This is a genomic window from Nesterenkonia halotolerans, assembly GCF_014874065.1.
In the GTDB taxonomy this organism is placed as follows: domain Bacteria; phylum Actinomycetota; class Actinomycetes; order Actinomycetales; family Micrococcaceae; genus Nesterenkonia; species Nesterenkonia halotolerans.
Genome location: NZ_JADBEE010000001.1, coordinates 1315111 through 1545796, shown reverse-complemented (window position 1 = coordinate 1545796; position 230686 = coordinate 1315111). Strand labels below are relative to the sequence as shown.

Below are 230686 nucleotides of genomic sequence, written 5' to 3'. Positions count from 1 at the left end.
ACAGCTCGCTGCTTCCCCAGTCGCCCATATCTGCTTATAAATATCGTGCTTGCGCGTGTTGTCGCACGCTGGTCCTTGTCCCCCTCAGGAGGGGGGCCTCTCTGGTGTCCCAGCCGGAGAAGAGGTTCAGCAGCTGCCACAGGCGTCTGTCTTCGTATTTGTGGAGCCGTTCGGATGTGAACGACTAGTGAGGAATCAGCTGTGCCGAAAAAACTCTCTTCTGCCGTTGTCGGCACTCTTGCCGTGGGCCTGACCATGCCGCTGACTGCCAACGCCGCAGCAGCCGCTCCCGCTGATCTGGCTCCGCTGCCCTCCACGGGGGTGGACACCACAGCGGCCAGCGCAGCGAGCCTGGGCGCCGTCGACATCTCCGCCACGCGCAATGCGACGCAGTTCCGATACCCGCTCGCCCAGCGCTCCTTCAGCTACACCTCGCCCTACGGTGCGCGCTGCATGCCGGTACAGGGAGCGTCCACCTACCACCTGGGTCAGGACCTTGGCGCTGCGAACAACAGCCTCATCTACTCGGTGGCCGACGGCACCGTGGTCCGTACGTTCAGCGGGAACCGGTACAGCGCGGGATACGTGGTGGTCCAGCACCGGATCGACGGCAAGACTTACCACAGCGCCTATTTCCACATGTGGGACGCGAACACGCACGTGAAGACGGGACAGACCGTCAAGGCCGGACAGGCCATCGCGCGGGTCGGCAGCTCCGGTCCTTCGACTGCCCCTCACCTGCATCTGGAGATCTGGGAAGGTGCGTGGCTCAGCGGCAAGTCGCACAACCCCACCACCTGGCTCGCCCAGCGCGGAATCAACCTGCGCTCGGCTGCCACCTCGGTCATGAACATCTCCGCCCCTGCGTCGTGTGACTACTACACCGCGACCTCCACTCCGCTTCGTTCCAGCGCGAGCAGCTCGAGCTCGGTCATCATTCAGCTTGCCGCAGGGACCGCGCTGACGGCGGTTCCCGGCGACATCAGCAATTCGATGGTGCGGGTCAAGACCAATGGACGGACCGGCTGGGTCGCGCACTCTGCGGTCACGCCCTCGCGCCCCAGTGGCTCCAGCGCCGGCACGATCCCGGCGTCGAGCGCTCCCAGCGGAACATCGGTCACTCCCGCCAAATACAAGACGACGACGACGCTGAACGCGCGAAGCGGTCCTGGCACCAACTATGGGGTCCTTCAGGGTTTGGCCACGGGTACCGAGGTCACTGTGACCGCCAAGCACGGCAGCTGGCTGAAGTTCAGCCGCAACGGGCAGACCGTCTGGTCCCACAGCGACTTCCTCAAGAAGGTCTCGAGCTCCTCGACGACCACCCCGGCGACGTCGACGCCGAGCACCGGGGTCTCCAAGGCCAGTGGCACCTTCAAGGTCCAGCCGGGCGGGCGGTTGAACGTGCGCACCGATGCCGGCACCTCGAACTCGGTCGCGAAGACCCTGGCGCCGGGCACCACGATCAAGGTCAACGGCAAGAAGGGTTCCTGGCTGCGGTTCAACGACGGTTCGCGCAACCTCTGGGTGCATCAGAACTACGTGAACAAGGTCACCGCTTCAGCCCCCGCGTCGAGCACCGGGGTCTCCAAGGCCAGTGGCAGCTACAAGGTCCAGCCGGGCGGGCGGTTGAACGTGCGCACCGATGCCGGCACCTCGAACTCGGTCGCGAAGACCCTGGCGCCGGGCACCACGATCAAGATCAACGGCAAGAAGGGCTCCTGGCTCCGGTTCAACGACGGTTCGCGCAACCTCTGGGTGCACCAGAACTACGTGAACAAGGTCAACACGGGCTCCGGGTCAGGCTCCGAGACGGTCACCGGGGTCAGCTCGGCCAGTGGCACCTTCAAGGTCCAGCCGGGCGGGCGGTTGAACGTGCGCACCGATGCCGGCACCTCGAACTCGGTCGCGAAGACCCTGGCGCCGGGCACCACGATCAAGGTCAACGGCAAGAAGGGTTCCTGGCTGCGGTTCAGCGACGGTTCGCGCAATCTCTGGGTGCATCAGAACTACGTGAACAAGGTCACCGCTTCAGCCCCCGCGTCGAGCACCGGGGTCTCCAAGGCCAGTGGCAGCTACAAGGTCCAGCCGGGCGGGCGGTTGAACGTGCGCACCGATGCCGGCACCTCGAACTCGGTCGCGAAGACCCTGGCGCCGGGCACCACGATCAAGATCAACGGCAAGAAGGGCTCCTGGCTCCGGTTCAACGACGGTTCGCGCAATCTCTGGGTGCATCAGAACTACGTGAACAAGGTCACCGCTTCAGCCCCTGCGTCCAGCACCGGGGTCTCCAAGGCCAGTGGCAGCTACAAGGTCCAGAGAGGCGTCACTCTCAATGTGCGCTCCGAGGCGAGCGCCTCGAGCTCCAAGGTGAAGACGCTCAAGTCGGGTACGACCATCAAGGTCAACGGCAAGAAGGGCTCCTGGGTCAGCTTTAAGGACGGTTCTCGCACCCTGTGGGTTCATTCGGGCTACCTCGACAAGGTCAGCTCATCGAGGAGCGCCGGCTCCGGCTCCGGCTCCGAGACAGTTCCCGGGGGCACTGAGTCGTCGGAGTCCTCCGCCAGCACGGCCGCAGACGGCACCTATAAGGTCAGCAGCGGCGTGCAGCTGAATGCCCGGACTGGCGCTGGCACCTCGAACTCCAGCGTGAAGATGCTCAAGCCCGGAACTACGGTGAAGGCCACCGGCGAGAAGGGCGATTGGGTCAGCTTCAAGGATGGCTCCCGTACCCTGTGGGTGCATTCGGACTTCCTGACCAAGGCGTCATCCTCCACTTCCAGCTCCCAGAGCAGGAAGTCGGACAGTGACTCGAGCAGCTCCTCCTCGAAGTCATCGACCAGCTCGACGACGGCTGCGAGCGGCGCTTTCCAGGTCAAGTCCGGGATCTCGCTGAACGCCCGGACCGGTGCCAGCACCTCGAGCTCGAGCGCGAAGGTGCTCAAGGCGGGGACGAAGGTCTCTGTCACCGGGAAGAAGGGTGAGTGGGTCAGCTTCAAGGATGGCTCGCGCACGCTCTGGTTGCACTCGGGCTATCTGGTGAAGGCGTCGGCCTCAGCGCCGTCCAAGAGCACCTCGAGCAGCTCTTCCTCCAGCAGCGACAAGAGCAGCTCCGCATCGAAGTCATCGACCAGTTCGACGACGGCTGCGAGCGGCGCTTTCCAGGTCAAGTCCGGGATCTCGTTGAACGCGCGGACCGGTGCCAGCACTTCGAGCTCGAGCGCGAAGGTGCTCAAGGCGGGTACGAAGGTCTCTGTCACGGGCAAGAAGGGTGAGTGGGTCAGCTTCAAGGATGGCTCGCGCACGCTCTGGGTGCATTCGGGCTATCTGGTGAAGGCGTCGGCCTCAGCGCCGTCCAAGAGCACCTCGAGCAGCTCTTCCTCCAAGGATGACTCGAGCGACAGCTCCTCATCCTCGAGCTCCTCGTCCATAAAGTCTGCAAGCGGGACCTACCACGTCAGGAGCGGCGTCTACCTGAACGCACGCAGCGGGCCGGACATCTCGAACCGGGTCGTGCTCAATCTCAACCCCAAGCGCGAGATCCAGGTCACCGGGCGAAGCGGTGATTGGGTGAGGTTCACCTACAGCGGGAAAGCTGTATGGGTGAAGGCCGAGTTCCTCGAGAAGGGCTCTGCAAGTGATGCTGCGCCAGAGAGCTCCAGCGGATCTACGAGCGGACCCGTGAAGAAGGCCAATTCCACCAACAGCACCAGCAAGGTGGTGGGAGTCGCCTACAGCACGAACTCCGTGAACGTCCGGATGGGCCCCAGCACCAACAACAGCGCGATGTTCTCGGTGCGAACCGGAACCAAGGTCGAGCTGCTGGAGAAGAAGAAGGACGGCTGGCAGGAGGTCAAGGTCAACGGAGCAACGGGATGGATGTCGGCTCAGCTCCTGACGAGCAAGGCTCCCAGCTCCACCGGCACATCCACCTCCGGCAGCAAGAACTCAGGTTCCTCCGGCTCCACCTCCGGGAGCTCGAGCTCCTCGAACATGCACGCCAAGAGCAAGAACGGCCCCTACAGCGCAGTCTGGGACAAGCTTGCACAGTGTGAGTCCGGCCAGAACTGGAAGATCGACACCGGAAACGGATTCTACGGAGGGGTGCAGTTCAGCCCGGAGTCCTGGGAAGGCGTCGGAGGATCCGGCTTCCCGCACGAGGCCAGCAAAGAGGAGCAGATCAAGCGCGCGTACATGCTCTGGAAGAAGCAGGGCTGGAACGCATGGCCGCACTGCACCTCACAGTTCGGCTTCAAGGGCGATCCAGGCGGGTACGGGGACTCCTATTACAAGGTGCACCCCAACGCGAAGACTGCCTCCGCCGTCACCCAGGCCGACTCCTGGACCGCCACCTACAGCGTGCCGCTGCGCGAGTCGGCAGCCACCTCCAGCGACAAGCTGGTCCAGGTTCCGCGCGGTGTCGAGCTCAAGCAGCTCAAGCGTGATGGTTCCTGGCTGAAGGTGGAGTACACCTCCGGCGGGGAGACCCACACCGGCTGGGTGAACACCAGCTACATCTCCCAGGCCTGAGCCCAGAGCTCAGTCCTGACACGACGGCGGGCACGACTCACTCATTCGCGGGTGAATCGCGTCCGCCGTCGTCGTGTTCAGCGGAAGCGTGCCTCGACGGCGTCACCATGAGCCGGCAGACCCTCCGCCTGCGCCAGCGCCGTGACGTGTGCAGCCACCTCACGCAGGCCTGATTCGCCGTAGTTGATGACCTGCTGGGAGCGCAGGAAGCTGGAGACGTTCAGCCCCGAGGAGTACGCGGAGGCACCCCCGGTGGGAAGCACGTGGTTGGAGCCAGCGCAGTAGTCGCCGAGCGAGACCGGAGTGAAATCTCCGAGGAACACGGCTCCGGCGTTGTGGATCTCCTCGACCACGGCAGCGTCGTCGGCGGTCATCACCTCCAGGTGCTCCGCGCCATAGGCGTTGGCGATCTCCACCGCCTGCTCCATGGTGTCGACGACCAGCACCGCGGACTGAGATCCGGTCAGGGCCTGTTTGACCCGGTCGGCATGCCGCGTGCTGCGCGCCTGGACCTCGACCTGAGCCATCACAGCCTCGGCCAGCGGCATCGAAGTCGTCACGAGCACCGCCGCGGCGAGCGCATCATGCTCGGCCTGGGAGATCAGGTCAGCAGCGATCAACGGCGCCTTCGCCGTCTCATCGGCGAGCACCATGATCTCCGTGGGTCCAGCTTCAGCGTCGATGCCGACGACGCCCTGCACGGCGCGCTTGGCGGTGGCGACGAAGATGTTGCCCGGTCCGGTGATCAGTGACACCGGTGGGCAGACCTGGGTCCCCGCCTCATCGCGGGCCCCATAGGCGAACATGCCCACTGCCTGGGCACCGCCGACGGCGTAGACCTCCTCGATGCCCAGCAGGTGGGCTGCGCCGAGGATGGTCGGGTGGGGGAGTCCGCCGAAGTCCTTCTGCGGTGGGGAGGCGATCGCCAGCGATCGCACGCCGGCCACCTGCGCGGGCACCACGTTCATCACCACTGAGGACGGGTACACCGCCTGTCCGCCGGGGACATAGAGACCGACTCGGCGGATCGGAGCCCACCGATTGGTCACCTGAGCGTCGGGGCCGGGCGAGACGACCGAAGCGGCCGGCAGCTGGGCGTTGTGCACCTCTCGGGCACGCAGGATCAGCGTCTCCAATGCATCTCTGACCTCTGCCGAAAGCTGTTCCGCGGCTTCGCGCAGCTTCTCTGCCGGCACGCGGATCGAGGGAGGGCGCACGCCGTCGAACTTCTCGGAGTACTCCAACAGCGCCGAGACTCCGTGCTGACGGACATCATCGAGAATCGGGGCGACGGTCTCGACGGTGGCCGAGATGTCCTGGGAGGCGCGGGGGAGCACGGAGGCGGCGTCGACCGAGCTTCCGCGCAGGTCTTTGAGAGTGAGCATCTCTCCATTGTCTCCACTGGCGCGCGTTGTTGCCCACTTCGTGACGTGAGAGCCCACACACCGGACGCGCGGGGAGATCTCAGTGGCCATTCAGAAGCCCATGGCATGATGCTGGCCATGGCCTTTTCCCTCACGGATATCTTCTCAACGCCATGGGCGCACGCGGCGCCCCAGATCCTCGGCGCTGCCCCAGGAGAGGGTGAGCCCACCGGGGGAGTGGATGAAGTGGTTGAGGAGAGCGTGCCCGACGGCGTAGAGAGCCTGCTCTACCAGCAGGGACCCTTCTTCGGCATCCTCACCGGGATAGCCCTTGCGGTGGTGGTCGCTCTGGCGGTCACGATCCTCTCGTCCATGGTGCTGAAACAGATCTTCCGGCACAACGATCACGTCAAGCACGCGATCAACCGGACCCGAACCCCGCTGTTCATCACGCTCGTGCTGATCGGCTCGTGGCTGACCCTGCGGATCACCGCCGAATCCACCGAGTGGTTCCCTCTGGTCTCCTTCGCGCTTCTGGTGGCGGTGGTCATCGGAGTCGCCTGGTGGGCCCTGCGCATCGTGCGGATCGCCGAGGCCATGATCCAGTCGCAGTACATCGGGTATGTCGATGGCGAGCTCGACGTCGAGGATCGGCGGGGACGTCGCCTCTCCACCCAGGTCTCACTGATCCGCCGCATCTTGACCGCGGTGATCATCACCATGGCGGTGGCGGCGATCCTGCTGATGATCCCTCAGGTGCGCACGCTCGGGGCGGGGCTCCTCGCCTCCGCCGGTGTGGCCTCAGTGGTCGTGGGCCTGGCCATGCAGTCGGTGCTCACCAACGTCTTCGCCGGCATCCAGCTCGCCTTCACCGACTCGATCCGTGCGGGCGACGTCGTCGTCGTCGAGGGGAACTTCGGCTCCGTGGAGGACATCACGCTGACCGCGGTGGTCATCAAATCCTGGGACGAGCGCCGGTTCATCTACCCCTCCAGCTATTTCGTCGCGACTCCCTTCGAGAACTGGACACGCGTGGGCACCGAGATCCTCGGCACCGTGGAGCTTGACGTGGACTGGCGGGTGCCGATGGACCCGCTGCGCGCCCGGCTGAAGCGCCTGCTGGACTCTGCGGAGCTGTGGGACGGCCGCGACTACTCCTTGCAGGTCACCGACGCGGTGGGCGGCATGGTCAAAGCCCGGGTCGTCGTCTCGGCCCGCAACTCCGGCGAGCTGTGGGATCTGCGCTGCCTCATCCGCGAAGACCTGGTGAACTACCTCCGCGCGGAGCATCCCTATGCGGTGTTCACCCAGCGCATGCTGCTCAGCAACGAGGAGGCGCTGGTGAAGGCCCCCGAGCCGGTCAGCACCGGCAAAGTGGGGGTGGTCGACTCGAGCGTCGACTCCCAGCCGGTCACGCAGGCCGGAGAAGGTGCCTCGGTGTTCACCGGATCGATCGCCGCGGTGCAGCGCAACAGAGAGTTCTCCGGCCCCGGCGAGGGTGCCTACCGCGAGCGGATGGAACGCCAGGAGGACCGCAGCGAGATCGAGGCGGACGGGACCGCCTACGCCGAGGACGTGGAGCACAAGATGGACGCGGAGGAGGAGACCTTCTCCGCTGCCGCGACCCGTCGGCCCGGCGAGTCGGCTCCGCCGCGCTGAACGTGGGGCCCTCGCTGAACGGGGCCCGCTGAACGGGGCCCGATGAAGCTCAGGCACCCTGAGGTTCAGCCGCGCAGAGGTTCAGCCGCGCAGAGCCTCAGGCTGGCGGTGGCGGCGGGGTGGCTCGGCCTTTGCTGGCCTTGGATGCACTCTTGGCCTTCGCCGCCTTATAGGCGTCCACGGTGTTGATCGCTTCCGTGGTGGGCTCGGCAGTTCCGTCGGCGGAGGAGTCGTACTCTGCCCCAGGTGCCGCCGACCCGACGGCTGCCGAGTCGTTGGTCCGCTTGTCCACGGCCCACTGCACCATAGAATCGGGCATGAACCGCAGCCCCGCGGTGAGCATCTGGTAGCTGCGCGCCGGAACGCAGATGGCCGCCCCCTGGGCGTTGGCGGTCAGCGCCTCGCGCACGACATCGTCGGCGTCCAGCCACATCCAGCGCTTGGCGGCCTTGACCGTGATGCCAGACCGCTGATGGAACTCGGTCCGCACCAGACCCGGCACCAGTGCTGTCACGGTCACCCCGCGGGAGCGAAGCTGGCTGTGCAGGCCCTTGGAGAAGTTGATCACCCAGGACTTGGCCGCAGAATAGGTCCCGGTGGGGGTGTATCCGGCCACGGAGGCGACGTTGATGATCCGCCCGCCGCGCCGCCGTGTCATGGCGGTGGCAGCGGTGTGGGAGAGCTCGAGCGTGGTCTGCACGTGCAGGCGCAGGAGCTTGCGCTCATCTTCGAGGTCGGAGTCGATGAAGTCCGTGGCCAGGCCGTGCCCCGCATTGTTCACGAGCAGATGCACCGGATGCGCACGGTCGGCCAGGCGCTCCTGGACCGCAGCGACGCCGTCGTCGGTGACCAGGTCGGCCACGATGACGGAGGTGCCCACGCCATACTGCGAGGACATCGACTCCGCCTGCATCCGCAGCCGGTCGCCGTCGCGCGCGACCAGGACCAGGTCGTATCCCTGGGCGGCCAGCTGACGCGCGAACGCTGCGCCGAGGCCGGCGGTGGAACCAGTGATGACAGCCGTGTGGTTGCTCATGCTGGCTATCCTAGAGGGCCCAGATGTGCAGCGGGTCCAGTATTGTTCAGGGTCTATTCAGACTTTCCGGAGAAGCCCGGATCCGAGGCCGTTGAGCCGGAGCTATCAGGAGGATCAGTGCGCTGGAAGAAACGCGCCGCATGGGGAGGCCGCCCGCTGGGCGCCGACGAATGGGCTGTCCTGCAGGCAGAGATCGTCTCGGGAGACCTGATCTCGGTCGACGATGCCGTGGAGGAGCTCACCGGGTTCATGGACCCCTTCCGCGAAGACCTGGACGGGGCCCCCGTCGTCGGTGTCACCGATGGTCAGCTCTCCGTGGTCAAGGAGCAGAGCACCGACGCGCGTGGCCGGCGATCCCTTGCGCTGACGTTCTATGCCGCTGGTGTTGCCGGTACCAGGCCCGATGCCTTTGCGCGACTGAATTCGGCGGCTTCGGCGCTGGTGGACTACCTCAATGCCGAGGGGATCTCGGTGGACTCGATCAGCTGGACCGAGTCGGGCCCGATCAAGCGGCCCTTCTAGCCCCGAGGTCGCCTGGCGCGGAGGCTTTTCAGCGCCGGTCCAGCTCGCCGAGTCGCTGCAGGTGATCGAGCTGCGCCGCCGCGATCTTCGTGGTGACCCCTGCGGGCAGTCCACTGCGCTGCCCGTAGATCATCTCTCCCAGCGTCGCGGCGCTGAGCTCTTCCTGACCCGGGTCCGCCTCTCGCAACAGGCCGCGCACCTGGTCCAGCCGCTGAAGCCGGTGGTTCAGATAACGCTCGGCGACAGCCGCCACGCTCTCCTGCTCCGGGCCGTGGGCCGGCAGCAGGCGCGCTGCGGTGTACCGGCGCAGGCGCTCGAGGCTGTTCAGATAATCGGTGAGCGTGCCGTCGGGATGATCCAGCATGGTGGTGCCCTCGCCGAGGATCGTGTCTCCGGTGATCATCGCCTCCTCTTGGGCCCCGGTCTCATCGCGCAGCCAGAGACTCACCGAATCCGAGGTGTGCCCGGGAGTGTGCAGCACCTGAACGCGAAGGCTCCCCAGCTCCATGACCTCCCCCTCGGTGAGCGGAGCAGCAGGTGAGGCATCGACGGCGCGACACTGCGCGACGTCGTGACCGCGGACCGGGGCGGCGAAGGCCTCGCCGAACTCGGCAGCGGCGCCGGTGTGGTCGGTGTGACGGTGTGTGACCAGGATCTGGGTCACCGTTCGACCGCCGACGGCGGCGCGCACCTGCGCGAGATGCTCCGGGTGATCCGCTGGGCCGGGATCCACGATGATCGCCTCGGAGCCCTCCTCGCCGCGCAGGACGTAGGTGTTGGTCCCCTGCAGCGTCATGGGAGAAGGGTTGTCGCAGGTGATCCGCTTCACGAGTCTCGCCTCAGGCATGGGCACAGCCTACCGATGCGCGCCGAGACGCACCGATCTCACCGGGTCCAGACGCGTAGGCTGAGGCCATGGCCGAGAACAGCGAACCGAAGAAGACCGCAGGCACCGAGCACTCCACCAAGGGTGCATACGTGACCGGAGGTGAGTTCACCCGGGACACCAACTACATCGAGGATCGCGTCGTCGCAGACCCGGAGGCTGCGCGCGCCGCCTCCCAGGAGGAGTCCTCCTCGATCGGAGATCCTCGTGCGATCGGCCTCACCGACGGAGGCCAGGCGTGGCCGGTGGAGCCCGGGCGCTATCGCCTCGTGGCCGCGCGCGCCTGCCCCTGGGCGCATCGCTCGATCATCATTCGCCGCCTGCTCGGCCTGGAGGATGCGATCTCGCTGGGAACCCCCGGGCCCACGCATGACGCACGCTCCTGGACCTTCGACCTGGACTCCGGTGGGGTGGACCCGGTGCTGGGCACCGAACGCCTCCAGGAGAACTACTTCGCCCGCTTCCCCGACTACCCGCGCGGGATCACAGTCCCCGCCCTGGTGGACGTGCCCTCCGGCGGGGTGGTCACCAACAACTATCCGCAGCTGACCTTCGACCTCTCCACCCAGTGGCGCGAGCATCACCGCGCCGGCGCACCCGATCTGCTCCCCGAGGACAAGATCGAGGAGATGCTTCCGGTGATCAAACGGATCTTCACCGAGGTCAACAACGGCGTCTACCGGGCAGGCTTCGCCGGATCGCAGAGCGCCTATCAGGAGGCCTACGACCGGCTCTTCTCCGCTCTGGACTGGCTGGAGGAGCGACTCGCGGAGCGCCGCTACCTGATGGGCGAGCACATCACCGAGGCCGATGTCCGCCTCTTCACCACGCTGGTCCGCTTCGACCCGGTGTACCACGGCCACTTCAAGTGCAACCGGAACAAGCTCTCCGAGATGCCGAACCTGTGGGCCTACGCCAGGGACCTCTTCCAGACCCCCGGATTCGGCGACACGGTGGACTTCGATCAGATCAAGCGCCACTACTACGAGGTCCATGAGGACATCAACCCGACCCAGATCGTCCCGGCCGGACCGGACCTGGAGAACTGGCTCAGCGAGCATGGCCGCGAGGCCCTCGGGGGCTCACCCTTCGGAGAGGGCTCCGCTCCTGGACCTGTCGCCGAATCGGAGCAGCCTCCCGGAGCCAACCCGCTCTACCGCTGAGGCGACCTCCCGGCGGGGGTCCCGTCCCTCGAGCCTGCCGCGTCGGTCCCTGACCCGCGGGGTCCGGCCGAGCAGCCCGTCGGGTTCAGTACTGCACTGGCCACCGGTAGGGTTGCTGGTGAGACAAGCACAGCGGTATGCGAACGGGAGGGCTCAATGTCCGCATCAGATCAACTCGACGGCCCCTTTCAGCAGCGATTCGTCGCGATGGGGGATTCCTTCACCGAGGGCGTGGCGGACATCGATCCGTCGAGCCCCAACGGGGTGCGCGGCTGGGCCGACCGGGTGGCTGGTCAGCTGATCTCCAATGATTCCTCCTGGGGCTATGCCAACCTGGCCGTGCGGGGCAAGAAGCTGCAGCAGGTCTTCGACGAGCAGCTGGACCCCGCGATCGGGCTCGAGCCGACCCTGGTCACCGTGTACGCCGGTGGCAACGACATTCTGCGTCCCACCGTCAACATCGACGCGCTCATGGAGCGCTACCGCTGGGGAGTGGAGAAGCTCATGAGCACCGGGGCGCGCGTGGTGCTCTTCACCGGGTTCGACTCCGGCCAGGCGCCGCTGTTCAAAGCCACTCGCGGCCGGACAGCCATCTACAACGAGCACGTCCGCAAGATCGCCGCCGACTTCGAGCTGGACCTGGTGGACTTCTGGCATATGCGGGAGTTCCAGGACTGGCGCTACTGGGACGTGGACCGCATGCATCTGGGCATCGCTGGCCACATGCTGATGGCAAAGAAGGTGCTCGACGTCCTCGGCGAGAAGGACGAGATCGAGGATCCTGAGATCGAGGAGTCCCCGGTCGCCTCGCTGCACGAACGAGTGCTCGGTGAGGTGACCTGGACCAGGGACTACCTCTACCCCTGGCTGAAGCGCCGAGTCACCCGCACCTCGTCCGGTGATGACATGTCACCGAAGTACCCGCGGCTGACCTCCAGGGTCTGGTAGCCCCAGCCCCAGCCCGGGGCGCGGCCGGTGTCCGCGCCCGAGGCCTGCGCCTCAAGCTCCGACGACGGCGCCCACCGACTCTGACCACAGGGCCACCGCCTGGTCCACCTCAGATTCGGAGACCACGAGGGCGGGGATGAAGCGCGCCACCTCGCCCCAGGAGCCGCAGATCAGCAGCAGCAGGCCGCGCCGGGCGGCTTCCTGCTGGACCGCTGTCGCGGTAGCTGGATCCGGCGCACCGTGGGCGTCGCGGAACTCGTTGCCCACCATCAGCCCGAGTCCGCGCACCTCGGCGATGCGCTGCGCGCCCGCCGACTCGTTCGCGGTGGCCGCCACCTCGCGCAGTCCCGCCCGAAGCTGCTCGCCGCGAGCCGCGGAGTTCTCCACCAGCCCCTCATCGGCGATCACGTCGAGCGTCGCCACGGCGGCGGCACAGGCCACCGCATTGGCGCCGTAGGTGCCTCCCTGCGAGCCTGGCCAGGCCTTGGCCATGAGCTCGGCTGAGGCCGCGATGCCGGAGATGGGAAAGCCCGAGGCGATGCCCTTGGCGAACATCATGATGTCTGCCAGCGGCTTGGCGCCCGCCGGGCTGAAGTGCTCGTGCCCCCAGAACCTGCCGGTGCGCCCGAATCCGGTCTGCACCTCGTCGACGATCAGCAGGATCCCGTGCCGGTCCGCCCGTTCGCGCAGGCCCGCGAAGAAGCGCTCGTTGCCGGGGACGTAGCCGCCCTCGCCGAGCACCGGCTCCACCATGAAAGCGGCGGTGTCTGCTGGATTCGACTGTGTCTGCAGCAGCAGATCCAGCTCGTCGAGGGCGAAATCAGTGGCCTGCTCCTGGTCCCAGCCGTAGTGGCGGTAGTGGCTGGGGTTCGGGAACGGGGCGACCATCACCCCGGACATCAGCGGGCTGAATCCGGCACGGAACTTGGTGCCCGAGGTGGTCATCGAGGCGGCCGCCACCGTGCGGCCATGGAACCCGCCCTGGAAGACCACGATGTTCGGACGTCCGGTGGCCTGGCGAGCAAGTCGCAGGGCCGCCTCGGCGGCCTCGGAGCCGGAGTTGGAGAAGAAGACAGAGTCCAGCCCGGCAGGCAAAACCTCGGAGAGCTTCTCGGTGAGCTTGAGCAGAGGCTGATGCATGATCGTCGTGTACTGGCCGTGGATGAGCTGACCGACCTGCTCCTGCGCCGCGGCGACGACCCTCGGATGGCAGTGTCCGGTGCTGGTCACGCCGATGCCCGCGGTGAAGTCGAGGTGCGGCTGCCCGGACTCGTCGTAGAGCCACACTCCCTCGCCCCGGGTCGCGACCAGGGGGGTTGCCTGCTTCAGGAGGGGGGAGAGGGTCGCCATCGTGTGCACCTTTCGGATTGTTGACAATCTTGCGTCCGGACTAGGCTAGCGCGCATAGCGGCACATGACCAGTGCAGCAGGTGAGCCCGGAACGGCCGGCGCGGCCTGAGTCGCCGGCGCGATTCGTGGGGCCGACGGAACTCGAACATCCCAGATGACCCGAGCAGACGGGCGGCGTAGGCTGAGCGAGCAGGCCCACCGACGCCCGGCACACCTCTCGAGGAGGACACATGGCAGAACAGACCATCACCGCGGAACGCGAGGCCAGCCTGATCCAGGCTGTGCCCAAGAAGCTCTACATCAATGGGCAGTGGGTGGACGCCCAGGGCCAGGCCACATTGGAGGTCATCGACCCCTCCACCGGTAAGCCGCTCTGCACCGTCGCCGACGCCTCCGAGCAGGACGGATGGGATGCGCTGAAGGCCGCCGAGGCTGCTCAGCCAGGACTCGCCGCGATGGCGCCGCGCGAACGTGCCGACATCCTCATGCGCGCCTTCGAGCTGATGCATGAGCGCAAGGATGACCTCGCTCTGCTGATGACCCTGGAGATGGGCAAGCCGCTGAGCGACTCCTACGGAGAGGTCACCTATGCCGCAGAGTTCTTCCGGCACTTCGCCGAGGAGGCGACGCGGATCAGCGGGAGCTACCAGACCGCTCCCGCCGGCAATGCACGCTTCCTGGTGTCCAAGCAGCCAGTGGGGCCCTCCATCCTCATCACCCCGTGGAACTTCCCGCTGGCCATGGGCACCCGCAAGCTGGGACCGGCGATCGCGGCGGGCTGCACCTCGGTGCTCAAGCCCGCAGAGCTGACCCCGCTCTCCATGCTGGCGCTGGCAGACATCCTGCATGAGGCAGGGCTTCCCGCCGGAGCGGTCAATATCCTGGTGACCTCGACCTCGGGCAAGGTCATGGAGCCGCTCATCCGCTCGGGGATCGCTCGCAAGCTCTCCTTCACCGGCTCCACCGGTGTCGGGCGCAAGCTGCTCGAGCAGGCCTCGCAGCATGTTCTGCGCACCTCCATGGAGCTCGGCGGCAATGCCGGTTTCGTGGTCTTCGAGGACGCGGATCTCGAGGCCGCGGTGCAGGGCGCCCTGCTGGCCAAGATGCGCAACACCGGAGAGGCCTGCACGGCCGCCAACCGCATCTTCGTCCACCGCAGCGTGATGGATGAATTCGCCCAGAAGCTCTCCGCCGAACTGGAGAAGCTGCCGCTGGGACGCGGCGTGGAGGACGGCGTGCGTGTCGGCCCGCTGGTCGACGCCAAGCAGCTGAACAAGGTCGATGAGCTGGTCACCGACGCGGTCGACGGCGGCGCGAAGGTGCTGCTCGGCGGCGAGCCGGTGGACCGCGAGGGCTACTTCTATCCGCCCACGGTGCTCACCGACATTCCAGAAGGCGCGCGGATGCGCGATGAGGAGATCTTCGGACCCGTCGCGCCGCTGACCGCCTTCGACACCGAGGAAGAGGTCGTCGAGTGGATCAATGCCACCGAATACGGCCTGGTCAACTACGTCTACACGGAGAGCCTGCGCCGCGGCATCCGGGTGGCCGAAGCCGCGGAGTCCGGAATGGTGGGCCTGAACCAGGGGGCCGTCTCCAACCCGGCAGCCCCCTTCGGTGGGATCAAGGAATCCGGACTGGGCCGCGAGGGCGGTGACATCGGCATCGAGGAGTTCCTCGAGACCAAGTACATCGGCATCGCCATGTGAACAGCGCGGTGACCACCCCCGAGGAGGAAGAACCGATCCTCTTCGCCGAGCGGGCCCAACTCCCTCCGGGGAGCTGGGCCCGCTCTGGCTGCCGAGCGCACGGGTGAGGCGCTCGCCGCCGGGGCCGCCGTGGACACCCACCTGTTCAACGGCATGCGCGGGATCGGGCATCGAGAGCCTGGTCCGGTGCCGGCGCGGCTGACCGGGTTCACGGACCGCGGTGCCCAGGCTCCGGGAATGGATTCCTCGAAGGTGTGGTTGGACCGGGAGTAGAAGTTGAGTCGACTTCACTCAAGTCAGTTTGACACCACGTCGAACGAGGATAAGACTTGAGCGTAGTTCGCTCAACGCAGCTCTCGACACAGCTCTCGAAAGGAGTTCGTATGTCTCGCGCAGTAGGTATCGACCTCGGAACCACCAACTCGGTGGTCACAGTTCTCGAAGGTGGCGAGCCCACCGTCATCGCCAACGCAGAGGGTGCACGCACCACTCCCTCCGTCGTCGGCTTCTCCAAGTCCGGCGAGGTCCTCGTCGGCGAGGTCGCCCGCCGTCAGGCAGTGTCCAACCCCGACCGCACCATCGCATCGGTCAAGCGCCACATGGGCACCGACTGGTCCACCGAGATCGACGGCAAGAAGTACACCGCCCAGGAGATCTCCGCCCGCACCCTGATGAAGCTCAAGCATGACGCCGAGTCCTACCTGGGCGAGGACGTCACCGAAGCCGTCATCACCGTGCCGGCATACTTCAACGACGCCGAGCGCCAGGCCACCAAGGAGGCTGGCGAGATCGCCGGCCTGAAGGTCTCCCGCATCGTCAACGAGCCCACCGCAGCAGCTCTCGCCTACGGCCTGGACAAGGGCAAGGAAGATGAGCTCATCCTGGTCTTCGACCTCGGCGGCGGCACCTTCGACGTCTCCCTGCTCGAGGTGGGCAAGGATGAGGACGACTTCTCCACCATCCAGGTCCGCTCCACCTCCGGCGACAACCGCCTCGGCGGCGACGACTGGGATCAGCGCATCATGGACTGGCTCGTCGCGCAGGTGAAGTCCAAGGAGGGAGTCGATCTCTCCAAGGACAAGATCGCCGTGCCGCGTCTGAAGGAAGAGGCTGAGCGCGCCAAGAAGGAGCTCTCCTCCACCTCCAGCGCCAACATCAACATCCCGTACGCCACCCAGAACGACGGCGTCCCGGTGCATGTCAACGAGACCCTGTCCCGCGCCAAGTTCCAGGACATGACCTCGGATCTGCTGGACCGCACCAAGAAGCCGTTCAACGACGTCATCACCGAGGCCGGGGTCAAGATCTCTGAGATCGACCACGTGATCCTCGTCGGCGGCTCCACCCGCATGCCCGCCGTGGCGGACCTGGTGAAGCAGCTCTCCGGCAAGGACGCCAACAAGGGCGTCAACCCGGACGAGGTCGTCGCCGTGGGTGCAGCCCTGCAGGCAGGCGTGCTCGCCGGTGAGCGCAAGGACGTGCTGCTCATCGACGTCACCCCGCTGGCACTGGGCATCGAGACCAAGGGCGGTGTGATGACCAAGCTGATCGAGCGCAACACGGCCATCCCGACCAAGCGCTCCGAGGTCTTCTCCACCGCTGAGGACAACCAGCCCTCCGTGGCGGTCCAGGTCTTCCAGGGCGAGCGCGAGTTCACCCGGGACAACAAGGCGCTGGGCACCTTCGAGCTGACCGGCATCGCGCCGGCTCCGCGCGGCGTGCCGCAGGTCGAGGTCACCTTCGACATCGACGCCAACGGCATCGTCCACGTCTCCGCCAAGGACAAGGGCACCGGCACCGAGCAGTCGATGACCATCACCGGCGGCACCTCGCTGGAGAAGGAAGACATCGAGCGCATGGTCGCCGACGCCGAGGCGCACGCCGAGGAGGACAAGGCTCGTCGCGAGGCCGCTGAGAAGCGCAACGCCGCCGAGTCCACTGCCTACTCCGTGGACAAGCTGCTCAAGGACAACGGCGATAAGCTGCCCGAAGAGGTCAAGACCGAGGTCCAGGCCGACGTCGACGAGCTCAAGAAGGCGCTCGAGGGCGAGGACAACGCGGATGAGGTCAACGCCGCGTACGAGAAGCTCCAGGCCTCCCAGGTCAAGATCGGCGAGGCGCTCTACTCGCAGGCTCCCGACGGTGCGGCAGATGGCACCGACGAGACGCCTGAAGAAGAGGACATCGTTGACGCAGAGGTCGTCGACGAAGAGGACGAAGCCGAGAAGAAGTAAGGGGTCTGACTCATGGCAGATCATAAGAACCCTGAGGTCCCCAGCGGCGAAGAGCCCGAGGAGCAGGACCCGGTGCAGGACCCCTTGGCTCAGGCTGAGAAGATCCTGCAGGACCTCCCCGTGGAGGACGCACAGGACACCGAGACGATCGGAGCCGAGGGCAACGCCGAGAACTACGGCGCTGCCGGCGACCCGGTCACTGAGGATGAGGCCGCAGGCGTCTCCTCGGAGGAGGTTGACCCGCGGGTCGCCGAGGAGCCGGAGCTGCATCAGGTGACCGGCGACGAAGGCATCACCGGCGGTGTCGAGACCGAGCCGGAGGAGCGCATCGAGGCAGCTGAGGAGTTCCTCCGCGGCACCGAGGAGGAGGAGATCGCCGAGGCGGCTATGGCATCAGAGGATGAGGCAGACACTGCCGATGACGCTGTGCGCGAGGCGGAGCTGCAGGCTGACCTGCAGCGCCTCCAGGCCGAGTATGTGAACTACCGGCGCCGCGTGGAGCGGGATCGGGCCACAGAGCGCGAGCGGACCAAGGGCCAGCTCGTCACCGAGCTCCTGCCGGTCCTGGACGACATCTCCTCGGCCCGCCAGGCGGGCGACCTCGAGGAGGGGCCGTTCGCGCACATCGCTTCACGGCTCGAGTCGGTGCTGCAGCAGCAGGGTCTCGTGGTGGTGGGAGAGATCGGTGAAGCCTTCGATCCCAACCAGCACGAAGCCATCATGGCCCAGCCTCATGAGGAGATCCCCGCCGATCATGTGGCCGTCGTGCTGCGTGCCGGCTACCGCCACGGTGATCGCCTGCTTCGGGCGGCCCAGGTGATGGTCTCCTCAGGACCCGCCGAGAGCTGAACCGAGAAACAAGGAAGGAGGGAGGCGCCATGGCCTCACAGGACTGGATCGATAAAGATTTCTATGCCATCCTCGGCGTCTCCCGCGATGCCTCTGAGGAGGACATCAAGAAGGCGTACCGAAAGCTCGCCCGGAAGCATCACCCCGACAAGAACCCCGGGGATGATGCTTCCGAGCAGAAGTTCAAAGACATCGCCGAGGCCCACTCCGTGCTGGGTGACAAGAAGCAGCGCGAACAGTACGACGCCGTCCGCGCCATGGGCTCGGGTGCCCGATTCTCGGGTGGCCCGGGTCCAGGCGGGGCCGGCGGAGGTTTCGAGGATCTCTTCGGAAACCTCTTCAACGGCGGCTCCGGCGGCGGCTTCGGTCGCGGCGGAGGGGGCCAGTCCGCAGGCGGGCCCGACCTCTCCGACATCTTCGGTGGAGGCGGCTTCGGCGGTCGTTTCGGCGGCGGCGGCGCGCCCGCCAAGGGAGCTGACCGCACCTCCAAGACCACGATCTCCTTCGGTGGTTCCATTCGCGGAACCACCGTGGGGCTCCGTGAGCCCAGCGGAAGCGTCATCGACGTCCGGATCCCCGCCGGGATCCGCGCCGGACAGAAGGTCCGGGTCAAGGGCAAGGGCCAGCGCGGTCCCGGGGGGTCCGGTGACCTGCTCGTCGAGGTCGCCATCTCCCCGCACAAGTTCTTTGAACGGGTGGATGACGATATTCGCATCCACCTCCCCGTGGCCTTCGATGAGGCCGCGCTGGGCACCACTGTCCAGGTGCCCACTGTGCACGGCGAGAAGGTGCACATCAAGATTCCCGCAGGTGTTGCCTCCGGCCGGGTGCTGCGTCTGAAGGGACACGGCGTGCGCCGCAGAGAGAAGGGTCGCGAGGTCTCCGGCGATATGCTGGTGACCGTCGAGGTCCAGGTGCCCAAGGATCTTCCCGACGAGGCCCTGGACGCGATCAAGGCGTATGCGGAGGCCACGAAGGGGATGGATCCCCGGAAAGGCCTAGAGGCCAAGGCGGTGCTGTGATCATGGATGCTCGGATGAGGCTCGACGCGCGGATGCTCGAGGCGGACCAGCGGCACGCGCCGATGTTCGTCATCTCCGTCGCGGCCGAACTCGCCGATATGCACCCCCAGACCCTGCGCCAGTACGACCGCATCGGTCTGGTCACCCCGCGACGCCAGGGCGGGCGTCACCGCAGATACTCCCCGTACAACATCGAGCAGCTCCGCCAGATCCAGCAGTTCTCCCAGGAGGGCGTCTCGCTGGAGGGCATCCGTCGGATCCTCGAGCTGCAGAACCGGGTGGAGGTCCTCGAAGAGACCGTGGACGTGCTCCGCCACGAGCTGCGTGAATCCGAACGACACTCCACGAAACCCCGGATCTTCGCCGTCGGCCCTCATGGCGATGTGGTCACCGTGGCTCGCGGTCGCCGGCCCCGGGCGAACACACAGGCTCTGGTCCTGTGGGAGCCTGCCCCGCGCCGTCGCTGAGCTGCTCCCATGCAGGCGTCTGACCTGCACTCAGCGAGTCCTGCATGTCCCGAGCGGTGGTCCCCGGGATACTGGAGGACATGTCTGTTTCGAAGCTCCCCCGGTCCATCTCCGTCGGTGTCCTGGGAGCCGGGACAGTTCTGGTGCTGGCCAGCTGCGGCGCTGAGCCCTCCGAGACGGTCGACGACGCGGCGGGGTCGCTCGCCACCGCCGTCAGCACGGGCGACTTCTCCGAGCTGGGCTTCGCCTCCGGCGACGCGGCATCCCTGACCGCCGCTGTGGAGAACCTGCATGAGCCGCTCGGCGAGATCGACCCTACGGTCACCGCCGGCGAGATCACCTTGGACGAGCCGGGTGAGGATTCCCCGCGTCCGGTCACCGCCACCGTTCCGCTGCAGCACAGCTGGGAGCTCGACGACCTCGGCATCGACGGTGAGACCTGGAGCTATGACACCACGGCCGAACTCGTCTACGACCAGGAGTCAGAGGCCTGGGAGGTGGAGGGCACCCCGGAGATCATCTTCCCGGACTACACCGGAGACCAGACGCTGGACCTGGTGACCACCTCGGCCGACCGTGGCCGCATCATGGACGATGCCGGACGTGCGATGGTCTACAACCGAGACGTGGTGCGGCTCGGCATCGACAAGGCTCAGCTGGCCGAGGACGGGGAGCCGGCCGACGAGGAGACGGTGCGCTCCTCCGCCGAGGAGCTCGCCGAGCTGGTCGGTCGGGACGCAGGAGACTACGCAGACACCGTCATGGCCGGAGGCGAGATGGCCTTCGTCGAGGCGATCACGCTGCGCCGCGAGGAGAGCGACGTCACCGCCACCGAGGTCGAGCAGATCCCCGGTGCCGCCTCCATCTATGACCAGATGCCGCTGGCTGATTCGCGTGACTTCGCTCCGCTGCTGCTGGGCCGGGTGGGGCCGGTGACCGCAGAGATCCTCGAGTCAGATCCGAGCCTCTCGGTGGGAGACACGGTGGGTCTCACCGGAATCCAGGCCGCATACGAGGACACGCTGCGCGGAACCCCGGGCATGGAGATCCAGTTCAACGGTGAGACGCAGTTCGCCGTGGAGCCCGAAGCCGGCGATGACCTTGACACCACGATGGTGCCACGGCTGCAGAACCTCGCCCAGGACATCGCCGATGAGCAGGACACCACGGCCGGCATCGTCGCCATTCGTCCCTCCGACGGCGGCATCCTCGCCGCGGCAAGTCATGACCCCGAAGGCGGGTACGTCCCCGTCGCCACCCAGTCCACCTACGCTCCGGGCTCCACCTTCAAGGTGGTCTCCTCCCTGGCGATGCTCCGCGACGGGCTGACGCCGGAGTCCTCGGTGGAGTGCACCGAGGGCACCACCGTGAACGGGCAGCAGTTCGGGAACTACTCCGGCTTCCCCGACGCGTACCTCGGCACCATCGAGTTCCGCGACGCGGTGGCCGTCTCCTGCAACACGGTCTTCGCCGATGCCTATGATGACGTCACCTCCGAAGAGGTCCACCAGGCCGCACTGGATCTGGGTCTGCGCGAGGATCCCAACATCGGCGTCCCTGCCCGCATGGGCTCCATCCCCTCGGATTCCGAGGAGAACCTGCATGCCTCCAACCTCTTCGGGCAGGGCAACGTGGAGGCTTCCACACTGGGGATGGCTACGGTCACCGCCTCCATCGCCGCCGGGGAGACCATCCAGCCTCATCTCGTGGTGCCCGAGGAGGCACCAGAAGCCGTGGAGGGCGGCGTCACCGCTGATGAGGTTGAAGATCTGCGCACGCTGATGACCGACACGGTGAACTTCGGCTCGCTGGAGTCGATGGGGGACGTGCCGGGCGAGCCGATCTACGCCAAGACCGGCACAGCGGAGCGGGGCGAGGGTGACGACGCGTACTCCCACACCTGGGCCATCGCGATGCAGGGGGACCTCGCCGTCGCGATCTTCCTGGAGGAGGGTGAGTTCGGCGGATCGACCAACGGCCCGCTGCTCCAGGAGTTCCTCGAGGGCGCCTCCGCTATCCTGTAGCGGTGACTTCCCAGCCCGAGCCTTCCCAGCCTGACACTTCCGCGCCCGAAACTTCCCAGTCCGATGCCGCTGCGCCGGATGCCTCCGCACCCGATGCCTCCGCCCCTGCCTCTGCGGCCGCCCCCAGGCTCCCGATGCGCCGGCCGCTCTCCTTCGTGCGCCGCAGCAATCGGCTCAAACCCAGCTACCAGCGGACCTGGGACGCGGCGCTGGGGGATGAGCTGCTGGACATCCCCCACGGGGAGCGCGACACCTCCGTGGCCGAGGGTTTCAGGATCGACTGGGCCGCCGAGTTCGGCCGCTCCGCGCCGATCATCGTGGAGATCGGCTCCGGCTCTGGTGAGGCAGTGGCGCACGCCGCCGCGGCGAACCCCGAGACCGATTTCCTCGCCATCGAGGTCTACAAGCCCGGTGCCGCGCAGCTGGTGAGCCGGCTCCGCCGCGAAGGGCTGCGCAATGTCAGGGTCGCCGTGGCGAACGCGCCGGAGGTCCTCGACCAGCTCTTCAGCCCGGGCGAGGTCGCGGAGGTCTGGATCTTCTTCCCCGACCCGTGGCACAAGAAGAAGCACAACAAGCGCCGACTGATCGACGCCGGGTTCCTCGAGAAGATCGCCCGGGTGCTGCCCGAGGGGGGCGTCTTCCGGCTTGCCACCGACTGGTCCGGCTACGCCGTGCAGATGCGCGAGGTCCTCAGTGCCTCGCCCCAGTTCAGCAATCCGCACGCGGGTGAGCGCGCCGGTGAGGACTCGTCGCTGACGCAGGTGCGCCTGTACGATCTTGACGCACAGTCCATGGGCAAGGAGCCGCAGCCGCTCAGCCTGGAGGAGGCCCGCGACGACGACGGCGGCTGGGCCCCCAGGTTCTCGGGTCGCGCACAGACCGACTTCGAGACCAAGGCGCTGAACGTCGGCCGGAAGATCTTCGACCTCACCTTCATCAGGAGGTCGGCAGAGAACCTCTGAGGCAGCGCCCTCGCTGCCGCCGCGGCTGTCCCTCGTGGACGGGAGTCGTAGCCAGACCCGGACGAACCGAGAACACTCTCACACAAGCTGTGAGCGAAGATGCAGACTCGCACCTGTATCGAACTGCCGGATCCACAAGGTCGGCAGAACAACGAGATTGAGGTACAACACTCATGTCTGAAGAGCAGCCACCCCGACGGAGTCAGCGACTGGGGGAGGAGACCCGACGCGTGTCCCGCCAGGCCGGACAGGCACTGGGCCAGCTGAACCCCATCTCCCGGGCTCGCTACCCGCACGACACCCACCCGGCGCTCGTGCCCGGGATCGGCATCGACGAGCAGCGCCGCCGCTACAGCATCGACTGGTTCATCTTCGCGATCACCGGCGTGCTGACCGTGGCCTTCGTGATCTGGGGCGTCACGAACCCTGCGAGCGTCGGTGAGGTCGCAGGGATCGCCTACGACTGGACCATGGTCCACGCCGGATGGCTCTTCAACGCACTCGCCATCGTCGTGCTGGTCTTCCTGCTCATCCTGGCCGCCACCCGCTACGGCAGGATCCCGCTCGGCAAGGACGGCGAACAGCCTGAATACTCCACCTTCGCGTGGATCGCGATGCTCTTCGCCGCAGGCATCGGCATCGGCGTCCTCTTCTGGGGACCCGCCGAGCCGCTGGCCTACTTCTACAACGTGCCCGCACCGCTGGAACATGAGCCCGAGTCGAATCAGGCTCTGCACAGTGCGATGGCGCAGACCTACTTCCACTGGGGCCTTCACGCCTGGGGCATCTACGCCCTGGTGGGCGGCGCGGTGGCCTACGCCGCCTACCGCCGTGGCCGCGTGCCGCTGATGTCTGCGATCTTCGAGAAGATGTTCGGCAAGAAGCACTCGGAAGGCTTCGCCGGAAAGATGATCGACATGTTCGCGATCATCGCCACGCTCTTCGGCACCGCGGCCGCCCTGGGCATCGCCGTGATGCAGATCGGTGAGGGTGTGGTCATCGTGGCCGGTGCCTCCGAGCTCACCAACACGATGATGATCGGCATCATCGCCGTGCTCAGCGCATGCTTCGTGGTCTCGGCCGTCTCCGGCATCTCCCGAGGCATCCGCTACCTCTCGAGCATCAACATCGTCCTCACCATCGGCGTCATCGCCGTCTTCTTCTTCGCCGGTCCGACGCTGTTCCTGCTGAACCTGCTGCCCTCGGCCTTCATGGAGTACCTCGGCACCATGTTCCAGATGATGGGCCGCTCGGCCTCCTGGGGCCAGGAGACCCTGGACTTCCAGTCGGCATGGACCGTCTACTACTGGGCCTGGTGGATCTCCTGGTCCCCCTTCGTGGGCATCTTCATCGCCCGCGTCTCCCGCGGCCGGACCATCCGTCAGTTCATCCTCGGGGTCATCCTGGTCCCCTCCTCGCTGCTCTTCGTGGCCTATGGGGTCATGGGCGGCGTGTCCATGTGGCTGGCTCGCGAGGGGCAGGGAAATGTCAGCCCGGACCTCAGTGCTCCCGAGGTGCTCTTCTCGGTGATCGATGCCCTCCCGTACCTGCAGTGGCTGCCGATCGTCGTCGTCGTCATCCTGGCGATCTTCTTCATCACCTCGGCCGACTCCGCGTCAGTGGTGATGGGAATCCTCACCACCCGCGGCGATCAGGACCCGAACAAGCTCGTCGTGGTCTTCTGGGGCCTCGTGATGGCAGGCGTGGCCACGGTGATGCTGCTGCTCGGCGAGGGCACCGCTCTGCAGGGTCTGCAATCCCTGGTGATCGTCACCGCTCTGCCCTTCGCGCTGGTGCTGATCCTGATCATGATCGCCTGGTCCCGCGAGCTCGCCACCGATCCGCATGCGCTGCGCGAGAAGTACGCCGATCTGGCCGTGAGCAACGCCGTGCTCGACGGCGTGGAACGCTACGGCGATGACTTCGCGCTCGAGGTCGTCCCCACCCACCCGGGTGAGGGTGCCGGCGCCGAGGTCGACTCGGAGCATGATGACTACACCGAGTGGTACCAGCGCACCGATGAGGACGGGGCGCCGGTCGGCTACGACTTCGCCACCGGAGAGTGGGCCGACGGCTGGGATCCCGAGACCGGGGAGATCGGCACCGTGGTGACCGAGGACCCCAAGGCCGAGCAGGATCCCGAGGGTCAGACCACCAAGCGGTAACCGCGTTTGACCACTGTCTTGACCATCGAGGGGTCAGGCAGTGACTGGCGCAGCCGTGAGACCCACATCTCCAGGGCGTGCTCTGAGCCGCAGTGCGGAAGCACCGCCAACAGGTGCTCCCTGGAGAGCACGGCACCCTGCGCCTTCATCAGCGCCCGCATCAGCGCCAGCGGGCCGGGCGCCAGCTGCACCGCAGCGGCGCTCGGCCCCGGCAGGTGCACGGTGTCGCCGGTGATCCGGATGTCCCCGCGGCGGGTCTGCAGCCGAAGGACCTGGTCCTCGTCGGCATGCTGGTGCGCTGGGATCGCCATCACCGCTCCTCACCATGCCGGGTCCGTCAGGCATGTCATGGGCTGCCTGGACTCAGGCTATGGCGCGGTGGTTTCTCGGTGTTGTCGGGCGTGTAAAGCGGATGTATCTTGCGGCTCTCAGCAGGAGCGGGCCGGCGCAGCCGAGGTGGCGAGAACTGGCTTCAGCTGGAGCGGGCCGGCGCAGCCGAGGTGGCGCAGCCTTGTTTTACCTGGAGCGAGGCGGCGCGTAGGCGCGGCGGGCGAAGATCAGCAGCCCGAGCAGCAGCAGTCCCGGAAGGATCCAGCCCGTGACGCCCTGCAGCGTGGCCACACGGAAGTCGGTGGGTGCTCCGGCTTCGGCGAACCAGAAATGCAGGATCGCGGCGGCCGAGATCATCGACTGGGCGAAGGCGGCCGGCCAGATGGAGCCCGAACGCATGCGCAGCCAGGCCAGCACGCCGCCGATGATGATCGAGAAGCCGATCATCAGCGCCAGCGCCAGGAACACCGGGGTCTGGCCGTAGAAGAAGCCCACGGCCAGCAGCGGCGCGTACCAGAGTCCTGAGACGATTCCCGTGAGCACGACGGCGGCCCGTGATCCCCAGCGCACCTGCAGGCGTGGGAAGAGGTAGCCGCGCCAGCCCATCTCGATGCCCGCATGGATCACCACGCCGAGCACCGCGCCGGAGAAGATATACCCCACCTCCACCAGCAGGCCGGTGGCGATGAACTCGGTGGCCTCGCGTCCCAGTCGGGCACTCAGATCCTGGACGAAGATCGGCATGGAGAGGTCCAGCGGGTAGGCACCCAGTGCGGCGCCGATCGGCAGTGCGGCCAGGCTGAACGCGAAGAACAGCAGCAGCGCGAGAATGCTCCAGGCCAGCAGCCTCCCCACCGGGCGCAGCGGGGTGATGCCCAGTGCATCGGTGATGCTCTGTGACTTGAGCTGAGCGCCTGCCGGCTCGCGCTCCGCAGCGGTGTGCCCGTAGAGCACCCCGAGGGGCTGGCGCCGTTCCATGAGGTAGGCGATGACCGCGGCGACCGCCGGAGTGAGCATGAAGACGTTCATGTACACGCCGTCCGGAGCGGCGCTGCGCTCCTCAGGGCTCATCAGGATCAGCGGCAGCCCGACAAGCCAGCCGAGTCCCAGGGTCACCAGCACGAAGACGCTGAGTATGACCAGGGGAGTGCGCGGCGTCGCCGTCAGGGTATTGGTGGGAACACTCACGCGATGACCCTACCGGCTCCGGCTGAACGATTCAGCCTCGCTCAGCCTCGCTGACGTCGGGCGATGAAGAACAGTCGCCGGAACGGCAGGATCGTGCCGATGCGGGTCGCGGGGTAAGCCTCGCGCAGCGCAGCCTTGTACTCCGCGCTGAACTGTTCGCGGACCTCCTCGGGGAGCGACTGCAGCACCGGGCGGGCCGCCGCGGCCGAGATCCAGTCGAAGACCGGATCCTCTCCCTGCAGAACGTGGTGATACCTGGTCTCCCAGGCCTCGACCTCCCAGCCGGGCTGGGCGACGTCGAGCATGTAATCGGTCAGCTCCGCCGTGGGCTTGAGCAGCGCGGCCGGGTCTATGTGCTGCGCATAGGGCTGTGCGGCGGCGAACTCGGCGAGCAGCTGGTGGCTGGGCGCATTGAAGTTTCCGGGCACCTGGACCGCCAGCATGCCGCCGGGGGCGACGTTGTCCATGATGGCGGGCAGCAGTTCGCGATGTTCGGGGATCCACTGCAGTGCCGCGTTGGAGACGATCAGGTCGGCTGGTTCCTGCAGCTGAAGGTCGCGGATGTCCGCGCGGTGGTAGGAGATGCGGTCGTCATCGGTGGCCTCGCGGGCCCGCTGCAGCATCTCCTCCGAGGAGTCGATGCCGGTGATCTGCGCCGTGGGCCACATCCCCCGCAGCACCGGCATGCCGTTGCCAGGTCCACACCCGAGGTCGACGATTTGGGCGGCCTTCGGGGCTCGCACACGCTGAAGAAGGTCGATGAAGGGCTGGGTCCGTTCGGAGGCGTAGGTCAGATACGCCCCCGGATTCCACTGGGTGCTGGGCATGGATCGAGTCTAAGTGTGGGTCGCGGACCACCGCCGGGGGTCTGACACATTCCGACACCCGCGGATCCTTCGACTGGTAATGCGAACGATTTGCAATTCGCGCCGGGCTTAGATGAGAATGGTTCGCATGAACACGAAATCACTCACACTGTCCTCTCGGGCCCGGTCCTCTCTCGCCCTGCCTTCTCTCCTCGCGGTCTCCGTGCTGGCGCTGACTTCCTGCGCCGACGGGTCCGCCAGCGCCGACGCCGATTCCGCAGAGGGCGCGTCGGCCGAGTCCACTAAATCCACGGAGGTGTCGGAGTCCGACGTCGAACCTTCGGACCGCGAGACCCATGAAGCGGGAGGCCCCAGTCCCAGGCTTGCGGTCACCTACGACGGCGGTGTCGCCGTGCTCGACGGCGCCACGCTCGAGGTGCTGGGCGAGGAGGAGGCAGAGGGCTTCCTCCGGGTGAACCCTGCCGGAGATGGTCGGCACTTCTTCCTCACCGAGGGTGAGAGCTTCCGACTGCTCGACGGCGGCACCTGGGCCGAGCCCCACGGCGACCACGACCACTTCTACACCACCGATCCGCTTCTCAGTGAGGTCACCGTGGACGGGCCCGCGCCAGGCCACGTGGTCTCCCACGAGGGAGTCGGGACCTTGTTCTTCGATGGCAATGGTGAGATCCACAGCTATGACCTGTCCGAGCTCACTGATCTCGACCTCGGTGCCGCGTCCGAGCTCCAGACCGAGGTGTCAGCGACCGAGGAGGCCCATCATGGCGTGGCCGCGGTCTTCCCCGACGGGGGGCGCTTCGAGACCCTCGGCAATGAAGAGGAGCGGACCGGCGCCCGCGTCCTCGACGCCGACGGCGAAGAGCTCGCGCGGAGCGAGGACTGCCCCGGTGTTCATGGCGAGGCGGCAGGCCCTGAGGGGGTCATCGCGGTCGGCTGTGAGGACGGCGTGCTGATCTGGGACGGCGAGAGATTCTCGAAGATCGATTCCGGCGAGGAGTTCGCCCGGACCGGCAACCTCTTCCCAGCGGAGGACTCCACGGTCTTCCTCGGTGACTACAACCTCGACGCCGACGGTGAGGAGCCGATGACTCAGGTGGCTCTGGTGGATGCCGCCAGCGAGGAGATCTCAACCGTCGACGTCGGCGCGGCGTACAACTTCCGCTCACTGGCCCGCGGGCCGGAGGGTGAGGCGCTCGTGCTCGCTGAAGACGGGGTGCTGCATGTGATCGATCCGGAGACCGGCGAGCACACCGACGAGCTGGAGATCATGGAGGAGTGGACCGAGCCGGAGGAGTGGCAGGAGGCTCGCCCAGCCATCCGCGTGGTGGATGACATCGCCTATATCACTGAGCCGGATGCGCAGACGCTGCACATGGTGGACCTGAGCTCGCTCGAGGTCATCAACTCTGCTGAGCTCGAGTTCACCCCGAACGAGATCGCGGCAGTGGATGGTCGCGCCGTCGAGGGTGTCGAGGGCGGCGCGGGCGGCGAGGAATCAGGCCACGCTGAGGATGAGCATGACCACGCTGAAGAGGGCCATGAGGAGGCGGAAGAGGAGCACGACGATGCTGAGCAGGATCACGATCACTGATTCAAGCCACCCTCGTGCAAGGGTGTGCGAACTCCTCGACTAGGAGCGCTGCTGACTCCCCGCAGGATCGGCGGCAGGGAGGGTCGGAGGCACCACGCCTCCGGCCCTTCTGCGTGCGGCCGCCGCGGTCCACCACGCGCCGCCGATGATCATGGCGCAGCCCAGGAGCTGCCAGGCGCTCGGGATCCCGGCGAAGAGCACCGCGGTCAGGGCGACGGCGAACACCGCGGAGAGCAGCATGAGAGTGCTCGAGGCGGTCTCCGAGATGCTGGTCATGGCGATGTTGAAGCACAGGTAGGTCAAGACCTGGCCCACGAAGGCAAGTGCGAGCATTGCTCCCCACCCTCCTGCGCCCTCTGGAACATCAAGCCTGCCCAGCCCCGTCGCGGTCAGCAGGGTGGTCGCGCCCGCAGAGAGGCAGACCAGGCTCAGCACGGTGAAGGGCGCGGACCTTCTCGGGTGCGCACCCTGCGGGGTGCTGCGTCGGATGATCCCGAGATAGAGGGCATATCCGGTCCCCGCGGCGAGGCCCGCCAGCACACCTGCCAGCTGCAGATTCTCCAGATCCAGGGCTCCGGCCGTGAGGGCGACGCCGGCCAGCATGAGCGGAATGATGAGAGCGAGCTGGCGCATCGGCCGGATGCCCTCCAGCGCCCAGGCGATCAGCGGGAGGATCACGATCTGCACGTTGATCAGCACGGTGGCGATGCCCGGTCCGATCATGGAGATCGAGGTGTTGTAGAAGCTGTAGTCCGCACCCAGTGCGACGCCGGCGATCAGCGCGCCGATCAGGGTGCGGCGCGTGGGGCGTGCCCGTCGGTGCAGCAGCTCCCAGGCGGCGATCGGAAGCAGCATCGGCACGGCGAGCAGGCAGCGCCAGGCGGCCACGCTCAGCGGCTCGCCGTCGATCACGGCGATCATGGCGGCTGACGAGGCAAGAGCCATGGTGCCCAGCACCATCAGCACGACGCCGCGAGCTGGGGTCATGTGCAGCGCTGCAGCCATCGCCGAGGTCAGGACTTCACGAGCCGGCGGATGGCTGCGGTGGCCTCCTGGATCTTCTCCTCAGCCTCCTCGCCGCCCGCGTTCACGGCATCGGCCACGCAATGGCGCAGATGGTCCTCCAGCAGCGCCATGGCCACGTTCTCGAGCGCGGCCGTGGTGGCGCTGATCTGGGTCAGGATGTCGATGCAGTAGGTGTCCTCGTCCACCATGCGGTGCAGACCCCGGGCCTGCCCTTCGATCCGGCGCAGTCTGCTGAGATACTTGTCCTTCTCCGTCATGTACCCGTGCTGGGGATCCATGAGTCCTCCTCCGATGGGCCAGGCCACCACTATATGGTCCGTGGTGTAGAAATATACCCTAAGGGGGTATGTTTGAGGTGTCGCTGAACGATCCCACACCCTCAAGGAGCGCATCATGGCCGAGGTTCGCCGCTATTCCGTCACCGGCATGTCCTGCAGTCATTGTGAGAACGCCATCCGCGAGGAGGTCGGACAGCTTCCGGGCGTCACCAACCTGCAGGTCAGCTCCTCCACGGGCCTGCTCGAGGTCACGCTCGCCGAGCCTGCGCCCACGGACGAGCAGATGCTCGCCGCGGTGGACGAGGCGGGATACGACGCGACGCGGCAGTCGTGATCCAGAGAGACGCGGCCGACGGCGCCCCTGGCGCAGCGGTGTCGACTGCGGCCACGTCGACTCCGACCGAGCACATCGAGCTCGAGATCGGCGGAATGACCTGCGCCGCGTGCGCCCAGCGCATCGAACGCCGGCTGAACAAGCTTGAGGGCGTGACGGCCAGCGTCAACTACGCCACCGAGAAGGCTTCGGTTCATCGAATCACGGCGGCGACCGCCGGCACCTCCAATACGCGTGACGCCTCTTACGCCGAGGCTGCCGACACCTCTGAATCCCCTGAATCCCCTGAAGCCACTGACACCCCTGACGCCCCTGACGACGCCGGCTCCACCGGCGCTGCTGACCGAGAGGCGCTCATCGCAGAGCTCATCGCCGCAGTGGAGAAGACCGGATACAGTGCGCAGGAGTCGACGCCCCCGCAGGAGGAATCCAACGGTGCGAGCACGGCTGATCGTGATCTCACCGGGCTGCGCCGTCGTCTGCTGGTCGCCGCGGGGTTCACGCTCCCCGTCGTCGTGCTGGCAATGGTCCCCGTGCTGCAGTTCCCCTGGTGGAACTGGGTCTCCCTGGCGCTGAGCCTGCCGGTGGTGCTCTGGGCAGGGTGGCCCTTCCACCGCGCCGCCGCGCTGAACGCCCGCTCCGGCGCGGCCACGATGGACACGCTCATCTCGCTGGGAACCCTGGCAGCTCTGCTCTGGTCCGGCTATGCCATGGTCTTCGGTCAGGCCGGAGACCCCCAGCTGCGCCATGAGTTCGTGTTCTTCGCCGAGCCGCCCTGGCTCTCCGAGACCGCGCATGCTGCGGGAGCAGGAAACATCTACTTCGAAGTCGCCACTGCGGTGACCGTCTTCCTGTTGCTCGGCAGGTATTTCGAGAAGCGCTCCAAGTCCCGCGCCGGTCAGGCGCTGCGGTCGCTGCTGAATCTGGGAGCCAAGCAGGTCGCAGTCCTGCGCGACGGCGACGAGGTCCTCATCCCGGTGCGTGAGCTTGCCGTGGGGGATGAGTTCCTGGTCCGGCCGGGGGAGAAGATCGCCACTGACGGCACGGTTCTGTCCGGAGCGTCGGCGGTCGACATGTCGATGCTCACCGGCGAGTCCGTGCCGGTGGAGGTCGCCGCCGGAGACCTGGTCACCGGAGCGACGATGAACACCTCGGGTCGGCTGCGCATCCGCGCGACCCGCATCGGGGCGGATACGCAGCTCGCTCAGATGGCCCGCCTGGTCGAGCAGGCCCAGTCGGGCAAGGCCGAGGTCCAGCGGCTCGCCGACCGGATCTCCGGCATCTTCGTACCCGTCGTGCTGGCCATCGCCCTGCTCACCCTGCTGACCTGGCTGCTGATCGGGCCCTCGGCCGAGTTCGCGTTCACCGCAGCGGTGGCGGTGCTCATCATCGCCTGCCCCTGCGCGCTGGGTCTCGCCACCCCGACCGCCCTGCTGGTGGGCACCGGGCGCGGCGCCCAGCTCGGCATCCTGATCCGGGGCCCGGAGGTGCTCGAGGCCTCGCGCGGGGTGGACACGGTGGTCCTGGACAAGACAGGGACCGTGACCACCGGAGCGATGCAGCTCGCGGCGATGCACTCTGCGCGATCCTGGGATGAATCCGAGGACGACGACGCCGAGCTGCTCCGGCTCGCCGGGGCGCTGGAGGCTGCGTCCGCGCACCCGATCGCGCGCGCCGTGACCAATGCAGCCCGTGAGTCGTTGGGCTCCACCTCAGGCACGCTTCCCGAGGTGATCGACTTCCAGAGTCACCAGGGCTACGGGGTCTCCGGCGAAGTGCTGGGACGGGACGTCCTGGTGGGTCGCCGGGAGCTGCTGCGTCAGCGGAGGATCGAGATTCCCGCGGAGGTGGAGCCGATGCTCGCGACGTCCGAGTCTCAGGGATCGACTCCGGTGCTGGTCGCGGTCGACGGGCGTTTCGCCGGGGTGCTGATCGTCTCCGACACGGTCAAGGAGACCTCCGCCGATGCGGCTGCGCGTCTCGCCGCGATGGGACTGCGCACGGTGCTGCTGACCGGTGATAGTGCCGGTGCCGCGCGCCGGGTGGCCGCCGAGGTCGGGATCGAGGAGGTGATCGCCGAGGCGCTGCCGCAGGACAAGGTTGCCGCCGTCGCGAAGCTGCAGGAGCAGGGCCGAAGCGTGGTGATGGTGGGCGACGGCGTCAACGATGCGGCCGCGCTGGCCCAGGCGGACCTGGGCATCGCGATGGGCACCGGGACTGATGTGGCGATCGACGCCGCCGGGATCACACTCATGCGCGGGGATCTGCGCAGCGTGGTGGATGCGATCGCACTCTCCCGCCGCACCCTCCGGGTCATCCGCTCCAACCTCTTCTGGGCCTTCGGCTACAACGTCGCCGCCATTCCGCTGGCCGCGCTGGGGCTGCTCAATCCGATGCTGGCCGGGGCCGCGATGGTGCTGTCCTCGCTCTCGGTGCTGGGCAACAGTCTGCGTCTGCGCGGGTTCAGCGGCTCGGGCACCGTGCAGCGCGCCCGGGTCTGAATCTGCCTGGCCCGCGGTCGGCCGAGGTCAGGACTCTGCCTAAGATGGGTCCATGTTGAAGCCATTTCTCCAGGTCGACGTCTTCGGTGACGGACCATTCACGGGCAACCCGGTCGCGGTCATCGCGGAGGGGCAGGACCTGAGCGATGAGCAGATGCGCGCCATCTCGCGCTGGACCAACCTCTCCGAGTGCGCCTTTCTGCTCCCTCCCACGACCGCTGAGGCGGACTATCGGGTGCGCATCTTCGCCCTGGACACGGAGCTCTCCTTCGCCGGGCACCCCACCCTGGGCGCCGCACGCGCCTGGCTGGACCTCGGGAACGAGCCGCGATCGGCCGGCGTCGTCGTCCAGGAGTGTGGTGTGGGGCTGGTCCCGGTGCATATCGGCGAGGACACGCTGTCCTTCGGCGCTCCGGGCCTGGTGCGTTCGGGGCCCGTCTCCCGAGCGGCGCGCAAGATGCTCACCGATGCGCTGGGCGTGACCGAGGACCAGGTGGTGGATGCGGCGTGGGTGGACAACGGCCCAGGCTGGGTCGCGGTGCTCCTCGACAGTGCGGCGACGGTGCTCGCGGTGACCCCGGATGTCACCAAGATTCCGGAGCCTGAGTACCGGTTCCTCGGCGTCGTCGGCGTCCAGCCCGAAGGTTCCGCGACGGCGCTGGAGCTGCGCGCCTTCTTCCCCGATGACACCGGGGCGCTGCGCGAAGACCCGGTGACCGGAAGCCTGAACGCCTCGGTGGCGCAGTGGCTGGAGTACTCCGGGCGCATGTCACCGCCGTACGTGAGCAGTCAGGGCACGGTGCTGCAGCGACGCGGTCGCGTGCACATCGAGGGTGAGGGTGAGGCGCTGTGGGTCGGCGGTCGCACGCATGTGGCCATCAGCGGAAGCATCGACATTCCGGTCGAGAACGTCGAGGCCCCTGAGCAGTGAGCACCGCGCCCACCCGGCGAGTCCGGGTGGGGAGCTGTGTCTTCTGGGTCTCGGCGCTGATCTACGCGGCTGTGCTGGGGTGGACGGCGCTGGTGGGGTCCGACTCCATGCCCGCCCACTTCGGCATCAGCGGCGACGTCACGCGATGGGAGTCGAAGGCCTGGGTGCTCACCGTCGAGATCGTGACTGGTCTGCTGCTGATGGGACTCGCCTGGGGGTGCCGCTGGATGATCCCGCGGCTGGGTCCGGAGGTTCTCTCACTGCCCTCTGAGTCGGGGCAGAGATACTGGACGACGCCGGAACGTCGCCCCGAGCTCAATGCGCGGTTGATCTCGGATCTCGAGCTGATGCTCGGTATCAGTTTCCTGCTGCTGAGCTGGTTGGCGGCCGTCTTGCTGGGCGTCGCAGAGAATGCAGGCGGGGTCGCGGCGGTTGCTGACGGGGGTGAAGCGGGCGACGGCGCAGCTGGGGCCGCCCTCACCATAGGCGTCGTGGGCTACATTCTGGCGCTGACCGTGCAGTTTATTCTCATGTTCACCGGGGGCCGGTACCGTCCGCCCCCGGTTGGAGCTCGCTCCTGCCAATAGGCTGATGAGCGCTGCGAGAATCACCAAATGAGATCAAAGAGGCAGCGTCTGGACTATTGTGCTCCATTCGATTCGAAGGTATATTCGAATCATGAAGGCAGTACTGACTGACCCGATGTCTGAGCCGCTGTGGGAGTCACAGCGGAGGCTGAATCAGGCGCAGGCTGAGCAGCTCAGGATCCTTGTGAACTACGTGGAGTCCTTCCTTCGTGAGACCGAGGTCATCGACCCGCATCTCATGCGAACAGCTCGGGGTCGCGCCACCGTCGAGTCCGCTGCCATCATGAACGCGGCCGAGGCGCTGGCAGCCGGCGAGGGTCACGTGTTCAGCCAGTACCAGCAGGCGCGATTCGCACGCCAGCATCTGCCTGTGGTCTGGGACTGCACGCGCCGCGGGGACATCCCCGTGCGTTCGCTGCTCCGGGTGGTCTCGGCGGCGGAGAAGCTGCAGTCGCCGGTCAACCTGGAACGGCTGGATCGCGATGCTGCCGCCTACGCCGTGAGTCATCGTCCGGCACAGCTCAATGCCTGGCTCTCGCGCTTCGTGGCTCGGGTGGAGCCGGAGCACCAGGCTCGACGGTGCCACCAGGGTCTTGTGGAGCGCCGAGTCTGGCTGGAGCACCTCGACGACGGACTCAGCATCCTGCACGCGATGCTTCCCACGCTCACGGCGGAGGCGATCAAGAACCGCCTGGTGAACGTTGCTCGCAGCCCCCAGCAGGCTGTGCCCTACGACCCCTGCGTCGAACGCCCGCTGGTCCAGAAGGTCGATGCCGGTCGTGCCGGGGGTGCTGGGGGTGCCGGGAGTGCTGGGGGTGCGACCGACTGGCTCGGCCTGGGCCACGTGAACGAGGCGGATGAAACACGGGTCTCCGAGGAGGCCTGGTGGACATCGCTCCACGTCCAGGGGGCCAGCACCTCTTCGGGTGGCGCGGCCTCAACTGGCATCGCGGCGGCGCCCACGGGTGTCGTGGCTGGAACGACTCGAGCGGCTGGGGACCCTCGGACGCAGGCGCAGCGCGAGGCGGACCTTCTCACCTGTTGGCTGCTCACAGGAGACACGGATTCTGACATCCCCATCAATGGGCACGTTGGCTTCTTGATCACTGCGGAGAGCCTCCTCGGAATTTCCGATGCGCCGGCGGTGAGTCGCGATCGTCGCCATGCGTATCCGGCGGAGATGATCCGTCGAATCGTAGGCGCCCAGCAGCACCAGCTGACGTGGACCCCGGTGCCAGCGGCGTTTGAGGCCACTGGCTTCCTGAATCGCCCGCGAGGTGACCTCTGCACCGGAGACCCACCGCCTGAGGACGTCTCACAGTCGGTGATGGAGCGGGTGTACCGAAGTCGCTTCGTGCCCCCGGTGCTGCGCCGAGTGATCGAGTTCCGAGATGGCACGTGTCAGGCACCCGGCTGCACAGTGGCGGCGGAGCATTGCGATATCGATCATCGGATTCCGTGGCCGAGGGGACAGACCACAGCCGCAAACCTCTGGGCGCTGTGCCGCAAGCATCATCGACTCAAGACCGCAGGTCTGTTGGACGTGCCTGCGGTCCGGGAGCCTTTACCCACGGCGTAAACTTGGCGCAGCAGCGCGCCCCTTCGCAAAGGACCTGATGACCGACGAATACCGCCTCTCCGCCGCAAGCCTGACCTCCGGCTACGAGGAGCGTCAGGTTCTGGAAGACCTCACCATCACCATCCCTGACGGGTCATTCACGGTCATCATGGGCCCCAATGCGTGCGGGAAGTCCACCCTGCTGCGCAGTCTGGCTCGACTCATCAAGCCCACCGGTGGCCAGGTGCTTCTCGACGGTGAGTCCATCTTCAACATGCCCACCAAGGAGTTGGCCCGCACTGTGGGCCTGCTGCCGCAGTCAGCCATTGCGCCTGACGGGATCACGGTCTTCGACCTGGTCTCCCGCGGTCGGCACCCCCATCAGCACATGTTCAAGCGTTGGGGCAATGAGGATGAAGCCGCGGTACGCACAGCCCTGGAGAACACGGCGATGACTCAGCTCGCGAGTCGTGAGGTTGACGCCCTCTCCGGCGGACAGCGGCAGCGGGCGTGGATCGCCATGGCATTGGCCCAGGAGACCCCGCTGCTGCTGCTCGACGAGCCGACCACCTACCTGGACATCTCTCATCAGATCGAGATCCTGGAACTCTGCGCACGGCTCCAGCGAGAGGGCCGCACCCTCGTCGCCGTCCTTCACGACATCAATCAGGTGCTGCGTTACGCCTCGCATATCGTGGCGATGAAGGACGGTCGCATCGCGGCCGAAGGCACCGCCGAAGAGGTGGGCACCGAAGACACCATCCGGCAGGTCTTCGGCGTGGACTCGCGCGTCATCGAAGACCCGGAGACCGGCAAGCCGCTGATGATCCCCAAGGCGCCGGTGCACTGAAGACTGCGGCCGGGTCGCGCCGCCGAGACGCGCAGCCTTCCATGCGGGGTCCCGACCATGTGAGACTTCTGCGCAGCGGCGAGGAACCCTCAGGAGGTCGCAGTGGGAAAACTCATCTTCTTCATGCTCGTCTCGGCCGATGGCTACGTCGCCGACGGAGCCGGTGATTTCCAATGGGGAGAGCCCGATGAGGAGGTCATGGAGTCCATCAATGATCAGACCCGGGACATCGGCACCTACCTCTACGGCCGGAAGATCTATGAGCTGATGAGCGTCTGGGAGACGGATCCCTCCCTGGCCGAAGATTCCCCAGGCTCGGCAGACTTTGCCAGGATCTGGACCGCCGCCGAGAAGATCGTCTATTCGACCACTCTCAGCGAACCCACGACCTCCCGCACCCGGATCGAGCGCGAGTTCAACCCCGCCGAGGTGCAGCGGATCAAGGAGGCGAGCGCCAAGGATCTGACTATCGAGGGCCCCACCCTTGCCGCCCACGCGCTGGGTCACGGCCTTGTGGACGAGGTTCACCTGTTGGTGTGCCCCCTCATCCTCGGCGGGGGACTGCGCATGCTGCCGGATCAGAGGGTGACGCTCTCCCTGCTCGATGAACACCGATTCAGCAATGGAATGGTTCAGCTGAGCTATGCCGTGGTGAGGTGAACCCAGCTTTCACTCAACGGCTCAGCCGCGACCAGAGCTCCGCGTCGAAGGATTCCGGGGCGAGCGCCGACATGTGTCGCACAGCGTTGTCCAGCTTGAGCCTCCAGGCGCGGACCGCGCTCTCGGCATCTCCTGCCAGCACCGCCGAGAGGATTCGTCGATCATCGCTCACTATCCGCTCCACCGCTGGGCTGTAGTCCAGCTGCAGCACTGCGATGAACATCCGCACCCGAAGAGTGAGCGCGTGGAAGGCTCGTGCGGACTGCCCCAGCCCCGCGGCTTCGGCGAGCTCCTGCTGGAACTGCAGATCCGCGAGACCGACATCGGACCGTGTCCCCTGCGAGGCAGCAGCCTCCACAGCTCCGAGCGCGAGTCTCGCGGGCAGCAGCCTGTGTCGGGGCTGCACCGTGCAGGCCCGCAGGAGGACCATCCCCACATGGAGCCGGGCGGCGTAGAGATCCACGACATCGGCCCCCGTCACGGCGGGAATGCGGAAGCTGCCCTGGTCGAAGTCCAGGAGGCCGTCATCGACCAGCCGCCGCATCGCGGTGCGCACCACGGTGCGGCGAAGCCCGAGGCGATCCGCAAGCGTTGCCGGGGAAAGCCTGTCGCCGGGTCGGAATCCCGAGTTCGTGATCTCCTTGCGCAGCGCGATGGCGATCTGTTCGGTCACCGAGAGCTCGACCTGGGCGAACCAGGTGTTTCGTGGAGACCGCTCGGGTTCCATCAGGACCGAGTCGACCGACTCTGTTGAGTCAGAATTCTGATGAATTTCTCGTGAGTGAGGCGTCCGACGCCACTGCGTGCCGTGAAGGCCGCGCCCCGCCCGGCGTGCGAGGAGATCGAGCAGATCCCCCGGAATCGCGTCCGGGCCGGGTTCGCAGCGAGAGAGCAGCGTGGCCACGCGATCCAGGAACTGCTCCCAGCTCTGCTCCTGACGGGGGTCCCACCGTGCCTCGGGTGCCTGAGTCGTGGTGGGGGAAGTCGGCGACTCCGCTGCGGCCCTCGGGTCCGGCGCGTCGCGCAGCGTCTTCGCCTCCCGCACCCGCCAGGTCCCGGCCTCGGAGACACGCAGCGCGGCCATCAGGGCAGTGGCCCGGCGCTCTGCCTCGGCCCTGCCAGCGTGCGTTCCGCGGGCTGGCAGAGACCCCGGCTCAACCGTCCCAGCGGCAGTCGCCGCTTCGAACCGCACCAGGATCTGTGGGAAGCGGACGCTCACCTCTGCCAGCACAACAGGTTCAGCGACGCCGGCTGCCTCCGTGCCGCGCGGGGTTGCGACTCGGCGGAGGCGTCTGAAGGATCGGCTGACCAGCGACTGGCTCAGTCCGGTCAGCTCGGCCACCCGGCGCGTGGAGAAATCTGGGGTGCTCACTCGGGCCCCGGCGGTCGCCAGCACGCTCGCCACGATGTCATCGGCCATGTCCTGGACGCGGGGGCGGCCTCTGCCGGCGGTGGTCATGCCTATCATCATCGCCGATTTCTGACTCAAGTGGTACCGAGAATCTCTGCTGAACCGTGCCAGCGCCTTGTGCCACAGCCCACACTTGAAGTCAGCAGATTGAGCTACCCGAGAGCTGCAGTCGCAGCACCGCGTGAATTGAGGCCCCGATGTCCACTGTGAACACCACCGAGCTCACCGAGATCGCCGAGGCGGCCATCAGCAAGGTCACTCGCTGGCTGCAGCCCAGCCCAGCCAAGGAAGCAGGCTCGACCAAGCCGAGCAAGAATCACGCCGCGGCTGACAAGTCTGCCCAGCGACTCTCCGCCGTGCTGTCCCACCCCAACGGTCTGGACTTCACCGTCGGCTTCGTCGACCGGGTCATCCGCACTGAGGACACCAAGGCCGCCGCCTCGGCTCTGGCTGAACTCGGTGAGCTGGCTCCCGATACGCTCTCGACGCTGGATCGGGCGCAGATCCGCACCGGCAGTGCGCTGGCGAAGGTGCTTCCCGACGTCGTCGTGCCTGCGGCGCGGGCTCGCATGCGGTCGATGGTCGGACACATGGTCGTCGACGCGCGGGACAAGCCCTTCGGCAAGGCCGTCGCCACCATCAAGCAGGACGGCCACCGGCTGAACATCAATCTGCTCGGCGAGGCCGTGCTCGGCGAGGTCGAGGCGGACAAGCACCTGCAGGACACCGTGGAGCTGCTGCGCCGCGACGACGTCGACTACGTCTCGATCAAGGTCTCGTCCATCGCCTCACAGATCTCCATGTGGGGCTTCCAGCAGACCGTCGACTATGTGGTCGAGCGGCTGATCCCTATGTACCAGGAGGCTGCGAAGGCCCCCGAGGGGTCCAAGTTCATCAACCTGGACATGGAGGAGTACCGCGATCTGAACCTGACCATCGCGGTCTTCAAGACCCTGCTCTCCCGTCCCGAGCTGCAGCACTACGAGGGCGGCATCGTGCTGCAGGCGTATCTGCCGGACGCGCTGGGAGCAGTCCAGGAGCTTGCCGAGTTCGCCAACGCCCGGGTCGCCTCCGGAGGAGCCGGGATCAAGATCCGGCTCGTCAAGGGCGCGAACCTTGCGGTGGAAAAGGTCCACGCCGAGATCGCGGGCTGGCCGCAGGTCACCTGCGACTCCAAGGAAGCCACCGACGCAAACTACAAGCTCGTCCTGCACTGGCTGCTGACCAGCGAGAACATGGCCGGTGTGCGCATCGGCGTGGCCGGTCACAACCTCTTCGACATCGCCTTCGCCCACCTGCTCGGCGCCCAGCGCGGCGTCACCGAGCAGATGGAGTTCGAGATGCTCCAGGGCATGGCCACGGAACAGGCAGAGGCGGTGAGCGCCGACGTCGGCCAGCTCCTGCTCTACGTCCCGGCGGTGCGCCCGGCTGAGTTCGACGTCGCGATCTCCTACCTGGTCCGCCGGCTGGAGGAGAACGCCGCGAGCGAGAACTTCATGTCCGGCATCTTCGAGCTCGAGGTCGACGCCCAGGGCCGCGGCAGCGAGGTCTTCGAGCGCGAGGCCAAGCGATTCAAGGAGTCCCTCCAGCTGCTCGAAGAGATCCTGGACACGAACGGGCATACTGCACCGAGTCCTGCCCATACCCAGGACCGCACAGCCGAGACCGTGCCGCCTCAGGGGCAGGAGCACGCCGCACTGCCGGACTTCGTCAACGAGCCCGACACCGACCCCGCTTTGCCGGCGAACCAGCGCTGGGCAGCCGAGGCGCTCGCGCGTGCCGGGGAGCCCGGATGGTTGGAGAAGCAGTCGCTGCCGGAGAAGATCAGCGGCGACCGCATCGACGAGCTCGTCGCCCAGACCCGCACGGCAGGCGAGCAGTGGGCGGCACGCCCCGCCGTCGAACGTGCTCGCATCCTCTACCGGGCTGCCGACATCCTCGCTTCGCGCCGCGGTCACCTGGTCTCCATCGCTGCCGCGGAGGTCGGCAAATCGGTGGCGCAGACCGACCCGGAGATCTCCGAGGCCATCGACTTCGCCCGGTACTACGCGCACAGCGCACTGGAGATCGAGAAGGTCGAACACGCCACCTTCATCCCTGATCGCCTCGTGCTGATCACCCCGCCGTGGAACTTCCCGCTGGCCATTCCCGCCGGGGGAACCTTCGCGGCGCTCGCGGCCGGTGCCGCGGTGATCCACAAGCCCTCGAACCACACCCCGCACTGCTCCATGGCGATCCTCGACGCGCTCTGGGAGGCCGGCGTGCCCCGCGAGGTGCTCCACGGCGTCTACCCCTTCGAGGGTGAGGACGGCAAGCGTCTGGTCTCCCACGACGGCGTGGATCGAGTGATCCTCACCGGCGCCTCAGAGACCGCCGCGATGTTCCGCTCCTGGAAGCCGCAGCTGCAGATCAACGCTGAGACCTCGGGGAAGAACTCCCTGGTCATTACGCCTTCCGCCGACCGCGATCTGGCAGTGGCCGATCTGGTGACCTCCGCCTTCGGGCACGCCGGCCAGAAGTGCTCGGCCGCCTCGCTGGGCATCCTGGTCGGAAGCGTCTACGACTCCGAGCGGTTCCGCCGCCAGCTCGTCGACGCCGCCTCCTCCATGGTCGTGGACTTCCCGAGCAACCTCTCCGCCACCGTCGGCCCGCTCACCGAGGACCCCAGCGACAAGCTGAAGCGCGCGCTGACCTCGCTCGAGCCCGGGGAGTCCTGGCTGCTGGAGCCCAAGCAGCTCGATGACACCGGGCTGCTCTGGTCTCCGGGGATCAAGGACGGCGTGAAGCCGGGGTCGTTCTTCCACCTGACCGAGGTCTTCGGCCCCGTGCTGGGTCTGATGAACGCCACGGACCTGGATGAGGCCATCGCGCTGCAGAACCAGGTCGACTTTGGCCTCACCGGCGGCATCCACTCGCTGGAACCAGTTGAGGTGAGCGAATGGCTCAGCCGTGTGCAGGTGGGCAACGCCTACGTGAACCGCGGGATCACCGGCGCCATCGTGCAGCGCCAGTCCTTCGGCGGCTGGAAGCAGTCCTCGGTGGGCCTCGGCTCCAAGGCCGGCGGCCCCAACTACGTGATGCTCTTCGGCCGCTGGGAGGACGACGACGCCGGGAGCGCCGGTTCGGTCACCAGTGGCTCCGCAGGCGCAGCGCTTGCACCCGAGGTGAAGTCCCTGCTGGACCTGGCTGTCAGCGCCGGGGTGGTCTCCGGGGCCGACCGTGCCTGGCTCGCCGCCGCCGCGGCAGACGATCAGCACTGGTGGAACGAGGAGTTCGGTCAGCCCAAGGACCACACCGGGCTGGACAGCGAGGCGAACATCTTCCGCTACCTGGGTGAAGACGTGCTGCTGCGCGTGGGCGTCGATGCCTCGGCCGCGCAGGTGCTGCGCGTCCTGCTCGCCGCGCAGCGTGCGGGTGCCACCGTGGAGATCTCGGCGGAGCCGGGCCTCCCGGGCAAGACCGCCAAGGCCGTGGAGCTGGGACGGCGCGCCATGGACCTGCGGGTCCAGGAGGAGTCTGCGCGCAGATTCTCCACCGAGCTGGCCGACGGCGCGCACGATCGCGGCGTCGGAGTGCGGGTGCGCATGGTCGGGACGCTGGACCTCAAGCTCCAGCAGCAGCTGGCGGAGCGCCCGGAGGTCGCGCTGCTCGCCGATGAGGTGACGGCATCCGGCCGGGTCGAGCTGCGCTACTGGGTCAAGGAGCAGGCGGTGTCGATGACGCTGCACCGCTTCGGAAACCCGGCGCGGGACTTCCATCGGCTCGCGGAGGAGCTGGTGCAGGCGCGCTGAGCAGGCGCGGGTCGGGCAGCGGCGCGCTGGTCACATTCAGGTGCGCTGGTCGTCAGGCCTCGGCGCGCTGGTCGCTCACAGACGCAGCGAGGTCCTGGCGCTGGCGCAGGGTATGCGCCGCCAGCGCCAGGACCGAGCCGTATTGCAGGCCGGCGGCATCCTTGATCGGAATGACCTGCAGCTCGGCCTCCTCGGTGAGGGCCTCGTCCAGCCAGCGCGCGTAGACTGGTTCAAGCTCGGTGACGAGGGGCGTGACACGCGCGGCTGAGCTGGGCTCGTCATTCACCGAGCCGGTCTCCTCATTCACTGTGCCCGGCTCCTCATGCGCCGCGTCGCGGAGCGCGCGCAGGAACATGCCGCCGAAGCGCAGCCGAAGCATGTGCAGGATGCCCTGGACCCCGTGCACCTCGGCCACCGTCGCGAGACGCTGGGAGGCCTCATCGTCCGCGCGGGCGCGCTGAGACAGTGCCGCCTGGGCCAGCAGCGGCAGGAAGGCGCGGCTGGCGCGCAGCAGCGGCGGCTCGGCGGAGTCGAACCGGCGCGGCAGCTCATCGAAGCGTCGCAGCAGGTCCATGAGCAGCTCTCCTGCCGCGGCGAGCTCCTCGGCCTGGTCCTGAAGCAGCCACGCGTAGCTGCGGTGCGTGGGGGTGACGTCGTCGGCGCCGGGATGCTTCCACAGCGGCATCTCCGCCACCATCGAGATTGTGCCGTGGGTTCTCGCGTATCCGGTGGAGGATTCACCCGCCGAGCCCTCGGGGAAGGGGTCGAGCCCCAGGGCCTCCATCCAGTCGTAGGCCTCTTCGAGCGTGCCCATGGCGAAGATCCCCGGTGCCAGCACCTCGAAATGCGCCCCCTCGGGCTCTCCTCGGTGCAGCGGGACGCCGAGCGCCTGCGGCAGCTCGCCGAGAAGCTCGTGCAGCGGCTGCATCGCGTCCGAGAGGTAGTAGTACGCCCCGCCGGCCTCCGCGTTGTGCAGCGGCATGTAGAAATCCGGCCGGCTCAGGTCAATCGCGCGCTGCAGCGCCCGGGTCTCCGGCAGCATCGCATCGAAGTGCGCACTCTTGTACTTGAAGGGAAAGGTCCACTCCACCTGTTCCGGTCCGGCGGGACGGTAGAAGTGTTGGAAGTACCGACCCCGCTCACCCGGACTGTGGAACCAGCCCTCGTTGAGTCGCATGGAATCGGGATCGGCGCAGGGCAGGAAGTGCCAGCTGGCCCCCAGCCGGCCGCGAAGGTCAGGATCACGGAGCAGCTCGCGGGCGAGATGAAGCATCGTCCAGGAGCCGATCGGCTCATTCGGATGCACGCCCCCGGCCAGCAGGCCGCTCAACTCAGCGGTCGGCCCGCCGTCCACGGTGTAGAGCAGGATCGGGTCCCCAGCGCGTGAATGCCCGAGCTGTCTGACGTCCATCAGCTCCGGATGCGCGGCCTCCAGCTCGGCGAAGGCCTGATTCAGCTCATCGACACTGGGGTAGTGGTGGACCTCCGGCAGTCCCGCGGCCCGATCCAGGATCTCCTCACGGCGCAGCGGCGCCGGAGCGGTGGTGATCCCGCGGGAGTGCATCGTCGTGGATCCTTAGAAAAATTGGAGGCGGTCGAGGCAGCTCCCTATCCTAGTGGGATGCGCCAAAACCCTGATTACGCCCTCGAAGACCTTGCGGGCATCAAAGAGCTCATCAGGGCGCACCCGTGGTGCATCTTCGTGGCGAACACCCCGGCAGGGCTCATCGCCTCCCACTACCCGGTGATGCTCGAAGAGTCCGACGACGACGAGCTCGTCCTGCTCAGCCACGTGGGCCGGCCGGACGAGGTCAAGCTCGGGCTGGGCGGCGACGGCGAGTCTGGCGAGCTGCTGGCCATCGTCCAGGGACCCCACGGATACATCTCTCCGAGCTGGTACGGCTACCGACCCAACGTGCCCACCTGGAACTTCGCGACCGCGCACCTCTACGGCGTGCCCGAGGTGCTCTCGGATGCGGAGAATCTCGCGGTGCTGCATCGACTGGTGGAACATTTCGAGTCGCCGCTGCCTGACCCGCACCTGCTCGACTCCACCGAGGAGAACAGTGAATACGCCCAGCGGATCGTGCGCGGGACGGTCGGATTCAGGATGCGCATCACTCGCCTCGAGGCCAAGGAAAAGATGAACCAGGACAAGCCCGCAGAATCCGTGCGCAACATCATCGAGCAGCTGCGTGCACCGGGCCCGTACTCCAGCCCGGCGCTCGCGGATCGGATGGAACGTGTCAACACCGAGAAGCTCAACACCGAGAAGCTCGAGGGCCCCGAATGAGTCGACAGAACATGCAGACAGTCTCGGGTCCCGGGACGACCGGCGCTCCCATCACGTCACCTGACCCGCTCGTGCTGCGCAATGTGCGCCTCGCGGGTGGGGGAGCGCTTCTGGACGCCCATCTCGCGCAGGGCCGTGTGATGGCGCTGGTTCCGGCAGGTTCCGCCCCGGAACCCGCCGACGGAGCTGCTGCCCCGTCCTTCGCCGTCCCGTCCTCCGCTGCCCCGAGCCTCGACGCGGCAGGCCGGTTCCTCATCCCCGGACTCTGGGACCACCACGTCCACTTCACCCAGTGGGTCATCCAGCGCCAGCGTCTCGACCTCGCGGACACGAACAGTGCCGCAGACGTGCTCCAGCTGGTCCGCGGCGCGTTGGCCGATGAGCGGACGGCGGCGAGCTCCGTCGTCGTCGGCTATGGGTTCCGCGACGGGCTGTGGCCGGATCAGCCCACGCTCGCCTGCCTCGATGAAGCCACGGGCTCCGTTCCGGTGGGTCTGATCAGCGGTGATCTGCACTGCATGTGGCTGAACTCCGCGCTGCAGGCGAAACTGGACGTGACCACAGACGCCAGCGGGCTGCTCCGCGAGGGGGAGTCCTTCGCCGTGATGGACCAGCTGCAGGACCCCGCGGCGCTGACTCACGAGATCTACGCCAAGACCGCAGTCGATGCGGCCCGGCGCGGAGTGGTCGGGATCGTCGAGTTCGAGAACGCCGACAACATCGGACAGTGGCCGCTGCGCACAGCGGCGGGGGTCGACTCGCTGCGCGTGGAGGTCTCGGTGTGGCCCGATTCCCTGGAGGCGGCGATCTCCGCGGGGCTGAAGACCGGCGATGTGCTCGATGAGCGCGGGCTGGTCACCATGGGGCCGCTGAAGGTCATCTCGGACGGCTCCCTGAACACGCGGACCGCCTGGTGCTGGGAGCCCTACCCTGATCTGGACCTGATGCACCCGCACAGCTGCGGGATGCAGACCGTGCCGATGGAGGAGCTGCAGGAGGTGATGGGCAAGGCTCGGGACGCCCAGATCGGCGCGGCCATCCACGCGATCGGTGACCGCGCGAACACCGCCGTGCTCGACGCCTTCGAGGCGCTGCGGATGCCCGGGGTGATCGAGCATGCTCAGCTGCTGCGCTGGGAGGACATCCCGCGCTTCGCCCAGCTCGGCCTCACCGCCAGCGTGCAGCCCGAGCACGCAATGGACGACCGAGATGTGGCCGACGCCTTCTGGGCGGGGCGCACCGATCGCGCCTTCCCGCTGGAGGCGATGCGCCGCGCGGGAGTGAAGCTGCGGCTGGGCTCCGACGCGCCGGTGGCGCCGCTGGATCCCTGGGTGGCGATGGCGGCCGCAGTGGGGAGAAGCCGGGACGGGCGCACCGCGTGGCACCCGGAGCAGCGGCTGGACCCCGCGACCGCGCTCGCCGCAGCGACGCGCACGGAGTCGGTGCACGTACGCACCGGGGATGTGGCCGATCTGGTGCTGGTGGACAGCGATCCGCTGATCGACACGATGACCGATCCCACGGCCTCAGGGCTGCGCGAGATGGGAGTCTCCGCCACGCTGCTCGGCGGCCGGCTGACCTACGACGGGCTCAGCTGAGACGGGCTCAGCTGAGGCGCCGGCTGGTGCTGAGTTATCGGCTGAGGTGCCGACTGAGGCGCACGCCGGGGCTGAGGCGCCGGCAGTGCCGGATCAGTCCCGACGTGCCTGGTACGCCAGCAGCGCCGCCAGATAGCCGCCGCCCAGGATCACCGTCACCATGCCGACGGGAATCGGCTGCGCCAGCGCCTGCTGCGCGATCATGTCGGACCCCAGCAGCACCAGTGCTCCCATGAGCGCGGAATGCACCAGCGGGATGCCGGGGGAGCGAGCGACCAGCCGGGCGATCTGTGGGGCAGCCAGCGCGACGAAGGCGATGGGGCCGGTGGCGGCGGTGACCAGAGCGGTGAGCAGCACCCCGACTCCCAAGATCACCAGGCGGGTGGGCTCCACCTTGACCCCGTGAGAGGCGGCGACGTCGTCCCCGAGCTCCAGCTGACGCAGCGGTCGCACGGTCATCAGCAGCAGCGGAAGCACCGCCAGCACGATCCCGATGGCCGGGAGAACATCCGCCCAGCTGGTCAGCCCCAGCGAGCCGGCGCCCCAGATCGCGGCGCCCATCGCGGTCTCGGTCTGGGCGCGCAGCAGGATCCAGGAGTTCACCGCATGCAGCGCGGCGGTGACGCCGATGCCGACCACGATCAGTCGGAAGCCCTGCACGCCCTGCCGGTAGGCCAGGAAATAGACCAGCAGCGCTGTGCCCAGCCCCCCGATCAGTGCGCCGAGCGCGGTGCCGATCAGGCCGTTCGCCAGGGTCGCGCCGCCGATCCCGACCGTGGCGAGCAGCACGCCGGTATACGCGCCGGTGGAGAAGCCGATGATGTCCGGGGAGCCCAGCGGATTCCGCGTCAGGGTCTGGAACAGCGCTCCGGAGACCGCGAGCGCGGCACCGAAGACCAGTGCGGCGGTGATCCGGGGCAGTCGCCATTGCAGCACCACCGTGGAGTCGAAGTCCCCGGCTCCGGTCAGCGCGGTCAGCACCTCCGGAGGGCTCAGCGGGTAGTCGCCCATTCCCAGCGCGATGATGCTCAGAATGATCAGCGCTAGGCACAGGCCCGCACCCACCAGCATCGAACGGACGGGCCGGTGGGTCAGCCGGGGTGGCTTCGTGGGTCGAGGGTGCAGGTCCGCCGTCACAGCTTCAGCGCCTTCCGCCGCCGGATGAGCAGCACCAGGACGGGGGCGCCGATCAGCGCACTGACCAGGCCGACCGGCATCTCCCCGGGCCAGACGATGAGCCGGGCGATGATGTCGGCAGTGAGCATGAGGATCGGACCGAAGACCATCGAGAGCAGCAGCACCCAGCGCTGATCGGCCCCGGCGAACCAGCGCGCGGCGTGCGGCACCATCAGACCGATGAAGGCGATGGGTCCGGCGATGGCGGCCGCCCCGCCGGCCAGCACGGTGATCGCCAGGATGCTGAGCACCCGGGTCTTCCAGAGCGACACCCCCAGAGCGGCCGCCAGCTCATCGCCCAGCGCCAGCGTGTTCAGGCCCTTGCCCAGGGGCAGCGCGACCAGCAGAGCGGCGAGGACCAGCGGCGCCACGGTGAGCGTGACGTCGAGGCCGCGGCCTGCCAGGATTCCCGCCTCCCAGACCTGCAGCGCATTGAAGGTGCGCGGATCCGAGACGCGCAGCGCTCCAATGATCCCGGAGAGCACTGCAGAGAGGGCGACGCCGGCCAGCACCAGTCGCATCGGATCCACTCGCCCGGAGGACATCCCGCCGATCAGCGCCACGGTGACCGTGGCGAAGAAGGCGCCCGCCAGAGCGAACCAGATATAGCCCAGCGGGGCGGTGATGCCGAAGCCCACGATGGCGATCGCCACGGCGAAGGCGGAGCCCGCGGAGACGCCCAGCAGCCCGGGCTCGGCCAGCGGATTGCGGGTGAGGGACTGCATCAGCGCACCCGACACAGCCAGGGCAGCGCCGACGACGACGGCGGCGAAGGTGCGCGGCACTCGCAGGCCGAGGATCGCATGGTCATCGGCGGCGCTGACATCCCCGCCGGTCAGGGCGGCCCAGACCGTGTCCAGTCCGATTCCGCGACTTCCGATGCTGATGCTGGCGAGTCCCAGCAGAAGCAGCACGAGCAGACCTGCCACCAGCGCGAAGCGGGTCCTGGGCGTGGCGCTGCGCCCCAGGGCATGCGGATGCATGCCGGGGCGTCCGGGGCGTCTCAGGGTGCGTGATTCTGCCGTCATGCCGGGATTAGTCTAGCCTTAGTAGAAAATAGGTACTGTCTCGTTCTCTAATTTGTTCTATTCTGGTGGGGCGGTCAATCGGCCCCCCGACATCCTTTCACCACTAGGAGGATCCTCTTGCGCGGATCACGCCCCGTTTCACTCTCCCTCACCCGCACGCCTGCGACCGGCATCGCCGTCGCGGCGGCGGCCCTGCTGGCCCTGACCAGCTGCTCCTCCTCGGCCGAGGAAGATGCCGGGACCGAGGAGAGCGAGTCCACGGAGAGCGCGGAGTCGGCAGGAGCCTTCCCCGCCACGGTGGAGACCGAGTTCGGCGAGGTTACCGTGGAGGAGGAGCCGCAGCGCGTCGTCGCACTGGGCTGGGGAGATGCGGAAGTTGCCCTGGACCTGGGTGTGGAGCCGGTGGGCGCCTCCGACTGGATCGGCTTCGAGGACTCCAACGGGATCGGGCCCTGGGTGGAGAACACCTACAGCGATGATCCCGAGATCCTGGGCACGCTCGAGCTCTCCTATGAGGCCGTCGCGGCCCTGGAGCCCGATCTGATCCTGGATGTGCGCAGCTCCGGGGACCAGGAGCGCTATGACCGGCTGAGCTCTATCGCCCCCACCGTGGGTGTGGCGCCGGGAGGTGCGAACTACCTCACCGGTTCTGAGGACCAGGTGGAGATGATCGCGACCGCACTGGGGCAGTCCGAGGCCGGCGAGGAGATGCTCGCCGAGCAGGAGGAGGCCTTCGCCGCAGCCACCGAGGAGTACCCCGACTGGGCCGGTCAGACCGTCACCGTGGCCACCCGCACCGCAGAGGGCTGGGGCGCCTACACCGAGGGCGATGGTCGCGTGGCCTTCATGCAGGACCTCGGCTTCGAACAGAACTCCGAGGTCGCCGAGCTGGGCGGCGAGGGCGAGTTCAGCGTGAACATCTCCGACGAGCAGCTGAACCTCCTCGACGCGGACCTGCTCATCGGCTTCCCGATCTTCATCGAAGCCAGCGAGATCACCGAGGACGAGGGCTGGAACAGCATCCCCGCCGTGGAGGACGGGCGCTCCATGGTCATCACCGATGACATCGCGAACGCGTTCTCGCTGGGCACGCCCGAGGCGCAGATGTTCGCGCTCGAGGAGCTCAGCGGTGACATCGAGGAGACGCTGGGAGAATGATCCTGCGCTCCAGCCTGGCCGAAGCCGCCCCTCGCAGCACCACTGCGGGGGTGGCCGCCGAGCCCACTCCTCAGCGCGCCTACCGCACGGTGGTGGCCCGGGTGCAGCGGCTGAGCCCGAACTTCCTGCGGTTCACCCTGCAGGACGAGGCGCTGCGGCACTTCTACACCGGCGGACTCGATCAGCGGATCAAGCTGCTGCTTCCCCGTGCCGATGGAACGCTGCCCGAGCTGGGGCTCTTCGACGAGCCCCAGCCGGAGGCGATGACGTGGTACACCGCCTGGAGGCAGCTTCCCGACGCCGAGCGCAACCCGATCCGGACCTACACCGCACGAAGCATCAGGCCGCGTCAGGATCAGATCGACGTGGACTTCGTGGTCCACGGCACGGAGGGCCCAGCCTCTGCCTGGGCAGTCCAGGCGGAGGTCGGCGACGAGCTCGTCATCATCGGTCCCGATGGTCGGTCCTCCAAGGCCGGCGGCGGCATCGAGTTCAACCCCGGCACAGCGCGCGACATCCTGCTCGCCGGTGATGAGACGGCGGTCCCCGCGATCTGCGCCATCCTGGAGATGCTCCCGGAGCGCATCCACGGGGAGGCCTATCTGGAGATCCCCACCCGGGCCGACGCGCTGGATGTGGTGAATCGCTCCGGTGTGGAGATCTATTGGCTTCCCCGCGAGGGTGCCGACCGCGGTGAGCCGCTGACCAGAGCCGTGCAGAACTGGGGCAGGCGGCGGGCCGAGATCTTCGCCCAGCGTCGCTCCTCCTGGCAGCCCTCCCGCGGTGAACCGGTGGGCGCTCCGTCGGGAGCCGAAGAGCTCGGCGAGATCGCCGAAGGGGACCTCCTCTGGGAGGTCGCCGACGCCGACGGCTTCCGGGAGTACGCCTGGCTCGCCGGAGAGGCCGGGGTCATCACCGGGCTGCGCAGACACCTGGTCAAGGACGTCGGGCTCAGCCGCAAGCAGGTCTCCTTCATGGGCTACTGGAAGCACGGCCGCGCAGGAGCCTGAGGCGCGCTCGCGCAGCGGCCTGCAAGCGGCCGTCGCCCGGATCCGCAGCGGGCATACCGGTTCCCCGATGCCCGTGGGACAATCAAGAGGATGTCTCCTTCGAAGAACCCGCGCCCAGAACCCTCCAGCTCCGCACCCAAGCAGGGGTCGGCCCGCCGCGCCGCAGGTCAGCCGCCTGCCACAGGTGGCGGCTCCAAGGCTCCGGCTGGCGGGTCGAACGCTGATTCCTCGCGTCCGCAGATCCGGCCCAAGGCCGAGGGCTGGCAGCAGCCCATGGACGCCGAGGGTCGGCCCAAGCTCCAGTTCGCCCAGCCCAAGGTCAAGCAGCCCCCGAAGCACCTGGCGGACATGACGCTGGATGAACGCGTCACCAAGGCCAAGGAGCTGGGCATCTCCGGCTTCCGCGCCAAGCAGCTCTCCGTGCACTACTTCCGGCACTACACCGCCGATCCGGACCAGATGACGGATCTTCCCGCGGAGACCCGCGAGCAGCTCGTGGAGGAGTTCCTCCCCCCGCTGCTCACCGAGGTCCGCCGGCTGAAGACCGACGACGGCGCCACGATCAAGTTCCTCTGGCGGCTCTTCGACGGCGCCCTGGTGGAGTCGGTGCTGATGCGGTACCGCAGCCGGATCACGCTGTGCATCTCCTCGCAGTGCGGCTGCGGGATGAACTGTCCCTTCTGCGCCACCGGCCAGAACGGACTGACCCGCAACATGTCGTCCGCGGAGATCGTGGACCAGATCGTCCAGGCCAACCGGGCGATCGCGGCCGGAGAGCTGGATGCGCCGAACGCCGCCGAGATCGCGGAGGAGCAGGATCACGCGGCGCTGGGTGAGGAGACCGACTTCGCCGATTCCGAGGCCTCGGCAGCGGCGGGCAAGGGTGCGTCGTCGTCGGGTGTCGGACCGCAGCGCGTCTCAAACATCGTCTTCATGGGGATGGGCGAGCCGCTGGCGAACTATAAGCGTGTGATGAACGCCGTGCGCCGCATGGTGGACCCCGCGCCCGAGGGCCTGGGAATGAGCGCCCGCGGCATCACCATCTCCACCGTGGGACTGGTCCCCGCCATCCGCAAGCTCGCCGACGAGAACCTGCCAATCACCTTCGCGCTGAGCCTGCACGCCCCCGACGATGAGCTCCGCGATGAGCTGATCCCGGTGAACTCACGCTGGAAGGCCGACGAGGCCATCGACGCCGCATACCACTACTACGAGACCACCGGCCGGCGGGTGTCCATCGAATATGCGCTCATCAAGGACATGAACGATCACCTGTGGCGGGCGGAGCTGCTGGCCGAGAAGCTCAATGCCCGCGGCCGCGGCTGGGTGCATGTGAACCCGATTCCGCTGAACCCCACGCCAGGGTCCATCTGGACCTCCTCGGAGCCAGAGGTCATGCGCGCCTTCGTGAACCGGCTCGAATCGCTCGGCGTGCCCACCACGCTGCGCGACACCCGAGGCAAAGAGATCGACGGCGCCTGCGGCCAGTTGGCAGCAGCCGAGGACTGACGCACCCCGAGAACCGAGGCAGAGGACCCACCCCGTGAGCGCAGAGCTGAGTCACCATGACGTCATCCGCGTGGCCGGGGCGCGGGAGAACAATCTCAAGGGCTTCAGCCTCGAGATTCCCAAACGGGCGCTGACAGTCTTCACCGGGGTCTCCGGCTCGGGGAAGTCCTCGCTGGTCTTCGGCACGATCGCCGCCGAATCACAGCGGATGATCAACGAGACCTACAGCGCCTTCCTGCAGGGGTTCATGCCCAGCCTGAATCGTCCGGATGTCGACGAGCTCCAGGGGCTGACCGCTGCGATCGTGGTGGACCAGGAACGCCTCGGCGCCAATGTGCGCTCCACGGTCGGCACCGTCACCGATGTCTACACCCTGCTGCGGATCCTCTTCAGCCGTGTCGGGGAGCCGCATATCGGCTCGCCGCAGGCCTTCTCCTTCAACGTGGCAAGCATGAGCGGAGCCGGTGCCGTGACCTTCGAGCGCGGCAGGGAGAAGACCAAGGAACGCCGGGAGTTCAGCATCACCGGGGGCATGTGCTCCCGCTGTGAGGGTCGCGGTCAGATCAATGACATCGATGTCTCCCAGCTGATCGACGAGTCGCTCTCGCTCAACGCCGGCGCCATCACCGTGCCCGGCTATAAGGCCGGCGGGTGGTCGGTGAAGTTCTACGCCGAATCAGGATTCTTCGATCCTGATAAGCCGGTGCGGGACTACACCGAGCAGGAGCGCCATGATCTGCTCCACCGGGAGGCGGAGAAGGTCAAGATGAGCGGGGTCAATATGACCTATCAGGGCCTCGGGCCTCAGGTGCGAAAGTCCATGCTCTCCAAAGACCGCGAAGCCATGCAGTCCCACATCAAGGCCTTCGTGGACCGGGCAGTGACCTTCGTGACCTGCCCCGAATGCGACGGAACGAGGTTGAGCGAGCTCACCCGCTCGGTCACCGTTCAGGGGATCAACATCGCCGAGGTCTGCGCCTTGGAGCTGAGCGATCTCGCCGACTGGCTGCGCACCCTGGATGAACCGGGAGTGGCCCCGCTGCGCAACTCTCTGCTGGAGACGGTGGAGCACTTCGTCGAGATCGGCCTGGGGTATCTGAGCCTGGACCGTCCTGCCGGGACACTCTCCGGTGGTGAGGCGCAGCGGGTGAAGATGATCCGACACCTCGGTTCGGCGCTGACCGACATCACCTATGTCTTCGACGAGCCCACCATCGGACTGCACCCGCACGACATCGCGCGGATGAACCAGATGCTGCTGCGCCTGCGGGACAAGGGCAACACCGTCCTGGTCGTGGAGCACAAGCCCGAGACCATCGAGATCGCCGATCATGTGGTGGACCTGGGGCCGCGCGCAGGGGAGGACGGCGGCGAGCTGTGCTTCGAAGGCACGGTGGCGGAGCTTCGTGCATCCGACACGCTCACCGGCCGACACCTGGACTACCGCGCGCAGGTCAAAGACCGAGTGCGCGAGCCTGACGGGGCGATCAAGGTCCGCGGGGCGCAGGCCAACAACCTGCAGCACGTGGATGTCGACATCCCCACCGGCGTGCTCACCGTGGTCACCGGCGTGGCCGGCTCGGGAAAGTCCACGCTGATCGAGGGCAGCCTGGCCGGGCGTGAGGGCGTCGCGTTCATCGATCAGACCGGGATCAAAGGTTCCTCCCGCTCCAACCCAGCGACCTACACGGGACTGCTCGAACCCATCCGCAAGGCCTTCGCCAAGGCCAACGGCGTCAAGCCTGCGCTGTTCAGCGCGAACTCCGAAGGCGCCTGCCCCAGCTGCGGCGGTGCAGGTGTGATCTACACCGAACTGGGCGTGATGGAGACCGTGGCGAGCCCCTGCGAGGAGTGCGAGGGTCGGCGCTTCCGCAACGAGGTGCTCGAGTACACACTCGGAGACGAGGAGAGCGGGGCCAAGAACATCAGCGAAGTCCTCAACCTCTCCGTGGACCAGGCTCTCGAGTTCTTCGCCGCCGGAGCCGCCCGACTGCCGGCCGCGTCAAAGATCCTGACCCGATTGAGCGACGTCGGGCTGGGCTACCTGCGGCTGGGTCAGCGGCTGAACACGCTCTCCGGCGGTGAGCGTCAGCGCATCAAGCTTGCCACCAGGATGTCAGACCCAGGAGGGGTCTATGTGCTGGACGAGCCCACCACCGGGCTGCACCTGGCGGACGTGGAGAACCTGCTCGCGCTGCTCGACCGGCTGGTCGACTCCGGAACCTCGGTGGTGGTGATCGAGCATCATCAGGCGGTGATGGCGCACGCCGACTGGATCATCGACCTGGGGCCCGGAGCAGGCACCGACGGCGGCCGTGTGGTCTTCACCGGCACCCCGGGAGATCTCATCTCCGAGGCCTCCACGCTCACCGCAGAGCATCTGGCGCGGTACGTGGCCGGGTGACCCCGATGACGACCACCGCCACCAGGATCAGCAGCACCGAGAGCGCGACGGCGGCGTCGGGGTCCGTCTCGCGCTGCAGGTAGATCTCCAGCGGCAGCGTGCGGGTGACCCCCTGCAGGCTGCCGGCGAAGGCGATGGTCGCGCCGAACTCGCCGAGTGATCGAGCGAAGGCCAGCACGACCCCCGAGGCCAGGCCCGGGGTGATCAGCGGAAGCACGATGCTGCGCAGCAGCTGGGTCGGCCCGGCGCCGTCGACGACGGCGGCCTCCACCACCTCCTTCTGCACTCCTCGGATCGCCGCCTCCACGGCGATGACCATGAAGGGCAGCGAGACGAAGGTCTGCGCGAGCACCACCGCGGCGGTGGAGAACGCGACTTGCACACCGAGGATCTCCAGGCTCTGCCCCAGCAGACCCTGACGCCCGAAGGTGGTCAGCAGGGCGATCCCGCCGATGACCGGGGGCAGCACCAGGGGCAGCAGGATCAGAGTGCGCAGCACCCCGCTGCCCGGAAACCTGTATTGGGCGAGCATCAGGGCCAGCGGCACTCCGAGGATCACGCACAGCGCGGTGGCCAGCAGCGCCGTACGCAGACTCAGCCAGAGCGCGGCCAGAGCCCCGGGAGAGCTCAGCAGGGAGGGAAGCTCCGCAAGATCGACCCGGGTCAGCAGCGCGACGATGGGCAGCAGGATGAACAGGGCGCCGAGCGCGGCCGGGAGCAGGACCCAGCGCGGCATGATCACGGTGGGTCGCCGGCTCATTCGGAGTCTCCTGGGGAGAAGCCGGCCTCGCGCAGCGGCTGCTGCCCGGCTTCGCTGAGCAGGAAGTCGATGAAGTCCCGGGCAGCATCTGGGTGTGCGGAGCCCTGCAGAACGGCTGCGGGGTAGCGGTTGGGATGGGCCTCGGCCCCCTCGATCTCCACGGAGTCCACCTGATCTCCGGCGCGAAGCACGTCGGTGGAGTAGACCAGACCGGCGTCGGCCTCTGCGCTGCTGACCTTGCCCAGCACATCGGTGACCGCGAGCTCCTCGCTGACCGGATCCAGCGTGACTTCAGCGGCGTCGGCTGCCTGTTGGGCGGCTGCACCGCAGGGCACCTGCTCGGCGCAGACCACCAGGGTGGGGGAGGAGCCGCCGGAGTCCGCTGCGGAGGTGTCGAGGTCTTGCAGCGATCGGATCCGTGCCGGGTTACCGGCAGGGACCGCGATCACCAGGGTGTTCGTCGCGATGTCCCGGGTGGGCGGTGAGATCAGCTCGGCCGAGACGGCACGTTCCATGGTCTGTTCATCGGCGGGGATGAACACGTCGGCCGGCGCTCCCTGCTCCAGCTGGGCGAGCAGACCCGCCGAGCCTGCGGAGCTGATCTCCACATCCACCCCGGAGGCGGCCGCGTAGTCATCGGCCACGGCGGTCATCACCTCATCCAGGGAGGCGGCGGCGAAGACGGTGATCTGGGCTGCCGATGTTTCGTCGTCGGTGGCGTGACCGCCACCGGCGTTCGGAGCCGGGGTGCAGCCCGGGAGCACCAGCAGCGCCGCTGCGAGGAGTCCGGCTGAGCTGCGCATAGGGGTTGAGTCTATAGGCTGGACGGATGCTGCCTTCGAAGAGATCACAGGTGCCCGGTTTCGAAGTGATGAGCATCCTGGGTCGGATCGACGCCATGCGCGCCGAGGGCCGGGATGTGGTCTCGCTGACCGCAGGAGAGCCCGGATCCGGTGCCCCGGTGGGGGTGAATCAGGCCGCGGCGCAGATCCACGCGAACAACACTGTGTTGAACTACACGGCCGCGATGGGGATCATGCCGCTGCGAGAGGCGATCGCTGAGCACTACCGGCGCTGGTATGGAGTCAGCGTGCCGGTGGAGCGGATCGCCGTGACCACCGGCTCCTCGGGTGCCTTCATGCTCAGCTTTCTTGCGGCCTTCGACCCGGGGGACCGGGTGGCGCTGGCCCGGCCCGGCTACCCGGCCTACCGCAACATCCTCACCGCCCTGGGCATCGAGGTGGTGGACCTCGACTGTGGCCCGGCGGAGCGCTTCCAGCCCACTGTGGCCCAGCTCGAGGCGCAGCGCCGTTCCGGCGGGCTGGCCGGGGTCATCCTCGCCTCTCCGGCGAACCCCACCGGCACCATGATCGACCGCGAGAAGCTGACCACACTCTCCGGCTGGTGCGCAGAGCATGAGGTGCAGCTGGTCAGCGATGAGATCTACCACGGCATCAGCTTCGGCGCCGAGAATGTCAGCGCCAGTGAGATCGATGCACGCGCTGTGGTCATCTCCTCGTTCTCCAAGTACTGGGGGATGCCCGGCTGGCGACTGGGCTGGATGGTGCTGCCCGAGCATCTGGTGGACCCGGTCTCCAGGCTCGCCGGCAATGTCGCGCTGTGCCCTCCGCATGCGACCCAGCTGGCCGCCGTCGAAGCGTTCACCCCGGAATCGCTGAGCTTCGCCGCCGGTCAGGTCCACGGCTACGCGGCAGCGCGCCAGGTGGTGCTCTCCCAGCTCGGCGACCTGGGCTGGGGCGAGGTCGCCCCGGCCGACGGGGCGTTCTATGTGTATGCGCATCTCGGGGCGCAGCTTGATCGATTCGGGAATTCGACTGCCTACTGCCAGGCGCTCCTGGAGGAGGCAGGTGTGGCCATCGTGCCCGGCACAGATTTCGATCCGGTGGCCGGGGCCCAATGGGTCCGACTGAGCCTGGCCCCCGGCGAACCTGCGGTTGCCGAGGGGATCCGACGGATCCTGCAGTTCCAGCAAGGCCATGCTCAGCCGGAGAGGATCAGCTGACCCGGAACTCGATCCGGTGATGGCCGGTGGCCGAGCCCGGGATCGAGTCGCGGCGCTCGCCGGTCTGCACCTCGCCTTCCGCGTTGATCGCGCGCACCGTCACCGAGTGTCGTCCCGAGTCGACGTCGGCGAAGGTGTGCTTCCACTGCCGCCAGGTATCGGTGTTGACCTCTGCGGCCAGCTCGACTGATTCCCAGTCGCCGTCGTCGAGGCGGACCTCGACGGTCTCCACTCCGACGTGCTGGGCCCAGGCACTGCCCGCCACGACGAGCTCCTCTCCGGCCACCTCTGCCAGTGGCTTGGGAACATCGATGCGTGAGGCGACCAGGACCGGTCCGCGTGCATTCCAGCCGCGATCTGTCCAGTAGGCGGTCTGCTCGTCGAAGCGGGTGAGTTCCAGCTCGGTGACCCATTTGGTGGCGGAGACGAAGCCGTACAGACCGGGCACCACGAGTCGGGCGGGATAGCCATGCTGGGCCGGCAGAGGTTCGCCGTTCATGCCCACTGCCAGCAGGGACTCGCGGTCCTCGTCGGTGAGGACCTCCAGCGGAGTCGACGCCGTCCATCCGTCCACCGAGCGGGAGAGCACCATGTCAGCATCACCCGTCGGGCGGGCTCGGGCGAGCAGCTCATGGATCGGGTAGCCCAGCCATGTCGCATTGCCGACCAGGTCACCACCTACCGGGTTCGAGACGCAGGTCAGCGTGATGTGATGCTCCTCGAGCGGAAGCTCCAGAAGTTCGTTCATATCGATGGTGACCTCCTCCTCGACCATGCCGTGGATGCGCAGGGTCCAGTCCTCTGGGGCCAGCTCGGGGACCGCCAGGGCGGTGTCGATCCGGTAGAAGCTGTCATTGGGAGTGACGAACGGGGGGACGCCCTCAACGCCGATGCTGGCGGCCTCGGGGATCGCAGCCGCGGGCACAGCTGGGGAGGGAAGGACCAGCTGTGCCGCAGCGGAACCGATGTCTCGGCCGAAGGCATTGACCGATCGACCGAAGGCGATGGAACCCGCAGCGATGGCGGTTCCGGCGGCTGCAAGACCGATGAATCGGCGTCGCGAATGGGCAGATTCCTCCGCGCGGGACCGACCCGAGCGGGTCTCCAGGTCATGGGGGGCAGGGTGCGCGTCGCCTGGACGCAGCCAGCCCGTGGCAGCGCCACCGAGCAGCAGCAGAGCTAGCAGCCCCAGCCCCGCGCCGATGAGCGTGGGGACGGCGTCGACCGCCGAGTTCTCCGGGCGCATCAAGACCGCTGCCAGCAGGATGAGAGCCACCAGGCTGAAGGCTCCCAGTGCGAGCTTCATGCGTGATCGTGCCAGCACCCCGATCAGTGCGGCGACGACGGTGCCGACCACACCCATGCTGATGTAGAGCACCAGTTTGTCGCTGTTGCCGAAGGCCGAGATGGCGAACTCCTGCAGCCAGCTCGGAGAGAGCCTGATGACCGCCTGGCCGAGCGCGACGAGCGTCGAGGAGGTCGGCCCGAAGAGGCGCGAGACCAGGTCGGCCACCCCCAGGAAGAGGGCTGCTGCGAGGACGCCGGCCAACGCATGGGGGATCAGACGCAGCAGTCGCTGGCCCGGGCCATAGTGGGCCTGGTCTGGGTGCTTGCGTGCGGTCTGTGTCATGTCTGCTTATTCGGAGTGAAGGGCCCCGCTGGATGGGTCCTGGCGCAGAAACTTTCAGCCAGGGTGCTGCGGATCAGAGGTCCGCGAGGAGCACCGGCTCGGTGGTGGGCTCGTCGGAGCCGCCAGCCGGCTCGACCGTCACGCCGAAGGTCATCCCCTCGTCCATGGCCACCTCGGTGATCATCTCCGTACGGGTGCCGCTCATGAGGCCTGCGCTGCGTGGGCCGGCCTCGTCGATCAGCCAGAGCTGCATGGTCTGATCCTCGGGCAGCTCCGGCATGTCATGCGGGGTCAGGTGCAGCATCTGCTCGGAGACCGAGTAGGCCAGGGTCACGCGACCGCCCACGGTTGCCTCAGCCTCGGTGAAGGAGAGATCGGAGGCGGCGAGCAGCCGCTCGGCGCGCTCGGCCTGGGCCTCGGCGACGGTGAGCGACTCTTCCATGTCGGTGGTGTCCTGCTGCTGGTTCACCAGCACACCAGCCAGGACCGCAGAGAGCAGAAGCAGCGTGGAGGCCGCCAGCGCGAAGAGCGTCGTCGTCGGCCGGCGTCGAGTCCGTCGTGCGGATTCAGGCGTGGCTGCGGACTCGCTGTTGGTCGTCGGCACTGGGCCGCCGCTCTGCGCGTCAGAGCGCGACGCACTGTGATGCTCGGGTGCAGGGTGGGACTGGGAAGTCTGGTGAAGCTGTGACGTGCGACGCTGCTGTTCCAGCCGGGGGATCGCCAGGATCCTGGCCTCGACCTCGGCGCTCGGCGCAATGGCGTCATCGGACTCGGCAAGCAGCCCCATCGTCTCGCGGAAAGACTGCACCTCGTCGGCGAACTCAGGATCTGTGGCCTCGAGCGCACGAGCCTCGAGCAGCTCTTCCTCGGCCAGGGTGCCCAGCGCGCAGCCGGCTGCCAGGTATTCACGATCGGCGTTCATCCGGCACCCCCTAGCTGGGCTCTGAGTCTCTGCATTCCGTCACGAATTCGAGACTTCACGGTCCCCAGCGGCACTTCGAGCCGCCGGGATATCTCGGAATGAGACAATTCTTGATAATAAGCCATCGCAATTGCGGTGGCCTGGTCTTCGGGAAGGGCGCGAAGCGCGGTCTGCGCGCGCGCCGCCTCCACCTGGATGAGGACCGAGTCTTGGACATCCGGCTCATACTCATGAGCCTCCTTCACCCCCTGGGTGAAGTCCCTGTTCTGCTGCGCCTGTACTGCGCGGACCCGGTCGATGGCCCGACGGCGGCACATGGTGGTCAGCCAGGCCCGGCCGCTGCCAGCCTGGGGCCGGTAGCTGTGACAGTTGACCCAGACCTCGGTGAAGATCTCCTGGAGAACTTCCTCCGCCAGCGATCTATTCCGCAGCACTCTCAGCGCTGTGGCCAGGAGGATGGAACTCTGCTCGCGGTAGAGCTGCTCGAAGGCCTGTTCATCTCCGCGCTGAATCCTCAGCAGAAGCTCTCGGCATGAATCCGAGGACGCATGCACAGGCTCTCCGCCGTCAGCGGCTGAACCGGTGGTGCCCATGTCATGCATCCCCATAGGATGCCACACCCCGGGGAGTGTCTTCTGCATCCACACGGCACCGGCTGCGCCTGACTCAGGGTTGTGAAAGAGCAATGGCGGCGCCGACACCCTGTCCTGCAGGTGGGTGCCGGACGCCGCCGTCGCTCATCACAGTGCGTTGATCACAACGCGTCAGGAACGGTCAGCAGCGACCGCGCCCGGTGCGGATCACTCCTCTGCTGCCTCGGGCATCAGAACAGCGTCCACCATGTAGACAGTGGCGTTGGCGGTCTGGACGCCGCCGCAGACGAGGCCTGCGTCGTCGAACATCAGGTCTTCGCCTTCACCCTCGATGGTCACGGTCGCGCCGTTGACGGTCTCGTGCTCACCGGCGATCTCATCGGGGGACATCTGGCCCTCGATGACGTGGTAGGTCAGCACGTCGGTCAGCATGTCGGCATCCTCGACCACTGCGTTGAGGTCTTCCTCAGGGATGGCTGCGAAAGCATCATCGGTGGGGGCGATCACGGTGAACTCGCCACCGTTGAGGGTGTCGACGAGATCAACATCGGGGTTCAGCTCGCCGGAGACTGCTGAGGTCAGCGTGGTCAGCATCGGGTTGTTCGAGGCTGCGGTGGCCACTGGGTCTTCTGCCATTCCGCCGACGGAGCCGTCACCCTCGGGGACTTCCTCGGCATATGCCTCACAGGAGGCGCCGACCAGGTTCGCCATGGGATCGGACTCGTCCATGGACTCTTCGTCCATAGGCTCTTCCGACTCCATCGACTCTTCGTCCATGGACTCTTCGTCCATCGGAGCCTCTGACTCCATCGTCTCTTCTTCGCTCATCTCAGCGCCGGTGTCCTCGGCGGGCTCCTCGGAGTCGCCGCAGGCGGTCAGGCCCAGCAGGGCGACCATGCCGATTCCGAGCAGGGAAGTTGTCTTGCGCATCTCGGTCTTCATGACTGAATCTCCTGTTGATCGCACTTTGGTCTAGGGCATGACATCTGATCGTTGTCTCAACCAGGTCATGTGCTTAGAGTTCGGAGCAGCCTCAGGATCGGATGGGAAGAATCTGAAATTGTTTTCCCCAGCCCGCCGAATCGGGCGAGTGCGTGGTTCAGTCCTTGGCGTCTTTCGTGGTTCCGGCATTCTCCGCGTCGGCCAGGATGCGAGCCGCCATCTTTTGGAAGATGATCGCGTGGAAGGGTGTCACGCCGAGCCAGTAGGCACGTCCGGCGAGGCCCCGGGGGAAGAAGATCGCGCGCTGTCGATACCGGGAGCCGGTCCCCTCGGGCTCCACCATGAACTCCAGCCAGGCCTGTCCCGGGACCTTCATCTCGGCGCGCAGCCGCAGCAGCCGACCGCGCTGGAGCTCCTCCACCCGCCACCAGTCGAGGGTGTCCCCGAGAGCAAGCTCTCCGCGGCTGCGCCGGCCACGTCCCAGTCCGACTCCGCCGACGAGCTTGTCGGCGAGTCCACGCAGCGCCCAGGCGCGGGAGAGCGAGAAGTACCCGGTCTCGCCGCCGATCCCCTCGATGACGGCGAAGACCGCCTCAGGGGAGGCGGTGGAGAGCCGCTCTCGCTCGTCCACCAGCACCGACCGACCGGTCCAGTCGGGGTCCGAGGGCAGTGACTCTGAGGGCACGTCCAGCGGGTGTGCCGCGGCCCAGGTGGTCTCCACCCGGTCGGCCGAGATCTTGTCCAGGGCCAGCCGCACAGAAGTCTCATAGTCGGTCAGTCCCTCCTCAGGAGGGGCGATGATGTCGTCGATGATCTTGTCCTTGACCACGCAGTCGTGCTGCAGGGACTCCACGAGAGGGATGGCCAGGGTGCGCGGGATCGGCGTGACCAGGTTCACCCACTGGGCGGCCAGCCACGGGGTCAGCACCGGCAGCGGGATCACGCGCGGCTCGTTGAGCTCGGCCGTGCGGGCATAGATCTTCATCAGCTGTGCGTAGCTGTGCACATCGGGTCCGCCGATGTCGGCGCGGACGCTCGACTCCAGCTCGATGTCCATCGCGCGGGTCAGGTAGTGCAGCGCATCGCGCACCGCGATGGGCTGGATCTGGTTCATCACCCATTTGGGGGCGGGCATCACGGGAAGCACATCGGTGAGGTGGCGGATCATCTCGAAGCTCGCGGAGCCTGAGCCGATCACCAGCCCCGCCTGCAGGGTCAGGGTGGGCACGCCGCTGGACTCGAGCACCTCGCCCACGTGGACGCGGGAGCGCAGGTGGGCGCTGAGCTGACCTTCACGAGCATCGGGGTGCAGCCCGGCGAGATAGACGAGATGGCCGACGCCGGCCTCGCTCGCCGCGGTGCCCAGGACCCGGGCACAGCGCTCGTCGAGCTCCTCGAAGCTGCGGTCGGAGGTCATCGAATGGACCAGGTAATAGGCGGTGTCCGCACCTTCGCAGAGTTCCCTCGCGGCCTCTGGATCGGTGAGGTCTCCCTCGACCACGGTGACCTCGTCACGCCAGGGAACGTCGCGCAGGGCCTCCGCCCGGCGAGTCAGCACACGGACGGTGTGCCCCGCGCGGAGCAGCTGGGGCACCAGCCGTCCTCCGATATATCCGGTCGCTCCGGTCACCGCTGCTGTTCCCATCAGGCACACATCCTCGCTCGGAAGTCTCCGCGGCGGGCAGTCCTGCGTGGGACGCGCCGCGGCACGTCCTGGCCAATCTAACACCGATGCCCCACGCGGATCTGAGGGTGTCAACGCACGCGACGCATACAGCAGGGACAGGCCGTGACTGGCTATGCTCGAGGCATGACCTCAGGCTCGCCCTCGACAGAGGAACACGTTGTTCTCCTTGCGGAGACCGGAGCGGCCATCGGCGTCGCGCCCAAGCGCACGGTGCACACCCAGGACACGCCGCTTCACCTGGGCTTCTCCTGCTATCTCTTTGATGCCGCGGGTCGGCTGCTGCTCAGCCGCCGCGCGCTGAGCAAGGCCACCTGGCCTGGTGTCTGGACCAACAGCTTCTGCGGGCATCCAGCTCGTGACGAGGACCTGGCGCTCGCGGTTCGACGCCGTGCCCTGCAGGAGCTTGGTGCCGAGATCGACGCCGTCCAGGAGGTCCTGCCGGACTTTCGCTACCGCGCCGTCGACGCCAGCGGCGTCGTGGAGAACGAGATCTGCCCGGTGTTCACCGCTGTCCTCGTCGGCGAGCTGGACCCGGCTGCTGAGGAGGTCAGCCAGTGGCAGTGGGCCGACCCCGAGTCCGTGCAGCGGGCAGCGGCCGAGACCCCCTTCGCGTTCAGCCCCTGGATGGTGGAGCAGCTGCCGGAGCTGAAGGCAGCGGGCTGGGGCGTCCCCGGGTGAGCGCATCGACGGATCCTGCCGAACAGTTCACCTCCACCGCGCGCGCCGCGGCGGACCGCGTGATCTCCTCCTACTCGACCTCCTTCGGACTCGCCACCCGACTGCTGGGTGCGCGTCACCGCAGCCATGTTCGCAGCATCTACGCGCTGGTCCGGGTCGCCGACGAGGTGGTGGACGGAGCCGCCACGGCGGCCGGTCTGGACGCCGAGGCCAAGGAGCAGGCGCTGGAACGCTATGCGGAGGAGACGATGGCCGCGCTGCGCCGCGGGTACAGCACGGATCTGGTCGTCCATGCCTTTGCCCGCACCGCGCTCGAGGCGCAGATCGGGCCGGAGCTGATTGACCCGTTCTTCGACTCGATGCGCGCCGACCTCTCGCCCGCGACCTACAACCCTTCCGAACACTCCCGCTACGTCTTCGGCTCGGCCGAGGTGATCGGCCTGATGTGCCTGCAGGTCTTCCTGCGTGAGGAAGAACGCAGCCCCGCGCAGCGCGCGATCCTGGTCACCGGAGCCCGCCAGCTCGGCGCCGCCTTCCAGAACATCAACTTCCTGCGCGATCTCGCCGAGGACACCTCCGAGCTGGGCCGGGACTACCTCGGCGGGGGCGCCGGGCTGACGGAGGCCCAGCGGGATGAATGGGTGGAGACCGTCCGGGACCAGCTTCAGGACGCCCGCGCGGCGATGCCGCTGCTGCCCCGGGATGCCCGCACTGCCGTGCGCAGCGCCTGCTCGCTCTTCGAGGCCCTGCTGGAGAAGGTCGCCGCCACCGAGGTGAGCGAGCTCTACGAGACCCGAGTCAGGGTGTCCAATGTCCGCAAAGCGGGCCTGGCCCTGCGCTCGGTCCTGACCACACGACTGGAGTCCTTCTGATGCCTCGCACCCTAGTGATCGGCGCCGGCGTCGCCGGACTCGCGACCGCCGCCCTGCTGGCCCGGGAGGGTCATGAGGTCACGGTGCTGGAGAAGGGCACCCGGACCGGAGGACGTGCCGGCGTGCTGGAGCGCAATGGCTTCCAGTTCGACACCGGGCCCTCCTGGTATCTGATGCCCTCGGTGTTCGAGCACTTCTACAACCTGCTGGGCACGACGACGCAGGAGCAGCTCACCCTGGTGGACCTGGACCCCGCGTATCGCGTGTACTCCGAGCCCGAACCTGGCAGCGCGGCCCCTCACCCGGTGGACCTCCCGCGCGGGGCCGATCGCGTCCGCCAGCTCTTCGAGGAGCTGGAGCCGGGCAGCGGCCCCGCGCTGGACCGCTATATCGCCTCGGCCAAGCGGACCACCGACATCGCCGAGCGGCGCTTCCTCTACAACCCCTTCAAGCGGCTGAACAACCTGGCGGTGCCGGAGGTGCTTGCCGCCGGTCCGGAGCTGGCCCGGCTGCTGCTGACCTCGCTGGAACGCTACGTGGAGCGTCGATTCAGCCATCCGGTGCTGCGTCAGATCCTCGGCTACCCCGCGGTCTTCCTGGGCACTCGGCCGCAGGACGCTCCAGCGATGTACCACCTGATGAGCGCCCTGGACCTGGACGACGGGGTCCGCTACCCGCTGGGCGGATTCTGGGAGGTCCTTGCCAGCTTCCGCCGGCTCGCCGAGGAGGCCGGAGCGCAGATCATCACCGGCGCGGAGGTCACCGAGATCGTCACGGCGCCCGCGCGACGTCGTCGTCTCGGGCGTGGTCCTCGGCGGGTGGCCACCGGGGTGCGCTGGCGCGACGAGCACGGGGTGGTCCATGCCGAGCAGGCGGATCATGTGGTCTCTGCCGCGGACCTGCACCACACCGAGACCGCGCTCCTCGGGGAAGCGGATCGAAGCTATCCGGAGTCCTGGTGGGAGAAGGTCACCAGTGGACCGGGTGCGGTGCTGGTGATGCTGGGAGTGCGCGGAGAGCTTCCCGAGCTGGCCCACCATTCGCTGTTCTTCACCCGAGACTGGACCGCGAACTTCGAGTCCATCTTCGGCGCGCATCCGAGCGTGCCCACCCCTGCGTCCTCCTATGTCTGCCGGGCAAGTGCCAGCGAACCCGGGCTGGCCCCAGAGGATCATGAGAACCTCTTCGTGTTGGTGCCCGTCCCGGCGGACGTCTCGCTGGGACACGGTGGAGCCGAGGGACAGGGTGACCCCGCAGTCGAGCAGGTCGCCCAGGCCGCCATCGAGCAGATCGGCCAGTGGGCCGGCATCGACGATTTCGAAGACCGGATCGTGCTGCGCGAGACCATCGGCCCGGCCGACTTCGCGGGGGACTACAACTCCTGGCGCGGCTCGGTGCTCGGCCAGGCGCACACGCTGCGGCAGTCGGCCATGTTCCGCCCGCAGAACACCTCCGCCAAGGTGAGTGGCCTCTACTACGCCGGTGGCACCGTGGCTCCGGGCATCGGCGTGCCGATGTGCCTGATCAGCGCCGAGCTGGTGCTCAAACACATGCGCCGGGACTACAGCGCCGGTCCGCTGCGCACGGAGCCTCAGCGCACCGCACGTCAGAGCACCGGCTCGCGCGCCGACGGCGCGGGGGACTGAGCGTGTCCTACCTGTACCTGGCGGGATTGCTGCTTGCGGCCGCCTGCATGCTGCTGATCGATCGCCGGTTCCAGCTCTTCTTCTTCCGTGACCCGCGGGTGGCTGCGGTGGTGACCGTGATCGGCGTCGTCTTCTTCCTGCTATGGGACTTCGCCGGAATCGGACTCGGAATCTTCCTGGTCGGCCACAGCGCCTACATGACCGGGATCATGCTCGCCCCGGAGATGCCGCTGGAGGAGCCGGTGTTCCTCGCGTTCCTGAGCCTGTGCACGATGATCCTCTACACCGGGGCGGCCAGGCTGCTGGACGCCCGCAGCGCGGCGACTGCCCGGTCGAGCGCGCCGTCCAGCGGGCAGGGGAAGGCCTAATGGCCTATCTCTGGCTGAGCCTGGCCTTCATGGTGCCCGCGGTCATCGCAGCCGTGGCGCTGCGGCATCGGATCCACTGGGCCGCGGTGGGAGCCACGACGCTGGTGCTGCTGATCCTCACAGCGGTCTTCGACAACGTGATCATCGGTCTCGACATCGTGCGCTACGGCCATGAGCACCTGCTCGGGGTGTACCTGTGGCTCGCCCCGATCGAGGACTTCAGCTACTCGCTGGCCGCGGTGCTGCTGCTGCCGGCGCTCTGGCATGTGCTGCGTCGGCGAACCGAGCGGGCCTCCGCCGGGCAGGTGGGCCGATGAACCTGGTCCGTCAGCTGCTGCTCTCCTCGCGACCCTTCAGCTGGATCAACACCGCCTTTCCCTTCGCCGCGGCGTATCTCTATGCCGCACGGGAGATCGACTGGGTGCTGATCCTGGGTGCGCTGTTCTTCCTGGTTCCCTACAACGTCGCGATGTATGGGATCAATGACGTGTTCGACTACGAGTCGGACCTGCGCAATCCTCGCAAGGGTGGGATCGAGGGCGCACTGCTGGCTCCCGCGCTGCACGCCCCGGTGCTGTGGATCTCAGCGCTGAGCACCCTGCCGCCTGCGCTGGCGCTGATGCTCGGCGGCGGGCCCGCCACGTGGGCCGCGATGCTGGTGAGCCTCTTCGCCGTCGCCGCGTATTCGGTGAAGGGGCTGCGATTCAAGGAGCGTCCGTTCCTGGATTCGCTGACCTCCAGCACCCACTTCGTCAGTCCTGCGGTGGTCGGGTTCGCGCTGGCACACGATCGGGTCGGCTACGATCCGGGCGCCACTGTGGTGCTCATCCTGGCGGCCTTCTTCCTCTGGGGCATGGCCGCCCACGCCTTCGGTGCGGTGCAGGACGTGGTGCCAGACCGTGAGGGCGGCATCGCCTCGGTGGCCACAGCGCTTGGGGCGCGCTTCACCGTGCGGATGGCGGTGCTGCTCTGGGCGGCAGCGGGGGTGCTGCTGCTCCTGGGGCAGTGGCCGACCCCGCTGGCGGCAGTGCTGGTGGTGCCCTATATCGCCATCTCGCTGCCCTGGTTCAACGTCACCGATGAGACCTCTGCTGGAGTGAACTCTGCCTGGCGCAGGTTCATCTGGCTGAACTATGCCTGCGGGTTCCTCGCGACGCTGATGCTGATCTGGGTGTGGTGAGGCTGGATCTGGTGAAGATCCTCAGCGCGCGGCGTTGACCATCCAGGGCACCCCGAACTTGTCGGTGAGCATCCCAAAGGTGTCGCCCCACGGCGACTGTGCCAGCTGCTCGCTGATCTCGGCGCCCTCGGAGAGCTTCTCCCACCACTGCTCGAGGGTCTTGTGCTCCGCGTCGTCGGGGGTGCTGTTGCTCAGCGATACGGTGCCCAGCACAGCGGGCACCCCAGCCGGGGCGTCGGAGGCCATGAGGTGGAGGCCTCGGTCCACGAACAGCGAACCATGCATGAGGAGATCCTTGTTCTCATCCTCGGTGCCCATGCCCTCGGCGTAGGTCATCATGCCGAGCTCCCCGCCGAAGATCGAGTGGTAGAACTCCAGGGCGCTGCGCGCGGTGCCGGAGAACTGCAGATAGGGGGTCATGCCGATGGTCATGGAGGGCCTCTCTTCACCAGGGCGCCGACGCGCCCGGACTATGGGACGCGGCTATTCTCACCTGTTCCTGCGCAGCGGGGGAAGCGCTGCGGCCCGACCCGTTGCTCGCCGGTGAGTCTTCGCCTGCCACCGCCGGCCGCCGTCACACAGAGACGGCGCAATCCCTGGGGCGGCTCACGCCTCCAGCGCCCGAATGACCCGAGCGGGGTTGCCCACGGCCACAGAGTTCGCGGGGATGTCGCGGGTCACCACCGAACCGGCGCCGATCACGCTGTTGCGACCGATGGTGACTCCAGGGCAGACTATGACGCCGCCGCCGAGCCACACGTTCTCCTCCAGGGTGATCGGCTCCGCGGACTCCCACTTCTGCCGCCTCGGACCCGGCTCCAAGGGATGGATCGGGGTCAGCAGCTGCACATTGGGACCCAGCAGGCAGTCAGCTCCGATCCGGATCGGGGCGACGTCCAGCGCCACCAGGCCGGTGTTGATGAAGACGCGGTCCCCGATGGACATATGCGCGCCGTAGTCCACCGAGAGCGGGGGTCGGATCGCCACATCCTCGCCGAGCTCACCGATCAGCTGCGGCAGCAGCGCAGCGGCAGCGTCGTCGTCGCCCTGGGCTGCCGCCTGGCTGTACCGGTGAGAGAGCTGATGAGCCGCGAAGGCGCGCTCGAGGATCTCTTCATCGGCCCGGTACCAGTGCCCGTCCCGCAGACGCTGATACTGGGTCCGCTCGTCTTCGGTGAACGCTCCGTGCTCCATGGGTGCCTATCGGCTGAACTGGTTGGCCAGCTGAGCGGCCAGACCGGTGTAGCCCGCCGGGGTCAGCTGCTTCAGCCGAGCCTCCGCGGCCTCGGACAGACCCAGCCCGCCCACGAACTCCTTGAGCTTCTCGGCGTCCACCCGGCGGCCGCGGGTGAGCTCCTTGAGCCGTTCATAGGGATTCTCCATGCCCGGCACCCCGGCCACGGCTTCGGCGCGCATCACGGTCTGGATGGCCTCGCCGAGCACCTCCCAGTTCGCGTCGAGGTCGGCAGCGATGACCTCTTCGGCCACCGCAAGCTGCTTCAGCCCCTTGCTCACATTGCTCAGCGCAAGCACCGAGTGCCCGATTCCGGTGCCGATGTTGCGCTGTCCCGAGGAGTCGGTGAGATCGCGCTGCCAGCGTGATTCCACCAGGGTCGAGCCCAAGGCATCGAGCAGCGCATTGGAGATCTCCAGGTTCGCCTCGGCGTTCTCGAAGCGGATCGGGTTGACCTTGTGCGGCATGGTCGAGGATCCGGTGGCGCCGGCCACCGGGATCTGACGGAAGAAGCCGATCGAGATGTAGCTCCACAGATCCACGCACAGTCCATGCAGGATCCGGTTGAATCGGGCCATATCGGCGTAGAGCTCGGCCTGGAAGTCGTGGGACTCGATCTGTGTGGTCAGCGGGTTGAACGTGAGCCCCAGCTTCTCCACGAACCGCTGCGACAGCGCAGGCCAGTCCGCCTCGGGGGCAGCGGCGAGGTGTGCGGCATAGGTTCCTGTGGCGCCGTTGAGCTTGCCCAGGAACTCCTGGGATTCGATGCGGCCCAGCTGCCGCCGGAGTCGGTGGACGAAGACGGCGATCTCCTTGCCCAGCGTGGTCGGCGTGGCGGGCTGCCCGTGCGTGCGGGCCAGCATGGCCACCTGAGCGGAGTCCTCGGCGAGCGTGGCGAGGGATTCCAGAGCGCCGTGGGCGGCCGGGAGCCAGACCTGCTGCACGGCGTCGCGGATGCCCACCGCGTAGGAGAGGTTGTTGATGTCCTCGCTGGTGCAGGCGAAGTGCACCAGCGGGGTGAGCTGGGCCAGCCCCAGGGCCGGGAGTCGACGTGCGATGAAGTACTCCACGGCCTTCACATCGTGCAGGGTCTCGGCCTCGATGGCCCCCAGCTCGGCGAGCTCCTCGGTGCCGAACCCGGTGACGATCCCGCGCAGACCGCGCAGCTGTTCCTCATCGAGCGTCGGCAGCCCCTGAAGCACGCCTTCGGTGCACAGGTGGATGAACCACTCGATCTCCACGTGGAGCCGATTGCGGTTCAGCGCGGCCTCGGAGAGGTGGTCCACCAGTGGCGCGACGGCGCTGCGGTACCGACCGTCCAGCGCGCCGAGCGCGATCTGTGGCTCGGCATCGGCCAGACGGACGCGGCTCGCGGGGTGCTCGTTCTCGGCGGTGGCAGCGGGAGTGGAAGAGGTGACCATGGGCTGATTCTTTCACGAGTTTTCCCCAGCACCGGTGACGACGACGCGGCCCGGCCCGGTCTCCACGGACCGCACAGACGCGCCGTGGGCGGGCGCGTCGGCGCCTAGATTCGCAGCACAGGCAGCACAGGATTCGCCGGCAGCACCGGCAGGCCAGCCAGCGCCGGCGACGGGACAGAAGGGAGGCGCGGCCCATGATCGGGTTCTCTCCGGCCGCGCAGCAGCTGCAGGCGTCCGCCCTCGCGTATGAGCGGGCGGCTTCGGCCCTGCAGGGGGTGGCCGTGCGCAGTGAGGACTGCATCGCCGCGGTCCTCGCCTCGGCGCTGAGCGTGCGCTGGGACTCACCTGCTGGGCAGGCCTTCACGGCACTGACCTACCATCACGTGACCTCGGCCCGGGAACGTCAGGAATCCGTCACCGAGCTGGCGGTGCGTGCCCGACTGATCGCTGAAGACCTGCATGAGTACGCCCACCTGGCCAGTGTGCTGGCCGGCGCCGTGGACGCATTGACCGGCAGCGGGCTCGAGCTGGCAGCAGAGGCGCTGCTCGGGAGTGCTCGCCGCGCGGGCGAGAGTGCCAGCGATTTCCTGAGGTTCCTGGAGCGTCACGGAGGTCTGCCGCTGACGCTTCTGACAGAGGCCAGCGGATCCAGAGGTTGAGCAGAGTCATGTACATCCTCAGACCCGATCAGTTCGGCGAACCGCGCGAGCGGGAGTTCACCGTCCAGGCCTATGGCGGTCCCACCCAGACGAATCTGGTGCTGGAGACGCTTCAGCTCGGAGCCCAGCAGCTGCGGCAGGCGGCACGCATGGCCGAGGAGCAGCGGCACGACCTCGCCAGCATCGCCGATGAGATCTTCGGCTCCGCCGCCGGCTTCGCGCCGCACTGGCAGATCCCGCTCTTCGGCGCGCAGCTCGGCATCAGCACAGCACAGTCGGCGATCGGCAGCTCGGCCATGGAGCAGACCTCCGACGCCGTGGAGCGTGCACACGAGAGCTACCGCGACACCGAAGCACTGGTGGTGCGCTGGCTCGGTGCCGCACGACAGATCACGCAGTACCCCGAGATGTACCCCCACATCGTCCATCCCGAGGGGGACAGGGCGCTGGCGGCGGCCTGGGCTCGGACGGCGCTGGTGAACCTCGGCCATACCGGTGTCCTGCTGTTCGCCATGGTGGCCAGAAAGCAGCCGGCGGTGCGCGCCTCGGGCGAGGCCGGAGGGTTGATCGCCCAGACTCTGTTCGAGGAGGTGCGCCGAGCCTCCCGGGCGAGTTCGCAGAGGCTGAACGTGGAGACCCAGCAGCTGCCACGCACCGAGTCACACCGGCTCACCGACTATCTCGAGGCGCAGGCAGCGGTCGCCGCCGCAGGAGACTTCAGCATCTCCTCCTCCGACACAGCGGAGGGGGATCAGCGGCACATCGTGCATATCCCCGGGCTGGAGCTTCCCGAAGAACTGGAGGAGATGGACCTGGACGCGATCGCCGCCGGTGAGCTGGATCTGAGTGCCGGACGCGGTGTGAACAGCCTCGCGGATGCCGTCACCAATGACTCGGAGAACCTGCAGGCGGTGATCGAGGAGGCTCTGCAGCGTTCGGGCGCTCAGACCGGGGATGAGCTGCTCATCTCCGGGTACTCCCAGGGGGCGCTTCATGCACTGAACATCGCAGCGGGCGGCCGTCTTGCTCGCAAGTACCGCATCTCTCAGGTGGTGACGGTCGCGGGCCCGGGGCGTGGTGGACCGATCACTCCTGGCGTGCGCACCACGAGTTTCCAGGACGTCAACGACCCGGTGCCGCGGCTGATGAGCGAGGACAGTGAGCTTTCCTCAACACGGGTGGAGATCAACTATGAGCACCACGCGTCCGAGGGGCGGGTGGGAGGGATCTTCGGTCAGAGTCACAGCTACACCCACAACCTCGAGGCGATCAGAATCCTGGAAGATGACCCGAAGTCCCATCTGGACGCGGGGCAGCGAGAACACCTGCGCGAGCTTGCGGAGCAGCTCTCCGGTGAGCACCGGCCCACGGTGTTCACCACGGAATGGGACGCGGCCGGCACGGAACGGGTGCAGCAGACCATCACCGAATGGGCCGGCAGGCTGCAGGCAGGCACGCAGGAGGTGGGATCAGGAGTGGAGGAGGTGCGGTCGGGTGCGGACCGGGTCCGCTAGTTCTCCAGCGGACGCAGGATGAATCGGTTCAGCAGCGCCGAGACCAGCGAGACCACGATGGAGCCCAGGATGGCGCTGAAGAAGAAGTCCTCCACCACGAAGTGCACCGGGACCCAGGAGGTCAGCCACGCGGTGAGCATCAGCATGCCGGCATTGATGACCACGGCGAACAGGCCCAGCGTCAGGCAGGTGATGGGCAGCGAGAGCAGCGCGATGATGGGCTTGATGACCACATTGACCAGCCCGAAGACGGCTCCCACGAACAGGAAGGCGAGGATCGTCGCGCCCGTGCCCGTCTCGGCGCCGTCCACATAGATGCCGGGGATGAGGAATGCCGCTGCGGCGAGGGCCAGGGCGTTCAAGATGATTGCCAGTAGGATTCTCACGGTGACTATGTTCTCACGCGCCGGGTCGATCACCCCACGGGAAAGTGTCAGCCTTCTGCCAGCATATGCGGCAGGCAAGCCGCCTCAGCCGGCCGACGGGCTGACCCCCTATAAGCTCTCCTCCAACGAGAACCCGTTGGGCCCCGTGCCTGCAGTGACGCAGGCGCTCGCCGAGATCGACACCCTGCATCGCTATCCGAATCCCAGCGCGGAGGGACTGCGCGCCGGACTGGCGAGCGCCCTCGAGGTGCCGGTGGAGGACATCGTGGCAGGCACCGGCAGCCTGGGAGCGCTGACCCAGATCATCAACGCCTTCGCAGGCTCCAACAGCGACGGAAGCAAGGACGAGGTCATCTACGCCTGGCGCTCCTTCGAGGCCTACCCGATCGTGGTGCGCACCGCCGGGGCGAAGGACGTCACCGTCCCGGTGGCCTCCGACGGACGCCATGACCTCGAGGCCATGCTCGCCGCGATCACCGAGCAGACCAAGGTGATTCTGCTCTGCACCCCGAACAACCCCACGGGTCCTGCGCTGAGCCACAGCGAGGTGGAGGGATTCCTCGCGAAGGCTCCCAGCGACGTCGTCGTCGTCCTCGATGAGGCGTATCAGGAATTCGTGCGCAGCGAGGATCCGCTCGATGCGCTCTCGCTCTACCGCACCCACCCCAACGTGGTGGTGCTGCGCACCTTCTCCAAGGCGCACGGCCTGGCCGCGCTGCGCGTGGGCTACTCCATCGCCTCGCAGGAGATCACCGCGCACCTGCGCGTGGTCGCACCGCCCTTCGGCGTCTCCACGCTGGCCGAGGCCGCCGCGCTTGCCTCCTTGGAGAACATAGATCAGGTCACTGCGCGGGTCGATTCCCTGGTGGCCGAGCGGGAGCGCGTGTTCGCGGCGCTGACCGAGGCCGGCTGGACCATCCCCGAGCCGCAGGGCAACTTCGTCTGGCTCCCGCTGGGCGAGAAGTCCCAGGACTTCGCCCAGCAGGCCGGGGTGCAGGCGCTTGCAGTGCGCGCATTCGCCGGCGAGGGCGTGCGGGTCACGATTGGTGAGGTCGAGGCCAATGATCGATTCATCGAGTTGTGCCGGACCTACAGATTCCACGACTGAGTCGAGCTGACAGAATGAACGGTGGCCCTCCTCACCTGCAGGGCGGTCATCAGCGGTGCCACCGGAGAGGATCACACAGTGCAGCCACAAGAGGTGCAGCCCATACAGCTGCTCGCCCCGGACGGGAAGCTCGCTGAGAACGAGGTCTACGGTCCCTATATCGCGAAGCTGAGCGGCGAGGAGCTGCGCGAGCTCTACCGCTACATGGCCATGGAGCGTCGGCTCGACGCCGAGGCCACCTCGCTGCAGCGGCAGGGACAGCTTGCGCTCTGGGCACCCGCACTCGGCCAGGAAGCCGCCCAGGTGGGCACCATTGCCGCGCTGAAGTCCTCCGACATGGTCTTTCCGACCTACCGCGAACATGCCATGGCGCTCTACCGGGGGATCGCCCCGGAGGAGCTGCTGACCACCTTCCGCGCGACTCGCCATTCCGGCTGGGACCCGCGGCAGCACAACTTCCAGGTCTATACCCTGGTGCTCGCGGCGCAGACCCTGCATGCCGCGGGCTGGGCCATGGGGATCCAACAGGACCAGCGCACCGGCAGCATCCCGCGCGATCGGGCCGAGGACGAGATCGTCGTCGCCTGCATCGGCGACGGCGCCACCAGCCAGGGCGACGTGCATGAGTCCATGGTCTTCGCCAGCTCCTACGAGCTGCCGATGCTCTACTTCATCCAGAACAACCACTGGGCGATCTCCGTGCCCACCCGCACGCAGTCCCGCGGGCCTCTGGTGAACCGCGCACAGGGCTACGGCTTTGAAGGCGTCCGCGTGGACGGCAATGACGTGCTCGCCAGCTATGCCGTGGCCACGAAGCTCTCCGCTGAGATACGAGCCGGCAAGGGCCCCAAGCTGATCGAATCGGTCACCTACCGCATGGGTGCCCACACCACCGCCGATGATCCGACCAAGTACCGGAGCAACGAGGAGCTCGAGCTCTGGGAGGGGCGCGATCCGATCCGGCGCTATCGGTCCTGGCTGGACTCCACCGGTGAGGCCGATCAGGCCTACTTCGAGCAGGTCGACGCCGAGTCCAAGGATCTCGCCTCGGACATGCGCAAGTCGGTGCTGGCGCTGGAGCCGATCGACATCGAGCGGGTCTTCGACACCGTCTATTCGGAGCCGCACCGGCAGGTGGAGGCCGAGAAGGCCTGGCTGAAGGACTACGAGGCCGGCTTCGCCGAAGAGACGACCACGGAAGCGGGCGGCACACGATGAGCGCGATCAAAGAGATGCCGATGGCCAAGGCGATCACGGCGGCGCTGCGCGACGAGCTGGCGGCCGATCAGCGGACGCTGCTGATCGGTGAGGACATCGGTGCGCTGGGTGGGGTCTTCCGGGTGACCGACGGGCTCCAGGCGGAGTTCGGCACTCACCGCGTGATCGACTCCCCGCTGGCAGAATCGGGCATCATCGGCACCAGCATCGGCATGGCCATGCGCGGCTATCGGCCGGTGGCCGAGATCCAGTTCGACGGCTTCGTCTTTCCCGCCTTCAACCAGATCACCAGCCAGCTGGCGAAGATGCACAGCCGCACCGATGGCAAGGTCAAGGTGCCGGTGACCATCCGGCTGCCCTATGGCGGACATGTCGGCTCCGTGGAGCATCATTCCGAGTCTCCTGAGGCGCTCTTCGCGCATACTGCGGGTCTGCGGGTCGTGGCCCCGTCCAGCCCGCAGGACGCCTACTGGATGACCCGGCAGGCGATCGTCAGCGATGATCCGGTGATCATCCTCGAGCCCAAGCGACGCTACTGGCTCAAGGGCAAGGTGGACACCGAGAACCCGGCGCCCGACGCCTTCCGAGCCCAGGTGCTGCGCGAGGGCACCGATGCCACCATCGCCACCTACGGTCCGCTGGTCCCGGTGGCGCTCGCCGCCGCCGAGGCGGCCCGGGCGGATCAGCGCAGCATCGAGGTGGTGGACATCCGGTCGATCAGCCCACTCGATGACGAGACCATCGCGCGCTCGGCCGCGAAGACCCAGCGGCTGGTCGTCGCCCATGAGGCGCCCACCTTCGGCGGCATGGGCGGAGAGATCGCCGCTCGGGTCGCTGAGCGGGCGCATCACCGACTTCTGGCCCCGGTGCTGCGAGTGGGAGGATTCCACATGCCCTATCCGCCCGCCTCGCAGGAGCACCGGTACCTGCCCGATATTGATCGCATGCTGGAAGCCGTGGATCGCAGCTTCAGCTACCAGAGGGGTGTCTGAGCATGGCCGAGACCTTCAATCTTCCCGATGTCGGCGAGGGACTCACCGAGGCGGAGATCGTCAGCTGGCGCATCTCCGTGGGTGACACCGTCGAGGTTAATGACATCGTCGTCGAGATCGAGACCGCCAAGTCGCTGGTGGAGCTGCCGGTGCCCTTCGCCGGAACTGTCACCGAGCTTGTGGCGAGCGAGGGGGAGACCATCGAGGTGGGGTCCCCCTTGATCAGGATCGCCGCCGAGGGCGAGGACGCCCCCGCCCCCGATTCCGCAGCCCCGGCTGCGCCGGAGGAACCCGCAGCACCTGCCGAGAAGAGCAGCCGGTCCCGCTCCGGTCGCGGCCGCAAGGCCGCCGAGAAGGCTGAGGCCGCCGAACAGGCGGCCGCCTCCGAGCGGGCCGCGAAGGCGGAGAGCGAAGGCGAGAACCAGGCGCTGGTCGGCTCGGGTCCCAAAGCCGACTCCGCCACCCGCCGTCGCCGGACACGCTCCACGGCGCCAGACCTGGTGGACCTGGAGGGGCTGGAGATCGCCGCCCCGGCGGCACCCGCAGGTGCTGTGACTGACATCGCCGACATCGTGGCCCGCGCGAGTCCTCCGGTGCGCGCGCTGGCGAAGCGGCTCGGCGTCGCCGTCTGGGAGCTCGTCGGCTCCGGACGCAACGGCCAGATCACCCGGGATGACGTGGAGCGCCAGGCGCGGCAGAAGCGTGAGCAGCGCGCCTCCGGCCAGGTCCCTTCCACGGGTGCGCCGTCTCCGGGCCGGCGCAAGACGACGCCCGCCGAGGAGGGGCTGCTCTACGAAGGTCCGCGTGAGGACAATGTGCAGGTGCGCGGGGTGCGCAAGGCGACCGCCCGCAACGTCACCGCCTCCGCGACCACCGTTCCGCATGTCTCGGTGTTCAAAGAGGTCGACGTCACCCGCACCATGGAGCTTCGCTCCGCGCTGAAGCAGGATCCCTCCTATGCCGGACTGAGCGTCTCGCCCATGCTCTTCGCCGCCAAGGCGATCATCTGGGCGGCCCGCCGAAATCCCCAGGTCAACGCGACCTGGCACGACACCTATTACACCTTGAAGAACTATCTGAACCTGGGGATCGCTGCGGCCACCCCGCGCGGTCTGGTGGTTCCAGTGATCCACGAAGCCCACGCCTTCAACACCCGCGGGCTGGCTGCGGCGATCACCCAGCTGACCGTCGACGCCCGCGAAGGCCGGACCACCCCCGGTGAGATGCAGGGCGGGACCGTCTCGATCACCAATATCGGCACCCTGGGTCTCGACAGCGGAACCCCGATCCTGCCGCCGGGCCAGGCAGCGATCGTCGCACTCGGCGCCGTGCGGAAGAAGCCCTGGGTCGTGGACGGCCAGATCGTCCCGCGCGATGTCATGGTGATCGGTGGATCCTTCGACCACCGGCTGATCGACGGGGATCTGGCGGGGAGGTTCATCTCCGATGTGGCCGCGGTCATGGAGCAGCCGGGTCTGCTGATCGACTGAGCCTGGTCAGTCGGTGATCTCGCGGATCTCCACCGGGCTCTGTGCCGGGCCGAGGCCCAGGACCTCTGCCAGCGGCTGGCCCTCGAGACGGACCTCGCTGTCGGTGGCACCGGTGGCTGCCCGGGCGGTCGTCTCGATCTGCGTGAGGATCTGCCATGACTCGCACTCGCTGCTGGTCACCGCCTCGCCGCTGAGCTGCACGGTGACGGTGTCTCCCTCGAGCTCCACGGAGTCCACGCTGAGGTCCTCAGAGGCGGAGAGCGGATTGCCGAAGGCCGGAGAGCCGTGTGAATACAGCTCGTCGCTGATCAGGTATTCCAGGGCGGCCACCGCCGGATCCTCGGTGACCATGGGGACCGTCTGGATCACCGAGAGCGTGTCCCCGCAGCCGAAGGCATCGGTGCGGGCGATCTCGATCTCGTGGGCCTGCTGCCCGTTCGACTCCTCCTCCACCGGGCTTCCCGGTGCCTCCGAGCTCTCCAGGCTCCCGTCCTCGTCGAGCGGGGCCTCCTGGTTCTGTTCTGCGGGGCTGATCATCGCCAGCGGCAGTCGGACGGAGTCGTCGGCGTCGTACTCCGGCTGAGGAATGGAGCTGCCGGTCTCCTCTGTCTGCTCCTGCTCGGTCTCGGAGGAGTCGCCGCAGCTGGAGACCAGCACGGTGAGTCCCAGGCTGGCCGCGACCCAGCGGTTCCGGGTTCGAGAAGACCGAGTGGGTGTCATGGCACCAGAATAGAAGCTGCAGCGGCGCACAACGAATCCGCCGCCCCGAATCCATCGCACAGCGATGCCTGCTCAGTGTCTCCGCTGCCCACGCCCTCGCGGGTGGAAGGCCGGAACGGGGGGTGGCCTTCCACCCGCGGCACAGATGAGGTGCCGGTGCCGACGGGGGCGGATTGTCGTGCACGCGACAAGTGGACCCTCATCTTCTGGGCGGCGCCGGTCAGGAGAGAACGGGGGACTCCTGACCCTGCGTCTGGGGCGACGCCTCAAGCGAGATGTTTCAAACTTGAACGTCTACCAGGGCTAATCCTGAGCGTCGGGCAGCGGAATGTCAACAGTCCTGGGCGCGGGTCGTGGCAGGGGTCGTGACCGGCTCAATCCGGGGCTGCCTTCTCCGGTAGGCTGGAGCTCATGCCCATCCGGAACCGGCGCGCCGCGGCGCTTCCCGCGAAACTCTCCCGCTCATGGCTGCTGATCAATGCCGCCCATGAGGATGATTTTGCCCCCGGACTGGCCAGCGAGGCCGACTCGGTGATCTTCGACCTCGAGGCCTCGGTGCCCGACGAGGGCAAGGTCGCCGCGCGGGAGGCCGTGCTGCGCGCGCTCAACGGCGGCATGACGGCCTGGGTTCGCATCAGCCCCACCACCTCCGAGCACTGGGAAGACGATCTGAGCGCGCTCTCGCGGGCCGAGGGGCTCCGCGGGGTGATGCTCGCAGAGACCGAGCGCCCCGAACAGGTCACCTACACCGCGATGCGGCTTCGCGCCGGCACCCCGGTCATCGCCCTGGTGGAATCCGCCCTCGGGGTCGAGAACGCCACCCTCATCGCCTCTGCCCCGGGCACGTTCCGGCTGGCCTTCGGCACCAATGACTTCCGCAAGGACGTCGGCGTCTCGGCCGACCCGATGGCTCTGGCCTACGCGCGGTCCCGCCTGGTGATCGCCTCTCGTGTGGGTGGTCTCCCCGGAGCGATCGACGGCCCCACTGCCGCCGACGCCGACCCCGAGCAGACTGCCGAGGCATGTCTTGTCACTGCGAACATGGGCATGACGGGCAAGCTCTCGCTGAATCGCGCGCAGGTCGAGCACATCAACACCGGCCTGGCGCCCTCTGAGGATGAGCTGAGCTGGGCCAGGGAGCTGATCGAGGCCCACGAGGCTGGCGGTTCCATAGGCGACGGCTCTTATCTGCCGCGACTCGCACGAGCGCAGAAGATCGCCTCACTGGCAGACTCCTACGGCCTCTGGAACGCCTGACCCCTCGGGAGCAGGCCCGGGCCTGGCCCGACTGATCCTTCAGCGCTGGGGTGCCAGAGCATGATCTTTCGGCGCAGCGAAGCTGCAGGGTAATCTCTGTCACATGGGCAGGGAGACGTATACCGGTGATGTGGCCTTCGAGCTGCGCGGCCACCTGGGGATCATCACACTGAACAGGCCGCGCTCGGTCAACGCGCTGACCCAGCTGATGTGCGAGTGCCTGCTGGTGCAGCTTCAGGACTGGGCCGTCGACGACGACGTCGCCCAGGTGCTCATCCGCGGCGCCGGTGACAGAGGGCTCTGCGCCGGAGGGGACGTCTCCAGCCTCTATTCCGAGATGCTCGCGCTCCAGGAGAACGACGGCGGCGGAATCCTCCCGGCCGGCACACCTGGATACGCCGCCGACTTCACCAGCGAGACGTTCCTGGCGAACGAATACGCGCTCAATCGTACGATCGCGCAGTACCCCAAACCCTTCATCGCACTGATGGACGGTCTGGTGCTCGGCGGAGGGATCGGCGTCTCGGCCCATGGTTCGCACCGAGTCGTCACCGAGCGCACCCGGTCCGGCATGCCGGAGACGACCATCGGGTTCTCACCGGATGTCGGCGGCACCTGGCTGCTGGGTCAGGCTCCCGGAGAGCTCGGCCTGCACGCAGGACTCACCGGAGCGCACCTCGACGCGGCCGAGACCATCGCCTCGGGGCTGGCCGACGTCGAAGTTCCTGCGGCCGCGCTGGGGGAGCTGACCCAGGCGCTGAGCACGGATCCTGTGGCGGAGGTGCTGCCGGGATTCACCGTGAAGCCGCCCGTCTCCGCAGGGACTGATCAAAGGGGGTGGATCGACTACGCGTATTCGGCCCCGTCCGTGGAGCAGGTGCTCGAACGCCTCGACGAACTGGCCCCTGAACAGGAACAGGCCGCCGCCGCAGCGCGAGCGCTGCGCGGAAAATCGCCGATCGCGCTGCGGGTCGCCCACCGAGCGATTCGGACGGCGAAGCAGCTCACGCTGGAGGCGGCGTTGGATCAGGAGTTCACCATCGCTGTGCACATGCTGCGCTCGCACGACTTCCGTGAAGGCATCCGGGCTCAGATCATCGACAAGGACCGGGCGCCGCAGTGGAGTCCAGCGCGGCTCGACGAGGTCGACGACTCCCTGGTGGAGACGTATTTCACCCCGGTGCCGGGCCACCGGCTCCGTGAGGTCCAGACGCTCTGAGGTTCAGGCGTTCTGCTCAGGCCAGCACGCTGGAGGTCTCGCGGTACTGCGCGCCGAGCGCCTCTGCGACCGGGGCGTTGGTGATGGCTCCTGCGTGGACGTTGAGCCCATTGGCCAGGTGCGGGTCCTCGCGCAGAGCCTGCTTCCAGCCCTTGTCCGCCAGTGCGAACACGAAGCGCAGAGTGGAGTTCGTCAGCGCGGCCGTGGAGGTGTGCGGCACGGCCCCGGGCATGTTCGCCACGCAGTAATAGATCTGCTCGCCCAGCGTGAAGGTCGGATCCGCGTGGGTGGTGGGCCGTGACCCCTCGAAGCAGCCGCCCTGATCGATGGCGATGTCCACCAGGACCGATCCGGGGCGCATGGCCGAGGCCATCTCGCGGGTGACCAGCTTCGGCGCAGTGGCCCCCGGGACGAGCACGGAGCCGATGACGAGGTCAGCGTCCGCGACCTCCTGGCTCAGCGTCAGGGTGTTCGAGGCCAGCGTGGTGAGTCCGCGCGCAGACAGCGCCGAGAGCTCCCGCAGGCGATCAATGTTGAGATCCAGCACCGTGACATCGGCACCCATGCCCAGCGCTGTCAGCGCCGCCTGTTCGCCAGCCTTGCCTCCACCGATCACGACCACCTTCGCCGGGCGCGAGCCGGGCACGCCGCCGATCAGGATGCCGGGACCGCCCTGCGAGTGCATCAGGTGGTAGGCCCCTACCTGGGGGGCGAGCCGACCGGCCACCTCGCTCATGGGTGCGAGCAGCGGCAGGCCATGTGGCCCGGTCACCGTCTCGTAGGCGATGGCGGTGACGCCGCGCTCCTGCAGGGCACGGGCGCACTCGGGTTCGGCGGCCAGGTGAAGGTAGGTGAAGAGCAGCTGACCCTCGCGCATCCGGGGGAACTCCTCGGCCTGAGGCTCCTTGACCTTGAGGATGAGCTCGGCCTGGGCCCAGACATCGTCCGCGCTGTCGCGGATATCGGCGCCCGCGGTCACATACTCCGTGTCAGCGAATCCGGAACCCTTGCCCGCTCCGCTCTGCACCAGCACCTGGTGGCCGCGGCCGATCAGGTCAAGAGTTCCGGCGGGGGTCAGTGCCACGCGGTATTCGTTGTTCTTGACTTCGGCGGGAACTCCGATGATCATCTGTTCTCCTCTTCACGTGCCGAATGGGCGGTTCAGCGGCGGAACCGAGTGCCGACGTGGGGTGATGTCGGTCACTGTGACCAGTCTGTCACGGATGCCGGCCGGTGTTCGGGATGGCGCCTGAGGTCTTCGCCACACATGCAGAGGGGTCAAGCTGTTGTTGAGCCTGGGACTTCACCCCGCGCCAAGATCTTGACAGTCTGTAGGGTGCGCAGGATGTGTGCGGCGCCCTGAGCGGCATGACTGGGAGAACGATCTGGAGACTCATTCGATGGAGCACGAGGACGATGCTGGGCGCCAGCACGAGGCGGTCCTGCCGTCGTCGTCCGTCAGCGCCGGTCGGGCGCTGTCCATCTCCTCGCCCGTGCTGATCCTCGGCGGGCCCTCTCCGGCGGCCTCCGAGCTGAGCCAGCGACTGCGCGGGCTCGACGTCAAGGTCCTTCAGGCCTCCAGCGGCGAGGCTGCGCGGCAGAGCCTGCGTGCCGACGTGCCGGAGATCTTCGTGGTGGATGTCCGCTCCAGCCGCAGAGTCGCCGAACTCGACGCGATTCTCCTCGAGCTGCGGGCCAGCGGAGAACAGACGGCCGCGCTGCTGTGGTTCGACGCCGAGGTGGAGCTTGCCGAGGTCCTGGATGTGGTCCATCCGCTGGACGACCACATGACCGGGGTGATCACAGTGGAGGAGTCCCTGCGCAGGCTTCACCTGATGACCGCTCGGCTTCCTGCCCGGGCCGAGGGTGAGCGACTGGTGGTCGGAGACCTGGAGCTGGACACCACGGCACGAACGGTGCGCCGGGGTGAGCGTGACATCGACCTCTCCGACACCGAGTTTCGGCTGCTGCGGCTGCTCATGCGCCACGCCAGGACCGTGCTCCCCAAGGCGGAGATACTGCAGCAGGTCTGGGCCTACGAGTTTGCTGGTCAGGCCAACATCGTCGAGCTCTACATCTCCTACGTGCGCAAGAAGATCGAGGCGGGGATGCCGCGCATGATCCACACGGTCCGGGGTGCCGGGTATGTGCTGCGCCCCGCCGAGACCGAGCCCGCAGTCGAGCAGCCGGCCCCCAGCTCCTCCCCGCACTGAGGGTTCCACCGCCATCGCGTGGCAGCTTATTACTCGACGGTAGCTTTGTGGCACACTGAGCCCATGCATGTGATCTTCCGCACCCTCCTGATTCTGCTGCGTGCCCGCCGTCGGCCCTCGATCACCCCGTGGGAGTCCTCGGTCCTCGCGCTGCGCGCGCTGCCCACCGACATCGACATCGCCCGCCACATCAACAACGGACAGTACTTCTCGCTCTTTGACCTGGGACGCTTCGACCTCATGGCGCGATCGGGACTCTGGGCGCAGATGCGCAGGCGTGGATGGTCACCCGTCGTGCAGTCGGAGCAGATCACCTTCCGACGCTCAGTGACCTTCATGACTCGATTCGAGATCCATACCCGGATGATCGGATTCGACGAGAAGTGCTTCTACTTCGAACAGCGCGCAGTGGTCGACGGCGAGATCTACGTCCGTGCCCACATCGCCGGGCGCCTGCTCTCCTCGCAGGGACCGGTCTCCAATGAGGAGATCCTCGAGGTCATGCGTGTACTGGGTCATGAGGCGCCCGCGGATCTCACCGTCAGTGAGGAGCTCCAGCGCTGGCGGGCCGATTCGGCGCTTCCCTCGGCGCGGAAGCCTGCTCCCAATCGCTGGTGACGGTTCAGCGACGAGGGTTCAGGGGCGCAGCTCAGCGACGAGGGTTCAGGGGCGCAGCTCAGCGACGAGGGTTCAGGGGCGCAGCTCGGCGACGAGGGTTCACAGAGCGACGACGCCGCAGCGCCTACTCTGCGGAGCGGACCCTGCGTGAGGCCAGCAGCAGAGCGGCGGCTCCCGCGATGATCGCCAGCAGCGCCAGAACCACGGCCGTGGACACCCGGAGCGTGTCCAGTCCGGTCTGGGCCAGAGCCTCGCCTTCACGGTCCTGAGTGCCGGTCGCGGCCTCGGTGGCGGCTTCGGTCTGCGGAGAGTTCGGCTCGGGCAGCGGGTAGCCGGGCATCCCAGGAATGGGTGGGCCACCGGGCGTCGCCCGGGAGGTGGCGGATCCCGGGGTCGAGGAATCGGGTGCCGAGGGGGCCGCCTCCGGCGTGTCCTCCGTCTGCGCAGCTCGGGTGGGGCTCAACGTCGAGGGGACAGGTTCGCCGGGATCGTCGCCCCCGTCGGTCGCCTCCTGCAGTCCCACATAGCAGCGGGCATGGACCCTGGACCCATCGGGAGCCTGCCCGCGCACGGCGAAATCGTCCTGAGATGAACCCCGCGGCAGGGGAGACGGCGCCTGATAGTAGACGACCCCGTCCTGGATCGAGATGGCGGCTCCGGTGAGGCTGGAGCCTGCGCTGAGATCGGTGATGCCGCGACTCATGTCCAGGCGCAGCGTCTCAGTCTCTCCCGGTCCGGCGAAGGCCGAGCCGCAGCGAAGATAGTGCTCGGCCTCGGGAGCCCCGGAGTCGGGTGCCGGCGTGGCTGCCGGCTCAGTGGGGCTGGGCTCGTCCGGAAGCTGCGTCGGATCCTCGCTGGGGTCCGGAGTCCCGGGGGCGGTGGGTTCAGGAGTCCCGGGCGTCGAAGGTTCCGGAGTCGGTTCAGCTGGCTGGTCCGGACTCGGTGTGGGCTCCGCGGGAGTTTCGGCGGGGTTCGGGGACGTCGTCTCCGCGGGGTCCGGAGTTGCCGGCTCGGTGGAGCCTGGCGTCTCCGAAGGTGTGGGCTCTGGGTCTGGGGAGACCGAGCCGTCGGACCCGGTGGAGCCCTCGCTCGTGCCCCGAGTGGACTCGGAGGTGGGCGTTGACTCGGACGGCGTGCCGGGCTCTGCGGGGGAGGTCGTGCCGGTCTCTGCAGACGGTGGCGCGCTGGAGGCAGTGGCCATCGCAGCCGGGCTGGCGGCAAACACCAGGGCCAGGCTGAGGAGCGCAGTGCCGCTCCAGGACGCGGCATGCTGCGCTCCCCGCTTCATCCAGTCCTGCCCCCGTTGCCTGGTGAGCGGCCGAGCCCCGACTCTGCCGCTGACGTCAATAGTCCAGCCGCAAGTGTACGACGCGGGGCGCTGTTTTCATAACGATCCGGTAAAGACCATCCCCCGCCTGGGGCTCAGACGAGGCGTGACTCCGGGGACTTCGTCAGACTCGGGTCCTGCTGCGCCAGATCCCCCAGGACCGAGTCGATGGAGTGCATCGCGGCGTCATCCAGGGTGACCCCGGCAGCCGCCACATTGCTGGCGATCTGCTCGGGACGCGAGGCTCCCACCAGTGCGGAGGCCACGTTGGGGTTCTGCAGCACCCAGGCCACGGCAAGCTGTGCGAGGTTCAGCCCATGGTCCTCGGCGATCGGCTTGAGCTTCTGCACGGCGGTGAGGATCTCTTTATTCATGTACCGCTCGATGAACTTGCCGGCCTCCTTGTCCGAGGCGCGCGAACCCTCGGGTGCCGCCTCTCCGGGGAGATATTTGCCGGTCAGCACGCCCTGGGCGATGGGTGACCAGACGATCTGTGAGATGCCGAGCTCCTCGGAGGCGGGGATCACCTCGGGCTCGATGACCCTCCAGAGCATGTTGTACTGCGGCTGGTTGCTGATCAGCGAGATGCCGAGCTCCTTGGCCAGAGCATGTCCCGCGCGCAGCTGGTCCGCAGTCCATTCGGAGACGCCGATGTAGAGCGCCTTGCCGGAGCGGACCACGTCGGCGAAGGCCTGCATGGTCTCTTCCAGCGGGGTCTCGTGGTCGAAGCGGTGGGCCTGGTACAGGTCCACATAATCGGTGCCGAGCCGGCTCAGCGAGCCGTTGATCGACTCCATGATGTGCTTGCGGGACAGCCCCGTGTCATTCGGCCCCTTGGGGCCGGTGGGGAAGTAGACCTTGGTGAAGATCTCCAGAGACTCCCTGCGCTGTCCGGCAAGAGCGTCGCCGAGCACCTGCTCGGCCACCGTGTTCGCGTAGACGTCGGCGGTGTCAAAGGTGGTGATTCCAGCGTCGAGGGCGGCGTGGACGCAGGTGGTGGCGACGTCGTTCTCGATCTGCGAGCCGTGAGTGAGCCAGTTGCCGTATGTGATCTCAGAGATCTTGAGGCCAGAGTTTCCGAGGTATCTGAATTCCATGAGCTGAGCCTATCCCTGGTGGCCTGCCCGGACCAGCCTGTCCAGGGCCTCCTGCATGTGCTCCTCGATCTCGCGCCGGAGCACCTTGTCGTCGCCGGCAGCGATGGCCTCCGCGATGCGGCTGTGCTCGGCGACCTGGTCCTCAGGGTCGAAGTAGGTCTCCTGCAGGGCGGTCATGCACATGCGGGTCTCCACCATCAGGGTCTCGTGCACGCGGTGCAGTCGGGGACTGCCCGCCAGGCTCACCAGCTCCTCGTGAAAGGCGAAATCCGCATCCGCCAGCGCGTTCAGGTCCCCGGCCGCCACTGCCTCCGCCATCGCCGCGGCACGCTCGCGGAGTCGCTGCGCACCCTCGGAGGCCCCCTCCGAGTGCGCGAGGGTATATGCCGCCGCCGTCTCGATCGCGGTGCGGGTGAGGTAGAGATCGCGGATCTCCGCCTCGTCGAGCTCCTTGACGAAGAGCCCGCGGTTGAGCTCGCTGCGGACCAGCCCCTCCTGGACCAGGCGCTGCATGGCCTCACGCAGCGGTCCTCGGCTGACTCCAAACTCGGCCGCCAGCCCCGCCTCAGAGAGCTGCGCCCCAGCGGGGAGTCGGCCGTTCATGATGCCCTCGCGCAGCGCTCGTGTGATCAGCGAGGAGGTGGACTCGCGGTGGACGGGTTGAAAACCTGCGGGGGAACTCATGGCATCTCCGGATTGTTGACAATCTTCACAGGTATTCATAGCATAGCCGGACCTCAGTATGAAAGGTCGTCAGATCAGTGATGCCGGCACAATTCCCCGTGGTGAAGGGCAGGTGAGCATGTCAGAAGCTCTGCCGATCATCACCGTGCTCTGCCCCTCTGCGGAGACCGCAGGATCGGATGCGCGCCCCAGCGGACTCGAACGGATCGCCGAGCGCGCCGAGATCCGATACACCGAGGCGAGCGACCTGTCCCAAGCGGTGGACGGGGCCCAGGCGCTCTTCCTCTGGGACTTCTTCTCCCCGGCGGTCAAGCAGGCCTGGCCGCACACCGCTTCGCTGGAATGGATCCACGTGGCGGCGGCAGGAGTCGACTCGCTCATGTTCGACGAGCTCAGCGACTCGCGCGTGACCGTCACCAATGCGCAGGGAATCTTCGACCGGCCGATCGCCGAGTACGTGCTGGCCGCCATCTTCGCCCACGCGAAGGACTTCGCCGGCAGCCTGCGGCACCAGCAGAACCGGGAGTGGGCGCACCGCGAGACGCAGAAGGTGCAGGGCAGCTCAGCGCTGGTCATCGGCACCGGAGCCATCGGTCGCGAGACCGCCCGGCTGCTCCGCTCCGTCGGGATCGCCGTCACCGGTGCCGGGCGCACCGCCCGCGAGCAGGACCCAGATTTCGGCACGGTGATCGACAGCGCCGAGCTGGACCTGCATGTGGGAGCCTTCGATCACGTCATCAATGCCGCCCCGCTGACCCCGCAGACCACCGGCCTGGTCGGGGAGAAGACCCTGACCGCGATGCGCGAAGGGGCGCATCTGATCAACATCGGACGCGGAGAGTCTGTGGATGAGCAGGCGCTCATCCGTCACCTGCAGGCCGGGCGGCTCTCCCGAGCCACGCTCGACGTCTTCGTCGAGGAGCCGCTGTCCCAGGACTCCCCGCTCTGGGACATGGAGGCGGTGACGATCTCGGCCCATATGTCCGGCGATGTCCAGGGCTGGCGCGACGCGCTCGCGGAGCAGTTCGTGCGCAACGCGGCGCGCTGGCTGGACGGGGAGCCGCTGCACAATGTCGTCGACACCGCCAAAGGATACGTCCCCAGCGGCTGAACCGAACCTCGTCGATCCGCATCACCGAAAGATCCAGATCCACCCGCCGAGTCCGCGGACTCAAGAGCTTGAGGAGGGGCGCATGACGCACCTTGCTGAACTGACCGCCGTCGAGCTTCTCGCGGGATACCGCAGTGGAGACTTCACCCCGGTGGACGCCACAGAGGCGGCGCTCGAGAGGATCGAGACGCACGACGGCGCGATCAATGCCTTCGTCCTGGTCGACCGCGAGTCTGCCCTGGCCTCCGCGCGGGACTCCGCGCGGCGCTGGGCCGACGGCGAGTCACTCGGTCCCGCGGACGGGATCCCGACCTCCATCAAGGACATCTTCTACACCGCGGGATGGCCGACGCTGCGCGGGTCGAGCCTGATCGATGAGGCGGGTCCCTGGGACGTCGACGCCCCCTGTGTCGCGCGGCTGCGAGATGCCGGTGCGGTGCTGATCGGCAAGACCGCCTCGCCGGAGTTCGCCTGGAAGGGCACCACGGATTCGCAGCGCTTCGGCATCACCTCCAACCCGTGGGACCCCTCGCTCACCGCTGGAGGATCCTCGGGAGGTGCGGCCGCCGCCGTCGGCGCCGGAATGGGGCCCTGGGCCGTGGGCACCGACGGGGGAGGGTCGGTGCGGATCCCGGCGGCCTTCACCGGCACCGTCGCGATCAAGGCCACCTATGGCACGGTGCCGATGTACCCCGCCAGCCCCTTCGGCACCCTGGCCCATGCCGGCCCCATGGCCCGCACGGTGACGGACACGGCCCTGCTGCTGGATGTGATCTCCGGCTTCGACTCTCGGGACTGGTCGGCGCTTCCCTCGCCGACGCGGCCCTTTGCGGCGGACCTGGCCTCGCTTGAGGCCGATTCGTCCTCGCTGGCCGGCGTGCGGATCGGCTATTCGCCCACGCTGGGATTCGGCACCAACGATCCCGAGGTGGAACAGCGCGTGCGGGAGGCCGTCGAGGTGATGGCGTCACTCGGTGCCGACATCGAGGAGGTCGACCCTGACATCGAAGACCCGGTGGAGGCCTTCCATGTGCTCTGGTTCACCGGTGCGGCCAAGGTGCTCGAGGCCTACGGCCCCGGCGCGCTGGAAAAGATCGACCCGGGGCTGCGCCAGGGGATCGAGAAGTACGCCGACGCCTCGGCGCTGGACTACCTCAGCGCCACGGCGGTGCGGATGGATATGGGGGTGCGCATGGGGAACTTCCACCAGAAGTACGATCTGCTGCTCACCCCGACGATGCCGATCCCTGCCTTCGACGCCACCCGGCAGGCCCCCGCCGGCTGGCCCTCGGAGCTGTGGACCAGCTGGACTCCCTATACCTACCCGTTCAACATGACTCAGCAGCCCGCCGTCTCGGTGCCCTGCGGGCTCACGAGCTCCGGGCTGCCCGTCGGTCTGCAGATCGTCGCGGCACGGACCCGGGACCATTCCGCCCTGCGCGCGGCACGCGCCTACGAGATCGCCAGCGGCGAGAAGTTCAGTGCGCCGGTCTCACCGGCCGCGCGGGTCGGCGGAGCTGGGCGATAGCCACACCGGTCAGGGTGATCGCCCCGCCGAGGATCCCCAGAGGCGGGGGGATCTCCCCGAGCGTGAGCCCGGACATGATCACGACGACGGCTGGGACCGCCAGAGTGCTCGCGGCCACCTTGCCAGTGGGGAAGTGGTTCATCGCGTAGCCCCAGAACCAGAACCCCAGTGCGGTGGGCCCGATGCCCATGTAGATCGCCCCGAGGATCACCGGGGTCGAGGTGGTCTGAACCTCGGTGATCGTGGCACTGAGGAAGGGCAGCAGCGCGATGGTCCCTGCCGCGCAGGCCAGCCAGGTCGCGGTCAGCGGGTCCGTGTGTCGCAGCGCCACCTTCTGGATCAGCATGCCTGCCGCGTAGAGGAAGGCGGCGACCAGTGCGATGCCGAGCCCGGCCAGCGCCAGCTGGCCCGTGGAGCCCGCCACCGTGATCAGGCCGATCCCGCACAGCGATACCACCATGCCCAGGAAGAGCCTCGGGGAGAAGGACTCCTTGAAGAACACCACGGCGCCGACGCCGACCATCAGCGGGGCCAGGTTGACCACCATCGCGATGGTCCCGGCGTCGATGTAATGGCCCGCAAGATTGAAGACCAGGGTGTAGAGGGCGAACCAGATGACGCCGAAGAGCGCCGTCAGCCCGATCGCGGCCCGAGTCGGCAGCGTGATGCGCCCGCGCCGCACCCACAGCAGCAGGATGGTCAGGGTCGCAGCGCCCGCCAGCAGCCGGAGCAGCGCCAGCGGTCCGGGGGAGAGCTCGCCGGCTGACCAGCGGATCAGCACGAAGGAGGAGGCCCACATGAGCACTGTGGCGATGATCGCCGCCACAGGCAGCGCTCTGCGGGTGAGAGGTACAGTCTGAGTCACGCCCTGACTGTACCGCCGCCCTGGTTGGTCCGCTCGACTCGGACCGCTTTGCTCAATCTTCGAGCCCGGGCTATCATGGACAGTTGCAAGCCGTGCTGCGCTGTGCTCATGCGCGTCCTCTTGGAAGGGGGCCGCCGGGGTTAGGCGCCGGAAAGCAGCAGGGCCGTTGTGAAGCCTGGATTCCAGAGCACCACATCAAGCACCACCGTCCGTGCAGCGTCTCGCTGTGCGAATGAGAAGACACTTCGGTTGGATCTCACCCAGCCTGGTCCGTCCTCGCAAGTAACGGTGTCATAGCTGGTGGCGGGACCCAGAATCGGGTACCGCCCGTATACATTCACGTACTTACGTCAGAGGAGTGATCATGGCAGCACGTTGCCAGGTGACCGGAGTGGGGCCGCAGTTCGGCAACTCAATCTCCCACTCGCATCGGCGCACCAAGCGCCGGTTCGACCCGAACATCCAGAAGAAGCGCTACTGGGTCCCTTCATTGGGACGCAATGTGACGCTGACCTTGTCCGTCAAGGGCATCAAGACCATCGACGTCCGCGGCATCGACGTAGTCGTCGCCGAGCTGATCGAGAAGGGTGAGAAGCTCTAATGGCAAAGGACAAGGACGTACGTCCCATCATCAAGCTGAAGTCGACGGCAGGCACCGGGTTCACCTATGTGACCCGTAAGAACCGCCGCAACAACCCCGACCGCATCGTGCTCAAGAAGTACGACCCGGTCGTTCGCAAGCATGTCGACTTCCGAGAGGAGCGCTGATCATGGCTAAGAAATCCAAGATCGCAAAGAACGAGCAGCGCAAGGTCATCGTTGAGCGCTACGCCGAGAAGCGTCTGCAGCTCAAGAAGACCCTCGTTGATCCCAACGCCTCCGACGAGGACCGCGAAGCAGCACGCGTGGGTCTGCAGAAGCTTCCCCGCGATGCTTCCCCGATCCGCGTGCGCAACCGCGACTCCATCGATGGTCGCCCCCGCGGCACCTTCCAGAAGTTCGGCATCTCGCGCATCCGGTTCCGCGACATGGCTCACAAGGGTGAGCTTCCCGGCATCACCAAGTCTTCCTGGTGATCCCTCGGTTCTGACTCGCGAACCTCGTTGACGGGGTGGGCCACCTTCAGGTGACCCACCCCGTCACTCGTTCTGCTGTACATTTGTCACTGCAGAACCCAAAGACCGCCACCCGTGCGCAGGCAGCTGTTCCTCACCCCCTGGAGGAACTGCGTCAGTCCTCGCACGGGTGGCTTTTTTGTTCAGAACACGCTTTTCCCTGTCCTGCAATGTGTTCGCGGAGCGGAAAATGCGGCGAATCGGCCCAGAATCACGGGCTTCCATGCTGGTTCGTCCGGGCCTGCGTGGTAAGTTGCCGTTCTGAAAGCCCCACGCGGCATGACCCGCGCGCCACCGCTCCAGAATCGCAGCGGCGGCACGCGATCAGGCCGGGGACTGCCACCGAATAAGTCCAGGAGGACAAACATATGGCACTGAACCGCAGCGAGCTCGTCGCAGCAGTCGCAGAGAAGTCCGGCAACTCCCAGGCCGCCGTCAACGGCGTTCTGGATTCGGTCTTCGAGGTCTTCACCGAACAGGTTTCCAAGGGCGAGAAGGTCACCATCCCCGGTTGGCTGGCAGTGGAGCGCACCAAGCGCGCCGCCCGCACCGGCCGCAACCCGCAGACCGGCGAAACCATCCAGATCCCCGAGGGCTACTCCGTGAAGCTCTCCGCCGGATCCAAGCTGAAGGCTGCTGCCACCGGCAAATGAGCGCAATGAGCCGCAGCCACCCCATTGAGGGCGGTCCGCGGTCGCGCTGAACGTCTCGGCCCCTCGCCCAGTCCGCTGGGTGGGGGGCCGACGTCGTCTCCCCGACGCCTCTCGCCAGATGGTTCTCCCGGCCCTTCCACGCCGTCTTTCTACGCGGCGTAGAATTGATCGACGCCCCGTCACGGGTGCCCCCGCAGGAAGGTGCAGCATCATGACAGTCCCGTTCGCCCTCACGGCCGGCGCCGCGACAGCCGACGGCCTGCCGGAATGGACCCCGCTGGTCTTCGGACTGGTCAGCCTGCTCGTGGTGACTCTGGTGATCGTGCTCGCTCGGCGAAAGATGAACGAGTCCCAGCGCTGGCGCAACGGGACTGACTCCAACGGCCCCGATACCAACGGCCCCGATTCCAGCGGGCCGGCCGAGCCCGGAGACGATTCACGCAGGAACGACGGCGCGTGAGCACCTCCACCCGGAGCACCTCGACCCAGGGACGGTCTCGCGCCGATCTCTGGCGAGCACCCGTCCCACTGACCGCGGCGGTGCTGTGCACCGGTCTGCTGGCACTGATCATCGCGGGCGTCCTCACCGGCGTCTCCGAGGCCGGAGAGCTCTCTGACTCGGGAGCCCTGACCCGCTGGGGTCTGCCGGTGGCGCGCTTCATCCACCACCTCGCGATGGCCACGGCCCTTGCGGCGGTGATTCTGGCCGCCGTCGCCGTGCCGCCCCAGCGCGGACCACGCCAGCGCAGGAAGCTGGGGAACCCCGACGCCGCGGCCGAACATCCGATCTTCACTCGGATCCTGCAGATCGCCGGCCTGGCAGGGGTCGTCTGGACCGTCGCTGCGGTGGCCGTGCTGGTGCTGACCTTCTCGGACCTCTCCGGGCTCCAGCTCTCGGCCTCGGACTCCTTCGCCTCGGGGTTCTTCGGGTACGTCCAGTCGATTGCGAACGGACAAGCCTGGACGGCAGTGGTGCTGATCGCAGCAGTCTTCACCACGCTGGTCACCGCCGTGCGCGCGCCCGCCGGACTGTTCTTCATCGGACTGCTCGGGCTCACCGCCATCCTTCCGATGGCGCTCGTGGGCCACTCCGCTTCTGGGGATGACCACTATGCCGCGGTCAATTCACTGGGACTGCACCTGCTCGGCGTCGTCATCTGGGTGGGCGGTCTCGTGGTCCTCGCACTGCTGGCTCCCAGCCTCGGCCGGGAAGCCGCTCGGCGCGCCGCCGGCACCACCGAGCAGCGCGGTTCCACTGAGCTCCGCGGGGCTGGCACCGGCTCGCCCGATCTGACAGAGACGCTGCTGCGTCGCTATTCCACGCTCGCCGGGCTGGCCCTGCTGACCGTCGCCGCCTCCGGAGTCATCAATGCCAGCCTGCGGATCGAATCGCTGGACCAGCTGGTGAGCACCGAGTACGGCCTGCTGCTCTGCGCCAAGCTCCTGGCCACCGCCGGCCTGGCGCTGATCGGCTGGCTGCATCGCAGCTGGATCATTCCCCGACTGCACAGCCGGAGCCGACCGGCCGGCATGCTCTTCCAGCTCATCCTGGTCGAAGTCGCGATCATGTCTGCCGTGATCGGGATCAGCACGATCCTCGGCCGCACAGCGCCCCCGGTCTCGGAGGACCTGCCCGGCGACGCGAGCCCCGCCCGGACGCTGACCGGATACGACCTGCCCCCCGAACCCGAGGGGAGCCTCTGGTTCACGCTCTGGCGGCCAGACTGGCTCTGGGTCGCGGTGGTCGTCTTCCTCGCCGCCTGGTATGTGCTCGCGATGGTGCGGGTGCGTCGACGCGGCGACCGCTGGCCCGTGCTGCGGGCGGCGAGCTGGCTGCTCGGTCTCCTGGTGCTGCTCTGGGTGACCTCCGGGGGGCCGGCGGTCTACGGAATGGTGCTGTTCTCCGGGCACATGATCCAGCACATGACACTGACCATGGTCGCGCCCATCTTCCTGGTGCTGGGCTCTCCGGTCACCCTGGCGCTGCGCTCGCTGCCGGCACGCACCGACGGCACCCGAGGTCCGCGGGAATGGATCCTCTGGCTCGTGCATTCACGCTTCTCGAAGATCGTCACGCATCCGATCGTGGCGGCGGTGAACTTCGCCGGATCGCTGCTGATCTTCTACTACACCCCGATCTTCGGCCTCGTGCTGAACTATCACGTGGGCCACGAGCTGATGATCTTCCACTTCCTGGCCACCGGGTACATCTTCGCCCTGGTGCTCATCGGAGCCGACCCGCTGCCCCAGCGCCCCGCCCACCCGATGCGGCTGATCATCCTGCTGGCCACGATGGTCTTCCACGCCTTCCTCGCGGTGGCGATGACCAGCTCCGATCAGCTCATCCAGGCTGCATGGTTCGGCAACATGGGCCACGACTGGGGGTACACCGCGCTGGAGGACCAGCACCGCGGCGGCGAGCTCATGTGGGCCCTGGGAGAGATCCCCGCGATCCTGATGTCCTTCGCCGCCGGTGTCATCTGGTCACGCGACGACAAGCGCGAGACGAAGCGCCTCGACCGCGAAGCCGACCGCTCCGGCGACGCCGAGCTGCACGACTACAACGACATGTTCGCCGAGATGGCAGAACGGGATCAGCCACGATGAACCCAGCCCTGAAGAGGCCCGCCGCGATGAGGTCAGCGGAGAAGCTCGTGAACCGCCGATCCGGTGTCCTCGTGCTGAGCGGAGCGCTGCTGCTGACCAGTTGCGCCACCACGGAGGAGCCGGACCCCGCAGAGGTCTCTGCCGAGTCCACCGCGGAGGCCGAGGCCAACGGATCGCCGCGACTCATCGCTGCCGCCCAGGCGGGACTCGGCCGAGCCTCGAGCTTCGGCTTCACCGAAGCTGGCTTCGTCACGGCCGAAGTGGCCGAGTCCTACAGGGACCTGCTCGAGGGCAACTCCCTGGCAGGAGAGGACCCCGATGTCGAGGTCACACCCGCCTCCTGCGCCGAGCCGCTCGCCGCGGTCGACTTCTCCCCGCTGCTCCTGGGCCAGGACACGGTCCGGGCCGACTTCTTCGCGGAGAGCTTCTCCGGTGCGGGGTCGCTCGAGCTGGCCGAGCTGGCGGACGATCAGGACGCCGAGCAGGTCCAGGCCCACCGGGACAACGTGCGCCAGCTGCTCGAGAGCTGCGCGGACACGGAGTTCACCCTGGACGGGATCGACTACGAGCTGAGCATCACCGAACCTGAAACAGAGTCCTCTCAGGAGCGGAGCATCAGCTATTCCTGGGAAAGGACCGGCGAAGGAACAACTTTCGCCCAGATCCTGTTCACGCAGGTGAACGATGACATCATCATGGTCTCCTTCACCGGAGGTAAGGAGGCAGCCTCGGCGGAGTTCACGTCCATCGCCGAAGCCATCAGTGCAGAAACGGCCGCCGCGCTCGAGGAGACGCCATGATCCCGGGCGCACCGGCGCGAACCACCGCAGGACCGACAGGAGAACCCGCATGACAGAGACGATTCGCCGCGCCGAGCGTGTGCGCGCTTCCGAGCTGGTCGGAAGAGGCTGGCTGAACACCGGAGGCAAGCAGGTCTCCCTGGAAGACCTTCGCGGCAAGATCGTCATTCTGGACTTCTGGACGTTCTGCTGCATCAACTGCCTGCACGTCCTCGATGAGCTGCGCCCGCTCGAGGAGCGCTTCAGCGACATCCTGGTCACCGTCGGCGTGCACTCCCCGAAGTTCGAGCACGAGGCAGACCCCGATGCGCTCGCCGCCGCCGTGGAGCGTTACGAGATCGCCCACCCGGTGCTCGATGACCCCAACCTGGTGACCTGGCAGGCCTACTCGGCCCGTGCCTGGCCGACCCTCGTCGTCGTCGACCCGCAGGGATACATCGCGGCATCACTCGCCGGAGAGGGCCATGTGGCCGGGCTGACCTCGCTGGTCGAGGAACTTGCTGCCGAGCATGAGGCCAAGGGAACGCTGCACCGCGGCGACGGCCCCTATGTGCCCCCCGAGCCGGTCTCGCGCACGCTGCGGTTCCCCGGCAAGGCCGTTCCGGTCACCCGTGACCTCGGCGGGCAGGCGGACTCGCTCGGAAACTTCCTGGTCTCGGACACCGGCCACCACCGGATCGTCGAGCTCGACCCGGACCTGCAGACCGTCGTCCGCTCCTGGGGCGGCGGCGAGGACCAGGAGAAGGGTCACCACGACGGCGCGGCCGATGACGCACGGTTCAACGAGCCGCAGGGCCTGACCGTGCTCCCGGAGGCGCTCAGCGCCCAGGTCGGCTACGACATCGTGGTCGCGGACACGGTGAATCACCGCCTCCGCGGCATCAACACCTCCACCGGAAGCGTCACCACGCTCGCCGGAAACGGCGTCCAGCGGCTGCTCGACGCTGAGCGAGCCCGGGCCGGAGCAGTCGAGTCCGGTTCCCTGGGGCTCGACCCGCTGAACGTCTCGCTGTCCTCGCCCTGGGACGTGCTGTGGTCCGAGACCCTCGGCCTCGTCGTCGTGGCGATGGCCGGGACGCACCAGATCTTCACCTTCGATCCGCGCACCGGCGAACTGTCCATCTTCGCCGGCACCGGGCTCGAGGGACTGCTCGACGCCGAGGCCGACGCAGCCTGGTTCGCGCAGACCTCCGGGCTCACCGAAGATGCCGCCGGCGACCTCTGGATCGCCGACTCCGAGACCTCCTCGCTGCGCGTCATCCGGACCGGCGCCGCCGCCGAGGCTGCGCAGCCCGCCGTGGAAACCCTCGTGGGCGAAGGCCTGTTCGACTTCGGATTCCGCGACGGCGAGCCCGGTCAGGCTCGCCTGCAGCACCCGCTGGGCGTCACCGCCCTGCCGGACGGTTCGGTCCTGGTGGCCGACACCTACAACGGGGCGATCAGGCGCTACCGCGGCGAGCACCTGGCCGCCGACGGGACCACCGTCGCCGCCGAGGTGTCCACGGTGGCACGCGGGCTCAAGGAACCCTCCGACGTGCTCCTGGACGCCGACGGCACCAGCCTGCTCGTCGTGGAGACCAACGCCCACGAGCTGGTCCGGATCGCCATCCCGGAGGATTACCTGACCGTGGATGAGGGAGCGTCGCAGACCCAGCGCCCCACCACCGCGGTCGCGCCGGGAGAGTTCTCCCTGGACATCGGCTTCGCAGCCCCCACAGGCCAGAAGCTGGATGACCGCTGGGGCGATCCGACCCAGCTGAAGATCTCCTCCTCACCCGAGAACCTGCTGCTGGACGGCGGCGGGAACTCCGAGGGGCTGCACCGGACGCTGCGTCTGAACCCAGAGGTCACCGAGGGCGTGCTGCACATCACCGCCCGTGCCGCAGCCTGTGACGGCGCTCCCGGGGAAGAGATCCCGATGCACGCCGCCTGCCACCTCTATCAGCAGGACTGGGGCATCCCGGTGCGACTCGAGGAGGGGGCGCAGACCGAGCTGACGCTGGACCTGCGCGGGGTGCGCTGAGCGCAGCTGGGAACACCCTGCCCGACCCGACCTGGGCCTGGCGTTGGTAAGCTCATGAGCGAACCAGATTTTCTGCGAAAAAGGCGGTTGAACTATGACCACGATGGTCGTTGTCGCGAGCAAGCATGGGTCCACCGCGGAGATCGGTGAGCACATCGCCTCCACGCTGCAGAACCGCGGTGTCTCGGCGCATGTCAAGGATGTCTCCGACGCCAGCGCCTGGCTCTACGAAACGGACAACGTCGTGCTCGGCATCCCGGTCTACCAGCAGAAGCTCTGGGGCCCCGGGAAGCTGTTCCTCGAGGCGAACCAGACCGAGCTGGCCGGCAAGCCGCTGTTCCTCTTCGCCGTCGGCGGAGGGCCCAGCCTGGCGCCGGAGCTGGCCGAGCAGCTGCGCAGCTACCCGCACCGCGAAGTCACCTATTTCCGTGGAGCCATCGACGCGGAGAAGCTCAGCTTCCTCGAGAAGCTGATGCTCAAGGTCGCCAAGGCCCCCGAGAATGCCGACCTGCGTGACTGGCCGGGGATCGAGGACTGGTCCCGGTCGCTGCTGGCCTACGGCCTGAGCTGATTCCGCCGTCCTCTCCTCGATGATCGAGTTTGACCAGGTCAACAAGACTTTCACCCAGCGTTCAGCCACCGGCAGAGGCAAGCCGCTGCACGCCCTGCACGACATCAGCCTCAGCATCGACGAGGCCGAGATCTTCGGCGTCGTGGGAGAGTCGGGCTCCGGCAAGTCCACGCTGCTGCGGCTGATCAACGCCCTGGAGGCGCCCAGCTCGGGCGTCGTCAGGGTCAACGGCGTTGACCTCGCCGCCCTGCGCCCTGCGGAGAAGCGCCTCCAGCGGCGTCGGATCGGCATGATCTTCCAGCAGTTCAACCTGCTCGCGAACAAGACCGTGGCCGCGAACGTCGCGCTGCCGCTGAGCCTTCACCGGCGCCGGGGGATGCCCGGAGCGAAGGGCCACGGGGCCCAGGAGACGACTGGCCGCGGGGCGGCGGAGACAAGCGGCCGCGGGGCCCCCAGGGAGCGCGCACTCGAGATGCTGGACTTCGTGAACATGGGCGCCCACGCCGCGAAGCACCCGGCCCAGCTCAGCGGCGGGGAGAAGCAGCGCGTGGCCATAGCCCGCGCACTGGTGAACGAACCAGACATCCTGCTCTGCGATGAACCGACCTCTTCACTGGACAGCCAGCACACCGACGAGGTGATGGCCACCCTGCTGCGCGTGCGCCGGGAGATGGACACCTCGATCGTCGTGGTCAGCCACGAGCTCGAGGTCATCCGCGGAGCCTGTGACCGGGCCGCCATCCTCGAGTCGGGACGGCTCACGGGGGTCGTGGACATCGCGGCGCCCGAGGCGCGTGAGCGCTTCAACTCCTACTCCGAGCGCGCCCGTCGCTACCTCGAAGGGGGCCAGGAGTGAACGAGTTCGGCGAGAGGCTCGCGAGGTACCAGGAAGAGATCATCACCTCGATCCTGGAGACCGGGGCGATGCTGGGATGGTCGCTGCTGGCCGCAGTGCTGATCGGGCTGCCCGTGGGCACCGGAATGTACCTCGCCCGCCGGGGTGGGCCCAAGGAGCGCGGCTGGCTCTACGCGGGGCTCAACGGATTCGTCAATGTCGTGCGCTCCGTACCGTTCCTGCTGTTCGTGGTGGCGCTGATTCCCTTCACCCGCTGGGCCGTGGGCACCTCCTTCGGCACCACTGCGGCCGCCGTTCCGCTCTCCTTCGTGGCCATCGCGCTCTACGCGAGGTGGGCGGAACAGACCCTGGTGGAGGTGCCGCAGGCCACCGTGGAGCTGGCCGATTCCCTCGGCGCGAGCACGTTTCAGCTGGTCACCCGTTTCCTCTACCCCGAGGCGCGCTCCGGACTGGTGCTCTCGCTGACCACCGTGACGATCTCGATGATCTCCTACTCCACCATCATGGGGGTGGTCGGCGGCGGCGGCGTCGGCGACTTCGCCATCCGCTACGGGTACCAGCGCTACGAATACGACATCATGTACGTGACCATCGCCGTGATCGTGGTGCTGGTGATGCTGATCCAGGCCTTCGGAACCCGACTCTCGATGGCGCTGGATCACCGCTCGCGCTGAGACACACCCGTGGCGAACGGCGCACCTGGCATAACCGACGCGCCTGAGTCGTTGATATATACGGACCTGGACCAGGTCCGTCCATCCCGATCGAGGAGAACCTTGAACGCCGAATCCCTGCAGAACCGTCCCGTCCGCGCTCTGAGCGCCGCCGCCGTCGCCCTGGCGCTGTTCGCCACCGCCGCCTGCTCTGGGGAAGAGTCCCAGGAGGCGGGCGAAGCATCGGGTGAGGACACGCTCATCCAGGTGGCCTCGCACACCACCCCGATGACCGCCGTGGTCGAGGCCGCGGCCGAGGTCGCCGAGGCTGAGGGCTACACCATCGAACTGGTGCAGGTCAGCGACAACGTCCAGTACAACCGGCTGCTTGCCGATGGTGAGGTCGACGCCAACTTCGCCCAGCATGAGCCGTATATGCAGGCCTACAACGAGGCCAACGACGCCGAGCTCGCCGTCGTCGACCCCATCTACAACGCGCGCGTGGGCTTCTACTCCCAGGACTACGAATCCCTCGACGAAATCCCTGAGGGTTCCCAGATCGCCCTGCCCAACGACGCCTCCAACGAGGGACGCGCGCTGGCGATCCTGGCGGATCAGGGCCTGATCACGCTTCCCGAGGGGATCGGATTCGAGGCCACGCTGGCCGATGTCGAGGAGAACCCGAAGAACATCGAGTGGGTGCAGGTGGACCTGCTGAACCTCACCTCGGCCTATGAGGAGGATGGCATCGCGGCGGTCTTCAACTACCCCACCTACATCGGCAGCCTCGGGCTCACCCCGGAGGACGCCATCGCGGTGGAGGAGAACGTCGACGAACGCTTCGCGATCTCCCTGGTGGCGAACGAGGCGGACCTCGACAGCGAGAAGATCCAGGTGCTCGAGGACGCGATGACCAGCGACGAGGTGCGTGACTTCCTGGTCGAGGAGCACGACGCGACGCTGACACCGGCCTTCTGATGCGCTGAGTCGGCCTGCGAGCCGGTGCCCCCTCTCTGCTCCGGATCGACGCGTCCGATGAGCATCGACACGAGCCCCCGATGCGCGGCGACGTATGGCGTAACAGAGGGCCCGGATTCGCCGGGGGCTGGTGATAGCGTTCTGTGCCTGTCCTCGACCGATCACGTCTTCGCGCCGCCTGCACGGGGCGCCGAATCAAGGGAAATACCAATGACCACACGCCTGCTCTCCACTCTCGCCGTCTCTGCTGCCGCTGCCCTGACCCTCGCCTCCTGCGGCGGAGGCGACGATGCGCAGAGCGACGGCGCGGCCGGAGCCTCTGACGGCGAGACCGCCTCAGGTCTGAGCCTCGAGGAGGTCCAGGAGGCCGGTGTGCTGACCGTGGGCACCGAAGGGACCTACCGGCCCTTCAGCTACCACGAGGACGGCTCCGGCGAGCTCACCGGATTCGACGTGGAGATCGCCTCCGCCGTGGGTGAGGAGCTCGGCGTGGACGTCGAATTCGAAGAGACCCAGTGGGATGCCATGTTCGCCGGACTGGAATCGGCCCGATTCGACGTCATCGCCAACCAGGTCTCGATCACCGATGAGCGCGAGGAGAGCTACCAGTTCTCCGAGCCCTACACCGTCTCCAACGGCGTGGCCGTCACCTTGGAGGAGAACGAGGACATCACCAGCTTCGAGGACCTCGACGGGGCGACCACCGCCCAGTCGCTGACGTCGAACTGGTACGAGCTCGCCACCGAGTCAGGCGCCGACGTCGAAGCAGTGGAGGGCTGGGCACAGTCGGTGACGCTGCTGGAGCAGGGCCGCGTGGACGCGACCATCAACGACAAGCTGACCTACCTGGACTACCAGGCCACAGAGAACAACGAGAACATCAAGATCGCTGCCGAGACCGAGGACCAGTCACTCTCCGCGCTGACCTTCCGGCAGGGGAGCGACTCCCTGGTCGAGGCTGTCGATGAGGCCATGGCCACCCTCGCCGAGGACGGCACGCTGACCGAAATCTCGGAGAAGTACTTCGGCGAGGACGTCACTCAGTGAGCTTCCTCCCCAGCGTCTCCCGTTAGGCTTCAGCTGTGATCGACATCGACTGGACGCTGGTCGCCGAGTCCTTCTGGCCGCTGCTCCGCGGCGGCCTGACCGGCACCATCCCGCTCACCCTTGCAAGTTTCACGTTGGGGCTGGCCCTCGCGCTGGTGCTGGCCATGATGCGCATCAGCGGCAATCGGCTGTTCTCAGGCATCGCCAGGTTCTACATCTCGGTCATCCGCGGCACCCCGCTGCTGGTGCAGCTCTTCGTGATCTTCTTCGGTCTGCCCTCCGTGGGGGTGACCATCGACCCCTGGCCCAGCGCCGTGATCGCCTTCTCGATGAACGTGGGCGGCTATGCCGCGGAGATCATCCGTGCCTCGATCCTCTCGGTGCCCAAGGGCCAGTGGGAGGCGGGCTACACGATCGGAATGTCGCGCAATCAGGCGCTCTGGCGCCTGATCCTTCCGCAGGCGCTGCGGGTCTCTGTGCCGCCGCTGTCAAACACCTTCATCTCCCTGGTCAAGGACACCTCACTGGCCTCGCTCATCCTGGTCACCGAGCTCTTCCGGGAAGCGCAGCAGGTTGCCGCCTTCAGCCAGGAGTTCATGCTGCTCTACGTGGAGGCCGCGGTGATCTACTGGTGCTTCTGCCTGGTGCTCACCATGATTCAAGATCGGCTCGAACGGAGATTGGACCGCTATGTCGCGCATTGATCGCACCGACGCAACGCCCCTGCTTGAGGTCTCCGGGCTGAACAAGTCCTTCGGAGAGAATGAGGTGCTGCGCTCCATCGATCTGCGCGTCGGGGCGGGACAGGTTCTCGCGCTGATCGGCCCCTCCGGGTCCGGAAAGACCACGGTGCTGCGCTGCCTCAACGGTCTGGAACAGCCCGACGCCGGCACGGTGGCCTTCTCCGGCGGGCCCGCAGTGACCTTCGGCGCGAAGACCAGCAAGCGCGAGAAGGAATCGCTGCGCACCCGTTCGGCCATGGTCTTCCAGGGCTACAACCTCTTTCCACACAAGACTGTCCTGCAGAACGTGATCGAGGGCCCCGTCCAGGTGCAGAAGCGCTCCAAGGCCGACGCCACTCAGCGCGCTGAACGGCTGCTCGAGCGGGTGGGCCTGGCTGAGAAGCGTGACAACTACCCGCACGAGCTCTCCGGCGGTCAGCAGCAGCGCGTCGGGATCGTGCGTGCCCTGGCCCAGGAGCCTTCGCTGCTGCTCTTCGACGAGCCCACCTCCGCACTCGACCCCGAGCTGGTCGGTGATGTGCTCACGGTGATCAAGGAGCTCGCCGAGGAGGGCTGGACCATGGTCCTGGTCACCCACGAGCTCGCCTTCGCCCGAGAGGTCGCCGACACGGTGGTCTTCATGGACGACGGCGTGGTGGTGGAGCAGGGCCCCGCCGAGGACGTGCTGCGCGCTCCGGCTCATGAGCGCACCCAGCGCTTCGTGCACCGGCTGCTCAACCCCTTCTGAGCTGGGCTGAGTTGGACTGAACTCGGCTTGCGGCCGGCCGCGGTTTGCGTCCTTGACCGCCCCGGTGCCCGGGCGGAGACTGGGTGCCATGAAGATCACCGCGACCACTGTCGTCTTTGACGCAGCCGACCTCCACGCCGAGAGCAGCTTCTGGGCCCGCATGCTGGGCGGTGAGGTGCAGGCCGAGGAGGATTGGCACACTGTCATGGTCCAGGGTGCAGCCCCCGTGTCGGTCCAGCTGGCTCCGAATCACCAGCCTCCGCAGTGGCCCAAGGGCCAGGCTCAGCAGATCCACCTGGACCTCGACGTCGAGGACATCGCCTCCGCCCACGCCGAGGCCGTCGAACTCGGTGCCACCGTGCTGCAGATGGCCACCGGTCGGCAGCGCTTCAACGTCTACGCGGACCCTGCCGGGCACCCCTTCTGCCTCTGCTGGCACTGACTCTTCTCCAGGCGCGCACTGACCGTTCTGCAGCCTGCCCCTGTCCAGCCGAGGTGGGCTGTGCGAAGCTGAGCCCATGAGCGTCATCGAGAACTCCACCCTGGCCATCATCGGCGCCGGCAGCGTGGGCACCGCCACGGCCTATGCCGCCATGATCCGCGGCTCCGCCCGGCACGTGCGGCTCTACGACATCGACGCCGCCCGTGTGGATGCCGAGGTCCTGGACCTGGCTCATGGCAGCCAGTTCACCGGGGCCAGCGACATCTCCGGCGGCGCGGACCTCAAGCATGTGGAGGGCGCCGACGTCGTCGTCATCACTGCAGGAGCCAAGCAGCACCCGGGGCAGACGCGTCTGGATCTCGCGGCCACCAACGTGGAGATCCTGCGCGGCATGCTGCCGAAGCTGCTCGAGCGCGCCCCGGATGCCGTGTACCTGCTGGTGACCAATCCCTGCGATGTGCTCACCGTGGCGGCGCAGCAGATCTCCGGACTCCCCAGCAGCCGGGTGTTCTCCTCTGGGACCGTCCTGGACACGGCGAGGCTGCGCTGGAAGCTGGCGCAGCGCGCCGGAGTCGCCCAATCCAGCGTGCATGCTCATATCGTCGGCGAGCACGGCGACACCGAGTTTCCGCTGTGGTCCTCCGCCAGCATCGGGGTGACCCCGCTCCTGGAGTGGGAGCGCGAGGGAACCCGGGTCTTCCACGCCGCGGAGCTCGACGCCCTCTCGGACGAGGTGCGCAATGCGGCCTACCAGGTCATCGCGGGCAAAGGTGCCACCAACTACGCCATTGGCCTGTCCGCCGCGCGGATCGTGGAGGCGGTGCTTCACGATGAGCACGCGATCCTGCCGGTGAGCAGCGTGCTGAGCGGCTTCCTGGGCGTCGACGGGGTGGCGCTGTCCATCCCCACCGTGGTCTCCGCACGAGGGGCCGATCCAGTGGTCACGACACCCTTCGACGCGACCGAGACCGCCGCGCTGCAGGCCTCGGCCCAGGCGCTGGCCAGCGTGCAGAGCTCCCTCGGCCTGTGACTCATCTCTGACCGGTTTCTGGCGCGTTCCAGGTCAACGCAAGGATGCAGCCGCTGTCCCAGTAAAGTGGTCACATCATGACGCGTATTGGGACCTTTGTGGGGGCGCTGCTCTACCACTCCAGCGGAAAATCTTTCGCCATTGTTCAACAGCTGACCTTTCTTGCGGTGCTCGCGGTTCCGGTGCTCGCGCTGGCCATCTACGAGCCTGAGACGACCTCGTGGCCGGGTGTCGCGCTCGGACTCGGGCTCTTGTTGGTCGCCACTGCAGTAGTCGTCTTTGCACCCCGCCAGGGGCTGCCCAGATCGTTGGAATGGGTCGTCCCGGTGACAAGCATCCTGGCCTGTGGCATCTGCAGGATCGCCACATATCCGGACGGTGCCGTGATCTCCACGTTGAGTCTGGTTCCCGCACTCTGGCTCGTGGTCAGGTTCCGGAACAGTGGAGCCGCCATCGCGGTTCTGATGGTGATTCTCACGATCACCCTCCCCTCGCTGATCATGCTCCAGGAACCGCTGAACATGGCCTCGTTCTCGCGGTACACAGTGCTGCCGGTGGCGCTGGCCCTGATGTCCATTGCGGTCATCGGCATTCTGCAGCGAATGGAAGCCAGTCGTTCCGAGATGGAACGAGCACTGGCCGGTGAGCTCAAGATGAAGAATCAGCGCGAACGGACCGACCGACTTCTTCGCGAGGTGGGGGAGAACCTCAACGTCGGAGTGCTGGTGATGGACGCACAGGGCAATGACCTGATGACCAACCGAGCCCAGCGAGAGATTCATGCTGTGGTCTCCCCGGAGGCGAACCCCGATCCCACCGAGGCGGGGCATCTGCTCTTCCATACCGATGGCACCCCGATTCCGGCGGTCAGTCGCCCTGCGGCTAGGGCCAACAACGGTGAGGAATTCGACAACTTCGAGTTCCTGGCCGGTGACCCGGGCCCGGAGCAGCGGGTCGTCTCGGTGAGTGCTCGCTCAGTCCGTGCTGAGGACGGCGCGCGGGACGCCTCTTTCCTGATCTTTCGCGACGTCACCGAGGAACACCACCTGCTGCGCGCCCAGCAGGAGATCATCGCCACGGTCTCCCACGAGATGCGGACCCCGCTCACCTCGATCGTGGGCTTCGCTGATTTCACCGAAGACTCGCTTCTGGAGCTCCCTGAATCCCCGGCTCGAGAAGACTCGCTGGAACAGCTCACAGTGATCCGACGCAATGCCGAGAAGCTGAGCAAACTGGTGGAAGACCTTTTGCTGGAGCAGCAGGCCGTGGTGGGGCGACTGACCCTCGACCTGGACGAGGTCAATATGGCGGTTCTGATTGCGGACTGCGTCAAAGCATTCCAGCCCCTCGCCGCACAGCGAGGGATATCTCTCGAGGTGGACCTCGAGTCCGACGGTGAGATCTTCGCGGATCGCCTGCGCATCTCACAGGTCATGGACAATCTCGTGGGAAACGCTCTGAAGTACACCCAGCCGGGTGGCCACGTCACGATCACGGCGGGCGCGGCCTGGGGTGAAGCCGGTGGGACCTTTGTGCAGGTGGCAGACGATGGGCCAGGCATGACCCAGTCGGAAGCGAGCCAGGTCTTCACGCCGTTCTACCGTGCCCCAGCGGCGCGGCAGTCTGCCACTGCCGGGGCGGGTCTCGGGCTCTCACTCTCGCAGTCCATCATCGAGGCTCACGGAGGAACCATCACGGTGAAGTCTGCGCCCGGAGAAGGGACACGATTCAGGTTCACTCTGGGCAGCAGCTCGGCCCGAGGCATGTACACCGTGGGGAACTGAGGGGGGACCCTGGTGTACACAGGCCCTAGAAATGTGTCGACGAGGCCACGGCGTCTCCGAGTCTCTCCGCTGATCTTTCTCTTCAGCGCTGTCTACGGTTCACTGGCCGCCCTCGTCTTCTGCTTCTCGGGAGCATTCGGCGACTTTGGGGAGCATCCGCTCCGTGATGTCGGTCTTGTGATCGTGACGCTGATCTCCTCACTGGCGTTGACCTACATCAGCCTGCTGGTGCACACGTATCTTGTCCGCCGGAAAAACCGCTCCGGAAACTCCGAGACGCTGACCTGGCACGTGATGATCCCCTGCCGCGATGAGGAGAGCGTGATCGCTGAGACAGTGTCTGCGGCACGGACCACCTTTCCCGGGCTGCATGTCTGGGTCATCGATGATGACAGCGAGGACGCGACCGCATCGATCGTGCGCAAGCTGCAGGACTTCGATGACAAGGTCCATCTCATCTCTCGCCGACGTCCCGATGCCAGGACCGGGAAGGGGCATGCGCTCAACGCGGCATACCGGGTGATCTCCGATGCGACGAGTCAGGACAGGAAACAGCGTCACCGCACGGTGATCGGAGTGCTCGACGCCGATGGTTTCCTCTCCGGCAATGCTCTTGACCTGCTTGCCGGGCCGGACGCTTTCGGCGAAGATACGGTCGGTGCCGTGCAGCTCGAGGTCTGGATGAAGAATCGAGGCGACAGGCTCCCGAGGCCGCTCTCAGGAGGCTTCAAGAACTTTCTGGGCCGGACGTTGATCCGCATGCAGGATATCGAGTTTCGGACCTCGAATTCGGCGATGCAGATGCTTCGGATCAAGACCGGAACCGTGGGGATGGGAGGGAACGGCCAGTTCACCCGGCTCTCGGTGCTCGACGATCTCGACGCCGACTACGGCCAGCCTTGGGGCAGGAAGCTCAGTGAAGACTACGAGCTTGGACTCAACATCATCACCAGAGGTCACCGGACCCACTACGTCCCGGAGGCTCACGTCTCCCAGGAAGCGCTGCCCTATACGCGTCGCCTGCTGACCCAGCGCACCCGCTGGGCGCAGGGAAACATGGAATGCGCGGAGCTCCTTCCGCCGCTGCGACGGAGCGGGAATCTGCGCGGCTCAGGGTGGGCAGAGATTCATTACTTCATGGGCCAGCCGTGGCTCCTCATGGCGAATCTGCTGCTCGGCCCGCTGCTGTTCGTCCTCGCTCTCACGGAGGGCCGCGTGGGATTCGCCTCGGGCAGTTCGGTGCAGTGGGTCGCGCTGCTCGCGGCAGTATTTCTCATCCTCCCGTATTTCCTCTGGGGGATCCTCTATAAGTACATCTGCCGGGAAGACATCAGCTTGATCGGTGGGATCTTCTACGGGATGGGCTACCTCTTCTATGTCTACCTGACCTACCTCTACTACCCGCGCGCGATGACCCGGATGGCGTCCGGTCAGACCTCCTGGGCGAAGACCGCCCGGAACGCCGATGGCACCAGCTTGCTTCCCACGGCTGCGCTCCGGGATGAGCTGCTCGCGCTGCCGCTGTTGGATGCGCAGATCATCACCAGCTTGGCCGAGGAGCTCGACGGCGCTGAAGACTTCGCCAGGGAGCTGGTCAACACCTTCGGGCTCATCTGGCCGCGACGGTGGGCCAACCTGCGGCTCGCTGTCGCGGCGGAGGATCGCACTGCCACGGCGGATGCGCTCGCCAGCATCAGGGTCGCCTCGGAGATGCTGGGCGCGGAACGCCTGGCTCGGGGTGCCGCGGATCTGGACGAATATCTCGACGCGGAGGACTACGCGGGACTTCGCCGCGAGCTGCCGATCATCGGCTCCGTCGGTGAGGCCACTGTGGAGGAGATCCGAGAACGGTTCGTCACGGCGTGAACCGGGTCGGCTCACTCCGTCTCGGTGGACACCAGGTCGAGGAACTTCTGCTTCAGCTCACGTGGTCGGAAGGGTTTGGTGATGTACAGGTCAGCCCCGGCGGTATGGCCGGAGGCCTGGTCCACCGCTCCTGAGCGGGCGCTGACCATGACGATCCGACCGCTGAAGCTCGGGCGCACGCGACGCACCACTTCGAGTCCGTCGATATCGGGAAGGCCCACGTCCACGCTGATCAGGGCGTAGTTCCCGGCGGCGGCCTGGGCCACGCCCTCTTCGCCGCTGGGGACGGTGTCCACGCCGAATCCGGCCTGCGTCAGGACCATCTCGAGAAGGCGACGGATATCGTCGTCGTCCTCGATCACGAGTGCCCGGTGGGTCTCCTGCATAGTCTTCCTCTCCTAGGATCCGTCCCCATCCTAGGCGAGGCCCACCGGGGCGCTCGGTCATGTTCTGCTGAGCGAGCTCTACTTCTCCTGGCGGACGGCCTCTGTGGCTTCACCCAGGCCGGCGAAGCGCGAGGGGATGACCGCGCTCCAGGCCTCGCGCAGCTCGTCGATGCCGATCGTGAAGCTGCCGCCGTCGAACGGACCGGCCACCTCGAGGTCACCGGAGGTGGCGTCCACGATGCCGATCCGCAGCGCCGCGAAACCGCGAGCCGAGGTCATATCGGTGAAGCGCAGCTCCTCCGAGCGCGGCAGTGCGACCAGTGCACGGGCCTGGGACTCGCTGAAGAGCGCGGTGAAGGGATCCACGCCGTCGCGCTCACAGAGCCCGTCCACCGCCACTCGGGCGCCCACGCCGAAGCGCAGGCTCATCTCGGCGAGCCCGGCCGCGAGGCCGCCTTCGGAGAGGTCGTGCGCGGCGTCGATCATGCCATCGCGGGAGGCGTTGATCAGGATCTCCCCGAGCTTCTTCTCCGCATCCAGGTCCACGGCGGGCGGCATTCCGCCCAGGTGCCCGCGACCCCGGGCGAACTCGGAGCCGTCGAGCTCGTCGGCGGTCACACCGAGCAGGTAGATCGCCTGGCCATCGGCCCAGCGCTCGTAGCCCGAGGGGGTGCGGCGTCCGACGTCGTCGAACTTGCCGAGCACACCCACCACCGGTGTGGGGTGGATGGCGCGGCCCGCGGTCTGGTTGTACAGCGAGACGTTGCCGCCGGTCACCGGGATGCCCAGCTGCTGGCAGCCATCGGCAAGTCCGCGGACGGCCTCGGCGAACTGCCACATGACCTCGGGGTCCTCCGGGGAGCCGAAGTTCAGGCAGTCCGAGACGGCCATCGGGATGGCACCGGTGGTGGCCACATTGCGGTAGGACTCGGCCAGTGCAAGCTGCGCCCCGGTGTAGGGGTCCAGATAGGCATAGCGCGCATTGGCATCGGTGGCCAGTGCGACGCCGAGCCCGGTCTCCTGATCCACGCGGATCACGCCGGAGTCATCGGGCTGGGAGAGTGCGGTGTTGCCGCCGACGAAGCGATCGAACTGATCGGTGATCCAGGAGACGTCGGCCATGTTTGGGCTGGTCATCAGCTCCACCAGAGCACCGCCGAGCTCCTGGCCGGTCTCGGGGAGGTCCTTGCCCGCGTCGGAGGAGCGGAAGGTGTCGGCCTGCAGCGCGTCCTGGCCGGCGGGGCGGTGGTAGGGGCGCTCATAGACGGGCCCGTCGTGGGCGACCGTGCGCGGATCCACGTCCACGATGGTCTCGCCGTCCCATTCGATGATGAGCCGGCCGGTGTCGGACACCTCGCCGAGCCAGGAATATTCGACCTCCCACTTGGCCATGACGCGTTCAAACTCCGCGGCATTCTCAGGGGTCACCACTGCCATCATGCGTTCCTGGGACTCTGACATCAGGATCTCGCCCGGGGTCAGGGTGGGATCGCGCAGCAGCACGTTCTGCAGCTCCACGTGCATGCCGCCCTCGCCGTTGGAGGCCAGCTCGGAGGTGGCGCAGGAGATGCCGGCAGCGCCGAGGTCCTGGATGCCTTCGACGAGCTCCGCGTGGAAGAGCTCCAGGCAGCACTCGATGAGCACCTTCTCGGCGAAGGGGTCACCGACCTGCACGGCGGGGCGCTTGGAGGGCTTCGAGTCGTCGAAGGACTCCGAGGCCAGCACCGAGGCGCCGCCGATGCCGTCACCGCCGGTCCGGGCCCCGAAGAGGACGACCTTGTTGCCCACGCCCGAGGCGTTGGCCAGCCGGATGTCCTCATGACGCATCACGCCGACCGCCAGCGCGTTGACCAGAGGGTTGTCCTGGTAGACCGAGTCGAAGACGACCTCGCCACCGATGTTGGGCAGGCCCAGGGAGTTGCCGTAGCCGCCGATGCCGGAGACCACTCCGGGCAGCACGCGCAAGGTGTCAGGGTGGTCGATATCGCCGAAGCGCAGCGGATCCATCACCGCGACCGGGCGGGCGCCCATGGAGATGATGTCGCGGACGATCCCGCCCACGCCGGTGGCGGCACCCTGATAGGGCTCCACGTAGCTGGGGTGGTTATGGGATTCGATCTTGAAGGTGATGGCCCATCCGTCGCCGAGGTTGGTCACGCCGGCGTTCTCGCCGATGCCGACCATCAGGTCCTTCTTCATCTCCTCGGTGACCTTCTCGCCGAACTGGCGCAGGTGGACCTTGGAGGACTTGTACGAGCAGTGCTCGGACCACATCACCGAGTACATGGCCAGCTCGGCCGCCGTCGGCCGCCTGCCCAGGATCTCGACGATCCGGTCGTACTCCTCGGACTTCAGGCCGAGCTCTGCCCAGGGCAGATCGGTGTCTGGCGTGGTGGAGGCGTGCTCCACGGTGTCGATGTTGAATTCTTTGTCAGTCACAGTCTGCTCGCTCACTGGGCACCTCCGGCAAGAGATGCGATCACGGAGGTGAAGATGGTCAGGCCGTCGGTGCCGTTGCGCATCCCGGTGGCGTCATCGGGGCCGTAGCCGGCCTCGACGGCGTGCTCGGGGTGCGGCATGAGGCCCACGACGTTGCCGGTCTCATTGCTGATTCCGGCAATCCCGTTGCGGGACCCGTTGGGGTTCTCACCCACATAGCGGAAGACCACGCGGCCTTCGGCCTCGAGCGCCTCGAGGGTCTCTGGGTCGGCGAGGTACTGCCCGTCCTGGTTCTTCAGCGGGATGGCGATGAGCTCATCCTGCGTGAACTGGGAGGTCCAGGCGGTGGAGGTGTTCTCCACCTGCAGCACCTGGTCCTTGCAGAGGAACTTCAGGTGTTCGTTCTTCACCATGGAACCGGGCAGCAGGTGGGACTCGGTGAGCATCTGGAAGCCGTTGCAGATGCCCAGCACGGGGAGTCGGCTGCCTGAGGTGGCGGTGGCGGCCTCGATGATCTTGCTCATCAGCGGCGCGAAGCGGGCGATGGCCCCGGCGCGCAGGTAGTCGCCATAGGAGAATCCGCCCGGCAGCACGATCGCGTCCACGCCCTGGAGCGACTCGTCGCCGTGCCAGAGCGGCACGGCGGTGCCGCCGCCGAGGCGGACGGCGCGAGCGGCGTCGCGGTCATCGAGGGTGCCGGGGAAGGTGACTACGCCGATGCGCGCGCCACCCAGGGGCTGGCCGGCGGGAGCGGCGTGGAAGTTCCCGATCAGGGGAGTCTCAGTGCTCATGCAGCGTCCTGGTCGTCCACGCGCACGCTGATGACGTCTTCGATCACCGGGTTCGAGAGCATCTCGGTGGCCGCGGTGCGGGCGCTCTCCAGAACTTCGTCGGTGATCTCGCCGTCCACGGTGAGCTCGAAGCGCTTGCCCTGGCGGACTCCGGAAAAACCGGTGAAGCCCAGATGGGGCAGCGCGGAGGCGATGGCCTTGCCCTGGGGATCAAGAATCTCGGGTTTGGGCATGACCTCGACGATGATGCGCGGCATGGGGTCTCCTGTGCGATGGTGCGGGCGGGTGAGCCCGCGGGACCGCTGCCAGGTGCCGTCTCACGCGCTGCCGTGACCTGATCAGCACGGCTGAGGACGACGGCGGCACGCTCCGCGAGCTTGCCGGTCCAGTCTACCGGTTGCTCACGAGCCGCCCGGCCCGTGGGGCTCCGCTCATCGATTGGGCGAGAAACGGTGGAATACCCGTCTGCTGGACGGGTCATAGCGACGTTTTGCGCCCAATGGATGAGGGTTCCTCCCCAGATGAGATGCTGAAGCGATGACCGAGATTGACCCTGAACGGGATCCCGCGCAGCGCTGCCCCTGCGGGTCCGGCGACACCTATGCCGCCTGCTGCCGACGCTTCCACGCCGGCGCGCCGGCCCCCACTGCGGAGGCGCTGATGCGGTCGCGGTACAGTGCCAACGCTCTGATGAGTGAGGATCCAGGGTTCTTCGGCGGCTATCTGCACCGGAGCTGGGCGCCCGAGACCCGCCCAGCGTTGGCGGTCCTCTCCAGGCCGGGCGCTCGCTGGACGCGACTCGCCATCCTGGGCGTGTCCGGCGGCGGACCCTTCGAGACGCACGGAACTGTGGAATTCGTGGCCAGCTATGAGGATCCGAGCGCGGGCCAAACACGGGGACGCGGACGGCATCATGAGCTCAGCCGATTCCGTCGCGAATCAGGCCAGTGGTTCTACATCGATGGGGATGTGACCTGATCGGGAAGGCGGAACAAAATGCCGGCACCCCACGTTATGCCCCACGGAATCTTTCAGTTTTGAAGCAGATCTGAAGCGAATCGGGGCCGCGGAGCCGCCTGGTCGACGCTCCGCCAGTCAAGGGATGGGAACACTATGACGCAGACGCCACTGAACATCGGAGTCCTCGGGGCAGGGCGGGTCGGCACAGCCGTTGCACGGCAGGCCGTGCGCGCCGGTCATACGGTCACCATCGCTACGGGCAAGCCCGCCGCTGACATCCGGCTGCTGACCGAGGTCATCGTCCCCGGCGCCACGGCCGTTGATCGTGAAGACCTCCGCAGCGCGGACGTCATCGTGCTTGCAGTGCCGCTGCACAAGTACCAGAGCGTGGACACCTCGGTGCTGCGCGACAAGGTGGTCATCGACACGATGAACTACTGGGCCCCGGTGGACGGGTTCATGGATGAGTTCGAGGCCGGCACCAGCACCAGTGAGGTCATCGCAGACTTCCTGGGGGCGGCGCGCGTGGTCAAGACGCTCAACCACATCGGCTATGGCGATCTCGAGGTTGATTCCTACCCCGCCGGGGATCCGCACCGCCGCGCTCTGGCCGTGGCCTCCGATGACGCCGAGGCCAAGAGCCTGGTCTCCGCGTTCATCGACTCGCTGGGCTATGACCCCGTCGATGCCGGGCCGCTCGCGGCCGGCAAGGCCTTCGAGAACGGCACTGAGATCTTCAACGGCCGCCACGGCGCCGCTCGGATGCAGGAGCTGCTCAGCGAGTGCAGCCGCGTCCTCTGCAACGCCTGAGCTGGAGCTGAGTCACTGGACCCAGGACACTAGCTCCGCCGGCTGGTCGCGACAGGGTTGCGCGCTGCAAGCAGTGGGATGGCGATCTTCAACGCGCAGGACGTGATGATGAACAGGCCTCCGCCCCAGAGCGCAATCGTGCCGAAGACGGTGCCATAGGCGGCTCCGGAGGCGTGGATCAGAAGCATGGCGACGGCCGTGAGCGACGCGACGGCGGCCAGGATCACGGTCTGGGACTTCTGCTGACCTGCAGGAATCATCGTTGACTCTCCTCAGCTGGGACCACCGAGGCTACGGCTGTGGCGCGCGGTCTTCAAGACCCTCGAGCTGGTCCAGCACCGCGAGGAGCTTTCCGCGCAGCACCTGCGACTCCTCGGCGAAGCCCTTCTGTGCCCGAGCATAGGCAGCCCGCCCAGCGGGAGTCTCGATCGGGACCGGCTCGTAGCCCCAATCGCTGAGGTCATACGGGGACGCGCGCATATCAAGCTCTCGGATCCGTGAGGCGAGGTCGAAGCACTCCAGCAGGAGATCACTGCTCACCGCCGGGATGAGCTTATAGGCCCACTTGTACAGATCCATGTTGGCGTGCAGACACCCGGGCTGCTCCATCTGCGTCTGCGATTCGCGGGTGGGCTCCAGCGCATTCAACGGCTTCGCCGAGGGTGTGTAGAAGCGGTAGGCGTCGAAGTGCGTGCAGCGGATGTTCGCGGCCTCGACCACCTCGTCTGTCCCGGAGGGGCCCAGGCGCAGCGGAACCTGGTCGTGGCGCTGGCCGTGCTCCACGGACTTGTAGACCATGGCCCATTCATGCAGACCGAAGCATCCCAGCTGCGCCGGTGTGGCCGCCGTCGTGCTCAGCAGTCGACGGGCGAAGCCGATCATGGAGGCCCGATCACGGCGGAACCCCTCCACGTCGAGCGTCACCCCGGTGCCGGTGGCGCGGTAGTGCTTCCACTCGGCGTGATCGAGCTGATCCCCCTGCAGCAGAACCCCGACTCCGGGATGCCAGCGGGAGAGCTTGCCGGGTGAGTGGGAGTAGTAGGTGAAGAGGAAGTCCTCCACCGGGTGCTTCACTCCAGCGTGCCGGCGCGCGAGGAAACCCTCAGTGAGACGATCCACCGCGGCCTGATGGGCGGCGGCCTTCTCGCGGTGCTCCTGTTCAGGAATCACCGTCAGCCCGTGAGTTGCCTCGGCGGGAGCTGGTGTCTGGGTTACCATCGGGTATATCACTCGTACCAAGTGCGCAGGCGGCAGGGAACCCGTAAAGGGTACACCTGCCGCCTGTGTGCTGTGCGGGGCCGCTTCATCGGTTCAGCGTCGGCGGCTCAGCCGAGTTCCCGGCGCATGATCCAGCGTGGCCGGTGTCCGCTGTGTGCGGAGGTGGGTGCGGCGACCTCGAACCCGTGGGCGGAGAAGAGTTCGGTGGTGCCGACGTAACCGCTGATCACGTCCACCCGAGAGGCCTCCGTCTCCAGCTCCAAGGGATACCCCTCGATGACCTCGGCTCCGTGCGACGCCGCGTGGTCGACCGCTGCGTCGAGCAGATCATGCATCAGGCCGCGGCCGCGAAACCCCGGACGAACCACGAAGCACACCACGGACCAGGCATCGCGGTCATCGAGGAACGGGATCGTCCGGGAGTTCATCAGCCGCCGGTAGCTGCTGCGCGGAGCGACCGAGCACCAGCCGGCGGGCTCGTCCTCGACATAGGCGAGGACCCCGGGGCCGGGCTCCTGCGCGCAGAGCTCGCGCATGAACTCCGGGCGGTCGTCATTGGCGACGCGCGAGTCCCGGTAGGACATGCACCAGCACCCCTGACCGCCGGGTTTCTTGACCCCGACCACCTCATGGAAGTCGGCGAAGCGTCCGACGGCGGGGCGCACCTCGGTGCCCATGATCTGGCCTAGCGACCGGTCCCGGCGTAGACCTTGGCCTCTTCATCGGAGTCCAGGCCGAAGGCGGTGTGGATGGCCTGCACGGCGCGGTCCAGCAGATGGACGTCGGTGATGACCGAGACGCGGATCTCGGAGGTGGAGATCAGCCCGATGTTGATCCCGGCGTCGCGCAGCGCGGTGAAGAAGCGGGCGGAGACACCCGGATGGTTGCGCATGCCGCCGCCGATCAGCGAGACCTTGCCGACCTGCGGCACGAAGTCCATGGACTCGAAGCCGATGGTGTCTTTGTGCGCGTTGAGCATCTCCTGGGCGCGCTCTCCATCCTCTCCGGGGAGGGTGAAGGAGATGTTCGTGGTCTTGGTCGCCATGGAGACGTCCTGGACGATCATGTCGATGTTGACCGCGCCCTCGGCGATGAGATTGAAGATCTCAGCCGCCTTGCCGGGAACGTCGGGAACACCGGTGATGGTGAGTTTGCCTTCGGATGCGTCATGCGAGACGCCGGAGATGATGGGCTGTTCCAAGGGTTCGCCTTCCTGGATGGTCACGGTGTCTTTGGGGTCGGGGATGACCCAGGTGCCTTCGAGCTGGCTGAAGGAGGAGCGCACATGCAGCTTCACTCCGAAGCGGCGGGCGTACTCCACTGAACGCAGGTGCAGGACCTTGGTGCCGGCAGCAGCCATCTCCAACATGTCTTCGCTGGAGATGGTGTCGATCTTCCGGGCCGTCTTGACCACGCGTGGGTCGGCAGTGAACACACCATCCACGTCGGTGTAGATCTCGCAGACATCGGCGTGCAGCGCTGCCGCCAGCGCGACGGCGGTGGTGTCTGAACCGCCGCGGCCCATGGTGGTGATGTCCCGGGACTCCCGGCTCATGCCCTGGAACCCTGCGACGATGCCGATGTGGCCCTCGTCGAGGGATTCCTGCACACGTTTGGGGCTGACCTCGATGATGCGTGCCTTGCCGTGGATGGCGTCGGTGATCATGCCGGCCTGGGAACCGGTGAAGGACTGTGCGGTCTCCTCGAGTTCGTGGATGGCCATGGCGAGCAGCGCCATGGACATGCGCTCGCCTGAGGAGAGCAGGATGTCCATCTCTCGGGAGGGTGGCGCCGAAGTGATGCGTCCGGCAAGGTCGAGCAGGTCATCGGTGGTGTCACCCATGGCCGAGACCACGACGACGACCTGATGGCCGGCGTTCTTGGTCTCGACGACCCGCTTCGCCACTCGTTTGATGCTTTCGGCATCCGCGACGGATGATCCGCCGTATTTCTGAACGATCAGGCTCATGACAGGTTGTCTCACTCCTGGAAAGGGATGGGAAGGAACTTAGGACAATTCTAGATCTGGTCAGGCGTCGCGCAGCACGGCGCTGAGGAATTGTTTGGTGCGCTCGTGCGTGGGGTCGGAGAAGATCTTCTCCGGAGTGCCCTCCTCGACCACGCGGCCGCCGTCGAACATCATGACCTTGTGGGAGACGTCGCGGGCGAAGCTCATCTCATGCGTCACGATCAGCATGGTGACGTTCGTGGTGTCCGCGACCGTGCGCAGGATGTTGAGCACATCTCCGACGACCTCGGGATCCAGCGCCGAGGTGACCTCGTCCAGCAGCAGGATCTCCGGGTCCATGGCCAGGGCGCGGGCGATGGCGACGCGCTGCTGCTGGCCACCCGAGAGGCTCATCGGATGCTCGTTGGCCTTGTCCGGCAGACCCACCTGCTCCAGCAGCGAGTGCGCCTTCGCGGTCGCCTCGGATTTCGACTGCCCCAGCACATGGATGGGAGCTTCGATGATGTTCTCCAGCACCGTCATGTTCGGGAACAGGTTGAACTGCTGGAAGACCATGCCGATCCGGGTGCGCAGGTGCTTCTGCTCCTTGGCGGAGACAGGGACGCGCTTGCCGTCCTTCTCGCGATGGGTCAGCGGCTCGCCGTCGACGAAGATGTAGCCACCGGTGAGCTCCTCCAGCGTCATCACCAGACGCAGGATCGTGGTCTTGCCCGAGCCAGAGGGGCCGATGAGCGTGACCCTTTCGCCGCGGCGGACCGAGAAGTTCAGGTCCTTCAGGACGGTGTTGCTGCCGAAACGCTTCTCGACATCGACGAACTCGATGACCGGATTTTCGGGATCAGTTGGCGTAGGCAAGGCGCTTCTCCAGACGGTTGATCAGCAGTGCTGTGGGGTAGCTGGCGGCGAGGAAGATCAGGCCGGCGATGGTGATGGCTTCGGTGTAGCGGAAGGTCTGCCCTCCGACCGTCTGGGCGACGAGGACCATCTCCGCCACCGAGATGACGAAGAGGAACGGGGTGTCCTTGAACATCGAGATCGCATAGTTGCCCAGCGAGGGAATGGTGGAGCGCAGCGCCTGCGGGATGATCACACGACGCCAGGTCCGGCCGGCGCTCATCGAGAGCGCCTTGGTGGCCTCCCACTGTCCCTTGGGAACGGAATCGATTCCGGCGCGGTAGACCTCGGACATATAGGTCGCGTAGTGGATGCCGAAGACGATGAATCCGATCAGCAGCGGGTCCATCCAGGTGAAGCCGTAATAGAGCACCAGGAGCTGGACCACGATCGGGGTCATGCGGATGAAGTTGGCCGCCCAGCGCACGATGAAGGCCAGCGGACCGGGCAGGACACGGATCAGGATCGCGATGACCAGACCGAGGGTCGCCGCAATGGCCGTGCCGACCACGGTCACCAGGAGGGTGACCTGGATGAAGGCGGTCAGGATCTCCGGGAAGATCTCGAGGGCGAAGTCCCAGTCCCAGACGTTGCCGGTGGACTCGCCGGAAGGCTGCGCGGTGAAGAGTGGAGTCAATGTGTTCATCCCTGCCCCCCTGGATTCTTTCCGACGAACAGACTCGGAGTCGAGCCGGGGTGCGCTGAAGCGATGGGCATCTTCGGTGCTGGTGAGAGGATCTCCCGCAGGGTCGGCCCCTGGCCGAGCCGGTGCTTGGCGCGTATCTCGAGGAGCCGCATCCCCAGGGTGAGGATCAGTGCGAACAGGAAATAGGCGATGAGACCGATGAAGGCGTAGGAGAACCAGGCGTCGGTGACTCGGCGCAGCTGATCGAGCTCCCACTGAAAGTCATTGAGCCCGACGATGTAGACGATGGCCGAGCCCTTCATCAGGTGCACCAGCAGGTTCGCCAGGGAGGGGATCATCAACGCCCAGGCCTGCGGGAAGATGATCCGGCGGATCTTATGCGGCCAGGACATGGAGAGTGCGACGGTGGCTTCCCACTGTCCCGAAGAGACCGAGGTCAGCGAGGCCCGGACGGCCTCTGCGCCGTACGCTCCGTAGTTCACGCCGAGGGCGATCACGCCCACGGTGAAGGCGCTCTCCAGGGTCAGCCCGAAGAGCGGCAGGACGTAGTACACCCAGAACAGCTGCACGAGCAGCGAGGTGCCGCGGAAGAATTCGATGATGACCCGCGCCGGCCCCCGCAGCCAGAGATTGGGGCTCCCGGCCATGAGGCCCAGGATCACTGCAAGCACGAAGGCGAGCGCCGCTCCGACCAGGGTGAGCTGCACGGTGAGCAGGAACCCGTCCCAGAGTCTGGGCCCGAAGTTCTGCAGCGTCTCGAAGTACTGCTGCTGTTGATCTAACCAGTCCACGGTAGGAGGTCGTTCCTCTCTGCTGGAGGTGATGTCACCGAAGCGGTGGCCGACCCCTTCTCAGGGGCCGACCACCGTGAGGTTTCCGAAGTTCTCAGCTCAGTCTTCGATGTCCTGGAGCGATTCCAGGTCGCCCTCGCAGAGTGCCTCCGCAGTCAGATCAGCGGGCGGGATCTCAGCTTCGGTGAAGCCGTACTCACCGATGATCTCCAGCAGCTCACCGCTCTCCTTGAGCTCGGCGAGGTGCTCGTTGTACTCCTCGAGCATGTCTGAGTCCTGGGGGAATACGGTGGAGCCTGCGCCGTACTGCAGCGTGCCATCCATGTCATGGACGAAGCCCTCGGTGACCTCGACGCCTTCCGTGTCCTCGGCCATGGCGCTCAGCGAGATCGCGGTCAGTGCGAACACGTCGGCGCGACCGCCGGTGACCATGTCCATGCCGTCATCGGCTGAGCCCACGCCTTCGGCGTCGATGCCCAGCTCCTCCACGTAGGTGGCTTCAATGCCGGAGGAGAGCGTGGCCAGGGTGATGTCCTCACCGGACTCCATGGCCTCGGCGACGTCGTTGAGGTTCTCCACGCCGTAGGGGTTGCCCTCTTCCACCAGCAGTGCCGTGGTGTACATGATCTCGGGCTCGGCGAACGAGGCCTCGGCACAGCGCTCAGGCGTGATCGACATGCCCGCTGAGACTGCGTCATAGCGCTCAGCGCCGAGACCGGGAATGAGGCTGTCCCAATCGGGGACCAGCTCCGCCTCCACGCTGTAGCCCATCTCCCCGAAGATCTCTTCGGCGAGGGCGATGGTGGCGCCCTCCTGCTCACCCTCTTCGGTGATGTAGGAGTAAGGCTCTTCGCCGTTGATTGCGACGGTGATCGTCTCCTCGCCGGAGTCGGCTGCCGCCTCGTCGCTCTCGGCGTCATCTCCGCCGCAGGCGGTCAGGGCGAGAAGAGCCGCGGCGCTCACCGCGCCGGCGCGGACGGCCATAGAAGTCTTGTTCCTCATCGGTGCTTACCTCATCCTCTGGATTCGTCTGGTGCGAGTCGATGGACCGTGCCACGAGAGGGCGACGAGCCACCTGGCTTCACACGCTAGACCGATAAAAAGGATTTGGAAACTGAATTGATCGGATAGGACAAGACACAGAGCCGCGGAGTGGAGTCAGAAATGGGTGCGGGAAAACCTGGGTTAGATCAGCGTGTGAGCGCGGTTGCCTGACGTGCCTAGGCATGCGCGCTGCGGGTAAACCCACCGAAATACGTTTCGTAGAAACCTGAGTATTACCTGATCACGCTTGCATAACTATCTGTGCGGCGTGCTCCACAGCAGCCAGGTGAGGGGGTCAGGACATCGCGCGGCGGCCCTCAAAGGCGCGGCCCAGTGTGACGTCGTCTGCATACTCCAGATCGCCCCCTACGGGCAGGCCAGAGGCCAGGCGGGTGACGGGTATTCCGATGGACCCCAGCATCCGGAACAGGTACGTGGCCGTGGCCTCGCCTTCGAGGTTCGGGTCCGTGGCGATGATGACCTCTTGGATCGCGTCATCGGAGAGGCGGCCCAGCAGTTCACGGATATGGAGCTGATCAGGTCCGATGCCCGCGATCGGATTGATGGAGCCTCCCAGCACGTGGTACCGGCCGCGGAAGGATCGCGTGCGCTCGATGGCCATGACGTCCTTGGACTCCTCCACCACGCAGATCAGGCTGGAGTCGCGACGGGAATCCTGGCAGATCCGGCAGGTGTCTTCCTCGGAGACGTTGAAGCAGATGGAGCAGAACTTCACCTTCTCCTTCACGGTGGTGATCGCGTCCGCCAGCCGCTTCATGTCCTCACCGTCGGCCTCGAGGATATGAAAGGCCACGCGCTGGGCCGACTTCGGTCCGATGCCGGGGAGACGTCCGAGCTCGTCGATCAGGTCTTGGACTGCGCCTTCATACACGGTGGGGACGAGCCTTCCAGGTGGGGTGGTGGTTGAGTCTATCGGGCTTGCTCGTTGAGCCAGCGTTCCTCAAGAAGCGTGGCTCCGAGGTGCTTCTCGAAGGCCTTGCGACCGAAGACCCCGGAGTGTTCCAGGGCGACATCGTCCTCGCTGGCGATGTCCTCGGGCTCCGTTCCCTTGGGAGCGCCTGTTCCGGGAGCGCCAGGAGGCTGAGCCCACGACGGCGGAGCCGCCTGGTCGTAGTCACTGGGAGGTCCCGAATCCCAGGCCGGATCAGGCGGGGGCGCCGGGTGGTCGTGATCAGTCGGTGGTTCCGTCGGGGCGGGAGCCGCCTCGCCTCGCCGCTGAGCGAGCCGCCGTCGTATCTCGGCAGCCCGGCTGGGAGCGCCACCACTCGCCGGGGCAGCCGCCGGCGCAGCGGTTGGGCTCTCCGACTGGCTCGTCGTACTGACGGGGCTGCTGCCGGAGCGAGGACCAGCCGAGGCCCGGCGCGCGAACGCAGGGACCGGAGGCTTCGTCTCCAGCGGCTTATACGACTCGGGTTCGCTCGGGGGGATGTCAGACGACGACGCCGAAGCGGCGGCTGGGTTGGGGTCCCGGTCGAGTTCGTCCCGGTCGCGCTCGAGCTGCTCAGGTTCGAGCTGCTCGGGTTCAGCGGGGCGCGGCGACGGTGCTTCAGCCGGGGGTTCTGGTGGGGCCTCGTAGAACCCGGGGTCATAGGGCTCGGGGGGCTCTTCCTGAACCCACGCTGGCGACCCGTCGGCAGGGTCATCGGCAGGGTCATCGGCAGATGATGGGCTCCCGCCCACGGTCTGCGCATCCCCTGCGTCCGCCGGGCTCAGCCGGCGGTCAGCTTTTGGGCCGCCACCACCACCCGGGGACGAGGATCCACCGCTGTTGAGCGTCAAGCGCACCTGCATGCCCAGCACGTCCTGGACTGCCGAGTTCAGCGCCTGCTCGCCATGTCGATTCGCGAACGTGGACTTCGCGCCTTCGTTGGCGAAGTTCAGGGTCAGGGTCTGGCCGTCGAAATCGCCTACTTCCACGTTGCCCTTGACCAGCATCCAGAGCATCCTTGACTGCGATTTCAGCGAATCCACGATGTCTGGCCAGGCTCGGCGCATCATCTCAGCAGGGGAGACCCCGGTGGAGGACTCGGACTGAGCGGCGGGCTGTGGCGTCACAGGCGTGGCGGGGGAGGGCTCGCCGGTTCTTGGTGCCGCAGCAGCAGCGGAAGATTCAGCTGCCGGCGTCGGCTGGGAGAGCGACGGTTCCTCCTGCGCGGGATCTGGCTGTTCAGCGGCAGTGGGCTCGGCGGCGGGTGTGGCGGGCTCCCACGGCTGTTCACCCTCACTCTTCGGTGGGCGCTGTGGTTCGCGATCGGGCTGGGGCTCGGGGTCGCCCGGTGCTCTGCGATCGGGCTGTGGACCGCGATCCGGTCCCGTCCCCGACTGGGGCGCGGGTGCGGAGGTCGCCTGCGGCTGGCGCGCGGACTCTGCGCCGGGCTGCGCCTGCTGGCTGGACTGGGCATGAGGTGCGGCCTGCGTGGGGGTCGACGACGCTGGCTGCGGTTCGGGCTCGGGAGTCACGCCGGCACCGGCAGAGAAGTCCAGCCGTCGCTCCACGCGTTCCAGCCGTGCGGCGACCGAGGAATGACCCTGTTCGGCGTGGGGCAGCAGCAGCCTCGCCATCAGCAGCTCGAGGTGCAGCTTGGGGGAGGTGGCGCCGACCATGTCGGTCAGCGCCTGGGCCGTGATGTCTGCCGCCCGGGAGAGCTCGGCCGAGCCCAGCTTTCCCGCCTGGGTCTGCATCACCCGGATCTGGTCCTCGGGTACCCCGCGCAGGATCGCGCCGGGGTTCTCCGGCACGGACTTCACGATGATCAGATCGCGCAGCCGCTCCAGGAGGTCCTCGACGAATCGTCGCGGGTCCTGCCCGGACTGGACGACCCGGTCGACCACGGCGAACGCGGTGGCCCCGTCGAGGCTCGCCACGGAGTCCACCACGTCATCGAGCAGGGTGGCGTGGGTGAAGCCGAGCAGCGCCGTCGCGCGGTCGTAGTCGAGCCCGCTGTCGGTGGAGCCGGCGATCAGCTGATCCAGCACGGAGAGCGTGTCGCGGACCGAACCGCCCCCGGCGCGGATCACCAGCGGCAGGACGCCAGGTGCCACGCTCACGGACTCCTGTTCGCAGAGCCGGTGCAGGTAGTCCATGAGCGGCTCGGGCGGCACCAGCCGGAAGGGGTAGTGGTGCGTGCGGGAGCGGATCGTGCCGATGACCTTGTCCGGCTCCGTGGTCGCGAAGATGAACTTGATGTGCTCCGGCGGCTCTTCGACGATCTTGAGCAGCGCGTTGAAGCCCGCCGCCGTGACCATGTGCGCCTCATCGATGATGAAGATCTTGTAGCGGTCCCGAACCGGGGCGAAGGTGGCTCGCTCTCGGAGATCACGAGCATCGTCCACGCCGCCGTGACTCGCGGCGTCGATCTCGATGACATCCAGCGAGCCGGATCCGCCGGTGGCGAGGTCTACACAGGAGTCGCACACTCCGCAGGGAGTCCCGGTGGGCCCCTGCGCACAGTTCAGGCAACGGGCGAGGATCCGCGCCGAGGTGGTCTTGCCGCAGCCACGGGGGCCGGAGAAGAGGTAGGCGTGGGAGACCGCGTCCTTGCCCAGGGCTGTCATCAGCGGAGCGGTGACATGCTCTTGCCCGATCACCTCGGCGAAGGTGTCGGGGCGATAGCGGCGGTACAGGGCGGTGCTCACAGTCAGAAACCTTATCTGCTCCCTCGGACATGCGCATTCAGCGGGGGTCCGCCGAAACTCGTGGGGCTCGGGGGAGGGCAGGATCAGCCTCGTTGAGCGGCGCCCGCCGCGAGCCGCTGCGCCACCTTGCGGTTCCCCGGGACGGTGTAGAGCCAGCGCGTCCAGGGGCGCAGCCAGACGACCACGAGGGTCAGCGCGAGCCCTCCCCCGGTGCAGACCGCGACATGGACCCCGGCGCCCACTCCGAGCTGATCGATCCAGCGGTGGAGAAGGATGATGATCGGAAAATGGCTGACATAGACGACGATCGAATTCCGCCCCGCCCACTGCATGAAGCGATTGACCCGTCCCGCCGGAATTCGTGGCGCCACCCACAGGATCAGGGCGATTCCGAGCACGGCGGTGGGAGCCGCGTAGATCGTGCCAGCCCGAAACTCTGGGCTCTCCAGCCCGTGGTGTGCCAACCATGCCACTGCCACCGCAAGGGCTGCGACGAGCAGCCAGGGGGCGCGGGTCCACCGCGAGAGCAGCCGGGCGCTGGCGGCGCCGAGGAAGAAGAACGCGCCGTAGTACAACGTGCGATTCAGCAGCGCCTGGTCCACCTCGATCGAGTGGCGAGTGAAGACCATGGCCACAAAGAGCGATGCGGCGACAGCGGTGAACAGCAGCGGTCGAGTGAGCAGCGGTTTGAAGAGCAGACCGACCAGGTAGCAGAGGGTCAGTGCCATGAGGAACCAGAGGTAGTCCCCGGTCTGCCAGTAGCCGGGATCTCCGGGGCCGCCCCGGTAGATCAGCACCCCGAAGCCGATCAGCCAGACCATCAGCGGCCAGACGACGGCGCCGAACTTGCCCCAGAGGTATCCGGCGGCGGGCTTGCGCAGGGAGCGTGGCAGCAGAGTGCCGGAGAGGAACATCAGCAGCGGCATGCGGAACGGTTCCAGGTACAGATTCAGCTGAGCCCACTGCGGGACCTCGATGCCGTTCGCCCGCGGGATGTCTGAGCCGTGGAGCACCACGACCAGCAGCACCGCCACTCCACGCAGCAGGTCCATCCACTGCATGCGCTGCGTCGACTCAGCAGATGGGTGGGGCATGGTCCTGGAACTGGCTCTCTCTGGCGATCAGGAAAGAGGAATCGCGAGGCAGCTGGCGCGAAACCACTGAAATCACTGTAGCCGACGAGGTTTCTGCAGGTCACGAGACTGACCAACCGTTCGGTCATTTAATCTGATACATTGGCGCTCATGTCCGTGACCTGGATCACAGACGACATCCATGAATCACTCGTACGTCCACGCGACGTGTCCAGCACTTGGAGCAGATATGAGCCAGTCCACCTACCTCAGCAGCGAGGGGCATGCGCTGACCCGTGAGGAGAAGAAGGTCCTCGCAGGCACCCTCGTCGGCACCACCATCGAGTGGTACGACTTCTTCATCTACGCGCAGGCAGCCGGCTTCGTGCTGGCCATGTTGTACTTCGAGCCACTCGGTGAGGAGAACGCGGCGCTGGCGCAGATCGTCGCCTGGGCCTCAGTCGGCATCTCCTTCCTGTTCCGTCCGCTCGGCGCGATCCTCGCGGGCTGGATGGGTGACCGGTATGGCCGAAAGGCGGTTCTGGTCATGACCTTGATGGGGATGGGTGGCGCCACCGTGCTCATCGGCCTGCTGCCCACCCACGCCACCTGGGGTGTGGCTGCACCGATCCTGCTGATCCTGCTGCGCGTGCTTCAGGGTCTCTCCGCCGGCGGAGAATGGGGTGGCGCTGCACTGCTCGCCGTCGAACATGCGCCGCGGCATAAGCGCGGCCTCTTCGGCGCCTATCCACAGATCGGTGTCCCCATCGGGATGCTGCTGGCCACCGGCTTCATGTTCGCGCTCAACGCGGTGACCACCGAGGAGCAGTTCATCTCCTGGGGCTGGCGCGTGCCGTTCCTGTTCTCCTTCGTGTTGATCCTCGTGGGCTTCTTCATCCGCATGAAGGTCGACGAATCCCCGGTCTTCCTGGAGATGAAGGAGCGCAAAAAGGAGTCCTCGGCTCCCCTGAAAGAGCTGCTCACCACGCACAAGAAGTTCACCTTCCTCGCCGCGCTGATCTTCGCCGCAAACAACGCGGCCGGCTACCTGGTGATCGCCTTCTTCGCGGCCTATGGTGTGAACACCCTGGGCATGGAGCGCAACGACACGCTCATCGCCTCGCTGATCGGCGGCGTGGGCTGGCTGATCTTCACGCTCTACGGCGGCTGGATCTCGGACCGCATCGGCCGGGTCAAGACCTTCCAGATCGGCTACGGCATCATCATCGTCTGGTCGGTCCCCATGTGGTTCCTGCTCGACACCGCCTCGCTGCCGCTGTTCGCCCTGGCCATCTTCATCCTGACCATGGGTCTCGGCCCGTCCTACGGCCCGCAGTCGGCGCTGTATGCCGAGATGTTCCCCGTCTCCATCCGCTTCTCCGGAGTCTCGATCGGCTACGCACTCGGCTCGATCATCGGCGGAGCCTTCGCCGCCACCATTGCACAGAGCATCCTCAACGCCACGGGACAGTCCTGGCTGATCGGTCTCTACATCTCCGTGCTGGCGATCATCTCCTTCCTGGCCGTCTCGGTGGTCCCGAAGAAGCTGCAGGGCATCAACCTCAATGACGACAGCGAGCGTGAGGAGTTCTCCGTGACTCCCGGGGCGCGCTCGACCACCCCCACCAGCTGAATCACCCGATCAGCCGAATCACTCGCACCATTTATACGCACCACAGAAGAGGACCATTGATGAGAAACAGCACGTACACCCTGAGGCTCTCCGCGGCGGTCGCCACCACGGCCCTGATGCTGACCGCCTGCGGCGGCGCCAGCGAGGGAGAGGATGCGGAGAGTGCAGCCGGCGAAGAAGGCGGCAGCTACTCGATCGGCATCACCCAGATCGTCTCCCACCCCTCGTTGGATGAGGCCCGCGACGGCTTCAAGGCAGCTTTCGAGGACGCCGGACTCGAGGTGGAGTGGGACGAGCAGAACGCCCAGGGCGAGCAGGCGACGGCGAGCAACATCGCCGGCACCTTTGCCTCCTCCGATATGGACCTGATCCACTCGATCGCGACGCCGACCTCGCAGGCAGCGGCTCAGGCCATCACGGACAAGCCGATCGTCTTCTCCTCGGTCACCGATCCGGTGGAAGCCGGCCTGGCGGACTCCTGGGAGGAGCCCGGGGCCAACATCACCGGAGCCTCCGACCTGAACCCGGTCATGGAGCAGTTCGAGCTGCTCCAGGAGATCGCCCCCGATGCCGAGACCGTGGGCATCGTGTACTCCTCCGGCGAAGCCAACTCCGAGGTCCAGGTGGAGCTGGCACAGGAGGCCGCCGAGGAGCTCGGCCTGGAGATTCAGGAGGCCACGATCTCGAACTCTTCCGAGGTCCAGCAGGGCGTGGAATCTCTCGACGTGGACGCGATCTGGGTCCCCACCGACAACGCCGTCGTCTCGGCGCTGGAATCAGTGCTGCAGTATGGCCAGCAGAACAGCATCCCGGTGATCGCCTCCGAGGGTGACTCGGTGATCCGCGGCTCGGTGGCCACCTATGGGCTGAACTACATGGACCTCGGTCGCCAGGCCGGCGAGATGGCCATCCGGATCCTCGAAGACGGGGAGGACCCCGCCACCATGGCAGTGGAGACTCTGGAGGAGCTGGAGCTCGTCGTCAACCCTGAGGCCGCGGAGGCCATGGGTGTCGAACTGGACCAGGAGCTGCTGGATCGCGCCGACGTCGTCGTCGGTGAAGATGTCGACGCCGAGGACCCTGCAGAGGGTGACGAAGCCGCCGAAGAGGAGGAGTGAGCCCCCGCGGGCGAGCTGATTCAACCTCCACGGTCGGCGCGCGTCGACCTTGACCGAAACTGACCATCTGGCCGGGCGCCGGAACAGCCTCACCAGGCTGGACCGGCGCCCGCGGCCTGGGTGGACGTGGACCCGCCGACGGCCGATGACCCGGTCGCGACGACGATTGAGGACACATGATCACTGCATTCGAGCTCGGGCTGATCTACGCGATCATGGCCCTGGGCGTGTACCTGACCTTCAGAATTCTGAACTTCCCCGACCTGACCGTCGACGGCTCCTTCACCTCAGGCGCTGCCACCGCAGCCATCCTGATCACCAACGAAGTCGACCCGTTCCTGGCCACCGCCGTGGCCTTCGTGGTCGGAAGCCTGGCGGGCCTGATCACCGGCCTGCTGCACACCAAGGGAAACATCAACGGCCTGCTTGCCGGCATCCTGACGATGATCGGGCTGTACTCGATCAACCTGCGCATCATGGACGGGGCCAATGTGCCGCTGCTGGGCCAGGACACCGTGATCTCGATGATGCGCGGGTTCACCGGCGTGGGCTGGACCTCCGTGGCCGTGCTCGCCGTCGTCGCGCTGCTCTTCAAGCTGGTGATGGACTGGTATCTGCAGACCGACAACGGTCTGGCGCTGCGCGCCACCGGCGACAACGAACAGATGATCAGCTCCTTCGCCGTCAGCACCGACCGGCAGAAGATCATCGGCCTGATGCTCTCCAACGGGTTGGTCGGCATCGCCGGCGCCGTGGTGGCTCAGCATCAGGGCTTCGCCGACATCGGCATGGGCATCGGACTCATCCTGGTCGGTCTGGCCTCGGTGATCGTGGGCCAGGCGATCTTCGGCAGCCGCACCGTCATCCAGGCCACCCTTGCGGTGATCCTGGGCGCCGTGGTCTATCGGCTGGCGATCCAGTTCGCGCTGAACATCGGGCTGAACCCGAACGACATGAAGCTCATGTCCGCTGTCCTCGTGGTCGCGGCGCTGCTGCTGCCCCAGTGGAAGGGCTTCTCGAAGCTGAGCCTGCGGCGCAAGAGTCGCTCACCGTTGGCGGCCGCCGCTGAGCCGGCGACCACCGACGACGCGCCCCTCCCCCATACCTCGGCACAGAAGGGAGCCTGACATGTTGAAAGTCGACTCAGTCTCCAAGACGTTCTTCCCGCACACCGTCAATGAGCGTCGCGCGCTGGTGGATGTGGACCTTCAGCTTCAGGAAGGTGACTTCGTCACCGTCATCGGCTCCAACGGCGCCGGCAAGTCCACTCTGCTCAACACGGTGGCGGGCCGCATCCATCAGGACGAGGGCGTGGTCTCCCTCGACGGCGTCGATGTCAGCCGGCTCAAGGAGCACCAGCGTGCCGCGAAGGTCGGCAGGGTCTTCCAGGACCCGATGGCTGGCACGGCGCCGAACCTCAGCATCGAAGAGAACCTCTCGCTGGCTGACCGGCGGGGACGTCCCCGGGGCCTGTCCCGTGGAGTGACCAGGGCCAAGCGGGAACGCTTCGCCGAGGCGCTCAAGCAGCTGGAGCTGGGTCTGGAAGACCGGCTCAAGACCAAGGTCGGTCTGCTCTCCGGCGGCCAGCGCCAGGCGCTGAGCCTGCTCATGGCCACCTACTCCGACCCCCGGGTGCTGCTGCTCGACGAGCACACCGCGGCACTCGACCCGCAGCGCGCCGAGCTGGTCACCCGGCTGACCCGCAGCGTGGTCCAGGACAAGGGCCTCACCACCCTGATGGTCACGCACAACATGGTCCAGGCTCTCGAGGTCGGCAACCGGCTGATCATGATGCATGAAGGCCGCATCATCCTCGACGTCGGCGCCGCGAAGAAGGCGCAGATGACCTCCCAGGATCTGCTCGCCGAGTTCGGCAAGCTCAAGGGTGCCGTGGTCGACGACAAGACGCTGCTGCAGTGAAACTCCCGCCTCCATGAGTGCACTGCGCTGTGATTGACCGCACAGTGCACTCATGGAAGAGTGATAGGTGAACGATCGGTCAGTTATTCCTGCGAAAGGCGCATGACGTGGCGATCAGCCCTGCATATCTTGTCTCTGGCACCCGGACCCCGGTGGGTCGCTACGGCGGAGCTCTCTCCTCGGTCCGACCCGATGACCTCGCGGCTCTCGTGGTGCGCCAGGTGGTCCAGGAATCCGGGATCGATCCGGCCGACGTCGACGAAGTCATCCTCGGCAACGCCAACGGCGCCGGGGAGGAGAACCGCAACGTGGCCCGCATGGCCTGGCTTCTGGCGGGATTCCCTGATTCCGTTCCGGGCATCACCGTCAACAGGCTCTGCGCCTCGGGCATGAGTGCGATCGCCCAGGCCCAGCACATGATCGCCGCCGGGGCCGCCGACATCGTCGTCGCCGGGGGAGTGGAGTCGATGTCTCGAGCCCCCTGGGTGATGGCCAAGCCCACCACCGGCTTCGCCAAGCCCGGGGAGGTCGTGGACACCTCCATCGGCTGGCGGTTCACCAATCCCAAGTTCCTGGAGATCGACAAGCGAACCTACTCCATGCCCGAGACCGCCGAAGAGGTGGCCCGGGTGGAGGGGATCAGCCGCGAGGACGCCGATGCCTTCGCCGTGGAGTCGCAGCGCCGGGCCGTGGCCGCCATGGAGGCAGGACGGCTGGCGCGGGAGATCACTCCGGTCGAGGTGCCAGGACGCAAGGGCGCCGTCACCGTGGTGGACACCGACGAGGGGCCGCGGCCTGGAACCACTGCTGAATCCCTCGCGGGACTGCGTCCGGTGGTCGCGGGCGGCAGCGTGGTCACCGCAGGCAATGCTTCCTCGCTCAACGACGGCGGCTCGGCGGTCATCGTCGCCTCTGAGGCTGCGGTGCAGAAATACGGACTGACCCCTCGGGCCCGGGTGGTCGGCGCTGCGAGCGCGGGCGTCGCCCCGGAGATCATGGGGATGGGTCCGGTCCCGGCCACCCGCAAAGTGCTCGAGCGCGTCGGTTGGCGGATCGAGGATCTCGGCGCCGTCGAACTCAACGAAGCCTTCGCCACGCAGTCGCTGGCCAGCATGCGCAGGCTCGGGCTTGACCCTGGAATCGTCAACGCCGACGGCGGTGCGATCGCGCTGGGACACCCGCTGGGCTCCTCTGGTTGCCGGATCGTGCTGACCCTTGCTCGCCGCATGGAGGACGAGGGTGTGGCCCGCGGCCTCGCCACGATGTGCGTCGGTGTCGGCCAGGGCTCAGCCCTGCTGCTGGAAAGGGTGTGAGCCGGTGAGCTCGAACGAGACCCCGACCCTGGATGCCGCCGGCTTCACCACGCTGCGGATCACCGAGACAGCAGATCGGGTGCATGCCCAGCTGGATCGCCCCGAGGTGCGCAATGCCATCGACGCCACCATGATCGCCGAGCTGCACGCCGTCTGCGCGCATCTCGAGCATCACCCCAAGCTGCTGATCCTCTCCGGCACCGAATCCGGAGGCAAGGGCATCTTCGCCTCGGGTGCCGATATCGGTCAGCTCCGCGAGCGACGGCGCGCGGAGGCCCTCCGCGGAGTGAACTCCACCGCCTTCGAGCGTCTCGCCAAGCTGCCCATGCCGGTGATCGCCGCGCTGGACGGATTCGCCCTCGGCGGCGGCGCCGAACTCGCCTGGGCCGCTGACTTCCGGCTGGGCACCCCCGAGGTGAAGATCGGCCAGCCCGAGACCGGACTGGGGATCATCCCCGCCGCAGGCGCGCTCTGGCGGCTGCGCGAGCTCGCCGGTGAGGGCATCGCCAAGGAGATCCTGCTGGCAGGACGCATCCTCGACGCGCAGGAGGCGCTGGACCACGGCCTGCTCAACGCCGTGCATCCGGCTGCCGAGCTGCTCGACGCCGCCCACGCGCTCGCCGATCGGATCGCCAAGCAGGACCCCTTGGCGGTGCGGATCAGCAAGCAGGTCTTCTCCATGCCGCGAGAGGCCCACCCACAGGTGGACAACCTCGCGCAGGCCATCCTCTTCGAGTCCGAGGCGAAGTTCGAACGGATGCAGGCCTTCCTGGACCGCCGCGAGGCCAAGACTGCCGGACAAGCCCCCGAACAAGCCTCCGACGGCGCCTCGGACCAGGACCACGAAGCATCAGAACGCACCTCAGGAGACAACCCATGAGCACCCCCGCCGCTTCGAATCAGACTCTCCCCGCCACGGTCGGTGTCCTCGGCGGCGGCCGCATGGGGGCCGGGATCGGCCACGCCTTCCTGGTGGCCGGAGCCGAAGAGGTCGTCGTCGTCGATGTCTCTGAGGCGGCCGCGCAGACCGCCGCGGCACGGATCACCAAGGACCTCGAAGCCTCGCTGACCCGGGGGAAGATCGAGGGCGAGCTCTCCGACTGGACGGACCGGCTCACCACCACAGCCGATGTCGCCGCGTTCAGCCGTTGCGGACTGGTCATCGAGGCCGTGCCGGAGGACATGAACCTGAAGGTGGAGTCGCTGCGCCGAGCCGAGGCACAGCTCGCGCCAGAGGCCTGGCTGGCCACCAACACCTCCTCGCTGTCCATCAGCTCCCTCGCGGAGCACCTCGATCGGCCCGAGCGGTTCTGTGGGCTGCATTTCTTCAACCCGGTGCCCGCCTCGAAGCTGGTGGAGGTGGTGCTGGCCGAGCACACCGGCGGGGAGCTCGCCGAGCTGAGCCCACGCTGGGTCGAAGCCCTGGGCAAGACCCCCGTGGTGGTCAGGGACGCGCCCGGCTTTGCCTCATCCCGGCTGGGAGTGGCCATCGGTCTGGAGGCCATTCGCATGGTCGAAGAGGGCGTGGCCGCGCCGGCAGACATCGACAATGCGATGGTGCTGGGCTACAAGTTCCCCATCGGCCCCCTCGCGCTGACCGACATCGTGGGTCTGGATGTGCGGCTGGGCATCGCCGAGTATCTCGAATCGCAGCTGGGGGAGCGCTTCGCTCCACCCCAGCTCATGCGCGACATGGTCGCCCGCGGGGAGCTGGGCCAGAAGTCCGGCAAGGGCTTCTACGACTACCCCGAGAGCTGACCCGCGGTCTGGGCCGCAGCATCGACGCCGTTCAGCGGTGCAGTGGCCTGCGCGCCGTCCAGCGGGGCTCACATTGAACGAGGAGCAGCTCAGCGGGGCTCGTCCTGGACGAGCCAGCGCGCGGTCGCCTCATCCAGAATGAGGTCCGTGGGCAGGCCGGCTGCCAGGGCGCCCCGCAGGCCGCTGAGCTTGGCCTCTCCTGAGACGACGCAGATGCGCCGGGGCACGCGCCGCAGCAGCTCCAGCTCAGGGCCCGTGCCCCGTTGGTTGATCAGCAGGTCACGGTGGCTGCCGTCTGCCCGGAAGAACATGGTCGCCACATCGCCGACGACGCGCTCCTGATTCAGGGCCAGAAGGTCTGCGTCGTCGAGGTACCCGCCTGAGTACACGTGACTCGGGATCCCCGAGTTGGTCGACCCGACGCCGAATATCGCCATCGTCATGCGCTCCTGGAGCTCGAGGATCCGGCGCACGCTGCGCTCGGCCCACATCGCCGTCTTGGTCTCTGCATGATCGAAGAAGGCGGGGACGGGGAACTGCTCCACACGGGCGCCGTAGGCGTGGCCGAAGCGCTGCAGAATCTCACTGGCGTAGGCGATCCCGGTCGTCTGGGTGTTGCCGGCACCGTTGAGCTGCACGACGGTGGTGTCGTGGGTCAGCTTGCGCGCCAGGTGCTGACTCACTGCGCTGAGCGTCGAGCCCCAGGCGACGCCGATGACCGCATCTGACTCGACCAGGGGGCCGATGGTGCGAGCGGCTTGAATGGCGACCCGCTCCAGCACCTCGGAATCCCGGACCAGCTCCGAGACCGGCACCACGTGGGCCTCCACCGAGAACCGTCGTCGGATCTCGTGCTCCAAGGAGGGCGCACGGAGCTGCGGATTGTTGACCTGGATCTCCACCAGCCCCGTCTCGCGGGCGGTGGAGAGCAGGCGGGAGACCGTGGAGCGGGAGGTGCGCAGCTCCCGAGCGATCGCGTTCATCGTGAGGTCCTGCAGGTAGTACATCTGCGCCGCACGCAGGGCGTCGCTGCCTCGGGACCGCGACGCTTCTGCGTTGGAATAACGTGCAGCACGATCGCCCCGGTCGGGCTCGGTGGCGGAATCTTCTCCCACAGCACTCCTCATTTCTGCACGTCTGTGCATCAGCATTGACTAATCGTTGCATTCTTTCAAGAGTGAACCCATACGCACTGCGGACACCGATGCAGCACGCGACACCCTGAGGAGACTGTGATGGCCGACACAATTGTGAACACTGGCAAGACCGCGGCACCCGCGGAGCGGAATGAAGTGCGAGCGCTGCGAGAGAACCCTCGCGCGTCCGTGCTGGTCATCGGCGGCGGCATCAACGGCGTGGGCACGTTCCGCGACCTGGCGCTGCAGGGTGTCGACGTCGCACTGGTGGAACGCGGCGACTACTGCCAAGGCGCTTCCGGCGCCTCCTCGCACATGATCCACGGCGGTATCCGGTACCTGGAGAACGGCGAGTTCAGGCTTGTCCGCGAGTCTGTCGTGGAGCGCAACGCGCTGCTGAAGACCGCGCCCCACTACGTGAAGCCGCTGCAGACCACCATCCCGATCTACAGCACCTTCTCGGGCATCCTCGCTGCACCGATGCGGTTCCTCACCCATCGTCAGCAGGGCCAGCCGCGCGAGCGTGGTGCCTTCCTGATCAAGGCGGGGCTGACCATGTATGACTGGTTCTCCCGGGACGGCGGCTCCGTGCCCCGCCACCGCTTCGCAGGTCGCCGTGCCTCACTGGCGCAGCTTCCCGACCTCCGCGACGACGTGCGCTACACCGCGACCTACTTCGACGCCTCCGTGCACAACCCTGAGCGGATGACGTTGGATGTGCTGCGCGACGGGCTCAACGCCAACCCTGACGTGCGCGCCACCAACTACGTCAGCGCAGTGGGACGCAGCGGCGAGGCCGTGACGCTGCGCGATGAGCTCACCGGCGAAGAGTTCCCGTTCACCGCCGACGTCGTCGTCAACGCCACCGGCGCCTGGGTCGACGGGACCAATGACTCCCTCGGCGAGCCCAGCTCATACATGGGTGGCACCAAGGGCTCGCACATCGTGCTGGATCACCCCGCCCTGCTGGCAGCCTGCGCCGGACGCGAGATGTTCTTCGAGAACACCGACGGGCGCATCGTGCTCATCTACCCCATCGAGGATCGAGTCTTGGTCGGCACCACGGACATCGACGTCGATGTCGATGAACAGCCCGTGTGCACCCCGGAAGAGGTCGACTACTTCATCGACCTGATCGGACAGGTGTTCCCGGACATCACCGTCGAACCGGACCACGTGGTCTACAGCTTCTCCGGCGTCCGCCCGCTTCCGAAGCACGATGAGACCCAGCCCGGCTTCGTCTCCCGCGACTACCGGATCGAGCAGCGCCAGGACCGCGTCCAGGATCGTGACGTGACCACGCTGAGCCTGGTGGGCGGCAAGTGGACGACCTTCCGTGCGCTGTCTGAGCACATGACCAACGACGTGCTCGAGGTGCTGGGCCGGCGTCGCGCCGTCTCCACCGCGGGACTGCCCATCGGTGGCGGAAAGGGCTTCCCGAAGACCGCCTCCGCAGAGAAGGCCTGGGTCATGTCCCACGCCGGTGACGGGCTCTCCGCCGAGCGTGTCGAGGGCCTGCTGATCCGCTACGGGGCGCGTGCCAGCGAGGTCATCGACCACCTCCGCGCCGGATCGGACCGGGTGTTCGACTCGACCCCAGAGCTCAGTGAGCGCGAGCTCGCCTACATGGTGGAGCACGAGCAGGTGGGCCATCTGGTCGACGTGCTCATCCGCCGCACCTCCCTGGCCTTCCGCGGACTCGTCACCGCCGAGCTCCTCCGCGAGCTGGGAGACGCTCTTGCCCCGCTGAAGGGGTGGGACGCAGAGACCGTCACCGCTGAGATTGAACGCGCCGAACGAGTGCTGCGCGAGTGGCACAACGTCGACGTCAAGGATCTGGTGGCATAACTCCGACGGGGCGCTCCGCCTCATCGGTTCAACCAAAGAAGAAAAGAATAAGGAAAGGAGCCAAAGATGTCTCTTGAAGTATTTGTCGCTGAGACCTTCGGCACCATGTTGCTGTTGCTGCTCGGCGGTGGCGTCGTCGCCAACGTCGCCCTCCGTGGCACGAAGGGCAACGGCGCCGGGTTTCTGATGGTCAACTTCGGCTGGGGTCTCGGCGTCTTCGCCGGCGTCTACGTCGCGGCGCTCTCCGGAGCCCATCTGAACCCCGCAGTCACGATCGGCCTGCTCGTCAACGGCGATACCGCCACCCTCGGTCCTGATATCGACAAGACGTTCCTCAACGTCGTGCTGTACTTCCTGGCCCAGATGCTGGGAGCGATCATCGGTGCGGTGCTGTGCTACCTCAGCTATAAGCAGCATTTCGATGCAGAGCCTGATGCCGCCACCAAGCTCGGAGTCTTCTCCACTGGCCCGGCGATCAAGTCCAATGCGTGGAACCTGGTGACGGAGATCATCGCCACCTTCGTCCTGGTCTTCGTGATCATCGCCCAGGGAAGCACTCCTTCGGGCCTCGGTCCGCTGGCGGTCGCGCTGCTCGTGGTCGGCATCGGTGCGTCCCTCGGTGGGCCCACGGGCTACGCCATCAACCCGGCACGTGACCTGGGCCCCAGGATCGCCCACGCCCTGCTGCCCATCAAGGGCAAGGGCGGCAGCGACTGGTCCTACGCATGGGTTCCCGTGGTCGGCCCCTTGATCGGCGGTGCTCTGGGTGGTCTGCTTGCCATGGTGGTCAGCTTCCCGGCAGTCAGCTGAAATTCCGAGCAGGTCCGGTGATTCCGTCACGGCCTGCCACTGCATGATCGACTGAGAGAACACTCGAAGAGGAGAACAACATGTCGAAGTACGTCATCGCGATCGACCAGGGCACCACGTCGAGCCGCGCGATCATCTTTGATCACACCGGGAACATCGTGTCCTCGGGCCAGAAGGAGCACGAGCAGATCTTCCCGAAGGCAGGCTGGGTCGAGCATGACCCGATGGAGATCTGGAACAACACCCGAGAGGTCATCGGCAACGCACTGTCCAAGGTGAACCTCACCCGGCACGACATCGCCGCAGTGGGCATCACCAACCAGCGTGAGACCACGGTGGTCTGGGACAAGAACACCGGTGAGCCGGTCTACAACGCGATCGTCTGGCAGGACACCCGTACCCAGCCGATCGTGGATGAGCTTGCCGCCGACGGCGGGCCGGACCGCTTCAAGAAGAAGGTCGGGCTGCCCTTGGCCCCCTACTTCTCCGGCACCAAGATCAAGTGGATCCTGGACAACGTGGAAGGGGCTCGCGCCAGAGCGGAGGCCGGCGATCTGCTCTTCGGCAACACCGACTCCTGGCTCACCTGGCATCTCACCGGTGGCACCGAAAGCGGAGTCCACATCACTGATGTCACCAACGCCTCCCGGACCATGTTCATGGACATCGAAACGCTGACCTGGGATGAAGACATCCTGGAGGCGTTCGGGGTGCCCCTTTCGATGCTGCCCGAGATCAAGTCCTCCTCCGAGGTCTACGGCAAGGTCCACGGCGCGCAGCTGCTGCGTGAGACTCCTGTGGCAGGCATCCTGGGTGACCAGCAGGCCGCCACCTTCGGACAGGCTGCGTTCGAGAAGGGCGGCGCCAAGAACACCTACGGCACCGGCAACTTCCTGATCGTCAACACCGGCGAGGAGATCGTCCACTCCCAGAACGGGCTGCTGACCACCGTCTGCTACAAGCTCGGTGACGCCAAGCCCGTCTACGCGCTGGAAGGTTCCATCGCGGTGACGGGATCGCTGATCCAGTGGCTGCGCGACAACCTTGGGATCATCAAGACGGCCCCGGAGGTCGAGAAGCTGGCCGAGTCGGTGGAGGACAACGGTGGCGTCTACGTCGTACCAGCCTTCTCCGGTCTGTTCGCCCCCTACTGGCGCGGAGAGGCCCGAGGAGCCATCGTGGGCCTGACTCGCTTCGTGAACAAGGGTCACATTGCACGTGCAGCGCTTGAGGCGACAGCCTTCCAGACCCGCGAGGTGCTGGACGCCGCGAACGCCGACTCCGGAGTCGACATGGAGGACCTGAGGGTCGACGGCGGCATGGTGGCCAATGAGGCCCTGATGCAGTTCCAGGCCGACATCCTCGGCATTCCCGTGGTGCGTCCCAAGGTCACCGAGACCACTGCGCTGGGTGCCGCCTACGCCGCAGGTCTCGCGGTGGGCTTCTGGAGCGACACCGACGAGCTGGCGGCCAACTGGGCCGAGGACAAGCGCTGGGAGCCTGCCATGGATGAGGAAGAGCGCGCCCGTCAGCTGCGGCTCTGGAAGAAGGCCGTGACCCGGACCTTCGACTGGGTGGACGACGACGTCAAGTAGTCAGCAGTCACCTGTCTCAGGTGAGTGGAGCGGGCCCGTGGTGATCTCTGATCGCCCGGGCCCGCTCGTGTCTCACGCGATCCTCTCCCAGTTCTAGGAGGAGTGGAGCTCCAGCCCGTGGCGACCGTTCCTGCCGCGATAGGCGGCGGGCTCGGGCGGTGTCCAGCCGCGCAGCGCATCCTCGGCCACGGAGAAGACCTGGACACCGAGCGGGTGACAGTGCTTCAGCTGCTCCTCCGGGCTCGCCGCCTCCGAGCCCCACATGTGCATCGAGAGATCTCCGCCCGGGCAGGTGGAGAGTGCGCAGAGCAGGTCGATCTCGGCGAAGAACTCGAAGAAGTCCCCGGGTCGTGTGGGACAGGTGTCCATGAAGTACTCGCGCTTCTCGTTCAGGCCCGCGAACTGGAAGACATTGAGCACATCGTGGATGTCGGATTCGGTGAGGCCATGGTCCAGCACCGCCCGTGTGAGGTTCGAATGGCAGTGCTGATCGAAGTCCTCCCCGCTCAGCATGCGATTCACGTAGGGATCGCAGCGCGTGCCCAGCAGGTCATGGATGACCTCGGCGTCCGGGTGCTCGGCCATGGAATCCCCGATCACGGTGGCCATGGGTCGCAGGTAGGGGAGCGTGGACCAGAAGCGGTCATAGGTGGTCATGGACGCCCGCTGCAGCTGCCGGGTCCGTGCGGCCCAGAAGTGCTCGCGAGGGTTGTGCAGGTTCCAGAGGTTCAGGTCACCGACCTGAGGCCCTTCCACCGCATGGATCCGCACGATCGACCCGGCCTTGACCTCCCAGGCCTGCCCGGAACGGACCGGGATCTCAAACTCCTGGGTGAGTGCGCGGTCGGCGGAGGCGACGCCGGCGTAGAAGCCGCGATCGGGATCGAGCGGTCCACCCGGGAGTGACTGGTAGGCCGCCGGCTGCTCATAGCTCCGGGGGGTGCTGCGGTCTTCGGTCATGCTGTCTCCTCGAAGGTCTGGCCACGAGCCTCCATTCCTACTACCCCGCGGCCCGCACCGCATCTCCTGGACTAAGAGCAAGGGGCCGGCGTCGACAGCTCGTGTCGACGCCGGCCCCTCCTGGCTCAGCTGCATCCAGGCAGAGTCGAGGGCTACAGATCAGCCAGCGCGGAGCTCGGGTCCTCCAGGCAGGTGGCGACAAAGTTGAGGAACCCGCCGGCGGTGCCGCCGTCGCACACCCGGTGGTCGAAGGCGATGGTCAGCGTCGCGACCTTGCGCACTGCCAGCTCTCCGTTGACGGCCCAGGCGCGGTCGAGGATGCGACCGATGCCCAGGATGCCCACCTCAGGATGGTTGATGATCGGTGTGGCCCCGTCGGAGCCGAAGACCCCGTAGTTGTTCACCGTGAAGGTTCCTCCAGTGAGCTCGCGCCCGGAGATCGACCCCTCGCGAGCCTCGCCGACGAGCCGTCCGATCTCGGTGTGCAGCCCGCGGGCCGAGAGACGCTCGGCGTGCCGGATGACAGGCACCACCAGACCGGCCGGAGTCTGCGCCGCGAACCCGAGGTTCACCCCGTCGAAGTGCACGATCTCCTGAGTGCCGTCCTCGCGCTCCTCGAGCCGGGTGGCGAGATCCGGATAGCGCGAGAGCCCCGCCAGCACGAATCGACTCAGCAGGGCCAGCAGCGAGGGCGCAGCGCCGCCATCTCTGGCCGCCTGTTCCTTGAGGCGGGCACGCAGCGCGAGGACCTCGGTCATGTCCACGTCCTGCCAGACGGTCGCCTCGGGGATCTCGCGGCGTGAGCGTGAGAGCGTGGTGGCCACCGCCTTGCGCATCCCTGACATCGGGACACGCTCGCGCACCTCGAGACCGCCGGGAGCGGCCGCCGTCGTGGAACCAGGCCCGGACTTCGACGAGGTTGCTGGCTCAGCAGACGCCACTGCCTTTGAAGACGCAGCCGGAGTCTCGGTGGCCTGCGACTGATCCGCTGCTGCGCGGCTCTGCGCGGCGGGAGTCTCCTGCTCCGAGGAGGCGTTGATCGCTGCCCGCACATCGGCGCGCAGGATCATTCCGTCCGGACCGGAGCCGCTGAGTTCGCCCAGCGGAACCGAGTGCTCCCGTGCGAGGCGGCGCACCAGCGGGGAGGAGACCCGAGGGGCCTTCTGTTGAGCCGCCTTCTGCTGGGGGGCCGGGGCGGCTGCCGACGCGGCACCCGAGCCGCCCTGTGCGGTCTCACCACCGCCGGCCTGTGCGGTCTGACCACCGCCGCCGGCAGGGGTCTGCCGAGACGCACCGTTGCGCCTGCGTCGTCGTCGGCTGTTCGAGGAGGTGGAGGTGCCGTAGCCGATCAGGACGTTGCCCGAGCCCTCCTCCTCGGGGTCGGAGACCTCTCCGGTGGCGGGGGTCGTGCCGGCGCGCTCCTCCTCGCGGTAGCTCAGCGCTCCGGCGTCCTCGGCGGCAGCGGTCGGGGAGGCGTCGTCGCTCGAGTCGGCGGCGCCACCGCTGGAGTCAGCGACACCCTCGAGGCCGCTCTCGTCGTCCACGGTGATCAGCGGCTGGTCGACGATCATGGTCTCGCCCACGGCGCCATGGAGCGTGGTGACGACCCCCGCGTAGGGGGAGGGCACCTCGATCGCGGACTTGGCGGTCTCCACTTCGGCGATCGGCTGGTCCACCACGATCGTCTCGCCCTCGGCCACCAGCCAGCTCAGGAGCGTGGCCTCGGTGAGTCCTTCACCCAGATCGGGCAGATTGAACGTGGTCATCTCAGTCCTCCCACTGCAGTTCGTCGAGAGCGTCCAGGATGCGGTCCACGCTGGGCAGGTGGTGCTCCTCGAGCTTCGGCGACGGATACGGAATGTCGAATCCGGTCACGCGCTTGACCGGGGAGGAGAGCGAATGGAAGCTGCGCTCCTGGATCCGGGCCACGATCTCCGCGGCCACGGACACGAAGCCCTGCGCCTCGGCGATCACGATGGCGCGTCCGGTCTTGGCCACCGTGGCGGCCAGCGCGGCGTCGTCGAAGGGGACGATGCTGCGCAGGTCCAGGACCTCCGCGGAGATCCCGTCCTCTGCGGCGGCGTCGGCGGCCTTGAGCGCGGTGGACACACTGGGCCCGTAGCTGATGAAGGAGACGTCGCTGCCCTCCCGGACGACGACGGCGCGGCCTTCGGCTCCGACTCCGGCGGCCTGCGCCGAGGGATCCTCTGCGGCGGTCTCGTACTGGTTCCGCAGCGCGCTGAGATCCACGCTCTCCTTGGTCCAGTAGAGCTTCTTCGGTTCGAAGAAGACCACCGGGTCAGGAGAGTCGATGGCCTCGCGCAGCATCAGGTAGGCGTCGCTCACCGTGGCCGGGGTGTAGATCTTCAGTCCTGGGGTGTGCGCGTAATAGGCCTCGGAGGAGTCACAGTGATGCTCCACTCCGCCGACGCCGCCGCCGTAGGGGATGCGGATGACCATGGGCAGGCGGACCCGCCCGCGGGAGCGGTTCGCGGTCTTGGCGATGTGGCTGAAGATCTGTTCCAGCGCGGGATAGGCGAAGGCGTCGAACTGCATCTCGATGACCGGGCGCATGCCGTTCATGGCCATGCCCATGGCCATTCCGGCGATGCCGGATTCGGCCAGCGGGGTGTCAAAGCATCGGCCCTTGCCGAAGCGCTGGGTCAGCCCGTCGGTGATGCGGAAGACGCCGCCGAGCGTGCCCACGTCCTCTCCGAAGACGCAGACCGAGGCCTCGCGCTCCATGGCATCGGACATCGCAGTGTTCAGCGCGGCGGCGAAGGTGGTGGGCTTGGCGGCCGTCGCGGTCTCGGCCGCTGCGGGCATGGTGGTCGTGGTGGCCATGGGTCAGCCCTCCTGGTTTCGAGCGAGCTCATCGGCCAGCTGGGCGCGCTGTTCGCGCAGCTGGGCGGTGGGAGCGGAATAGACGTGGTCGAAGATCTCCAGCGGGTCCATGGCCGGTTCGGTGGTCATCGCGAGCCGCAGGGCCGCGGCGACCTCCTCGGCCTTGCCGCTGATGCGGGTCTCGGCATTCTCATCGAGCACGCCCCGGTCGGTGAGGAAGGTGCGCATGCGCTGCAGCGGATCGCGCTGCTTCCACTGCTCGACCTCGTCGGACTCGCGGTAGCGGGAGTCATCATCAGCGTTGGTGTGGGCCTGCATGCGGTAGGTGATGGCTTCGAGCAGCAGCGGCATCGAGTGCTTGCGAGCAAGGTCGACGGCGCGGCGCAGCGTGGCCAGCACGGCCACCATGTCGTTGCCGTCCACCTGCTCGCCCGCCATCCCATAGCCGATGGCCTTGTGGGCCAGCGAGGGCGCGGCGGTCTGATGAGACAGCGGCACCGAGATGGCGTAGCCGTTGTTCTGCACGAAGAAGACCACGGGGACCTCGAAGACGGCGGCGAAGTTCAGCGCCTCATGGAAGTCGCCCTCACTGGTGGCACCGTCCCCGCACATGGCCAGGACCACGGTGTCCTCTCCGCGCAGCTTGGCCGCATGGGCGACGCCGACGGCGTGGAGCAGCTGGGTGGTCAGCGGGGTCGACATGGCCGAGATCTTGTACTGCAGCGGGTCATAGCCGCAGTGCCAGTCCCCGCGGAAGGAGACCATGACTTCCAGCGGGTCGACGCCGCGACTGATGGTGGCCACGGTGTCGCGGTAGGTGGGGAACATCCAGTCTCCCTCGCCCAGTGCGAGCGCGGCACCGACCTGGCAGGCCTCCTGGCCGTGGGAGGAGGGGTAGACGGCAAGCCGACCCTGCCGGACCAGGGCGTAGTTCTGGTCATTGACGCGGCGGCCCACCACCAGGGCCTCGTAGGCTGCGAGCAGCGCGTCATCTTCGGGGATGGGGTACTCGTGTCCCGGGCTGGTGCCCTGTTCCTCCTCGGGAATCAGTCTCCCGTCAGGGCCGAGCATGCGGATCTGCTGGGCGGCCGGGAGCATGTACTGCTCCGGCGTGATGCCGAAGCTGCTGCTGGTGTCCCGGATGTGGGAGCCCTGTTCGGTGGACCCCGGCGCTGTATCGCTGGTCATGCCCAGCCTCCTCAAAAGACGTCAATTGCACGTGTGGTGCATCACACTCTTGGTATGAGTGTGGCCCAGCTCACCTTCCCGGGGCCATCGGCGCGGCAGATCCGAGACGGGGTCCGCCGCGGGGAGGCTGTGGCTGGACGAACTGCGTGATCGGGCTGGAGAGGCGCTGGTATCGTCCAGGACTATGGGCCAGGGACAAGACAGACCGACAGAACGTGACATCTCGCTGGACTCCGTGGATCATCAGATTCTGCATGCGCTCAGCGTGGACGCCCGTCAGTCGGTCTCGGCGATCGCCGCCGGACTGCACCTCTCCCGCGCGAATGCCTACGAGCGCATCTCCCGCCTGCGTCGATCGGGAGTGCTGGAGGGCTACACCGCCGTGATCGATTCCCGCGCCGCCGGGATGGCCACGGCCGCCTATGTCTTCCTCACGCTGAAGCAGGATGACTGGGAGGTGCTGCGCGGGGCGCTCGCCGATGAGCCTGCCGTGCGACATCTGGCTCTGGTGGGAGGCCAGTACGACGCCGTTCTGCTGGTGCGCACCCGGACCGTGGAGGAGCTTCGCCGGGTGATCTTCGAGCGGATCCAGTCCCTGGCGTGCGTGCAGTCCTCACAGACGGCGTTGATCTTCGACGATCACACTCAGCATGAGCACCCAATGCCAAGGAGGCAGTCATGAGCTTTCGCGCAGCACTGATCCAGCAGACCCTGGACAAGGGGCGAATCCAGGAGCACCAGGCAGAAATGGTCGACCTCGAGGACCATTTCCTCGACGACTCCGGCGGGGACGCCCCGGTGGACATCGCCGTGCACTACTCCGGGATCAACTACAAGGACGGGCTCGCGCTGGCGGGCAAGCCCGGGGTCGCCCGCACCTCTCCGCTGATCCCCGGCATCGATCTGGTCGGGGAGGTGACCGCCTCGGCGGACCCAGCGTTCACTCGCGGTGACGAGGTGGTGCTCACCGGCGGCGGCATCGGCGAGTCAGCTCACGGCGGACTCGCCCAGCGTGCCCGCGTCTCGGGCCAGCACCTGGTGAAGCTTCCCGCGGGGCTGACTGCGCGCCAGGCCGCGGCGATCGGCACAGCGGGGTTCACCGCGATGCTCTCGGTGCTCGCGCTTCAGCGCGGGGGAGTGCGGCCTGAGGCGGGCGCCGTCGTCGTCACCGGCTCTGCCGGGGGCGTGGGATCGGTGGCGATCGCGCTGCTGGCGAAGCTCGGCTACCAGGTGAGCGCGGTGACCGGGAGGGCAGACACCCAGGGTGAGTACCTCCGGCGCCTCGGTGCCAGCGACCTGCTGGACCGCGCCGAGTTCGCCGAGCCCGGAGCCCCGCTGCAGAAGCGCCGCTGGGCCGGCGGCGTGGACTCGGCAGGCTCAGCCACGCTGGCGAACATCCTCTCCCAGACCGAGGACGGCGGCACGGTCACCAGCTGCGGGCTGGCGCAGGGTCACGATCTGCCCACCACCGTGATGCCGTTCATCCTGCGCGGAGTCACCCTCGCCGGGATCAACTCCGTCACCGCGCCACAGGCGCTGCGCGAAGAGGCCTGGAGGCGGCTGGCCACCGACCTGCCCCTGGAGCTGCTGGATGAGATGACCCAGGAGATCGCTCTGGACGGGGTGTTCGAGCAGGCTGAGCAGATCCTCGCCGGCCAGGTTCGTGGCCGCACCGTGGTGAACCTCGGGGCTGATCTCGAGCGGCTCAGGAGTCGCTCCGGGGCGGCTCCGGGGTGGGGCTCCGTGTGTGGGGTGTCACATCCACGCTTCTCGCGTTAGGATGAGACAAATTACCGACCGATCGGTCAGTTGTGCCGCGGTCTGTTCCACTGTCACCGAGAGGACCCCATGGCTGCCCTTGACACTTCTGCGGCTCCGCGCCTGCTGCCCAGCTACATCCAGGATTCCTGGTGGACCCCGGAGAGCCCGGAGCGGGCCAGTGACATCCTCGACGCGTCCACCGGCGAGCCGGTCTGCCGGGTCTCCACCGAGGGGTTGGACACGGCCGCCGCCGTCGCCCATGCCCGTTCCTCGGGTCAGGCCAGCCTGGGGCAGCTGACGATCCACCAGCGCGCGCTGCGGCTCAAGCATCTGGCTGCCTACCTCCACGAGCACCGCGAGGAGCTCTACGAGCTCTCCGACCGGACCGGCTCCACCCGTCGGGACCACCTGATCGACGTCGACGGCGGCATCGGCACCATCCGCACCTTCTCCTCCAAAGGTCGCAAGGAGCTGCCCAACGCCAACGTCATCGTCGACGGGGCGGTGGAGCAGCTCTCCCGCGACGGATCCTTCCTGGGTGAGCACATCTACACCCGGCTGACCGGTGTGGCGGTGCAGATCAACGCCTTCAACTTCCCCGTCTGGGGGATGCTGGAGAAGTTTGCCCCCAGCTTCATCGCCGGAGTCCCGACCATCGTGAAGCCGGCCTCGCAGACCGCCTACGTCACGCAGGCCTGTGTGCGGCTGATGATAGATTCCGGGCTGATCCCCGCCGGCGCGCTGCAGCTGATCTCCGGATCCGCCCGTGACCTGCTCGATCACCTGGACCACCGCGACCACGTGGCCTTCACCGGTTCGGCGAACACGGCCCAGCTGCTGCGCTCCCATGACAACGTGGCGAACCAGGGCGTGCGCTTCACCGCGGAGACCGATTCGCTCAACGCCGCCATCCTCGGTCCCGACGCCGCACCGGACTCCGTGGAGTTCGAGGCCTTCATCAAGTCGGTGACCCTGGAGATGACCGCGAAGACGGGACAGAAGTGCACCGCGATCCGCCGCGTCATCGTGCCCTCCGCGCAGGTGGATCCGGTGGTCGAGGCGCTGCGTGCTCGGCTCGAGTCCCGCGTTGTCCTCGGCGATCCGCGCGACGCCGACACCACGATGGGTCCGCTGGCCTCCACGGATCAGCGCGACGAGGTCGCCCGGGCGGTGGACGCGCTGGTCAGCGCCGGAGGTGCGGTCCGCGTGGGCGGACCCGAGTCCGGCACCGGATCGGCCGATGCGTCGCGGGGCGCGTTCTTCCCTGCCACCGTGCTCTCCTTCGCCGAGCCCCGCACCCCTGCGGTGCATTCGGTGGAGGCCTTCGGGCCGGTCACCTCGGTGCTCGGCTACGCCGATGTCGACGACGCCGTGGACCTCGCCGCGCTCGGCGGTGGGTCCCTGGTGGCCACGGTCTGCACCCACGACCCTGAGATCGCGGCGGAGTTCACCCGGGGGATCGCCTCCCATCACGGACGTGTGCTGTTCCTCGACCGCGACGACGCGAAGACCTCCACCGGTCACGGCTCCCCGCTGCCGCACCTGGTGCACGGCGGGCCCGGACGGGCCGGCGGCGGCGAAGAGCTCGGCGGCATCCGCGCGGTGAAGCACTATATGCAGCGCACCGCGGTCCAGGGCTCGCCCGATCTGCTCACCGGAGTCACCGGGGTCTGGCACCGCGGCGCGAAGGCCGTCACGGCCATGCCGGAGACCGTGGCCGACGGCTCGGCGGTGCATCCGTTCCGCAAGTCCCTGGCGGAGCTGCGTATCGGCGATCAGTTCGCCTCGGGTCTGCGCACCGTGGCTCTGGAGGACATCACCGCCTTTGCCGAGTCCACGGGTGACACCTTCTACGCGCACACCAATGAGGAGGCGGCGACCGCGAACCCGTTCTTCCCGCGCCGGGTGGCCCACGGCTACCTGCTGGTGGCCTGGGCGGCAGGGCTCTTCGTGGAGCCTGCCCCGGGACCGGTGCTGGCGAACACCGGTCTGGAGAACCTCTCCTTCCAGACCCCGGTGACCTATGACGACTCGATCCGGGTGACCCTGACCGCGAAGCAGATCATCCCGCGCGAGACCGACGACTACGGCGAGGTCCGCTGGGACACGGTGCTGCACAACCAGCACGACGAGATCGTGGCCACCTATGACGTGCTGACCCGCGTGGCGAAGGAGAGCAAGCCCGAGTGGGTCTGAGCCGCCGTCGTCGTCGGTGATCGCTCGGTTTATCTCCTGGTCGAGCGCTCTGGCGTGCCCCTCTGATCGGCCGCAGTGATCAACCCGCGGCCTGGGATCCTCATGCCCGCGGGCAGGACGCGGTATTGTAGTTCGCTGAATGACATTCAGCTGGACTTGAGGTGAATCAGGGATGACGGACATGCGAGCATCTGGATCGCGAGATGCTGCCGCACCCCGGCGCGTCCGATCCACGACCGGGCGGATCGGCAGGGTCCTTGCGGGCGTGCTGCTGTTCACGCTGACCTGGCTGGGAATGGCGCTGCTCATCGCGGCCGCCATCATCCACTACCACTGGGGCAAGGTCACCGTGGTGCAGGTCCTGATGAACCTCATGTCGATGGAGATCGGTGGCGGAGGCGGCGTCATCGTCTGGGTCTGCATCCTGGGAATCGGTGTCGCGCCGCTGCTGATGACGATCGGCGTCTTGTGGTGGCCGTCGATCCTTCGTCGCATCCGTCGACGCAGATCGACATCGGCCCGCCACCACGGTCCGTCGTGGTTCGGGCGCAGCATCTACGGCGTCCTTGTCCTGGCCCTGATCATCGGTGGCCCTGCGGCCTTCGTCAGCACCGTGCAGGTGACCGACTACCTCGAGGCCGCGGATTCGAAGTTCGACCTCGGTGACCACTACGTGGAGCCGAGCGTCACGGCGGAGGGGGACCCCCGCAATCTGCTCATGGTCTATCTCGAGTCCGGGGATGATGCCCTTGGAGACGACGAGCTCTTCGAGAAGGACGTCTACTCCTCGCTGAAACAGGTCACCCGTGCCGAAGATGGCTGGCAGAGCATCGATGACCTGAGGCAGTACGACGGCAGCGGCTGGACCATGGCTGGCCTGGTCTCGAGCCAGTGCGGAGTTCCGCTCAGCGGCATCCTCTCCGCTGCGAGCAGCGGGTCCTACGCAGAGAGTGGTGTGGGGACCGAGACCTACCTGGGCGGGCTCACCTGCATGGGGGACATTCTTGAAGACAACGGCTACACCAACGTGTTCCTCGGCGGCGCCAACCCCTCCTTCGCCGCGAAGGACACCATGCTCAAGGACCACGGTTACTCCAAGGTCCTGGGCAGAGGCGACTGGCGCGACGCGGGAGAGCCGGACAGCAGCTTCCGCAGCGACTGGGGCCTGAGCGACCAGCGGCTCATGGAGTATGCCAAGGACGAGCTCGATGGCCTGCACGCAGAGGCTGAGAAGACCGGTGAGCCGTTCAACCTCTCGGTGCTCACGCTGGACACGCACGAGCCGGTGCATGTCCACGACTACTGCAGGGTGGACACGGAGACGGAAGCGACCTCGGTCTACGCCTGCTCGATGAACCAGGTGGCTGGACTCGTGGAGCACATGGAGGAACAGGGCTACCTCGAGGACACGGCCGTGGTCATCATGGGTGACCACCTCAAGCCTGCCGACCCGGGGGATGCGTTCCACGAGCAGCTCGGTGCACACGAGGATCGTGGCCTGTTCAACCGCATCTGGATTCCAGGCGAGCAGGAGCTGACCCCGATGCGCTCGGACATCGACCAGCTCAACATGTTCCCCACGATCCTCGAGGTGGCGGGCTTGGACGTGAAGGGTCATGAGGCCGGCCTGGGCGTGTCAGCCTTCACCGACGAGGTGCCCGAGGACTCAGCGCAGTCGCTCTCCCCGGGGGCCTACGCCGAGCTGCTGAAGTCCCGGTCCGCAGAGTTCTTCAAGGACGCCTGGGTCGGCGAAGACGTCACCCCATAACCCCGCCCGACCCGCGTCAGCAGAACGCCCCAGCAAAAAATCGTAGACCTCTAGCGAATCGTAGAGCTATAGCTCTACGACATTGCCGGAGGTCTACGATTTTTTGCGGGGGAGCGGAGCGGGGGAGCGGGGGAGACTGCTCAGCGCTGGATCACGTGCGGCTGAGCGACCTCCTTGAGCCCCTGCAGGCCGAACTCCAGCCCGAAGCCGGACTGCTTCGCGCCGCCGAAGGGTACTCGTGGATCGATCGCGCCGTGCTTGTTGATCCAGGTGGTGCCGGCCTGAAGCCGGGCGGCGACCTCGGTGGCCCGCGCGACGTCTGAGGACCAGACCGAGGAGCCGAGGCCGACCTCGAGGCCGTTGGCCCACTCGATGGCCTGGTCCAGGTCGGTGTAGCGGATGATCGGCAGAGCCGGGCCGAACTGCTCCTCGGTGACCAGCGGGTTCTGCGGGTCGATGTCCGCCACGAGGGTGGCGGGATAGAAGAAGCCTGCGGCGTCGTCGTCCGGGTCGGCACCGATCAGCACACGGGCCCCAGAGTCCTTCGCGGCGTCCACCAGTCGGGCCACGATGTCGCGCTGCTTCGCATTCTGCAGCGGTCCCAGAACGTTCTGCTCCTCCAGGCCGATGCCCATCGGCATCTTTGCCGCGACCTCGGTCAGCGCCTGGCAGACCTCCTCGTAGATCGAGTCCGGCACGTAGAGCCGCTTCAGCGCCGCGCAGGTCTGACCGGTGTTGATGAACGCTCCCCAGAACAGGTCCTCCGCAATGGCCGCGGGATCAGCGTCATCGAGCACGATTCCGGCGTCATTGCCGCCGAGCTCCATGGTCATCCGCTTCATCGTGTCGGCGGCGGTCTTGATGATGGCCTTGCCCGTGGTCACCGAACCGGTGAACATGATCTTCGCGATATCGGCATGCTCGGTGAGCTGCTTGCCGAGCGAACCGTCACCGGGGACAGCTATGAGCACGTCCGCGGGCAGCGCCGAGTTCAACACCTTGACCAGGGCCAGCACGCTGAGCGGGGTGTATTCGGAGGGTTTGATGACCACCGTGTTGCCCATGCGCAACGACGGCGCGATCTGCCAGACGGAGATCATCATCGGCCAGTTCCAGGGCCCGATCGCACCGACGACGCCGAGCGGGCGGTAGTGCAGCTCTGCGTGTCCGGACTCGTCGTCGAGGAGCACCTCCGGCTCCACCGGGATCGATGCCGCGGTGCGCAGCCAGGCCACGCAGGCACCGACTTCGAAGCGCGCATTCGGTCCGTTGAGCGGTTTTCCCTGTTCGCGGGAGAGCAGCTGGGCGAGCTCTTCGGCGTGGGCCTCCACCGCGTCGGCGGCGGCATGCAGGGCGGACTGACGCTCGGGGTCTGGTGTCGCGGCCCAGGAGACCTGGGCGCGGACGGCACAGGCGACGGCGTCGTCGAGGTCCGCGGCAGAGGTCTGCGGAGCACGGGCGATGAACTCGCCGGTGGCGGGGTCCAGGATCTCCGGGCCGTCAGCGGACTGGATCTGGTCGAGCAGGGTGGTGGTCATGGTGTTCTCCTCAGGGGTCAGCGGTGGTGATCGAGAAAGGTGTTCAACGGCTCTGCAGCAGCAGGTCGGCAGCCTTTTCGCCGATCATGATCGACGGGGCGTTGGTGTTTCCGCTGGGCAGCGCGGGCATGATCGAGGCGTCGGCCACCCGCAGCCCGGTCACCCCGCGCACGCGCAGCTGCGGGTCGACCACCGAGAGGTCATCGACCCCCATCCGGCAGGTGCCCGCCTGGTGGTGGTAGGTCCCTGCCATGGCTCGGGCGTGGGCGCGGACCTGGTCGCGGGTTCTCAGCGGTCCGGCGGGGTTGAAGTCGGCCTTGCGATAGGGGGTCAGGGCATCCTGCTTGCCGATGTCGCGGCAGAGCTCGATGGCGTCACAGAGAGCCTCGAGGTCGTATTCATCGGCCAGCAGATTCGGGTCCAGCAGCGGCGCGACCCGTGGATCGCTGCTGGTCACGCGCAATGTTCCGCGGGAGCGAGGACGGACGATCCCGGCGTTGATGGTGAAACCGGCCGCCGGAACCTCCCCGCCGTCGGTGGGGTAGGGGAAATGCATGAAGAGCGGCTGGATGTCGGGGGCCTCCTCGTCGGTCTGCCGACTGTGCGCGAAGAGCTGTGCCTCCAGCAGGTTGTGCCGTCCCTCGGCCAGCGGCTCGGGAGCCTCGTAGATGACGCTCGCGAGCACGTGATCCTGCAGGTTCTTGCCGACGCCGGGCAGCTCGAGCTCAGCACCGATGCCTGCCGCCGCGAGATCGGCGGGATCGCCTATGCCCGAGTGCTGCAGGATCGCAGGAGAGCCGATGGCGCCGCCGCAGAGGACGATCTCCGCCTCAGCGCCAGCGATGTGGGTCCCGGACTCGGTGCTGTACTCCACCCCGGTCGCGCGTCCGGACTCCAGGAGGATCCGGTGCACCAAGGCATCCGTGGTGACGGTGAGCCGTTCGTGTCCCAGGATCGGCTGGATGAAGGCGCGCCAGGGACTGTGTCTCTTCCCGTCCTTCGTGGTCGTGTGGTTGAACCCGGCCCCTGCCATCTGCTCGCCGTTGAAGTCCTGCGTCTCGGAGATCCCGAGGCTTCCGGCGGCCTGCACGAAGGCTTCGGAGCTGGCATGTCGATGCACGATCTTCTCCACGTGCAGCGGCCCGTCGGCGCCGTGGAACTCGGAGGCCCCGTCCTCGTGATCCTCGGAGCGCTTGAAGAGTGGAAGCACGTCCTCCCACGCCCAGCCCTCACACCCCGCCTCGGCCCACTTGTCATAGTCCGAACGGTGCCCGCGGATGTAGATCATGCCGTTCAGCGACCCCGATCCGCCCAGCACCTTCCCGCGCGGCCAAGCAATGCTGCGGTTGTCGGCATGAACCTGCGGCACGGTGCTCAGCGCCCAGTCGGAAGGCCCCTGCATGAGCATGGGCCACCCCTGCGGGCTGTGGATGTTCGGGTCCTCATCCTGACCGCCGGCCTCGATCACGTGCACGCTGTGACCGGCGTCGAGCAGGCGCCGAGTGATCACAGAGCCGGCCGATCCGGCGCCGATCACGATGTAGTCGCTTGTCCGGGGTGCATCCATCGTCTTCGTGTCTCCTTGAATCGCAGTTCCGCGGTGATGAGACCAGCATCTCCTCAGAGTGGACCCCCGCCTTGATCTCAGACGCACGGACCTGTGCAGCAGACGCACAATTGTGTTCCGGATCACAATCAGGTGAAAGACTGGACGCATGCAGAGCAGCAGCGAAGATCGGGGTGGCCCAGCATGACGACGACGACGGGGCAGGTGTCCTTCGATCCTGACCCGTTGGCGCCCGGGGAGCGCTTCGAGGCGTGGCACCACGCAGTGAGCACCGCCTTCGTTCCCTTGGACGCCAGCACCGAGCAGCCCTCCCAGTTCCACGGTTCGCTCACCGGGTTGGCTCTGGGGTCCTTGAGTGTCGCTGGAGTGGGTGGCGACGCGGTCACCGTGCGTCGAAGTCGCCAGGCCATCGCGGCGGGGGACCCGGGAGTCTTCAAGTTCGCCCTGCAGGTGCAGGGGAGCTCACTGACCCGACAGGATGGGCGAGAGGCCATCCTCTCCCCGGGAGACCTGGTCATCTATGACACTCGTCGACCCTACGACCTCGTCTTCGACGGGGCTTATCGGATGTTCGTGGTGCAGATCGCGGTGGAACATCTGGGTCTCTCCGCCGAACAGGCGCGCGACGTCGTGGCCCAGCGGATCCCTGGAAGTGCCGGACTGGGAGCCTTGACGTCCTCGCTGCTGGGGAGCCTCGATGACCAGCTGCAGAAGGGTGAGATGGCTCCCGACCCACGCGCGGCCTCAGCGGTGCTCCAACTCGTCCAGGCGACATTGCTCTCGCGCTTCAGGCCCGCCGCGGATGTTCCCACCAGGGACGTGGTCTACCTGGAGGCGGTCAAACATATCGACGACCGTCTGGGTGATCCAGGCCTAGGGGTCGAGGCGGTGGCACGAGCCCTGCACGTCTCGATGCGCTATCTGCAGGGGGTCTTCGCACAAGAAGGAACGACCCCCAGCGAATGGATCCGTCGTCGCCGGTTGGAGCGCTGCCGGCTGGAGCTCGGGGACCCTGCCCACGCCCATAGATCTGTGAGCGCGGTGGCCGCCCGCTGGGGCTATCCGGAAGCCTCGAGCTTCAGCCGCGCGTTCAAGAATGCGTACGGAGTCTCACCGGGGGCGTTTCGCCGGCAGATCGTCGGCGGCTGACGCATGCACCGCTCCAGCAGTGGGAAGCCCTAGACGTGGTGGCGGGCGTCCCTGCGGTCCTGGTGCAGCTCCCAACGCAGCTCCGCTGCAGTCGTGATCGCCACCACCGAGCCGATGATCGGAAGGGCGAAGGCGACCAGGAACATCACCAGCGCCTGGGTCTTGGTGTTGCTCAGCGGGATGGTGAACAGCGCCGCGACGATGCCCAGCGCCCAGATGCCGAGGATGACCGCTTCAATGAATTCAATGGCTTCCATGCGAGAAGGCTAGACCTGTGCATGGCTCCCGGCAAGCCTGGATGCCTATGTGCCGGGTCACGTTTCAGCGACCGTTGAACACCGGCTTTCGCTTGGTCTGGAAGGCGGCGAAACCCTCCGAATAATCCGTCGAGTCGCACAGCCGACCCTGGGCATGGTTCTCATCCTTCAGCGACTCCCACAGCCCGATGCGCTGGTCGCGGACCGCCGCCACGAGTGCCTTCGACTCGCGGAAGGCCAGCGTGGCACCCTGGGCGGCGACGGCGGCCTTCTCGCGGGTGAAATCGAGGAGCTCCTCCGGGTCCACGGCCCGGGAGAACAGACCTGCGGTGACGGCCTCGGCCCCCGACATCAGGTCTCCGGTGTAGATCAGATCCAGCGTGCGGTGAGCCCCGAGGCGCTCCACGAAGAGGGCATGGCCCCCGGAATCCAACGTGGCTCCCAGTGCGGCGAAGGGCGAGCCGATCTTGGCGTTCTCGGCGACATAGACCACGTCCGTGGCGATGGTCAGCCCCAGCCCCACGCCGAGGCAGGCGCCCTGGACTGCGGCGAAGGTCGGCGCGGGGAACGCGGCCATTCGGCGCATCAGCGGGGTGACCTTCCCCTGCAGGAAGCCCAGCGCGTCGTCGGTGGCCGGCACGACCTCGGAGATGTCCCGCCCGGCGCAGAAGCCTTTGCCCTCGCCGCGCAGCAGCAGGGCTCGCACTCCGGCCCGTTCCGCCTCCTGGTAGGCCGCATCGAGGTCATCGATCGCCTGCTCGTCCAGGGAGTTCAGCTTCTTGGGGGCGTCGAGGGTGATCTCGGCGACGCCGTCGGCAAGGGTGAGGTTGATCATGGCAGCTCCTGTGTCGGGGGTGGCGCTCAGGCGTCGTAGTCGACCACGAGCTTCTCGGAGGTGGGACGGGTCTGACAGGTCAGGATGTAGCCCGCCGTGACCTCGTCGGACTCCAGAGCGAAGTTCTCCTCCATCTCGAAGTCCCCCGAGACCACCTTCGCGCGGCAGGTGCCGCAGACTCCGCCTGCGCAGGCGAAGGGCACGTCCGAGCGGGCGCGCAGCGCGGCGTTGAGCACCGTCTCTCCCGAACCCGTCGGGGAGGCCACCTGGCCGGTGAGGCCGTCGAGGGTGAACTCGATCTGGACGTTCTCTCCCTCCGGATCAGCCTCCACCTTTCGGCCCTGCTGGCCTTCGGGACGGTCCGGGCGCCCGGTGGTGAACAGCTCGAAGCGCACGTCGTTCTCATCGACCCCACGGGCGGCGAGGGAGTCCCGGGCCATCTGCACCAGCTCGAAGGGCCCGCAGAGGAACCACTCATCGGTGTCCTGGACGCGCAGCACCTTGTCCAGCAGGTCGCTGAGCTTCTCCTCATCGATCCGCCCGGTGAGCAGCGGGTTGATGCGCTGCTCACGGCTGAGCACGTGGTGCACCGCGAGTCGGGAGGGGTAGCGGTCCTTGAGGTCGCCGAGCTCTTCGGCGAACATCACGTCGCCCGCGGAGCGGTTGGCGTAGACCAGATCGAAGGTGGAGTCCTTCGAGGCGGCCAGCACGGAGCGCGCGATGGCCATGATCGGGGTGATCCCGGAACCGGCGGCGAAGGCGACCAGGTGCACGTCCGAGCGCAGCGCCACCGCCTCCTCCGCGAGCTTCGCGGGATTGTTCATCGAGGTGATCGCGGTCTTGGAGACGAAGGCCCCCGAGGGGTTCATCACCTCCATCTGATCTCCGGGCTTCAGCGACTCGTTGGCCCAGTTGGAGAACACTCCGCCGATATCGCGCTTGATCGCGACGCGGATCTCCCCGGGGGTGGGCTCGGTGCAGATGGAGTAGGAGCGGCGGACCTCCTGGCCGTCCAGCTCGGTGCGCAGCGCCACATACTGCCCGGGCGCGTAGTCGAAGTCCTCCTGCAGCTCCTCGGGAACGGCGAAGGTGACCTCCACCGAGTCCGAGGTCAGCGGGCGCACCTCGGAGACGGTCAGCGTGGAGAAGCTCGCGCGGCGGCGGGTGGTCGTCGACATCAGTGCACCTTGAAGTGGTCAAAGGGCTCCAGGCAGTCGCGGCACTGGTAGAGCGCCTTGCATGCTGTGGAGCCGAAGCGGGTCATCTCACGAGTGTTGGGGGAGTCGCAGCGGGGGCATTTCACGCTCAGTCCCACCCGGACCGGCCCCAGGGCCGCTTTGCCGGTGGGCGGAGCAATGCCGTACTCACGCAGCTTCGCCTTGCCCTCATCGGTCATCCAGTCGGTGGTCCACGCGGGCTGCAGCACGGTGTCCACGCGGACCTCTTCGTGCCCGGCGTGGCGCAGTGCGGCCGTGACATCGGCGTGGATCGTGTCCATGGCGGGGCAGCCCGAATAGGTGGGCGTGATGACGACGACGGCGGTGCCATCCTCGTCCAGCCGCGCCTCGCGCAGGATCCCGAGATCGGCGATGCTGAGCACTGGGATCTCCGGATCGTTCACGGTGGCGGCGACCTCCCAGACGGTGGCGTCGGCGGGAAGGGTCACAGCTTCTGGTCTCAACGTCCCCATGACTGCTCCTCTCACCAGGTGGCTCCGGGGTGGCGGCGGGCCAGGACCTGCATCTCGGCCAGGATGAAGCCGCGCTGCTCGGAGTGGCGGCCGGAGCGATCGGCTCCGTGGGCGCCGGACATGTCGGGCACGCCCAGCCCCGCGTCCTCGATGACCTGGTGCAGTCGGTTCAACGTGGACTCGCGCAGCGCCGAGGGCAGCACCGCGACGTCACCGAGCTCGGCGATGGGCTCCACATCGGTGAAGAGCTCCTCCACATAGGACCACACCGAGTCCAAGCCCGACTGCATGCGCCGGGAGGACTCCTCGGTGCCCAGTCCCAGACGCAGCACCCACTGGGCGGCGTGGTCCTGGTGGTAGTCCACCTCCTTGAGCGCCTTCGCCGCGATCGCCGCGAGAGTGGCGTCGGTGGAGTCCACCAGACGGCTGTAGAGCTCGTGCTGGTAGAAGCTGAAGATCAGCTGCCGGGCGATGGTCTTGCCGAAGTCACCGTTCTCCTGCTCCACCAGGCGGCAGGAGCGGAACTCCTCCTCCTCACGGAAGTAGGCGAGGTCATCCTCCGACTTGCCCCAGGCGGTGCCGGCATAGGTGAGCAGGAACCTGGCGTGGCCGAGCAGGTCCAGCGCGATGTTCGCGAGGGCCACGTCCTCTTCCAGCTCCGGTGCCCGAGAGACCCAGGCGCCGAGTCGCTGGGAGAGCATCAGCGCGTCGTCGCCCAGGATCAGTGCATAGCGGGCGGTGGCCTCATCGGCCGTGGCGCCTGAGGCTGCGATCTCCTCGGCGGTGATCGCCTCGCCCTGCGACTGCCGGGTGGCGGAGTCATGCGATGCGAAGCTCACAGGTGCTTCACCCCTTCTGACTGGGTGTAATAGGTGGCGTGGCGGTAGCTCTTGCCCTGGGCCGATTCGAAGTAGCCGCCCTTGGAGTCCGGATCCGAGGCCATGATCGCCTCGGCGGGGACGACCCACACCGAGGTGCCCTCGTTGCGCCGGGTGTAGAGATCCCGGGCGTTGCGGATCGCCATGGTGGCATCCGGGGCATGCAGGGAACCCGCGTGCACATGGGAGAGCCCACGCGAGCCTCGGATGAAGACCTCCCACAGGGGCCAGGAGCTCGAATCTGCGCTGGAGGACATGGCCTCGCCTTTCTTGCGGTGGTGACGACGTCTGGTCGGTCAGCGTGAGGGGTGAGTGGGGGGGGGGGGGGGGGGGGTGACGCTCAGGCGCCGATGAGGGCTGCCTGGTCGCGGTCCTGCTCCTGGGACACTCGGTTTGCGTAGGCCACGGCGGCCTCGCGAACCCAGGCTCCCTCGTCGCGCGCGCTCCGGTAGTGTTCCAGTCGCTGGCGGCTCAAGGGGCCGTTGCCCTTGATCACGGCGAAGAATTCGTCCCAGTCCAGCTCGGCGAAGTCGTAGTGACCGCGCTCCTCGTTCCACTTCAGCTCCGGATCGGGGAGTGTGAGGCCCAGGGCCTCGACCTGCGGGACGATCATGTCCACGAAGCGCTGGCGCAGCTCATCATTGGTGAAGCGCTTGATGTTCCACGCCATGGACTGCTGCGAGTTCGGAGAATCCCCGTCCGGCGGGCCGAACATCTGCAGCGCCGGTCCATAGAAGCGGTCCACGGCGGCCTGGGCCATCTCGCGCTGCTCCTGCGTGCCGTGGGACAGCGAGTAGAGGATCTCCCAGCCCTGGCGCTGGTGGAAGGACTCCTCTTTGCAGATGCGGACCATGGCGCGGCCATAGGGTCCGTAGGAGGCGCGGCAGAGCGGCACCTGGTTGACGATCGCAGCGCCGTCGACGAGCCAGCCGATGGCGCCGACGTCGGCCCAGGTGCGTGCCGGGTAGTTGAAGATCGAGGAGTACTTGGCCTTGCCGCTGTAGAGCTGGTCGTACATGTCTTCGCGGGGGGTGCCCAGGGTCTCTGCGGCGGAGTAGAGGTACAGCCCATGGCCAGCCTCGTCCTGGACCTTGGCCATCAGAATCGCCTTGCGCTTGAGGCTCGGCGCGCGGGAGATCCAGTTGCCCTCGGGCTGCATGCCGATGATCTCGGAGTGGGCGTGCTGGGAGACCTGTCGCACCAGAGACTTCCGGTAGGACTCCGGCATCCAGTCCCGTGGCTCGATGCGAGAGTCATCGGCAATGATCTCGTCGAAGCGCTGCTCTCCGGACTCTGCCTCGTCCCGAGCCGCAGCGGCATCAGCCTCATCGGCGAGTCGAAGGGGCGCGTGCTGGTGGTTCTGGGGTGACATGGTCATCCTCGATTCCGTCGCATTATTTACCGACCGTTCGTTCAGTATAGCACTGAGGGTGTGACGGTCAACACGCGGTCACGCGCTGGGTTCGCCGAGTCTGCGGATCTGGGGGTTGAACAGTGACCCGAGGGAGACGATCACCCAGACTGCAACGAAGACGCCGGTGGCGAAGTGCAGGCTGGCGGTATCGATCAGGACCGCCCCACCCCCGATGCCCACCGCCGGCGCGAGGGTCAAGAGGGCGTTCTGCGCACCCAGGACACGGCCACGCTGGGACTCGTCGACGTTCTCCACGAAGGTCAGTCCGACGACGGCGTTCATGGTGCCGCCGCCTAGACCCGCCACTGCGGCCGACGCGAAGATCGTCCAGACCGGGCCGAGGACTGCTACGCCGCCCAGCCCCACCGCCAGAAGGATGATGCCGGAGGTGAACCAGACCCTGCGCGGGATCCTGTTGGCGAGGGCCGCGAAGAGGCCGCCTCCGAGGAGCAGACCTGCAGCGAGGGAGCTGAGTACGAATCCGACGAACTGAGGTTCATTCTGGAAGGCGAAGTGGACCGGTATCACCATGCCCTGGATGGCTGCGAGCACTACCCCGAGCGTGATGGCCAGCAGCAGCATTCCGCGAAGCAGCGGGGAGCGGAGCAGAATCTTGAGGCCGTTGAAGACCGAGCTCATGCCCTGCGTCGTGTCCGCGTCGCGGTCACGCTGATGCGCCGTCGCACTGGAAGGAATTCCGAGGGTGAGCAGCGCAGCCAGACCCGCGATGCCAGAAGTGATCCACAGGACCGTCACCGGCTCCAGCGCTGCCACCAGCACGCCGGCCACGGCTGGACCGATGAGCATCGTCATCCCGGTGAGGGCTTCGCGCAGGCCGATGAGCCGCGACGGCTCCGCTCCCGTGGCCTTCGCGATGGAGGGAAGCATCGCTTCCCGGGCGGTCATCCCGGGGACGTCTCCGAACGAGCTCAACACCGCGGCGGCGATGAACCAGCTCAGGTTCAGCCCCACCGTCAGGTCGACGAGGGGCAGGATGAGCAGCGCGAGGGCGGAGAGGACGTCCGCGATGATCGATGCGGTGCGTCGATTGAACCGGTCGATGAGCGAACCCATCAATAGCCCGGCGATCGCAGCCGGCACCGAGGCTGCGACAGCCACGATTCCGGCGTCGAGCGGGTTGCCCGTCGTGAAGAGCACGACCAGCGGCAGGGCGATGGTGGTGACCGAATTGCCCAACAGGGAGACGACGAACGAGGCGAAGTAGAAGGGCGCGGTTCTTTTCATGCTCGCAGTTCAGGCTATGACGTCGCGTCATGGTCAAGTCTCGAGTGGTTCAGCCGTCTTCGAGCTCTTCCATCTCCCGCTGGATCTGGCGCAGAACCTGTTTCTGGACAGGGTGCAGCCTCTGCTCCGTCAACTCGTCCATCAGCGCAATGACCTGGTCATCCAATGGCGGGAGATCTGCGAACTTCATGTCCACAGGGCGCAGGACCGAGATCAGCTCGTGGATCAGACCCTCGATCTCAGCCGCGGGTGTATCGCCGTCGAGGGCGGCGAAGCGCGCCGTGAGTGGGGCGATCAACTGGGTGTTCAGCGCTGCGAACCCGGCGGAGAAGGTCTCGTGCCCGCCGTCCCCCAGAAGGTGGCCGAGCAGCACCAACTGTTCGTGTTCGACTCGCGACATCTCTGCGGAGAGAAGCGCCTCAGGGGCCGAGCGCCACGCCGCCAGCTCCGGCGCGAGGTCAGCCGGGGCTCCGCTGCGGCGCAGCTCGGCGATGCGCGCACGCCGCGCGTTAGGACGGTCGACCTCGGCGGCGGCCTGTAGATCAAGCTCCTCGAGCAGGTCCTCCGCAGCAAAGGGAGCCTCGAGGACCCTTGAGAGCTCTGACAGCGGGACGCCGAGCGCGGTCAGCCTCCTGATGCGCAGGAGCTGGATCAGATGGCTGATGTCGTAGCGGCGGTAACCTGCGGAGCTGCGAGAGGGCTCGGGAAGAACCCCGATGTGATGGTAGTGGCGCAGCGTGCGCACCGTGACCCCCGCGAGATCGGCGATCTCACTGCTGAGCACTGCTCGATCCCTTCTGCGCTGAACGACCGTCCACTAGGGCGACGCCTGACCCAAGGCAGGCTTTCACGTTCGGAGGAACGCGACAAGACCATCTGGGCTGCTGGACGGCCTACTCGTTCTGGATGCTGTCCGATCCCCTGGAGTCAGAGCTGGGTCGGGAGCCGGACCCTGTACTGGAGCTCGAGCTCGAGTTGGCGGCGGGGTGGGCGCTGGGGTTGGAGTCGGAGCTGGACTCGGCGAGTGCTTCACCGATCGCCGTCCCCTGAGCCTTCGACTGCAGTATCGACCCGAGGTCGATACCGGTGGCGGCTTCCACGCGCTTGAACACGCCGGCCAGGGCCACGGAGGACTCCCCGTCGAAGTGCTTCGAGGCTCCCGATTCCCCGCTGCCGCCGATCAGCGTCATGGACCCGACATTCGCGTAGCCAGCGGCGAAGGACTCCATGAGCTGGGGCAGGATCGCAAGGGCCTCTCGGGCGAGGACTGCTTCCTGGTTCTCGCGCAGCGCCTCGGCCTCGGCGCGGATGGCGGAAGCCTTCGCCTCGCCCTCTTCGCGGATCGCGGTGGCCTCCGCCTCGGAGCGCTGCAGCCGGGCGCGTGCCTCAGATTCGGCGACCAGCGCCTCTGCCTCGGCGGCCTTGGTGCGCTCGTAGGCTTCGGCGTCGGCGCGCTTCTGCTGCTTATAGAGATCGGCATCGGCGACGCGCTTCACCTCGGCGTCGAGCTCGGCCTGACGGTTCTCCGCGCGCTGCCCCAGGACCTCCTGCCGAGCCTTCTCCCCGGCCAGAGCTTCAGCCTGCTCGGCCTGGGCACGCGCCTGCCCGACTCGCGAGGTCGACGCTGCCTGGTTCGAATCGTACTCAGTCTCCTCGATCAGGTTCTGCTCCTGATTGGAGATCCGCTCCTTGGCGATCGCCCGCTCGGCATTGGTGGCGGCGATCTCGGCCGCCTGCCGCTTGGCCTCGATCTCCGGGGCGCCCAGAGAGGAGATGTAGCCCGAGTCGTCGGTGATCTCGCGGATCTGGAAGGAGTCCAGCAGAAGACCCTGAGTCTGAAGTTCGGGAGAGATCGACTTGGAGATCTCGTCGGAGAACTTCTGCCGGTCCCGCATCAGCTGGATCACGGTCTGCTGAGCCATGAGCCCGCGCAGCGCGCCTTCAAGCTGGTCCTGGGTGTACTCGACCACAGCATTGTCCTGAGAGGCGAAACGCTCCGAGGCCGCTTTGACGTCTTCTTCGGTGCTTCCGATCTTCACCAGCGCGACGGCCTCGGCGTTGATGGTCACGTTGTCCAGGCTCTGCGCCGTCACCGTCATCAGCACCTGGCGGGAGCGCAGCGAGATGATCTCGTGGCGCTGTCGGATCGGATTGACGATCGCCCGGCCGTTGACGATGACCTGCTTCGGGTGCGATCCAGGGGTATCAGACCGGGACGCTTTGCCGGTGACCACGAGGGCCTCATCGGCCCGGGCGACCTTGGTCCAGGCCCGCACAATCACGAGTCCCACCGCGCCGAGGATGACTGCTGCCACGATCAGTGTGATGACGAGGGCGAGCGTGCCGCCGGTAGTCAGGATGTCCATCCGTTGGTACCTCCATAGGCATGCGGGATCCGTGATCAAAGTCTTGCGGCTGATCGTGAGCGTTTGCGCTCCGTCGTGGGCGCACGTCGCGCCTTCGCCGAAATCTTCAGATCTTCGGTCTGTCAAGAACCCGGGGCGTCGCCGCCGTCGGCCGTGAGGATCGCGCCCCAAGAACGACGCTGACAAGGAGGGACAGCGTGCGGTCGCCCCGAATATACGTCGACGCTAGCGTGAACAAAAGCAACGGGTCAACAGGTATGCGAAGCCCGTTCTTCGCGCAGGTGTGGCCTCAGACGCAGGTGCGTGGACCCGGATCGGCGCGCTGATGCGGATGGAGGCAGTTGCCCGGAGCAATGAAAACGTGAGCGGTGAAAAGCTGAGCAACCAAAACCTGGGCAATGAAAATTTCTGCAGTGGTCAGCTGGGGTGCGGAGCGCGCAGTCCTCCGAGCACCATCTGTTTCACCGTCTCGGCCAGGGCGGCGTCCGGTGCCCCGCCCACAGGGCGGTACCAGTCCACGATCGAGTTGATCGTGCCCATGGCCAGGCGTGAGGCGGTGCGTGCATCGATGTCGCTGCGCAGGTCGCCGTTCTCCTGGGCCCGGCGTATGAGCTCTGCGATGCGCAGGGTGATCTCGCGGCGTCGCTGCAGCGCCTTGACCTCCATCTCGGAGTTCCCGCGCAGCCGCAGCAGCAGCGTGACATAGGGCAACGACGTGGTCAGCACCTTGACCGATTCGCTGAGAATGATCTCGAGCTCCTCCACGGCTGGGGCGTCCAGCGCCTCCGCCTCGGAGACCACACGTTCCAGCTCGGCCAGCGAGCGGTTCAGCGCAATGTCGAGAATCTCTTCCTTGGAGTCCACGTGGTGGTAGATGGCGGACTTGGAGATGCCCAGTTCGCGGGAGAGCGCGCCCATTGAGGTGGCCTCATAGCCATGCCTGTTGAAGGCCTCCACGCACACGGTGATCAGCCCCTCGCGGTCATAGCCGGGGCGGCCCCGGCGTGAGGTGCCTGCAGTCGTGGAAGTGCTTGTCATGGCTCCCACACTAGCGGTGGATTATTTCGGGCGTTGGTCATAGATCCGGCGCAGTTTGCCGGAGGAGCGGGCCAGCGAACCCGGTTCTTCCACGGTGATCCGGCAGCTGGAGCCGACCTTGACCTTGATCTGTCGGGCCAGCTCGGCGCCTGCCGCCTCGGCGTCTTCGAGGCTGGTCTCCGGGCGCCGCTCGATGTGCACGGTCATCTCGTCCATCTTCTCCGGGCGGGCCAGGCGCAGCTGGAAATGTGGGGACAGCGCGGGGATCTCCAGAGCGATCTCCTCGATCTGTGAAGGGAAGAGGTTGACCCCGCGCAGGATGATCATGTCGTCGCTGCGTCCGGTGATCCGGCCCATCCGGCGATGCCCGGGCCGGTCTGAGCCGGGCAGCAGCCGAGTGAGGTCATGGGTGCGGTAGCGGATGATGGGCAGCGCCTGTTTGGTCAACGTGGTGAAGACCAGCTCGCCGTGTTCGCCGGTGCGCAGCACCTCTTCGCTGATCGGGTCGATGATCTCGGGCCGGAAGTGGTCCTCCCAGATGGTGGAGCCGTCCTGGCGCTCGCCCGACTCACCCGCCACACCGGGTCCCATGACCTCTGAGAGGCCGTAGATGTCGCAGGCTGTGAGGTTGAAGGTCTGTTCGATCTCGTGGCGCATCTTGTCCGTCCAGGGCTCCGCGCCGAGGACCGCGACCTCCAGGGAGGTCTCCCGCGGGTCCACGCCGGCGTTGCGGAAGGCATCCGCCAGCGCGAGCAGGTAGGTGGGGGTGCACAGGATGACCCGGGGCTTGAAGTCCTGGATCAGCTGGACCTGTTTCTCGCTCTGGCCGCCGGACATCGGGATCACGGTGGCCTTGAGCTTCTCGATCCCGTAATGGGCTCCGAGGCCTCCGGTGAAGAGGCCGTAGCCGTAGGCGTTGTGCACCAGGTCTCCGGGTCGCACGCCGGAGAAGCGCAGGCACCGCGCGAGCAGCGTTGCCCAGGTGTCGATGTCCTCGTCGGTGTAGCCCACCACGGTGGGCCGTCCGGTGGTGCCGGAGGAGGCGTGGATGCGGCGGATCTGGTCCATGGGCACGGCGAACGCCTTGAAGGGGTAGGCCGCGCGCAGGAACTCCTTATCGGTGTAGGGGAACTTCGCCAGGTCCTCCAGCGTGTGCAGATCATCGGGGCGCACGCCGTGTGCGTCATAGAGCTCGCGGTAGGCCGCGACGTTCTCGTAGGCGTGCCGGATGGTGGCCTGCAGGCGAGTGAGCTGAAGCGCCTCGATCTCCTCGCGGCTCATCAGCTCGGCCGGGTCTGGCTGGCCGGGGTTCGTCGGGGCGGCCTCGGCGGCTCTGGCGGCCTCGGCGGCCTCGGTGTTGAGGATGCTCATGGATTCACTTCTTTCCGGGGGAGGCGATGGTGCGTGAGCGGCCACGGAAGATGCCGATGATGTCGTCGCCACGGCTGATCGTCACATCGGTGAAGCCGCTGCGTCCGGTGTGCGCCACCTCGATCGCTTCGGCGACCACCTCGTCGCCGAGCAGGGCAGGCTTGAGGAAGTTGATGTCGACGCCCGAGGCCACCGTGATCGTGCCCTCGTCCAGCTCGGGATGGTTGCAGGCCATGGCGAAGCAGGTGTCGGCCAGGGAGAAGATCATCCCGCCGTGGGCGATGTCGAAGCCGTTGGTCATATCCTCACGGATCGTCATGCTGATCTTGGCGTGGCCAGGGTCAGCCTGCAGAACCACGATTCCCAGCGCCCGCGAGGTGCGATCGTTCTCCAGCATCCGATGGCGGGGTCCCGGCAGGGAGCTCTCATGACCCGCCGGGGCGAGCTGGGTGGATTCAGTCATCGGTGCTCCTCGTCGCATTTCCAGACCGAATGGTCAGTAAGTCAACTGAAGCACCGGAGCAGATGTGATGTCAAGCACATGAGGCGGAACTGGGACGGGTGGCGCGGCCTTGTCCCGGGAATGCGGCCGCCGAGTTCCTGCGCGACTGCCCGCTCAGTCCCCGAGCATCGCCGCATAGCCCGAGCGGAAGTCCCGGTGCAGCAGCTCGCCGAGCAGCCCGTGCAGCCGGGAGCCATCGAGTGCCTTGCCATGACCCGGGGCGAGGAGATCCACGGACCGTGAGCTCTCCAGCAGTGCCGGATCCAGGCGTGGGTCGCCCCAGGGGCGGGGCAGCTCGAGCTGATCGGCCATCCAGTTGTGCACCACGCCGACGGGGATGGGGAGCTCATCCACGCCCAACACCAGCTCCGGCGGGGACGCGCGGGTCAACAGCTCGACGGCGGCACGGGCGGCGTCGTCGGAATGGATGCGGTTGGAGATCCTCCAGGCATCATGGGTGTCCTGACCTGCGGCTTCACCCACCGAGCCCGCGCGCAGCTGCTTGCGGATGCGATCGCGTCCCGGACCGTAGATGCCCGAGAGGCGAAGCGTGCTGCTGTGCCGACGGGCAGACGCATCGGTCCCTTCGGCACGCCAGGCGCTCAGCAGCTCTTCCGTGCGGGCCAGGATCTCGCCCGTGGGGCTGGCCGGCGTCAACGGCGCGGATTCGTCGAGCATGCCTTCGGCGTCGCCCATCGCCGAGGTGGAGGAGACCAGCAGGACTCGCACGGAGTCGGCGAGGCCTGAGTGCTCCAGGCGGTCCAGCACGGTGCGCAGTCCCTGGAGATAGACCTGCTCGTAGCGCTGCGGATCTCGGCTGCCAGCGGCGGGGGAGAAGACCAGCGCCGCGGTGTCTGCCGGCGGCAGGGGCACGGAGTCGGGCTCGGTGAGGTCCATGGCCGCGCCGTCGAACTCAGCGGGGAGGCGTTCCGGGCTGCGCCGCCATCCGGTGACCGAGAAGCCGCGGTCACGCAGGCGGTGCCCGATGCGCGTGCCGACATCGCCGCAGCCCACCAGCACGGCGCGTGGGGCGGGGTGGTCTTCGGTATGGGAGTCTGCAGGAGTGCTCATGCTCCGAGCCTAGCCAGAATCGGCAGAGATGTGGGGTGCGGGGTGTGGTGCGTGAGGTGTGGGACGTCGAGACGATATGGGGCATGGGGACGCCAGACGCAGAAGAACCCCCGTCAGGTGCATTCCCGACGGGGGTTCTTCAATCACGCGGCGGAGGCGGGGAGATTTGAACTCCCGGTCCGCTTTGAGGCGGACACTTCATTAGCAGTGAAGCCCATTCGGCCGCTCTGGCACGCCTCCTGTGCCCACGATTGCGGCGAACCGTTCTCATGCGCCCGTCTAGACTAGCGGTTCCGTCAGGGAACTGACAAAGCGCGTGCCCGCAGTACTCTGGTCGGGACCAATCCGCCGAAGAGCAGACCAGGAGACCGCGCCGCCCATGCCCCGCCAGATGCAGGAACGCAGAGTCGCCGTCATCGGCGCCGGGCCCCGCGGCACCTCGTTTCTCGAAAGACTCCTCGCGGCCGTGGAGCATGCCCCGGGCGAGGCTGCGGAGACCGCGCTGCGCATCCTGGTGATCGACCCCGCTCCGCACGGCCCGGGCCGGGTCTGGAACCCCCGACAGTCCCCGCTGTACCTGATGAACACCCCTGCGAACTTCCCCACCGCGGCACCGGCCGGAGACACCCAGGTGCGGCTGCCGGCGTCGTCGGTCTCTCGGTCCTTCGCGCAGTGGCGCGAGGGCCATGCGGGGGAGGCCACCGCGAGTCCGGTGCGCAGCGACAGCTTCGAACCGCCGGTCTTCCACGGGGTGGACCACGGCGGGCAAGATTCCGACTACCCCACCCGCGCCGCCTACGGTCAGTACCTCAGCTGGCTGCACGCCGAGGTCTGCGCCGCGCTGCAGCGGCACTCCGGCATCACGGTGGAGCACATCCAGGCCGAGGTCACCGGGCTGCGTCGAGGACAGACCGGATATGAGCTGACGCTGGACAGCGACGGCGAGAACGACGACGCCCCCCGGCTCCGCGCCGAGCAGGTCGTGCTCGCGCTGGGGCATATCCCGGCGGGCTTGAACGAGACCGGTGAGCACTTCAGCTCGGTGGCCGCGGAGCTGGGTCTGCACTACCAGCCGCCCGCGATCCCCACGGAGGTGGATTATCACGCGCTGCCCGCGGGAGAGAACGTGCTGGTCCGGGGGATGGGACTGAACTTCTTCGACCTGATGGTCCAGGCCAGCGTGGGCCGCGGCGGCGTGTTCCATGAGCATCCGGACCGTCCGGCGGGCCAGCGACTGGAGTACCTTGCCACCGGAGATGAGCCGCATCTGGTGGCCGGTTCCCGGCGGGGCACCCCGTACCGGGCCAAGTCCACCGCGCTGACCACTGCCCCCGGATTCGCACCGGTGGGCGTGACCCTGCATCACCTGAGCGCCGAGGCGGTGGCCGCTGCGGAGCGCCGCCACGATGTGCTGGACTTCTCCGCGCACCTGTGGCCGCTGATCCAGCGCGACGTGCTGCGCACCTACTACCGGACCCTGGAGCGGATCGCGCCGGAGCTCTTCGGCGCGGAGTTCCTGACCGCCCTGGATGTGCTGCTCGCGGACGCTCATCTGGGGGAGGCCGTGCTGCAGGCACGGGGCCACCGGCTGCTGCGTGAACACGCCCCTGGCGTGCTCTGGTTCGACATCCGCTCGCTCGGCAGGCCCTTCGGCGGGCTGACCTTCGACTCCGCGGAGCAGTACCAGCAGCACATGGAGACCTACCTCGAAGATGACGCGGTCACCTCCGCCGCAGGCACGCAGAGCCCGGTGAAGATGGCCATCGGGGCGCTGCATCTGGCCAGGATGGAGGTCAAGGCGTTGATCAGCCAGGGACGGGTCTCGCAGTCCAGTCAGATCGGCGAGATTGAGGGATGGTTCGAGTCCTTGGTCGAAGGCCTCGCCAGCGGACCGCCGCTGCAGCGGATCGAGGAGCTGGCCGCGTTGACCCGGGCAGGAGTGGTGGAGTTCCTGGGTCCGGAGCCGATCTTCGACGTCGACCGGGAGACCGGCCGCTTCACCGCGGAATCACCCTCCGTGGCCGCCCCGGCCTACCAGGCGCGGTGGCTGCTCGAAGCGATGATGCCCGCGAACCGGGTCCAGCTCTCGCGCTCGCCGCTGGTCGCAGGCCTGCTGCGCAGCGGGCTGGCTCGGCCGCGCGAGCTGGTCGATGCGTCGGGGGCCCCACGGGCTGGCAAGGGGTTCGACGTGACCTCACTGCCGCATCGGCTGATCCCCGCAGATGATGCGGCGGAGGAGATCTACGTGCTCGGCCTGCAGCTGAGCTCCGTGCAGTGGGGCACCGCGATCGCCGCGGAGGCCGGTGGGGATCCGGAATCCTCGGCGCGGAGCCTCGCGGACGCGGATGCCGCTGCGCGCGCGGTGCTGGCCGGGCCGGGGTCAGGTATTGAAGGGGATTCAAGCCTTACAGAATCGCCCGACCGGGATTGAACCGATAGTCAGGATCAAAGACGTTCTTGATGCTGCGCTGGAGCTCGATGACCTCGGGTGACTGTTCCCAGTCGAGCCAGCGCAGCTTATAGGTGCCGATGCCGTGCTCGCCGGTGATCGTGCCGCCCATCTCCAGCGCGATCCGTACCGAACCATCCAGGGCCGCATGCAGCCGGGACATAGCCGAGGTGGGCGCGCCGTCGTCGTTCTGCTGGTTCTCAGGCTCCTGGCCGGCAGAGGCCTCCGGCTCGGGTGCCAGCTCCGAGCTCGGCACGCTGAAGGTGGGGTGCAGGTTGCCGTCCCCGGCGTGGGCGACGACCTTGAGCTGGACCTGGTGCTCCACGGCGAGGTCCTGGATCGCGCGGATGTAGTCCACCAGCCGGGACCGCGGCACGGCGACGTCCTCTCCCACACGGACCTCGGTGACGACGCCGTCCCCACGGGCGTGACGGCGCAGCTCGATGAGGCGTTCTGATTCGGTGGAGCCGGGGTCGCTGACCGTGGCGCCGAGGGCGCGCAGCACCTCGCGGATGATCTCCGCCTCGATGCCCGCCCCGTGCCCGTCGGTCTGGATGAGCAGGAGGGTGTTCCCGCGGGTGGCAAGATCCGAGCCCTGCGCCTCGTCCAGTGCGAGCATGGTGCGGTGATCCAGCAGCTCGGTGATCGCCGGCTGGACGCGGGCCTTGCCGATGTCGAGCACGCCCTGGGCCGCGGTGGTGAGCTCGTCGAAGAACGCGGCGATGGTCTCGGTGTGCTGACTCAGGTGACGCAGCCGCACGGTGATGCCGACGACGATGCCCAGCGTCCCCTCGGACCCGACGAACAGGCTGGTCAGGTCATAGCCGGCGACCCCTTTGAAGGTGGCCTGTCCAGTGTGGATGAATGTACCGTCGGCCAGCACCACGTCCAGGGCCAGCACGGAGTCCCGGGTGACACCGTACTTGGCGCAGCGCAGCCCGCCGGCGTTGGTGGCGACGTTGCCCCCGATGGTGGAGGTGCGGTAGCTGGCCGGGTCCGGGGCGTACATCAGCCCGTGCTGCGCGGCGGCGGTGTTCAGGTCCGCGTTGATCACGCCCGGTTCGACGACGGCGACCTCGTCCTCGGGACGCATCGCCAGGATCTTGTTCATGCGGGTCAGGTTCAATACCACCGAGCCTGCTGTCGTGTTGGCTCCGCCGGAGACGGAGGTCCCGGCTCCGCGGGTGATCAGTGGGAAGCCGTGCTCGGCGGAGAGCTGCACCAGCTGCTGGACGTCCGCGACCGATTCCGCGAAGACGACGGCGAGCGGGGTGTGCACCTGCCAGTGCTCCAGCGGCCCCTTGTCCACGGAGTGGGAGTCGAGCTGCGCCGGGTCGGTGGTCAAGGCGTCGGGCGCGAAGGCGCTGCGCAGGGCTGTGCGGACATCATTGTCGGAGGAGCTCATGGGAACTGAGTGTAGGTCAGGCGCGTCACACCCTCCCCGCGAAGACCCCGCGGAAGAGCCCCCCACCCGGAAAAATCGTAGAGCTCTAGCAAGTCGTAGGGCTATAGCCTTACGACGACGCGATAGCTCTACGATTCTTCGATGCGAGGGCGGATTTCACGGCGCGGGCGTGGACGGAGTGACCCGCCACTGCTGGACTTCGTCATCACACTGATCAGGAACTGCGTAGATGGTGGGTCCGGCCTCGCCGCCACCCACGGTGATCCCATCACCGTCGGAGAAGGCTTCGCCGCGGAAGGCGAATCCTGAGCCGCTGGACGTTTCATGGATCTCATGCGCGGGGAAGATTGCCAGCGTCAGTTGCTCCTCCGGCTCAGGGCCCTTGATGTAGAAGCATCCATCGAGCTCGGCGATCTGTCCTTCCAAGGCCATGTCGGGTCCGCCGGCTTCTTCCTCCACGACGTAGTTCGGAACACCGGCCGGCGTATCCGGGTCCTGCAGGTTGGTCGTGCATCCGAGCAGAGACCCGCCCAGCAGTGCTCCCATGACGGTGGTCGCGCCGAAGGTTCGCATCTGATGTCCCATCGCTTCACGCTCGCAGAAATTGCACCGCAAAGGCAGGAATGAAGGTCGGCCCTCCGGATGGACCTGCCATTGCGGGATGTCCTCATCGCGCTCAGCGGGTGCTCAATCGTTGGCAGCCACGCTGCTGATCTCGGGTCCTGTTGCCACGCCAGTGGCAGAAAATCGTAGAGCTCTTGCGTTGTCGTAGAGCTACAGCCCTACGACTTGCTAGAGCTCTACGATTTTTTCAACGGAGGGGGTGCACTTGCACCGGGGCGTTCCGCGATGCAGACTTATGCCTAGGTCAAGAGTGCCAGCGCAAAACCCCGGTTTGCTGGCCGGCAACCCTCCAGTTCGCGGTGGGGTGCCCCGGGTGACGACCTGGCTGCGGCAGCCACCGAGCATCGGTGGTCGACGCAGCAAGCGCGGGCCACACACCAGTGCGGGCCCTTAAACCCAGTCCTCAGGACGGGGCCGTACAGGATTCAACGCCGGAAGTTCTCTCCCCGGCAGCGACGTTCATGCGCGGCTCAGCCCCAAGGACCGCATTGAACGGAGCAGTCCCTTGAGCAACGACAACAGCACCTGGCAGTTTGAGACCCAGCAGATCCACGCCGGGGTTGCCCCCGATCCCGCCACCGGAGCACGGGCCCTGCCGATCCACCAGACCACATCCTTCGTCTTCCCCGACACCGCCGCGGCAGCACGTCGCTTCGGCCTCGAGGAGATCGCGCCGATCTACTCGCGCATCGGCAATCCCACGGTCCAGGCGATCGAGGACAAGATCGCCGCCCTCGAAGGCGGCGTCGGGGCTCTCGGCGTCGGCTCCGGTCAGGCCGCCACCTCGCTGGCGCTGCTGAACATCGCCGAGTCCGGCAGCCACATCGTCGCCTCACCCACCCTCTACGGCGGCACGCAGAACCTCTTCAAGCACACGCTGCCGAAGTTCGGCATCGAGGTCACCTTCGTGGAGGACCCCGATGACTTGGAGTCCTGGCGGGCCGCCACCCGGGAGAACACCGTCGCCTTCTTCGGTGAGGCTGTGGCCAACCCGCGCGGGGACGTGCTGGACATCGAGGGGGTGGCATCGGTCGCCCACGAGCATGGCGCGCCGCTGATCATCGACTCCACCCTGACCACCCCGTACCTGATCAAGCCGATCGACTTCGGCGCCGACGTCGTCGTGCATTCGGCCACCAAGTTCCTCGGCGGTCACGGCACTGCCATCGCCGGGGTGATCGTGGACTCCGGGCGCTTCGACTACTTCGCCCACCCGGAGCGCTTCCCCGGCTTCAGCACCCCGGATGAGAGCTACCACGGGCTGGTCTTCGGCCGGGATCTCGGGCCTGAGGGGATCTTCGGGGTCAACCTCTCCTTCATCCTCAAGGCCCGCGTGCAGCTGCTGCGCGACCTCGGTCCGGCGTTGTCTCCGCACAACGCCTTCGAGATCAACCTCGGCCTGGAGACCCTCTCGCTGCGCGTGGAGCGTCATGTCGCCAACGCTCAGAAAGTGGCCGAGTACCTGGAGGGCCACGAGGCAGTGAAGCGCGTCTACTACTCCGGGCTGCCGTCGAGCCCCTGCTACGAGCGGGCGCAGAAGTACCTGCCCCGAGGCACCGGTGCTGTGTTGGCCTTCGAGCTTGCCGGCGGACCCGGCGACGACGACGCCACGCAGGCCCGTGCGGGCCAGACGCTGGTGGACGCGCTGGAGCTGCATTCGTTGGTGGCCAACGTCGGTGATGTGCGCTCGCTGGCGATTCATCCCGCCTCCACCACGCACCGGCAGCTGAGCCCCGCTGAGCAGCATGCTGCAGGGGTCAAGCCCGGTCTCGTGAGGCTCTCCGTGGGTCTGGAACACATCGACGACATCATCGCCGATCTGGCTCAGGGGCTCGACAAGGCAGCCGCCATCCAGTCTGCCGACCGGGGTGCCGGGCATGCGTCTGACCAGGAGTCTTCCGCGGATGACCAGAGTGCGGACAATGTGACGAAGCGAGAAGCCGCTTCCGCGGTCTGAGGTTAGGGTGATCGGGTGCTGAATGACTTTGGGGACAGGCCTGCGGGTGCGCTGAACACGGCAGATGTGGGGGCGTACACATTCGAGACAGGTGGGCAGCTGCCCGAAGTTACCATCGCCTACGAGACCTGGGGCACGCTCAACGAGGACGGCAACAACGCGATCCTCGTGGCGCACGCCCTGACCGGGGACTCCCATGTAGCCGCGACTCCGGCAGACCCCTCCATCGGATGGTGGGAGGGTCTGCTGGGACCCGGTCGCCCGATCGACACCCAGCGCTGGTTCGTCATCGCCCCGGCGATGGTGGGTGGCTGCTACGGCTCCACCGGACCAGCTTCCCTGGATCCCGAGGGGAACCCCTATGGCTCCCGATTCCCCTTCGTCACGATTCGCGATTCCGTGCACCTGGAGGCTCAGCTGGCTCAGGCCCTGGGCATTCAGCGCTTCCACACGGTGATCGGGGGATCCATGGGGGGCGCCCGCGCGCTGGAATGGGCCGCCACCTACCCGGAGATGGTCGACGGGGTGGCGGTCTTCGCCTGTGGTGCGGCGTCGACTGCCGAGCAGATCGCCTTCGGGCAGGCCCAGGTGCTGGCAGTGGAGAATGATCCGCACTTCGCCGGGGGTGACTACTACGGCGGTCCCGCGCCGCATTCCGGGCTGGGGCTGGCGCGGCGGATCGCGCACATCACCTACCGCGCGGAGGCCGAGCTCGGCGCTCGATTCGGTCGCGCCCCGCAGGGCGCCGAGGATCCTTTCGGCTGGCCCGAGCGGCGGCGCGGACGCTATCAGGTGGAGTCCTACCTGGACCACCAGGCCGAGAAGCTGCTCAAGCGGTTCGACCCCAACTCTTACGTGGTGCTCTCCGAGGCGCTGATGAGCCATGATGTCGGACGCGGACGTGGTGGAGTGGCCGAGGCGCTGGCCGGCGTCACGGCGGTGCCGTTCCTCGCGGCCGTGGAGACGGACCGGTTGTACTTCCCGGAGCAGTCCCAGCAGATCGCCGATGCGATCCCGGGCGGCCACCCGGTGCACACGATCCATTCGCCGATCGGGCATGACGGCTTCCTGACCAGCGCGGAGCAGCTGGGAGAGCCCATGCGCGCCACGCTGCGCCTCTGAAACAGACATTCCAGAGATGTCACTCTGCTGTAACACCTGATCGGGCAGACTGATCGGAACGAGGAGAGTGATCCATGAGCCCGCAGCCCATCCTGCAGCCCGGCGAACACCTGTCCGAGGGCGTCCGCTACCTCCCAGCCAGCCCGGAGAACATCTTCTGGGGGCGACTGCCCTGCGCCGCCGATGAGCCGGCGCTGCGCATCGAGTCCGGGGATCGGGTCCTCATCGACACCCTTTCTCATGAAGGGATCCTGGAGGATCAGGGTCGGGATCCGCTGGCCTACTTCGCCGGACACGGAGTGCCCGAGGAGCAGGTGCTCACCGACGCGATCGCGCTCGCGGCCAGTGACCACCCGCGGGACCCCGCCGTCGACGGTCCGCACGTGAACACCGGGCCGATCCATGTTCAGGGCGCCATGCCGGGTGATCTGCTCAAGGTCACCATCGAGCAGCTGCAGCGTCGTGTTCCCTACGGCATCATCTCCAACCGCCACGGCAAGGGGGCGCTCACCGGAGAGTACCCGCGCGGTGAGCGCAACGTCTCGATCTTCGCCGCCGTGGAGGAGCCCGAGGAGTCCGAGGAGTCCGCAGCATCGACAATGTCTGCAGGGTCCGCAGAGCCTGAGCGCCCCGCCCCCGGTGCAGCCCGCGGCCGAATGGCTCCGCGTGCCGGGGCTGAGAGGCTGCTGAGCTTCGAGCTGGCACCCTTCTTCGGGACCATCGGCGTGGCCGTAGCGGGGGAGACCCGTCCGCATTCAGTGCCGCCGGGGACCCATGGCGGCAATATCGACATCAAGATGCTCACCGAAGGGACCTCGCTCTACCTGCCGGTGCAGGTGCCAGGTGCACTGGCCTTTGTGGGCGATCCGCACTTCGCCCAGGGCGACGGAGAAGTGGCGCTCACCGCGATGGAGGCCTCGCTGCGCGGGCTGCTGCGCTTCGAGGTCATTCCTCGGGAGCAGGCCCTGACAGCCTTCGGCGAACAGGTCGGACCGCTGGCAGAGACCGCAGAGTTCCTCATCCCCACCGGCATGGACGAGGACCTGGACATCGCCGTGCGGAACTGCGTGCGCAACGCGATCGTGCTGCTGCAGGCCCGCTGGGGCCTGGATGCCGAACATGCCTACGCCTATCTCTCCGCCGCCACCGACTTCAACATTTCCCAGGTGGTCGACCTGGTCAAAGGCGTCCACGCCCGGGTGGCCATCTCAGATTTCACGGAGCTGTGATGGGGTCCGTCGCGAGCACCGTCTGGCGTTCAGGCGGGGAACCGGACGCCCCGCTGGTCCCTTCCTCCGGCGCCGGACCGCTGGAAGGCCAGAGCGTCGCCGTCAAGGACCTCTACGCCCTCGCGGGACACCGCATCGGCGCCGGCAACCCCACCTGGCTGGCCGAGGCCACCGAGCAGACCAGCACCGCAACTGCCGTGCGGCTCCTGCTCGAGGCAGGCGCGGCGATCACCGGGATCGCGCAGACCGATGAGTTCGCACTCTCGCTGGCCGGGACCAACCAGCACTACGGCACACCGCCGAACCCCGCTGCCCCGGATCGGATCAGCGGTGGCTCCAGCTCGGGCTCCGCCGCCGCCGTCGCACTGGGCCAGGTGAGCATCGGGCTGGGCACCGACACCGGCGGGTCGATCCGCGTGCCAGCCTCCTACCAGGGGCTCTGGGGCATGCGCAGCACCCATGGTGCGATCTCCCGCGAGGGTCTGCTCCCGCTCGCGCAGAGCTTCGACACCGTCGGCTGGATGACACGCGACGCCGAGACACTGGGCCTCGTGGCGGAGGTGCTCCTGCCCGCCCGCGAACAACCCGCCCGCGAACAGCCCGCCCGCGAAGAGCCCGCCCAGCCCTCCGCGCTTCCGCCGGAGCTCACGATCATCCCCAGCCTCTTCGACCAGGTGGACCCGGAGGTGGCCGACGCCGTGCGCGCCGCCGTGGACGGCGTGAGCGGGCATCACGAATCCCTGCACCCAAGCCTGCACCTGAAGCGACTCGAGGGCGTCTCCCGGGACATGCACGCCGCCTGGTTCGAGGCCTTCCGCATCATTCAGATGCGCGAGGCCTGGGCGAACCACGGCGAGTGGATCAGCTCCCACTGGGAGGCGATGGCCGACGACGTCGGCGCACGGTTCCGCACGGCCAGCCAGTTCAGCGCCGATCAGGAGCAGCAGGCCCGGGCGCTGGCAGCCGGCGCCCGCCGGATCATCCGCGAATGGGTCGGCGACTCCGTGCTGGCGCTTCCCTCGGCCGCCGGTCCTGCGCCGCTGCGCCGCGAGGCCGCGCTGGGTGGAGAAGTCATCGAGAAGCACCGCCGCGGCACCATGATGCTCACCTGCCTGGCGGGTCTTGCCGGGCTGCCCGTGGTCAATGTCCCGCTGCGCACGGCAGCGGGACTTCCCACCGGCGTCAGCCTGCTCGGGGCGCCCGGCAGCGATCATGAACTCATCAGCTGGGCGCAGCAGTTCCACGCCCGGCTCCAGCCGACTCAGGAGATCCGACGATGAAGCTCAGTGAATTCAATGAGGCCACCCCGGGGGAGCTGACCGAGACGCTCGCCGCCTGCGCGCCCATCCCCTCCTGGCGCGCGGCGATCCTCGCCCGGAGACCCTACGACAGCGTCGAGGAGCTGACCACCACCGCCGCAGAGCTGGCGCAGGACTGGACCGACCTCGAGGTCGACGGCGCGCTGGAACATCACCCGCGGATCGGGGAGAAGGTGCAGGGCTCCTCTCGGGAAGCCGAGGCCTCCCGGCGTGAACAGGGAAGCCTCGGGGCCGATGAGGCCGCCCAGGCGGAGTGGGTCAGCGCCAATGAGGCCTACGAGCAGCGCTTCGACCGGATCTTCCTGATCCGCGCCGCCGGCCGATCAGACCGCGAGATGCGCACCCAGCTCGCGCTTCGTCTGCAGAACACTGAGGAGGAAGAGGCAGTCGTCCGGCGCCAGCAGCTCGCTGAGATCGCAGTGCTGCGGCTGGGGCAGGTCGTCTCATGACGATACGCACCTGTTTCACAGATGAAACAATAGTTTCAGTAGCATGGTGACCATGACTTCCCGCCAGATCAATCCGCCGCCCCGGCTGCTCATGGGGCCGGGCCCGATCAACGCCGATCCGCGCGTGCTGCGCGCCATGTCAGCCCAGCTCGTGGGCCAGTACGATCCCGCGATGACCGGCTATATGAACGAAGTCATGGAGCTTTACCGCGGAGTCTTCAAGACCAGCAACGAGGCCACATTCCTGGTGGACGGCACCTCCCGGGCAGGCATCGAAGCGGCCCTGATCTCGCTGATCGAACCCGGCGCCAAGGTGCTCGTGCCGATCTTCGGACGGTTCGGCCACCTGCTCAAGGAGATCGCGGTGCGCGCCGGCGCTGAGGTCGCCGTCCGGGAGAAGACCTGGGGCCAGGTCTTCACGCCGGAGGAGATCGAACAGGCCATCGTCGAGGAGCGGCCAGCGCTGCTCGCCCTGGTCCAGGGTGACACCTCCACCACGATGAATCAGCCGCTCGCCGGCATCGGTGAGATCTGCCAGCGCCACGACGTCCTGTTCTACACCGACGTGACGGCCTCCCTGGCCGGCAATGAGTTCTCGGCGGATGCATGGAACGTCGACGCGGTCACCGCCGGACTGCAGAAATGCCTCGGCGGCCCCTCCGGATCGGCGCCCATCACTCTTTCCGAGCGTGCCGTGGAGGCCATCCGCTCGCGCCGACACGTCGAAGCAGGCATCGCCGACGGCACCGAGGGTCGCGGCACCAGAATCGCCTCGAACTACTTTGATCTGGCCATGATCATGGACTATTGGGGTCCGCAGCGGCTGAACCACCACACCGAAGCCACCTCCATGCTCTACGGTGCCCGGGAATGCGCCCGACTGCTGCTTCAGGAGGGAGTCGACGACGCCGTCGCCCGTCATGAGCTCCATGGCCGGGCCATGTTGGCAGGAGTCCAGGGACTCGGGCTGCAGGTCTTCGGAGACATCGCGCACAAGATGAACAACGTGGTCGCGGTGGAGATCCCAGCAGGAATCGACGGCGACGCCGCGCGGACCGCGATGCTTCAGGACTACGGCATCGAGATCGGCACCAGCTTCGGACCGCTGCACGGCAAGGTCTGGCGGATCGGCACCATGGGCTACAACGCCCGCAAGGACGCCGTCATGCTCACCCTTGCGGCACTGGAACAGGTGTTGCGCGCCGGTGGCGCAGAGGTCCGCCCGGGCGGCGGTGCCGGCGCCGCGGCAGAGATCTACCAGGCTCAGCCGGATCGCGGGCAGCCCGGAGAGCATGACCAGTCCCTGCAGTCCACTCACCCCCTGCAGTCCAGGGGAGTCTCCCCATGACGGGTGTCCCCATGACCTTCGACGCGGCGGCCGCCCGCATAATGACTCGCTGCGATGAGCTCGCCGCCATCAGCGCCCTGCCGGCCGGGATCCTGCGTGCTTATCTGACCCAGGAGCACCAGCGACACAATGAGCTCGCTGCCGCCTGGATGGCCGAGGTGGGAATGGAGACCTGGCAGGACGCCGCGGGCAATCAGTGTGCTCGGCTGGAGGGGCGCGAGCCCGGCCTGCCTGCGCTGATCATCGCCTCCCACCTGGACACCGTTCCGGACGCCGGGCGCTATGACGGCATCATGGGCGTGCTGCTGGGAATCGAGACCGCGCGACTGCTGACCCCCTACGCGAGAGACCTTCCCTTCGCCGTGGAGGTCATCGCCTACGCCGATGAGGAGGGCACGCGCTTCGGCGCAACCCTGCTGGGCTCGCGTGCCATGGCCGGCACCTGGGACCCCGCCTGGTGGGAGGCCCTGGATGCCGAGGGGATCAGCATGGCCCAGGCCTTCTGGGACTTCGGGCTGGATCCAGAGCGGATCGACGACGCCGCCCGGTCACCTGAGGATCTGGTCGGCTACCTTGAAGCCCATATTGAGCAGGGCCCCTATCTGGAAGCGGACCAGCGGCCCCTGGGGCTGGTCAGCTCCATCGCCGGGGCGCGACGCTTCCGGCTCGCCATTCTCGGCGAGGCTCGGCACGCCGGGGGCACGCCTTATGAACGCCGCCGAGATGCGCTGGTCGGAGCGGCTCAGGCGGTGCTGGACGTGGAACGGATCGGTCGTGAGCGCGGGGTGATCGCCACGGTCGGTCAGCTGGAGACCCGTCCCGGAGCGGTGAACGTCGTGCCCGGAGAGGCCGACTTCTCCCTGGACCTGCGCGCCGAATCCGATGCGCTTCGCGACGCCGCCTGGCAGGAGATCCACGCCGCGCTGGCCGGATTCTGTGCGCAGCGTCACCTGGAGCTGGTGGTCGAAGAGATCCACGCCGCCTCCACCGTGAGCTGCTCGCCCAGGCTGACCCGGGCGCTCGCGGCCGGAGTTGCTGTGACGGGGGACACCGACCCGATCACCCTGTACTCCCGCGCCGGGCACGATGCCATGGCGATGGCGGCGGTGACCGAGATCGGCATGCTCTTCACCCGCTGCGAGGATGGGATCAGCCACCACCCGGAGGAGAACGTCTTGGCCGCCGACGTGGCGCTGGCGCTGCAGGCGCTTCAAGAAGCTGTCTGGGTGCTGGCGCGTGAGCATGGAGAGCGAGCGAGACGATGACCCCGACACCGGACGCCGCGAATCAGCTGCGGCTTGAACCCGAGACACGCATCGACGCTCGGATCGACGCGCACTACGGAGCCTTGGCGCCGCAGGAGCGGCGGGTGGCGGACTTCCTGCTGGAGCATCTGGGCGACCTGGCCATCTTCTCCGCGGCCGATATCAGCCGCGAGACTGGCGTCTCGAAGGCCACGGTGTCCCGGCTCTTCCGCAAGCTCGACTTCGTGGACTTCCGCGAGGTCAAGGATCACGCCAGGGCGCTTCGCAGCCGCGGAGTCCCCACGGCTGCGCCGGTGACCTCCGCGGACACCGAGGGCTCCACCGGGATGCAGCGTCACGAGGCGCGGGACCACGAGAACCTTGCTCGGCTGACCGCAGGCCTGGGTGACGGCAGGCTCCAGCAGGCGGTGGAGATGCTCGCGAGCGCCGAACGGGTGATTCTGCTGGGACTGCGCAACAGCTACCCGGTGGCGCTGCACCTGCACCAGCAGCTCATCCAGAGCCGGCCCAGGGTGCGGATCGCACCTCAGCCCGGTCAGACCCTGGGGGAGGAGCTCGCGGGCATAGGGGCCGGGGATCTGGTGGTGGCGGTGGGCTTCCGCCGTCGTCCCGTGGTCTTCGGCAAGGCCGTCCGTGCGGTGGCCTCCTCCGAGGCCCAGCTGCTCTGTCTGGGCGACAGCACCTCCCGGCACTACGCCATGGAGGCCGACTGCTGGATCGAATGCCCCATCGACTCTGAAGGCGCGTTCGACAGCTACGCGGCGGCGATGACCCTGGTCAGCCTGCTCGCCAACGGGGTGCTCAACCGGCAGCTCGGCGCCGGGCGGAAGCGCATCTCCGCCATTGCGAAGGCCTATGACGAACTCGACGAGCTCGAGCACTGAGCTTTCGAACACCGAGCACTCGAAACACAGCAGAGGAGCCACGATGAGTCTCATCACCACCCACGTCCTGGACACCACCACCGGGACTCCCGCACGCGGCATCACGGTGCAGCTGCTGGGGCCCGAGGGAGCGCAGATCGCCTCCGGCACCACCGACGCCGACGGTCGCATCGCGGAGCTGGGACCAGAGACGCTCCCCGCCGGTGCCTACCGGCTCGTCTTCGGCACCGCCGAGTACTTCTCCTCCCGCGCGGTCGAGCACTTCTTCCCCGAGGTCACGCTGGCCTTCACGGTGGAAGCTTCCGCGGGGCACTATCACGTGCCCCTGCTGCTGAGCCCCTTCGCCTACAGCACCTACCGGGGCAGCTGAGCCGCCCCACTCCCGCCCACCGATTCGCACTTGAAGGAGAACCCATGAGCAGCCCCGACATCGTCCTCGGCCCCAACCAGTATGGGAAGGCCGAGGTCCGCGTGGTCCGGGTCAACCGGGACACCCCGGTGCATACGCTGATGGATCTCAACGTGAGTTCGATGCTGCGCGGAGACTTCACCGACTGCTACACCGAAGGCGACAACACACGGGTCATCGCCACCGACACCCAGAAGAACACCGTCTACGCCTTCGCCAAGGAGCACGGGATCACCACCCCGGAGCAGTTCCTGCTGCTGCTCGGACGCCACTTCACCGAGTACGCGGAGGTCGACGGGGGCCGCTGGACCGCGGAGTCCTACCCCTGGGAACGGATCCAGGTCCCAAGCTCCGATGGCACGCTCACCGAGCACGAGCACTCCTTTGTGAAGTCCAAGCAGGAGATCCGCACTGCCGCGCTGACCATCCAGAACGGTGACGAGCACCTGATGGGCGGCTTCAGCGACCTCACCGTGCTCAAGACCACCGGCAGTGAGTTCTCCGGCTATCCGAAGGACCGGTACACCACGCTGCCGGAGACTCGGGACCGGGTGATGGCCACTGACATCACCGCGCGCTGGCTCTTCGCCGCCGACGTCGACGCGCAAGAGGTCGATTTCGACGCTCTCTACGCGCAGGTCAAGCAGATCGTGATGGAGCAGTTCGCGCTGGTCCACTCGCTGTCCCTGCAACAGACGCTCTACGCCGCAGGCGAGGCCGTTCTCGGTGCGGCGGAGCAGATCGAGGACATCCGGTTCGTGATGCCGAACAACCACCACTACGTGGTGGACCTGAGCCCCTTCGGTCTGGAGAACCCGAATGAGGTCTTTCAGGCGGGGGACCGCCCGTACGGTCTGATGAATGCCTCCGTCACGCGCCGGGCCGCCCCCGAGCGCCCACAGGCCTGGGAATGGATCGGCGGCTTCGCCTGAGCTTTCTCGGGGTGGCAATGGCTCGGAAACACATCCCTAACACCGCTCTCCTAGCGTAGAAGGACCCCCGCAGCGCTGTTCTGAGAAGAAGGTGAATCCATGAGTGTCGAGCACACCAGGGCGATCGATCCTGCCGGTCTGATGGCGGAGCCCCGGCGGTGACGCTGCGACACCTCATCGCCGAGCAGGTGCTGCTCGGGGGAGAGTTCCTTCCCGCGCACCTGGAGATCCTCGACGGCGAGATCGCCCGGATCCATCGGCTGAGCCCGGGCGAGGGCCGGCGGCGGGCAGAGATCGTCAAGGCCAGCGACGTCGGAGCCGGTGCCGGGATGACCGTGATCAGGCCCTCGCACCAGGTGCTCCCCGGCAACGTCGACACCCACGTGCACATCAACGAGCCCGGCCGCACCAGCTGGGAGGGCTTCGCCACCGGCACCATGGCGGCTGCCCTGGGCGGGGTCACCACCGTGGTGGACATGCCGTTGAACAGCATCCCGCCCACGGTCGATGTGGAGTCGCTGCGGATCAAGCAGCAGGCGGCCGCGGGCCAGACCTACGTGGACGTCGGCTTCTGGGGAGGCATCATCCCCGGCAACACCGACCAGCTCAAGCCCCTCTGGGAAGCCGGCGCCTTCGGATTCAAGTGCTTCCTGCTGCCCTCGGGGGTGGATGAGTTCCCACCGGTGAACGGCGAACAGCTGCGCGAGGCGATGGCCGAGGTGGCCGGCTTCGACGGTCTGGTGATCGTCCACGCGGAAGACGCCGAGACGATCGAACGCGCCACCGAGGTCACTGGACGACGCCGCCGGCTCAGCCACTACGCGGACTGGGCGCTCACCCGCCCGCATGACTCCGAGGTGGCGGCGATCAGTGATCTCATCGAAGCGGTCCGTGAGACCGGCTGCCGCACCCACATCCTTCACCTGGCCTCCGCCCGGGCGCTGGACATCATCGCCGCGGCCCGCGCCGAAGGTCTGCCGCTCACCGTGGAGACCTGCCCCCACTACCTCTGCTTCGACGCCGATTCGATCCCGGACGGGGCCGCTGAGTTCAAGTGCTGCCCGCCGATCCGCGACACCGGCAACCGTGAGGCGCTCTGGCAGGGCCTGCGTGATGGCCTCATCGACGCGGTGGTCAGCGATCATTCACCCTCCACCATCGAGGAGAAGCACCGGGGAGCCCCCGACCTCCAGCAGGCCTGGGGAGGGATCTCCGGGCTTCAGGTGGGATTCTCCGCCGTGGCCCATGAAGCTCGGCTGCGCGGGATCGGACTCGAGCAGGTCAGCAGGTGGATGGCCCAGAACACCTCCACCCTGGCCGGGCTGACCCGCAAGGGAACCATCGCCCCGGGCAAGGACGCCGACCTGGTGATCTACGACCCGCTGGAGACCAACGTGGTCTCCGCCATGGGACTGGCGCACAAGAATCCGATCTCTGCCTATGAGCACTTCGAGATCACCGGCACCGTGGTCGGAGCTGTGCTGCGCGGCGTCGAGCTGTTCACCCCGCGCGACACGACCACGGCGCTGGCCCCTGTGGGACAGTTCCTCCGCGGCGCCGGCCACCCTGTGCTCAGCGCGATGAAGCGCTGATCCGCATGACCGATGACAAGGAGCAGGCCGTGTCCGAAGGACCGCGAAAAGTGCAATCGGTGGATCGGGCGCTCGACATCCTCGAAGCCATCGGTGCCCACGGTGGCCAGCTGAGTCTCAGCGAACTCGCCGAACAGACTCACCTTCCGGCCCCGACCGCCCACCGGCTGCTGCGCACCATGATCGCCAAAGGCTATGTGCGCCAGCTGGCCGACCGCAGCTACGGCCTGGGAGAGAAGCTCATCGCGCTGGGCCAAGCCGCCAGCGAGCGGGCTTGAGCGAGAATGCCCGTGACAGTGACGGTGATCCTGGCCGCGGGCGAGGGGAGCAGGCTCGGTTCTCGGGGCAAGGCCCTGGTGAGCAGAGACGGCAGAACGCTGGTGCAACACGCTGTGCAGGCGGCGGCGGACGCGGGCACCGTTCCGTTGCTGGTGCTGGGTCATCGGGCCGAACAGGTGCGGGCTGTATTGGATGAAACGGCTGCGCTGGACGAAGCGACGGCGCTGGCGGGAGCGGAGATCGTGATCTGCCCGACCTGGCGGCAGGGGCTCTCGGCCTCCTTCCGCGCCGGCGTCCAGGGCGCCCATGACCGCGGAGCCGACCGGGTCGCCGTCGTCCTGGTGGACCAGCCTGGCATCGGCGCCGAGGCTCTGCGCATGGTCCTCGACGCGCACCGGCCCGGTCGCATCGCGCGCGGCTCAGTGCGGGGCCGCCCCACGCACCCTGTGGTCCTCGACCTTCGCGCCGCCTTCGATGCTGCCGCCGTGGCCCAGGACGACGAGGGAGCTCGACCATACCTGCGCGCGCATCCCGAGCTGCTGGACACCGTCGACCTCACCGGGAGCGCCGAGGATGCCGACATCGACACGCCTGAGGACCTGCTGCGCTGGCGCGCCGCTCAGGCTCCGGAGATCTCCGACTGATCTGCCGCCCCGCTGAGCTCGTCCTTACGCAGGGCCGCCGCGATCCGATCCTTGCGGAACGGTGTGCGCGTCATCCGGATCCCGACGGCGTCGCGAATCGCATTGCCCAGGGCCGGTGCCACGGGGTTGAAGGGAGCCTCGGACATGGACTTCGCGCCCAGAGGTCCGATGGGATCGCGGGTCTGGGCGAAATGGACCTCGGTGCGCGGCAGATCAGCCATCTGCGGGATGTGGTAATTGCGCAGGATGTCGGTGGTGACGGCACCGTGCTGGTCGATCTCGAGCTCCTCGAACATCGCCGCCCCCAGCGCCTGGGCCACACCGCCCTCGACCTGTCCGCGGCACTGCGCCTCATTCAGCACCACCCCGGCGTCGGCGGCCTGCACCGACTGCAGGATGCGCAGGGTGCCGCTGCGCCGGTCCACTGCGATCCGGAAGCCGTGCACGTTGAACGACACCGAACGGGGGGTGCCCGCCCAGGTGCCCTCGCCGGTGAGCCCGGCGGGGTCCGCTTCAGGATTGGCCGAGAGCTTCTCGAGCAGATCCTCCGCGGCGGCATGAGCTGCCTTGACCCCTACCGTGATGCCCGTGGAGCCAAAGGCGCCGGTGTCGAAGCGCACGGCGTCCGTATCGGCCTGAACCAGCTGGATCTTCTCCGGGGTGGTGCCCAGCACCTCAGCCACCACCTGGCGGTGCACGGTGGAGGTGCCGTTGCCGAACTCTGCGGTGCCCACCTTCAGCTGGTAGCGCCCGGAGCCGAGCGCGGTGACGGTGGCGTGGGAATGGTGGCCGTTGGGCGGCACGGTGTCGATCATCGCGACCGCGGTGCCGGTGCCCACCGCCCAGTCTCCGAGCGGAAGACCAGGCGCCGTTTCGGCTCCGAGTCCGCCGTGACGCTCCTCGGTGAGGAGACGCTCACACTGCGCGAGCTCCGCGGCGGTCAGCACGCCGGTGCGCAGCTCCTCTCCGATGATCTTCAGGCACTGCTGCAGCCCGTCCACCTCCACCAGCACATCATCGTGTTCTGCGCCGAAGAGGGTCTCACCCTGGGTGATGATGTTCGCCGCCTTGAAGCTCAGCGGATCCCGCCCCAGCCGGCGGGCCAGCTCGTCCATCGCCGAGTCCACGGCGAAGAGGGTCTGGCTCAGCCCGTAGCCGCGGAATGCCCCCGCCGGGGGATTGTTCGTGTAGACCACCTCGGCGTGGACCTGCTTATGCGGGGTCGAATAGAGCTGCATCGACTCGGTCACGCTGTGGAACATCACCCCCGGGCCATGATTGCCGTAGGCCCCGGTATCGGAGAGCACCTGAAGCTGCATGGACTGCAGGGCTCCCGAGGCGTCGGCCCCCACCGAGACATCGATCAGATAGGGGTGACGCGTCGTGGTCGCGGCGAAGGCCTCCGAGCGAGTGAGCTCCAGCTGCACCGGCCGGTCGATTCCACGCTCGTGCAGCGTGCGCAGCACCAGCAGCACCAGGTCCTCGGTGAGCACCTCCTGCTTGGACCCGAAGCCGCCGCCCACCCGCGGAGCGAAGACGCGCACGGCCTCCGGCGCGAGCCCGAAGATCCGGCACAGCGTGCGCCGCACCAGGAAGGGCACCTGTGTGGAGGAGCGCAGCGTGAACCGGCCCAGCTCGTCGATCCAGCCCAGGCAGCCGTGGGTCTCCAGCGCCACATGCGACGTGCGATGGGTCTCGAAGCTGCCGGTGTAGGAGGTGCCCGTCTCGCCCATGGAGGGTGCCGCGCTGTCCGATGGCTGCAGCGAGGCGAGCTGGCGCTCGGCCTGGCCGTGAGAGCTGGAGGCGACGGCGATCAGGTTCCTCTCCGGGGCCAGGATCCGGTGCGTGGCCGAGTCCTTCCCGGCGTGGACCGCGGCGGCACCTTCGTGCTGTGCGGTGCGCGGATCCAGCACGGCCGGGAGCTGCTCATAATCCACCTGCACCAGCTTCGCGGCGCGCTCGGCGTGACGGCGAGATTCCCCGACGACGACGGCGACTCGCTGCCCCACGTGGCGGACCACGTCATCGAGCACCCGGGTGTCCGCGGGGTCATCCTCCACCAGCTCATGCTGGGCGGTGGAATAGAGCTCTTCGGGGGCGTCCTCGTGGGTGAGCACCGCGATCACCCCGGGCGAGGCCAGGGCGGCGCTCGCGTCGATGTGCGTGATCCGTGCGTGGGCATGCGGGGACCGCACCACCACGATGTGCAGCGGATCCTCCGGCGGGCGCTCGCCGGCTTGGTCAAAGGTGTATGCGGCGGTGCCGGTGACCACCGCGGGTCCGGCCGGTGGGACTGGGCTCTTCCCGGGTCCTGATTCGGCGCTGACCCGTGGGGTCTGTGTGAGCGCGTCCTTGATCGAGCAGTAGCCGGTGCAGCGGCAGAGGTTGCCCTTGAACCGTCGAAGCGTGGCGGGGTCATCTGCGTGCTCGCGGTCCTCGGCGTCCGGAGTCGACCCGGCGTCTGTCTCGGTCCCAGGCTCGAGCGTGTCTGCACTGCTCCGATCAGGTGAGTAGGGGCTCTCGGCGGTGGCGGTCATCAGGAAGCCAGCGGTGCAGTAGCCGCACTGGAATCCGTGGGAGTCGAGGAAGTCCCGCTGGGACGGATGCAGCGCCGCCGCGAGGGCTTCATGATCATGGGGTGCCCCGTCCTGCTGGGAGGAGAGAACCTGGGCGGTGGCGTCAGGGCTCAGCCCCTGTACGGTGGTGACCGCAGTTCCCGCGGCGCGCTGCGCCGGGACGATGCAGCTGTGCACGGCGGTCGGCTTCTGCCCGGGCTGGGCGAGGTGCACGGTGCAGGCCCCGCAGTCCCCGGCGTCGCAGCCGCGCTTGACCCCGGCCGCGCCGGTGTCCCGCAGCCAGGTGCGCAGACACTGACCGGGATCGGCGTCCAGGACCATGTCCCTGCCGTCCACCGTGACCTGGGCTGGGTGGGCTGGCTGGGCTGGCTGGGCGGGCTCGGCGGCCGGAGCATGCGTGCTCAGCGGCGTCGGTTCGGGGAACACCGCTGGGGACGTCTCTCCACCCTGCGGCGAGATGGGGGAGGTGTGCTCCTGGTTGAAGATCGCTTCCGCCAGCTCCTGCGCGAGCCGGATGGTGACCTCGATGCGCCACTCACGGTCGCCATGGACGTCGTCATTCCACGCAGATTCAGGGACCCCTGCGCGCACGGCGGCCGCCACGCCACCCGCCAACACCACGTCGCGGGGGAGCTGCAAGATCACCGGGTGCACAGTGCTCGCGGTGATGGTGAGACGCAGCTGCTCGACGCCTTCAGCCCTGCGGGGGGCGGGGGAGGCGAGCAGCAGTGCGGCAGACCGGCCGTACCGGGTCAGCGATTCCCGCACCATCAGGGTGGGACGCGCCAGCGCACTGGCGGACACGAAGAAGGCGCGGATCAGTTCGCCGGCCTCCAATCCGGTGGACCCCGTGCCGAGCACCAGATCTGAGACGAGCGCGGTGCGTCGGGTTCCTCCGGGAGACAGGATCACTGCCTGGGCGTCCATGGCGGAGAGCCAGGAGGTCATCGGTCCCGCCGGCAGGGCGGTGGCGACATTGCCGCCCACCGTGGAGCTGTTCCACACCTTCCAGGGGGCCACGAAACACTCCGCGGCAGCCTCCATGAGTTCGATGCCGGGCAGGCCCGCAGCGCCGGTCCCGCCCAGTGAGGTGGGGGCGGCGTGGAACTGCGCGATGGTCGTCGTGGCGGCGATCTCCAAGCCCGTCCACCCGTGACCGGATTCCTGCTCGTGCCAGGTCAGAGGCGCCCATCCGGCAGCAGTGATGTCCAGAAGCCTGCGCGGTGCAGGGTTCGTGAAGTCATAGCCGTAGGAGTAGAGCACCGTGCCACCGGCAAGCCAGGAATCCCCGGGCCCGAAGTCGTCAGGATCCGCGGTGCTCAGGGTCGTCTCAACACTGATGATGTCCACGTCTCACACTGCCATTTCTCTGAAGATGCTGATGCTGCGCGGGCGTGACGCATTGATCGGTCCGTCCCGCAGATGCAGCGGCTGCGCACTGGTCTGGGCGTTCTTGGCTGCGAGGAGCTCCGCGAGCATCGAGACGGCGGCCTCCGCAGGTGTCTCGGCGCCCAGGTCCAGACCCAGTGGGGAGATGACGCGCTTCCGCGCCGCTTCGCCGTGGCCCATGGCGAGCAGTGCGGCGTCCCGGCGTGCTGCGGAGCTGCGCGAACCCATCGCTCCGATGAAGCATCGGGCTGCGTCGTCGTCGGCACGTTCGGTCCGGATCGTCCGGCTCAGCGCTGCGTGCAGCACCGGCACGTCGAGATCTGGGTGATGGGTCATCACGACCACACCGGTCCAGGCCGCGGACTGGTCCTCCAGCAGCTCGGCGATGACCGTGCCGGGATGCCCCACGTGCAGCTGCGCCCCGGCGGGGACCCGTGCGGCGGTCCCGAAAGCGGGACGGATCTCCACCAGGTGGACGTTCCAGCCGATCTGCAGCGCAAGCTGAGCCAGCTGGACGGAGAAGTCATGGACTCCGCTGAGAATGAGTCGGGGCGCGCCGGCGCGCTGTTCGTGGACGTGCAGTCGGGCGCCTGCGTGGTCGGTGACCGTGCGGGTCAGCTCCGCCGGGAGGTGCGGGTCTCTGCTCGCGAGCTCGCGCAGCGTCTTCAGCTCGGCGGTGACAAGAGGCTGGATGAGCACCTCGATCTCACCGCCACAGGTCAGCGCGATGCCGAGACCTGCCTGACCGAACGGGGTGCCATCGGGCCCGAAGGATTCCCTGCTGATGGTCCCCGCGGCGATCGCGTCCTGGGCGGAGGCGGCCACCGAGGACTCCACGCAGCCCCCGGAGAGGGAGCCGATGATCTCCAGATCGGTGGAGACCGCCATCGAGGTGCCCACCGGGCTGGGCGAGGATCCATGCACCGAAACGATTGTTGCTATCGCCCAGTGTTCGGGGTCCTCGAGGCAGGAGCTGTAGGAGGTGATGCGGTCGAGCATGGTGCCTCCTCCGGGAGTGCGCGGCGCTGCGGCCATGAGCGGGAATCGTGCTCCAGCTTAGGCAAGCGCGGGTTACAGCGCCGTTACGCGCTCCGGCATTTACATATCCGTAACCGAGTCGAGTGAAGGAAGAAACATCTGTTTCATAGGTTGGGGGCAATCTACTTCAGGAGGACGGATGCCCCCCGCCACACTGCGCGTCGACACGCTGATCACCAACGCCTATATCGTGCTGGAAGCCTCCGGCGAGGGTGCCTCCGCGCAGCAAAAGGCCTTGGAAGCCGGGCGCGAGATCGACGGTGGATGGATCGCACTGGCTGCCGGACGAGTCCACAGTGCGGGGCCGAGTGCGCAGCCCGCGCCCTCGGCGGATCGCGTGATCGACGCCGGCGGCCGGCTCGTGACCCCGGGACTGGTGAACACTCACCATCACATGTACCAGAACCTCACCCGTGCCTTCGCGCCGGCCATCAACGGGAGCCTCTTCCAGTGGCTGACCACGCTCTATCCCCGCTGGGCAGCACTCGACGAGGAATCTACCTACCTCTCCACCTATGTGGCCTGCGCCGAGCTGCTGCTGGGTGGCTGCACCACCTCCTCAGACCATATGTACGTCCACCCCAAGCCCAACCTGATCGATGCACAGGTCAAGGCCACCACCGAGATCGGCTTCCGGTTCATGGCCAACCGCGGCTCGATGACCCGCTCCGTGGAGGACGGCGGGCTGCCGCCCAAAGAGGTCGTGCAGGACGAAGACACGATCCTTGCTGACTCGGAGCGGCTCATCGAGGCCTTCCACGACCCCACTCCCGGGGCGATGACCCGGGTGGCACTGGCACCGTGTTCGATGTTCTCAGTGAGTGAGTCGATCATGCGCACCACGGCAGAGCTCGCCGAGAAGCACGACGTCCGCCTGCACACCCACCTCGCCGAGGACAAGGACGAGGACACCTATGCGCTCGAGGTCTACGGGCGACGCCCGGTGGAGTACTTCGAAGACGTCGGCTGGGCCACGCCGCGTTCCTGGGTGGCCCACTATGTCTACGGCAATGAGGAAGAGAATCGCCGTCTGGCTGCAGCCGGCGTCAGCGCGACCCAGTGCCCGAGTTCGAACATGATCATCTGCGGAGACGCGGCCGACGCAAAAGCGCTGCGATCGATGGGCATGTCGGTGGGAATCGGCTGCGATGGCTCCGCCTCAGCCGATTCGGCCAACCTATGGATGGAGACTCGCGGAGCCCTGCTACTCGCTCGACACCGCGGAGGACCTGCCGCTTTCTCCGCGCGGGAAGCGTTGAACATGGCGACCCTGGGCAGTGCGGCGAATCTCGGCTGGGCTGACGAGATCGGGCATCTGCGTCCCGGGGCATGTGCGGACCTGGTGATGTGGGAATCAGCCCCGCTGTCTCAGACCGGGGCCTTCACAGACCCCGTCGAGGCATGGCTGCGCTCCGGACCTGCCCGTGCCTGGCACAGCTTTGTGGCTGGAAGGGCACTCATTGAATCCGGTGAGTTGAAGCTCTCCGGTCTCGAAGACATCCTTCCGCGCCATCGCGCCGCCGCGCGCACAATGCAGGGCCTCGATTGATCTTGCACTCCACGTCCACCGCAGCACCACGCAGCAGCTGAAAGGCTCTCATGACATCGACCCTCTACATTCCGGATCTCCTCGTTCCCATGACCTCTCCTCTGGGGGTCCTCACCGGGCATGCTGTTCTTGTCGAGGACAGCGTCATTGCCGCGGTGGGGCCGGTGGAACAGCTCCGCGCCGAGAAGCCCGGTGTCACCGAGGTTCGTCTCGATGATCAGGTCCTCATGCCAGGGTTGGTCAACACCCATCACCATTCTGGGATCCTTCGTGGTACGGCAGAGCATCTGCCTGTCTGGGAGTGGCTCCGTGTGCACATCGACCCCATGCACCGGGTTCTGCGCGCGGATGAAGCCCAGACGGCTGCGTATCTCTGTTACGCAGAGGGGCTTCTCGCCGGGACGACCACCACTGTTGATATGTGGCGCTACATGGACGGTTGTGCTGAGGCCGCGGAGCAGCTCGGTAACCGCCTCGTGACGGTGAACTATGTCGGGGAGCACCCTGAGCACGACTACTTCGACACCCTCGATGACAACGAACGAATGCTCAAGACCTGGGGCCCCGGTGCAGGCCGCGGAGACGGACGAATCATCCCTTGGGTCGGGTTGGAACACCCCTTCTATGCCGACGATGCCGGGCTCGCCCGTGCAGTGGAGCTGGCGCAGAAATACGAGACCGGTCTATACACCCACTGCAGTGAATCTCAGCTGGACGTCACCGAGTTCCACGCTCGGTATGGCAAGCGACCGGTGCATGCGTTGAAGGATCTCGGTTTCTTCGACGTGCCGCGCACTGTCCTGGCGCACGCAGTGTGGTTGGACGAGTCCGAGATCGCCTATATGGCCACGCAGAAGGCCGGGGTGGCTCACAACCCGGTGAGCAACATGAAGCTCGCCAGCGGGATGGCGCCCGTGGCCGACATGCTCGCCGCAGGCATCCCTGTGGGCATCGGCACGGATGGGGAAAAAGAGAACAACAACCTGGACATGTTCGAGGAGATGAAGGTCTCCTCTCTGCTGGGAAAGCTCCGCAGCATGGACGCAGCAGCGATGGATTCCTGGGAGGTGCTGACCATGGCAACTATAGGTGGAGCTCGTGCCCTGGGTCTTGACCACCGCATCGGTTCGGTCGAAGTCGGCAAACAGGCGGATCTCATCGCGGTGCGTACCGACACCCCACGCATGACGCCGCTGCTCTCAGAGGGACGCTACGCAAATATCCACCACAACCTTGTCCATGCCGTCCGTGGCAGCGACGTCAGCCTCACCATGGTCGACGGCCAGGTCATCACCAGAGACGGTGAGCTTCTGAGTGCCGAACTGCCAGAACTCATCAACGCAGCACGCCGGGCCGTTCCCGGTCTCTTTGAACGCCGCAGCCAGTACCTCGCTGCAGTGGAAGCCGGAGAAGCGGCAGCAATCACCGCACGAGGGTCTGAAGACACCGCCGCCCGGATTTGAACCCGGATCTTGCACCCAACATGTCACTGACACCTAGGAGAGACCAATGAGCACACTTCGCAAAAACACCCCATGGGCCCGCAGCCTCACAGTCGGAACACTCAGCCTTGGACTGCTTGCCCTGTCGGCCTGCGGCGGAGGCGCCGCCGCCGAGGACGAAGCGTCCGAAGATGCCAACTACGGTTCGATCGACGTGCCGCTGTCCTGGTTGCACACTGCGGAATTCGTCGGCCTCTATGAAGCCATCGACAACGGGTACTACGAGGAGAACGGATTCGAATCGGTCAACCTGATCCCCGGCGGACCATCAGCAACACCGTCCACCGTGCAGGTGGCTTCCGGCGCGGGCCTGGTCGGATGGTCGAACCCGCTGCTGGTTGCTTCGACCATCGAAGCAGAGGGTGAGGACGCACCGCTGAAGATCATCGGTTCTGTCTTCCAGGACATTCCCTACACCGTCGTCACCATGAGTGACAATCCGGCCACAGAGCCGGATGACCTCATCGGTATGAGCGTCGGTGTTCCACCGGCGAATGAGCCGGTCTTCAACGCCTTCCTCGCGGCCAACGACCTCGAAGGCGAAGTGGAGGTGGCTTCCATCCAGGCCGATACGCAGCCCTTCCTCAACGGTGAGATCGACGCCTACTTCGGCTTCGCCACCAATGAGCTGATCAGCATCGAGATGGCTGGCTACGACGTCGAATCCATGATGTTCGTGGATCACGGACTGCCCTTCTCGGGTGGTTCGCTGGTGGCCACTGAGGAGAACATAGAAGAGAACCGGGAGGAGCTCAAGGCGTTCCTGGAGGCTTCCATCCGAGGGTGGCAGGATGCGCTCGCAGATCCTGAAGAAGCGGCACGGACCACCGTCGAAGACCACGCGGCAGACCAGAACCTCGACTACGACCACCAGCTGCGGACCGCTGAGACCCAGGCCGAACTCATCACCTCCGAGTGGACCCAGGAAAACGGCCTCTTCACGATGTCAGACGATGCCATCTCCGACACTCTCGACGCCGTGGAAGCAGTGGGCTACGACGTGCCCGAGGATCTATTCGATCTCAGTCTTCTCGAGGAGATCTACGAAGAGAACCCCGATCTCATCGAACATCCTCTTCCGTGAAGATCCTGAGCGAGAACCAGCAAGGAGAACGACGTGATAGCAGAGACCAGCCTCCACAACCCCGTTGCGGACACCGACAGCATGCACTTCACCGGGGACGGCATCAGCCTCAGCGGACTGAGTAAGATCTTCGGTTCAGGGTCGAAGCAGGTCACCGCTTTGGAGGACGTGAACCTTGCCACCGGGCGGGGGACCTTCCTCTCACTGCTCGGACCATCCGGCTGTGGAAAATCCACGATCCTTCGGATGCTCGCGGGCCTCGAGGAGCCGAGCTCAGGCGAACTTCGGATGGATGGACAGTCGCCCGCCGAGCTCCGCGCGGGCAACCACCTGGGAATCGCCTTCCAGGACTCGGCTCTGCTGCCCTGGAGAAGTGTGGTCTCCAATATCCGGCTGCCCCTGGAAGTGGCAGGGATCAAGCCCGAGCCCGGGTTGATCCAAGGCCTGGTCGATCTGGTCGGGCTCAAAGGGTTCGAGAAGGCACGGCCTGCTCAGCTGTCCGGCGGTATGCGCCAAAGAGTGTCGATTGCGCGAGCCCTGGTCGTGAAACCTTCGGTGCTGCTTCTCGATGAGCCCTTCGGTGCGCTGGACGACATGACCAGGCAGCGATTGAACATGGAGCTCCTGAGAATCTGGACCGAGAAGCCTGCGACGACGCTGATGGTCACCCACGGCATCGCCGAAGCGATCTTCCTCTCAGATGTCGTTGCGGTCATGAGTGCTCGCCCCGGGCGCATCCTAGAAGTCTTTGAAGTGGACCTTCCGCGTCCACGCACGCCCGAGATGCAGCGCACCCCAGAGTTCCACGCTCTGGTGGACCATGCTTCGGATCTGCTCTTCGGGCAGCCGGGGCAAAGTGGTGCCTCATGAGTCTCGGTTCAGTGGTGGTGCCCGGGCGAAGAGCTGCTTCAGGAGTCAGTTCAGAGACTGGTCGGCGGTCCACCTTCACACTCCCACGGTGGGCTCCCGGTGCCATGGGACTGCTCGTCGTTCTGGCGGTCTGGTGGGTCGTCGGCGCTCTGAACCTCGTTGGACGCGGCGCAGGCGGGAACGTCTCAGCGGTCCCCACTCCGCCCGAGGTGCTTCAGCAGCTCGCGACCGATGGATTCTCCTTCTACTGGCGCAATGCCTCAGTGACTCTGGCCGAGGCCGGAATCGGCTTCGCCGTCGGCAATGCTCTGGCAGTAGCAACGGCGAGCCTCGTCCTGCTCGCACCCTGGCTCGAGCGTCTCGCCACACAGATGGCGGTCATCACCTATTGCCTCCCCCTGATCGCCATCGGCCCGGTGATCTTCGCTGTTGCTGGACCACCGCTGAGTGGGGAGCCCTCGATGACGGCTGCAGTGCTCGCGGGCCTGTCCGTGTTCTTCGTGACCGTGGTGACGACCATCCAGGGGCTGAAGGCAGCCGACCCCTCGGGCCTCGACGTCATCGCCGTCGCAGGGGGCAATCGCTTTCACCAACTGCTCAAGGTTCAGCTGATCACGGCAGTGCCTTATATCTTCACCGCGCTGAAGATCGCCGCCCCGGCAGCCGTCTTGGGCGCCATCCTCGGTGAGTTCGTCGGCGGCGTCGACAGTGGCCTCGGGCCAGCGATGGTCAGCGCGCAAGAGACGCTCAACGTCGAACGACTCTGGGCGCTCGCCCTAGTCGCGGTGCTAGTGGCGGGTGCCGCCTACGCCGTCATCGCTCTCGCAGGTCGCTTCGTGGCTCCATGGGCAGGAAAGGGGTCATGATGCAGAAGATCCTCATGACAGTCAGGCCAGTGGCAAGTCTCGTGCTCTCGCTGGGGCTGATACTCATCGCGTGGGTGGGCTTGCTTGCATTCTTCGACGTCTCGGGCATCATCGGCAAGGGTCCGTTGGACGTCTACGAGTACCTCTTCGTAGAAGAAACCGCTGCCGAGAACCTCGCACTGGTCTGGTCAGACTTCCAGGTCACCATGGCGGATACGCTCATCGGCTTCACCGCCGGGCTCTTGGTGGCCCTCGTGGTGGCAATGTTGTTCCAGCTCTTCAAGGGTTTCGAGGCCGCCATGATGCCGCTCGCGATGATCTGCCGTTCAGTGCCGCTGGTTGCTATGGCTCCAATCATTGTCCTCATCTTCGGCCGCGACTGGCTGTCCGTGGCGGCAATGGGCACGATCGTTGTCATCTTCCCGGCACTGGTCACCATTGTCGAGGGGCTGCGTTCGACCTCTCCGGCGATGTCCGAAGTCGTCCAGGTGTATGGCGGAGGACCGGCCACCGTGCTGCGCAAAGTGGCGATGCCAGCTTCCGTTCCGTCCTTCTTCACCGCCACCCGCGTCTCCATCCCCGGCGCGCTCACGGGAGCTCTGCTGGCGGAATGGCTGGCGACCGGGGACGGCATCGGGTATGGCATCTTCCAAGCCATCGCGAACACCGAGTACGACAGGCTATGGGCCTCGGTGCTGGTTGTGACTCTCGCCTCGCTGCTGCTGTATTCGGTCATTGGTGTTGTGGAACGCGTGGTGGCTCGCCGGACCGGGATGGGACTGGACGCGTAGATGAGTGAGAAGGACTCCCTTTATCCGAGTTCGGAGGAGCTGGCGATCCTGCGGGAGGTGGCCGCGGGGAGACGGACCCCAGACGTGATCATCCGCGGAGGCCTGGTGCTTTCACCGGGCACCAAAGAATGGCTGCAGTGCGACGTCGTCATCGCGGGTCGCCATATCGCCGCGCTCACGCCCTGGGACCACTTCTCGACGGCCGGCCAGGAGCTCTCGGCGCACGGTCAGCATGTGGTGCCCACCTACATCGACGCACACCTGCACATCGAATACACGAACCTGACTCCTGGTGAACTGGCTCGTCTGAGCCTTGCCAGGGGAACGGGGACGGTGCTGACCGACCCCAACGGAGCGGCGAACGTCTGGGGAACCGCAGGAATGGACTTTCTGCTGCACACCGACACGCCGCTTCGGATCTTTCAACAGGTATCACCCACGACGCCTGCCTCTCACCTGCTCGAACGCGGAGGAGCGGTGATCCCCGAAGAGGAGGTGCACGGCCGTCTTCACCAGGACTCGACACTTACCCTTGGCGAGGGCAACCCTTTCGACTACGGCGAAGTATCCACGGCCCGGTTTCGTGCCGCTCTCGCCGCTGGAAGGCGTATCACCGGACATACCGCCGCGCAGACGCACGAGTCACTCTGGGGTTACCTGGCTGCCGGGGTCAGTGATGACCACAACTCCTCCACGTTGGCGGAAGTGCTCGAGAGGACGCGGCTTGGTGCCATGATCACGGTGATGGCATCATCGCTGGCCGATAACACCACAAAGATCTTCGCCGACCTCGAAGGCTTGGAGCCGGCACTGGAGAACCTGTGCTTCTGCGCCGACGACAAGCACGTGCTGGACCTTTCCCGAGAGGGCCATATCGATCACCATCTGCGGCAGGCCATGGACGCCGGAATTGATCCCCTCATGGCGTACCGCATGGCGACGATGCACCCGGCGCACTACTACCGTCTGGACCAGATACTCGGTGTCGTGGCGCCGTCGCGTCTCGCAGATCTGCAGATCATTCCTGACCTCCGTGAGGCGCTGCCGTCCGTGGTGCTCGCCGGTGGAGCGGTGGTGGCGCGCGACGGCTCTGCCCTCTTCGAGAACTCCGACGAGCTGCCAGCCTGGACTGCAGACACGATTCGGCTTCCCGAGAGCCTCGATCCTGAGATGTTCGTGCTCGGCGCACGCACCCGGCGCGGGCAGGTGCGGGTGCGCGCCATGGAGATGTACAACGGCTATTTCAAACAGGCCTTCACTGCAGAGCTGCCGGTTCAGCAAGGACACGTCCAGGCTGATCCTGATCAGGATGTGCTCAAGATTGCAGTGGTGGACCGTCACCATGGCACAGCAGACACCGGTATCGGCTTCGTCCGTGGATTCGGGCTGACCCACGGGGCCCTCGCGATCAGCATGAACTGCCCCAACATGAACATCGCGGTGGTGGGCGTCGACGATGAATCCATGCTGCTCGCCGTCGAAGCCCTGCGCGCTATGGGTGGCGGTTACGCCACGGTGGCCCACGGGGAGGTCACCGCCACTGTGCCGCTACCTGTAGGCGGCATGATGAGCGCGGTCAGCTTCGAGGAGACCGCCTCGAGGCTAGAGCGGGCACACCAGGCAGCTGCGGCACTCGGCTGCCCAATGGCTTCCCCGTTCATCATCCTGTCTTTCGTCGGCCTCTATGTGGTGCCCGACTACGGCATCACGGAATGGGGTTTGATCGACACCCCCGCACAGGAATTCATCGACGTCCTGCTTCCCGGACTCAGTGAGTCCTGCGGCCACGACTGACCACTCCTGACCCAGAAGTGCATCTTTGAAGGATGATGACGATGTTTAGGCGAGCTTCACCGGCCGGGGTGCCCCCGGCCGAAGAACATTGGATCCAGACGATAGAGGAGCTCGCGCAGACCTTCGGTTCGACCGCCGAGACCGACGACGCAGAGGCACGGCTGCCGCGTGAACACCTCGAGGCACTCTCCCGCTCAGGGCTTGATCGGGCCATGCTTCCGTCCAAGTGTGGAGGAGAGGCGCTCTCCTACGCCACCCTGGGTCAGGTTGTGCGGACGCTCGCCCGTTCACACCCTGCGGTCGCCACCTTGTGGCTGATGCACATCGGAGCTGTTCATGCCCTGATCACGCAGTCCGAGCCGGACGTGGCGGCGCACTTCGCCGCGCGGCTCATCAACGGTGACCGCTTTGCCAACGCACTCTCGGAACCGGCAGGAGGCAACTACTTCCTGAACTCACAGCAGGACGCCGAGCCCATGGAGACCGGGTGGTCCTTCTCCGGGCGCAAGATGTTCGTATCGGGATCCGAAGTTGCAGACCATCTCCTCCTCGGGGCTCGGGTCGAGGGCGAACCTGCCTTCTTCGGCGTGACAGTTGATCAGACGCTGAGCTTTCCACCGATCGACGAAACCGCGGGAATGCGAGCCACCCGCAGTCGGAGCATCGTGTTCACCAACACGAAGCTGCTCGAGAGTCGACGCTGTGGTCCGCCGTTGTCCAGCTACACGAACCTCATCACAGCGGCCTTCGCCTTCATCTCCGTGGGAATCGCCGAGTCGGCGCTCGACGCCCTTGAGGCTCATGCAGTCTCCCGCCGCTCTCCGGAAGGAGCAGTGCTCGCCGATGCCGGCTGGGTCCGCTCCGAGACGGGCCTCATCTGGGCGCGCGTAGAGGCGGCGCGATTGATGGCCGAACGGACGATGTGGCTTGCTGACGCCGGATCAGCTCAGGGAACCGCGGCCGCGACTGAGTCGAAGCTCCTCGCGAACGACGTGGCAAAGGATGCGGCCGCGCTCGCGGTCAAGGTCTGCGGGGGTACGGGGTATCTCATGCGTTCACCCGTGCAGCGCATCTTCCGGGACGCCCAGGCAGGCGCGATCATGGCCTACTCAGCGCCCTTCGCCAGCGAACTCGTCGGCGGATGGATGCTGAGCGCAGAACTCTGACCTGACCTTCCCCTCAGGAGAGCAGTGCATGTCGCAGGGCCAGAGCTGCGCCGTCGAAATCCGCGAGTAGACGATTTCTCTGCTGCTCTGGACACCATGACACTTCAAAGCCTCGCCGGGCGATCTCAGTCGCCTCCTGCTCGGTGATGCCCATGGCGGGTAATGCCTCCACGTATTCACGGGCCAGATCCGTCTTGAAGAACACCGCGTCGTCAGTGGCCAGCGTGACCGGCAGACCAGCGCGAATCATGCGAGCGATCCTGTGCTCGGGAGTGAGCTCCCAGCCCGAGAGCATCACAGTGGAATGGGGCGTGCAGGTGAAGCTCAGCCCAGTGGCCTTGATTGCAGCCAGCGACTCGGGGTCATCGATCACTCGATAACCATGATCGATCCGATCAAGCCGAAGCTCGATGGCGGCGGTGACCACATCACTTGGTGAGGCTTCCATGGTCTCTCCCACATGAGCGGTGCAACGAAGCCCCGACTCGCGTGCAAGTCGGTACGCTTCGGCGAAACGCAGCGGATCCTCAGACTTCTCCGGCGTCAGATCATCCTGTCCGATTCCCAGCACCTCCTTCCTGGGATGTTCCACGACTGTGCGCACCAGGTCCACGGCGGCATGAGCAGGGAGCGAGCGGTTGATCCCGATGACGATTCCGAACCCGACACCGAAATCACGTTCGGCGGCGCTCAGGCCGCTGATCATGGCATCAATGACAGTGGGATAGTCCATCGCCGGTCCTGGGCGACCAAATGCACCCCGTACAAAGTTGTCGGGATTCACGAAGTACTCGCGGTAGCGCAGATTTGCCTTGGACACCGCGTCTTGGGCTCCTTCATAGGCAATCCGCGAAATCTCCTCAGGAGTGGTCAGAGCAAGGTGAGCAGCGTTGAAGACATCGAGGAAATCGGCAAGGCCCGAATAGTCGAAGAGCTGATCGAGATCGAGAGTCCTCAGTGGCACCCCATGGGCCTGGCAAAGCTCCAGGAGCGTCTCTGGGCGCATCGTCGAGACGAAATGGCAGTGCAGCTCTGCCTTCGGAAGAAGCTGCAGGTAGGTGCGCAGAGCGGTCACGAGAAGACCTCTTTTCAGTGCCAGTGAGGTAGAAACGAGTGTTTCTTGGGGTCCAAACTCTACGCAGAGCACTGTTACCCAGATATTACGTCTTCGCCCCGTCGCGCCTTTTACCCGCGTGTAACAGGAGAGCGAAGTGGGTGAAATATTCGTTTCATAGAGTGTGGGTATTCCCACATGGGGGATCACTGATGAGGAGTAGCCCAATGCATACACGCACCCGTTCCCACCGATACAGCCTCACCGGTCTGGCCGCCCTGGGCGTGCTCCTGCTGACATCCTGTTCGGGCGATGAGGCCGCAGCGGACAGTGAAGACGGAGCCGCGGGCCAAGCGAGCTATGGAGCGCTGGAGATCCCCCTCTCCTGGGTCAAGACCTGGGAGTTCGCAGGCATGTATTTCGCCGAAGACAGCGGCTACTACGAAGACGCCGGCTTCGAGTCCGTCAATCTGATCTCCGGCGGTCCCTCGGCCACCCCTGCTGCAACTCAACTCGTCACCGGCGACAACCTCGCCGCGATGTCCAACCCCATCGACACTGCCTCCTTGATCGAAGCCGAGGGCGAAGACGCACCGGTCAAGATCATCGGGTCGGTCTTTCAGCAGAACGCCTTCTCGATATTCTCCCTCGCAGACAACCCTGCCGAGGAGCCGGCCGATCTGGAGGGCATGACCGTCGGCGTCGCTCCCGGCAATGAGCCGGCCTTCTATGCCTTCCTGGAGGTCAATGACATCGACGAGGAAGATGTCGAAGTCGTCTCGATTCAGGGGGACGCCGGAGGACTGCTGACCGGTGAATTCGATGCCTCCATCGGATTCGCAACAAATCAGGCAACTGCGATCGAGCTTGAAGGCGCAGAGGTTGTGAATATGATGCTTGCCGATCACGGTCTGCCGTTTGCCGCGGGCTCCATCGTCACCACTGAGGAGAACATCGAGGAGAACCGCGATGAGTTGAAGGCCTTCCTGGAAGCGACCATTCGCGGTTGGCAGGAGGCATTGAATGATCCGGAAGCCGGAGTGGAAATGACCGTGGAGGATCACGGCGCCGATCAAGGTCTGGACCCGGAGCATCAGCAGCTTACGGCCGAGCGTCAGATGGAACTCATGACCAACGACTGGACCGATGAGAACGGCCTGCTCACGATGAGCGATGACGCCATAGACGACACCCTTGAGGCTGTCGGAGCGGTGGGTTACGAGCTCCCGGACGACATCTTTGACATGACGCTCATCAACGAGGTCTACGAAGAGAACCCGGACCTCATCGAGTACTGATCGACTGGTACAGGAAATAGCTTTTCCCGGTCACCCGACCGGGGAAGCCCCCACCCGCCCGTCTGACGGTGACGATTCAGGTTCTGCGCAGTTCCTGAGACAGGGTAGCGGCCTCCGAGCGGAGTTCCCGCGGCGCTGATCTCCCAGGAAGTGACCATGACGCCGATCCCAGACACGCTGGCGGGACTCTCCCTCAACCCGGTCGAGCCGAGTACCACGGCGGCCGCAGATTTTCTCGCCCGGGGGCCCAAGGGTCTGCTGATCGACGGCAGGTGGACCCCGGCCGCCGATGGTGCCGAGTTCCCCACTGTGGATCCGGCGACTGGTCGACAACTCGCCATGGTGCCGAGGGCCAGCGCTCAGGACGCAGAAGAGGCCGTGGCTGCCGCACGGGCCGCGCTCAAGTCTGGTCCGTGGGCTGCCAGCACGCCGGAAGACCGATCACGGATGCTCTGGCGGATCGCGGACCTGCTCGAATCCCACCTGGAGGAGTTCGCGGCGCTGGAATCTCTGGATCAGGGCAAGGTGCTCGCCACTGCTAAGTTTGGCGAAATTCCAGGAGCAATCGCGCAATTCAGGTACTACTCAGGGGCTGCCAGAGCTCTCGAGGGGACGACGGTCCCCACGTCCCTGCGGAGACAGGGTCCGGATAAGCAGATTTTTGCCTATACCGTGCGAGAACCGGTGGGGGTCGTGGCGGCCATCGTCCCATGGAACAGCCCGCTGCTGATGGCTGCCATGAAGCTGGCCCCTGCGCTGGCAGCAGGCTGCACCGTGGTGCTGAAGCCTGCCGAAAACACGCCCCTGACCGCTCTGCTCCTGGGCGAGCTGCTTCTCGAGGCAGGGGTGCCGGCTGGTGTCGTGAATATCCTCACTGGATTCGGGCAGGAGGTCGGAGCGGCATTGGCCACCCATCCGGACGTGGACAAGATCACTTTCACCGGATCCACTGCGGTCGGAAAACAGCTCGTGGGTGATGCGCGCAGCAATCTGAAGCGGCTCACCCTTGAGCTGGGCGGGAAGTCACCGGCCATCATCATGGATGACGCCGACGTCGCGCGCGCCGCGGCCGGGGTATCCCGGGGAATCTTCGACAACGGCGGTCAGGTCTGCGTGGCCAGCTCGAGGATCTACGCGCATCGCTTGGTCTACGAGCAGGTGCTCGAGTCGATGGTGATACATGCGGAGTCGCTGAACCTGGGACACGGGATGGACCCCGCCGCGGGCCTGGGTCCCCTGGTGAGCAGAGCTCAGGCAGATCGAGTGGATACCTATGTGGCAGCTGGCCGTGCCGCCGGTGTCTCGGTGCTCACGGGAGGAAAGCAGGGTGGAGCTGAGGGCACCTTCTTTCAACCCACCGTGCTCAGCGGTGTGGCCGAGGACTCTCCGCTCATGCGTGAGGAGATCTTCGGACCTGTGGCGGTGGTGACGCCATTCGATGACCCCGCCGAGGTCATCGAATGGGCGAATGACTCCCGCTACGGGCTGGCGGCCAGCGTATGGACCGAGGGTCTCTCAAATGCGCACAGAATGGCCGCGGAGATCAAAGCGGGAACTGTTTGGATCAACTGCCACTCCTACTTCTCCCCGGAGCTTCCCAAGGGCGGCCATAAACAATCCGGATGGGGCTACGAGAACGGAGCCCTGGGGTTGTCGAACTATCTCGAATCCAAGACCGTGTGCGCGGTGATCTGAGGAGACCATGAAACACATCAGCCTGGGTGTCTTTGAGATGCTCAATCCCAACAACGGGCTGCCGACCTGGACCCACCCGAACGCGAAAGCGAAGAGCTGGGACCAGATGGGGTACTGGGTGCGGACGGCGAAGCTGCTCGATGACGCAGGATTCGATTTCCTGTTCTTCGCCGACACCTACGGCTTCCCCTCTGTCGCTGGCAGCGTCCCCGATGAGGTCCTGCGTCATGGGATTCAGTTCCCGGGCCTCGACCCCATGCTGCTCATCAGCGCGCTGGCTCAGGCAACGTCGCGACTCGGTTTCGTGGTGACCTCTCCGACCACGGTGGAGCATCCCTATGCGACAGCACGACGGTTCGCCTCCCTGGACCACTACACCGGTGGGCGCATCGGGTGGAACGTCGTCACCGGGAGTTCACAGACGACGACGGACCGTCTCTTTGGGCTCGAAGGTCAGCAGGCGACGCACGACGAGCGCTATGCCCGTGCCGAGGAATTCCTCCAGGTCTGTTCCGCCCTTTGGGAGACCAGTTGGGAGCAGGATGCGGAGCAGCGGGACCAGGTCACGGGCACCTACGCGAATCCAGAGAAGGTCCACGACGTGTCCCACGACGGCGCCTTCTACCGCTGCCGTGGCCCCTTTGCCGTCGCCCCGGGGCCCCAGCGGACTCCGGTGCTTTTTCAGGCGGGCACATCATCGCGGGGCCGAGCTTTTGCCGCCGCGCACGCCGAAGCAGTCTTCATCCAGGGTCAGACCGCATCCCAGGCTGCAGACCAGGTCGCCGCAATCCGGAAGTCAGCAGGTCAAGCGGGTCGCGCACCGGAATCGATCAGAGTCATCTCAGGCATGACGGTGGTGCTGGGCGCGTCCCGCGCACATGCCCAGGCGCGCCGGGAAGAGATGGAAGCACTGTACGACCCTGCCGACGCGGCTGTGCTCTTTGCCGGGATGACGGGCATCGATCTGCGTCGGTTGGAAAGCTCCGCTCCGGTGACCGAGGCCGTGGCGGCAGGTCTGGACTCTCAGCAGGGGCAGACGCTGATTGATCGCTATGTGAGGCCTGGAGCACCGGTGCCGACCATCGGAGAGGTTCTCGACCGCTTTCGGCTGCAGGCGTTGCGCGGATTCCAGCTCACAGGCACCGCCGAAGAGGTGGCACATCAGATCGAAGAGCTGGTCGCGGCCACCGATATCGACGGATTCATGTTGGAGCCCACCTTCGGTGACTCGGCTGTCTTCGCTGAGTTCGCTGAGACGGTTGCCCCGCTGCTTCGGCAGCGTGGCCTTCTTCCGGCGCTGCCCACGCAGGACAGCCCAGTGCCAACCCTGCGTGAACGGGTTATCGGTTCAGGCCCTCATCGTTCACTCGCCACCCCATCGAAGGAAACAGGTCACTCATGAGACAAGAAGCGGTCGACGCCGTGATCAGCGGCCTCAAACACGCGGGAGTCGAGGTCGTGTGCTACCTCCCGGATTCATTGCTCAAAGAGCTCTACCCCGCGCTTGACGCTGATCCGGATATCAGGACCATCCAGGTCACCAATGAGGGTGAGGGGGCTGCGATCTGCGGTGGAGTCTTCCTCTCCGGCAAGCGGGCGGCGCTGATCATGGAGAACTCGGGATTGCGTGCTTCCGTGGAGCATCTGGCTCGACTCGGTCTCGGTGCGGGCATCCCCGTCATCATGATCATGAGCCACCGCGGCGATCTGGGTGAGAACAACTGGTGGGCCATTCCGCATGGGATCACGATGGAACCCATCCTGGATGCCCTGAGGACGCCCTACCGGATAGTGAAACAGACCGATGAGATCACGCAGGCGATCCAGGACAGTTATTCCTGGTCCTACAACGCGTACCACCACTCAGCCGTCGTGCTCTCAGGAGGAATCGTCCGATGATGAAGCGTTATGAATGTATGGAGCGGCTGGGTGCACAGCTCGACGACGAGCTCGTGATCCTCTCCCTCGGTGGGGCGGTCGACGAGTGGTACAACGCAGCACCGCACATGCGGGAAGGCTCCCTCTTCCAGCAGCAGCTGGGGTGTGTCACCGGCGAGGCGCTGGGCCTGGCCATCGGATTACCGAACCGGCGCATCGTCTCCCTGGACACCGACGGGGGGTTGCTCTTCAACTTGGGCATTCTTGCAACGCTGGGCAACGAAAGTCCGGAGAACCTCTTCGTGGTGGTCTGGGACAACGAGAGCTATCAGTCCATCGGGGGGCCCAAGACGCACACTGCCTCCGGGACAGTGAACCTCGCGGAGATTGCCCGAGGCTGTGGGATTGAGAAGGCCTTCGTCGTGGACAACCTTGAGGACTTTGAGGATCACTGCCGAAAGGGGTTGGCCGCGCGGGAACCCTATGTCGTCGTCGCCAAAACCGACGGGATCCTCCAGCCGGGGATCGGTCGCAAGCACTCAGACGGCAGGGAGGACAAGTACATCTTCGTCCGCCACGTGGAGAAGACCGAGGGGATCAGCATCATGGGTCCCAGCGAGCACAACTGATGTCCCCGAACCCAGGCCCGCTGGGCGACGAACATGCTGAATACGACATCATCATCGCCGGAGCCGGTTCCGCGGGGTGCGTGCTCGCTCGGCGTCTGGCCGAAGACCCGGATCTCTCGGTGTTGTTGATCGAAGCTGGAGGCCCGGAGGAGCACCTCGCTGAGGTGCGTGAGGCTCGTGACTGGGCCGCGCAACTGGGTGGTCCGCTCGACTGGCAGGAGGTCTACGCGCCCAGCGAATCCGTGAAGGGACGCAGAATCCCCATACCGCGCGGGCGAGTGGTGGGGGGCTCCTCCTCAATCAATGCCATGCTCTGGTACCGGGGCCATCCCGATGATTACGACGCCTGGGAGGCCGCAGGGGCCACGGGTTGGAACTACCGGACTCTTCTGCCCTACTTCAAACGTTCAGAAGATTGGGTGGGGGGCGAATCCGCGACGAGGGGGTCTGGTGGCCCTATGCGGGTTGAAGTGTCGCCGGACCCCCACCCTGTGGCTGATTCGCTGCTCAGCGCAGCTGAGGAACTTGGACTTCCCGTCATCGAGGATGCCAACGGCCTCAGCAATGAAGGAGCTTGCCTCGCGAACTTCAACGCGACCACGCAGGACGGGAGTCTCCAGCGCTGGAGCGCCGCAAGGGGATACCTGCGACCGGCGGCTGCTTGGCCCAACCTGACGGTGCGCACCGACGCCGAAGTGACCGAGCTGACGTTCGAGTCCGGCCAATGCACCGGTGTTGTGATCCACCAAGAGGGGCGCAGCCGAAGCCTTCGCGCCACCCTCGGCGTAGTGCTGACGCTCGGAGCACTGGGAACCCCACGGCTGCTCATGAGGTCTGGAATCGGGCCCGCGGACCAGCTCACTGCGGTCGGGCTAGCACCGCGACTGAACCTGCCCGGGGTGGGTGCCAACTTCCAGGATCACCCACTCCTGATGGGGATGAACTTCCGACTCCGAGAACCGCGCGGACCTCTGCGCGACAACGGAGGTGGAGCAATGTTGAACTGGCGCTCCTCCGTAGCAGACCAACGTCCCGACCTGCATGCCTTCGTGGTCCAGGGTGCGCATGCCGGGCCCCAGGTCGCCTCTCGCTACGGCGTGCACCACGCCGATGAGAAGGTCTGTGCCATCTCTCCTGGACTCATGCGAAGTCAGAGTGTCGGCGAGCTGAGGCTCCTCTCCCCAGGAGGAGATCTGGACATTCAGCCGAACTATCTGGCTGAACCCGACGATATGACAGCTCTCATCGAAGGGATCGACACCGTGCTCGAGCTCGCACAGACCCAGGGATACCGTGAGCTGATCGAAGGACCGATCTCTCCTGACCGGAGGCTCTCCCGTCGGGAGGCCGAAGAGTTTGTTCGACTTTCCTGCGACACGTTCTTCCATTGCTGCGGAAGCGCCAAGATGGGGATCGACGCAATGTCAGTGGTGAGTCCAGAGTTGCGGGTGCATGGAACAGAGAACCTCTGGGTGGCCGACGCCTCAGTTATCCCCGTCATCCCGACCTGCAATATCCAGGCACCGGTGATAGCGGTGGCGGAACGGGCCGCTGTCCTCATCCGGGAAGAGCTGGCTCGGTGATGGCGGCCTTCGGCAGTCTCCGCAGCGCCGAAGAAGGTCTGGGGCTGGGCACCGCCGCGATGCAGGCCGAGGACGTCTTCGCCTCCTACCCCTCCGCGATCGCCGCGCTGTGTGCACAGACCGCGGACGGCCCGGTGGGATTCGTGGTGACCTCCTTCGCCGCCGGGGTGTCTTTCGACCCGCCGATGGCGATCTTCTCCGCACAGAAATCCTCGCGCACCTGGCAGGCGCTGCGCGGCGCTCCGAGCATCGGTGTCTCCGTGCTGGGACATGACCAGCAGCATGCCTGCCATCAACTGGCTTCCAGGAGCCGAGACCGCTTCGCGAAGCTCGACTACAGTGTCACCGACGCCGGCGCCGTGCTGCTGGCCGAGTCACCGCTGCGCATGGAGTGCGAAGTGATGAGCGAAACCCCGGCCGGAGACCATCAGATGGTGCTGCTGAAGGTCCTCGGCGCCCAGGTGGACCCGGAATCCTCTCCGCTGGTCTACCGGTCGAAGGGGTTTCATCACCTCATCTCGGCAGGCTGAGGCAGCGCTGCCCGCACCGGCAGATCCTGGCCTTCGAGGATCACCTGGGTCCCCTGGGCGCGGAGGACATCGAGCACCACCGGGGCCAGCAGGTTCACATGGGGCGCGCCGTCGGAGGTGTTGACGATGACCAGCACCCGAACATCCTCCGCCGCTGGGTCTCCCAGGAGGCTCAGCTGACCCTGGGTGCGGGGGGAGTACCCCGGAAGGTGAACCGCGGGGTCGAGCAGGAAGAGCCGGACATCCGGGAGCTCGGTGGAATCCAAGGAATACAGCCCGGTGGATCCTTCCACCGCGGTGAGCCGGAAGGTCTTCAGCGGTTCCAGGCCGGGGAGGGAGGCGGGGAAATGGATCTCGCTCAACAAAGGTCAGCCTCTCTCACCGCAGGTAGTCCATCAAGGAGGGCTGGATGACCTTGGCTGAGGCGGACAGCGCTGCACGGTAGGCCAGTTCCTGAGTCTGCAGCTCCAGTGCGACGGCGGCGAGGTCTGCGTCCTCGAGTCCTGAGCGTCGAGCCTCCAGGGTCACCTTCTGGCCTGCCAGTGCGTTCTCGACCGACAGCACGGAGGCGTGGGTGGCGCCTATGGTGGATTGGGCGGCGAGCACGCTGTTGAGCTTCTCGTCGATCTCGCCCAGCCGCGCGGACACTGGGTCTCCGGCTCGGAGAGCCTCGGCCAGCCCCTTCACCAGAGCAAAGACGCTGGTGGCGCCCTCGCCGAAGGCTGCCGCGCCGTCGGCGTCCACCCGCACCGTGGTGTTCTCACCCACGCGCCGCGTCACGGCGGAGTTGTCCACTCCGTTGAAGCTTCCGTCGGACTCGAAGGCGGCGGCGGCATCCGAAGTGCCGGCGAACACGCTGCGCCCCATGTACTGGGAGTTCGCCGCGTTCAACAGCTCACCGTGGAGATTGTCCAGCTGCACCGCGAGCGCCTCCCGGGCCGCCGGCGGCAGCACGCCCTGATTCGCGCCGGACATCACGACGTCACGGACCTGGTGGAGCAGGTCTGTGGCCGTGCTCAGTGCGGTGTCTGCAGTGGTCAGCCAGCCGTTGGCGTTGTCCACATTGCGGCTGTGCTGTTCGGCCGCTCGCTGCGCACCGCGCACCGCCATGGCTTCCGCCGCGGCACCCGGATCGTCGCTGGGACGGGAGATCTCCTTGAGCGTGGAGGCCTTGTCCTGGGTGGAGGCCAGGCGCTGCATCGCCGCCTGCAGGTTCCGCTGCGCCGCGGCAACGGTGGAGCCGTGGGTCACTCGAGTGATGGACATGGGTTCAGCCTCTCTAGCGTCCGACCACGCCGGTGCGGTTGATCAGGGTGTCGAGCATCTCGTCGATGGCTGTCAGCACGCGGGCAGCGCCCTGATAGGCGTGCTGATGGGTCACCAGTGCGAGGTTCTCCTCATCTAGGGAGACCCCGGCCTGAGACTGCTGCTGCTCCAGTGCCGAGACCAGCGCCATCGAGGCATTGACCGCGGACCGAGCGCCGTTCTGCACATTGGTGCCGGTGGAGATGACCAGCTGGGACCACAGCGCGTCGGGTCCGTCGCCGAGTTCCGCGAGGGCCGCCATCTTCGCGGCATTGGAACCATCGAGGGCCCCTGCCCCCGGGGCGCCGGCGGCAAGATCGTTTGCCCCTGCGGCGACCACGCGAAGGCTGGCGGCCGGTCGCGTGGGGTCGATGGCGAAGAAGGCGCCGCCGGGGGAGCCAGCAGTGGTGAACCCCTCTGCCTGAACTGCATTGACGCGGGTTGCGAGGTCTGTGGCGATGCCGTCGAGCGCCCGCAGCGTGACGGCAATGGGGCCGCCCGTGCCGTCGGCCTCGGCGGGGGCGAGCATCGCCAGGCGTCCGGAGAGCACCCCGGACTGGACATCGACCGTGCTGGAGGGATCGCCGGGCGCACGGTGGGCCCAGGAGAGCGCAGAGGCTTCGGCGTCCTGGGGGCGTGCACCGCCGGTGAGCTCCATGGCCCGGGCATTGGTTCCTGAGACCAGCGGGGTTCCACCCACGAGCACGTCGGCGGTGCCGTCGGGCTGCTGGCGGACGGTGGCGCCGGTGAGCTCGGCGAGTCGCGTGGTGAGCTGCGTGCGCTCGTCCATCAGCGAGTTGGCGTTGCCGCCGGAGGCAGTGGTGGAGCGTATCTGACCGTTCAGGGCGGCCACGCGCTGGGCGGTGGCATTGACCTCCGCCACTTCGGCGCTGAGCCCCCGGTGCTGGGAGGTCCACTGCTGGGTCAGTTCGCCGTGCAGCTGGCCCAGGTGGTCCGCCACCGCGGTCCCCCGAGCGATCACGACCGCGGCGGGCGCCTGTTCGCCTGGTTGATTCGCGACGTCGTCCCAGCCGGCCCAGAAGTCACTCAGCCGCGCTGAGAGACCGTCTGTCCCTGGCTCGCGGAAGCTGGCTTCCAGGGCCTCCAGCCCGGCGGCCACGGTTTCGGCCTGCCCGCTGATGCCAGCGGTGCCGCGGACCCGCGAGTCGAGCTGTGCATCCGCGAGCCGAGCGATCCCGGTCACGGTGACACCCTGCCCGGGCAGGGTCGGACCGGCGAGCCGACCGATGGAGGAGCTCGCCGTCACGGAGGAGGTCTCGACGCGCTGGCGGGTGTAGCCGTCCACGCCGACGTGGGCGATGTTGGCCCCGGCCGTCTCCATGGAGCGGCGGGCGGCGGTCATGCCCGTCCATGCGGTGTTCAATCCGCTGAATGTGCTCACGCGGTGTCCTTAGTCTTGGAGTGTCTCTGCCGTGCTGGGATGCTGCTCACAGGCTCGTGTCGAGCAGCCGGGGCCCCTTGTCCCCGTCGGGGCCCGAGGGGTCCGGATCCAGCGCGGCCAGTGATTCCTGCGCTGCACGCTGAGCTGAACGCAGGTAGGTGGAGTTCGTGTCGCGCAGCGAGGTGATGCTCGAGGCGGAAGCGCGCAGTGCGTGCAGGTGCTGGGTCAGCACCTCGCGCCAAGCAGGTTCGTTGACGGCGGCGGAGAGCTGGGCGAGGGTGACGTCATCGGGCAGACCCAGCTCAGCGGCCACCCAGGAGGAGGCCACGGCGCGGCTCAGCGAGGCTTCACGCAGCTTCTCCAGCACGGTCTCGATCTCGCGTGCGGCGTGACCCACCCACTGGGACTTCCCGGAGATGAGCAGGAGCTGCTGCTCCTCGAGTTTGAACTGGAGAAGGTCGAGCAGCTCACGTTCGCGCCACAGTCGTGTGGAGAGTGCATTGACAGACATGTCGGGTCCCCTGATTTCCATGTGTGACGGGTGACCGACGATGCCGCCGGGCCGGGTGCTCGGCAGCCCGCCACCAAAGTCTATCGGCGGTGTATCCGCGGCGGTTAGCTCCGGTGGGAAGTATCTTGGCGCACTCCGGCAGCAGAGTTTCCATACAGGTCATGTTCAGGTCATGGACTGGTAACGATCAGTCGGCTACTATTCGTTTCCAGAAGAAACTAAGGTTTTGATCACGGAGCATCCAGAAGGACGTTTCCTCGCAAGTTTCTTCGCCGCATGGGGGTGCGGTTCTAGCGTGAATTTTGGGGGACGTGGGCGGTGGATCACAACGCACGGAATGCACTTGTCGTGGAAAACCTGCCCCTGGTCGGCTACCTGGTCTCCGACCTGTGCGCAAAGGCCACTCATCTCTCTCGCGAAGACCTCACCTCAGTGGGATCAATCGCGCTTGTCACCGCAGCTGACGCGTTTGACCCGGCTCTCGGAGTGCCTTTCGGGGCCTACGCCCGCCGCCGGATCATCGGCGCCTTCGCCGATGACATGCGCTCAGCAGATTGGGCTGGACGTGGGTCCCGGAAAAAGATCCGTGAACTCAAGACCGTGGAAGAGACCCTCACCGCAGCACTGGGCCGCGCCCCGAGCGTGACCGAGCTCGCCGAGGCCCTGGGCCTGGAGGAGAAGGTCGTCGCCGCCACCCAGCAGGATGCCTCGCGCAGTGTGGTCGCGCTGGAATCCGATATGTCGGACTATCTGGTGACCGAGGGACGGACCCCTGAGCAGGAGCTCGTGGAAGCCGAACAGACGGCGATGCTGCGCACCGCCGTGGAGACGCTGCCCGAACGGATGCGACTCATCGTCTCGCAGCTCTTCTTCGAAGGCGCCACCGTCAAGGACATTGCTGCCCAGCTGGGGATCACCCACTCCGCGGTCTCCCAGCAGCGCTCCGAGGCGATGAGGCTGCTCCGCGACGGCCTGCAGACGCACTACAGCGCGACTGAGGTGCAGGAGGCTGCGCCGAAGGCGAGTTCCCGCCGGCGGGAACAATACCTGCAGGAGCTGGGGGAGCGGACCCTTGGTGGGATTCTGCAGCGTGCCCGCGAGCTGAAGCCAGCACCGCTCACCGAAGCCTGAATCTTCCAGGCGTGATCCTGACTCAAGCCTGAACCCCTCCATCGTGAACGGTGGAGAATCTTGATCCAGCACTAACGGCATGTTCATGGTGTGCCGATAAGGGTGTGTGGAGTCCATGGACGGACCCATCCCAGATACACACCCACTTTCATGGAGGAATCACCATGGGTATGCAGATCAACACCAACATCGCGGCGCTGAACGCTCACCGCAACCTCTCCAACACGCAGAACGATCTCTCCAAGTCACTGGAGAAGCTCTCCTCGGGTCTGCGGATCAACCGAGCAGCCGACGACGCCGCCGGCCTGGCCATCTCGGAGGGCCTGCGCTCCCAGGTCAACGGCCTCGGCGTGGCAGCCCGCAACGCGCAGGACGGCATCTCGGTCATCCAGACCGCAGAAGGGGCCCTGACCGAGGTCCACTCGATTCTGCAGCGGGTGCGCGACCTGACCGTGCAGGCTGGCAACGACTCGAACAACGCCGACTCGCGCGCGGCGATCCAGTCAGAGATCACCGCCCTTGGCGAGGAGCTCGGACGCATCTCCGAGGTGACCAACTTCAACGGCATCCAGCTGCTCAACGGCACGAGCGCGGAGCTGACGTTCCAGATCGGTGCGGGGGCGACTGCGAACGATCAGCTTGCGGTCGGCCTCACGGATCTCACCGACGTCGTGGCCGCGGTCCAAGGGGTGGCCATCACGGATGCAGCATCCGCCAACGCCGCCATCGGCACCATCGACACCCAGATCACCACAGTCTCCACCGCCCGTGCAGATCTCGGTGCTTCGCAGAACCGCTTCGAGTCCGCGATCAACTCGCTCAACGTGTCCCGCGAGAACCTCTCGGCTGCGGAATCCCGCATCCGCGACGTGGACATGGCGTCCGAGATGGTCAACTTCACCCGCTCGAACATCCTGTCCCAGGCCGGCACCGCCATGCTGGCTCAGGCCAACCAGTCGAACCAGGGCGTTCTGCAGCTCCTCGGCTGATCGGACCTCTCACCAGAGGATCCACTGATCGGTCCTAGACCGATGTGAGGTGGACTGGCCTGCCGCGTCGGCGATAACGCTCTGGCGGCACCTTGGCGCGGCAGGCTTTTCCCCACACCCCACACCCCACGCTTCACCCACACCAACAGGGAGACCCCCAGTGCCTATCGCGCTTCCCGGACTCGCCAGCGGGCTGGACTCCGCCGCGCTGATCGAGAGTCTCATGCAGGTCGAGGCCGTTCCGCAGCAGCTGCTCCAGCGCCAGGCCACCAAGACGAACACCTTCGTGGCCGCCCTGCAGGGTTTGAACACCCGTGTGGCCGCCAGCGCGGAGAGTTCGGCAGAGATCGCGAAGCCCGGCGCGCTGCGCGCCTTCACGGCACAGTCCAGCAATGACTCGGTCACTGCCGTCACCACCTCTGCGGCTGGAGCCGGAAGCCTCGACTTCACCGTGGAGAGCACGGCTGCACGCCATACTCTGGTCACGGATGCGGTCAGCGAGTGGGACACGACCGAGTTCAGCATCACCGCCGCCGACGGCACCAGCACCGCGATCACTGCCGATTCCACCAGCCTCGATGACGTGGTCACGGCGATCAACGCCTCCGGCGCCGGAGTCACCGCCGTGAAGATCCCCACCGGCGATGGTGCCCACCGGCTGCAGCTCTCTGCCGCCGCCACCGGAGCGCAGGGCGCCTTCACCCTCGGCGACAGCGCCACCGGGTCCACCATCACCAGCGCCGGAGCCGACGCCGCCATCACCCTCTGGGCCGGCACTGCGGCCGAGCAGCGCGTCACCTCCGCCACCAACACCTTCGAAGGGCTCATGCCCGGAGTCGACGTCACGGTCTCCGCAGTCAGTGCCGCACCGGTCACGCTGAGTGTGGCGCGGGACGCCGAGGCGGCAGTGCGCACCGCCGAATCCCTGGTCGCTTCGGTGAACTCGGTGCTGAGCTATATCCGCACCAACTCCAAGGTGTCCACTGGCAGCGACGGCAGCACGGCGGCCGGCATCCTCACCGGCGACAGCGCGGTCCGCAGCGCCCAGCAGCGGATGAGCGACGCCGTCGTCCGTCCCGTGGACGGCCGCTCGCCCTCGGAGATCGGGATCTCGGTGACCCGCGACGGGGCGCTGACCTTCGATCAGGAGAAGTTTTCCGCGGCCCTGGCCGCCGATCCCGCAGGCGTCGAGGCCACCGTGGCCCAGCTCGCCAGCCGGATCAACGGCGTCGCCGCGGATCTCTCCGATCGCTACGACGGTCAGATCACCCAGCGCATCACGGGTCAGGAGGGCCTGGCCAACAGGCTCACCGACCAGGTGGAGGCGTGGGATGACCGGCTCGCCAACCGCCGGGCCACCCTCGAACGCACCTACGCCGCCCTCGAGGTGCAGATGCAGAGTCTCAACTCCCAGATGGACTACCTGAGTTCGCAGCTCGCCTCGCTGCCGCAGGCAGCCTCCTCCCGAAGCAACTCCTGATCAGGACGTGATTGCAGAGATGTACGAGAACCTCAGCCGCGCGCGCAGCCAGTTCAACCGTGAAGCCATCCTCTCCGCCTCGCCGGCCAAGCTGCTCACCATGCTCTATGACCGACTGATGCTGGATCTGAACCGTGCCGAGGCGGCCCAGCAGCAGCAGAACTGGCAGGAAGCCTCCGCTCAGCTGGTCCACGCGCAGGCCATCATCGCCGAGCTCTCCTCCTCACTGGACACCGCGGTCTGGGACGGTGGACGCCAGCTGCAGGCGCTCTACAGCTTCGCCACGGCCGAGCTCATCGCCGCGAACACCCGGCGGGATCCGAGCAGGACCCGCAGCATCATCGAGATCTTCGAGCCGCTGCGCGCCACCTGGCACGAGGCCGCGGAGATCGCGCTGGTCTCCGAGCCGGCCGGGCAGCCGCGCGGGGTCCTCGGAGTCGGATAGCGCCGTGCCGGATGGATCTGAGCAGGACCTTCTAGGCTGGGAGCTCTACCTGACCAGGCTCGAGTCGTGGGCGGCGCAGCTGGGTCATCCCGCCGCTCAGCCCCAGGCCGAGGGGCGAGACGGTGAAGGTCCGGACCAGTCTGCTGATGTGCTGTCCCCGGAGTCGCCGCTCAGCGGCCCTCTTCCCGGGGAGCTCCAGGAACGGGCGCGTGCCGTGCTGGATTCACTCAACCGGGCGAGTGAGCGGACACGGATGGCCAGGCTCGACGTCGGACGCCAGCTCAGCGCCCTTCGGCAGGTCCCGCCTCGCGACTCCGGGGAAGCCCGATACCTCGATACCAGCGGCTGACGCCGAGGCAGCGCGGTTCTTCATACTCGCTGAAAGAATTCTCCGCAGAACCCTAACGCTGACGTGATGGCTGCCGACAGTGTCGGGTGAGCAAGGATTGCTTGTCCATTGAGGCCACGGATCGGCCGCTGTCGATTCAAGGTGCCCTGAGGGGGAGCAGTGTTCGATTCCGTGACCTCACGTGCGTTCTCCAGCGCGCTGGACGGTCTGGCCATGCGCCAACGCGCCATCGCCGACAACATCGCCAACGCCAACACCCCCGGATACCAGTCCCGCCGCGTCGCCTTCGAAGATGCCCTCGCCTCCTCCGTGCAGACCGGCGACGGCCAGGTGCAGGCCACCGAGGCCCGGTCCCTGGAACCCACGAGACTCAACGGCAGCAACGTCAATCTCGACACCGAGACGCTCGCGAACATCGACACGGTGCTGCGCTTCCAATTCGCAGCCCAGGCGGCCGGCGGCCAGTTCAACAGCATGCGCACCGCCCTGAGGAGCACCTGATGGCTCTGGACGCGATCGGCATCGCCGGCACAGCGCTGACCGTGCACCGCAAGTGGCTGGATTCCGTCTCGGACAACATCGCCAACGTCAACACGGTGCGCGCCACCGATGAGGCCGCCTTCCAGGCGCGCTATGTCAACGCCCAGGCCGATGCGTCCGGACAGGGCGTGCACGTGGCAGGCGTCGAATACGGCGACGCCGAAGGTCGGATGACCCACGAGCCGAACCACCCGCTGGCGGATGAGGACGGCTATGTGCGCTACCCGGACATCGACATGGCGGAGCAGATGGGCAGCCTCATCATGGCCCAGCGTGGGTACCAGATGAACGCCGCCGTGGTGGACCGCGCCAAAGAGACCTACCAAGCAGCACTGCAGATCGGACAGAACCGATGATCGAAGGCATCGCCCCCGCAGCAGGGGTCGCCGCCGTCTCCGGCACGGGATATGTTCCCGTGGCCGGCGCCGCAGCGGCCACCGGCCAGAGTCAGCGTGCCGAGGCGCCCGAGGGCAGCTTCGCCGCGACCCTCGGCGGAGCCATGGACGAGGTGCAGTCCCTGCAGTCCACCTCCCGGGACCTCGGCGTGAAGGCGCTGACCGGAGATCTCACTGACATGCACGAGGCCACACTGGCCTCCTCACGTGCCTCTGTGGCTCTGGAGATGGTCGCCACGGTCCGCAACCGCGGAGTTGAGGCGTTCAACGAGATCATGAGGATGCAGGCCTGATGGCGCAGGTCCCGGCCCCGCTCGCCCGCCTGGGTCAGCGGCTGCGCGAATTCACGATCGCCCAGCGCACCATCGCGATCATCGGCGTCGCCGTTCTGGTCCTGGGCGGCGTCGCGCTGAGCACCTATATGTCGCAGCCTCGAATGGCTCCGCTCTACAGCGGACTGGATCCCGCGGATGCCTCCGCGATCGTGGAACAGCTGCGCGCCGACGGCGTCCCCTATGAGCTCGCTGCCGGCGGAACCTCGGTGATGGTCCCCGAGGCGCAGGTCTACGACGCCCGGCTCAATGCCGCGGCCGATGGTCTGCCCAACGCGTCCACGGGTGGATACTCCCTGCTCGATGACATGGGGGTCACCTCCAGCGAGTTCCAGCAGAACGTCACCTATAAACGGGCGCTCGAGGGTGAGCTCGCCGGCACCATCGAGGCCATCGACGCCGTGGAGCAGGCCTCGGTCACCCTCGCCATTCCGGAGGAGACGGTCTTTGTGGACTCCGCCCAGGAGCCGACCGCCTCGATCTTCGTCCAGGAGGCGCCGGGCGCGACCTTCGGCGATGACCAGATCCAGTCGGTGGTCCACCTCGTCGCGGCCGCCGTCGATGGACTTGATCCCGAGAACGTCTCCCTGGTCGACGCCGAGGGAACGCTGCTCTCCGCGGTGGGAGTCGGTGCCGCTGGCGGGAGCACGCAGCAGGCGAGTGACTACGAGGAGCGGGTCAGCACCGCCGTCCAGACCATGCTCGATCGCGTGGTGGGCCGCGGGAATGCCACCGTGGCCGTGGCTGCGGACATGTCCTTGGAGTCCGCGGAGCGCCTCGAGGAGGTCTTCGAGGAGCCGCAGGACGCGCCTGCATTGACCGAATCCACCCGCACCGAGGAATATACCGGCAGCGGTGGGGGAGCGGCCGGCGTGCTGGGACCCGACAACATCGCCGTGCCCAATGAGCAGTCAGGGGAGGGAAGCTACAGCGCCGAGGAGTCCGACCGCAGCAACGCCGTGAACAAGGTCACCGAGAACAGGTCCATCCCGGCCGGGGAGCTGACCACTCAGTCGGTCTCCGTCGCCGTGGACGACGCCGCGGCGGCTGGACTCAACGTGGCCGACCTGACCACCATGGTCAGCGACGCCGCCGGCATCGATGAGGCCCGGGGTGATCAGGTCAGCGTCTCGGTGGTGCCGTTCAGCACGGCCGACGCCGACACCGCTGCCGAGGCGCTCGCCGCCGCGGAGGCCGCCGAAGAGGCCGAGCGTCGCGCCGCCTGGCTGCAGACCATGGCCATCGGCGGAGCCGCGGTGCTCCTGCTGCTCCTGGTCCTCGCCATCGCGCTGTTCATGCGCCGCAGTCGTCAATCCCGTGAACTGGTGGATCTCGGGGAGCCCTTCCCCACCGGTGAGCTCACTGCAGGTCGGATGGCGGCGCTGCAACCCACCGAGGAAGCGGCCTCCCCGGTGCTGGAAGCACCGGGAGACTACGCCACCGCATCGATTCCGCGCGTGGTCGCGGAGGAGCCCGCCGAATCCCAGCTGGCGGCATGGGACCCACGGGATCAGGCGCACAGCAAGCGCGCCGAACTCAACGGGCTGGCCTCGCAGGACCCGGCTCGCATGGCTGAGCACCTGCGGGCACTCATGGAGGAGGACGCACGAGTATGACTCCCTCTCCGAGCTCCACCGAGAACCTGACCGGGACCCAGAAGGTCGCCCTGGTGCTCATGCAGATGGAGCGCGCCCAAGCCTCGGAGGTGCTGCGCCACTTCTCCGAGTTTGAAGCCGACGAGGTGATCGCCGAGATCGTCCGGCTCCGCAGAGTTGATCGCGGCATCGCCGAAGAAGTGGTCACCGAGGTCTTCACCGCGATCTCCTCGGGGGCGCCGCTGCCCCGCGGCGGTCGCGACTTCGCGGCCGGACTGCTCAGCGACACCTTCGGCAGCGCGCAGGCCGATGCAGTGATGAACCGACTGGCCTCGACGATGGCCGGCAAATCCTTCGACTTCCTCGAGGCGGTCGATCCCCAACACATCAGCGTCCTGCTCGATGACGAGCTGCCGCAGACCGTCGCGCTCGTCCTGGCTCATCTGAAGCCAGACATGGCCTCCGCCGTGCTTGCCGGAGTCGAACCCGACCGACGCACCGATGTGGCCACCTGCCTGGCCACGATGGGTCCGGCCTCTCCCGACGCGGTCCGAACCGTGGCCGATGTGCTCAAGTCACGCATCGGGGCCGCCGTGGCACCGACCGAACCGCTGGCCGCCGTCGGAGGAATCGACCCGCTGGTGGAGATCATCAACCGCTCCAGTGTGACGGTGGAGCGGGAGCTTCTGGAATCGCTCACGGTCAAAGACAAAGACCTCGCCGAAGAGGTCAGGTCGCGCATGCTGACCTTCGCAGACCTGGTCCGCTTCGACCCTCGCGGTGTCCAGCGCGTACTCCGCGGGATCAACCCCTCGATCCTCGCGCTGGCGCTCAAGGGCGCCGCTGAGAACGTGGTGCGCGTCGTTCGCGAGAACATCACCGAGCGGACCCGGGAGATCCTCGATGCCGAGATGCGCTCGCTGGGGCCGGTGCGCATGTCCCAGGTGGATGAAGCCCGCGCCGAGGTGGTTCGAGTGATCCGCGAGCTCGAACAGGAAGGCGAGATCACGATTCAGCGTGTGGAGGAGGACACCCTTGTCGTCTGAGACCACGCTTCTCGCTGAGGGGACACAGCCCCTTCAGGCGAGGCTGTCCTCTGACGCCGCGCCGTTGGCAGACACCAACGGTGCCGAGGACCCGTCGGTGCGACTGCTGGACTTCGGGACCTACGGCCGTCCCAGACCTGCCGACGCCGTCTACGAAGGGGCCAAGACCCACGGATACGCGGCCGGCTATGCGGCAGGGATGCGTGCAGCAGCCGAGGCCGCTCGGCGCCAGCGCGAGCAGAGGCAAGCGTCCGCCCAGGCTGCCGCGCAGGAAGCTGCTGCCGAGCTGCGGACTGCGACCGCCGCGCTCAGAGCCGCGGCTCAGGCCTTCCACGGCGAGGTCGCCCCTGTGGTGATGTCAGCCCAGGAGACCCTGGTCGAGTCCGGACTGGAGCTCGCCGAGGAGATCGTGGGGACCGAGCTTGTCCACGGGGAGCACTCGGCCCGCGCTGCCCTGACCCGTGTGCTGAGTCAGCTGGAGCCGGCAGACGTGAGCAGAATCCGCATGCACCCGCAGACGGCGGCTCAGCTGCCCGAGGAAGCCGCCGCGCAGGCCGGGGTCCGTGTCATCCCCGATGCCCAGCTGAAGCCCGGCGACGCCGTCGCCGACCTTCCCGAAGGATTCCTCGACGCCCGGATCGGTACGGCGCTGCAGCGCTGCCGGGAGGCCCTACTGGCCCACCGCGCCCGGCAGGACCACGAAGGCCAGGGACGATGAGCGCCCCGATGACGATGACCGCTCAGGCCAGGATGCTTGCCGCCGCGCGCCCGGTCATCGCAGGCAGGGTCAGCCGCATCCTCGGACTCAGCCTGGAGGTGACAGGCCTGCAGAGTGCCCATGCCGTGACCCTGTCGGGTTCGGCGGTCCCGGTGGGAACGCTGCTGAGCATCGGCGCCGCCAGCATTCCCGCAGAGGTCGTCGCCGCAGAGGGCCCCGTGCTGCGCTGCATGCCGCTGGCCCCACTCGAGGGTGTCGCGGTGGGCGATGAGGTTCAGCGTGCGGCCGGACCGGCACTTGTCCCGGTCGGCGCAGGGCTGATCGGCCGCGTCCTCGACGGGCTGGGCCGACCCATCGACGGCAGAGGCCCGTTGGGCTCGCACGATCTGGTCCCGCTGGAGCAGGCACCTCCCACCCCGATGAGCCGCCGCCGGATCACCGAGCAGCTGCAGCTGGGCATCAGGTCCATCGATGCCCTGGCCTCTGTGGGCCGCGGCCAGCGGATGGGACTCTTCGCCGGATCCGGGGTGGGCAAGTCTTCGCTGCTCTCCATGGTCGCCCGCGGCACCGAGGCTGCGGTCAATGTGATCGTGCTGGTCGGCGAACGCGGCCGTGAGGTCCGTGAATTCCTCGAAGATGACCTGGGGGCTGCTGGTCTCGCCCGTTCGGTGGTGGTGGTCGCGACCTCCGACGAGCCCGCCCAGATGCGTCTGCGGGCGGCGTTCACCGGCACCAGGATCGCGGAGCATTTCCGCGCCCAGGGTCAAGACGTGCTGATGATGATGGACTCACTGACCCGGGTGGCGATGGCCCAGCGCGAGATCGGACTCTCTGCCGGTGAACCCCCTGCCACGCGCGGATACCCGCCCTCCACGTTCTCGCTGCTGGCCAGGCTCCTGGAACGCGCCGGCACCGACGATGCCGGAACCATCACCGGGATCTACACCGTGCTGGTCGACGGCGACGATCACAACGAACCGGTCGCCGACGCGGCTCGGTCGATCCTTGACGGTCACGTGGTCCTTGACCGCGCCCTCGCTGCCGCAGGGCACTACCCGCCGATCGACGTCCTGGGCTCCATCTCCCGCGTCGCCGGGCGCGTCATCACGCCGGAGCAGGCGGCCACCGCTACCTCGCTGCGTCGCGTCCTGGCGGCGCGGCGTGCGGCACAGGACCTCCTGGACGTGGGGGCCTATCAGCGCGGGGCCAATCCCGCAGTGGACGCCGCCGTGGACCATCAGGACGCCATCGATGGGTTCCTGCGACAGGGACTGGAGCAGTCCATCCCGCTGGCCGTCACCTGGGACCACCTCCGTACGCTTGTTCGACGCTGGGAAGGCACCTCGTGAGCCGTGGATTTGGACTGGCCGGGCTGAAGCGACTGCGTGACCTCAGGGAGGCCGGCGCGGCAGGGAAGCTGGCAGTGGCCAACGCAGACCTCTCCCGCGGACGACGACGGGCCCAGCAGGTCTCAGAGACGGCCGCGGCCTCCCAGGAGGACGTGGCCACCGGGGCGGATCTGCTCGCCATGACCGCGGCGCGCGCCTCGAACCGCAGCATGCTCACCGAGGTCCAGGCTCATCTTGCCTCCCTGCAGGCCACAGCCGATCAGGCCGAGGCGGAGCACCACGAGGCGCGGCGCGACGCCGTGATCGTGGAGAAGCTGGAGCAGCGCCACGCGATGGCGGCGGTTCGGGCGGAGCTCAGTGCAGAACAGGCCCGATTGGATGAGGCCGCCCAGCGCGGGCACCAGGGAAGAAGGCGGGCATGAGCTTCACCGACGTCATCGGCAGAGTCGGGCAGATCGAGAGCAGGATCGCCCAGGTCTCCGGTGCCCAGCGCCAGACCAGCACGGCGTCCGCTGCCGCGGCGTCTGCCTCCCAGAGCGGAGCCCTGCAGAGTGTCCTGGCAGATCAGACCAGCACCGGCGGTACCGACTTCAGCGCCGTGATGCGCAGCCTCACGGGAACCTCCACCGGATCCGGCGCAGGTTCGGGCGCGGCTTCGGCATCGGGCGCGGCGGGCTCCGCGGGTGCATCTGCCTCAGCCGGCGCCTCCGGCTCCTCCTCGGCGAACGGTGCCGCTGCTGCCTCGACGTCGCGGACCGAGGGATCTGCGAGGTCTGCGCCGGGGTCTGGCTCGGGCTCTGGTTCCCGGTCTGGTGGAGTGGACGGCGGCGACGTCGTCGCGCAGGCGAAGAAGTATCTGGGGATTCCCTATGTGTGGGGTGGCACTGATCCCGATGTGGGCCTGGACTGCTCCGGTCTCGTGCAGCTGGTGTTCAAGGACCTCGGCGTGAAGGTGCCGCGCGTGACCTACGACCAGCTGAAGACGGGCACCGAGATTCCGACACTGGCAGAGGCCCGACCAGGGGACCTGATCGTCACCCGCAACGGGGATCACATCGGGATCTATGCGGGAGACAACAAGATCCTGCACGCCCCCCGACCTGGAAAGAACGTGGAGATCCGGGAGATGTTCGAGGGTGACGCCGACATCCTCACCATCCGACGAGTCGTGGACGCGCCGGGGAGCTCCTCCGCGAGCCGAAGCGACGGCGAGATCGCCGCTGCCCAGCGCTCACAGTTCGAGGCCTCGCAGAGCAGCAGGTCGGGAGCGAACTCATGACCGGACCGATGAATCTGATCTCCGCACCTGCACGGGAACTCACGCCCGCCGCACGCCGGTCCGGCTCGGAGGCCGGTCGATCCTCGGTCGAGGCGGCACCACTGCACGCCTTCGCGCAGGTGCTCGATACGGTCCGACAGGACCCTCAGCATCTGCAGCCCCCGACCGGCAGCGCAGACACCGGTGCCGAAGCAGGTTCGGAGACCTCCGTCCCGAACGAGGCGACCGTTCCGCGCCCGACCGGCCTCCCGGGCTTCTCCGCAGCAGCTTGGAGCGCAGGCGCCGAGGTCGCCAGCCCGACGGCGCAACAGACAAGCTCCGCCGCTGCGGTCATCGACCTGGACCTCGTCCGAGGGGTGGCCGCCAGTTCCGAATCGCCGATCACCGAGATGTCCGGCGCCGAGGTGACTGAAACTGCCGGGCCGGAGACCACAGGCACCGACGAGGTCGACACGGGCGCGAAGCAGGTCACCCGCCATCCCGTCATGCCCGACCAGCCAGACACCACCTCCCAGCCAGACACCACCGCCCAGCCAGGCGACCCCGCCCGACCAGGCGGTGAGGTGCCGGCACCCGGCCCGGGGCAGAACCTCGGGTCGAATGATCAGGTGGTGCCGGATCAGACGCCTGCGGCACCCCCAGCGGTGGACACCACTGGGGCCGACGTCTCAGCGGAGCAGCTCGCGGACCAGAAGATGCAACCCGTCTCCGCGGCTCATCAAGCCGTGTTCCTCGCTGCCCCGCAATCGGCTGAGAACTCCCCGATCGCGGCGAACACTCGGCTTCACCACGGTGCTGCGGCTTCGACCTCGGCGACCCAGGTTCCACTTCAGCAGACCCAGGAGAGGGCTGCGGTCCAGGCCCCGGCGCCCACCGGCGACGTGGAGGGCAGTGCGGCGGGTTCAGTGCTCTCGCCGACCCTGCATCCTTTGGATGTCATCACGTCAACTGATCAGACTCCTGGCGCAGGGCTGACAGCCGGAGTCACTGGTGAGGCGCCACTCGCTCCGGCAGCCGGCACCACGACTCCTGCTCCGCCTCTGGCGTCGGTGTCCACGGGACAGTCCGGAGGTGTCCAACCGACAGCGTCTCCGACACCTGCGGCGGCAGCGCAGCCACCCGTGCCCGCTGCGCCGCCGCTGCAGGCGCAGCTCACAGGTCCGATCGCCCAGCTGGCGACCGGTCCGGCGGGGGAGAAGGTGCTGACGGTGAACATCGCCCCGGAGAACCTCGGTCCGATCACGGTGCGCGCCAATTTCAGCGCAGACGCGATGCGGATCGAACTGTTCGCACCCCAGGACACTGGCCGCGAGGCGCTGCGCGGGATGCTCACCGAGCTGCGTCGCGATCTCGCCGGGCTCGGTCTGGGGTCAAGCCAGGTCAGTCTCGGGGAGGGTGAGCCGCCGTCGTCCTCCCCGGGCCAGCCACGTGGGGACGCGCAGTTCGGTGAACGGTCACGGGACCCCGCTGCGGGTCAGCAGCCGCCCGAGGACTCGGGGGCGCGAGACCAGCAGCGTGACTCGATCGCCGAGCAGCTCCCAGACCAGTCCGCCGGGGGAGCGGCGGTCTCTCGGCTGGTGGGTTCCGCACTGCTGCCCGAAGCACCGCGCGCAGCGGGGCTTGACCTGCTGGCCTGAACCGCCCCCCCCCCGAATCCCCGCCCATGTCCCACTGTCATTGCCCTCAGGAGAGAAGATGCCGATCACGCCCATAGACGCCGCTCAACAGAGCCGCTCGGCCCCGATCGAGGCCGAGTCGATCGACGCCGCCCGCCGCGCCGGCACTGATCCGAGCCAGGCGCCGCGTGAGCTCAAGCAGACCATGGACGGGGAGGTCTTCCTGAAGCTGCTGGTCACCCAGCTGACGAATCAGGATCCCAGCTCGCCCATGGACACCAACGACATGATCGCGCAGACCACGCAGCTGGCCTCCATGGAGCAGCTCTCCGCGCTGGCCCAGTCACAGCAGAGCGCGCTCGGAGTGGGGCAGCGCACGGCGGCCGCTGCGCTCATCGGGCAGATCGTGACCACGGCCCCGACTCCCGCTGATCCCGCGGTCACCGGCGTCGTCACCTCGGTGACCTTCGGTGACGGCGAGCCCCATCTGCTCATCGACGGCACCGCCCACCCGTACTCCAGCATCGCCGCCGTGGCCGCCGCGGGGGCGAAGGACTGACCGACCACCAGCTGACCAGCTCTACTGACGCTCCAACTCGCATGCTTCAACCCCACGCTCCAGCTCCCAATGAAAGGCACGCACATGCTTCGCTCACTGAACTCAGGAATCTCGGGTCTGCGCTCGCACCAGACCATGTTGGACACCACCGGCAACAACATCGCCAATGTGAACACGTCTGGCTTCAAGAGCCAGAGCACGCAGTTCCAGGACACGCTCTCGCAGATGACTCAGGGCGCCCGAGGTGCCGCCGAGGAGATGGGCGGTGGCAACCCGGCGCAGGTCGGTCTCGGCGTGCAGGTCGCCGGCACCGCGACCAACTTCACCCAGGGCTCGGCCCAGTCCACCGGCCGCGCCACCGACATGATGATCTCCGGTGACGGTTTCTTCGTGCTGCGCAAGGGTGGCCAGGAGATCCTCTCCCGTGCGGGGACCTTTGACTTCGATGCGCAGGGCCGCCTGGTCAGCCCCGATGGTGGGATCGTGCAGGGCCGCATGGCCGCGAACGGTCAGCTCCCGGCGGGAGGTGCACTTCAGGACATCGTGCTCCCGGTGGGCCTGACGGCCCCCGGCACGCAGACGACCAGTGCCGCCGTGGACGGAAACCTTCCCAGTGAGGCCGCCGTGGGCACCACGAAGACTCTGGACCGGGAGATCTTCAACGCCGACGGCTCCAGCGACACGCTGCAGCTGAGCTTCACCCGCACCGGAACCGGCTGGAACGTCGCCGGGCCCGGGGTCCCGCCAGGTACAGCGCTGACACAGAACGCCGATGGCACCCTCGACGGCGGGAACGTCAACGTCGGTGGCGTGGACGTGGACCTCACCGGACTGACCGGGTACGCGGGCCTGGACACTGCTTCCATCGGTGAGCAGAACGGCACGGCTGCCGGAGTCCTGCAGTCCTACACCCTGGGTGCCGACGGCACGCTGACCGGTCGCTTCAGCAACGGCGCCCAGCAGCCGATCGCGCAGATCATGCTCGGCCAGGTGGGCAATCCCGCCGGACTCGAGAAGCTGGGCAGCTCGGGCTACACCGTGACCGCCAACTCCGGAGCCCTGGACTTCATGGCGCCGGGAGCCGCAGGAGTCGGCACGCTCGCCGGGGGGATGCTGGAGATGTCCAATGTGGACCTCTCGCAGGAGTTCACCAACCTGATCGTGGCCCAGCGCGGCTTCCAGGCCAACGCGCGCATCATCACCACCAGCGACGAGGTGCTGCAGGAGCTGACCAACCTCAAGCGCTGAGTCTTGGGAAGACCCGCGCTCACTCCTAGCTGACTCAAGGGCAAGCCCTGGTCCGAACTGAGGTTCGGACCAGGGCTTCGCTAGGTGCTGGCATGTGCAGCGGCGATTCCTCAGTCTTCAAGCGTTCCGATCTCAAACTCGGCGAGCTGGTCTTCGGGGCCCGTTTGACCGCCATGCTGTCCTTCGAAGGCCGCGGACGCATCGGTGCCGCACAGCCCTTCGATACGTTCTGGTCCCCCAGGGTGGTCTTCGATCCAGTCGCTGAGGTCATAGACGGTCCCGCTCATGACCGCCCAGCATGATTCCGCGGAGTCGTTCTCCTCCACCTGGTCCATGGTGAAAGCCTCCGCATCCCCGGCTTCCTCAGGTGGGGTCTCCTGAGTCGCGGCGTCCCCTGTTCCGGTGTCTGCGTCCTCGGTCTGCGCCTCCGTCTCGCCGCCGCTGGCTCCCGGGGAGTCTTCGCCTTGATTGTCGTCGGCGCCGCATGCGGAGAGCAGAAGCACCCCGATGGCCGCGACGGGGAACAGCAGGGTGCGCTTCCAATGCGCGGCTTGTATCGCGGTGGTCATGCGGATGCTCCTTCAGGGTGAGGGTGACGGTGCCTTGAGGCTCTGCATGAATCGCGACGGCGCGAGGAGAACGCCCATGCGGTGAGCCAGGTAGAGAGGACGCTCAGCACCAATGCCCCGCTGAGATGGAAGACCAGCGTGGCAGCGCTGCCCCACCACGCCTGCAAGAAGGTGAATCCGCACATCGATACTGCCAGGGCCGCCGGTACTGCTCCTGTTCTGCTCGACCAGGCGAGGAGAACCAAAGTCGCGGCGAGTAGACCAGAGGTGACGTGGATCCCGATCGCTCCGAAGCCGTGGACATCTAGTCCGCGAAAGTCTTGGACGACGAGCCCCGCTGAAGCAAAGAGCACCGAGAGGGCACCCAGGTTCATCACACAGAAGATCCGCGCCACGAGAATGAATCCAGAGGTAGAAGGCATGCAGGGTGTACGGACCAGGTCCTCGCTCCGTTCAACGTTGTCTCAGAGCAGCGGTCGAAAAAGGACAGTCCGGCAGAGCCGATGCGAAGGCACGGAGATCGTGAATGGTTTCCATCCCACTCGGGACGCCGCACGCACGGCCAGGCCCGGGCCCTCTTGGTCGACCTAGAGATGAGTATGGCCCCACAGAACCCTGACGGTTCTGCGGGGCCATACTCACGTGCTCAAGATGCTCCAGCAATCCGAGGTGCCACCGTTCAGGCGCGTGCCTCATCCTGCCGAAGCGGGTCTCGGGCTCAGGACTCGCTGGGGTTGCGGCGCATGAAGTACGCGCCCGCACCGATGGCTCCGAGGGCGAGCGCTCCGCCGCCGGCTGCCATGGCCATCCCGGAGCCTTCGGAGGCGCCGCCCGCGACGCCGGTGTCGGCACCGCCCTCAGGCATGCCTTCCATCTGCGATCCGGTCAGGGTGCCGCAGGCCGCGGGCAGGGTCGCTGCCAGGGGCAGGGAGTCGTCCAGCTCGGACTGAGCGTTGGCTGCTTCCTCGCTCAGGACGGTGGGGTCGACGCCGTGGACGACGACGACGCCGGTGCCGTCAACCATGGAGGCCACCACGTCATCGGGCAGTTCCAGGCTGCGCTCGTAGGTGTAGCTGCTGCCACCGGGGAATCGTTCCACAGCCAGGGCCGAATCGGCAGAGGTGTCACCTTCGATGGTCAGCGAGGATCCGATGCCGCCGTAGAAGGGTGCGCCTTCTTCGACGTTGACGGCGCCGTCGCCGTTCTGATCAGCATCGGCTGGCGGGCAGATGCCCTGGGAGCCGAAGTGGATGTGCTGGGCGTGGGGGAAGGGTCCGTCCATGAAGGTCTCGGCCGCGCCGTCGACGGTCATGTAGACGGTGGCCTGGTTGCCCTGGCCCTCGATGAGGACGTCACCGACGGTGCCGGAGTTGTTCAGCGGGTCCAGGTTGGCCTGGAAGGACCAGGACTGGCTGGAGTCGGAGGTGGCGGCGCCGTCGGTCTCTCCACCGTGACTGGAGTGGGCCATGGCCGGGGCTGCGGTCATGAGCATGGCGCCGAGGGCCAGGGTCGGAACAGCAAGAAGCTTGGACTTACGCATTGAGGTACTCCTCATCTCAGGGGGTGTAGACGCACTCAGGGGCCCCTGGGTGCGACCTGAACAGCGTAACCCACATTGCACATTAAAAAAGTAGGAAAAACGGTGAACGTTTCGACCTCTTAGCGAGTAGCAGTACCCCATGCGATGAGCTGTGGCGGCTATTTCCCCGATTACTCACGAGTAGTTCCATTTGCCTCGACCAGCTCGAAGACGACGACTCGCTGACCACGGAAGCCCGTTGACGTCGGGTTATTCCTCCAGAGCGGCATAGACAACGTAATTGTCTTCGTATTCGCCGGTTTCTTCGTTGTACCCGTCACAAGTGATCAACCGCAGCTCGGCCTGATCCGTATTGCCGTATACCTCGAGAGTCGGAAAATCATTCTTTCCGTATTGCTCGGCTTTCGTGACGATGAAGGCTGCGGTGCTGCCGTCTTCACGGTCCACGGTGATCTCATCGCCTTCGACGAGATCAGGCAGGTCGGCGAACACGCCTGGTTCGCCAATGGAGTCGTCCACATGCCCAAGAAGCACCGAAGGACCAGATTCTCCTGGGGTGGGGGAGCCGGTGTACCAGCTGGCCGGGGACCCCGGCGCTCCCGGGGGAACATCGAGGGTGTTGTTTTCGCGGAGCCCCAGGTGCAGCAATTCTGAGCCAGCATCGATAGCGGGAATCGCGAACGAGATTGGCGCCGAGGCCTCCATGGAGGCGGGTTCCGGTTCCTCGGTCTGCTCAGTGTCAGAAGGCGTGGGCTGGGCGTCCGCTGAGTCCGATGGTGGGCTGGATTCCGCGGAGGGTGAGGCGTCCTCAGCGGAGGATGTGCTGGGCGAGGGTGGGTCGTCCGTGGAGGCATCCGTGCAGCCGGTCACGAGGAGCAGCAGCGCTGCTGCAATCCCGAGACCGCGGTGTACTCCTGCGCCGCGTGGGGCGGTGCGGGTGATCGTCTGGTGTAACACGGCGTGATCGGCGTGCTGGTGCATGGGGGAGACTCTTTTCACTAGCTCGGTCTGGAAAAGCGTACAGGCAGGCCTTCTCGACACGGGCGCCCCGGGCCGCGTGCTTCATCAACCATTCGGTTAGTAAGACGCCGAGGCATTTCATGGATTCACAGAGGAAATCGGGTGGTTGGTCCTGCAATCCGAACAGTAGACGACAGTGACTGAGCGCCATGTGGAAATCGCCGCGGAGCTCAGGGTTGGCGACACTGTGGGTCTTGATCCCCTTAGAATCGCGGAGCCGTGCACAGTGGGCCTGGCGCAAGTTGAGATGGCCTCACCTTCGTCGCACTGCCCGTGGGACCTTGGATCGCCACGAGAGCCTTTAGGGCAGATTCAAGATTCACTTGCGTGTACTGCCCTCTCCGGTCACCAGTGAGTGCCGTAGGTATGGCTTAATTGCCTGGCTTGTTCATCCGAAAGCCACTGCGCGGGCAATCCGAAGAGCTCGCGATAGATTCGGCAGGACTCTTCGATCTCGATGGCCCGGTCTATCGCCTGATCGAAGGTCTCGCCCGAGACGATGAGTCCATGGTTGGCAAGCAGTGCGCCATGGAACGCACCTGTTACGTCGAGTATGCGTTCCCCAAGATCTACTGACCCTGGCGGAGCATAAGGAACATGAGGCACCCGTCCGACTCGCATGACCAAATATGGGGTTACTGCAGGCAGAGCCGAATGGCTGGTGTGCGGTACCAGACATGAGGCTGCAGTCGCTTGGGGCGAGTGCAGATGCAGCACCGCTCTAGCGGCTGGGTCCTTCTGGTACATCGCTGCGTGCAGAGGCAGCTCTTTAGATGCTTTGGCCCCCCCAATTTGCTCTCCTGCAGGGGAAATGACCGATAACTGATCGGCATCTAGCCCCCCGAGCTGGACACCTGTAGGGGACATGTACAAGCTCCCATTGTCTTTGATGGAGAGGTTTCCCGAAGAGCCGGGACTTAATCCTAGGTCGACGACTCGTCGGCCTGCTGCGACAAGAGCATCTCTGAGCTCTGCGGTGCTCATACTTTCTCGCTCCATGCTCGAGTGAAGAGGTCTTCTGTCCCGAAGTTTCCGGATTTCAGGACTAATGCCAGGCCGTCATTTTCCGGGTTGGGGGCCTGGACCCACGCCACGCCGGGCGCCAACTGAGGTCCAACGCTCATCGCGGTAATGCCGAGGGCATCGACAACGGCCCCGGAGGTCTCCCCTCCAGCGATGAGGAGCCCCGTGACTGATTCTTCTCGGTTGAGTTTCACTGCCAGTGAGGAAAGGCAGTGTTCGATGAGCTCTGCGTCGTTACTTGAAACAAGGTCGTCCGGGGTGGCGGTTGCATAAACCACCGTCAGTGTGTCCGGATCTCCGTTGAGGATGTTGTGGAGAATATCGGTAATTGCGGCGGATGTGTTGCGACGTAAGAGCGTGGTGTCGATCTTGATACCTCGCCCGGTTCCGAGCGCGTGTCGGATCTGCGCTTGGGTGGTTCTTGACGCACTTCCGCAAAGGACCACTCGTCTGCCACTGTGCGGTGTGACTTCAACGGCGCCTGAGTCGTGCGGCCCCGAGAGTCCTTGGGCGAGGCCAGATCCGCCGGTAATCAAGGGCATGTCCCCACAGGCCTGAGCAAGGGTTTTGAGGTTTGTTTCGTTGACGGAGTCGGCGACGAGGTAGCGAGTACCCGCGTCGAGAGCTGCGCGGACCCGTGCTTTGACGGCTTCGGTTCCACGCATGATCGTGTCGAGATCGAGCAATTCGATCGCCGAGTCTTCCCTTACTTGGGGCGCGAGTAGGCGTGCGATGTTGGAATCTCGCATTGGTGTCAGTGGGTGTTCACGCAGGGAACTTTCGTGAAGGGGTTTCTCGTAGACGAAGAGGTTC

General features: G+C 66.9%; 210 protein-coding genes, 1 tRNA gene and 1 riboswitch (1 of these 212 cut by a window edge). Of the genes, 130 read left to right on the top strand and 81 right to left on the bottom strand.

The genetic code is table 11. The features are described 5' to 3' along the window. The first annotated feature begins 201 nt into the window (after positions 1–201). Positions 202–4530: an SH3 domain-containing protein gene (locus tag H4W26_RS07080; RefSeq protein ID WP_192591381.1), complete on the top strand. Its 4329-nt coding sequence runs from the start codon at positions 202–204 to the stop codon at positions 4528–4530. A gap of 77 nt (positions 4531–4607) precedes the next feature. Here the strand turns inward: H4W26_RS07080 and hisD are convergent, their stop codons facing one another. Next, the gene (gene hisD, locus H4W26_RS07075; RefSeq protein ID WP_192591380.1) at positions 4608–5915 is read right to left on the bottom strand and encodes a histidinol dehydrogenase; all 1308 of its coding nucleotides are present in this window, start codon (positions 5913–5915) and stop codon (positions 4608–4610) included. A gap of 117 nt (positions 5916–6032) precedes the next feature. Here hisD and H4W26_RS07070 point away from each other — a divergent pair, with 117 nt between their 5' ends. Further along, positions 6033–7553 (top strand): mechanosensitive ion channel family protein, encoded by a 1521-nt coding sequence (locus tag H4W26_RS07070; protein ID WP_192591379.1) that lies wholly within the window; start codon positions 6033–6035, stop codon positions 7551–7553. Between the two features lie 97 nt (positions 7554–7650). Here the strand turns inward: H4W26_RS07070 and H4W26_RS07065 are convergent, their stop codons facing one another. Then, complete coding sequence (locus tag H4W26_RS07065) at positions 7651–8589, bottom strand: SDR family NAD(P)-dependent oxidoreductase (protein WP_192591378.1); 939 nt, start codon at positions 8587–8589, stop codon at positions 7651–7653. 117 nt (positions 8590–8706) lie between these two features. On the opposite strand from H4W26_RS07065, the gene H4W26_RS07060 reads away from it, so the two are divergent. After that, complete coding sequence (locus H4W26_RS07060; protein ID WP_192591377.1) at positions 8707–9111, top strand: hypothetical protein; 405 nt, start codon at positions 8707–8709, stop codon at positions 9109–9111. A gap of 28 nt (positions 9112–9139) precedes the next feature. Here H4W26_RS07060 and H4W26_RS07055 read toward each other — a convergent pair whose 3' ends face one another. After that, positions 9140–9958, bottom strand: coding sequence for an MBL fold metallo-hydrolase (locus H4W26_RS07055; protein ID WP_192591376.1), 819 nt, complete (start codon positions 9956–9958; stop codon positions 9140–9142). 68 nt (positions 9959–10026) lie between these two features. On the opposite strand from H4W26_RS07055, the gene H4W26_RS07050 reads away from it, so the two are divergent. Together H4W26_RS07050 and H4W26_RS07045 are read left to right on the top strand one after the other, a co-directional pair. Further along, positions 10027–11160, top strand: a complete 1134-nt coding sequence (locus H4W26_RS07050) for a glutathione S-transferase family protein (protein WP_192591375.1) — start codon at positions 10027–10029, stop codon at positions 11158–11160. A 156-nt stretch (positions 11161–11316) separates the two neighbouring features. After that, the gene (locus tag H4W26_RS07045) at positions 11317–12108 is read left to right on the top strand and encodes an SGNH/GDSL hydrolase family protein (RefSeq protein ID WP_192591374.1); all 792 of its coding nucleotides are present in this window, start codon (positions 11317–11319) and stop codon (positions 12106–12108) included. A 51-nt stretch (positions 12109–12159) separates the two neighbouring features. Here the strand turns inward: H4W26_RS07045 and H4W26_RS07040 are convergent, their stop codons facing one another. Next, positions 12160–13458: an aspartate aminotransferase family protein gene (locus tag H4W26_RS07040; protein WP_192591373.1), complete on the bottom strand. Its 1299-nt coding sequence runs from the start codon at positions 13456–13458 to the stop codon at positions 12160–12162. A gap of 230 nt (positions 13459–13688) precedes the next feature. Between H4W26_RS07040 and H4W26_RS07035 the strand changes: the two genes are divergently transcribed. From H4W26_RS07035 to H4W26_RS06995, 9 genes are all read left to right on the top strand, one after another. Next, a complete protein-coding gene (locus H4W26_RS07035; RefSeq protein WP_225939626.1) occupies positions 13689–15167 on the top strand; it encodes an NAD-dependent succinate-semialdehyde dehydrogenase in 1479 nt (492 codons plus the stop codon). Between the two features lie 129 nt (positions 15168–15296). Next, complete coding sequence (locus H4W26_RS07030; protein ID WP_192591372.1) at positions 15297–15440, top strand: hypothetical protein; 144 nt, start codon at positions 15297–15299, stop codon at positions 15438–15440. Positions 15441–15550: 110 nt separating this feature from the next. Beyond that, entirely contained in the window at positions 15551–17401 is a 1851-nt protein-coding gene (gene dnaK / locus H4W26_RS07025) for a molecular chaperone DnaK (protein WP_192591371.1), read from the top strand. Positions 17402–17413: 12 nt separating this feature from the next. Beyond that, positions 17414–18250 carry a nucleotide exchange factor GrpE gene (locus H4W26_RS07020; protein ID WP_192591370.1) on the top strand — a complete coding sequence of 279 codons (837 nt, stop codon included), beginning with the start codon at positions 17414–17416 and terminating at the stop codon, positions 18248–18250. Between the two features lie 29 nt (positions 18251–18279). Then, positions 18280–19272, top strand: a complete 993-nt coding sequence (locus H4W26_RS07015; RefSeq protein WP_192591369.1) for a DnaJ C-terminal domain-containing protein — start codon at positions 18280–18282, stop codon at positions 19270–19272. Positions 19273–19274: 2 nt separating this feature from the next. Beyond that, the gene (locus H4W26_RS07010) at positions 19275–19739 is read left to right on the top strand and encodes a heat shock protein transcriptional repressor HspR (protein WP_318779846.1); all 465 of its coding nucleotides are present in this window, start codon (positions 19275–19277) and stop codon (positions 19737–19739) included. An 80-nt stretch (positions 19740–19819) separates the two neighbouring features. Beyond that, positions 19820–21763 carry a penicillin-binding transpeptidase domain-containing protein gene (locus H4W26_RS07005; RefSeq protein WP_192591368.1) on the top strand — a complete coding sequence of 648 codons (1944 nt, stop codon included), beginning with the start codon at positions 19820–19822 and terminating at the stop codon, positions 21761–21763. A gap of 2 nt (positions 21764–21765) precedes the next feature. Next, on the top strand, positions 21766–22725 hold the full coding sequence (gene trmB, locus H4W26_RS07000) for a tRNA (guanosine(46)-N7)-methyltransferase TrmB (RefSeq protein ID WP_192591367.1): 960 nt from the start codon (positions 21766–21768) through the stop codon (positions 22723–22725). A 173-nt stretch (positions 22726–22898) separates the two neighbouring features. Beyond that, complete coding sequence (locus H4W26_RS06995) at positions 22899–24890, top strand: BCCT family transporter (protein ID WP_192591366.1); 1992 nt, start codon at positions 22899–22901, stop codon at positions 24888–24890. Here the strand turns inward: H4W26_RS06995 and H4W26_RS06990 are convergent. The 3 genes from H4W26_RS06990 to H4W26_RS06980 all read right to left on the bottom strand — a co-directional run bounded on the left by H4W26_RS06990 (position 24872) and on the right by H4W26_RS06980 (position 27235). Then, positions 24872–25201, bottom strand: a complete 330-nt coding sequence (locus H4W26_RS06990; protein WP_192591365.1) for a winged helix-turn-helix domain-containing protein — start codon at positions 25199–25201, stop codon at positions 24872–24874. The two genes, H4W26_RS06995 and H4W26_RS06990, sit on opposite strands and share 19 nt — an antisense overlap. Before the next feature lie 205 nt (positions 25202–25406). Beyond that, a complete protein-coding gene (locus H4W26_RS14015; RefSeq protein WP_192591364.1) occupies positions 25407–26408 on the bottom strand; it encodes a CPBP family intramembrane glutamic endopeptidase in 1002 nt (333 codons plus the stop codon). Between the two features lie 41 nt (positions 26409–26449). Continuing rightward, positions 26450–27235, bottom strand: coding sequence for a methyltransferase domain-containing protein (locus H4W26_RS06980; RefSeq protein WP_192591363.1), 786 nt, complete (start codon positions 27233–27235; stop codon positions 26450–26452). Between the two features lie 127 nt (positions 27236–27362). On the opposite strand from H4W26_RS06980, the gene H4W26_RS06975 reads away from it, so the two are divergent. After that, entirely contained in the window at positions 27363–28826 is a 1464-nt protein-coding gene (locus tag H4W26_RS06975; protein ID WP_225939625.1) for a hypothetical protein, read from the top strand. Positions 28827–28865: 39 nt separating this feature from the next. Here the strand turns inward: H4W26_RS06975 and H4W26_RS06970 are convergent, their stop codons facing one another. Next, positions 28866–29831, bottom strand: coding sequence for a DMT family transporter (locus H4W26_RS06970; protein ID WP_192591362.1), 966 nt, complete (start codon positions 29829–29831; stop codon positions 28866–28868). 8 nt (positions 29832–29839) lie between these two features. After that, complete coding sequence (locus H4W26_RS06965) at positions 29840–30130, bottom strand: metal-sensitive transcriptional regulator (RefSeq protein WP_192591361.1); 291 nt, start codon at positions 30128–30130, stop codon at positions 29840–29842. A 115-nt stretch (positions 30131–30245) separates the two neighbouring features. Here H4W26_RS06965 and H4W26_RS06960 point away from each other — a divergent pair, with 115 nt between their 5' ends. From H4W26_RS06960 to H4W26_RS06930, 7 genes are all read left to right on the top strand, one after another. Next, entirely contained in the window at positions 30246–30464 is a 219-nt protein-coding gene (locus H4W26_RS06960; RefSeq protein WP_192591360.1) for a heavy-metal-associated domain-containing protein, read from the top strand. Positions 30465–30559: 95 nt separating this feature from the next. Then, the gene (locus H4W26_RS06955) at positions 30560–32965 is read left to right on the top strand and encodes a heavy metal translocating P-type ATPase (protein WP_192592065.1); all 2406 of its coding nucleotides are present in this window, start codon (positions 30560–30562) and stop codon (positions 32963–32965) included. Positions 32966–33017: 52 nt separating this feature from the next. Next, entirely contained in the window at positions 33018–33896 is an 879-nt protein-coding gene (locus tag H4W26_RS06950) for a PhzF family phenazine biosynthesis protein (protein ID WP_192591359.1), read from the top strand. Continuing rightward, positions 33893–34483, top strand: a complete 591-nt coding sequence (locus H4W26_RS06945) for a DUF1648 domain-containing protein (RefSeq protein ID WP_192591358.1) — start codon at positions 33893–33895, stop codon at positions 34481–34483. The genes H4W26_RS06950 and H4W26_RS06945 overlap by 4 nt, the downstream gene beginning before the upstream one ends. Before the next feature lie 91 nt (positions 34484–34574). After that, positions 34575–36062, top strand: a complete 1488-nt coding sequence (locus H4W26_RS06940; RefSeq protein WP_192591357.1) for an HNH endonuclease signature motif containing protein — start codon at positions 34575–34577, stop codon at positions 36060–36062. Between the two features lie 37 nt (positions 36063–36099). After that, positions 36100–36891, top strand: a complete 792-nt coding sequence (locus H4W26_RS06935; RefSeq protein WP_192591356.1) for an ABC transporter ATP-binding protein — start codon at positions 36100–36102, stop codon at positions 36889–36891. 102 nt (positions 36892–36993) lie between these two features. Continuing rightward, entirely contained in the window at positions 36994–37551 is a 558-nt protein-coding gene (locus H4W26_RS06930) for a dihydrofolate reductase family protein (protein ID WP_192591355.1), read from the top strand. A 13-nt stretch (positions 37552–37564) separates the two neighbouring features. Here the strand turns inward: H4W26_RS06930 and H4W26_RS06925 are convergent, their stop codons facing one another. Continuing rightward, the gene (locus tag H4W26_RS06925) at positions 37565–39010 is read right to left on the bottom strand and encodes a GntR family transcriptional regulator (protein WP_192591354.1); all 1446 of its coding nucleotides are present in this window, start codon (positions 39008–39010) and stop codon (positions 37565–37567) included. Positions 39011–39159: 149 nt separating this feature from the next. Between H4W26_RS06925 and H4W26_RS06920 the strand changes: the two genes are divergently transcribed. Beyond that, positions 39160–42753, top strand: a complete 3594-nt coding sequence (locus H4W26_RS06920) for a proline dehydrogenase family protein (protein WP_192591353.1) — start codon at positions 39160–39162, stop codon at positions 42751–42753. A gap of 52 nt (positions 42754–42805) precedes the next feature. Here the strand turns inward: H4W26_RS06920 and H4W26_RS06915 are convergent, their stop codons facing one another. Beyond that, positions 42806–44317: a M14 family zinc carboxypeptidase gene (locus H4W26_RS06915; protein WP_192591352.1), complete on the bottom strand. Its 1512-nt coding sequence runs from the start codon at positions 44315–44317 to the stop codon at positions 42806–42808. 57 nt (positions 44318–44374) lie between these two features. On the opposite strand from H4W26_RS06915, the gene H4W26_RS06910 reads away from it, so the two are divergent. Beyond that, a complete protein-coding gene (locus tag H4W26_RS06910; RefSeq protein WP_192591351.1) occupies positions 44375–45046 on the top strand; it encodes an FMN-binding negative transcriptional regulator in 672 nt (223 codons plus the stop codon). A gap of 11 nt (positions 45047–45057) precedes the next feature. Next, complete coding sequence (locus H4W26_RS06905) at positions 45058–46644, top strand: amidohydrolase (protein ID WP_192591350.1); 1587 nt, start codon at positions 45058–45060, stop codon at positions 46642–46644. A 93-nt stretch (positions 46645–46737) separates the two neighbouring features. Here H4W26_RS06905 and H4W26_RS06900 read toward each other — a convergent pair whose 3' ends face one another. After that, positions 46738–47781, bottom strand: a complete 1044-nt coding sequence (locus H4W26_RS06900) for a FecCD family ABC transporter permease (protein ID WP_318779796.1) — start codon at positions 47779–47781, stop codon at positions 46738–46740. Then, positions 47778–48848, bottom strand: coding sequence for a FecCD family ABC transporter permease (locus H4W26_RS06895; RefSeq protein WP_225939624.1), 1071 nt, complete (start codon positions 48846–48848; stop codon positions 47778–47780). The genes H4W26_RS06900 and H4W26_RS06895 overlap by 4 nt, the downstream gene beginning before the upstream one ends. Before the next feature lie 117 nt (positions 48849–48965). Between H4W26_RS06895 and H4W26_RS06890 the strand changes: the two genes are divergently transcribed. The 4 genes from H4W26_RS06890 (at position 48966) to H4W26_RS06875 (ending at position 54929) form a co-directional block, all read left to right on the top strand. Next, the gene (locus tag H4W26_RS06890) at positions 48966–50006 is read left to right on the top strand and encodes an iron-siderophore ABC transporter substrate-binding protein (protein WP_192591349.1); all 1041 of its coding nucleotides are present in this window, start codon (positions 48966–48968) and stop codon (positions 50004–50006) included. Beyond that, positions 50003–51016, top strand: a complete 1014-nt coding sequence (locus H4W26_RS06885) for a siderophore-interacting protein (protein ID WP_192591348.1) — start codon at positions 50003–50005, stop codon at positions 51014–51016. The genes H4W26_RS06890 and H4W26_RS06885 overlap by 4 nt, the downstream gene beginning before the upstream one ends. Positions 51017–51106: 90 nt before the next feature. Beyond that, complete coding sequence (gene rlmN / locus H4W26_RS06880) at positions 51107–52525, top strand: 23S rRNA (adenine(2503)-C(2))-methyltransferase RlmN (RefSeq protein ID WP_378625980.1); 1419 nt, start codon at positions 51107–51109, stop codon at positions 52523–52525. 34 nt (positions 52526–52559) lie between these two features. Further along, positions 52560–54929: an ATP-binding cassette domain-containing protein gene (locus H4W26_RS06875; RefSeq protein ID WP_192591347.1), complete on the top strand. Its 2370-nt coding sequence runs from the start codon at positions 52560–52562 to the stop codon at positions 54927–54929. Here the strand turns inward: H4W26_RS06875 and H4W26_RS06870 are convergent. Both H4W26_RS06870 and modA read right to left on the bottom strand, forming a co-directional pair. Further along, positions 54892–55689, bottom strand: a complete 798-nt coding sequence (locus tag H4W26_RS06870) for an ABC transporter permease (protein WP_192591346.1) — start codon at positions 55687–55689, stop codon at positions 54892–54894. The genes H4W26_RS06875 and H4W26_RS06870 overlap by 38 nt on opposite strands. After that, positions 55686–56492, bottom strand: a complete 807-nt coding sequence (gene modA, locus H4W26_RS06865) for a molybdate ABC transporter substrate-binding protein (RefSeq protein ID WP_192591345.1) — start codon at positions 56490–56492, stop codon at positions 55686–55688. The genes H4W26_RS06870 and modA overlap by 4 nt, the downstream gene beginning before the upstream one ends. 50 nt (positions 56493–56542) lie before the next feature. Here modA and H4W26_RS06860 point away from each other — a divergent pair, with 50 nt between their 5' ends. Beyond that, complete coding sequence (locus tag H4W26_RS06860) at positions 56543–57712, top strand: pyridoxal phosphate-dependent aminotransferase (protein ID WP_318779795.1); 1170 nt, start codon at positions 56543–56545, stop codon at positions 57710–57712. Here the strand turns inward: H4W26_RS06860 and H4W26_RS06855 are convergent. From H4W26_RS06855 to H4W26_RS06835, 5 genes are all read right to left on the bottom strand, one after another. Further along, a complete protein-coding gene (locus tag H4W26_RS06855) occupies positions 57705–59342 on the bottom strand; it encodes a molybdopterin-dependent oxidoreductase (RefSeq protein WP_192591343.1) in 1638 nt (545 codons plus the stop codon). The genes H4W26_RS06860 and H4W26_RS06855 overlap by 8 nt on opposite strands. Before the next feature lie 73 nt (positions 59343–59415). Then, positions 59416–60264: an anti-sigma factor gene (locus H4W26_RS06850; RefSeq protein WP_192591342.1), complete on the bottom strand. Its 849-nt coding sequence runs from the start codon at positions 60262–60264 to the stop codon at positions 59416–59418. Next, positions 60261–60872 carry a sigma-70 family RNA polymerase sigma factor gene (locus H4W26_RS06845; protein WP_225939623.1) on the bottom strand — a complete coding sequence of 204 codons (612 nt, stop codon included), beginning with the start codon at positions 60870–60872 and terminating at the stop codon, positions 60261–60263. The genes H4W26_RS06850 and H4W26_RS06845 overlap by 4 nt, the downstream gene beginning before the upstream one ends. A gap of 192 nt (positions 60873–61064) precedes the next feature. Further along, positions 61065–61799, bottom strand: coding sequence for a fasciclin domain-containing protein (locus tag H4W26_RS06840; RefSeq protein ID WP_192591341.1), 735 nt, complete (start codon positions 61797–61799; stop codon positions 61065–61067). Between the two features lie 157 nt (positions 61800–61956). After that, the gene (locus H4W26_RS06835; RefSeq protein ID WP_192591340.1) at positions 61957–63444 is read right to left on the bottom strand and encodes an SDR family oxidoreductase; all 1488 of its coding nucleotides are present in this window, start codon (positions 63442–63444) and stop codon (positions 61957–61959) included. Positions 63445–63609: 165 nt separating this feature from the next. Here H4W26_RS06835 and idi point away from each other — a divergent pair, with 165 nt between their 5' ends. From idi to H4W26_RS06805, 6 genes are read left to right on the top strand one after another with little or no spacing between them, the layout of a single operon-like run. Then, on the top strand, positions 63610–64164 hold the full coding sequence (gene idi, locus H4W26_RS06830; protein ID WP_192591339.1) for an isopentenyl-diphosphate Delta-isomerase: 555 nt from the start codon (positions 63610–63612) through the stop codon (positions 64162–64164). Beyond that, a complete protein-coding gene (locus tag H4W26_RS06825) occupies positions 64161–65036 on the top strand; it encodes a phytoene/squalene synthase family protein (RefSeq protein ID WP_192591338.1) in 876 nt (291 codons plus the stop codon). The genes idi and H4W26_RS06825 overlap by 4 nt, the downstream gene beginning before the upstream one ends. Then, on the top strand, positions 65036–66682 hold the full coding sequence (crtI, locus tag H4W26_RS06820; protein WP_192591337.1) for a phytoene desaturase family protein: 1647 nt from the start codon (positions 65036–65038) through the stop codon (positions 66680–66682). The genes H4W26_RS06825 and crtI overlap by 1 nt, the downstream gene beginning before the upstream one ends. A 2-nt stretch (positions 66683–66684) precedes the next feature. Then, entirely contained in the window at positions 66685–67050 is a 366-nt protein-coding gene (locus H4W26_RS06815; RefSeq protein ID WP_192591336.1) for a lycopene cyclase domain-containing protein, read from the top strand. Next, a complete protein-coding gene (locus tag H4W26_RS06810; RefSeq protein ID WP_192591335.1) occupies positions 67050–67367 on the top strand; it encodes a lycopene cyclase domain-containing protein in 318 nt (105 codons plus the stop codon). Before H4W26_RS06815 ends, H4W26_RS06810 begins: the two co-directional genes overlap by 1 nt. Further along, complete coding sequence (locus H4W26_RS06805) at positions 67364–68230, top strand: prenyltransferase (protein WP_192591334.1); 867 nt, start codon at positions 67364–67366, stop codon at positions 68228–68230. The genes H4W26_RS06810 and H4W26_RS06805 overlap by 4 nt, the downstream gene beginning before the upstream one ends. Before the next feature lie 21 nt (positions 68231–68251). Here H4W26_RS06805 and H4W26_RS06800 read toward each other — a convergent pair whose 3' ends face one another. The 3 genes from H4W26_RS06800 to purB form a co-directional block, all read right to left on the bottom strand. Next, positions 68252–68662, bottom strand: a complete 411-nt coding sequence (locus tag H4W26_RS06800) for a VOC family protein (protein WP_192591333.1) — start codon at positions 68660–68662, stop codon at positions 68252–68254. Between the two features lie 174 nt (positions 68663–68836). Further along, positions 68837–69424: a sugar O-acetyltransferase gene (locus tag H4W26_RS06795; protein WP_192591332.1), complete on the bottom strand. Its 588-nt coding sequence runs from the start codon at positions 69422–69424 to the stop codon at positions 68837–68839. Positions 69425–69430: 6 nt separating this feature from the next. Further along, positions 69431–70885, bottom strand: coding sequence for an adenylosuccinate lyase (purB, locus tag H4W26_RS06790; RefSeq protein WP_192591331.1), 1455 nt, complete (start codon positions 70883–70885; stop codon positions 69431–69433). A 194-nt stretch (positions 70886–71079) separates the two neighbouring features. Between purB and H4W26_RS06785 the strand changes: the two genes are divergently transcribed. Beyond that, positions 71080–71544, top strand: coding sequence for a hypothetical protein (locus H4W26_RS06785; protein WP_192591330.1), 465 nt, complete (start codon positions 71080–71082; stop codon positions 71542–71544). Between the two features lie 8 nt (positions 71545–71552). Further along, on the top strand, positions 71553–73058 hold the full coding sequence (locus H4W26_RS06780) for a hypothetical protein (protein ID WP_192591329.1): 1506 nt from the start codon (positions 71553–71555) through the stop codon (positions 73056–73058). On the opposite strand, the gene H4W26_RS06775 is transcribed toward H4W26_RS06780, so the two are convergent. Further along, the gene (locus H4W26_RS06775; protein WP_192591328.1) at positions 73055–73444 is read right to left on the bottom strand and encodes a phage holin family protein; all 390 of its coding nucleotides are present in this window, start codon (positions 73442–73444) and stop codon (positions 73055–73057) included. The two genes, H4W26_RS06780 and H4W26_RS06775, sit on opposite strands and share 4 nt — an antisense overlap. 7 nt (positions 73445–73451) lie before the next feature. Here H4W26_RS06775 and hisC point away from each other — a divergent pair, with 7 nt between their 5' ends. The 4 genes from hisC to H4W26_RS06755 all read left to right on the top strand — a co-directional run bounded on the left by hisC (position 73452) and on the right by H4W26_RS06755 (position 78252). Further along, positions 73452–74552 (top strand): histidinol-phosphate transaminase, encoded by a 1101-nt coding sequence (gene hisC, locus H4W26_RS06770; RefSeq protein ID WP_192592060.1) that lies wholly within the window; start codon positions 73452–73454, stop codon positions 74550–74552. A gap of 93 nt (positions 74553–74645) precedes the next feature. After that, a complete protein-coding gene (locus tag H4W26_RS06765) occupies positions 74646–75770 on the top strand; it encodes a thiamine pyrophosphate-dependent dehydrogenase E1 component subunit alpha (protein WP_192591327.1) in 1125 nt (374 codons plus the stop codon). Next, complete coding sequence (locus H4W26_RS06760; RefSeq protein ID WP_192591326.1) at positions 75767–76762, top strand: alpha-ketoacid dehydrogenase subunit beta; 996 nt, start codon at positions 75767–75769, stop codon at positions 76760–76762. The genes H4W26_RS06765 and H4W26_RS06760 overlap by 4 nt, the downstream gene beginning before the upstream one ends. Before the next feature lie 2 nt (positions 76763–76764). Next, entirely contained in the window at positions 76765–78252 is a 1488-nt protein-coding gene (locus tag H4W26_RS06755) for a dihydrolipoamide acetyltransferase family protein (RefSeq protein WP_192591325.1), read from the top strand. A 6-nt stretch (positions 78253–78258) separates the two neighbouring features. Here H4W26_RS06755 and H4W26_RS06750 read toward each other — a convergent pair whose 3' ends face one another. Further along, positions 78259–78972 (bottom strand): GerMN domain-containing protein, encoded by a 714-nt coding sequence (locus H4W26_RS06750; protein WP_192591324.1) that lies wholly within the window; start codon positions 78970–78972, stop codon positions 78259–78261. A gap of 411 nt (positions 78973–79383) precedes the next feature. Between H4W26_RS06750 and H4W26_RS06745 the strand changes: the two genes are divergently transcribed. Beyond that, positions 79384–80229 carry an HpcH/HpaI aldolase/citrate lyase family protein gene (locus tag H4W26_RS06745; RefSeq protein WP_192591323.1) on the top strand — a complete coding sequence of 282 codons (846 nt, stop codon included), beginning with the start codon at positions 79384–79386 and terminating at the stop codon, positions 80227–80229. Positions 80230–80332: 103 nt separating this feature from the next. Beyond that, entirely contained in the window at positions 80333–81448 is a 1116-nt protein-coding gene (locus H4W26_RS06740; protein ID WP_192591322.1) for an enoyl-CoA hydratase/isomerase family protein, read from the top strand. Positions 81449–81464: 16 nt separating this feature from the next. Here H4W26_RS06740 and ald read toward each other — a convergent pair whose 3' ends face one another. Further along, the gene (gene ald / locus H4W26_RS06735) at positions 81465–82577 is read right to left on the bottom strand and encodes an alanine dehydrogenase (RefSeq protein WP_192591321.1); all 1113 of its coding nucleotides are present in this window, start codon (positions 82575–82577) and stop codon (positions 81465–81467) included. Between the two features lie 271 nt (positions 82578–82848). On the opposite strand from ald, the gene H4W26_RS06730 reads away from it, so the two are divergent. Further along, a complete protein-coding gene (locus tag H4W26_RS06730; RefSeq protein ID WP_192591320.1) occupies positions 82849–83661 on the top strand; it encodes a winged helix-turn-helix transcriptional regulator in 813 nt (270 codons plus the stop codon). 63 nt (positions 83662–83724) lie between these two features. After that, the gene (locus tag H4W26_RS06725; protein ID WP_192591319.1) at positions 83725–84279 is read left to right on the top strand and encodes an acyl-CoA thioesterase; all 555 of its coding nucleotides are present in this window, start codon (positions 83725–83727) and stop codon (positions 84277–84279) included. A gap of 124 nt (positions 84280–84403) precedes the next feature. Here H4W26_RS06725 and H4W26_RS06720 read toward each other — a convergent pair whose 3' ends face one another. The 3 genes from H4W26_RS06720 to H4W26_RS06710 form a co-directional block, all read right to left on the bottom strand. After that, positions 84404–85567 carry a hypothetical protein gene (locus tag H4W26_RS06720; RefSeq protein WP_192591318.1) on the bottom strand — a complete coding sequence of 388 codons (1164 nt, stop codon included), beginning with the start codon at positions 85565–85567 and terminating at the stop codon, positions 84404–84406. 134 nt (positions 85568–85701) lie between these two features. After that, on the bottom strand, positions 85702–86703 hold the full coding sequence (locus H4W26_RS06715; RefSeq protein ID WP_192591317.1) for an aldo/keto reductase family protein: 1002 nt from the start codon (positions 86701–86703) through the stop codon (positions 85702–85704). 9 nt (positions 86704–86712) lie between these two features. Continuing rightward, positions 86713–87387, bottom strand: a complete 675-nt coding sequence (locus H4W26_RS06710; RefSeq protein WP_192591316.1) for a GntR family transcriptional regulator — start codon at positions 87385–87387, stop codon at positions 86713–86715. A 118-nt stretch (positions 87388–87505) separates the two neighbouring features. On the opposite strand from H4W26_RS06710, the gene H4W26_RS06705 reads away from it, so the two are divergent. Next, entirely contained in the window at positions 87506–88498 is a 993-nt protein-coding gene (locus H4W26_RS06705) for a D-2-hydroxyacid dehydrogenase (protein ID WP_192591315.1), read from the top strand. 82 nt (positions 88499–88580) lie between these two features. Further along, positions 88581–90026 (top strand): amidase, encoded by a 1446-nt coding sequence (locus tag H4W26_RS06700; RefSeq protein ID WP_192591314.1) that lies wholly within the window; start codon positions 88581–88583, stop codon positions 90024–90026. Here H4W26_RS06700 and H4W26_RS06695 read toward each other — a convergent pair. Then, on the bottom strand, positions 89977–90891 hold the full coding sequence (locus tag H4W26_RS06695) for a DMT family transporter (protein ID WP_192591313.1): 915 nt from the start codon (positions 90889–90891) through the stop codon (positions 89977–89979). The two genes, H4W26_RS06700 and H4W26_RS06695, sit on opposite strands and share 50 nt — an antisense overlap. A 364-nt stretch (positions 90892–91255) precedes the next feature. On the opposite strand from H4W26_RS06695, the gene rpmB reads away from it, so the two are divergent. The 19 genes from rpmB to H4W26_RS06600 all read left to right on the top strand — a co-directional run bounded on the left by rpmB (position 91256) and on the right by H4W26_RS06600 (position 108786). Next, a complete protein-coding gene (gene rpmB, locus H4W26_RS06690) occupies positions 91256–91492 on the top strand; it encodes a 50S ribosomal protein L28 (protein WP_036474464.1) in 237 nt (78 codons plus the stop codon). After that, positions 91492–91659 carry a 50S ribosomal protein L33 gene (rpmG, locus tag H4W26_RS06685; RefSeq protein ID WP_022872124.1) on the top strand — a complete coding sequence of 56 codons (168 nt, stop codon included), beginning with the start codon at positions 91492–91494 and terminating at the stop codon, positions 91657–91659. Before rpmB ends, rpmG begins: the two co-directional genes overlap by 1 nt. Before the next feature lie 2 nt (positions 91660–91661). Then, on the top strand, positions 91662–91967 hold the full coding sequence (gene rpsN, locus H4W26_RS06680) for a 30S ribosomal protein S14 (protein WP_036474463.1): 306 nt from the start codon (positions 91662–91664) through the stop codon (positions 91965–91967). 407 nt (positions 91968–92374) lie between these two features. Beyond that, positions 92375–92659: an HU family DNA-binding protein gene (locus H4W26_RS06675; RefSeq protein ID WP_036474622.1), complete on the top strand. Its 285-nt coding sequence runs from the start codon at positions 92375–92377 to the stop codon at positions 92657–92659. A 211-nt stretch (positions 92660–92870) separates the two neighbouring features. After that, complete coding sequence (locus H4W26_RS06670) at positions 92871–93119, top strand: hypothetical protein (RefSeq protein ID WP_192591312.1); 249 nt, start codon at positions 92871–92873, stop codon at positions 93117–93119. Continuing rightward, the gene (locus tag H4W26_RS06665) at positions 93116–95266 is read left to right on the top strand and encodes a cytochrome c oxidase assembly protein (protein WP_192591311.1); all 2151 of its coding nucleotides are present in this window, start codon (positions 93116–93118) and stop codon (positions 95264–95266) included. Before H4W26_RS06670 ends, H4W26_RS06665 begins: the two co-directional genes overlap by 4 nt. A gap of 47 nt (positions 95267–95313) precedes the next feature. Further along, positions 95314–96066: a hypothetical protein gene (locus tag H4W26_RS06660; protein ID WP_192591310.1), complete on the top strand. Its 753-nt coding sequence runs from the start codon at positions 95314–95316 to the stop codon at positions 96064–96066. Positions 96067–96115: 49 nt separating this feature from the next. After that, positions 96116–98089 (top strand): NHL domain-containing thioredoxin family protein, encoded by a 1974-nt coding sequence (locus H4W26_RS06655; protein ID WP_192591309.1) that lies wholly within the window; start codon positions 96116–96118, stop codon positions 98087–98089. A gap of 94 nt (positions 98090–98183) precedes the next feature. Continuing rightward, positions 98184–98660: a flavodoxin domain-containing protein gene (locus tag H4W26_RS06650; protein WP_192591308.1), complete on the top strand. Its 477-nt coding sequence runs from the start codon at positions 98184–98186 to the stop codon at positions 98658–98660. Positions 98661–98679: 19 nt separating this feature from the next. Beyond that, on the top strand, positions 98680–99516 hold the full coding sequence (locus tag H4W26_RS06645) for a methionine ABC transporter ATP-binding protein (RefSeq protein ID WP_192591307.1): 837 nt from the start codon (positions 98680–98682) through the stop codon (positions 99514–99516). Beyond that, positions 99513–100190 carry a methionine ABC transporter permease gene (locus tag H4W26_RS06640; RefSeq protein WP_318779794.1) on the top strand — a complete coding sequence of 226 codons (678 nt, stop codon included), beginning with the start codon at positions 99513–99515 and terminating at the stop codon, positions 100188–100190. The genes H4W26_RS06645 and H4W26_RS06640 overlap by 4 nt, the downstream gene beginning before the upstream one ends. Positions 100191–100292: 102 nt before the next feature. Further along, complete coding sequence (locus tag H4W26_RS06635; protein ID WP_225939621.1) at positions 100293–101147, top strand: MetQ/NlpA family ABC transporter substrate-binding protein; 855 nt, start codon at positions 100293–100295, stop codon at positions 101145–101147. A 210-nt stretch (positions 101148–101357) separates the two neighbouring features. Continuing rightward, positions 101358–102194, top strand: a complete 837-nt coding sequence (locus H4W26_RS06630) for an amino acid ABC transporter substrate-binding protein (protein WP_192591306.1) — start codon at positions 101358–101360, stop codon at positions 102192–102194. Between the two features lie 44 nt (positions 102195–102238). Further along, positions 102239–102898, top strand: a complete 660-nt coding sequence (locus H4W26_RS06625) for an amino acid ABC transporter permease (RefSeq protein WP_192592057.1) — start codon at positions 102239–102241, stop codon at positions 102896–102898. Beyond that, positions 102885–103664, top strand: a complete 780-nt coding sequence (locus tag H4W26_RS06620) for an amino acid ABC transporter ATP-binding protein (RefSeq protein WP_318779793.1) — start codon at positions 102885–102887, stop codon at positions 103662–103664. The genes H4W26_RS06625 and H4W26_RS06620 overlap by 14 nt, the downstream gene beginning before the upstream one ends. Before the next feature lie 88 nt (positions 103665–103752). Beyond that, positions 103753–104106 carry a VOC family protein gene (locus H4W26_RS06615; protein ID WP_192591305.1) on the top strand — a complete coding sequence of 118 codons (354 nt, stop codon included), beginning with the start codon at positions 103753–103755 and terminating at the stop codon, positions 104104–104106. Between the two features lie 76 nt (positions 104107–104182). Beyond that, positions 104183–105136, top strand: a complete 954-nt coding sequence (locus H4W26_RS06610) for an L-lactate dehydrogenase (protein ID WP_192591304.1) — start codon at positions 104183–104185, stop codon at positions 105134–105136. A 77-nt stretch (positions 105137–105213) separates the two neighbouring features. Further along, the gene (locus H4W26_RS06605; RefSeq protein ID WP_192591303.1) at positions 105214–106920 is read left to right on the top strand and encodes a sensor histidine kinase; all 1707 of its coding nucleotides are present in this window, start codon (positions 105214–105216) and stop codon (positions 106918–106920) included. A gap of 33 nt (positions 106921–106953) precedes the next feature. After that, complete coding sequence (locus H4W26_RS06600) at positions 106954–108786, top strand: glycosyltransferase family 2 protein (RefSeq protein ID WP_318779792.1); 1833 nt, start codon at positions 106954–106956, stop codon at positions 108784–108786. Positions 108787–108797: 11 nt separating this feature from the next. On the opposite strand, the gene H4W26_RS06595 is transcribed toward H4W26_RS06600, so the two are convergent. The 4 genes from H4W26_RS06595 to purS all read right to left on the bottom strand — a co-directional run bounded on the left by H4W26_RS06595 (position 108798) and on the right by purS (position 112659). Further along, positions 108798–109172 carry a response regulator transcription factor gene (locus tag H4W26_RS06595; RefSeq protein ID WP_192591302.1) on the bottom strand — a complete coding sequence of 125 codons (375 nt, stop codon included), beginning with the start codon at positions 109170–109172 and terminating at the stop codon, positions 108798–108800. 78 nt (positions 109173–109250) lie between these two features. Further along, complete coding sequence (gene purL, locus H4W26_RS06590) at positions 109251–111611, bottom strand: phosphoribosylformylglycinamidine synthase subunit PurL (protein WP_192591301.1); 2361 nt, start codon at positions 111609–111611, stop codon at positions 109251–109253. A gap of 11 nt (positions 111612–111622) precedes the next feature. Then, the gene (gene purQ / locus H4W26_RS06585) at positions 111623–112402 is read right to left on the bottom strand and encodes a phosphoribosylformylglycinamidine synthase subunit PurQ (protein ID WP_192591300.1); all 780 of its coding nucleotides are present in this window, start codon (positions 112400–112402) and stop codon (positions 111623–111625) included. Further along, on the bottom strand, positions 112399–112659 hold the full coding sequence (gene purS, locus H4W26_RS06580) for a phosphoribosylformylglycinamidine synthase subunit PurS (protein ID WP_192591299.1): 261 nt from the start codon (positions 112657–112659) through the stop codon (positions 112399–112401). Before purS ends, purQ begins: the two co-directional genes overlap by 4 nt. A gap of 280 nt (positions 112660–112939) precedes the next feature. Here purS and H4W26_RS06575 point away from each other — a divergent pair, with 280 nt between their 5' ends. Together H4W26_RS06575 and H4W26_RS06570 are read left to right on the top strand one after the other, a co-directional pair. Next, positions 112940–113380 carry a YchJ family protein gene (locus H4W26_RS06575; protein WP_192591298.1) on the top strand — a complete coding sequence of 147 codons (441 nt, stop codon included), beginning with the start codon at positions 112940–112942 and terminating at the stop codon, positions 113378–113380. Positions 113381–113515: 135 nt separating this feature from the next. Continuing rightward, positions 113516–114172 (top strand): NADPH-dependent F420 reductase, encoded by a 657-nt coding sequence (locus H4W26_RS06570; RefSeq protein WP_192591297.1) that lies wholly within the window; start codon positions 113516–113518, stop codon positions 114170–114172. 29 nt (positions 114173–114201) lie between these two features. On the opposite strand, the gene H4W26_RS06565 is transcribed toward H4W26_RS06570, so the two are convergent. The 11 genes from H4W26_RS06565 to H4W26_RS06515 all read right to left on the bottom strand — a co-directional run bounded on the left by H4W26_RS06565 (position 114202) and on the right by H4W26_RS06515 (position 125485). Beyond that, the gene (locus H4W26_RS06565) at positions 114202–114432 is read right to left on the bottom strand and encodes a hypothetical protein (RefSeq protein WP_192591296.1); all 231 of its coding nucleotides are present in this window, start codon (positions 114430–114432) and stop codon (positions 114202–114204) included. Positions 114433–114463: 31 nt separating this feature from the next. Further along, positions 114464–115390 (bottom strand): 3-methyladenine DNA glycosylase, encoded by a 927-nt coding sequence (locus tag H4W26_RS06560; RefSeq protein ID WP_225939620.1) that lies wholly within the window; start codon positions 115388–115390, stop codon positions 114464–114466. 107 nt (positions 115391–115497) lie between these two features. Next, a complete protein-coding gene (locus H4W26_RS06555; RefSeq protein ID WP_192591295.1) occupies positions 115498–116067 on the bottom strand; it encodes a GNAT family N-acetyltransferase in 570 nt (189 codons plus the stop codon). 8 nt (positions 116068–116075) lie between these two features. Continuing rightward, entirely contained in the window at positions 116076–117359 is a 1284-nt protein-coding gene (locus H4W26_RS06550; protein ID WP_192591294.1) for an aspartate kinase, read from the bottom strand. A 60-nt stretch (positions 117360–117419) separates the two neighbouring features. Further along, positions 117420–118214 (bottom strand): ectoine/hydroxyectoine ABC transporter ATP-binding protein EhuA, encoded by a 795-nt coding sequence (gene ehuA / locus H4W26_RS06545; RefSeq protein WP_192591293.1) that lies wholly within the window; start codon positions 118212–118214, stop codon positions 117420–117422. Then, positions 118198–118899 (bottom strand): ectoine/hydroxyectoine ABC transporter permease subunit EhuD, encoded by a 702-nt coding sequence (gene ehuD / locus H4W26_RS06540; protein WP_192591292.1) that lies wholly within the window; start codon positions 118897–118899, stop codon positions 118198–118200. Before ehuD ends, ehuA begins: the two co-directional genes overlap by 17 nt. Beyond that, positions 118896–119690 carry an amino acid ABC transporter permease gene (locus H4W26_RS06535; protein WP_192591291.1) on the bottom strand — a complete coding sequence of 265 codons (795 nt, stop codon included), beginning with the start codon at positions 119688–119690 and terminating at the stop codon, positions 118896–118898. The genes ehuD and H4W26_RS06535 overlap by 4 nt, the downstream gene beginning before the upstream one ends. 99 nt (positions 119691–119789) lie before the next feature. Further along, positions 119790–120692, bottom strand: coding sequence for a transporter substrate-binding domain-containing protein (locus H4W26_RS06530; RefSeq protein WP_192591290.1), 903 nt, complete (start codon positions 120690–120692; stop codon positions 119790–119792). A gap of 337 nt (positions 120693–121029) precedes the next feature. Continuing rightward, positions 121030–121626 carry a recombination mediator RecR gene (gene recR / locus H4W26_RS06525; RefSeq protein WP_192591289.1) on the bottom strand — a complete coding sequence of 199 codons (597 nt, stop codon included), beginning with the start codon at positions 121624–121626 and terminating at the stop codon, positions 121030–121032. A 38-nt stretch (positions 121627–121664) separates the two neighbouring features. Further along, a complete protein-coding gene (locus H4W26_RS06520) occupies positions 121665–124391 on the bottom strand; it encodes a DNA polymerase III subunit gamma and tau (RefSeq protein WP_192591288.1) in 2727 nt (908 codons plus the stop codon). An 83-nt stretch (positions 124392–124474) separates the two neighbouring features. After that, positions 124475–125485, bottom strand: a complete 1011-nt coding sequence (locus H4W26_RS06515) for an acyltransferase family protein (RefSeq protein ID WP_192591287.1) — start codon at positions 125483–125485, stop codon at positions 124475–124477. A 229-nt stretch (positions 125486–125714) separates the two neighbouring features. Here H4W26_RS06515 and H4W26_RS06510 point away from each other — a divergent pair, with 229 nt between their 5' ends. The 7 genes from H4W26_RS06510 to H4W26_RS06480 all read left to right on the top strand — a co-directional run bounded on the left by H4W26_RS06510 (position 125715) and on the right by H4W26_RS06480 (position 133206). Next, a complete protein-coding gene (locus tag H4W26_RS06510) occupies positions 125715–127097 on the top strand; it encodes an MFS transporter (RefSeq protein ID WP_192591286.1) in 1383 nt (460 codons plus the stop codon). A gap of 59 nt (positions 127098–127156) precedes the next feature. Then, a complete protein-coding gene (locus H4W26_RS06505) occupies positions 127157–128215 on the top strand; it encodes an ABC transporter substrate-binding protein (protein WP_192591285.1) in 1059 nt (352 codons plus the stop codon). A gap of 176 nt (positions 128216–128391) precedes the next feature. Beyond that, positions 128392–129342 carry an ABC transporter permease gene (locus H4W26_RS06500; protein ID WP_192591284.1) on the top strand — a complete coding sequence of 317 codons (951 nt, stop codon included), beginning with the start codon at positions 128392–128394 and terminating at the stop codon, positions 129340–129342. 1 nt (position 129343) lies between these two features. Further along, positions 129344–130135 (top strand): ABC transporter ATP-binding protein, encoded by a 792-nt coding sequence (locus H4W26_RS06495; protein WP_192591283.1) that lies wholly within the window; start codon positions 129344–129346, stop codon positions 130133–130135. Between the two features lie 107 nt (positions 130136–130242). After that, a complete protein-coding gene (locus H4W26_RS06490; protein WP_318779791.1) occupies positions 130243–131448 on the top strand; it encodes a thiolase family protein in 1206 nt (401 codons plus the stop codon). A gap of 4 nt (positions 131449–131452) precedes the next feature. After that, complete coding sequence (locus H4W26_RS06485) at positions 131453–132328, top strand: enoyl-CoA hydratase/isomerase family protein (RefSeq protein WP_318779790.1); 876 nt, start codon at positions 131453–131455, stop codon at positions 132326–132328. Further along, positions 132325–133206, top strand: a complete 882-nt coding sequence (locus tag H4W26_RS06480) for a 3-hydroxyacyl-CoA dehydrogenase family protein (RefSeq protein ID WP_192591282.1) — start codon at positions 132325–132327, stop codon at positions 133204–133206. Before H4W26_RS06485 ends, H4W26_RS06480 begins: the two co-directional genes overlap by 4 nt. 89 nt (positions 133207–133295) lie before the next feature. Here the strand turns inward: H4W26_RS06480 and H4W26_RS06475 are convergent, their stop codons facing one another. Continuing rightward, positions 133296–134213, bottom strand: coding sequence for a sugar-binding transcriptional regulator (locus tag H4W26_RS06475; RefSeq protein ID WP_225939889.1), 918 nt, complete (start codon positions 134211–134213; stop codon positions 133296–133298). Between the two features lie 228 nt (positions 134214–134441). Between H4W26_RS06475 and H4W26_RS06470 the strand changes: the two genes are divergently transcribed. From H4W26_RS06470 to glpK, 3 genes are all read left to right on the top strand, one after another. Continuing rightward, positions 134442–136190: a glycerol-3-phosphate dehydrogenase/oxidase gene (locus tag H4W26_RS06470; RefSeq protein ID WP_192591280.1), complete on the top strand. Its 1749-nt coding sequence runs from the start codon at positions 134442–134444 to the stop codon at positions 136188–136190. Between the two features lie 66 nt (positions 136191–136256). Then, a complete protein-coding gene (locus tag H4W26_RS06465; RefSeq protein ID WP_192591279.1) occupies positions 136257–137000 on the top strand; it encodes an MIP/aquaporin family protein in 744 nt (247 codons plus the stop codon). 80 nt (positions 137001–137080) lie between these two features. Further along, positions 137081–138595, top strand: coding sequence for a glycerol kinase GlpK (gene glpK, locus H4W26_RS06460; protein ID WP_192591278.1), 1515 nt, complete (start codon positions 137081–137083; stop codon positions 138593–138595). Positions 138596–138688: 93 nt separating this feature from the next. Here the strand turns inward: glpK and H4W26_RS06455 are convergent, their stop codons facing one another. From H4W26_RS06455 to pdhA, 4 genes are all read right to left on the bottom strand, one after another. After that, on the bottom strand, positions 138689–139555 hold the full coding sequence (locus tag H4W26_RS06455) for an urea carboxylase-associated family protein (RefSeq protein ID WP_192591277.1): 867 nt from the start codon (positions 139553–139555) through the stop codon (positions 138689–138691). A 152-nt stretch (positions 139556–139707) separates the two neighbouring features. Then, positions 139708–141321, bottom strand: a complete 1614-nt coding sequence (locus tag H4W26_RS06450) for a dihydrolipoamide acetyltransferase family protein (protein WP_192591276.1) — start codon at positions 141319–141321, stop codon at positions 139708–139710. Between the two features lies 1 nt (position 141322). Further along, the gene (locus H4W26_RS06445; protein WP_192591275.1) at positions 141323–142399 is read right to left on the bottom strand and encodes an alpha-ketoacid dehydrogenase subunit beta; all 1077 of its coding nucleotides are present in this window, start codon (positions 142397–142399) and stop codon (positions 141323–141325) included. 3 nt (positions 142400–142402) lie between these two features. Next, positions 142403–143587: a pyruvate dehydrogenase (acetyl-transferring) E1 component subunit alpha gene (gene pdhA / locus H4W26_RS06440; protein WP_192591274.1), complete on the bottom strand. Its 1185-nt coding sequence runs from the start codon at positions 143585–143587 to the stop codon at positions 142403–142405. A gap of 235 nt (positions 143588–143822) precedes the next feature. Between pdhA and H4W26_RS06435 the strand changes: the two genes are divergently transcribed. The 4 genes from H4W26_RS06435 (at position 143823) to H4W26_RS06420 (ending at position 149312) form a co-directional block, all read left to right on the top strand. Next, positions 143823–144269 (top strand): Lrp/AsnC family transcriptional regulator, encoded by a 447-nt coding sequence (locus tag H4W26_RS06435; protein ID WP_318779789.1) that lies wholly within the window; start codon positions 143823–143825, stop codon positions 144267–144269. Next, the gene (locus H4W26_RS06430) at positions 144266–145366 is read left to right on the top strand and encodes an MDR family oxidoreductase (protein ID WP_192591272.1); all 1101 of its coding nucleotides are present in this window, start codon (positions 144266–144268) and stop codon (positions 145364–145366) included. The genes H4W26_RS06435 and H4W26_RS06430 overlap by 4 nt, the downstream gene beginning before the upstream one ends. A 69-nt stretch (positions 145367–145435) precedes the next feature. Beyond that, positions 145436–147544, top strand: coding sequence for a phenylacetic acid degradation bifunctional protein PaaZ (gene paaZ, locus H4W26_RS06425; protein ID WP_192591271.1), 2109 nt, complete (start codon positions 145436–145438; stop codon positions 147542–147544). A gap of 181 nt (positions 147545–147725) precedes the next feature. Continuing rightward, a complete protein-coding gene (locus H4W26_RS06420) occupies positions 147726–149312 on the top strand; it encodes a sulfatase-like hydrolase/transferase (RefSeq protein WP_192591270.1) in 1587 nt (528 codons plus the stop codon). A gap of 140 nt (positions 149313–149452) precedes the next feature. Here the strand turns inward: H4W26_RS06420 and H4W26_RS06415 are convergent, their stop codons facing one another. Beyond that, positions 149453–150850, bottom strand: a complete 1398-nt coding sequence (locus H4W26_RS06415; protein ID WP_192591269.1) for an aldehyde dehydrogenase family protein — start codon at positions 150848–150850, stop codon at positions 149453–149455. Between the two features lie 43 nt (positions 150851–150893). Beyond that, entirely contained in the window at positions 150894–152417 is a 1524-nt protein-coding gene (locus H4W26_RS06410; RefSeq protein ID WP_192591268.1) for a GMC family oxidoreductase, read from the bottom strand. Between the two features lie 183 nt (positions 152418–152600). On the opposite strand from H4W26_RS06410, the gene H4W26_RS06405 reads away from it, so the two are divergent. Further along, on the top strand, positions 152601–153566 hold the full coding sequence (locus H4W26_RS06405; RefSeq protein ID WP_192591267.1) for an AraC-like ligand-binding domain-containing protein: 966 nt from the start codon (positions 152601–152603) through the stop codon (positions 153564–153566). A 29-nt stretch (positions 153567–153595) separates the two neighbouring features. Here H4W26_RS06405 and H4W26_RS06400 read toward each other — a convergent pair whose 3' ends face one another. From H4W26_RS06400 to H4W26_RS06330, 15 genes are all read right to left on the bottom strand, one after another. Further along, positions 153596–153823: a hypothetical protein gene (locus H4W26_RS06400; protein ID WP_192591266.1), complete on the bottom strand. Its 228-nt coding sequence runs from the start codon at positions 153821–153823 to the stop codon at positions 153596–153598. Between the two features lie 64 nt (positions 153824–153887). Continuing rightward, complete coding sequence (locus H4W26_RS06395) at positions 153888–154658, bottom strand: enoyl-CoA hydratase/isomerase family protein (protein WP_192591265.1); 771 nt, start codon at positions 154656–154658, stop codon at positions 153888–153890. Positions 154659–154684: 26 nt separating this feature from the next. Next, on the bottom strand, positions 154685–155836 hold the full coding sequence (gene paaE, locus H4W26_RS06390) for a 1,2-phenylacetyl-CoA epoxidase subunit PaaE (protein ID WP_192591264.1): 1152 nt from the start codon (positions 155834–155836) through the stop codon (positions 154685–154687). Then, entirely contained in the window at positions 155836–156348 is a 513-nt protein-coding gene (paaD, locus tag H4W26_RS06385) for a 1,2-phenylacetyl-CoA epoxidase subunit PaaD (RefSeq protein ID WP_192591263.1), read from the bottom strand. The genes paaE and paaD overlap by 1 nt, the downstream gene beginning before the upstream one ends. 11 nt (positions 156349–156359) lie before the next feature. Continuing rightward, on the bottom strand, positions 156360–157187 hold the full coding sequence (gene paaC / locus H4W26_RS06380; protein ID WP_192591262.1) for a 1,2-phenylacetyl-CoA epoxidase subunit PaaC: 828 nt from the start codon (positions 157185–157187) through the stop codon (positions 156360–156362). After that, a complete protein-coding gene (gene paaB, locus H4W26_RS06375; RefSeq protein ID WP_192591261.1) occupies positions 157184–157483 on the bottom strand; it encodes a 1,2-phenylacetyl-CoA epoxidase subunit PaaB in 300 nt (99 codons plus the stop codon). The genes paaC and paaB overlap by 4 nt, the downstream gene beginning before the upstream one ends. 83 nt (positions 157484–157566) lie before the next feature. Beyond that, positions 157567–158598, bottom strand: a complete 1032-nt coding sequence (paaA, locus tag H4W26_RS06370) for a 1,2-phenylacetyl-CoA epoxidase subunit PaaA (RefSeq protein ID WP_192591260.1) — start codon at positions 158596–158598, stop codon at positions 157567–157569. 78 nt (positions 158599–158676) lie between these two features. Then, positions 158677–159885 (bottom strand): MFS transporter, encoded by a 1209-nt coding sequence (locus tag H4W26_RS06365; protein ID WP_192591259.1) that lies wholly within the window; start codon positions 159883–159885, stop codon positions 158677–158679. A gap of 49 nt (positions 159886–159934) precedes the next feature. Then, entirely contained in the window at positions 159935–160669 is a 735-nt protein-coding gene (locus H4W26_RS06360; RefSeq protein ID WP_192591258.1) for a helix-turn-helix domain-containing protein, read from the bottom strand. Positions 160670–160778: 109 nt separating this feature from the next. Beyond that, entirely contained in the window at positions 160779–162251 is a 1473-nt protein-coding gene (locus H4W26_RS06355; protein WP_192591257.1) for an SPFH domain-containing protein, read from the bottom strand. 417 nt (positions 162252–162668) lie between these two features. Next, complete coding sequence (locus H4W26_RS06350; protein ID WP_192591256.1) at positions 162669–163289, bottom strand: TetR/AcrR family transcriptional regulator; 621 nt, start codon at positions 163287–163289, stop codon at positions 162669–162671. A gap of 21 nt (positions 163290–163310) precedes the next feature. Further along, a complete protein-coding gene (locus tag H4W26_RS06345; RefSeq protein ID WP_192591255.1) occupies positions 163311–164660 on the bottom strand; it encodes a phenylacetate--CoA ligase family protein in 1350 nt (449 codons plus the stop codon). Between the two features lie 4 nt (positions 164661–164664). After that, positions 164665–165123, bottom strand: coding sequence for a hydroxyphenylacetyl-CoA thioesterase PaaI (gene paaI, locus H4W26_RS06340; RefSeq protein ID WP_192591254.1), 459 nt, complete (start codon positions 165121–165123; stop codon positions 164665–164667). Between the two features lie 153 nt (positions 165124–165276). Beyond that, on the bottom strand, positions 165277–166233 hold the full coding sequence (locus H4W26_RS06335) for an NAD-dependent epimerase/dehydratase family protein (protein ID WP_192591253.1): 957 nt from the start codon (positions 166231–166233) through the stop codon (positions 165277–165279). 151 nt (positions 166234–166384) lie between these two features. Further along, positions 166385–166473 (bottom strand) — tRNA-Ser (locus tag H4W26_RS06330). A 139-nt stretch (positions 166474–166612) separates the two neighbouring features. Between H4W26_RS06330 and H4W26_RS06325 the strand changes: the two genes are divergently transcribed. Continuing rightward, a complete protein-coding gene (locus tag H4W26_RS06325; protein WP_192591252.1) occupies positions 166613–168664 on the top strand; it encodes an FAD/NAD(P)-binding protein in 2052 nt (683 codons plus the stop codon). Here the strand turns inward: H4W26_RS06325 and H4W26_RS06320 are convergent. Both H4W26_RS06320 and H4W26_RS06315 read right to left on the bottom strand, forming a co-directional pair. Next, positions 168639–170087: an FAD-binding oxidoreductase gene (locus H4W26_RS06320; RefSeq protein ID WP_192591251.1), complete on the bottom strand. Its 1449-nt coding sequence runs from the start codon at positions 170085–170087 to the stop codon at positions 168639–168641. The genes H4W26_RS06325 and H4W26_RS06320 overlap by 26 nt on opposite strands. 156 nt (positions 170088–170243) lie before the next feature. After that, entirely contained in the window at positions 170244–170672 is a 429-nt protein-coding gene (locus H4W26_RS06315) for a hypothetical protein (protein ID WP_192591250.1), read from the bottom strand. A 281-nt stretch (positions 170673–170953) separates the two neighbouring features. Next, a riboswitch (SAM riboswitch) is annotated at positions 170954–171083 on the top strand. A gap of 133 nt (positions 171084–171216) precedes the next feature. Here H4W26_RS06315 and H4W26_RS06310 point away from each other — a divergent pair. From H4W26_RS06310 to H4W26_RS06250, 13 genes are all read left to right on the top strand, one after another. Beyond that, positions 171217–172668 carry an O-acetylhomoserine aminocarboxypropyltransferase/cysteine synthase family protein gene (locus H4W26_RS06310; RefSeq protein WP_192591249.1) on the top strand — a complete coding sequence of 484 codons (1452 nt, stop codon included), beginning with the start codon at positions 171217–171219 and terminating at the stop codon, positions 172666–172668. A gap of 15 nt (positions 172669–172683) precedes the next feature. Continuing rightward, positions 172684–173790 (top strand): homoserine O-acetyltransferase MetX, encoded by a 1107-nt coding sequence (gene metX, locus H4W26_RS06305; protein WP_192591248.1) that lies wholly within the window; start codon positions 172684–172686, stop codon positions 173788–173790. Positions 173791–173864: 74 nt separating this feature from the next. Further along, the gene (locus H4W26_RS06300; RefSeq protein ID WP_192591247.1) at positions 173865–175019 is read left to right on the top strand and encodes an acetamidase/formamidase family protein; all 1155 of its coding nucleotides are present in this window, start codon (positions 173865–173867) and stop codon (positions 175017–175019) included. Continuing rightward, positions 175019–176299, top strand: a complete 1281-nt coding sequence (locus tag H4W26_RS06295) for an amidase (protein WP_192591246.1) — start codon at positions 175019–175021, stop codon at positions 176297–176299. Before H4W26_RS06300 ends, H4W26_RS06295 begins: the two co-directional genes overlap by 1 nt. Continuing rightward, a complete protein-coding gene (uraD, locus tag H4W26_RS06290) occupies positions 176296–176787 on the top strand; it encodes a 2-oxo-4-hydroxy-4-carboxy-5-ureidoimidazoline decarboxylase (protein ID WP_192591245.1) in 492 nt (163 codons plus the stop codon). The genes H4W26_RS06295 and uraD overlap by 4 nt, the downstream gene beginning before the upstream one ends. A gap of 52 nt (positions 176788–176839) precedes the next feature. After that, on the top strand, positions 176840–178135 hold the full coding sequence (locus tag H4W26_RS06285) for a pyridoxal-phosphate-dependent aminotransferase family protein (RefSeq protein ID WP_192591244.1): 1296 nt from the start codon (positions 176840–176842) through the stop codon (positions 178133–178135). Next, the gene (locus tag H4W26_RS06280; protein WP_225939619.1) at positions 178132–179400 is read left to right on the top strand and encodes an allantoate amidohydrolase; all 1269 of its coding nucleotides are present in this window, start codon (positions 178132–178134) and stop codon (positions 179398–179400) included. Before H4W26_RS06285 ends, H4W26_RS06280 begins: the two co-directional genes overlap by 4 nt. Further along, positions 179397–180284 (top strand): MurR/RpiR family transcriptional regulator, encoded by an 888-nt coding sequence (locus H4W26_RS06275; RefSeq protein ID WP_192591243.1) that lies wholly within the window; start codon positions 179397–179399, stop codon positions 180282–180284. Before H4W26_RS06280 ends, H4W26_RS06275 begins: the two co-directional genes overlap by 4 nt. Positions 180285–180327: 43 nt before the next feature. After that, complete coding sequence (uraH, locus tag H4W26_RS06270) at positions 180328–180654, top strand: hydroxyisourate hydrolase (RefSeq protein ID WP_192591242.1); 327 nt, start codon at positions 180328–180330, stop codon at positions 180652–180654. Positions 180655–180698: 44 nt separating this feature from the next. Continuing rightward, a complete protein-coding gene (gene pucL / locus H4W26_RS06265; RefSeq protein ID WP_192591241.1) occupies positions 180699–181625 on the top strand; it encodes a factor-independent urate hydroxylase in 927 nt (308 codons plus the stop codon). A gap of 158 nt (positions 181626–181783) precedes the next feature. Further along, on the top strand, positions 181784–183217 hold the full coding sequence (gene allB, locus H4W26_RS06260) for an allantoinase AllB (protein ID WP_318779788.1): 1434 nt from the start codon (positions 181784–181786) through the stop codon (positions 183215–183217). Positions 183218–183222: 5 nt separating this feature from the next. Beyond that, on the top strand, positions 183223–183495 hold the full coding sequence (locus H4W26_RS06255) for a helix-turn-helix domain-containing protein (RefSeq protein WP_192591240.1): 273 nt from the start codon (positions 183223–183225) through the stop codon (positions 183493–183495). Between the two features lie 12 nt (positions 183496–183507). After that, entirely contained in the window at positions 183508–184140 is a 633-nt protein-coding gene (locus H4W26_RS06250; RefSeq protein WP_318779787.1) for a nucleotidyltransferase family protein, read from the top strand. On the opposite strand, the gene H4W26_RS06245 is transcribed toward H4W26_RS06250, so the two are convergent. Next, entirely contained in the window at positions 184116–188066 is a 3951-nt protein-coding gene (locus tag H4W26_RS06245; RefSeq protein ID WP_192591238.1) for a molybdopterin cofactor-binding domain-containing protein, read from the bottom strand. The two genes, H4W26_RS06250 and H4W26_RS06245, sit on opposite strands and share 25 nt — an antisense overlap. Before the next feature lie 3 nt (positions 188067–188069). Next, entirely contained in the window at positions 188070–189104 is a 1035-nt protein-coding gene (locus tag H4W26_RS06240) for an XdhC family protein (protein WP_192591237.1), read from the bottom strand. 178 nt (positions 189105–189282) lie between these two features. Here H4W26_RS06240 and H4W26_RS06235 point away from each other — a divergent pair, with 178 nt between their 5' ends. From H4W26_RS06235 to H4W26_RS06200, 8 genes are all read left to right on the top strand, one after another. After that, complete coding sequence (locus H4W26_RS06235; protein WP_192591236.1) at positions 189283–190692, top strand: amidohydrolase family protein; 1410 nt, start codon at positions 189283–189285, stop codon at positions 190690–190692. Positions 190693–190781: 89 nt separating this feature from the next. After that, positions 190782–192155 carry an amidohydrolase gene (locus tag H4W26_RS06230; RefSeq protein WP_225939618.1) on the top strand — a complete coding sequence of 458 codons (1374 nt, stop codon included), beginning with the start codon at positions 190782–190784 and terminating at the stop codon, positions 192153–192155. Between the two features lie 46 nt (positions 192156–192201). After that, positions 192202–193278 (top strand): ABC transporter substrate-binding protein, encoded by a 1077-nt coding sequence (locus H4W26_RS06225; protein WP_192591234.1) that lies wholly within the window; start codon positions 192202–192204, stop codon positions 193276–193278. Between the two features lie 81 nt (positions 193279–193359). Next, positions 193360–194148: an ABC transporter ATP-binding protein gene (locus H4W26_RS06220; RefSeq protein ID WP_192592049.1), complete on the top strand. Its 789-nt coding sequence runs from the start codon at positions 193360–193362 to the stop codon at positions 194146–194148. 104 nt (positions 194149–194252) lie between these two features. After that, complete coding sequence (locus H4W26_RS06215; RefSeq protein WP_225939617.1) at positions 194253–195014, top strand: ABC transporter permease; 762 nt, start codon at positions 194253–194255, stop codon at positions 195012–195014. A gap of 14 nt (positions 195015–195028) precedes the next feature. Continuing rightward, complete coding sequence (locus H4W26_RS06210) at positions 195029–195805, top strand: ABC transporter permease (protein ID WP_192591232.1); 777 nt, start codon at positions 195029–195031, stop codon at positions 195803–195805. After that, positions 195806–197599: an adenine deaminase C-terminal domain-containing protein gene (locus H4W26_RS06205; protein ID WP_192591231.1), complete on the top strand. Its 1794-nt coding sequence runs from the start codon at positions 195806–195808 to the stop codon at positions 197597–197599. 41 nt (positions 197600–197640) lie between these two features. Beyond that, the gene (locus H4W26_RS06200) at positions 197641–198765 is read left to right on the top strand and encodes an acyl-CoA dehydrogenase family protein (RefSeq protein ID WP_192591230.1); all 1125 of its coding nucleotides are present in this window, start codon (positions 197641–197643) and stop codon (positions 198763–198765) included. A gap of 13 nt (positions 198766–198778) precedes the next feature. On the opposite strand, the gene add is transcribed toward H4W26_RS06200, so the two are convergent. Continuing rightward, positions 198779–200056: an adenosine deaminase gene (add, locus tag H4W26_RS06195; RefSeq protein ID WP_192591229.1), complete on the bottom strand. Its 1278-nt coding sequence runs from the start codon at positions 200054–200056 to the stop codon at positions 198779–198781. Between add and H4W26_RS06190 the strand changes: the two genes are divergently transcribed. The 7 genes from H4W26_RS06190 (at position 200047) to H4W26_RS06160 (ending at position 207432) form a co-directional block, all read left to right on the top strand. Beyond that, positions 200047–201117 carry an ABC transporter substrate-binding protein gene (locus H4W26_RS06190; RefSeq protein ID WP_192591228.1) on the top strand — a complete coding sequence of 357 codons (1071 nt, stop codon included), beginning with the start codon at positions 200047–200049 and terminating at the stop codon, positions 201115–201117. The genes add and H4W26_RS06190 overlap by 10 nt on opposite strands. Positions 201118–201273: 156 nt before the next feature. After that, positions 201274–202812 (top strand): aldehyde dehydrogenase family protein, encoded by a 1539-nt coding sequence (locus H4W26_RS06185; RefSeq protein WP_192591227.1) that lies wholly within the window; start codon positions 201274–201276, stop codon positions 202810–202812. A gap of 7 nt (positions 202813–202819) precedes the next feature. After that, positions 202820–204214, top strand: a complete 1395-nt coding sequence (locus H4W26_RS06180) for an NtaA/DmoA family FMN-dependent monooxygenase (RefSeq protein WP_192591226.1) — start codon at positions 202820–202822, stop codon at positions 204212–204214. Further along, positions 204211–204711: a thiamine pyrophosphate-binding protein gene (locus H4W26_RS06175; protein WP_192591225.1), complete on the top strand. Its 501-nt coding sequence runs from the start codon at positions 204211–204213 to the stop codon at positions 204709–204711. Before H4W26_RS06180 ends, H4W26_RS06175 begins: the two co-directional genes overlap by 4 nt. Then, the gene (locus H4W26_RS06170) at positions 204708–205319 is read left to right on the top strand and encodes a thiamine pyrophosphate-dependent enzyme (RefSeq protein ID WP_225939616.1); all 612 of its coding nucleotides are present in this window, start codon (positions 204708–204710) and stop codon (positions 205317–205319) included. Before H4W26_RS06175 ends, H4W26_RS06170 begins: the two co-directional genes overlap by 4 nt. Beyond that, entirely contained in the window at positions 205319–206902 is a 1584-nt protein-coding gene (locus H4W26_RS06165) for a GMC family oxidoreductase (protein WP_192591224.1), read from the top strand. The genes H4W26_RS06170 and H4W26_RS06165 overlap by 1 nt, the downstream gene beginning before the upstream one ends. Next, positions 206902–207432, top strand: a complete 531-nt coding sequence (locus tag H4W26_RS06160) for a flavin reductase family protein (RefSeq protein ID WP_192591223.1) — start codon at positions 206902–206904, stop codon at positions 207430–207432. The genes H4W26_RS06165 and H4W26_RS06160 overlap by 1 nt, the downstream gene beginning before the upstream one ends. Here H4W26_RS06160 and fliW read toward each other — a convergent pair. The 4 genes from fliW to H4W26_RS06140 are packed head-to-tail and all read right to left on the bottom strand — an operon-like array spanning position 207411 to position 210650. Then, positions 207411–207794 carry a flagellar assembly protein FliW gene (gene fliW / locus H4W26_RS06155; RefSeq protein ID WP_225939615.1) on the bottom strand — a complete coding sequence of 128 codons (384 nt, stop codon included), beginning with the start codon at positions 207792–207794 and terminating at the stop codon, positions 207411–207413. The two genes, H4W26_RS06160 and fliW, sit on opposite strands and share 22 nt — an antisense overlap. A gap of 16 nt (positions 207795–207810) precedes the next feature. After that, entirely contained in the window at positions 207811–208698 is an 888-nt protein-coding gene (flgL, locus tag H4W26_RS06150; RefSeq protein ID WP_192591221.1) for a flagellar hook-associated protein FlgL, read from the bottom strand. A gap of 13 nt (positions 208699–208711) precedes the next feature. Further along, positions 208712–210139: a flagellar hook-associated protein FlgK gene (flgK, locus tag H4W26_RS06145; RefSeq protein ID WP_192591220.1), complete on the bottom strand. Its 1428-nt coding sequence runs from the start codon at positions 210137–210139 to the stop codon at positions 208712–208714. A gap of 46 nt (positions 210140–210185) precedes the next feature. After that, complete coding sequence (locus tag H4W26_RS06140; protein ID WP_192591219.1) at positions 210186–210650, bottom strand: flagellar protein FlgN; 465 nt, start codon at positions 210648–210650, stop codon at positions 210186–210188. A 318-nt stretch (positions 210651–210968) separates the two neighbouring features. Between H4W26_RS06140 and H4W26_RS06135 the strand changes: the two genes are divergently transcribed. The 17 genes from H4W26_RS06135 to H4W26_RS06055 all read left to right on the top strand — a co-directional run bounded on the left by H4W26_RS06135 (position 210969) and on the right by H4W26_RS06055 (position 225721). Then, positions 210969–211781: a sigma-70 family RNA polymerase sigma factor gene (locus H4W26_RS06135; protein ID WP_192591218.1), complete on the top strand. Its 813-nt coding sequence runs from the start codon at positions 210969–210971 to the stop codon at positions 211779–211781. Positions 211782–211945: 164 nt separating this feature from the next. Continuing rightward, the gene (locus tag H4W26_RS06130; protein ID WP_192591217.1) at positions 211946–212770 is read left to right on the top strand and encodes a flagellin N-terminal helical domain-containing protein; all 825 of its coding nucleotides are present in this window, start codon (positions 211946–211948) and stop codon (positions 212768–212770) included. Between the two features lie 160 nt (positions 212771–212930). Beyond that, a complete protein-coding gene (fliD, locus tag H4W26_RS06125) occupies positions 212931–214250 on the top strand; it encodes a flagellar filament capping protein FliD (RefSeq protein ID WP_192591216.1) in 1320 nt (439 codons plus the stop codon). Between the two features lie 7 nt (positions 214251–214257). Further along, complete coding sequence (fliS, locus tag H4W26_RS06120; protein ID WP_318779786.1) at positions 214258–214695, top strand: flagellar export chaperone FliS; 438 nt, start codon at positions 214258–214260, stop codon at positions 214693–214695. A gap of 4 nt (positions 214696–214699) precedes the next feature. Then, on the top strand, positions 214700–215044 hold the full coding sequence (locus H4W26_RS06115; RefSeq protein ID WP_192591215.1) for a hypothetical protein: 345 nt from the start codon (positions 214700–214702) through the stop codon (positions 215042–215044). A 159-nt stretch (positions 215045–215203) separates the two neighbouring features. Next, positions 215204–215545, top strand: a complete 342-nt coding sequence (locus H4W26_RS06110; RefSeq protein ID WP_192591214.1) for a flagellar basal body rod protein FlgB — start codon at positions 215204–215206, stop codon at positions 215543–215545. Next, positions 215545–215940, top strand: a complete 396-nt coding sequence (locus H4W26_RS06105) for a flagellar basal body rod protein FlgC (RefSeq protein WP_192591213.1) — start codon at positions 215545–215547, stop codon at positions 215938–215940. Before H4W26_RS06110 ends, H4W26_RS06105 begins: the two co-directional genes overlap by 1 nt. Further along, a complete protein-coding gene (gene fliE / locus H4W26_RS06100; RefSeq protein WP_192591212.1) occupies positions 215937–216272 on the top strand; it encodes a flagellar hook-basal body complex protein FliE in 336 nt (111 codons plus the stop codon). Before H4W26_RS06105 ends, fliE begins: the two co-directional genes overlap by 4 nt. Continuing rightward, on the top strand, positions 216272–217927 hold the full coding sequence (fliF, locus tag H4W26_RS06095) for a flagellar basal-body MS-ring/collar protein FliF (RefSeq protein ID WP_192591211.1): 1656 nt from the start codon (positions 216272–216274) through the stop codon (positions 217925–217927). The genes fliE and fliF overlap by 1 nt, the downstream gene beginning before the upstream one ends. Continuing rightward, positions 217924–218952, top strand: a complete 1029-nt coding sequence (gene fliG / locus H4W26_RS06090; RefSeq protein ID WP_192591210.1) for a flagellar motor switch protein FliG — start codon at positions 217924–217926, stop codon at positions 218950–218952. The genes fliF and fliG overlap by 4 nt, the downstream gene beginning before the upstream one ends. After that, positions 218942–219670, top strand: a complete 729-nt coding sequence (locus H4W26_RS06085) for a FliH/SctL family protein (RefSeq protein ID WP_192591209.1) — start codon at positions 218942–218944, stop codon at positions 219668–219670. The genes fliG and H4W26_RS06085 overlap by 11 nt, the downstream gene beginning before the upstream one ends. Before the next feature lie 14 nt (positions 219671–219684). Further along, positions 219685–221019 carry a FliI/YscN family ATPase gene (locus H4W26_RS06080; protein WP_192592046.1) on the top strand — a complete coding sequence of 445 codons (1335 nt, stop codon included), beginning with the start codon at positions 219685–219687 and terminating at the stop codon, positions 221017–221019. Next, complete coding sequence (locus H4W26_RS06075) at positions 221016–221441, top strand: flagellar FliJ family protein (protein WP_192591208.1); 426 nt, start codon at positions 221016–221018, stop codon at positions 221439–221441. Before H4W26_RS06080 ends, H4W26_RS06075 begins: the two co-directional genes overlap by 4 nt. After that, positions 221438–222298: a C40 family peptidase gene (locus H4W26_RS14010; protein ID WP_192591207.1), complete on the top strand. Its 861-nt coding sequence runs from the start codon at positions 221438–221440 to the stop codon at positions 222296–222298. The genes H4W26_RS06075 and H4W26_RS14010 overlap by 4 nt, the downstream gene beginning before the upstream one ends. Next, positions 222295–223935, top strand: coding sequence for a flagellar hook-length control protein FliK (locus tag H4W26_RS06065; protein ID WP_192591206.1), 1641 nt, complete (start codon positions 222295–222297; stop codon positions 223933–223935). Before H4W26_RS14010 ends, H4W26_RS06065 begins: the two co-directional genes overlap by 4 nt. A 58-nt stretch (positions 223936–223993) precedes the next feature. Next, a complete protein-coding gene (locus tag H4W26_RS06060; protein WP_192591205.1) occupies positions 223994–224473 on the top strand; it encodes a flagellar hook assembly protein FlgD in 480 nt (159 codons plus the stop codon). 84 nt (positions 224474–224557) lie between these two features. Continuing rightward, complete coding sequence (locus tag H4W26_RS06055) at positions 224558–225721, top strand: flagellar hook protein FlgE (RefSeq protein WP_192591204.1); 1164 nt, start codon at positions 224558–224560, stop codon at positions 225719–225721. Positions 225722–225831: 110 nt separating this feature from the next. Here the strand turns inward: H4W26_RS06055 and H4W26_RS06050 are convergent, their stop codons facing one another. From H4W26_RS06050 to otnK, 5 genes are all read right to left on the bottom strand, one after another. After that, positions 225832–226290: a cytochrome b5 domain-containing protein gene (locus H4W26_RS06050; protein WP_192591203.1), complete on the bottom strand. Its 459-nt coding sequence runs from the start codon at positions 226288–226290 to the stop codon at positions 225832–225834. Between the two features lie 718 nt (positions 226291–227008). Next, the gene (locus tag H4W26_RS06045) at positions 227009–227830 is read right to left on the bottom strand and encodes a hypothetical protein (RefSeq protein ID WP_192591202.1); all 822 of its coding nucleotides are present in this window, start codon (positions 227828–227830) and stop codon (positions 227009–227011) included. Between the two features lie 249 nt (positions 227831–228079). Beyond that, positions 228080–228535 (bottom strand): class F sortase, encoded by a 456-nt coding sequence (locus H4W26_RS13720; RefSeq protein WP_225939614.1) that lies wholly within the window; start codon positions 228533–228535, stop codon positions 228080–228082. A 660-nt stretch (positions 228536–229195) separates the two neighbouring features. After that, complete coding sequence (locus tag H4W26_RS14135; RefSeq protein ID WP_192591200.1) at positions 229196–229834, bottom strand: class II aldolase/adducin family protein; 639 nt, start codon at positions 229832–229834, stop codon at positions 229196–229198. Then, on the bottom strand, positions 229831–230686 hold the 3' portion of the coding sequence (gene otnK, locus H4W26_RS06030) for a 3-oxo-tetronate kinase (RefSeq protein ID WP_192591199.1). Its footprint extends 392 nt past the window's final position; 856 of the gene's 1248 nt are visible here — the last part of the coding sequence; its start codon lies off the right edge, out of view; the stop codon is at positions 229831–229833. Before otnK ends, H4W26_RS14135 begins: the two co-directional genes overlap by 4 nt.

Excerpts from the sequence above, each read along its gene's own strand:
- H4W26_RS06335 (WP_192591253.1), bottom strand. The coding sequence starts at position 166,233 with ATGAGCACTCCTGCAGACTCCCATACCGAAGACCACCCCGCCCCACGC.
- H4W26_RS06445 (WP_192591275.1), bottom strand. The coding sequence starts at position 142,399 with ATGGCCACCACGACCACCATGCCCGCAGCGGCCGAGACCGCGACGGCC.
- H4W26_RS06745 (WP_192591323.1), top strand. The coding sequence starts at position 79,384 with ATGCCCATCCGGAACCGGCGCGCCGCGGCGCTTCCCGCGAAACTCTCC.
- H4W26_RS07045 (WP_192591374.1), top strand. The coding sequence starts at position 11,317 with ATGTCCGCATCAGATCAACTCGACGGCCCCTTTCAGCAGCGATTCGTC.
- H4W26_RS06210 (WP_192591232.1), top strand. The coding sequence starts at position 195,029 with ATGACAGTCAGGCCAGTGGCAAGTCTCGTGCTCTCGCTGGGGCTGATA.
- H4W26_RS06595 (WP_192591302.1), bottom strand. The coding sequence starts at position 109,172 with ATGCAGGAGACCCACCGGGCACTCGTGATCGAGGACGACGACGATATC.
- H4W26_RS06935 (WP_192591356.1), top strand. The coding sequence starts at position 36,100 with ATGACCGACGAATACCGCCTCTCCGCCGCAAGCCTGACCTCCGGCTAC.
- H4W26_RS06410 (WP_192591268.1), bottom strand. The coding sequence starts at position 152,417 with ATGGATGCACCCCGGACAAGCGACTACATCGTGATCGGCGCCGGATCG.
- paaZ (WP_192591271.1), top strand. The coding sequence starts at position 145,436 with ATGGCTGCCCTTGACACTTCTGCGGCTCCGCGCCTGCTGCCCAGCTAC.
- H4W26_RS06050 (WP_192591203.1), bottom strand. The coding sequence starts at position 226,290 with ATGACCACCGCGATACAAGCCGCGCATTGGAAGCGCACCCTGCTGTTC.
- H4W26_RS06655 (WP_192591309.1), top strand. The coding sequence starts at position 96,116 with ATGACAGAGACGATTCGCCGCGCCGAGCGTGTGCGCGCTTCCGAGCTG.
- H4W26_RS06065 (WP_192591206.1), top strand. The coding sequence starts at position 222,295 with ATGACCGGACCGATGAATCTGATCTCCGCACCTGCACGGGAACTCACG.
- H4W26_RS06750 (WP_192591324.1), bottom strand. The coding sequence starts at position 78,972 with ATGACACCCACTCGGTCTTCTCGAACCCGGAACCGCTGGGTCGCGGCC.
- H4W26_RS06325 (WP_192591252.1), top strand. The coding sequence starts at position 166,613 with ATGCCCCGCCAGATGCAGGAACGCAGAGTCGCCGTCATCGGCGCCGGG.
- H4W26_RS06285 (WP_192591244.1), top strand. The coding sequence starts at position 176,840 with ATGACTTCCCGCCAGATCAATCCGCCGCCCCGGCTGCTCATGGGGCCG.
- H4W26_RS06700 (WP_192591314.1), top strand. The coding sequence starts at position 88,581 with ATGACGCACCTTGCTGAACTGACCGCCGTCGAGCTTCTCGCGGGATAC.
- H4W26_RS06350 (WP_192591256.1), bottom strand. The coding sequence starts at position 163,289 with ATGACAAGCACTTCCACGACTGCAGGCACCTCACGCCGGGGCCGCCCC.
- H4W26_RS06320 (WP_192591251.1), bottom strand. The coding sequence starts at position 170,087 with ATGAGCTCCTCCGACAATGATGTCCGCACAGCCCTGCGCAGCGCCTTC.
- H4W26_RS06605 (WP_192591303.1), top strand. The coding sequence starts at position 105,214 with ATGACGCGTATTGGGACCTTTGTGGGGGCGCTGCTCTACCACTCCAGC.
- H4W26_RS06345 (WP_192591255.1), bottom strand. The coding sequence starts at position 164,660 with ATGAGCATCCTCAACACCGAGGCCGCCGAGGCCGCCAGAGCCGCCGAG.
- H4W26_RS06430 (WP_192591272.1), top strand. The coding sequence starts at position 144,266 with ATGAGCTTTCGCGCAGCACTGATCCAGCAGACCCTGGACAAGGGGCGA.
- H4W26_RS07055 (WP_192591376.1), bottom strand. The coding sequence starts at position 9,958 with ATGCCTGAGGCGAGACTCGTGAAGCGGATCACCTGCGACAACCCTTCT.
- H4W26_RS06995 (WP_192591366.1), top strand. The coding sequence starts at position 22,899 with ATGTCTGAAGAGCAGCCACCCCGACGGAGTCAGCGACTGGGGGAGGAG.
- H4W26_RS06225 (WP_192591234.1), top strand. The coding sequence starts at position 192,202 with ATGAGCACACTTCGCAAAAACACCCCATGGGCCCGCAGCCTCACAGTC.
- H4W26_RS06190 (WP_192591228.1), top strand. The coding sequence starts at position 200,047 with ATGCATACACGCACCCGTTCCCACCGATACAGCCTCACCGGTCTGGCC.
- modA (WP_192591345.1), bottom strand. The coding sequence starts at position 56,492 with ATGCGCAGCTCAGCCGGACTCCTCGCAGCGGCGCTGCTGGTGCTCCCG.
- H4W26_RS06495 (WP_192591283.1), top strand. The coding sequence starts at position 129,344 with ATGTTGAAAGTCGACTCAGTCTCCAAGACGTTCTTCCCGCACACCGTC.
- H4W26_RS07050 (WP_192591375.1), top strand. The coding sequence starts at position 10,027 with ATGGCCGAGAACAGCGAACCGAAGAAGACCGCAGGCACCGAGCACTCC.
- H4W26_RS07010 (WP_318779846.1), top strand. The coding sequence starts at position 19,275 with ATGGATGCTCGGATGAGGCTCGACGCGCGGATGCTCGAGGCGGACCAG.
- H4W26_RS06780 (WP_192591329.1), top strand. The coding sequence starts at position 71,553 with ATGTACATCCTCAGACCCGATCAGTTCGGCGAACCGCGCGAGCGGGAG.
- H4W26_RS06575 (WP_192591298.1), top strand. The coding sequence starts at position 112,940 with ATGACCGAGATTGACCCTGAACGGGATCCCGCGCAGCGCTGCCCCTGC.
- pucL (WP_192591241.1), top strand. The coding sequence starts at position 180,699 with ATGAGCAGCCCCGACATCGTCCTCGGCCCCAACCAGTATGGGAAGGCC.
- H4W26_RS06850 (WP_192591342.1), bottom strand. The coding sequence starts at position 60,264 with ATGAACGCCGATCGTGAATACCTGGCAGCCGGCTGCGCGCTGGGCACC.
- H4W26_RS06940 (WP_192591357.1), top strand. The coding sequence starts at position 34,575 with ATGAAGGCAGTACTGACTGACCCGATGTCTGAGCCGCTGTGGGAGTCA.
- H4W26_RS06715 (WP_192591317.1), bottom strand. The coding sequence starts at position 86,703 with ATGGAATTCAGATACCTCGGAAACTCTGGCCTCAAGATCTCTGAGATC.
- H4W26_RS06795 (WP_192591332.1), bottom strand. The coding sequence starts at position 69,424 with ATGGAGCACGGAGCGTTCACCGAAGACGAGCGGACCCAGTATCAGCGT.
- H4W26_RS06475 (WP_225939889.1), bottom strand. The coding sequence starts at position 134,213 with ATGTACTACCTGCAGGACCTCACGATGAACGCGATCGCTCGGGAGCTG.
- H4W26_RS06925 (WP_192591354.1), bottom strand. The coding sequence starts at position 39,010 with ATGACCACCGCCGGCAGAGGCCGCCCCCGCGTCCAGGACATGGCCGAT.
- H4W26_RS06990 (WP_192591365.1), bottom strand. The coding sequence starts at position 25,201 with ATGGCGATCCCAGCGCACCAGCATGCCGACGAGGACCAGGTCCTTCGG.
- H4W26_RS07020 (WP_192591370.1), top strand. The coding sequence starts at position 17,414 with ATGGCAGATCATAAGAACCCTGAGGTCCCCAGCGGCGAAGAGCCCGAG.
- H4W26_RS06130 (WP_192591217.1), top strand. The coding sequence starts at position 211,946 with ATGGGTATGCAGATCAACACCAACATCGCGGCGCTGAACGCTCACCGC.
- H4W26_RS06630 (WP_192591306.1), top strand. The coding sequence starts at position 101,358 with ATGACCACACGCCTGCTCTCCACTCTCGCCGTCTCTGCTGCCGCTGCC.
- H4W26_RS06705 (WP_192591315.1), top strand. The coding sequence starts at position 87,506 with ATGTCAGAAGCTCTGCCGATCATCACCGTGCTCTGCCCCTCTGCGGAG.
- rpmB (WP_036474464.1), top strand. The coding sequence starts at position 91,256 with ATGGCAGCACGTTGCCAGGTGACCGGAGTGGGGCCGCAGTTCGGCAAC.
- H4W26_RS06670 (WP_192591312.1), top strand. The coding sequence starts at position 92,871 with ATGACAGTCCCGTTCGCCCTCACGGCCGGCGCCGCGACAGCCGACGGC.
- paaD (WP_192591263.1), bottom strand. The coding sequence starts at position 156,348 with ATGGGGACGTTGAGACCAGAAGCTGTGACCCTTCCCGCCGACGCCACC.
- paaE (WP_192591264.1), bottom strand. The coding sequence starts at position 155,836 with ATGTCGACGACCACCCGCCGCCGCGCGAGCTTCTCCACGCTGACCGTC.
- H4W26_RS06510 (WP_192591286.1), top strand. The coding sequence starts at position 125,715 with ATGAGCCAGTCCACCTACCTCAGCAGCGAGGGGCATGCGCTGACCCGT.
- H4W26_RS06615 (WP_192591305.1), top strand. The coding sequence starts at position 103,753 with ATGAAGATCACCGCGACCACTGTCGTCTTTGACGCAGCCGACCTCCAC.
- ehuD (WP_192591292.1), bottom strand. The coding sequence starts at position 118,899 with ATGAACACATTGACTCCACTCTTCACCGCGCAGCCTTCCGGCGAGTCC.
- flgL (WP_192591221.1), bottom strand. The coding sequence starts at position 208,698 with ATGTCCATCACTCGAGTGACCCACGGCTCCACCGTTGCCGCGGCGCAG.
- ald (WP_192591321.1), bottom strand. The coding sequence starts at position 82,577 with ATGATCATCGGAGTTCCCGCCGAAGTCAAGAACAACGAATACCGCGTG.
- H4W26_RS06105 (WP_192591213.1), top strand. The coding sequence starts at position 215,545 with ATGGCTCTGGACGCGATCGGCATCGCCGGCACAGCGCTGACCGTGCAC.
- H4W26_RS07015 (WP_192591369.1), top strand. The coding sequence starts at position 18,280 with ATGGCCTCACAGGACTGGATCGATAAAGATTTCTATGCCATCCTCGGC.
- H4W26_RS06620 (WP_318779793.1), top strand. The coding sequence starts at position 102,885 with ATGTCGCGCATTGATCGCACCGACGCAACGCCCCTGCTTGAGGTCTCC.
- H4W26_RS06180 (WP_192591226.1), top strand. The coding sequence starts at position 202,820 with ATGAAACACATCAGCCTGGGTGTCTTTGAGATGCTCAATCCCAACAAC.
- H4W26_RS06170 (WP_225939616.1), top strand. The coding sequence starts at position 204,708 with ATGATGAAGCGTTATGAATGTATGGAGCGGCTGGGTGCACAGCTCGAC.
- H4W26_RS06255 (WP_192591240.1), top strand. The coding sequence starts at position 183,223 with ATGACCGATGACAAGGAGCAGGCCGTGTCCGAAGGACCGCGAAAAGTG.
- H4W26_RS06755 (WP_192591325.1), top strand. The coding sequence starts at position 76,765 with ATGGCCGAGACCTTCAATCTTCCCGATGTCGGCGAGGGACTCACCGAG.
- uraH (WP_192591242.1), top strand. The coding sequence starts at position 180,328 with ATGAGTCTCATCACCACCCACGTCCTGGACACCACCACCGGGACTCCC.
- H4W26_RS06895 (WP_225939624.1), bottom strand. The coding sequence starts at position 48,848 with ATGACGGCAGAATCACGCACCCTGAGACGCCCCGGACGCCCCGGCATG.
- purS (WP_192591299.1), bottom strand. The coding sequence starts at position 112,659 with ATGCCGCGCATCATCGTCGAGGTCATGCCCAAACCCGAGATTCTTGAT.
- H4W26_RS06965 (WP_192591361.1), bottom strand. The coding sequence starts at position 30,130 with ATGGATCCCCAGCACGGGTACATGACGGAGAAGGACAAGTATCTCAGC.
- rlmN (WP_378625980.1), top strand. The coding sequence starts at position 51,107 with ATGTCTCCTTCGAAGAACCCGCGCCCAGAACCCTCCAGCTCCGCACCC.
- H4W26_RS06730 (WP_192591320.1), top strand. The coding sequence starts at position 82,849 with ATGGAGCACGAGGACGATGCTGGGCGCCAGCACGAGGCGGTCCTGCCG.
- H4W26_RS06220 (WP_192592049.1), top strand. The coding sequence starts at position 193,360 with ATGCACTTCACCGGGGACGGCATCAGCCTCAGCGGACTGAGTAAGATC.
- H4W26_RS06165 (WP_192591224.1), top strand. The coding sequence starts at position 205,319 with ATGTCCCCGAACCCAGGCCCGCTGGGCGACGAACATGCTGAATACGAC.
- paaI (WP_192591254.1), bottom strand. The coding sequence starts at position 165,123 with ATGACTGAATCCACCCAGCTCGCCCCGGCGGGTCATGAGAGCTCCCTG.
- H4W26_RS06275 (WP_192591243.1), top strand. The coding sequence starts at position 179,397 with ATGACCCCGACACCGGACGCCGCGAATCAGCTGCGGCTTGAACCCGAG.
- H4W26_RS06915 (WP_192591352.1), bottom strand. The coding sequence starts at position 44,317 with ATGCACTCCCGCGGGATCACCACCGCTCCGGCGCCGCTGCGCCGTGAG.
- H4W26_RS06810 (WP_192591335.1), top strand. The coding sequence starts at position 67,050 with ATGGCCTATCTCTGGCTGAGCCTGGCCTTCATGGTGCCCGCGGTCATC.
- H4W26_RS06800 (WP_192591333.1), bottom strand. The coding sequence starts at position 68,662 with ATGACCATCGGCATGACCCCCTATCTGCAGTTCTCCGGCACCGCGCGC.
- H4W26_RS06910 (WP_192591351.1), top strand. The coding sequence starts at position 44,375 with ATGCGCCAAAACCCTGATTACGCCCTCGAAGACCTTGCGGGCATCAAA.
- H4W26_RS06725 (WP_192591319.1), top strand. The coding sequence starts at position 83,725 with ATGCATGTGATCTTCCGCACCCTCCTGATTCTGCTGCGTGCCCGCCGT.
- H4W26_RS07035 (WP_225939626.1), top strand. The coding sequence starts at position 13,689 with ATGGCAGAACAGACCATCACCGCGGAACGCGAGGCCAGCCTGATCCAG.
- H4W26_RS06555 (WP_192591295.1), bottom strand. The coding sequence starts at position 116,067 with ATGGGCACCGAGGTGCGCCCCGCCGTCGGACGCTTCGCCGACTTCCAT.
- H4W26_RS06230 (WP_225939618.1), top strand. The coding sequence starts at position 190,782 with ATGACCTCTCCTCTGGGGGTCCTCACCGGGCATGCTGTTCTTGTCGAG.
- purB (WP_192591331.1), bottom strand. The coding sequence starts at position 70,885 with ATGGTCACCTCTTCCACTCCCGCTGCCACCGCCGAGAACGAGCACCCC.
- fliE (WP_192591212.1), top strand. The coding sequence starts at position 215,937 with ATGATCGAAGGCATCGCCCCCGCAGCAGGGGTCGCCGCCGTCTCCGGC.
- H4W26_RS06840 (WP_192591341.1), bottom strand. The coding sequence starts at position 61,799 with ATGAAGACCGAGATGCGCAAGACAACTTCCCTGCTCGGAATCGGCATG.
- H4W26_RS06845 (WP_225939623.1), bottom strand. The coding sequence starts at position 60,872 with ATGGGGATGCATGACATGGGCACCACCGGTTCAGCCGCTGACGGCGGA.
- H4W26_RS06280 (WP_225939619.1), top strand. The coding sequence starts at position 178,132 with ATGACGGGTGTCCCCATGACCTTCGACGCGGCGGCCGCCCGCATAATG.
- H4W26_RS06400 (WP_192591266.1), bottom strand. The coding sequence starts at position 153,823 with ATGGAAGCCATTGAATTCATTGAAGCGGTCATCCTCGGCATCTGGGCG.
- H4W26_RS06355 (WP_192591257.1), bottom strand. The coding sequence starts at position 162,251 with ATGGACATCCTGACTACCGGCGGCACGCTCGCCCTCGTCATCACACTG.
- H4W26_RS06645 (WP_192591307.1), top strand. The coding sequence starts at position 98,680 with ATGATCGAGTTTGACCAGGTCAACAAGACTTTCACCCAGCGTTCAGCC.
- H4W26_RS06870 (WP_192591346.1), bottom strand. The coding sequence starts at position 55,689 with ATGAGCCGGCGACCCACCGTGATCATGCCGCGCTGGGTCCTGCTCCCG.
- H4W26_RS06395 (WP_192591265.1), bottom strand. The coding sequence starts at position 154,658 with ATGATCAACCTCACCCTTGCCGACGGCGTCGCCGAGATCACCCTCGAC.
- H4W26_RS06970 (WP_192591362.1), bottom strand. The coding sequence starts at position 29,831 with ATGGCTGCAGCGCTGCACATGACCCCAGCTCGCGGCGTCGTGCTGATG.
- H4W26_RS06365 (WP_192591259.1), bottom strand. The coding sequence starts at position 159,885 with ATGAAAAGAACCGCGCCCTTCTACTTCGCCTCGTTCGTCGTCTCCCTG.
- H4W26_RS07005 (WP_192591368.1), top strand. The coding sequence starts at position 19,820 with ATGTCTGTTTCGAAGCTCCCCCGGTCCATCTCCGTCGGTGTCCTGGGA.
- H4W26_RS06055 (WP_192591204.1), top strand. The coding sequence starts at position 224,558 with ATGCTTCGCTCACTGAACTCAGGAATCTCGGGTCTGCGCTCGCACCAG.
- paaB (WP_192591261.1), bottom strand. The coding sequence starts at position 157,483 with ATGTCCTCCAGCGCAGATTCGAGCTCCTGGCCCCTGTGGGAGGTCTTC.
- H4W26_RS13720 (WP_225939614.1), bottom strand. The coding sequence starts at position 228,535 with ATGGAGGCCTCGGCGCCAATCTCGTTCGCGATTCCCGCTATCGATGCT.
- H4W26_RS06060 (WP_192591205.1), top strand. The coding sequence starts at position 223,994 with ATGCCGATCACGCCCATAGACGCCGCTCAACAGAGCCGCTCGGCCCCG.
- H4W26_RS06760 (WP_192591326.1), top strand. The coding sequence starts at position 75,767 with ATGAGCGCGATCAAAGAGATGCCGATGGCCAAGGCGATCACGGCGGCG.
- glpK (WP_192591278.1), top strand. The coding sequence starts at position 137,081 with ATGTCGAAGTACGTCATCGCGATCGACCAGGGCACCACGTCGAGCCGC.
- hisC (WP_192592060.1), top strand. The coding sequence starts at position 73,452 with ATGTTCTCACGCGCCGGGTCGATCACCCCACGGGAAAGTGTCAGCCTT.
- H4W26_RS06175 (WP_192591225.1), top strand. The coding sequence starts at position 204,211 with ATGAGACAAGAAGCGGTCGACGCCGTGATCAGCGGCCTCAAACACGCG.
- paaA (WP_192591260.1), bottom strand. The coding sequence starts at position 158,598 with ATGTCACCCCAGAACCACCAGCACGCGCCCCTTCGACTCGCCGATGAG.
- H4W26_RS06295 (WP_192591246.1), top strand. The coding sequence starts at position 175,019 with ATGGGGTCCGTCGCGAGCACCGTCTGGCGTTCAGGCGGGGAACCGGAC.
- H4W26_RS06675 (WP_036474622.1), top strand. The coding sequence starts at position 92,375 with ATGGCACTGAACCGCAGCGAGCTCGTCGCAGCAGTCGCAGAGAAGTCC.
- H4W26_RS06500 (WP_192591284.1), top strand. The coding sequence starts at position 128,392 with ATGATCACTGCATTCGAGCTCGGGCTGATCTACGCGATCATGGCCCTG.
- H4W26_RS06570 (WP_192591297.1), top strand. The coding sequence starts at position 113,516 with ATGACGCAGACGCCACTGAACATCGGAGTCCTCGGGGCAGGGCGGGTC.
- H4W26_RS06565 (WP_192591296.1), bottom strand. The coding sequence starts at position 114,432 with ATGATTCCTGCAGGTCAGCAGAAGTCCCAGACCGTGATCCTGGCCGCC.
- rpmG (WP_022872124.1), top strand. The coding sequence starts at position 91,492 with ATGGCAAAGGACAAGGACGTACGTCCCATCATCAAGCTGAAGTCGACG.
- H4W26_RS06140 (WP_192591219.1), bottom strand. The coding sequence starts at position 210,650 with ATGTCTGTCAATGCACTCTCCACACGACTGTGGCGCGAACGTGAGCTG.
- H4W26_RS06710 (WP_192591316.1), bottom strand. The coding sequence starts at position 87,387 with ATGAGTTCCCCCGCAGGTTTTCAACCCGTCCACCGCGAGTCCACCTCC.
- H4W26_RS06785 (WP_192591330.1), top strand. The coding sequence starts at position 71,080 with ATGATCGGGTTCTCTCCGGCCGCGCAGCAGCTGCAGGCGTCCGCCCTC.
- H4W26_RS06550 (WP_192591294.1), bottom strand. The coding sequence starts at position 117,359 with ATGAGCCTGATCGTTCAGAAATACGGCGGATCATCCGTCGCGGATGCC.
- H4W26_RS14135 (WP_192591200.1), bottom strand. The coding sequence starts at position 229,834 with ATGAGCACCGCAGAGCTCAGAGATGCTCTTGTCGCAGCAGGCCGACGA.
- H4W26_RS06530 (WP_192591290.1), bottom strand. The coding sequence starts at position 120,692 with ATGAGGAACAAGACTTCTATGGCCGTCCGCGCCGGCGCGGTGAGCGCC.
- H4W26_RS06200 (WP_192591230.1), top strand. The coding sequence starts at position 197,641 with ATGTTTAGGCGAGCTTCACCGGCCGGGGTGCCCCCGGCCGAAGAACAT.
- pdhA (WP_192591274.1), bottom strand. The coding sequence starts at position 143,587 with ATGACCAGCGATACAGCGCCGGGGTCCACCGAACAGGGCTCCCACATC.
- H4W26_RS06470 (WP_192591280.1), top strand. The coding sequence starts at position 134,442 with ATGGCCGACACAATTGTGAACACTGGCAAGACCGCGGCACCCGCGGAG.
- H4W26_RS06415 (WP_192591269.1), bottom strand. The coding sequence starts at position 150,850 with ATGACCACCACCCTGCTCGACCAGATCCAGTCCGCTGACGGCCCGGAG.
- H4W26_RS07065 (WP_192591378.1), bottom strand. The coding sequence starts at position 8,589 with ATGAGCAACCACACGGCTGTCATCACTGGTTCCACCGCCGGCCTCGGC.
- fliG (WP_192591210.1), top strand. The coding sequence starts at position 217,924 with ATGACTCCCTCTCCGAGCTCCACCGAGAACCTGACCGGGACCCAGAAG.
- H4W26_RS06650 (WP_192591308.1), top strand. The coding sequence starts at position 98,184 with ATGACCACGATGGTCGTTGTCGCGAGCAAGCATGGGTCCACCGCGGAG.
- H4W26_RS06905 (WP_192591350.1), top strand. The coding sequence starts at position 45,058 with ATGCAGACAGTCTCGGGTCCCGGGACGACCGGCGCTCCCATCACGTCA.
- hisD (WP_192591380.1), bottom strand. The coding sequence starts at position 5,915 with ATGCTCACTCTCAAAGACCTGCGCGGAAGCTCGGTCGACGCCGCCTCC.
- H4W26_RS06950 (WP_192591359.1), top strand. The coding sequence starts at position 33,018 with ATGTTGAAGCCATTTCTCCAGGTCGACGTCTTCGGTGACGGACCATTC.
- H4W26_RS06835 (WP_192591340.1), bottom strand. The coding sequence starts at position 63,444 with ATGGGAACAGCAGCGGTGACCGGAGCGACCGGATATATCGGAGGACGG.
- H4W26_RS06465 (WP_192591279.1), top strand. The coding sequence starts at position 136,257 with ATGTCTCTTGAAGTATTTGTCGCTGAGACCTTCGGCACCATGTTGCTG.
- H4W26_RS06300 (WP_192591247.1), top strand. The coding sequence starts at position 173,865 with ATGAGCCCGCAGCCCATCCTGCAGCCCGGCGAACACCTGTCCGAGGGC.
- H4W26_RS06960 (WP_192591360.1), top strand. The coding sequence starts at position 30,246 with ATGGCCGAGGTTCGCCGCTATTCCGTCACCGGCATGTCCTGCAGTCAT.
- H4W26_RS07040 (WP_192591373.1), bottom strand. The coding sequence starts at position 13,458 with ATGGCGACCCTCTCCCCCCTCCTGAAGCAGGCAACCCCCCTGGTCGCG.
- idi (WP_192591339.1), top strand. The coding sequence starts at position 63,610 with ATGACCTCAGGCTCGCCCTCGACAGAGGAACACGTTGTTCTCCTTGCG.
- H4W26_RS06560 (WP_225939620.1), bottom strand. The coding sequence starts at position 115,390 with ATGGTAACCCAGACACCAGCTCCCGCCGAGGCAACTCACGGGCTGACG.
- H4W26_RS06160 (WP_192591223.1), top strand. The coding sequence starts at position 206,902 with ATGGCGGCCTTCGGCAGTCTCCGCAGCGCCGAAGAAGGTCTGGGGCTG.
- H4W26_RS06185 (WP_192591227.1), top strand. The coding sequence starts at position 201,274 with ATGACGCCGATCCCAGACACGCTGGCGGGACTCTCCCTCAACCCGGTC.
- H4W26_RS06975 (WP_225939625.1), top strand. The coding sequence starts at position 27,363 with ATGAACACGAAATCACTCACACTGTCCTCTCGGGCCCGGTCCTCTCTC.
- H4W26_RS06740 (WP_192591322.1), top strand. The coding sequence starts at position 80,333 with ATGGGCAGGGAGACGTATACCGGTGATGTGGCCTTCGAGCTGCGCGGC.
- H4W26_RS06610 (WP_192591304.1), top strand. The coding sequence starts at position 104,183 with ATGAGCGTCATCGAGAACTCCACCCTGGCCATCATCGGCGCCGGCAGC.
- H4W26_RS06980 (WP_192591363.1), bottom strand. The coding sequence starts at position 27,235 with ATGCCCAGCACCCAGTGGAATCCGGGGGCGTATCTGACCTACGCCTCC.
- H4W26_RS06315 (WP_192591250.1), bottom strand. The coding sequence starts at position 170,672 with ATGGGACATCAGATGCGAACCTTCGGCGCGACCACCGTCATGGGAGCA.
- H4W26_RS06240 (WP_192591237.1), bottom strand. The coding sequence starts at position 189,104 with ATGCTCGACCGCATCACCTCCTACAGCTCCTGCCTCGAGGACCCCGAA.
- crtI (WP_192591337.1), top strand. The coding sequence starts at position 65,036 with ATGCCTCGCACCCTAGTGATCGGCGCCGGCGTCGCCGGACTCGCGACC.
- H4W26_RS06920 (WP_192591353.1), top strand. The coding sequence starts at position 39,160 with ATGTCCACTGTGAACACCACCGAGCTCACCGAGATCGCCGAGGCGGCC.
- H4W26_RS06505 (WP_192591285.1), top strand. The coding sequence starts at position 127,157 with ATGAGAAACAGCACGTACACCCTGAGGCTCTCCGCGGCGGTCGCCACC.
- H4W26_RS06455 (WP_192591277.1), bottom strand. The coding sequence starts at position 139,555 with ATGACCGAAGACCGCAGCACCCCCCGGAGCTATGAGCAGCCGGCGGCC.
- uraD (WP_192591245.1), top strand. The coding sequence starts at position 176,296 with ATGAAGCTCAGTGAATTCAATGAGGCCACCCCGGGGGAGCTGACCGAG.
- dnaK (WP_192591371.1), top strand. The coding sequence starts at position 15,551 with ATGTCTCGCGCAGTAGGTATCGACCTCGGAACCACCAACTCGGTGGTC.
- fliF (WP_192591211.1), top strand. The coding sequence starts at position 216,272 with ATGGCGCAGGTCCCGGCCCCGCTCGCCCGCCTGGGTCAGCGGCTGCGC.
- H4W26_RS14010 (WP_192591207.1), top strand. The coding sequence starts at position 221,438 with ATGAGCTTCACCGACGTCATCGGCAGAGTCGGGCAGATCGAGAGCAGG.
- rpsN (WP_036474463.1), top strand. The coding sequence starts at position 91,662 with ATGGCTAAGAAATCCAAGATCGCAAAGAACGAGCAGCGCAAGGTCATC.
- H4W26_RS06480 (WP_192591282.1), top strand. The coding sequence starts at position 132,325 with ATGAGCACCCCCGCCGCTTCGAATCAGACTCTCCCCGCCACGGTCGGT.
- H4W26_RS06080 (WP_192592046.1), top strand. The coding sequence starts at position 219,685 with ATGACCGCTCAGGCCAGGATGCTTGCCGCCGCGCGCCCGGTCATCGCA.
- H4W26_RS06805 (WP_192591334.1), top strand. The coding sequence starts at position 67,364 with ATGAACCTGGTCCGTCAGCTGCTGCTCTCCTCGCGACCCTTCAGCTGG.
- H4W26_RS06045 (WP_192591202.1), bottom strand. The coding sequence starts at position 227,830 with ATGCGTAAGTCCAAGCTTCTTGCTGTTCCGACCCTGGCCCTCGGCGCC.
- H4W26_RS06235 (WP_192591236.1), top strand. The coding sequence starts at position 189,283 with ATGCCCCCCGCCACACTGCGCGTCGACACGCTGATCACCAACGCCTAT.
- H4W26_RS06515 (WP_192591287.1), bottom strand. The coding sequence starts at position 125,485 with ATGCCCCACCCATCTGCTGAGTCGACGCAGCGCATGCAGTGGATGGAC.
- H4W26_RS07070 (WP_192591379.1), top strand. The coding sequence starts at position 6,033 with ATGGCCTTTTCCCTCACGGATATCTTCTCAACGCCATGGGCGCACGCG.
- H4W26_RS06420 (WP_192591270.1), top strand. The coding sequence starts at position 147,726 with ATGCGAGCATCTGGATCGCGAGATGCTGCCGCACCCCGGCGCGTCCGA.
- H4W26_RS06450 (WP_192591276.1), bottom strand. The coding sequence starts at position 141,321 with ATGACCACGTTCAATCTGCCCGATCTGGGTGAAGGACTCACCGAGGCC.
- H4W26_RS06205 (WP_192591231.1), top strand. The coding sequence starts at position 195,806 with ATGAGTGAGAAGGACTCCCTTTATCCGAGTTCGGAGGAGCTGGCGATC.
- H4W26_RS06955 (WP_192592065.1), top strand. The coding sequence starts at position 30,560 with ATGACCTGCGCCGCGTGCGCCCAGCGCATCGAACGCCGGCTGAACAAG.
- H4W26_RS06720 (WP_192591318.1), bottom strand. The coding sequence starts at position 85,567 with ATGAAGCGGGGAGCGCAGCATGCCGCGTCCTGGAGCGGCACTGCGCTC.
- H4W26_RS06405 (WP_192591267.1), top strand. The coding sequence starts at position 152,601 with ATGACGACGACGACGGGGCAGGTGTCCTTCGATCCTGACCCGTTGGCG.
- H4W26_RS06885 (WP_192591348.1), top strand. The coding sequence starts at position 50,003 with ATGATCCTGCGCTCCAGCCTGGCCGAAGCCGCCCCTCGCAGCACCACT.
- purQ (WP_192591300.1), bottom strand. The coding sequence starts at position 112,402 with ATGAGCACTGAGACTCCCCTGATCGGGAACTTCCACGCCGCTCCCGCC.
- H4W26_RS06215 (WP_225939617.1), top strand. The coding sequence starts at position 194,253 with ATGGGACTGCTCGTCGTTCTGGCGGTCTGGTGGGTCGTCGGCGCTCTG.
- H4W26_RS06855 (WP_192591343.1), bottom strand. The coding sequence starts at position 59,342 with ATGACACAGACCGCACGCAAGCACCCAGACCAGGCCCACTATGGCCCG.